The sequence below is a fragment of the Acidimicrobiales bacterium genome (genome assembly GCA_041394185.1).
GTDB lineage: Bacteria > Actinomycetota > Acidimicrobiia > Acidimicrobiales > Poriferisodalaceae > JAAETH01.
The window spans coordinates 573,408-804,093 of sequence record JAWKIQ010000001.1 but is presented as its reverse complement, the minus strand read 5'-3'; the positions used below and the strand labels follow the sequence as shown (position 1 = coordinate 804,093).

The following is a 230,686-nucleotide window of genomic DNA, read 5'->3' as shown; positions in this document are numbered from 1 at the left end:
GCCCTGACGACGCTCGGCGACATAGATCTTGTCGTCTTCGCGGGGCGCCCAGCCGCGCTCGGCCGTAACGGTCAAGACATTGCGCTCGAGGTTGATGTCGATGCTCTCGGCCGAAACACCAGGCAGGTCGAGGTGCACCCAAACATCGCCCTCGCGACGGTACGCGTCCATGGCCATCGGCGAGTTCACCTGACGGCCTCGCGCCATACGGTCGAACATGGAGTCGATGTCGCGGAATGGATCGTTCTGGAACAACATCATCGTGATGGTCTCCTTGTCATCGATTGAGTCATATAGGGACTCTGGTTAGTTGAGTCCTACACACTCACATTTTATGCACGATGACTCAGAAGACAACCCGGTCAGTCAAAAACCTTCACGATGGCCTCGTGCTCGATCTCGACGACGACCCGGTCGCCCACCGACATGACGAAATCGACCACGGCCCTTTCTCCGACCCGGCTGTCGAAGCGCTCGAAGACGGTTCCCTGGACCACCAACTGCTCACCCTCATGGGCGATCGAGCGGTGGTGAATGCGGCTGCGGGTGTGTATCCACGCACCTTCGACCACCTGGGTGTGCATGACCGTGTTGGCGATAGAGGGCCACGCAGCAGGGTGAACCACACCGTCACGGTCGTAGATGTCGAGTGGGTCGCCCAACCTCACCGCCAGATCGATCCACTCGCGATCGAGCTTCACCTCCAGAGGCTCCAGACGCTCGCCCGTGCGACGCCGCAGCGGGCCCGACGGATCGTGGGTGGCATCGGCCCACACGTCGGATGTGGCCCGAACCTGCCCGCCGACCACAGCGTCGACCCGCCAGGCGTTGCCGGCTCCGACGGGAACACAATCCAGATCGTCTCCGTCGAACACCGGCGACCGGAAGCGCACCTGTGCCCCGCCCGACGACAACCACGAACCTCCCCACCCCACCACGGGTACGTGTGCCATGTAGGCGTAGACAGACACGCCGGCGACCAGGGCGTTGGGGAACCCGGCGGCCTGGGCTCCCTCGTCGGTGTGGATGGGGTTTCGGGCGTGCTCGGGCAGGTTCACTGCCCTGAAGCTCACAGCCTCGAGACGCCCGCCAACGGTGTCTAGGTCTTCCACAATCTCACCCATCCATGGTCTATCTGGATCTCGGCTTCGTCATAACCGGACTCGCCCGGCATCAGCACCCGATACTCACCATCAGGATCGGCTATGCGGACCTTCTGAGTCGCCGGCCTCGACGCAGCAACCGACAGGGCCTCGGCTGCGGTCTCGAACCGGGCCAGGCACGACAACATCCGAACCGTCACCGGCATGATCGGCATCTGTTCTGCCCGCCACCTGGCGATGGCCTCGGCCGGCTCGATCCACGCCAAGTCGACGGTCTCGCCCTGGTCGTGGGTTGCGACCTGACCTTCCGGAGCAGCAGCCAGGAAGAATCGCGTGTCGAAGCGTCTGGGCGGTCCCACGGGCGTCGTGAACCGCGCTATCTCGTGCAGCGAAGTCAGGTCCAAGGTGACACCCTCGGCCTCCAGCGTCTCGACGAAACGGCCTGGATCGTCTGCCGCCACCGCTCGCAGGCGCTCGACGACATCGTGGGTGGTTCCGGTATCGCCCAGCAGCAGGCCGGCCTCTTCCAGTGTCTCGCGGCACGCCGCAAACCACCACGCAAGGCCGTCGGCCGGCACGTCCAGCAGCGCCGACGCCTGGGCGTCGGAAAGCCCTCGCCCGACACGGTCGCCGTGGTGGGCATCGTCAGAGTCGACCCGACCGCCCGGAAACACCCACGCCTGGGGTCCGAAGGCCAAACGCGAGCCGCGCTGCAACATCAACACCTGGAGCTTCGGGGCGTCGCGTACAACCAGCACGGTGGCCGCATCGCGTATGGGAACAGACTGCGGATCGTCGGTAGGTGCGCGCTGATAGCCGGTCGAGGTCATCAGGGCTCGACGATCACCTTGCCGACAGCGGTGCGGTCGAGCAGCGAACGAAACGCGTCGGCCGCGTGGTCCAGCGGGTAGCGCTGGGCCACATAGGGCGACAGCTTTCCTTCGGACATGAACCCCAGCAGGTCGTCGGTCATCGAGGCCGACAGTTGGGGGTCACGGGCCGACAACGCGCCCAGGAACACACCGACGATCTGACAACTCTTCAAAAGCGCCAGGTTGAGCGGTATCGATGGGATGCCGGCCGTGAACCCGATCACCAGGAATCGCCCCTCCCACGCGATGGCGCGCAGGGCCTGCTCGGCATAGTCGCCGCCGACGCAGTCGTAGACGACGTCGACGCCCTTACCGCCTGTGAGTTCCTTGGCCCGGTCCTTGAGACTCTCGCGGCTGTAGTTGATGGTGTGGTCTGCACCGCGCTCGCGGCATGTCGCAAGCTTCTCGTCGGTCGAGGCTGCAGCGATGACCGTGGCACCCATCAGCTTGCCCAGTTCGACGGCCGACAGTCCGACGTGGCCACCGGCACCTGTGACCAGCAGGGTCTCGCCTGGTTTCAGGTCGCCCCGATACTTGAGCCCGTAATAGCTGGTTCCGTAGGCGTACATGAGGCCGGTCGACTCGCCATAGCCGACCCCGTCGGGTATGGGCCGCGCCGCCCGGGCCGACACCACGACCTTTTCGGCCAGCGCTCCGACCACGCCGGTGCTTGCCACGACCCGGTCGCCGACGTTCACATCGGACACGTCGGGTCCTACCGCCGAGACGTCACCCGCCACCTCGCCACACACAACAAACGGCGGCTCGGCCTTGAACTGGTACTTGTCCTCGAGGATCAGGCAATCGGGAAACGTAACGGGCACAGCCTTGACGTCGACCAAGATCTCGCCCGGCCCGGCCTCGGGCTCGGCACGGTCCTCGATCGACAGCCCGTCGGGTGGGCCGAACTCGTTCAGGACGACTGCTTTCATCTGGGCCTCCAGGCGTGTTGTGCGGCGATGACCGGCGGGGGTTCGACAGCATCGAACGGTAACCCCGCCGACCCACAACACGAAATCCCGGCAGCCGGGCAGCGTGACACTGCCCGGCTGTCGGGAGAACCAGAGAGGGACGATTCAGGGACGTCCCGAGGTCACTGCTCGGCGATGGCGTCGAGCACGTTCATGCGCCCGGCCCGCCTGGCGGGCAGTATCGCCGCTCCCAGCCCGGCAACGGCGGCGACGACCACCAACACCACGATCTGGCCCGCAGGAATGGCCAGGATGCTGGTGTAACTGTCGGGAAGGGCGAACACCACCGCCGACCCGAACACGATGCCGACCACGACACCCAACACCGCACCGAAGGTAGCGATGACGGCCGACTCGTAGCGGATCATCCTGCGGGCCTGGCGCCTCGACATGCCAACCGCTCGCACCAGACCGATCTCCCTGGTGCGCTCGTGAACCGAAAGCGCCAGGGTGTTGGCGATGCCGATCAGGGCGATCAGCACAGCCAGGACCACGAGGGCGTTCAGCACGGACAGCACCTGATCGATCAACCCCTCGAGCCGCTCGCGGAACTCCGATGCGGTCTCCAGTTCGCCCTGGGGGAACTGGGTTTCGATGGCAGCGACTGCCGCGTCGATCGTTGCCTGGTCGATGCCATCTGCCACCGAGAAGGCGATCCACAGGTCGGCCTCGTCCACGCCAGCCTCAGCGAAGGCCGAGGTGTCGACCACGAAGTCGGCTGCCACCGCAGATGAGTCGTCGAATACGCCGGCCACATCGAGTGTGCCGGTGGAGCCCGACGAGTAGGTCACCTGGATGGAATCGCCAACGGCCAGGCCGAGTTCGTCGGCACGGTCCTGTTGCACAAGCACCGACGACACGCCGTCCGAATAGTCGCCGCTGTTCATTTCGATATCGACCAGGCCCGGAAGCTCGGCGATGTCTGCGGCCACGACATCGACCGGGTCGGGCTGTGCGGCCAGCAGCGAGTCGAGCCGGATCTGCGAGTAGCGAAAGCCGGTGGCAGAAGCGAACTCTGGAGCGGCGTCGATCTGGTCGATGACCGCATCGGGGAAACCGGCCAGGCTGGCTTGATCAGACAACAGGTAGTCGGCCTTGACCGCGTTGTCGAGCGTGTCGCGCATCTGGGCCTTGATCGACTCGCCCACCACCAGGGCCATACCCACGATGGCCAGCCCGATCATCAGGGCCGCGGCGGTGGTTGCCGTGCGAGAGGCGTTGCGGGAAGCATTGTCGACCGCCAGGCGCCCCGGAACTCCGAAGCGGCGCAGCACCGCACCCATGGCGTTGGCGACCGGACCTACCAGCGCCGGGCTGAACAGTGTCACCCCGACGACGACCGCGACCCCGCCGGCGGCCATGAGGACCAGTGTCGTTGCTGTCGAGCCGACGCCGGCGACCCCCATGGCGCCGAGCACCACACCTGTCGCGGTACCAGCCAGACCGATGCGCACCCTGCGCCGATCGCCGGCTTCGTCGGTTACGGCACCGTCGCGCAGTGCCGCCATCGCCGGAACCCTGGCCGCCTTGCGGGCCGGGGCCCACGCTGCAAGCACGGTGACTCCCACACCCACCAGCAAGCTGGCTGCGATGGTGCGTGGGGCGACGATGATCGCATAGTCGGGCAGGTCGGCTCCGACCAGGCCCATCAGGGCGGTGATGCCCGCCGCAACTGCGATTCCGCCGGGGATGCCCACCAGCGACGCCAGGACGCCCACGGTCAGCGCCTCGCCTGTGGCACTTCGCTGAACCTGCTTGGCGTCGGCGCCGACCAGCCTGAGCAGCCCGATCTCGCGGGTGCGCTGGCTGAGAACGATGGCGAAGGTGTTGTAGATGATGAACCCCGACACCAACAGCGACACGCCGGCGAACCCGAGCAAGATGTTGCGGACGATCTCTATCTGACCACCGTATTCGTCGGAGTTCTCATCGGCGATGGTCTGCTGATCCACGACCTCGAGCTCGGGCAGTGATGCACTGAGCGATGCGACCACCGACTCGACGTCTGCACCTCGGTCTACTGCCACCCCGATGCCGTCGAAGCCCGACGTGCCGAACAGCGAGTTGGCCTCGTCGAGGTTCATGCCCATCAGGACTGCACCCAGGGTCGAGTTCTCGGAACCGAACCGGGTGAGCCCGCTGAGCACCAGGTCGTGCCTGCCGGTTGCGGTGATGACCACATAGCTCTGGCCGACCTCGAAACCGTGCCTGTCGGCCGAGTCGAGATCCATGGTGAACTGCCCAGCCATCGGGGCCTGGCCCTCCACGATGGTGAACGGCGACAGTTCGTCGTTCCATCCGAAGGCCAACTGGGGCGGACCCGCTGTGGGTATCTCGTCGCCGCTGGCGGTCAGCGGACGCACCGAGTTCTCTGGTGCCGAGATGTAGCCCACGGCAGTGGCGACGCCCGCTGTGCTCTGCACGGTGGCCAGGTCGGTCTCGTCCAGTGTGGTCTGGCTGGCGAACTCATCGAGAGGGCGAACCTCGATGTCGGTCTGTTCGACTATCTCGGCGGCCAGGTCGTCGAAGCTGCCCCTGAGCCCGTCTCCGAGCACGAAGGCAGACACCACGAAGCTGACGGCCAACACCACACCGAAGGTGGTGAGAGCAAAGCGGCCCTTGTGGGCGGCGAGGTTGCGGCGAGCGAGTTTGAGCATCATCGTTTCAGGATCTTCCTGGAGGTGTTTCGGTGGTGTGGGGTTCGGGTGGGCTCAGTTGCCGAGGCGGCGCATGTGATCGATCACCGAGTCGGGATCGGGGTCGCTCAGCTGGTCGGTGATGCGACCGTCGGCCAGGAAGACCACCCTGTCCGAGTAGCTGGCAGCGACGGGATCGTGAGTGACCATCACGATGGTTTGTCCCAGCGACCGCACGGCATGTCGCATGAAGTCGAGGATTTCGCCGCCGGTTCGCGAATCGAGATTGCCCGTGGGCTCGTCGGCGAAGATCAACTCGGGCCTGCCGGCCAGTGCTCTTGCCACCGCAACCCTTTGCTGCTGACCGCCCGACAACTCGCCTGGGCGATGCTTGACCCGGTTGGCAAGCCCCACGGTGTCGATCACCTGGTCGAGCCACGCCTGATCTACATCGCGGCCGGCGAGGTCCTGGGGAAGGGTGATGTTCTCCAGCGCTGTGAGCGTCGGGACCAGATTGAAAGACTGGAACACAAATCCCAGCCGGTCGCGGCGCAAGCGGGTCAGCTCTGCCTCGGAGGCCCGGCTGACGTCGGTCGAGCCGATGTTGACCTGGCCACCGCTGAGCCGGTCCAGCCCGGCCATGCAATGCATCAGCGTCGACTTGCCCGAGCCCGAAGGGCCCATGATCGCTGTGAACTCTCCGGCGGCGAAGTCGACATCGACGGCGTCGAGTGCCACCACCCTGGTGTCGCCCGACCCGTAGACCTTGGTCGCCCCTCGGGCCGACGCGGCCACCGCAGGCCCGGCTTCGGTTGACTGTGTTGGAGCTGTTGCGAGTACCACTTGGCACCTACCGTTCGTTCGAATCTGTCGAGTCCGAACGTACGGAGATGGACCACCCAGGTCGTCAGGCCCGGTGACGATTGCGCATGGGCCTTTGGGACGATTGCGGCAGGCCGTGGGTCATCCTCGAGGATGACCCGGTTCAGTCGCCCGGCCGCACCACACCCATCTCGTAGGCGGCCACCACGGCCTGCACCCGATCGCGGACGCCCAGCTTCATCAACACCCTGCTGACATGGGTCTTCACCGTCGTCTCGCCCACGTACAGCCTCTCGGCGATCTCGCTATTGGACAGGCCTCTTGCGATGAGGACCAGCACCTCGCTCTCGCGCTCGGTGAGGCCCTCTGGCAACTCGTCGGGTCGCCTGACGGGTGCGGGCGACGAGCGGGCGAACTCTTCGATCAACCGCCTGGTTATCGACGGGCCCAGCAGGGCGTCGCCCGAAGCGACAACCCTGATGGCGCGGATGAGATCCTCGGGCGGGGTGTCCTTCAGCAGGAATCCGCTGGCACCGGCCCGCACGGCGGCGAACACATAGTCGTCCAGATCGAAGGTGGTCAGCACCAGGACCTTCGTGTCGAGCGAAGGATCATCGACTATCAGTGCGGTCGCCTCGATGCCGTCCATCACCGGCATCCGTACGTCCATCAGCACCACATCGGGCCGTTCTCGCCGGCACAGCTCAACGCCCTCGCGGCCGTCGCCGGCGTCGCCAACGACCTCGATGCCGGGCTCGGACCCCAGAATCATCGTGAACCCGGTGCGCATCAAGGCCTGGTCATCGACCACAGCCACACGCAGCCCGGTCACGCAGCACCTCCGGCCCGTGTGCTGGCGGCAGGTATCGGAAGGGTTGCGGTCACGCCGAATCCGCCACCGGGCCGCGGCCTCGCGTGAACCGATCCGCCGTACACGTCCGCACGCTCGGACATTCCCAGCAGTCCGTGCCCGGTGCCGTTCGTCGATGACGAAGCTGCGGCCCCCAGGCCGTCATCGACCACCTCTACCACCACGTTGGCGTCGCCGTAGCTGACGCTGACGCGGGCTGTGACCGGCCGCCCGGCATGGCGTATCACGTTGGTCAGTGCCTCTTGCACGATCCGAAAGCCCGTCAGCTCGAGCCCCGGAGGCAGTGGACGCTGGTTGCCCCTGATCTCGAAGCTGGCGTCGACGCCGGCGTCGCGGGCCCTGGCGATCAGCTCGTGATAGTCGTCGAAGCTGGGCTGAGGTTCCAGATCGATGCCGCGCCGCTCGTCTCGCAACAGGCCCAACATGCGGCGCATCTCGTCGACCGAATCGCGTCCGATCTTCTCTATGTTGCCAAGCGCCTCGGAGGCTGCATCGGGGTTGGTGTCCATGACCCGCCGGGCGGCGCCGGCCTGCACCACCACCGCAGACATGCCGTGGGCGATGATGTCGTGCATCTCACGGGCAATGCGGGCTCGTTCGTCCAAGGCAGCAAGCCGGGCCTTGGTGTCGAGGTCAGACTCCAGCGCGCTGGCGCGCTGTTCTAGCAACTCGATCTTTTGGCGGCGCTGGAAGGCCGCCTCGCCGATTGCGGCCGCAGTGCCCTGGAACACCACAACAGCGGGCACCGCTGCGGGCGGAAGGTCTTCGGAGGGAACTATCACGCCAACGACGGCCGTGATGCTGGCGACAGCGATGCATGTGCCCGTCACGCGCCAGACGTGTCGCCTGTCGTAGCCGCCATAGGCGGTGGCCGACAGGAAGGCCAGCCACATGGAGAAGTCGATGGTGCCCGCATAGTCGGAAACCCAGAAGACCACGGTCAAGAAGGTGCTTACCGACACCACCTCGAGTGGCCGGATACGCCGGCCCACCAGCAGCAGCGACGAAACGATCACCAGCGAATAGGCGAACACGCCGGCTTCTTGTTCGCTGCCGACCGGACCAACAGCCGCCGTCGCTCCGACTTGGCCGATCATCACAGTCAGCGCCACGAGCAGGTCTGCGTACGTTGGATGATCTCTCACCCAGTCGCTTGCGCGCTGCCAGATCGCCTCGTGCCAGATCACATCACGAGAGTATCCATCCGCCACCGTGCAGGCGTCGGTCCGAGGTGCTACCCGGGGGTCATCCTTCAGGAGGACCCGATCGTTGACCGACGCATAGTCAATTGACTAACCTCGTCCCAAAACCGCTACCACCCTTGGGGGAATCCATGGCTTATGGGGGAGATTCCGGCATCGACATGCCGCCCGTCACCGACTGGGTGAACGACTGGGATTGGCTCGACGACCAGTGGGGCCCCAACGCGATCGACATCTGGAATTCGGTGCGAGAGCAGTGCCCCGTCGCCACAACCGAACGTTATGGACGTGCGTTCATGCCCGTGACCATGGAGGGTGTGCAACAGGTCGCCCATGACACCGAACACTTCTCGTCGATCTGGGTCAACGTCGGGCGTCCCGATGCTCCCCGCTCGCCTGCTCCCCCGATCACCTCAGACCCGCCCGATCACCACGGCCATCGGCGTCTGCTGCTGCCATCGTTCAGCCCCAAGAAGATCAACCTCATGGAAGAAGAGCTGCGGTCATACTGCCGCCAGCTCATCGCAGATCTGGACGGCTCCGACACCGCTGATGCCGCAGAGCAATACAGCCAGCACATTCCCGTGCACGGCATCTGCCAGCTGACCGGCATTCCCGAAGAGGATGCCGACATGTTCCGCGACTGGATCTACCGCAACTTCCAGCTGGGCCCGCGCGACAACGCCGAGCGACTCCGCGTCACCAAGGAGATGACCGACTACATCGACGCGATCTTCCAAGATCGCCTCGAAAACCCCAGGGACGACATGTTGACGTTCGTCGCCAACGCCGAGATCGACGGCGAGCCCGTGGCCTGGGATCTGAAGCTCGGTTATGTTCGCCTGCTCATCATCGCCGGCATCGACACCACCTGGTCTGCGATCGGTTCTGGGCTGTGGCACTTCGCCCAGCACAACGACGAGGTCAAGCGCCTGGTCTCCGCCGACAACGACGACATGTTGTGGCAGTACGCAACCGAGGAAGTGCTGCGGTACTACGCCCCGGTCACCATGGCCCGCAAGGTCATCGCCGACACCGAGGTCTCGGGCTGCCCGGTTCACGCCGGCGACCAGATGTTGCTGACCTTCCCGGCCGCCAACCACGACCCGCAAGCCTTCGATCGCCCAGACGAGTTCATTCTCGATCGCGAGGTCAACAGGCACGTTGCCTTCGGGTTGGGCATCCACCGCTGTGTCGGGTCGAACCTGGCCCGCCTCGAGCTGACGGTTGCCCTGCAAGAGTGGCTGCGGGCATTCCCCGACTACAGCCTCGACACCTCACGACAGACCACCTGGGCCAACGGTCAGGTTCGCGGACCCCGCAACATCCCCGTCCTGCTCAATCGGTGACGTTCGAAACCAAGCCGACCGGCCGCCAGGCCGTAGAAGAGGCCCTCTTGGCCGCGACCATCGAGATGGTCGTGGCCAAGGGCCTCAACGTCTCGGTGCGAGAGATCGCTGCCAACGCCGGTGTGAACCACGGCCTGGTCCACACCTATTTCGGGTCGAAGCAGGGCCTGATCGACGCCGCCCTCGACCAGATCGGGCGCCGGTCTGCCAGCCAGTTGCGCTGCGACGGCTACCCCAGACCCGATCTGGCCAACCTCGACCACGGGTTGCTTGCCAAGGCCTTGGCCCGGTTCGGGCTAGACATGGGCGATAGGCCCGATCCGCTGCCCTCGCACCCGGTGTTCGTGTCCTGGAAGGCCGCCCTGGGCAGGGACAACCCGGATCTCGACGCCGAAGGGGTCGACGAGAAGGTGGCGTTGGCGGCGTCGCTGGCGCTGGGCTGGGCGATGTATCACGAGTTCGTCTGCGCCGCGCTCGACATCGACGACGTAGCCCGCAAGTCGCTCGAAGAACGGGTCTGCGACCTGGTGGCAGAGCTGGGCGGCATACCCGGCTGAGGCTTCAGCGAGGGTCGGATGCTGCCACCAGCGACAGGCCGACCCCGTCGGAGTTCACTAGCTGCATGCCATCGCCTTGCACGGTGCCCACCGCGCTGCCGCCTGCGAACACCTTCTGGAACTCCTTGACATAGTCGGAGTCGTCGGCGCACTCCTTGTCGCCGTTGTCGAAGTCGATCTCTCCGAACTGAATCTCGACGTCTCCTTCGACGGGGCCACCAGTCGACCCGTCGGCGACCTCGACCCCCGCCGTGAAGCTGCGACATCCGTCGAAACCGATCATTGTCGACTCGTCGGTGAACTCGATCCAGCCCACCTCGTCGGTGGCAAACGAGCTGGCCACGTCGGCGTCGAAGAAGCCGGTTACCTCCCACCGCGTGCCAACAACCCGCGCGTCCACCTCGGCGGTTTCACGATCGACGAAGGTGATCACGGTGTTGCCGGCCGTCATCACCAGTTGGTCGCCCGCCAGCTCCGCGAATGGCTCGTTGCCCAAGAACTCGGCCACCGATGCGTCCTGTTCGTGGCGTTCGGGGTCGCAGCCGATCTCGGTAGTGGCCATCTCCGACACCACAATGTGCCCATCGACCAGGTCGTAGCCGCCTCCCATCGAGTTGCAACCCGCGCTGGCTCCGATGGAACCGTCGCCGAAGCTGACGGCTATTCGTGTGCCCTCGACCAGCTCGACCGGCTCGCCGTCGACCACGACCGACGTCGACCAGAACTCGCGGCCGTTCAGGTCTGACGCGGCCAACCCACCGTCGTCGGTCGAGTCGCTGTCGCCGCATGCGGCCAGTGACGCCAGCACCAAGACCAACACCAACGCTCTACTAATACCGATTGGCTTCCTACCGTTTGGCTTCATACCGATTGGACGCTTTCGCAGATCCGATCGGTTCCCAGCCGAGCGTTCGCGCATCAGGTGGTTGCCGACGCGTAGTCGGCAAAGCGCTCGAGATCGTGGTTGGCGCCCGCCACTATCAACAGATCACCCCGGCCTACCACGGTGTCTGCGGTGGCGTAGGTGAACTGGCCCCCGGCGGGCTTCACGTACACCACGGTGACCTTGAACCGATCGCGGATCCTGCTGTCGCCGAGGCTCTTGTCCATGAGCTCTCGTGGGGTCGACACGGTTGCCATCGCAAAGTGTTCGTCGAACTCGAAATAGTCGATGACGTCGCCGGTCACCACATGGGCGACACGCTCGCCCATCTCTCGTTCCGGATACACGACGTGGGTGGCGCCGACTCGCTGCAGGATGCGGCCGTGCTGGGCGGTGATGGCCTTGGCCCACAGGTTCTTGACGCCCAGGTCGACCAGCGCCGCGGTTGCCAGAACGCTCGACTCGATTCCGGAGCCGATCGCCACCACGGCTGCGTCGAACTCGGAAATGCCAAGCTGCTCGAGGGTGCTGGGGTTGGTGGCATCGGCCACGCGGACGTGGGTGAGCCGGTCGGCCCACGCATCGACCAGCTCCTGGCTGTTGTCGATGCCCAGCACTTCGACACCCAGTTCGACCAGCTTCGACGCAACTGCGGTACCAAAACGGCCCAATCCGATCACGACCACCGAGTCGGCCTTGAGGCTGCCGGTGGCGGACTCGGTGAAGCGTCTGCGGGTGAAGATCTTGTCGAAGGCGTTCAATGCTGCTCCCCTCGGTTCGAAGTCGGGCTCATCCGACCAACAACTCGGCCTGGGCATGGCCGTATCGCCTGCGCTGATCTCGCAGCAACACGGCGGTGCCGAACGTGATCGGCCCTGTGCGTCCTATGAACATCAACACGATGATGACCGTGCGGCCGAGATGGTCGAGCTCGCCGGTGATACCGGTGGACACGCCGACTGTGCCGAACGCCGAAGCCGACTCGAACAGCAGGTCGGTGAGGCCGATCGACGTGTTGGTGGCCGCCAGGAAGAAGGCGGCCGTTCCGATGGTGCCCAGCGCCGCGATGACCATCGCCAGCGCCTGGCGCTGCATGGCGGTCGACACGGTGCGGTCGAACAGGGTGGTTTCGATATCGCCGCGCATCTCGGCATAGGTCGACTTGACCACCAGGGCGAACGTCGTGAGCTTGATGCCGCCGCCGGTCGAGGCGCTGCCGGCTCCGATGACCATCAGCAGGATCAACACCATCAACGAACCCGGGTGCAGGGCACCGATCGGAACCGTGTTGAACCCCGCCGTGCGTGCCGTCGCCGACTGGAAGAACGAGGCCAAGATCCGTTCGTCGGTGGCCAGCGAGCCGTATGTCGCGTCGTTGGACCACTCGAGGTACCCGATGGCGACCGCACCCCCGAACAGCAACAGCACCGAGGTGGTGAGGGTGACCTTGGTGTGCAACGACCACGAGTGCGGGTTGCGCCAACGGCGCCGGACCTCGAACACCACTGGGAACCCGAGCCCACCCAGCACGAAGCCACCGATGACCACCAGGTTCACGAACCAGTCGCCGACGTATTCCTCCATGCCGGTTGGCAGTATCGAAAAGCCCGCGTTGTTGAACGCCGACACAGAGTGGAAAACGCCCAGGTGCAACGACCGGGCGAGGCTGCGGCCCTCGACCAGGAACCGGGCCGCCAGCAAGGCCGCAATGACGGCCTCGGAGAAGAACACGAAGCGGATGATGTCGCTGAGCAGACCGCGCAGCACACCCAGGTTGGTGACGCCGATCTCGGTGCCCGCCAGCATGCCGCCTCTGAGGCCCAGCCGCTGGTTGACCACGATGCCCAGAAACCCCGCAAGGGTCATGATGCCGAGGCCGCCTATCTGGATCAGCACCAGGATGACGCCCTCGCCGAAGGTCGACCACACCGTGCCGGTGTCGACCACCACCAGGCCGGTGACGGTCACCGCGGACACCGCGGTGAACAACGAGTCCTCGAAGCCGTGACCGTCGTGGGTGACGCTGTGGCTGAATGGCATGGTCAGCAGCGCCGCACCGGCCGAGATCAGCAGCCCGAACGCGGCAACGACGAATACGCCGGGCTTGGCGACCCTCCTCGGAACCGACATCTGGCAGCAAAGCCTCCCGTTGCGCCGGCTCGAGGCGCCGGACGCCGGAATACGACAGTACAGGGCGACTATGGCAGCATCGCTCAACACAGCTGATGAGGAGCAGGAATGAAGATCGACGGCAGCGTCGGAACCGCCGACATCCGAAAGACCGCGCTGGCGGCCGCGGCGCAGGAGGCCAACGGATACGACGGTCTGTGGACCATCGAGACGTCGCACGACCCGTTCCTGCCGTTGGCCCTGGCCGCTGAGGCCACCGAGCGTGTCGAGCTGGGCACCAGCATTGCCGTGGCCTTTGCCCGCAACCCGATGCTGCTGGCCAACATCGGCTGGGATCTACAGACCCTGTCGGGTGGCCGCTTCGTGCTGGGACTGGGAAGCCAGATCAAGCCACACATCACCAAGCGATTCTCGATGCCTTGGTCGGCACCCGCGGCACGCATGCGCGAGATGGTCCTGGCGGTGCGAGCCATCTGGGACAGCTGGCTCACCGGCGACAAGCTCGACTTCCGGGGCGACTTCTACACCCACACGCTGATGACGCCCATGTTCAGCCCCAACCCCAGCGACATCGCCCAGTTCGGGCCGCCCAAGATCTTCCTGGCCGGCGTGGGGCCCCTGATGACCGAGGTTGCCGGCGAGGTGTGCGACGGCTTCCTGTGTCACGGGTTCACGACCGAGCGTTACCTGCGCGAGGTCACCATTCCGGCGCTCGAGCGCGGCCGGGCACGCGCGGGCAAGTCGATGGACGGTTTCGAGATCGTCGGGCCGTCGTTCGTGGTTTCGGGAACCAACGAAGATCAACTCGAGGCCGCCAAGTTGGGCACGCGCCAACAGATTGCCTTCTACGGCTCGACGCCCGCGTACAAGCCCGTGCTCGACATCCACGGCTGGGGCGACGTGCAGGTCGAACTGAACCGCATGTCCAAGCAGGGCCAATGGGTCGAGATGGGCGACCTGATCACCGACGAGATCCTCGAGACCTTCGCCGTTGTGGGCGAGCCAGCGGACGTGGCTCCCGAGTTGTCGAAGCGCTACGGCGACGTCATCTCACGGCTCAGCTTCTATGCACCCTACGAGAGCGACGGTGCGTGGTGGCTCGAGATCATGGACGACCTCAAGGCCGTCTGACCTCCAAGGCCAGCTCGGTGGTGGCGGCCAGGTTGTCGATGGCCTCGACCGCGTCGATGACGTCGGGGTCCAGCAGCCACTGATAGCCGATGCCCCGCAAGCCGGCGACGATGCCCACGGCGACGCCATAGGGCGACGCGTCCGCGCGAATCGACCCGTCGGCGATACCGCATTCGACGCACGAAGCTATCGATCGGCGCATCGACCGGTGCATCAGCGCGGCCTGATCGGCCAGGGTGGGGTCGCGCAGAGCCTCGTTGAGCAGACCGTAGAAGACCCTCAGCCAGCGGCCGTCCTGGCGGGCCTGTTCGGCCACACCCTTCAAGAACCCGACGATGGTCTGCAAGCCGGTGGCGCCATCAGATGCCTCGCCTATCTGGCGGCGTTCCCAAGCCCAGGAGGTCTCCTCAATCAGCGCGCCGATCAGTGCCTGCTTGGATCCGAACCTCTCGGTCACGAGGCCGCGGCTGTAGCCGGCGCGTTCGCCGACGCGAGCATGGGTCAGCGCCGCAAAGCCCTCCTCGTTGATGATGTCTGCCGCGGCGTCCAACAATGCGCGTCGCGAGCGCTCGACGCGCTCGGCCTGACGGTCGCGTCGGCTGTGCCCGCCCGGTCGTTCCGATGGCGACTGAGGCGAGGTGGTGGCCGTCACACTGCACCTGCCCGCGCTCGCACCGACGCCGAGGCCAACCGGTCGACCGTGACCTCGTGCGCGTACCGCAACGCGGCACCAGCGTCGACGCCGTTGGGGTCGACACACCACTGGTAGCCCACCCCTCGGAACATCGCCACGATCATCACCGCTTCGTTGTCGGGATCGGCGTCTGGCCTTATCGAACCGTCGGCGATGCCGGCGCGGACCAGCCCGGCGAGGTTGTGCCTGATGTAGGCGTTGGCGAGGGCGAACCTGTTCGAGAGCTCGGGATCGAGGCCGATCGACTGGTAGGTCATCTTCGCCAACACCCGCAACCGGTTGGGTTGTTCGGTACCTTGGCGCGCGATCTCGGCTAGGTAGACGTCGACCTGCTCGAGGCCGGTCTTGCCCGCCATCGCCGAGGCCATGTTGCTGGAGATCGACGACAGGATCGTGTCGAGCAGGGCGCCGAGCAGCGCTTCCTTGGACCCGAAGCGCTCGGTGACCATGCCCCGGCTGTACCCGGCCCGCTCGCCGATCCTGGCCACGGTCAGAGCCTGCAGCCCTTCCTCGTCGATGATCAGAGCGGCCGCGCCGAGAAGAGCCCTGGTCGAACGCTCGGTTCTCTCACTTTGACGACCCATCTGAGCGATAGCGGCGCTCGAACGGTTCGAGACAGCGCTACTTCAATGCTGTCGACACTCGAACAGCCCACTTCAGCGCTGCTGGGAGGTCAGGGTCGGGGCTCCCTGGGCAGGCCCAGCACGCGTTCACCCAGGATGTTGCGCATGACGTTGGAGGTGCCGCCCATGATGGTGTACCCAGGCGAATAGGCGACCGCACGCCACCTGTCGTCGCCAGCGACGCAGGCCGCCCCCAGTACGCGCGACGCAAACGCAGCAACGCGCTGCTCGTGCTCTGTGCAGAAACACTTGGTGGCCGCCGAGAAGCCCGCCGGCGCCTGTCTGAGGGCCTCTCGGTACACCAACAGGCGCCCGATGCGGTAGCCGGTCTCGATCTCGGCCACCTCCTGGCGCACCAGCGGATCGTCGAGATCGGCAACGGCCAGCGCATCCTCGAACAGGGGGCGGTTGGAGACCAGCCGGTCTATACCCCCGCGTTCGTGTTCCAGCTGGGTCATCGTCTGCTTGAACGCCGCACCCTCGACCCCGACGAGGTTCTCGATCGGCACGCGCACGTCGTCGAAGAACACTTCGCAGAAGTGGCGGTTCTGAACCATGTCGACGATGGGTCTGGCTTCGATGCCTGGCAGGTCCATGGGCACGATGAGTTCACTTATGCCCCGATGGGGTGGGCCATCGGCCGAGGTGCGACAGATCAAATAGCAATAGTCGGAGCGGGCCGCGAATGAGGTCCAGATCTTCTGCCCGTTCACCACCCACGCGTCGCCATCTCGCGTTGCCGTGGTGGTCAACGATGCGAGATCCGAGCCAGAGTTGGGCTCGCTCATACCGATGCACCACGTCTGCTCGCCGCTGAGGATTCCGGGCAGGAACTCGGCCTGCTGGTCGGGCGTGCCGTATTGGATGATCGATGGGCCCATCTGTCGGTCAGCCACCCAACTGGACGCGATCGGTGCGCCGGCCGAGATCATCTCGTCTGCCATGACGATGCGTTCGATGCTGGGCCGACCTCGGCCGCCGAACTCGGTGGGCCAGGTCATGCCGATCCAGCCCTCGTCGACCAGCACCTTCGAGAACTCTTTGGAGAAGCCATTGATCCACGAGTCGTGCGATCGCCCGAACCGCTCGACCCCTTCGGCGGCCACCTCACGGGCACGGCGTCTGAGAGCGGTCAACTCTGGGCCGAGTTCGAATTCGAGAGCCACCTCAGCCCACCGCCCCGTCGTCTAGGAGGGTGCCGATCTCGGCGCCATCGAAGCCGGCCTCTTCGAGCACCTCGCGGGTGTGCTGACCCACCGTCGGCGCCGGCCCTCGGGGCCCTACACCACCCCCGCTGGTGCGAATCGGTATGCGCACGCTGCGATAGGCGCCGCGCTCTGGGTGCTCGATCTCAGGGAACAGTCCGATGGCCTCGGCTTGGGCGTCGTTCGCGACCTCGTCCAGCGACAGCACGGGCCCCCACACGATCCGGTGCTGGTCGAAGATGGCTCCCCACGCGTCGCGCGACCTGGTTGCGAACTGTTGGTCCAGCAACGAGATGACCAACTCCATGTTGTCGAAGCGCTTCTTGATGGTGTCGAAGCGGGGGTCTTCGGCCAGGTCGTCGAGGCCCATGGCCCTGCAAAGACGACCCCAAGACTCGGGCCGTGGCTCGTTCAGCACGATCCACTTGCCGTCGCCGCACGGGAACCTGTTTGCGGTGGCTCCGATCTGCTGCGTGCGGGTGCGCCTGCGGACAGGGGCCCTGTCGACCGCGGTGACCCCGAAGTCGGTGGCCTGGGTCCACACCGCCGTTTCGTACAACGAGGTCTCGACCGCCTCGCCCGTGCCCGTCTTCTCGGCCACCCGCAGAGCCGACAAGATGGCCACCACCAACGACAGCCCGGTCGTGTAGTCGCCCTGTGCCGGGCGGGCCATCTGCACAAGGCCGTCGTCGCCCTCACGCAACATGTCGTATATCCCGGACCGTCCGAAGAACGCGGTGACGTCGTAACCGGGCCGCCACGCCTCGGGTCCGTCGGTGCCGTAACCGGTCAGGGTGGCGTGTACCAGGCGGGGGTTGACCTGGTGCAGGGCTTCTGGGGTCAGGCCGAACCGCTCCTGGCGAGGTCGCAAGAGGTTGCACATGAACACGTCCGCGTCGGCGCAAAGCCGCCTGACCACCGCCGCGCCCTCGTCGGTGTCGAGAGCCACCGAGATAGACCGCTTGCCCCGGTTGGCCACGTCGAACCCGAAGTCGTAGCCCGCGAGTTTGCCGGTGACCTTGGCCGGACGACCCATGTTGCGCATCGGGTCGCCGTTCAGCGGCTCGACCTTGACGACATCTGCGCCAAGGTCGGCCAGGATGGCCCCGGCGCTGGGCGCGGCCATCCAGCTGTCGATCTCGATCACCTTCACACCCTCGAGCGGCGACATGGGCTCTCCATCCTGACTTGTCGGACCGGCTCCATTGTCGCTGCTTGGGGCCGCGTGTGTTCAACTGAACCGATGACGTTCTTCGACGACCTGCCCCCGTTCGAGCACATCCAGGTGATGCCTGCCGACGACAACATCGTCTTGGTCACCCTGAATCGGCCCGAGCGTCTGAACGCCATGACGGCCGGTCTCATAGAGGACATGACCCAGCTGGTTCGACTGGTCGACCTCGACCGCGACCTGCGAGCGGTCATCGTCACCGGCGCCGGACGTGGGTTCTGTGCCGGCCTGGACCTTCAGGGCGACAACAGCCACCCGCCAGGCTCACAAGGCACACGGCCGACCGTCCACGGGTTCATGGTTCAAGACCACATCGCAACGCTGAACGAGGCGATTCATCGATCGCGAAAGCCCTGGATCGCGGCGGTGAACGGACCGTGCGTTGGCGGCGGCTTTGCGCTGGCACTGGCCTGCGACATCCGCTTTGCGGCGCGCTCCGCGACCTTCGGCGCCGTGTTCATCAAGATCGGCGTGTCGAACTGCGACATGGGAACCAGCTACTTCCTGCCCAGGCTGGTCGGCGCGTCTCGATCGGCAGAGCTGTTGTTGACCGGTCGCATCTTCGACAGCTCCGAGGCCGCCGATCTGGGCCTGGTGATCGACGTCGTCGACGACGGCGAGGTGGTGCAGAGGGCTGTCGCAACGGCCAGGGCGATAGCCGAGAACTCGGCGTTCGCCACGTGGATGACCAAGGAGACGATGTGGCAGACGCTCGACGCTCCGTCGCTGCGTCACGCCATCGACCTCGAGAACCGCACCCAGATCATGTGCAGCGGCACAGGCGACACCGCCGAGGCTCGCCGGGCTTTCGTCGAGAAGCGCCCGCCCCATTGGCCCGGTCTTTGAGCCGAGCCGCTAGGGCACTCGCACGACCGACGGTCAGGTCTCGACCCTCACGATGGCCCAGCCCACCAGGGCGTCTGCAGCCGAAGCATCGACGATCTCGACCGACACCGTGGCGCCCGCCGAGTCGCTGCGCACTGTGCGGCACCTGCCAACCGCTGGGCCTTCGCCCGTTTGACCCAAGAACCTGAAGTGCAGGTCGACCACACGCCCACCGCCCATGTGATGCACGGCGGCCGCGTCGGCCAGCATGGCGATGGCGCCGCCCTGCAGGGTTCCAACGCTGTTGGCCACCTTGGCGTGGCGCGACAACCCCACCGAGTCTGCGCCGTATTCGAACTGCAGCACCTGACCCAGATCTACATCGAGCAACGGGCCAGACCCGATGGGCACCGGGGCTCCGGGTGTGCCGAGTTCGCGTCCCTTGAACGGCGAGGCATCGCGCCGGATACGGGTGAACTCGAGGGTGCCGGTGGCGATCTCACGTTCGCCCTGGGCCACCTCGCACCCGATGACCAACGAGCGCTTGCCGATGCGCAGGTCCCAGGCGACGATCGAAATACGCTCGGCCGAGCCGATGTCGATGGGCGCCATCTCGTGCACCCACATGTCGGACGTGACTATCCACTCGTCGCCCAGGTGGCGCCGCGCCGCCGATGCCGAGCCGATGTCGACCATGGGCGCCAGCACGCCCAACCCGGGTGGGGTGCCGGGCACCAGCGTCAGCAGCGAAGGATCGACCCTCGATTCGGTGACCACGAAGCCGTCTTCGCGGCCATAGCTGGCCAGGCCCAGGCTGCTGAGCAAGTGGCCGGGCGGCGGATACTCGCTCAAGCCCGGTCGCGAGCCCGGTCGCGGGGCTGGAAATCGGTTGTGTAGTCGGTGTTGTCCTCGAGGATCTGGTCCTCGGGGTAGGGCACCGCGTGGTTGAGCGCCCCGTTTATGTCGTGTTCCCAGACCTCGCGCGGCAGCTCGTACAGCACCTCGACGCCGTACCCGTTGGGGTCGTTGACGTACATGCTGTGGGTCATGCCGTGGTCGAGGCGCAGGTTCATCGGCACCCCGTTCTCCTTCAAGAACTCGACCTGTTCCAGCCACGACTCGCGATCGGGGTAGGTGATGGCGATGTGGCCGATGGCCGAGGTGCCACCGAACATGCTCCACTTCTGGGTCGGCTCGGGCAGCGTCGGAACCTCTGCCAGGGCGAAGTCATGGTGATGAAGACCACCCTCGTGAACGGTTCCGTAGAACTGCATCCTGTGCTCGCTGTCGAGTGTCCCGACGTGCTCGAAACCCAGCAGGTCGCACCAGAAGTGGTGAGACTCGTCCATGTTGCGAACGTTCAGGACGAGGTGATTGATCCCCAGCGGACGAACCGGCGTTGCTCGCGGCATCGTGTCCTCCCTTGCTCCGTGCTGCTTCAGAGTAGTCTCAGCCACCATGAGCTACACCCCTCCGCGCCCCATCGAGTTGACCGACGACCTCCGCCGCAAGCTCGGCCGGGTATCGACCGCCACCATCACCAGCCAACTCCAGGGCCGAGGAATGCAGAACTGCTTCCTGTCCGGGCTCAAGCCACTGCATCCCGGCCAGCGCATCATCGGCTATGCCCACACGCTGCGTTATGTGCCGGCGCGACCCGACATTCCGTCCGTGATGGGCTTCAACGCCCAGCGGGTGGCGGTCGACTCTGTGGTGCCAGACGAGGTCTTGATCATCGAGGCCCGTAACGAGCCAGACGCCGGAACCATTGGCGACATCTTCGCGATGCGGGCCCAGAAGCTGGGTGCGGTGGCGGTGATCACCGACGGATCACTGCGCGACACCCCCGCCATCCGCGACATGAACCTGCCCGTGTACCACCAGTCGTCGCATGCATCGACTCTCGGGCGCCTGCACGTGCCGCTCGACCATCAGGTGCCTATCGCCTGCGCAGGCGTCACCGTGCTGCCCGGCGACATCATCGTGGGCGACGACGAGGGTGCCGTGGTCATTCCTCCGTCCATGGTCGAGGAGGTCGCCGACGCCTCGTGGAAGATGGAACTGCGCGAAGAGTTCGCGATCGAGAAGGTTCGCAGCGGGCTGTCGTTCGAGGGCTACTTCCCGCTGGCCAAGGAGAACTGGCCCGACTTCGAGGCGTGGCTGGCCGAGCGCGGGGAGACCTACTGACATGGCGCGCCGCTCGATCGACATCGAGGGGTTCGAGCACTCGAACCCCATTCCCGCGGCAACCCGCGTGGGCCCGCTCGTCATGTCCAGCATCACTCCCCCGTTCAACCCCGGAGGTCGGTCGGTTCCCGACACCCTCGAGGAACAGATCGACAACCTGTTCACCCACGTGGGCAAGATGCTCGAGGCCGCAGGCGCAAGCTGGGACCACATGGCCAAGATGACGTTCTACGTCACCGACCCGGTCGCCAGCCGCAACGCCCTCAACGGCCCCTGGGAACGGTTCTTCCCAGACCCTCAGTCGAGGCCGGCACGCCACAACCTGCAGGTGCCAGACACCGGCGGCAAGGTGCTGATCTCTTGCACCTTCGTCGCCTACGTGGAGGATTGAACATGACCGCGATCGAACCTGGGCTCACCAACAGCCAGACCTACACGGTCACCGACGACATGTCGCCGCCACACCTTCCGATGAAGGTGTTGTCGACCCCCGACATGATCCGCCTCATCGAGGGCACGTGCCTGTTCGGTGTGCAGCCTCACCTACCCGAGGGCCAGACCACCGTGGGTATTCACGTGTGTGTCAGCCACGCGGCTTCTGTGGCCAGCGGCGACGACATCCAGATCGACGCGGTGTTGTCCGAAGTCGATCGCAAGCGACTGGTGTTCGACGTGAAGGTCACCAGTGGCGACAAGCTCGTGTCGGAAGGCACCCACCAACGCTTCATCGTGGGCTGACCCCCACCTTCCGCCGACCCGTCCTCCCGTACGTCCGCCAAGTGTCTGTCTGCAGCGCCCCTATCGGGGCGCTGCGACAGCCCGCTTCGACCGTCGTGGCCGCCGTCGCCCGAGGTGTGCCGTCCCGGCGCCCCGATAGGGGCGCTAGGGACAGACACCTCGGAGGGGGCGCCGGTGGCACACCGGTGGAGGTCAGTACGACTTGGGCAACCCCAGGCACTGCTGGGCGACGAAGGCCAGCACCAGGTTGTTGTTGATTGGTGCCACCTGATACAGCCGCGTCTCGCGGAGCTTTCGTTCGATGTCGTACTCGACGGCGAACCCGAAGCCGCCGTGGGTGTTGACCGCGGCGTTGCCGGCCTCCCACGATGCCTCCGAGGCCAGCATCTTGGCCATGTTGGCCTCGGCTCCACACTTCTCGCCCGCGTCGAACAGGTTCGCGGCCTTCCAGCGCATCAGGTTGGCAGCCTCGAGGTGGGCGTAGGCCTTGGCCAGCGGAAACGCGACTCCCTGGTTCATGCCGATTGGGCGGCCGAACACATGGCGCTCGTTCGCGTACTGAGACGCGCGATCGAGAAAGAACCGACCGTCGCCGATGCATTCGGATGCGATCAGGATGCGCTCGGCGTTCATCCCGTCGAGGATGTGTCGAAAACCCTTGCCTTCGGTGCCGATCAAGGCATCTGCGGGTATCACCACGTCGTCGAAGAAGACCTCGGTGGTGCTGTGGTTCATCATCGTGGGAATCGGGTTGATGGTGAGCCCGGGAATCAGCTGGCCGTCGGCATCGCGCATCTCGACCAGGAACACCGACAGGCCATCGACCCGGTTCTCGACCTCTTCGGCGGGCGTGGTGCGGGCCAGCAACACCATCAGGTCCGAGTACTGCGCTCGCGAGGTCCAGATCTTCTGGCCGTTGATCCTCCACGTGTCGCCGTCGCGCACCGCCCTGGTGCGAATCGCTGTGGTCTCTGACCCAGCGGTGGGTTCGGTGACACCGAATGCCTGTAGGCGCAGTTCTCCGGCCGCGACCTTGGGCAGGTACTTGTTCTTCTGCTCGTCCGAGCCGTGACGCAAGACGGTGCCCATCACGTACATCTGGGCGTGGCACGCGCTGGGGTTGCCACCGCTGGCAGAGATCTCCTCGAGGATCACCGACGCACCCGCCAAGCTCAGCCCGCCGCCGCCGTATTGCTCGGGGATCAGCGACCCCAACCAGCCTTGACTGGCCAGCTCGGTGACGAACTCCTCGGGGTAACGATCGGGTTCGAGGCCCCGCCAGTACTCGTTGCCGTATCTGTCACACAGCCTTCGGACCTCGACCCTGATGTCTTCGAAGTCTTCCGCCGTTTGGTTCACGAGGTCTCCTTGGGTACGAATCCACCACGGTTCTGGGGCAGCTTCATGTCGAGTATGCGCGACGCGACCACCGTGCGCAGGATCTGTGCGGTGCCGCCGCCGATAGTGAACATGCGCACGTCGCGGTACATGCGCTCGAGCGGGTTGCGCCGCGAGTAGCCGGCCGCGCCGAAGGCCTGAAGGCCGTCGCTGACTATCTCCTGGGCGGCCTCGGCTGCGTAGATCTTCGCCTGGGCGGCCATGGCAGGATCGGGGAACGGGCTGTTGTCGGGCCCCCGCGATGCCGCCGCCCGGTACATCAGCGACCTCGCGGCCTCGAGCTTCACCGACATGTCGGCCAGCATCCACTGCAGCCCCTGGAACTCGGCTATCGGTCGGCCGAACTGTTCGCGCTGTTTGACGAAGTCGAGCGCCTGTTCATACGCGCCAGCTGCCAAGCCGATGGCGACGGTTCCGGCACCGACCCGCTGAGCGTTGTACGCGTTCATGAGGTCGGCGAAACCACGGCGAAAGCCCGACGGGGGCAGCAGCACCATGTCTTGGTCGACCTCCATGTCCTCGAAGATCACCTCGCGTTCTGGGATGCCGCGCAGCCCCATCGTCGGCTCGCGCAAGCCGAACGTCAGCCCGGGGGTTTCGTCGCGCACGGCGATGAAGCCACCGATTCCCAGCTCGGTGCCGTCTTCGTCGAACACTCGGGCGAAGATCAGATGCAGCTTCGAGACACCGCCGCCGGTGATCCAGTGCTTCTTGCCGTTGACGATGTACTTGTCGCCGCGCCGATCGGCCCGTGTCGTCATCTCCGAAGCCGCGCTGCCGGCTTCGGGCTCGGTTATGCAGATCGCGGGCTTGTCGCCCGCCAGGACCATGTCGGCGGCCAGCTTGCGCTGAGCGTCGGTGCCATAGGCGATGATCGCCGAGATGGCGCCCATGTTGCACTCGACCGCGATACGACCGGTGACACCGCAGACCTTGGCCATCTCCTCGATGACCAGAACAGCGTCGAGGAACGAGTGACCCGGGCCGCCCAGCTCGACAGGCACGGTCATGCCCGTGAAGCCGGCCTCTTGCAGGGCCGCGACGTTGTCCCAGGGGTATTCCTCGGTGCGATCGACCTCGGCTGCTCGCGGGGCGATCACCTGGTTCGCCAGTTGGCGGGCCCGGGCCTGCAACTCGAGTTGCCGATCGCTCAGTTGCCAGTTCATTTCAGTCTCCTGTCGCTCCGGGTGCCCAGCGTCTGGTACCCGACGCCTAGTTCGTTTGGGCCGATGCCGATCTGTGGGTCAGGTTCAGCAGGTCGCGCTGCGCGTTGCTGCCCCCGATGCGGTGCGATCGCGATTCGATGGTGGCCAGACCATTGGCTGCACCCGCAAAGTCGCCAACGCAGTAGGCCTCGATCGCGGCGACCATCGGCTTGACAACCTCGCTGAAGGTGCGACCGATCTCGTTTCGAGGTTCCGGGTGCGACTGGGCCAGGCCGTCGCGGAACCGATGTGCTCCGGGGTGATCGGAGACCCGTCCAAAAGCCAGGGCCGCGTGCAAATCGAGAAACCCGCACGTGTGTATCTCGGCGACCTCGCTCCAACGATCGGCCAAGAGCACCCAGCGTTCGCCCACATCGACCCCTGCCAGCTCGAGACGCCACAACAGCGACGACAGATCGCAAAGCCGAAAGGCGGTCGTGGCAACCGGCACCAGATCGTCGTGGATCTGCAGCGCCCGTTCGTGGTCGCCGGCCACGATGAGCCTCACGGCGAGGTGCCACCACACGTGGGTCGACAACATGTCTTGGTCGTGCCAGACGGAGTCGGCACCGTCGAGCAGAGCGAGTACCTCGGCGGTCTGGTCGCGCATCTCGTACACGTGAGCCAGACCGTGCCTGGCCCACAGGTCGCGAGGCTCGATCTGCAGTGCGAGCCGGCCGGTCGATTCGGCCTCGTCATAGTGAGCGGCCTCGCACAACGCAAACGAGTACTGGCCCAGCAACAGCCCATAGCCGGCCTGGTCGGGTTGCCACCCGTCGATCGCTGCCGTCGACGAGCGCAGCCTGCGTTCGTTGTCGCCCACATGCAGGTAGATGTCGTGTGCGTAGCGCACCGCGGCGAAGTCGTGGCTGGCGGCAGCTATCGAATCCCAAGCCTCGGCCGCGGTGGTGAACTCGCCCACAACCAGCAGCTCGGCGGCCTGCAGGTGAAGCTGCTCTCGCCGGTTGGTGGCCCGGGCGCGGGCGCGCTCCAGGGACGCCAGCAGCGACGGGGCGTCCAGGCGAGAGCCTGCAAGCACCGTGTAGACGACCTCGAACACCGAACCCATCGCAAACCCGTCGTCGGAGGCATTCGCGTCTGCCAACTCGGCGAACGGGTCGCCCTTGAACTCGCCGAACGCCTGCCAGGCCCGGTTCCACGCCGCGACGCTGGCCGATGTGCCGGCGACGGGTGAGTCGTAGAGGTCGAGTGCTTCGGTGGTCAAGAGACGGCTACCTGCAAGGACTCGACTCCGTTCACGAAGTTGCTGAGCACGAACTCTGGATCGGACAAAACCTCGACTCTCAATCGATGGTTGAGGATCTCGTCGATGAGGATTCCCAGCTCGAGGCGGGCCAGCGAAGCGCCCAGGCAGAAATGCGGGCCGCCGCCGCCAAACGCAACATTGACAGGGCGAAGGGGTCGGGAGACGTCGAAGCGCGTCGGATCGGGGAAGACGGCCTCGTCGAAGTCGGCCGCCGAATACCACATGACTACCTTGTCGCCCGCTGCGATCTGAGTGCCCGACAAGACGGTGTCGGTCATGGCCGTGCGCCTGAAGTAGAGGATCGGAGACGAGAACCTGATGACCTCCTCCACCGCTTGATCCAGCAGCGTGCGATCGGCGCCGACCTTGGCGAACTGGTCGGGGTAGCGGTGAAGGTCGACCGCGAGGTGAGCCATGGCCGAACGGGTTGTCTCGTTGCCGGCAAATATCATCAGCCGAAAGAAGTTGGCGAACTCGCTGTCGGTCAGCCGCTCGCCATCGATCTCGGCGTTGATCAACTTGGTCACCAGGTCGTCGCCCGGTTCGCGACGTCTCTGCTCGCCCAGCTCTCGGGCGTATTCGTTGATGCCATGGGCCGCCGGGCTGTTGAAGGGCAGCAGCCGCAGATCGGTTGTGTTGCCGTAGGCGCTTGGGTCGAGCGGTTCGTTGGAGGTGCCGGCGACCAGGTGATCAGACAGCTCGATCATGTAGTCGTGGTCGGCCTCGGGCACCCCCATGATGTCGCAGATCACCGACACCGGAATGGGCTTGGCGACCCGAGACACCCAGTCGCCACCGCCGTCGGCGGCGATCGAAGCGAGGCAGTCGCGCACGCGGGCCCGGATGGCATCGGCATGGTCGAGCACATGTTTGGGGTGAAGGCTGCGCTGACCAGCCTGCGCAGCCGCGTGTGCCTGGGCGGGTCCATGTCGATCATCGAAGCGCGGGCGTCGAGGGCGTCCTCGTCGATGTCGTAGATCTGGATGTGCCCCTTCGCCGACGAGTAGGTGGTGGTGTCACGAGACACCTCCACGACGTCGCTGTGGCGGGTTACCGCCCAGAAGCCGTCACCGTCTGAGAGCGGATTCCACGCCAGCCCTGGCATGGCGCGAATCTGGGCAAACACCTCGTGGGGAATCCCATGCGCGTAGAGCTCCGGATCGGCAAGGTCGACCGGGGTGAGCTGACGATCGGCTGTGGCGGTCATGGTTCAGCCGGACACAATCGAAATGGCGCCGCTGGGGCACTTGTCGACAACGACGGCCGCTCGGTCGGCGGGCAACATCGCCTCACCCTTGGTGTGGGCCAAGCCCTCGTCTTCATCGAGTTCGAAGACGTCGGGCTCGAGCAACTCGCACTGGCCGACACCGATGCATACGTCACCGTCGATGGCCACCCGGACCAACCTCGGTTGTTCGGAACCGATTTGTTCAGACACTGCTGACTCCCATCTCGACCGACAGAACCCCGTGCACGAAGTTCGAAGGTGCCCGCACGGCCGCACCTCTGGGTTCGAGCACCATCTTGCGCTTGCGCATCTCGTCTATCAGAACCCGCACCTCCATGCGGGCCAGGAACGCGCCTAGGCAGAAGTGTGGACCGCCTCCACCGAAGGCCTGGTGCGGGTTGTCGACCCTGCCCACATCGAAAGTGAACGGGTCGTCGAACACCGCGTCGTCGCGGTTGGCCGAGATGTACCACATGACCACCTTGTCGCCGGCGGCCACGGCTGTTCCGGCCAGCTCGGTGTCGACCGCGGCGGTGCGCCGCATGTGCAGCACCGGGGTGGCCCAGCGGATGACCTCCTCGGTGGCGGTGTCGATAAGTTCGGCATCGGCCAGTACGCGATGCCATTGGTCGGGATTGTCGGCGAAGGCCATCGCCCCGTGGGTGATCGCAGTGCGGGTCGTCTCGTTGCCGGCGAAGACCAGCGCGTGGAAGAAGTTGCGGAACTCGTTGTGGCTGAGGCTGTCGCCTTCGTCCTCGGCCTGCACCAGCAGGGTCACCATGTCGTCGCGCGGATTGGCCCGCCGGTCGGCACCCAACCGCTCGCCATATTCGAACAGGGCGTGGCTGGCTGGGCTCTGGAACGGCAACAACCGCAGCTCGGTGGTGTTTCCGTAAGCGTCGGCCGGCAGCGAGGGCGAATCGCTGGTTCCCTCGACCAGATAGTTGGAGATCTCGACCAGATAGTCGGCGTCTTCGACGGGCACGCCGAGGATGGTCAGGATCACCCGGATCGGCAGCGGAGCTGCGACCATGTCGACCCAGTCTCCCCCGCCTGCGGCCAGATACTCATCGAGCAGTTCGATGGTTATCCGCCTGGTGGTTTCCTCCCACGAGCGAATGGCCTTGGGGGTGAACGCCTTGCTGACCAGGCGGCGAAGCCTGGTGTGGTCGGGCGCGTCGGTGTCGAGGATCGAGCGCCGGGCCTCGAGAGCGTCTGGCTCGAGATCCCACAGATTGGTGTGTCCGATGCCCGACGAGAACACGTCGGCGCGCTTGGAGGCCTCTTTGACGTCGGCGTGCCGGGTGACGGCCCAAAAGCCCGAATCGAGGTAGGGGTGCCAGGTGAGCCCCGGTGTGGCCCGCATGGCGGCGAACTGATCGTGTGGGATACCAACGCGGTACTGGTCTGCGCTGGTGACATCGACGGCCATCATTACCCCCAATTACTTTGGGACCAAAGTAATTCGTTGACACGGGCGCTTCAAGTGGGTTCCACTCTTGTCGTGCCTCACGAGTACGACCCAGAGGCGGTGAAGGCCGCCGAGGCCGACATCCGCCAGCGACTTTCGGGCAAGCCCGTCGACATGGAGGTGCAGTACGCCATCTCCAACCTCTATCGGGCCGCCACCGTGGTGTCTCGCTCTGCCGAGCGCGAGGTGTTCCTGCCGGAGGAACTCTCGTGGAGCGCGTTCTCGGTGCTGTGGGTGCTTTGGGTGTTCGGCGAGATGGACTCGTCGCGACTGGCCGCCGAGTTGGGCATAACCCAGGGAACCGTCACCGGTGTCCGTAAAGGTCTCGAGAAGCAGGGCCTGGTGCGCTCCGGAGCCGATCCGACCGACGGACGCCGCCGGACGATCTCGCTCACCGACGCCGGGGCCGCCAAGATGGAGCGCATCTATCCCGGGTTCAACTCATTGATGTGCGACCTGCTCGGCGACCTCGAACCAGACGAGATAAACCTGCTGGCCAAGCTGCTCCACTCGGTGATCGTCAGACCGGCGAAGATGCAACCGTAGCTACCATCGTTGCCATGACCCGCAAGACCAGCCGGCCCAACGCCAGAGGCGAAGAGTCGAGGCAGCGGATTCTGGCGGCCACCTTCGAGCTGGCGAACGAGCTCGGCTATGACGGGACATCTATTTCGATGGTGTCGCAGCGCTCGGGCCTGCCTGCCAGTTCGGTGTACTGGCACTTCGAGAACAAGGACGCCCTGTTCGCCGAGGTGATCGAGTCGAGCTTCGAGCGATGGCTGGCAGGCATGCCTCGCTGGTCTGTTTCCGCGTCTGATGCCGACCTGGGCGAGGTCCTCGCCGAGCGCATGGCGGCCAACATCAGGGGTATGGCGTCGAATCCCGAATTCTGGCGGCTGGGCCTGATGCTGACGCTCGAGCACCGGGTGGTCGACACCTCGGCGCGGGGCAGGTTCTTGGCGGTGCGAGCGCGCATGCTCGAGATCCTCGAACGGTGGTGGTTGCGCCAGCTTCCCGGGGAAGCCGACCTGAGTCGAGACCTGGCGAGGTTCACGTTGGCGGCATCAGACGGGCTCTTCGTGTCGATGCAGGCCGGCGACGGCTGGGATTATGACCGGCTGGCCGAAATGCTGGCCCATGCGCTTGCGGCATGGGTCATGTCCGACCACCTCGAGCAGTCGAGCTGACGCCCGGGCTGTGATGCAGGGCCGCCCACAGCTTTTGTGGAGTGATGGGGGTCTCGAGATGCAGCACCCCTAGGTGCGACACAGCATCGATGACAGCGTTGTAGACCGCAGGGATGGCGCCGATGGTGCCCGATTCGCCGGCTCCCTTGGCGCCGAGCTCGTTGACCCATGTGGGTGTTTCCAGATGCACGAGCTGGAACGAAGGCATCTCGGCGGCAGACGGAACCAGATAGTCCATGAATCCGGCGGTCACCAGGTTGCCGTCGTCGTCGTACTGGATGGCTTCGAACAGTACCTGGGCAACACCCTGAGCGATGCCGCCATGAACCTGACCGTCGACCAGCATGGGGTTCAAGACCGTGCCGGCGTCGTCGACGGCGACGAGCTGCAGCACCTGCACGCCGCCGGTATCGCGATCGACCTCGACCACCGCCACATGGCAGCCGCTTGGGAAGGTCGGCATCTCGGCGGCGAAGTCGTGTTCCTCGATCAACGAGTCGGCCAGCGAAGCGGCAACGTCGTCCCACGACACCGAAACCGCGGGCGTTCCGACGACGTGGAACCGACCCGAATCGGTGTCTAGGGCAACATCGCCCGGCGCGGCCTCCAACAGGCTGGCCGCCTTCTCCTTGGCTGCGTCGACCAACTGCGCCGATGCCGCAGCCAGAGCCGAACCGCCCACCTGGACCGACCTCGACCCCACCGTCAGGGCGCCGCGGGGCACCAGGTCGGTGTCGCCCCGAACCACCTCGATGCGCTCGATGTCGATTCCGGTGCGGTCGGCGACGATCATTGCCCAGGTCGTGTCGTGTCCCTGCCCGAACGGCGTTGCACCGCTGCGGGCCACGACCGATCCGTCGGGGCGCAGCTCGACCGAGCCGTACTCGGACCCGGGCGCACCAGCCGTGATCTCGACGTACATGCCGATTCCGATGCCCAGCAACCGCGGGTCGGCCGACACCCGTCGCGCCGCCTGGCGCACCACCACAGCCTCATAGTCGACGGCTTCCAGCGCCAGCCGCAAGGCCTCGGGATAGTCGCCCACGTCGTAGGTCGTTCCAATGCCGGTTTGGTACGGCTCGGTGAACCTGGGAACCATGTTCTTGCGTCGTACCTCGGCAGGGTCGACGCCAATCTCGTCTGCGAAGCGGTCGATCATGCGCTCGATGGCCACGGCCGCCTCGGGGCGGCCCGCGCCGCGGTAGGCCGTGACGCTGGGCATCGAGGTGAGAACGTTGGTCGCGTTGAATCCGACGTTGCGAATCTCGTAGGTGCCCGTCAACATGCGCTGGGTCATGCCCGCGAGCACGGCGCCTATCAGCGGGTAAGCGCCGATGTCTTGCACCACATCGAGCTGGTAGGCGGTGATCAACCCGTCCCGGGTGCCACCGATGGTCGCGTACTGGATCTGGCCACGGCCCTGGGGCATCGCCTGCACGTTCTCGGTGCGCGACTCGGTCCAGGCAACCGGCCGCCCGACCTGCTTGGAGTACCAGCCCAGAACCGCTTCTTCTGGATAAGTCCGCGACTTGGCGCCGAACCCGCCGCCAACGTCGGGAACGATCACGTGAACCTGGGCAGGGTCTAGCCCGTAGATGCCCGCCAACAAGGCTTTGGTCGGGTGAGCGCCCTGACAGGCCGAATGGTGAACCAGGCGGCCGTCGTCTGTCCACGTGGCCATACCCGAGCGGGGCTCTATGGGGGCGCCGGTCAGGCGTTGGTTGACTATGCGCTCGCTGACGACCACTTCGCAGTCGGCGAAGTCGGCCTGGGTCTGAGACGACATCGTGTTGAAGACATTCGATCCGTGCTCGGGATGCAACAAGACGTCGCTGTCGATGGCGGCCTCGGGGTCGACCAGGGCGTCGAGGAAGTCGTACTCGACGAAGACCAACTCGGCGGCGTCGACCGCCTGTGCGACCGTCTCGGCTACAACGGCCACGACGGGCTCGCCAACGTGACGAACCCGGTCGACGGCCAGAAACGGCTTGACCAGAGTGTCGGGGAACATCGGAAGGGTCTTGGGCGCGTCGCCCAGCGCCGAGCGCACCTCGGCACCCGTGAACACGCCCAGCACACCGGGTGCCTTGCGCGCCTCTTCGACGTCAAGTTCGACGATGGTGCCGTGCGCGACCGTCGACCGTACGTACACGAGATGGGCGGCCCCCTCGGGCACCAGGTTGGCCACATATGTGCCGGCGCCGGTCAAGAACCTGGGGTCCTCTCGTCGGATGACGTTGTTGCCGAGGATGGAGCTCACAAACTCAAACCCTTGCCGTAGATGGAGTGTTCGGACCTACCTCAGTTGGCCGAGTCGTCGTAGACCCCGAAAGAGATCTGCCCCAGTGGACCGAAGTCGGCCAGTATCGCGTCGCCCACCGAGATGGGCACCGCCTTGATGAACGAACCCGACAGGATCGAATGGCCCGCCTCCATCGATACGCCGAACTCGTCGAGCTTGCGGGCCAGCCAAGCCACCGAATTGACCGGATTTCCCATGACCGCCGACGCCACACCCGACTGCTCGAGTTCGCCGTTGATGTAGAGCGAACCCGACACTGCACGAGGGTCGACATCGAGAAGCGAGACCGGGTTGCCACCCACCATGATGAACCCGCACGAAGCGGCATCGGAGATCGAGTCGACCACACCGGGCAGCCCGCGCTCGCCGTAGCGGCTGTCGACCACCTCGATCGCGGGCAGGATGAAATCGGTGGCCCTGATGACGTCGACCGCATTGACAGAAGGCCCGCCCAGGTCGTCTTTCAGCACGAACACCAGCTCGATCTCGACCGCGGCCCGGTTCAGGATGCTGGCCGGAACCCTGGTGCCCTCATCGAGGAACCAGTTGTCGAAGATCGTCCCGTAGTCGGGTTCGCTGGCGCCGGTGAACGACCGCATCGCCTTGGACGTGAGGCCGACCTTGTGGCCCTTTATCTGGCGTCCGGAGGCCACCTTCAGGTCGGTGACGTATTGGCCGACCGCGTAGGCGTCTTCGATGTCGGCACCCTCGTAGGCCAGGGTCAGGGGCTTGCACCAGTTGCGGGTCAGTTCGGCGTCGAAGAGGGCTTGAGCCGCCTCTCGCCGCTGTTCGTCGCTAAGGGCCATGTGAGATTCCTCGCATCGACGGGTGTGGACCGGCCAACAGTATTCCACCGCCACAATCGCCCGGGCCTATTGAGTCTGAGACCTCCGGGCGCGGTAGAACGGATGGCCGAGCGCAACAGGGGGCAACAGTGCTGACGGGACAGCAATACAAAGACTCACTGGACGACGGTCGCCACACCTATTTCGAGGGCGAACGCATTCACGACCTCGCCGGTCATCCCCTGTTGGGTCAGACCGTCGAGTTCACCGCCAAGGGTTACGACCTGCACTACGACCCGGCACCCGATGCCACCAGCCCGCTGCTGGGTGTGCCGAGGTCGGCCGACGATCTGCGTGCGCTCATTCCGATGCTGCACGAAGCCGGCATGATGGCCCACGTCACCTCGACCTCGATACAGACCCTGAAGACCGCGGCCGGTCGCATGGACGGGGTCAAACCCGACTACATCGAGCGGATGGAGGCCTACATCGACGACGCCCAGCGCCGCGATGTTCGAATCACCCAGTGCATAACCGACGCCAAGGGCAACCGCAGCCTGCCTCCGGCCAAGCAGACCGACCCCGACGCATACGTACACGTCGTCGACCGCCAGAGCGATGGCGTCATCATCCGGGGTGCAAAGCTCCACATCACCGGCGCTTCGTTCGGCCACGACCTGCTGACCATCCCCACCAAGGCGATGAAGGCCGGCGAAGAGGACTATTCGATCGGTTGCATCGTGCCGGTGAACGCACCAGGTGTGAAGATCATCAACACCACCTACGCTCCGCGCCACGAGGACGCCAGGTCTTTCCCGGTGTCGTCCAGGTACCACTACCCAGAGGGGTTCGTGATCTTCGACGACGTTTTCGTGCCCACCGAGCGTGTGTTCCTCGACGGCGAAACCGCCTACGCCGCCATCTTCGCCCACTCGCTGGGTTTGTGGGAGCGCCTCGGTGGCCTATCGGCGTTCGTCGAGGAGGCAGACCAGCTGGTCGGGTTGGCGCAGCTGGTTGCAGAGGCGAACGGCACAGCGGGCATCAGCCACATCAAGGAGAAGATCTCCGAGATGATCATCCACGCCACCCTGATCCGATCGACCCTCGAAGCAGCGATCGCAAACTGCAACATCGGCCCCGACGGTGCCGCCTTCCCCAATGAGCTCTACGTCAACGCGGGCAAGTTCCATGCGGCGGCCAACTACAACCAGATGGTTCGCCATGTCCACGACATAGCGGGCGGTGCAGTGCTCACCGCACCCGCGCCCGCCGACTTCGAGAACGAGGAAGTGGGCGAGTTGGCAGCCAAGTACATGTCGACGGGCCCAGACATCAGTGGCGAATACCGGTCGCATCTGATGCACACGATCCGCGACCTCACCGCCGACGCCTACGGCGGCTGGAAGTTCGTCACCAACATCCAGGCCGGCGGAGGCCTCTACGCCCAGCGGATAGTGACCCGCAAGCACTACGACATGGACGCCGCCAAGGCCAAGGCGCTCGCAATCGCGGGCCTGGGTGACGGGGCCGGTCACTGATGCAATACACGTCACACATAGACGAGGCCCGCCGCTGGATCGCCGACAACTGGGACCCAGAGATGCCTTTGGGCCAGTGGTGGAGGCTGCTGGCCGACTCGGGCTGGGGCTTCCCCCACTACCCCACCGAGTGGTTCGGGCGGGGCCTGTCGCCCGAGATCTCCGCCCAGGTCGAACAGGCACTGCACGAGGCCGGCGCCTATGGGCCTCCCCATGGCATAGCCACGATGATGGTCGCCCCGATGCTGCTCGAGCTGGGCACCGAAGAGCAGCGCCGGCGCTGGTTGCCGGGCATCGTCGACGGAACCGACATCTGGTGCCAGCTGTTCTCCGAGCCCGGAGCGGGCTCGGACCTGGCCGGGCTACGCACCCGTGCAGTTCGTGATGGCGATCAGTGGATCGTCAACGGCCAGAAGGTGTGGACATCGGGCGGTCACTATGCAGAGCGCGCGATTCTGGTGGCTCGCACCGACGCCGACGTGCCCAAACACCGCGGTCTCAGCTTCTTCGTCATCGAGATGGATCAGCCAGGCGTCGAGGTTCGGCCCCTGGTGCAGATGACCGGCGATGCCGAGTTCAACGAGGTGTTCCTGACCGATGCCGTGGTGCAGGCCGACAGCCTCATCGGCGAGGTTAATCACGGCTGGGGCGTCACCCTGCGGCTGCTGTCCTACGAGCGCAGCTCGCTCGACCCCGAGGCCGAATCGGGTATCCAGGGCGACCTCGACCTGACGGTGCCTGCGGGCCTTTATGCCAGCGGCCAGGTCGATGACGGAACCGGGGGCTGGATGCCCAGGGGATCGGAGGCCTGGGCCCTGCTGGTCGAGTTGATTGGCGACACCCGGCGCAACGACGATGCCGTGATCCGCCAAGAGGCCGCCCGCATCTACTCGTGGTTCCAGATTTCGCGCTACACGGCTCTGCGTTCGGCCGCCGCAGCCGCGGCGGGTCGGCTGCCCGGGCCCGAGGTATCGCTGGGCAAGCTGGCCAGCGTGCGCCTGCTGCGCGCCTGGCGCGAGCTGGCCTTGGCGGTGTTGGGGCCCGCAGGCCAGCTGGCGGGCCCCGATGCCCCGCGCGGTGGCCTGGTGACCAACATCGCGCTATCGGTTCCCGGCCTGTCGATCGCCGGTGGCACCGATGAGATTCAGAGAAACATCGTCGGCGAACGGGTTCTGGGCCTGCCTGGCGAGCCGAGGGTCGACAAGGACCTCCCGTTCAGCGACTTCGCCCGCAGCTGAAGCCGTCCCCTTTTCCGAATCTGGGGTCGGATTCGAGCCGCCGGCGACCACTATCCGACCCCAGATTCGGCGGGGCGGACGCGACACCGACAGATTGGCGAAAGCGCGTGTTAGCGGCATCTCATGTCGACGAAACACTGACGCAACATGGGTCTAGTTCGGTGTCGGCATGGAAGTCGAGACGCTGGACTGGGAGCCCGACCGCGCCGCCGAACTCCTGAGCCGCGATCAGCCGACGCTGTTCATGGTCGGTTCCGGGGTCGAGGGCCCCTTGTGCTCCAACCCACTACACGACTGGGTCAGGGAGCCCGCCGCTGACGAAGACGTCGAACTGCGCCTCCAGACGCTCGCTCAGCGGCACGCGGCCCTCAACGGAAGCGCCCTGACCATCGAGCTGGGCGACGGCACGGTGCGTGTCGGCGACAAGGTCGAGGTGCTGCCTCCGCTGGAAGCCGACCTGCTGACCGCCCTGCTGGAACGCGAGTCCAAGGTGGTGTCGCGCCAGTCGCTTATGACGGCCGTTTGGCCGGCAGGCGATGGCGACCGCAACCGCCTGGATGCCGCTATCCACCGCCTACGCCTGCGCGTCGAACCGCTGGGCATCGACATCGTCACCGTACGGCGCCGCGGCTACATGCTGCGCGCCGGGTGATGGACCGGCCACATGGAACCCCGCCAGCCGGCCTCAGATTCGCATCAGATAGGAGCCTCGTTGTGTTAACGGCCTCGGAATCGTCCGGCCACGCGACGCTCCTACGGTGCGCCGCCATACCCAGAACAACCACCGGGAGAAACCAGAAATGAGACGAACGTCGGGCATCGCCCGCAAACTGTTGGGAGCAGGATTCCTACTTGGGCTCTTGATGCTCTTGTTGGCAGAGCCTGCCTCCGCCCAAGAGGACACCGCAGCCGCCGACGCCGTCCAGGCGGTCGTCGACAACATCTGGGTGTTCATCGCCGGCATCCTCGTCTTCTTGATGCAGGCGGGTTTCGCCCTGGTCGAGGCGGGCCTCACCCGGGCCAAGAACGTCGCCAACATCATGGCGAAGAACCTCTCGGACTTCGCCATCGGCGTGGTGATGTTCTTCATCATGGGCTACGCCATCGCCTTCGGCGGCGGAAACGACTGGTTCGGAACCGACCTGTTCTTCCTCGGGTCCAGCTCGGGGCTGTTCGAGTACGGCGGCAGCGGTGTGGGCAACCTCACCATCGCCACGTTCTTCTTCTTCCAGGTCGTGTTCGCCGCTACAGCCGTGACCATCGCATCGGGTGCCATGGCCGAGCGCACCAAGTTCGGGTCGTACCTGATCTTCGGCGCCTTCATGACCGGCATCATCTACCCCGTGGTGGTCCACTGGACCTGGGGCGGTGGCCTCATCGCCGGGATGTCGATCGGTGACGCCGTCTACTCGGACTTCGCAGGCTCGACGATCGTCCACCTCACCGGCGGCATCGCAGCCCTGATGGGCGCCATCATGCTGGGCCCACGCATCGGCAAGTACACCGCAGACGGCAAGCCACGCGTTCTGCCCGGCCACTCGACGCCGTTCGTCATCGTGGGTGTGATGATCCTGGTGTTCGGCTGGTTCGGCTTCAACCCCGGATCCGAGCTGGCCGCCGACGAATACGTTGCATTCGTAGCCGTCAACACCATCCTGGCTGCCGCTGGCGGCACCATCGCCGCCGCGGGCACGATCTGGCTCAAGGCCGGCAAGCCAGACGTCGGCATGGCCGGCAACGGCACCCTGGCCGGCCTGGTCGCCATCACCGCACCGTGTGGCACGGTCGAGCCGTGGGCCGCTCTCTTGATCGGCATCATCGGCGGCGTCATCGTGGTGTTCTCGGTTCTGATCATCGAGAACATGCGCATCGACGACCCGGTCGGCGCTGTGTCGGTGCACGGTGTGGTGGGCATCTGGGGCACCCTGTCGATCGGCCTGTTCGCCAAGTACGACGACGCCTTCCTGGGCCGCGAAGACGCCGGCCTGTTCTACGGAGGCGGCCTCGATCAGCTCATCATGCAGCTGCTGATGGTGATCATCGTGGTGGCATGGGTGGCAATCACGACCGGCATCGTGTTCTACGGCCTGAAGAAGACCGTCGGTCTCAGGGTCACCGAGGAGGAAGAGATCGAAGGTCTCGACGTCCTCGAGCACGGCTCGGCCGGCTACCACGCAGACGTGCTGTAGCCACGCTGCCAAGCGCTCGCCCGGGGCAACGGGAGAAGGCGCCGGTCACGACCTCTGGGTTCGTGGCCGGCGCCTGGCGCGTTCTGCCCCGGTGTGGGCCTCACGAAACCAGGGAGTTGTCCAGCCAGGTTCGCAGTGCGGTGATCGGAACCGCGCCGACCTGTCGTGACACCTCTTTACCGCCGTCCATCAACAAGATGGTCGGAATGCTCATGGCTTCGAGGCGTTGTGCGGTGCGGCGGGCGATGTCGACGTTGACCTTGACCACGCGAATCTGCCCGGCCCGCTCTTCGGCGAGCTGCTGCAGGGCCAGGGCCACCAAACGGCACGGCCCGCACCACTCGGCCCACAGGTCGACCACCACGGGCACGGTCGACTTGGCGACCAGTTCGTCGAAGTCTGAGTCGTCAGCGTTGACCAACCACGGAAGATCGGCCTTGCAGCTGGCGCAACGCACCTTGCCTGCAGACACCACAGGCACTCGGTTCTTGGAATTGCAGTTGGGGCAACTGACTACAGGATTGGCCATGCCCGAATCGTACCAATAAGTACGGACATTTCAATCTGGCTCTAGCGGTGGGTGGCGGTGCCGTATAGCCCCCTGGCCACTATCGCCTTCATGATCTCTGGGGTTCCGTCGCCGATCTCGAGGCCGATCACGTCACGCATCCGCTGCCCGAAGGACATGTCGTTGCCGTAACCCGCCCATCCGTGCAGGCGCAGACATGCGTGGATGGCCTCGACCGACCACGCGGGTGCCATCCACTTGGCCATCGCAGCCTCGCTGGTATGTGGACGACCCATGTCGGCAAGCATGAGGGTTTGGTAGCCGACCAGCCTGGCGGCCTGGAGCTTCGAGTAGTGCTCGGCGACTTGCTGGGTGACCGCCTGACGCGACGACAGCGGCGCCCCGAACGTCTGGCGCTGCTTGGTGTACTCGACCGTTTCCTCGATGGTCTCCAGCGCCGTTCCTACGGCCGCAAGGCCGATGACCGCACGATTGAAGTCGAACGCCGTCATGGCCTGCACGAACCCAGAACCGGGTTCGCCGACCACGTGATCGTCTGGAACGAACACCCCATCGAACACCAGCGAACCCCGCGCGGTGAACTTGCCCCCGAAACCGTCGTAGACCTGGCGTGTGACGCCATCGGTGTCGAGCGGCACCCAGAACGCGGTGACGCCTCTGGGCCCGTCGCCCCCGCTTCGGGCCATCACCAAGGCCGCCGCCGCGTAGCCGGCGAAGGTGGCCGAGGCCTTCTCGCCCGAGATCAGCCATCCGCCGTCGACCTTGTCGGCACGGGTCTTTATGGCCGCGGCATCCGAGCCGGCGTCGGGCTCGGTCAGGCCCAGTGCGGGCACCACCGAGCCGTCCGCGATCTGGGGCAGCCACCTGCGCTTGACATCATCTGAGGCCGACCGGGTAAGGGCGGCGCCGACGATGGCGGGCAACTGGACCAGGTTGCTCACATTGAAATCGCCACGCGCCAGCTCCTCGGCGGCGATGCCACAAGCGACATACCCGGCGCCGGACCCGCCGTATTCCTCGGGTATCAGCAGTCCGGTGACGCCCAGAGACGCGATCTCGGCGATGAACTGCGAGTCGGGGGCCTCGTTCTCCCAGCGGGCGTACTGGGGCTTGAGCCTGCCCCTGGCAAAGGCCCGCACGGTCTCGGCGAACTGCATCTGTTCGTCATCGAAGATCATTGGTGTGGGTGTCCTATCGGTTCGATTCGAGCCCGGGGCTCGACGGATCCTACGCTCCGACCATGAGCATCTTGACGAACCTGGGATCGGTCGCATTCGTCACCGGCGGAGCCGGAGGCATAGGTGGTGCGATCTGCACCCGGCTGGCACAACTGGGACTGAAGGTCGCCGTCGCCGACCTCAGTGCATCAGCGGCCGAGGCCAAGGCGGCCGAGTTGCCAGGCGACGGGCACATGGGCATCGCCGTCGATGTCGCAGACTATGCAGCTGTCGCGGCGGCCGTGGCCCAGGTCAACGAGTCGCTGGGCGACATCGATGTGCTGGTCAACGTCGCGGGTTGGGATCGCTTCATACAGTTCATCGATACCGACCCCGACTTCTGGGACCGCATCATCGACATCAACTATCGGGGCGTACTCAACACGACCCGCCACATCGTCCCGGGCATGGTCGAACGGCGGCAGGGACGTGTGATCTCGATCGCATCCGACGCCGCCAGGGTCGGGTCGTCGCTCGAGGCGGTGTACTCGGGCGCCAAGGGCGCGGTGGTCAGCTTCTCCAAGAGTTTGGCGCGCGAGGTCGCCAAGGCTGGTGTGACCGTCAATGTCGTGTGCCCCGGGCCCACCGCCACTCCCCTGTTCGACGACCTGACAGAAGACCTCGGCAACCCCAACTTCGGCACGGCCCTGGCCAAGGCGATTCCGATGAGGCGTATGGGCGAGCCAGACGATGTGGCCCCGGCGGTGGCGTTCCTGGCGTCTGAGGAAGCCCGGTTCATAACGGGCCAGACGTTGTCGGTGAGCGGCGGCCTGACGATGTCTTGAGCATCGGCGCCAGGCAGCGCTGGCTGGGATAGTCAGGCCAGTCGCAGCAGCGCTGTGGTGGCAGCGGCAGCCAACACCACCACCACGAACGGGGCCCGCCGCCACACCTACAGGCCGGCCACCGCCATGCCCGCCAACCTGGCGTCCAACGAGAACCTGCCGGCCTGGGTCAGGGTCAGCTGAGCCACCAGGCCGCACACCACGGCAACCGGTATGAGGTCGGCGAAGGCTCGGGCGGTGGGCCTTCGGGCCAGCCACGCCCCCGCCACGAACATTCCGGCCAGGCGCTGGCCGGCCACGCCGGCTGCCAACAGCAGTGCCGCCGTCCAGGTCACTGCGTCTCCCCGGCGCTCCGGCGAGCGAACGCAACGCCGACGCCTGCACCGGCCACGCTGAGCACTATCGGAAGCCCGGCAGGCAGCGCGGCGAAAGAGCGATGGTGATGCCCGCCCCGGCCAGCCCGGCCACCATGGCGTCGCCGCGCCGCATCGCAGGGCCGATAATCGCCAGCAGCGCCGCCGGGAACACCACGTCCAGTCCGAATCTGGAGGTGTCGCCCAGGATGTTGCCCAACACGGCCCCGGTCGCGATCCCCAGGTACCAGCCGCCCACCATCGCCCCGGTGCTGCGCCAAAAGACGGTCCGTACGCCCTGAGGTGCACCCTGAACCGTGGCCATGGCGACGTTGGGATCGAAGGCGTTGAGCGCGGCCACCACCCGCTCGGGCAGCGAGGCTTCGAGCCTGGTTCCCAAGGTGGCAGCCAGCACTCCGAAGCGGGAGGCCACCAACCAACCGCTCAGCAGACCGGCCAGCGTGGCGCCGCCCGCGTCGGACACGGCGACGAAGGCCAGGATGCTGGTGGCCGAATGGACGATGACCGCCGAAGTGACCAGCAGCGGGCCTGGAACGCCGCGGTCGGCAAGGGTCACAGCGACGGTCACCCCCACGGTGAAGTAGGTGAAACCCAGGGTTGCCAGCTCGGCCCTGGGCACTCGGCTCACCGTTGGCACCGCAGTCGATTCGCTGCCACGGCCTACATGGTGAACGCGAGGTTGCGCGCCGCGGTCTCGCCCCAGCCGGCGTCGCCGTCCCACGCGATGCGCCCCTGGTCGATGGGGCCCTGCGGGTCGATGCGCCCGCATGCCAGCAAGGCGAAGGTGGTCGAGTCGGTGCGCAGAACCACGGACGGATCGTCTAGCGAGTCGACCCGGGTCGCGCGGCCGGTGACGGCCACGTGCATTGAGCGTTCGACCGGACCGGTCAGTTCGATCGATATCGACATGCCGTCGGGCAGCCCGATCTTCTTGCCGACGATGTAGCCCAACGAGCTCTCGATCTCGTCGATCGCCTGCTCGGCTGCGGGGCCCGAGTCGTGACCGGCGATACCCAGCGGCACCCGGATGTCTTGTTCGTGCACCCAGAAGTCGAACACCCGCACCGCCAGGAACCTGCCGTAGTCGCCGGGGCCCACCGGTGTCAGGGTGGGCAGGGCGAGCTGCTCGTCGCCGAGCGTGTCGACCTGGGCCCGCCGGGTGTCGATGACCTGCCGGTAGGCGGCCAGGAAGTCGTCGTCGCCTAATTCGGCGACCTGCGACATCCACTGGCCGACCTTCTCGAACGGCAGGCTCTGGGTCCATGCGCCCGGTTCGTCCTGGGCGAACATGTACTCGATACCGCCCAGGTGGGCGATGACACCCCTGACGGTCCAGTCGGGGCACAGTGATTGTGTGGACCACTGGTCGTGACCCAGCTGGCCGACGAGGCCGTCGAGCGAGGTCCAGCAGGCCTTCAGGTTCTCGATCGTCTGGTTTGGCTGATTGGTCATCGCTGCTTACTCCCATGTTGCTGTTGACGACCGGCGCGGTCGAATCCGTCTTCGGTGAAGGCGACCTCGACACCACGGTTGATGCTGACCCAGTCGCGAGCTTCGAGATAGGGCTTGAACGACTCGATGATTCGCTTCTCGTGCATCTTGGTCTTGGGCTGCTGAAGCTCGTAGAGGTCTGGGAACTCGGCCCACGCGGCAACCGTTCCACAGCCGAACGGCCGCCTCGCCCTCGGGTGGGTTTATCAGAACCGGCCCGAACAGGCAGTGGTCGCCGAAGAACAGGGTCGGCACGCCGAAACCTCCGGCGTCGACCACCCTCTGGTGCTCGGTCTTGATCTCGTCGTGGGTGGTGGGGTCAGACAGTGCCTCGTCGACGAGGGCAGGGTCCAGGCCGATCTCTTGCAGCAGATGGCGCGCCACCTCGGGCTGGTGGGGCCGCCTGCCCTCTTCGTGCAGGCTGCGGGCAGCGATCTCGTACCAGCGGTCGAGGTCGTCCATGCTGGTGCGGCGCAGCAGAGCGCCGATGCGCATGAGCGACCAGCCGTAGCTCCACTCGCGTTCCCATGGGTGCTTCTTGCCCTCCTTGAGGTTGACCTCCTCGAGGCTGAAGAAGCGCCAGTTGATCGTCAGGTCGATCTGGTCGCGGACCCGGCGGATCCATTTGGACGTCTGGTAGGCATACGGACACATGACGTCGAAGTGAAAGTCGACCGTTGACGTGTCGATCGGCTGGTTCATCTGACAGCTCCCCTTTGTCGATCCCGGCTGCCCGGGCGCATCCCGCCGCGACCACTATGGACCCTTTTGAGCCTCAGGGCCCAACGCCGCCCGACCCTGCGTAGCAGCGTCGCGCCTAGCATCGGAACCGATGCCTTCGCCGAGCCGCCACCAGGGTCGCGACCTCGACCCGATCGCCGTCACCGTGGTAGGCGGCTATCTGGGCGCGGGCAAGACGACGCTGGTCAACCACGTTCTGGTCAACGCCGACGAGACGATCGCCGTGATCGTCAACGATTTCGGCGACATCGACATCGACGCTGCGTTGATCGACCAACGCAGCGAGACCACCCTGGCCCTGGCCAACGGCTGCATCTGCTGCAGCCTGGTCGAGGGCTTCGCTGCGGCGCTCGACACGATCGATGCAGTGCGGCCCAGGCCACAGCGGCTGCTGATAGAGGCCAGCGGGGTCGCCGACCCGGCGTCGGTTGCGGCCTACGGGCATCGTCCCGGGTTCCGGCTCGAGGGGGTGCTGGTGCTGGCCGACGCCTCGAGCGTCGTCGAGAAGGCCACCGACACCTACGTGGGTGATGTGGTGCTGCACCAGCTGCGAGGGGCCGACCTGGTGGTGCTGAACAAGACCGACCTGCACCCCGAACCCGAAGCGGTCGCCGACTGGCTCCGCGAACGATGCCAGGCACCGGTTATTGCCGCTCGCGACGCCGCCGTGCCGCTCGACGTGTTGTTGGCGCCCGCGGTGGCGACACTGCACCACGAGGTAGACACAGCGCCCGCCGACCTCACCTTCCGCAGGGGGGCCATCGAGTTGGCCGAACCGATCGACCGCCAGGCCCTGCTTCAGATGCTGGCGGGGCTTGCTCCTTCGGTGGTGCGAGCCAAGGGGTTTGCCTGGGTCGCTGACGAGCCCGAGCGTGCGGTGCTGGTGCAGAGGGTGGGCAGACGCACCACACTCACGCCATGGCGACCATGGGACCAGATGGACCGGCCGCCCGCGACCCACATCGTGACCATCGAGCTGAAACCGAAGACCTGAACCCGGGTACCGTGGCGCGACACACCGGCGGCCGAGCCGGTCGACACCGAAGGGGGAAACACATGGGGGCGCTGGACGGAAGGGTGATCATCGTCACCGGAGCGGGGCGCGGCGTAGGGCGCGAGCATGCACTGCTGTTCGCCCGCGAGGGAGCCAAGGTCGTGGTCAACGATCTCGGCGGCGAGCAGGACGGCACCGGTGCCAGCGCAGGCCCCGCCGAGCAGGTCGCCGAGGAGATCCGCGCCGCCGGCGGCGAGGCGGTCGCCAACGCCGACTCGGTCGCCGACTGGGAGTCGAGCCAGCGCATCATCAACCAGGCCGTGGAGACCTTCGGAGACCTGCACGGTGTCGTCAACAACGCCGGAATCCTTCGCGACCGCATGCTCGTGAACATGACCGAGCAGGAATTCGACCTCGTCATCCAGGTGCATCTGAAGGGCACGTGGCTGATGATGCGCCACGCCGCCACCTACTGGCGCGAACGCTCGAAGGCCGGCCACCAGGTCAGCGCATCCATCGTCAACACCAGCTCGACATCTGGCCTGCACTCCAATCCGGGGCAGATCAACTACGCCGCAGCCAAATCGGGGATAGCCACCATGTCGGTGGTGGGTGCCCGCGAGCTGGCCCGATACGGCGTCAGGGTGAACGCCATCGCCCCTTCGGCCCGAACCCGCATGACCCTGGCAACGCCAGGCCTCGGAGAACGCATCGCAGAACCCACCGACGGATCGTTCGACATGTGGGACCCGGCGAACATCTCGCCCCTGGTCGGATGGCTGCTGACCGAGGGCTGCGAGGCGACCGCCCAGGTCTATTGGGTGGGCGGCAACAGAATCAAGCGGTACCTCGAGTGGCCCCCGGCAGACATCGCCACCACCGACGACATGTGGAGCATCGAGTCGGTCGGCGAGGCCACGGCGGGCTGGGAGACCCAGCACGTCGCCATGCGCTCGAAGCGGGTGGTCGAGATAGAAGAGGCCGGGTGAGCGACGCAGACGATCGCAGGAGCTGGCTGGCCGACAGGGTGCGCGCCGGCGAGCTCACCGTTGCGCCGGGTGTGTTCGACATGATCTCGGCGCGCATCGCCGACCGGTTCGGGTTCGATGCGTTGTACGCCACCGGGTACGGCATCTCGGCGTCGCATCTGGGTGTGCCCGACGCGGGCATCGCCACCTATACCGACATCGTGGCCAGGGTGGCCCGCATCTGTGCGGGTGTCGAGGCTCCGGTGATAGCCGACGCCGACACCGGCTTCGGTGGCCTGCTGAACGTGCACCACACCGTTCGGGGGTACGAAGATGCCGGCGTGGCGGCCATCCAGCTGGAAGACCAGGAGTTTCCCAAGAAGTGCGGCCATGCGGCCGGGCGCACCGTCGTGCCGGTCGGCGACATGGTGACCAAGATCGAGGTCGCCCTCGACGCCAGGCGAAACGCCGACCTGCTGATAATCGCCCGCACCGATGCACGAACCAGCCTCGGCCTCGACGAGGCCATCGCACGAGGGCGGGCCTATGCCGAGGCCGGCGCCGACGTGGTGTTCGTCGAATCGCCCGAGAACCTCGACGAGTTCCGCTCGATCTCTCGGGCCATCGACGCCCCGCTGATGGCCAACCTGGTCGAGGGTGGGTTCTCGCCCATCGTCGATCGCGAGATCCTGGCCGACCTCGGCTTTGCGATAGTGATCTCACCGGTCACAGCGCTTTTGGCTGCAGCGGCCGCGATGGAGCACGCTTACAGGCACCTGCACGAACACGGCACCAGCGCAAACCTGAACCAACCCGTGCTGCCCATATCCGACATGCACGAGCTGATGGGGTTCGGCGACGTCTGGAGTTTCGACGAAAGATGGTCACAGACATGACCCGAGAGCAACCATGACCCCAGCCCAAGACAGCGCACCAGCCCCCCTGACCGGCATCAAGGTGGTCGAGTTCGCCCAGAACATTGCAGCCCCGTTCAGTGCCCGCATCCTGGCCAGCCTGGGCGCCGATGTCGTCAAAATCGAGCCGCCCGAGGGCGACGCGATGCGCTTCATAGCCCCGTTGGGCGACCACGAGGGCAAGGCCTACGCCGTGGCGAACCCTGGCAAGCGCGCCATCGTGCTGGATCTCACTGCACCCGATAGTCGCAAGGTCATCGACGCCCCTGCTGGCGTGGGCCGACATCTGCATCGTCGGCCTGAAGCTCAACGATGTCGAACGATTCGGCCTCGATTGGGAACGCGCCCGCACCATCAACCCAGGCTTGGTGCAGCTGATCCTGACGCCGTTCGGGCCCGAGGGTCCCGACGCCGACGTTGGCGGCTACGACGTGTTGGTACAGGGTCGCAGCGGTGTGGGCTTTTCTATGAACCGCTCATCGGGCGGTGTGCCAGAGCCCACACGTCCGGCCATCAACGACACGTCCACCGGCATCATGGCGACCGTGGGGATCTTGGCAGCCCTTCGCCACCGCGACCTCACCGGCGAGGGGCAGCGCGTCGACGTCTCGTTGCTGGGAACGGCCATGGCACTGGGTACGCCGATGCTGACCAAGGTCGCAGAGCGCGACACCGCCGCTCTGGCCGAGATCGACGAGGACCTTTCGCTGCTGCGGGCTGCCGGCGCCGACTTCGACGCGCAGCGCGAGCTCTACGAACAGCGCGCGGTGCCTGCGGGTGGCGCCTTCCGGTTGTACTTCCGGCACTACCGCACCGCCGACGGTTTCGTGACGATCGGCGGCTTGAGCCCCGGGCTGATGGGCCGCTTCCACGAGATCACCGGTGTCGCCGACGCGCGAGGCGTCAGCCCCCGAAGCTCCGAGTTCGAACAGATCGTCACCGAGGCAGAAGCCATCATGGCTTCGAAAACAACTGCCGAATGGCTGGCGATCTTCCGAGCGGCCAAGTATCCGGCAGGGCCGTACAACCTGCCCCACGAGGCCCTCGAGGACCCGCAGGTTCGCGCCAACAACTACGCCGTCGACATCGAGCACCCGTCGTTCGGCACATACACGACCACCGCAAACCCGGTCAGGTTGTCTCGCTCGCCGTTGGTCGAGATGACCCCGTCACCTCGCTTGGGCGAACACACCGCCGAGGTTCTGGCCGAGCTGGGATTGGCCGACTAGCTGTCGGCTCAGTGGCCGGTCTCGGCGTGCGAGTCGTCGGCATGGACATCTGCGGGGGCATCGTCGCCATGGCCGGCGTCCGAATGGGTCTCGGTGTGACCGTCGCCGTGGTCGGCCGCTGATGCGCCGCCCTGGTTGAACCCGATCACCGATGCCACCGCGACCATGAAGACCGCTACGGCCACCCAGATGCCGGCCTTGGGGGCTTGGTTCTCGTCCTTGTTCTTGCGGATCATGGGGGATCTCCTCTGTTGTGCCGCTTGTTCCGAACACAGTTCTCGGCATCGGAGACCTTCGGCTGGAGTCATTTTCGGCGCCGATCAGCCCGATCCTTCGAAGCCGATCTGGCGCCACGCCTCGTAGACGACGATCGCCACTGCGTTTGCGAGGTTGAGACTTCGGTTGGCCGGCATCATCGGTATCCGCACCCGCCGGCGGGCGTCGAACCCGGCCAGGACATCCGCGTCGAGCCCTGTCGTCTCGTTGCCGAACACCAGAACGTCGTCGGGCCTGTACGCAATGTCGGTGTAGGTCGTGGCTCCCGAAGCGGTGAACGCCAACCACCTGCCACCAACGGCGTCGCGCACCGACGCCAGGTCGGGGTGCACCGAGACCGAGGCCAGCTCGTGATAGTCGAGCCCCGCCCTCCTGAGCCGATACGCGTCCATCGTGAACCCAAGTGGCTCGACCAGATGCAGATCGGACCCGGTGTTGGCGCACAGGCGGATGATGTTGCCGGTGTTGGGCGCTATCGAGGGCGCCACCAAGACGATGTGCACCACCTGATTATCGCCCTAATGAACCGGACCCAATGGGCCGCTAAGGGAGTAGTGAGGCGATGGGCAGCGAGAATGCCGCGAATCGGCGTTTTATTGGGCACGATCTGTCTGCTGTTGATAACTCCATTGCTGCTGGTCAACGCCAGCCGGTGGCAGACGGCAACCGATCGAGTGCGTGCTGCCGAACAGGTCGAGTCGAGTGTCGATCGCCTCGATTTGCTGCTGCGGCTGTCTCCTGCCGTCAGCATCGAACAGGTCTCGACCGCCGGCTTCATCGCAGCCGACGAGGCACTCGGACCCCTGCCTCCCGGTGTGCTGACCCTTGCGGGGCTCGACTTCGCCGCGGTCTACGACCTCAACAAGGCCGACGTCGACAGGCTGCTCGAGCAGCTCGATGGTCCGCTCGCGTCGATCGTCTCTACCCAGCTCGACGAAGCCCGCCGGCGGTTCGACTCTGACGATCTGGACGTGACCGAGGCCGCGGCCTTGTACGCGTCGATCGACAAGGACATCTCCTTTGCCATCGAGACCGAGATGCGGCGCCTGGCATCGGCGGCAGGAGCCGGGCGCGACTCTCGTGTCGTCTACGCCGCAGAGGTGGCCGAGCTGGCAGCCAAGGTTCAGCTCGTGTCGATCGAGAGCTCGATGGCTTGGGCCTATGTCGAGGCCCAGGGCATCACGACACCGTCGATCGACAGGGTTCTCGGTTTCCAGAGCACTCTGGCCGAGTACCAACTGCTGGCCACGCAGCTCGATGCGGTCCTTGTGAAGGGCACTCGGGCTGGTGATGCCTGGAGCGCTTTCAAGCACTCACCAGAGGCACACGCGCACGAGCAGAGGCTCGCCGCCACAAGCCGCGAAGTGACTCTGAACGGCGTCGCCGACGAGGGTGGTCCCGAGATCCTTTCTCTGGCTGACCTGGACATCCCCGCAGCAATCGAGACCGGTCAGCAGATCTCGAACGGTTTCGCGGCTTCCCAGCTGGTGACCGAAGCAATAGGCGGGGTGGTCGAGGCCTCGCTGGAAGACGTCGCGCTCGCCGCCGAGGTGGTCACCACCGATGCGTCGAGCCAACGTCGGGGTGCCGTGGCCTGGACCTTCAGCTCGTTGGCGCTGGTTGCGCTTGCGGTGGTGGGGCTGGTGTTTGCGGTCAGTCGCCCGCTGCGCAGGCTCGCAGACGCGGTCGAACAGATCGGGCAGGGCCGCCTCGACACCGAACTGGCCGAAGAAGGTCCGGTCGAGCTGAGGGCGGGCGCCAGGGCCCTGAACAGCGCCCTGGCCTCGCTTCGAACCGCAGAGGCCCAGGCGACCGCCCTGGCCGAGGAGCGGTTGGACGATCCGATATTGGGCCAACGGGCGCCAGGCACGCTGGGCATGTCGCTGCAAAGCGCCGTGTCGCGTCTGACAGAGTCGCTGAACGAGCGCGAGAACTTCGAACGGCGGCTGTCTCACCAGGCGCGCCACGACAGCCTCACCCGCCTGGCCAACCGCGGCGCCACTCTGGAACACCTCGAGCAGGCCATGCAGCGATCGGCCAAACACCACCGGCCGCTGGCGGTGATGTTCATCGACATCGACGACTTCAAGTCGGTGAACGACATCCATGGCCACCGCGCCGGCGACCTGATGCTCAGCACAATCGCCAGGCGCATCGTCACGGCGGTCAGAACCTCCGACCTCGCCGGTCGCCTCGGTGGTGACGAATTCGTCGCAATCGCCGAAGACGTGCCCAACGAGCAGCAGGCCCTCGAGCTCGGCCAGCGACTGCTGGACGAGATCGCCCAACCGATGACGATCGACGGCACCACCCACCACCCCAGCGTGAGCATTGGCGTCGCCCTGGCGGAGGGCCCGTTCGATCCAGACGAGGTGCTCCGCGACGCCGACCTGGCCGTGTACCGCGCCAAGGCGGAGGGCAAGCGGCGCATCGATGTGTGCGACGACCGCCTGCGCAGAGAGGTCGAAGAGCGCGCCGCGGTAGAGCACGACCTGCGCGCCGCCTTGGATGCCGATCAGCTGGTGCTGCACTTCCAGCCCACGGTCGAGGCAGAAACACGCACGATCAGAACCGTCGAGGCACTGGTTCGCTGGCAGCATCCCCAGCGCGGCCTCATCCAGCCCGTCGGCTTCGTGCCAATCGCCGAGAGAAGCGATCTGATCCTCGACCTCGACAGATGGGTGGTGCGCTCCGCAGCCCAGCAACTGGCGGCCTGGGCCGATCACCCGCTGATGGCCGACGTGTCGATTGCGGTGAACATCTCGGCGCGTCACCTGAGCCACGGTGTGCTGGCGGCCGAGGTGGCCGATGTGCTGCAAGCAACCGGGGCCCGCGCCGACCGCCTCATCGTCGAGTTGACCGAGACCGCGCTGTTCGACGACGTCACCGTTGCGGCCGCCGAGCTGCAGCTCTTGCGCGACCTGGGTGTCAGGGTGGCACTGGACGACTTCGGAACCGGCTACATGTCCGTGACACAGCTGAGGTCGCTGGGCTTCGACTCGCTGAAGATCGACCGCAGCTTCGTCGCCGAGATGTCGTCGTCGCAGAACTTCCCCCTCATCAAGCTGATGGTCGACATCGGGCACATCCTGGGCGTCGAAGTCATAGCCGAGGGCATCGAAACCGAGGGCCAGGCCGCCCTGCTGACGTCGCTGGGAAGCGACCACCTGCAGGGCTTCTATTTCGCACGCCCAACGAGCGCCGCCGAGGTCGAGGCAGCTGTGACACTCGCACACGTGTCGGACAACCTCCCGCCGTCGATTCGACCAGCGGATGAACCATCTCCTGAACCCACGGGGCGCGGCGCTACAGTCTCACGGTGACCCTCGAAGGAACAACGAAACCCTCGACGCCCGCAGATGCCTCTGCCGCAGGCGTGAGCCGGCGCGAGTTCCTGCCGATGATGTCGGCCATCATGGCCCTCACCGCACTTTCGATCGACATGGTGTTGCCGGCCTTCGACGAGATGCGCGAGACGTTCGGTCTGGAGCCCCAGTCGCCCCAGATGAGCCAGGTCGTCACGGTCTTCTTCTTCGGTCTGGCCGTCGGGCAGCTGTGGTTGGGCCCGCTGAGCGACCGTTATGGCCGCAAGCCGGTGCTGGCCGCCAGTATCTCGGTGTACGCGATCGCCGCGGTGGCGTCTGCGCTGGCTCCGTCGCTGGGGCTGATGCTGGTCGGCAGGTTCGTTTGGGCCATCGGCGCGTCCGGGTGTCGTGCGGTGGCGGTCGCAATCGTGCGCGACGTGCTGGACGGCGAGGCCATGGCCAAGGCCATGTCGGTGATCATGGCCGTCTTCATCCTGGTGCCCGTGATCGCGCCATCGGTGGGCTCCCTGGTGATCCTGGTGCTGCCCTGGCAGGCGATCTTCCTGCTGTGCGCCGGCTGGGCGATGCTGGTTTGGACGTGGACCAGCCGCCTGCCCGAAACCCTCGCCGAGCACAACAGGCGCAGCCTCCGCATGCGCTCGCTGGCCGAAGGGGCCAAGAGGGTCGCCACCACCCGGGTTACCTCGCTGTCGACCCTGGCATCGGCGTTCCTCCAGGGACTCATGGCCACCTACTTGGCGACCAGCGAGCTGATCATCGGCGACATCTTCGATCTGCGCAGCCAGTTCCCACTGATCTTCGGTGCCATCGCGTCGCTGTTCGCTGTGGGCTCGCTGGCCAACGGCTGGCTGGTCGGCAGGATGGGCCTGGCGCGCGTGGTCCGATGGGCGTCAACGCTGTCACCGGCCGTGACCCTGGTGCTGCTGGCAATTGCAGTGCGATCCGATGGCACGCCGCCCGTGTGGCTGTTCTTGCCGGTGCTGGCGCTGTCGCTGTCGGCCATGACGCTGTTGATGCCCAACCTGAACACCCTCAGCCTCATCCCGATGGGTGACATGGCCGGGTTGGCTTCGTCGCTTACCAGTTCGGTGCGTTTGGGGTTTGGCAGCATCCTGGGCACCATCGCGGCCGCACAGGTTTCCGACTCTGTCACGCCCTTCGCCGTCGCCGCTGTGCTGTTCGCCACGGCAACAGCGGTCACGTCTGTGCTGGCCGTGGCGGGCATGACCCGCCCCGACTGAACCAAGCAGCCGGCGGGGGTGCCGATATTCAGCGAGCCATCGAATAGAACTCGTCGTTGGGCCTCATCGAGCTGAGGTTGGCCAGACGGTTCGACATGGCGAAGAACGCTGTGATGGCGCCGATATCCCAGATCTCGTCGTCGGTGAAGCCCTTCTGGCGCATGTCGTCGATGTCGGCGTCGGTGATCGAACCCGCAGCCGAGCACACCAGCAGCGCGAAGTCGACGATGGCCCGCTCGCGCTCGCTGAGGTCGGCCTTGAAGGGGTTGATCGCTACCTGATCGGCGATCAGCGGGTTCTTGGCCCTGATCCGCAGAATCGCTCCGTGGGCGATCACGCAATACAGACACTCGTTCACCGCGCTGGTGGCGACAACGATCATCTCGCGCTCGGCCTTGCTGAGCCCGTCCTTTCGGTCCATCAAGGCATCGTGACCGGCAAAGAATGCGCGGAACTCGTCTGGTCGATGCGCCAGCGCCAGGAACACGTTGGGGATGAACCCCGACTTCTCCTGCACCTGTTCGATCATCTGGCGGATGTCGTCTGGCATCTCGTCGAGCGAGGGAACTTTGAAACGCGAAATGGGATGCTCGGTCATGGGACCCAAGCTAGTTCGCTAGGACACCACGGCCGGGATGGTGCTCAACGCGGTGCTTTGGGCTAGCCAGCGGACCTGCAGCGGCTCGAGATGCCTGAAGTCGTCGCCCGGAACCAGCAGATCCACCAGGCTGTCGGGGCCCGCCCACCCGGGAACCTCGACCGACACGGCGGCCTCACCGACGTTGGCCAGGCCGAAGAAGGTGCCAAACCGCGGGTGATACCGATGCCAGGCAAACACGGTGTCGTCCCCGACGTCGATGGGGTGAGACGAGGCTGCCGCGTGAAGGGCCGGACACCCTCGGCGTACGTCGACCAGGTGCCTGATGCCACTCCAGAGCCGCCCTGCGGGTGTCGCCGGGTCGCTTCGCAGTGCCGCCAGCGCGTCGTCGAAGCGGGGGCGGTGGCGCCAGCGGCTGTCGCCCGCCAGGTCGGCATCGTCCAGATAGCTGAGGTCGTCGCCCTGGCACAGCTCGTCGCCCATGTACACGATCGGTATCCCGCCGTAGCCGAAGGCGATGGCGTACAGCGCCAACATCCGGCGGATACCGAGGTCGATAGCCGCTTGGTCGCCGGCCTCTAGCCCGGCAGCTACGCCGGCCAGCGCCGCCGCCATGCCCGAGGTTCGCTCGTCGCGGGCATCGGGATTCGAGCTGAACGCAACGCCCCTGGCGAACGACCCGTCGAAATCGCCTCGGTAGAACGCGGCCAGGAAGTCTCGGTGGCCCTGACCCGTTATCTGCATGGTGCCCGCGTCGGCGTCGTCTATGGCCCAGCCGATGTCGTCGTGACACCGCACGTAGGTGAACCACGACGCTCTCTGGGGCGGATCGGGCAACCTGGACAATGCGATTCTGGCCAGTCCCGAGCTGCGGCTTGCCATCATCGACCAGCCCTGCACCATGAGCTGATTGTGATAGCCCAGCTCACATTCTCGGCGTTCGAGGTGGTGCCTTCCGAGATAGCCGACCAGGTCGTCTGGGCCCACGATGGCCTCGGCAAGCAGGATCGTCGCGGGCGCCGCAATGCCCGTCACGGCCCGAAGCGCCTGGGCGATCAGGTGAGCCTCTGGCTGGTTCTGGCACGTGGTTCCCATTCGCTTCCACGTGAAAGCGATTGCATCCAGGCGCAAGATCTCGAAGCCCAGGTTGGCGAGGTCGAAGGCGATTTCGGCCATCTCGACCATCACGTCTGGATTGGCCCAGTTGAGATCCCACTGAAACTCGCGAAACGTCGTCCACACCCAGCGCTGCATGTCTTCGACCCATGTGAAGTTGCCGGGGGCCATGGTGGGGAACACTTCGGGCAGGGTTTGCTCGAACAACACCGGGATGGTGCGGTCCTCGAAGGTCAAGAACAGGTCTCGGTGATACTGAGACCCTGCCGCGGCTTGGCGGGCCCAATCGTGATCGTCGCTGGTGTGGTTGAGGACGAAGTCGACGCACAGGCTCATCTCGCTGGCCCTCATCTCGTCGATCAACGAAACCAGTTGCGCGGCGCTGCCCAGGCGCGGGTCGGGGTTGCGATAGTCGCGCAGCGCGAACCCGCCGTCGCTCTCACCCTCGCGGGCGGTCAGCAACGACAACAGATGCACCACGTCGACGCCCAGCTCGCGCAAGTAGGGCAGCCGGTTCCTGACCCCTTCGAGGTCGCCACCGAACCGGTCGACGTAGGCCATGTAGCCCACCCTCTGGGGCTGGAGATACCAGTCGGGCGTGGTCTGGCGGCGTCGGTCCAGCGTCACCAGGGCCTGCCGTCGCCGGCGTGCGGCGTTGCGGGCTCGCTCGATCAGCGATTCGACAATCTCGTCACACCGGTCGGGGTACAAGCCGGCCACGGCAGCTTCCAGGTCGGGGCGCCACTGGGCCACCCTCGCATCCAGTTCGGCTGTGGTCAGGTTCGACCTGGTACTCAATCGTCGCTCCTCAGTGTGCCCGGCACGCCATACCCGCCGCCGCCCGGCGTCACGATCTCGAACACGTCGCCGGCGGCGACCGTGGTCTTGGCCGTGGCGCCGAACTCGGTGACGGTTCCATCGGCCGCGATCTTGCGCGTTTCACCGGTCGAGCCCGGCTGGCCGCCGGCCGCTCCGTAGGGTGCAACCCGGCGATGCCCCGACAGCACGTTGACCTCCATCGCCTCGCCGAACCGCACCCGGCGCACCGCGCCGTCGCCACCTCGGTGAACCCCGTCGCCACCCGAGCCCGTACGGACATGGAAGGTCTCGAGCATCACCGGATAGCGCCACTCGAGCACCTCTGGATCGGTCAGGCGGCTGTTGGTCATGTGGGTGTGCACGGCGCTGCAACCGTCGGCGCGGGCTGTGGCGCCCGCTCCCCCACAGATGGTCTCGTAGTACTGATGCCGCTCGTTGCCCCAGATGAAGTTGTTCATGGTGCCTTGGGCCGCGCCCATCACGCCCAACGCCCCGTACAGCGTGTCGACTATCACCTGGCTCGTCTCGACGTTGCCTGCGATGACCGCGGCCGGATACGAAGGATTGATCATCGAATCGCGCGGCAACACGACGGTTATCGGCTTCATACAGCCCGCGTTCAGAGGAATGTCGTCATCGACCAGTGTGCGAAACACGTACAGCACGGCCGCGTGTGCGATGGCCGATGGCGCATTGAAGTTGCCCGGATGTGTGGGGCTGGTTCCGGTGAAATCGACGGTCGCAGAGCGTTCGTCGGTGTCGACGGTGATGTTGACGCTGACATGGTGCCCGTCGTCCATCTCGTAGGTGAAGCTGCAGTCGCTGAGGGCTCCGATCACACGCCGTACCGACTCCTCGGCGTTGTCCTTGACGTGGCCCATGTAGGCGTGAACCACATCGAGCCCAAAGTGGGCGATGACCCGCCGCAGCTCCTCGGTGCCCTTCTCGCATGCCGCGACCTGGGCCTGGAGGTCGGCGATGTTCTGCGCCGGGTTGCGACACGGGTAAGGCCCGCCGGTCAACAGCGCATCGATCTCGTCGTACAGGAAGCGGTCCTGGTGAACCAGCAGCACGTTGTCGAGCAGCACGCCTTCTTGGTCGACCGTCGTCGAGTCGGCGGGAGAGCTGCCGGGCACGGTTCCGCCCACATCGGCGTGATGCCCCCGCGACGCAACGTAGAAGATGGGCCTGTCGCCATGCTCGGCGCCCACATCGAACACCGGCTTCACCACCGTGATGTCGGGCAGGTGGGTGCCGCCGTTGTATGGGGCGTTCATCACATAGACGTCGCCGGGCGCCATCTGTGGGTTGTTGGCGATTATCGACTTGATCGATTCGCTCATCGAACCCAGGTGAACGGGCATGTGCGGTGCGTTTGCGACGAGGTCGCCCGCCGGGTCGAACACCGCGCAACTGAAGTCGAGGCGTTCCTTGATGTTGACCGAGGCGGCCGTGTTCTCGAGCACCACCCCCATCTGCTCGGCGATGTTCATGAACAGGTTGTTGAAGATCTCGAGCTGCACGGGGTCGACCGACGTACCCAGGGCCACCCGGCTGGGCAGTGCCACCACCCGCTCTATCACCAGGTCGCCCAGATCGTTGACGGTCGCCCGCCAGCCCGGTTCGACCACGGTGGTGGCCGTCGCCTCCAGGATCACCGCGGGCCCGTCGATCTGAGCGCCCGCCACCAGCGTCGTGCGATCTACGAAGGGGGTGTCGACCGCCTGTCCGGCGAAGACGACCTGCCTGGTTTCGGGTTCGGTCCACTGTGCGGTTCCGGTCGCCGTCCGCACGTCGATCGCGCCGTGGTTGGCAACACCCTCGACGTGTATCGACTCGACCACCATCGGCTTTTCGGGGCTGACGAAACCGAACCGGGCGCGGTGCACGGTTTCGAACCCGCGGGCGATGTCATCTGACGTGCCCGCCGCCACCTGGATCGACGTGTCCGACCCGGCGTAGCGCACGGCAACGCGCCGATGCGTGGCCACAGACGAGGACGGCACTCCCTGGTCGGCGAGCGAGCGCCGGCAGGCGTCGTCGAGGGCGTCGAATCTGGCGGCCAGCCCTGCGACCGTGTGATCGTCCAGCTGCGCCTCGACGGCTTCGTCGACCACGGTTCGAACATCGGCCAGCCCAATACCCAGCGCCGACAACACGCCTGCGTGGGGGTTTATGTGAACCCTGGTGATGCCCAACTTGTCGGCGACCAGGCACGCGTGTTGGCCACCAGCGCCTCCGAAACACACCAACGTGTAGTCGGTGACGTCGTGGCCGCGTTGCACCGAGATCTTCTTGATGGCGTTGGCCATCGACTCGACCGCAATCGCCAGGAAGCCCTCGGCCACCTGTTGCGGCGTCTGCCGTGTCGAAGTGGCCGCTTCGATGCGGGCGGCGAGTTCGGCGAAGCGCTGCTCGACGATTTCTGAATCGAGTGGCTCGTCGCCGTTGGGGCCAAACACGTTTGGGAAGAACTCGGGCCTCAGTCGACCCAGCAAGACGTTGCAGTCGGTGACCGTCAGCGGGCCGCCGTTTCGGTAGGTCGCCGGGCCGGGGTCGGCCCCGGCCGAGTCGGGGCCGACGCGCATGCGAGCACCGTCGAAGTGCAGTATCGAGCCCCCGCCCGCCGCAACGGTGTGTATGTCGATCATCGGCGCACGCACCCTGACCCCCGCCACCTGGGTCTCGTAGGTGCGCTCGAGTTCGCCGCTGTAGTGCGAGACGTCGGTCGATGTGCCGCCCATGTCGAAGCCGATCAACCGGTGAAAGCCGGCTGCCTCGGCGGTTCGCACCATCCCCACCACCCCGCCTGCCGGCCCCGACAGCAGGGCGTCCTTGCCCTGGAAGCTGTGAGCGTCGGCGAGTCCGCCGTTCGACTGCATGAACATCAGCCTCGTCGGGCTGCCATCGGGGTCAGCGGTCTGTAGCTGTGCAGCGACGCGGTTCACGTATCGCCGAAGCACCGGCGAAAGGTAGGCGTCGACCACGGTGGTGTCGCCGCGCCCCACCAGCTTCATCAGTGGCGAGACTTCGTGGCTCACCGACACCTGGCCAAACCCCATGCGTCTGGCCATTGCCGCGATCTGGGCCTCGTGTGAGGTGTGTCGATAGCCGTGCATCAAGCAGATCGCCACCGAGTCGAACCCCTCGGCCCTGGCCGCGGCCAGTGCGGCCTCTACAGCCGTTTCGTCGAGTGCTCTGACCACGGCGCCGTCGGCGGCGACCCGTTCGTCCGCCTCGATCACCGCCGAATAGAGCATCTCGGGCAACACGATGTCGAGGGCGAAGATGTCGGGCCTGGCCTGATAACCGATGCGCAGCGCGTCGGCGAACCCCTTGGTGGTCACCAGTACGGTCGGTTCGCCTCGGCGCTCCAGCAGGGCGTTGGTGGCCACCGTAGTGCCCATCTTCACCCAGTCGATCTGGTCTGTGGGCAGGGGTTCGTCTGCACCCACACCCAGCAGGTCGCGGATGCCTTGTATTGCGGCATCGTCGTATCGGCGGGGGTTCTCCGACAACAGCTTGTGGGTCACCAGGGTGCCGTCGGGCCGACGTGCCACCACGTCGGTGAATGTGCCTCCCCTGTCGATCCAGAACTGCCAACCGGCCATCCCACCATCTTGGCCCACAGCAAGCGCTTCCAGCACCCAGGGCGTCGGGCGGGTCCACCGATTGTGCAAGGCTGGGCCGGATCTGGTTCGATCTTGAGCCGAATGGACGCAACCGACATGTTCAGAACCGACTCGATCCTGCCCGACCCGCCACCGGGCGCAGATCCGATACTGCACGACCGCGAGTACCGCGTGCGGGCATACCGCCTGGCCTCGGATTGCCTGCTGATACAGGGCGCCATCCGCGACCAGAAACCGCCGGGCTTGTACCTGCGCTGTGACCCCGAGCCCATGACCATCCACCACATGCAGCTGTCGCTCGAGATCGAATTCCCGACCCTGGTGATCCGCGGTGTCAACACCGAGTTCGAGACACATCCCCACGGCGACTGCCCCGGCATCACCACCCACTACGGCAACCTGATCGGGTTGTCGATAGCACGCGGGTTCACCCACAAGGTCCGAGAGCTTTTCGGTGGCCCCAGGGGCTGCACACACGTGACAGCCTTGCTGCAGGCCATGGCACCGGTCGCAATGCAGTGTTTCTGGTCGATGCGCCAAGCCGAGGCCCACATAAACGGCGACCCCGACCCCATGCTCGAGAGCCGCGACGACAACGACTCGTGGAAGCGCATCATGAACACGTGCCATGTGTGGGACGAACACGGTCCGCACGTCGCCAACAAGATCGCAGGCGAGCCCGAGCCACCACCGCTGTGGATCCAAAAGCGCGCCAAAGAACTAGGAATCATCGAGGAGATCAAGCAATGACGGCCATCAACGAAGTGACGGACCTGAGCCACGACGGCGACATCGCTGTCATCACGCTCGACTCACCCCCGGTCAACGCCCTCAGCGCCAACGTGCGCGACGGCCTGTACGACGCGTTCGAGGCCGCCATCGCCAGCGACGCCAAGTCGATCGTGCTGATCTGCGCCGGCCGCACCTTCATCGCCGGTGCCGACATCAGCGAGTTCGGCGGCAAGCGGGCCGGCAAGGAGCTGCCCGAGGTACAGCGCATGATCGAGGGCTCGCCCAAGCCGGTGGTAGCCGCCATCCACGGCACCGCCCTGGGCGGAGGTCTCGAGGTCGCACTCTGTGCCCACTACCGAATCGCCGTGCCCAGCGCCAAGTGTGGCCTGCCCGAGGTGAATCTGGGCCTGCTGCCAGGAGCCGGCGGCACCCAGCGCCTGCCGCGCATCGTCGGTGCACAAAAGGCTCTCGAGTTCATGACCCAAGGCACCCACGTGCCCGCCGCGGCATGCCTGGAGATGGGCCTGGTCGACGAGCTGGCCGCCGAGGGCCAACTGCTCGAGGATGCCAAGGCCTACGCCGCTCGTATCGTTGCCGAAGGCCGCCCGTTGGCCAGGGTTCGCGACCTCAGCGACAAGATCGACGCCGACCGTGCCAACCCAGGCCTGTTCGACGACTTCCGCAAGGCCAACGCCAAGAAGTTCCGGGGCTACATGGCTCCCGAGAACATCATCCAGTGCGTCGAGGCCGCGGTGAACCTTCCCTTCGACGAGGGTCTGAAGAAGGAACGCAGCCTGTTCACCGAGCTGGTCGAGGGCGAACAGTCGGCCGCCATGCGCTATGTCTTCTTCGCCGAACGTCAGGTGTGGAAGATCCCGGACCTTCCCAAGGACACGCCGGTGCTTCCCGTCGACAAGGTCGGCATCATCGGTGCGGGCACCATGGGTGGCGGCATCGCCATGAACTTCCTGAATGTCGGTGTTCCTGTGACCATCGTCGAGACCAGCCAGGAGGCCCTCGATCGTGGCATCGGCGTCGTGCGCTCGAACTACGAGCGCTCGGCCAAGCGAGGCCGTTTCACCGCCGAACAGGTCGAACAGCGCATGTCGATGCTGACCCCCAGCCTCGACCTCAACGATCTCGCCGACGTCGACATGGTCATCGAAGCCGTCTTCGAGAACATGGAGGTCAAGAAGGAGGTATTCGGGAAGCTCGATGGCATCTGCAAGCCCGGTGCCGTGCTGGCCACCAACACCAGCTACCTCAACATCGACCAGATCGCCTCGGCCACCACCAGGCCAGAGTCGGTCATCGGCATGCACTTCTTCTCGCCGGCCAACGTCATGGCGCTGCTCGAAGTGGTGCGCGCGGACAAGACCTCCAACGAGGTCATCAACACCGCCATGCAGACCGGTAAGCGCATCGGCAAGATCGCCGTGCTCGCCCGGGTGTGTGACGGCTTCATCGGCAACCGTATGTTGGCCCAGCGCCGCAACGAGGCCAACGCCATGCTCGACGAGGGCGCCATGCCGTGGGACATCGACAAGGCTCTGTTCGACTTCGGCTTTGCCATGGGACCGTTCCAGATGAGCGACCTGGCCGGGCTCGACATCGGCTGGACCGCCGAGACGTCCCAGCCCGATGTGCGCCTGCGCGACCGGCTGGTCGAGCTGGGGCGTCGAGGCCAAAAGACCGGCGCCGGCTACTACGACTATGACGAGAACCGGGTCGGCACGCCGTCGGACGTCGTTGCCGACGCCGTCCGCGAGTTCGCCGCCAAGAGTGGAGCAGAGCCCCGCGACTTCGGCGCCGACGAGATCGTCGAGCGCCTGGTGTTGCCGATGATCAACGAGGGAGCAAAGATCCTCGAAGAGGGCATCGCCATTCGCCCGAGCGACATCGACATCACGTGGATCAATGGCTACAACTGGCCCAAGTACCGAGGCGGCCCCATGTGGTACGCCGATCGTATGGGCATTCCACAGCTCGTAGCCCGGCTCGAGGAGCTGCAGTCGCAGTACGGCGACCGCTGGGCCCCCGCTGATCTGCTCAAGCAGATGGTGGCCGACGGCAAGACGTTCGCCGACCTGAACTGAGGGGTCTCGGCGAGTTGGCCTGGTTCTGCTAGGCCTTGCGGGCCGTCACCACAATCACGGGGCGGCCCGCCATCTGGCGTTTCTCGGCGCGTACCTCGACCAGGCCCGCATCGCTGAAGTGTTTGCCCATGGCCTCGGCGTCGACCATCGAGAATGGGTGGTGTCCCTGGCGTTCGGCCTGCTTGGCACGCTTGGCCGCATAGGGGTGGGTGGGATCGTCGAAGTCTTCGTCGGCCAGCAGCATCCGACCGCCAGGGCGCAGCACCCGTTCGATCTCTACCGCGGCTACATCGGGCGCGTTCCAGTGGTGCATGGTGTTCACGGCCCATACCGCATCGACGCTGCCGGGCGCCTGGTGCAGGGCCTCTGCAGCCCCGGCGACGACCTCGATGTGTGATCGACCCCTGCTGACCAGGCGCCGCAGCTTCAGGACTCGCCTCATGTAGTCGGTGGGTTCGACCGCAACGACATCTGCACCCGACGCGCCGCCACCACCACGCCGGCGCCCACACCCGCACCGACATCGACGACCCGTTGTCCGGCCCTGGGGGCGATGTCTGCCACCACGGCGTCGTTTAGGTCCGACCGCCACATCTTCTTGGCGTTCTTCAGGTAGCGCAGCATGGCCTTGGGGCCCTGGTCGTGATGGTTGCCGTGGCCGTGATGGTCGTGGCCGTGGCCGTGGCCGTGGTGGTGGTCTTCGTTCGTGCCCATGGGCGGAACGGTATCTCGCCAGGGACTTGTGCCCCTACACCAGACCGACCCGCCGAGAGACCATTGTCACGAGGGGTTTCGCCCACCAGGCGCACCCCTCGTCCCGCTCGAAATCGTGCGGGAACCGCGGCAGCCAAGGTGCTGCATGGCAGGAGGTATACCCGTGATGTCGGACACCAACGCCAACCCGGCGCTGTCCAACGAACAGTGGCTCGAGCGTCTGAACGCCGAGCGAGACCGGCTCACGGGGCTACGCGCGGGCGTACTCGAGGAACACGAACCCCACGACGACCGCGAGCTCGACGGAACCATCCGCACGGTCGATTCGCACCACGCCGATCGGGGCGCCGCCACCTATGAACTCGAGCTCGAGACATCGATGCTGCGCCGTTTCGACGACGACATCGCCAAGGTCGACGAGGCCATCGCGAAGCTCGCGGCCGGAACGTTCGGCACATGCGAGCGGTGCGGAAAGCAGATCAACCCCGAGCGCCTCGACTTCGATCCGGCCGCGCGCTATTGCATCACCCACCAGACCGAGATGACGGGTTGACCTGACACCAGCAGCCAACGCTTCTGTTAGGGTTGCTTAACATATGGTACGACGCCGCATGCAGACCCGGCCGGGCCGGTCGAGCCAGACCGACCCGATCATCGGATTCGACCGGTTGGATCACAGTCGCACTTGCCGCCTGTCGGCCCTGGCGGTGGGCGCCTCGGGCATCGTCGTGGCCGTCGACAGCGGCCCGACGGGCGAGGGTCGCAGGCTTCAGGAGATCGGCTTCGTACCGGGCACCCTGGTGAAGGTCGAGCGCACCGCTCCCCTCGGTGACCCGGTCGTCTTCCAGATTCGATCCACCCGGCTGGCGCTGAGGCGTCGGGCCGCCGAACTGGTCGAGGTCAGGCCCCAACAGACGCCGGTGGCTCGGTGATCCGGTCGCGCAGCGTCCCAGATCCGGCCTCGCCGACCGGCACACGGCAGATCGCCATCGTCGGCAGCCCCAACGCCGGCAAGACGAGCATCTTCAACGCCCTCACCGGTGTGCGTTCGAAGACCGCGAACTATCCGGGCGTCACGGTCAGCCGTCGCGAGGCGGTCGTCGACATCGGCGGAGCGCCGGTGTTGCTGGTCGATCTGCCTGGCACCTACGGGCTCGAACCCATCAGCCCAGACGAACGTGTAGTCTCAGACGCCCTTCATGGGCGGGTCGAGGGCGTTGAAGCCCCCGACGCGTTGGTGATGGTTGCCGACGCGACCAGCCTCGAACGGTCGCTGTTCCTGCTGGCCGAATTCCTCGAGCTCGGCAAGCCGCTGTGCCTGGTTCTGACGATGATCGACGAGGTTACGATTCGGCGCGGGGCCGTCGACGTGAACCGGCTGTCTGACGCGCTGGGCGTTCCTGTCATAGGCGTCGTCGGACATCGCGGTGTGGGGCTCAACGGTCTCACCGAGCTGCTCGCACACAGCCACGACTGGATCATGCCCATAGTCGATCCGCCGGGCACATTGGCCGGCAGGGCGGCGTGGATCGACTCGATAGTCGAGTCGGTGGTGACGCCGCTCGATCCCGACAGCCGCACGGCCCGCATCGACGCCGTTCTGCTGCACCCGATCGCGGGTCCGCTCGTGTTCGTCATGGTGATGCTGGCCTTCTTCCAGTCGATCTTCACGCTGGCGACCCCTGTTGTCGACAGGCTCGAACAGGCCCTCGGCAGCCTCGCCGAGACAACTCGAGACCTATTCGGCGGATGGTTGGGTGATCTGCTGGCAGACGGCGTCGTCGCAGGCGTAGGTGGGGTGCTGGTGTTCGTGCCCCAGATAGCGATGCTGTTCTTGATCATCGGTCTGCTCGAGCGCGTTGGCTACCTGGCCCGGGCCGCGCTGATGACCGACCGGGTGATGGGACGCTTCGGGTTGGAGGGCCGCAGCTTCGTAGCGATGTTGTCGTCGTTTGCGTGTGCCGTGCCCGGCATCATGTCGGCGCGGACCATTCCAGACGAACGTCACAGGCTGGCCACGATGATGGCCGCACCCCTGATGACCTGCTCGGCTCGGCTGCCCGTGTTCACTCTCTTGATCGCCGCGTTCGTTCCAGCGGGCCAAGCGTTCGGCCCGATCGGCCAACAAGGGCTGGCCCTGTTCGGGTTGTACGTGCTGGGCGCCGTCTCCGGTCTGGCGTATTCGGCGATTCTCAGTCGCACGATGCTCAGCGCACCCAGCGCCCCGTTCATGATGGAACTTCCCCCATACCGGCGCCCGACATTGGCGGCCGCCATGTTGCACGTGTGGGACGGAGTTTGGTCGTTCGTGCGCAAGGCCGGAACCATCATCTTGGTGACCACCATCGCCCTTTGGGTGCTGTTGTCTTTCCCCCGGTCGACACCGCCGATCGAGTTGACCGGTTCGCAGGCGGCGAGCTACGAGATGGAACACAGCATCGGCGGCCAACTCGGCAAGGCGCTCGAGCCGGTAACCGCTCCGCTGGGGTTCGAGTGGCGCACCAATGTCGCCCTCATCGGCTCGCTGGCCGCACGCGAGGTGTTCGTGTCGACCCTGGCGATAACCACGGCATCGGAGGACGAGTCGGCGCTCGCCGACCGCATCACCGAGCTGAGACGTCCCGACTCGACCCGCGTCTTCGATGGGCCCACCGTCGCCGCGCTGCTGGTGTTCTTCGTGTACGCGCTTCAGTGTCTGTCGACCGTGGCCGTACTGCGCCGCGAAACCAACTCGTGGCGTTGGCCCGCGGTGGCGATGTCGTCGATGCTCTTGTTGGCTTATGCGGGCGCTTTCGTGGCTCGCAGCGTGGTCCAGGTGGTCATGTGAGCCTCGATCTGCCCAGGAGAATGCACGCCGAGCGAACCGCCGAACCCGCGGTGATGCGGTGGGTCACCCACGAAGCGGCATTGGCGCAGAGTCCACCGGGGCGCCGGTGCGTTCCAGAGTCGGCACCGCTGCACTCGCTGGTATCGGATGGCTCGATCTCAGAGGTGGCGGTTCGCGACGACTGTGTGCTGGTTCGAAGCTCACATCCCGAGATGTGGCGCCAGATAGCGCCACGCGTGCAGGCAGCGATCTCGCTCGAGCTCGACTCGATGACCCGCGACGCGGCCCACTGGCTGCTGGAGGCACAACCCCGAACCCGACCCGACGTCGAACCGGCCACCGTCGAGCAGGTTCAGGCTGCCATCGACCGCACCTGTGGCCCCTTGATTGCGGCCCACGGGGGCACGATGACCGTGGTGGCTGTAGATGCAACATCGGTTGTGCTGCGGGCCCAGGGGGCGTGTCAGGGATGCTCGCGCTCGCACGACACGCTGATGTCGACCATCGCACCGGCCCTTCGCCGTCTGTTCCCCGACCTGGTCGATGTCCGCCTCGAACGCGCCGAGGCCGAGTTCACCGACGAACCTGTGAGCGACCCGCTGCCCGGGCGCCAGGTGAAACTGTTGCGGCGTCGCCCCCGCTCATCGGGACCCAACTGCCACTGACCGGCCTAGCCGGCCGAGGTCGCGTTGCGAAGGGCCAGACGCGCTGCGGCGAGGTCGGCCACAGCGAACCCCGCCGACTTGAACAGCGTGATCTGATCGTTGCTGGTGCGTCCGGCGTGATCGCCCCGGGCCAGAGTGGCCAGATCGGCAACGATGTCGTCGGCGCTGAACCAGCCATCGGCGATGGGCTGAGACAGATCGCCTGCCAGCGTTGCGCCCGACACGGTGTCGACGAAGACGTCTGCTCGCTCGACGGCCCGATCGTCCGATTCGCGCATCTCGTGCTGGAAGCCACCGATCAGGTCCAGATGCGCGCCAGGCGCCAGCCAGTCGCCGTTGATCAACGGCGAGGTGGCCGCGGTGACACACGAGATCAGGTCGGCCTGGGCCACCGCTTGCGAAAGATCGGTGGCCACCCGCGCGTCGAAGCCTTCAGAGGCCAGGCGTTCGGCCACGGCCGCTGCCTTGTCGGCGCTTCGGCCCCAGACCTCTATGGTCGATATCGGCAGCACGTGCGAGTGCGCCCGAGCGACGTTGGGCGCCAGGCTTCCCGTGCCCACCACCAGCAGGCGCGACGAGTCGGGCCGGGCCAGATGGCGCGACGCCAGGGCCGAGATCGCTGCGGTGCGCCGCGCGGTCAATTCGTCGCCGTCGATCGTCGCCACGTGGCGTCCGTCTCGTCCGTCGAACAACAGCACGGCCGCGTTCACCGTGGGTACGACGGTTCCGGCGTTGGATGGAAAGAACGTGACCACCTTCGTCGCGATGAGCTCGCCCGCTGTCCACGCCGGCATCAACAACAACGCCCCGGTCGATCCATCGACCATGGGCACGTCGTGTACGTGACGTTGTGGCGCGACGCTGTTGCCCGCCGCCAGCTCGGCGCCTATCGCATCGATCAGTTCGCCCCACGGCGTCGCGTCGACCACTCGCCCGGCATCAAGAAACTCCACCGCCACACCCTACGCGCCGTTGGTCAGTACGAGGTGATGGCCTTCATGTAGTTGACGCGCTCGAACGCACTGGGGTCGGGAACCGCGGCCTGGTTGACACTGCCCTTCGCCTGCTCGATCGACTGATAGTCGTGGGTGGAGAACCAATCGGTCATCTGGTCCAGCACCGTCCGCACATGACCGGGCCCGTTCTTGAGCAGCGACGAAGCCATCATCACCGCGTCGGCACCGGCCAGCACGAGCTTGGCTGCCGACAGCCCGTCGTGCACTCCCCCGGTAGCCGCCAGGTCGATGTCGATCTGGGCGCTCAGGATCGCAATCCAACGCAGAGCCAGCCGCATCGTCACCGGCTCGCTGAGCACGATGTCTGGCGTCACCACCAGCCGCTCGAGGTCGATGTCGGGCTGATAGAAGCGGTTGAACAACACCAGGGCATCGGCGCCGGCCGACTGCAGCCTTTGGGCCATGTTCGACATCGACGAGAAGAACGGAGCGATCTTGACCGCCAGGGGAATCTGCACCTCGCCCCTGACCTGCTCGACCAGGCGCAAGTAGCGATCTTCGACATCGAACGCGTTCTCGCTGGGGTCGGCAGCGACGTGATAGATGTTCAGCTCGAGCGCGTCGGCGCCCTCGTCTTGAAGCGCCAACGCATAGTGTGTCCAGCCACCCTCCGAGGTTCCGTTGAGGCTGGCGATCACCGGAATCGTCAGCTCGCGCTTGGCCTTGACCAACACGTCGAGATACTCGTCGGCACCGGTGTTGTAGCCGTCCAGAGCGGGGAAATAGCCGTCGTAGGCCTCGGGGCTGAACTCGGCACCGAAGTCGAGCTGGTTGCGAAACGCCGCTATCTCGTGTTCGACCTGCTCTTCGAACAGCGAGGGCAGCACCACGGCTGCCACGCCCGCCTCTTGCAGCGCCAACAGCGAGTCGACCGACCCCGTCAGAGGTGAGGCCGAAGCGACCAGAGGGTGGGCAAGGTCGAGGCCCATGTAGCTGGTTCTCATGTCGGTGCTCATCAGTCTTCCTCCTCGAGAATCCCGAACCTCGCCGTTCGTTCGACCTCGACCATCTGTTCGTACAGGTGCCACCGGTCGTCGATGTCGCGCTGGGCGGCACTCATCAGCTCGTCAGCCACCGCCGGATTGACCCGAGCCAACATCGAGAACCTGGCCTCGCTCTCGGCGAACCGCTTGAACGGGATCGTCGGCTTGCGACTGTCGAGGTGCAGGGCGTGATCGCCGTGTTCTTCGCGATGCGGGTCATAGCGGTACAGAGGCCAATAGCCACTGTCGGCGGCCATCTTCTGGTGAGACATCTGCTCTGTCATGTCTATGCCGTGTGCGATACACGGGCTGTAGGCAATGATGATCGACGGTCCCGGGTGGGCGGCAGCCTCGGCGAACGCCTTGACCGTCTGGGTCATGTTGGCGCCCATTGCGATGTGGGCCACGTACACGTCGCCGTAAGCCATCGCGATCATGCCAATGTCCTTCTTCGCGGTGGCCTTGCCACCTGCAGAAAACTTGGCGATGGCCCCGCGAGGTGTCGCCTTCGACGTCTGCCCGCCGGTGTTGGAGTAGACCTCGGTGTCGAGCACCAGGATGTTGACATCACGCCCCGACGCCAGCACGTGGTCGACGCCGCCGAACCCGATGTCGTAGGCCCATCCGTCGCCGCCTATCAACCACACCGATCGCGGTACCAGCTGATCGGCCGTAGCCATCAGCTCGACGGCCTTCGGGTCGTCGACACCGTCGAGCGCCATGCGCAGCTGCTCTATCAGCGAACGCTGCAGGGCGATCTCGTCTTCGGTGCGGGCCGGATTGTCGAGCAACTGCTGGGCCACAGGGCCGATCACGTCGGCCAGCTCGCCCACCAGGCGCCGAGCCGTCTCGATGTGAGAGTCGATGCCAAGGCGAATACCCAGCCCGAACTCGGCGTTGTCCTCGAACAGCGAGTTGGCCCAGGCCGGGCCACGGCCGGCGTCGTCGACCGACCACGGTGTGGTGGGCAGATTGCCGCCGTAGATCGAAGAACACCCCGTGGCGTTGGCGACCACGAGGCGGTCGCCCATCATCTGGGTCAGCAGCTTCAGGTACGGCGTCTCGCCGCAACCAGAACACGCACCTGAGAACTCGAACAGCGGTTCGGCCATCTGCGAGCCCTTGACGGTGTCGAGGCGAAGCTCGGCTCGCTTGTGCTCGGGCAGGCCGAGGAAGTAGTCGAAGAACCGGCGCTCGTCGTCGACGTGTGCGGCGATCGGCTCCATGTTGATCGCCTTGTGCTTGACGACTTCCTTGCTCTTGGCGGGGCACACGCTGACACAGACCCCACAGCCGGTGCAGTCGTCTGGGGCCACCTGGATGATCGCCCTGGTCGCCGCAGCGCTGCCGGCACCCGACCGGTCGGTCCATTCCTTCGACCGAAAGCCGCCGGGCTGATCGGCCAGATCGTCAGGAGCCACCACCTTCAGCCGGATGGCCGCGTGGGGGCACACCAACGCACACCGGGCGCAGTCGATGCAGATCTCGGGATCCCAGATAGGGATCTCCTGTGCGATGGCTCGTTTCTCCCACTTTGTGGTGCCGGTGGGGAACGTTCCGTCGACGGGTAGCGCGCTGACAGGCAACAGGTCGCCTTCGCCGGCGATCATGCGCGCCGTGACCCTCGAAACGAAGTCGGGTGCAGCGTCGGGCACCGGCGCCGGGCGACGTCTGCGCGTTGTCACCTCAGACGGCACGTCGAGCTTGACCAGCGCTGCAATGGAGTCGTCGACGGCGGCATGGTTGCGCTGCAGAATTCGCGCGCCGCGCTTGCCGTACGTCTTGCTGATGGCGTTCTTGATGGCGTCTATCGCCTGGTCGGTCGGGATCACCCCCGACAGGTGGAAGAAGCACGTCTGCAGAACCGTGTTGACGCGGTTGCCCAAACCGTTGGCTCTGGCCACGGCTCCTGCATCGACGATCCACACATCGAGCTGCTTGTCGATGATCGCCTGCTGGGCCTCGACTGGCAGCGCATTCCAGGTCTGGTCGGGTGGCAGCGCAGAGTTGATCAGCAAGGTTGCGCCCCGACCGGCGATCCCCAAGACATCGACCCGGTCGAAGGCACCGAAGTGATGAACGCCTACGAAGCCCGCCTCCGCCACCAGGTAGGCCGACTCGATCGGCTGGGGCGAGAACCTCAGGTGCGACACGGTCATCGAACCCGACTTCTTCGAGTCGTAGACGAAGTAGCCCTGGGCGTAGAGCGGTGTCAGCTCGCCGACGATCTTGACCGAGTTCTTGTTGGCGCCCACCGTGCCATCGCTGCCCAGTCCATAGAACACCGAGCGCTTCACGTGGTCGGGCTCGTGCCAACGCTCGGGCATCTCCAAGCTGAGGTCGGTCAGGTCGTCGACGATTCCCACGGTGAAGGGGCTCTTCGGCGTTTCGGCCACCATGTTGTCGAACACCCCACCAGCCATCGCCGGTGTTAACTCTTTCGACGAGAGGCCGAAGCGGCCCCCGGTGACCTTGGGAAGCGTGGCGCCAGGCCAGCGCTGCGCCAGCGCAGCCACGACATCGAGATAGAGGGGTTCGCCCGGTGCCCCTGGTTCTTTGGTGCGGTCCAGGACCGAGATCCGCTGCACCGTTGCAGGCAGTGCATCCACGAAAGCCGCGACGTCGAAGGGCCTGTAGAGGCGCACGTTCAGGACCCCGACCCTCTCACCGGCTGCTACCCGGGCGCGCACCGCCTCGTTGACGGTGCCGGCGCCAGAGCCCATCACCACGATGACGTCGGTGGCCTCGGGGTGACCGTCGTAGTCGAACAGCCGGTAGCTGCGCCCGGTCAGCTCGGCGAATCGTTTCATCTCGGCGGCCACGATCGAGGGAACGGCCTCGTGGAAGGGGTTGCAGGCCTCTCGAGCCTGGAAGAACACATCTGGGTTCTGAGCCGTGCCCCGCAACACGGGCCGATCGGGGTCGAGACCTCGCAACCGATGAGCGACGACCATCTCGTCGTCGATCATCGCCCTGACGACCGAGTCTTCGACCAGGGCGATCTTGGCAACCTCGTGGCTGGTGCGGAACCCGTCGAAGAAGTGGATGAAAGGCACCCGGGCCCGCAGCGTGGCCGCATGGGAGATCAACGCCATGTCCTGCGCTTCTTGCACCGAACCCGAAGCCAGCAGCGCCACGCCGGTCTGACGCACAGCCATCACATCACTGTGGTCGCCGAAGATGCTCAGAGCGTGAGTCGCGACGGTTCGCGCCGCAACATGGATGACCGCCGGCAACAACTCGCCCGCGATCTTGTACAGGTTGGGAATCATCAGCAGCAGGCCCTGCGACGCAGTGAACGTCGTGGTGAGGGCTCCACCCTGCAACGAGCCGTGCACCGCACCTGCGGCGCCGGCCTCGCTTTGCATCTCGACCACCTCGGGGACTGCACCCCACAGGTTCTTCTGGCCCGCTTGTGACCAGGCATCGGCGAACTCGCCCATAGGCGAAGCAGGGGTGATCGGATAAGATCGCGACCACCTCCGACACCTTGTGAGCGATTCGTGCCGCGGCCTCGTTGCCGTCGAGGGTGGCGTATACGGAACGTTTGTCGCCACCTCCCGTGGTTGCGTCATCCATCACTTGTTCCAGCTCTCTTCGATTGCGGCGTGAGCGGCGGCCAGGCGGGCGACAGGAACCCGATAGGCAGAGCAGCTCACATAGTCGAGGCCCAGCTTCTGGCACAGCCGGATCGACGCCGGGTCGCCTCCGTGCTCACCACAGATTCCGACGGTGAGGTCGGGCCTGGTGGCCCGTCCTTCCTCGATGGCCATGCCCATCAGCCGGCCGACGCCCTCGGCGTCGATCGACCGGAACGGGTTCTCGTCGATGATGTGTTCGTCGAGGTATCCCAGCAAGAAGCTGGCCTCGGCGTCGTCGCGGCTGACACCCAACGTCATCTGGGTGAGGTCGTTGGTGCCGAACGAGAAGAACTGGGCGTGCTCGGCGATCTTGCCGGCCGTCAGCGCGGCGCGGCACCTCGATCATGGTCCCGATGGGTATCTCGATGGTCTCGCCACGCTCGGCGAACACGGCCTGCATCTCGGCCTCGATCAGCTTGCGCGCCGCCGCCATCTCGTTGGCGTTGCCAACGAGCGGCACCATGATCTCGGCGTCGACCTCGAGCCCGTCTCCGGCTACGTCCAGAGCGGCCTCGGTGATGGCCCTGGCCTGCATGCGGATCAACGAGTCGATCTTGAGGCCCAGCCGAACACCGCGAAGGCCCAGCATCGGGTTCTCTTCACGCAGGTCTTCGACCCTGGCCAGCATCGCCTTGACCTCGGCCAGTTCCGAAACCAACTCGTCGACCGATTCGAGATCGGCAGCGTTCACGAGCTTGATGCGCAGATCGGCGGCTCGGGTCAACAGCTGGTCGTGGTTGGGCAGGAACTCGTGCAGTGGCGGGTCGAGCAACCGGATGATCACCGGGTGCCCCTCCATGGCCCGGAAGAGGCCGTCGAAATCGCCGCGCTGCATCGGCAGCAACGAGAACACCGCCTCTTTCTGCTCGACCGCCGTCTCGGCGGTGATCATGCGCTGCATTATCGGAAGCCGATCGGGGGCGAAGAACATGTGCTCGGTACGGCACAGTCCAATGCCGGCCGCTCCGTAGCTGCGAGCACGAGCTGCCTCGACCGGGTCGTCGGCGTTGGCGCGCACCCCCAGGGTCCGGAAGTCGTCCGCCCAATCGAGCAGGGTCGACAACCACTCGTTGTCGAGGTCGGGGTCTGACGTCTCGACCTGGCCCAGATAGACCTTGCCGGTCGTGCCGTCGACCGATATGTACTCGCCCTCGCGCACATCGATCTGCCCGATCGACATAGACCTGGCCTGCAGGTTGATGTCTATGTCGATTGCGCCGACCACCGCGGGCTTGCCGAACTGGCGAGCGACCAGCGCCGCGTGGCTGGTGCGGCCGCCGCTGGATGTCAAGATGCCCTTGGCTGCCAGCATGCCGTGCACGTCGTCTGGCTTGGTCTCGGGGCGCACCAGCACCACGGCCCTGCCCTCGCCAGCCCACCGCTCGGCCAGATCGGGGTCGAATGCGACCATGCCAACCGCAGCGCCTGGCGAAACGTTCAGGCCTGACGTCAGCTGCGTGGCCGCCTCGAGCCCATGAGGCGCGAATTGGGGATGCAGGAAGAAATCGATCTGGTCAGGGGTCACCCTGATCACCGCTTCCTCGCGGGAGATGAGGCCCTCGTTGGCCAGTTCGACGGCGATTCGGACAGCCGCCTGCGCGGTTCGCTTTCCGGCTCGTGTCTGCAGCAGCCACAGCTTGCCCGACTCGACCGTGAACTCCATGTCCTGCATGTCGCGGTAGTGGTTCTCGAGGCGCTTCGCGATGGCCGCGAACTCTGCCGCCACCTCGGGCATGTCGCCGGCCAGGTCGGCGATGTTCTTGGTGGGACGGATCCCAGCGACAACGTCCTCGCCCTGGGCGTTGATGAGGTAGTCGCCTTCCAGGTGGTCTTCGCCCGTGGTCGCGTCCCTGCTCATCGCAACGCCGGTGGCGCAGTCGTCGCCCATGTTGCCGAACACCATGGTCACCACGTTCACAGCGGTACCCAGATCGTGCGCTATGCCCGACGCGACGCGATAGTCGTGGGCGCGCCGGCTGCCCCAGCTCTCGAAAACTGCCTGAACCGCCATGCGCAGCTGGACATAGGGGTCGGTCGGGAACTCGACGTCTGAATGCAGGCCCACGACGGTCTTGAACGAGTTGATGATGGTCTTGAGGTCGTCGATGCTGAGTTCGGCGTCGCTGGCAACCCCTGCACGCGATCTCTGGGTGCGCAACACGTGCTCGAAGGCCTCGTCGGCCACGCCCAGGACGACCCCTCCGAACATCTGGATCAGCCGGCGATACGAGTCGAGCACGAAGCGTTCGTTGCCCGTAGCGGCGGCCATGCCCTGGACGACCTCGTCGTTGAGGCCGATGTCGAGAACGGTGTCCATCATGCCCGGCATCGAGAACTTGGCACCCGACCGACACGCAACCAGAAGTGGGTTGGCCGGGTCGCCGAAGTTCTTACCGGTCTGTTCTTCCAACCAGCCCATCGCCTCGAGCACCTGGTCCCAGAGCCCATCGGGAAGCTCGCCATCGGCGCCCTGGTAGGCGTTACACGCCTCGGTGGTGACGACGAAGCCTGGCGGAACGGGTATTCCCAGCCGGGTCATGTCACCGAGGTTGGCGCCCTTGCCTCCCAACAACCCCCGCACGTCTTCCCAGTCGCCCCCGACGTACTCCTGTGCTTCATCAACCTGGTCGAACCGATACAACCAACGGCGCGTAGACATGACTCTCCGATCGACGTCTCACGTTCAAGACTCGGTTACGAACGTTCCAATCGAAAGGGCCGGACGACCAGGGCACAACGACCCTCCACAGCACCGGACAAAGGCGTCATATTGGGCCCGTTGCCTACTAAGGAGAATGATTCCAATGAGGAAGAGGCTTGCCCTTCTCGGCGCCCTGATGGTGGTGATCGGGCTTGGCTTCCTGATCGGCGCAGGCGTTGCCTACAGCAAGGTCTCGGCTGGCTATGACTCGCTGAACGCTTTCAGCGACGAGCAGAACGTGACCCTGACCTACAACGAAGACGGCGATCTGATCGACCGCGGCACCACAGAAGGCGCAGACGCGATCATGTCGTTGCTGAAGGACGACTACAAGTACCCGGTGGTCGACGGCGACCTGGACCCTGACGATCCGGTCATCAACACCGCCAGCGAGTACATGTACCAGATGGCGACGATCGTCTATCACACCCTGCACGGAGAGCAGAACATCACCCTCACCGAGGACGACATCGCAGCGGCGATCGCCTCCGAGCGGCTCGGTCCCGATGGCACCTACAACGGCGTGGTCGAGGCCTATCAGGGTCAGGTCCTCGAGCCTGGCACCTACACCGTGCCCGTCGCCGAACGCTACTGGACCGAATTCAACCGTACCGACCTGCTCGACGGCCCCGCTCGTGAAGGTGCCTGGAGCGGCACGGCTCACGCCCTGGTCGCAGAGCTCAGCATCGGTGCGGTCACCGCCAACGTCTTGCAGATGGGCCTGGGCTTCGCCGCCCTGCTCGGTGGCCTCGGCCTGATCTTCGTGGCCCTCGGCGTGGTCGTCTTCTGGATCGACCGGGAACTGCCCAAGGCAGAACCCGCAGAGTCCGAGTGATCAACCGAACCTAGCTAGCAAGCAAGTGGGCCGGCCCGGTGGGGTCGGCCCACTTTCGCGTTCTGCGTCAGTCGCCCACGAGGCCCATGGCCGCATCGACGGCCAGCTCTCGGGCCCTTGCCATCGGCAGCTCGCGCACCCGCCTGAGGGCCGTGTAGGTGGCGATCGTTGCGGTGATGAAGGCCTCGGCCACTTCGGTGGACCCGGCCGATCTGCCGGGCAGTTGTTCGACCAGCGCGACGATCGGGCCTACGTCGATGCGGTCGTAGGCCGAGCGATCGAGCAACGACGCAGCCACGAAGGACCGATTTCGCTCGGCGACGTAGCACAACACCGTGGCCATGACCTTCAGGTGATCCGGTGCTGGGGCATCTTGTTGTTGTGATGCACCGACGTTCCAGTCGTCGGCAAGACGCCGGCCGAGGGCCTCGAGTATTCCGTGTACGGTCAACCCCCAACGGTGGAACGTGACGCGCGACATCTCGACCTCGCGGGCCAGCGACGACATCGACAGCCCTCCCCTGCCGTCTCGCCCGAGTATTTGGGCGGCCGCGTCCAGCAGCGCCGGTGGTATCGCTTCAGCTCGGCCTTCGGAGTTGGTCATTGGCAAGACAGTATGGGACCAAAGTCCCTAATTCGGCCAATGGGCAAGGCGCGGCTCAACAGCGGCCCCGACGGCTCCGATGGAGAGTGGAAAGTGCAAGCGCAGTGAGACGCGAGGAAAGGACGGTCCGATGACCTTCATGCCGTGGGAGGACCGCTACAAGCTCGGGGTTGGCCCGATGGACGCCCAACACAGGGGTCTGGTCGACGCGATGAACAAGGTTCACGACTCGGTGTCGGCCGGTGCCACCGGCGCGGACCTGCTCCGCATGGTCGACAGCCTGGCCGCGCTGACTCAGCGCCACTTCGCATCAGAAGAGGCATACATGCAGTCGATCCAGTTCGCAGACCTGGAACAACACCGCACCATCCACGGCTTGTTGATGCGACAGCTCACCGAACACCGCGAGCGCATCGCCAAGACCGGCAAGCCCGACCCCAAGCTCTTCAGCTTCTTGAAGCTGTGGCTTCAGTCGCACATCTGCGGCATCGACGCCAAGTACGCCAGGGCCAAGATTCCGGCCGCCAACTCTATTTGACGACCAAGATCGAGCAGGGCAACACGTCGACCAGTTCCTCGGCCGAGTTGCCCATGATCAGACGCCGGATGCCACGCCTACCGACCGACCCGGCGACCACCAACGACGCGCCGACCGACCTGGCGACCTGAGCCACGGTGGGGGCGACCCTGCCTTTGGGCACGTGCAGGTTGTGCGGATCGACGACGACCCCCTCGTCGGCCAGCCACTTCTCCGTAGCGACCAGGTGTTGTGAACGCTCGATCTCGATTCTCTGATCGAGCCTTTCGAGGTCGGTCTGGAAGAACGCCGAGTTGCGCAGGTCTTCCTCGCCCCAGTACTCCCAGGTGTGCACGAAGTCGAGGTCGCAGCCGATGTCCTCTGCCATGGTCGAGCCCCAGTCGAGCAGCTTGCGATTGAGTTCGAGGCTGCGCTTGGACGGGTTCACGGCAACCAGGACCCGGTCGGTGTGGTCGGTCTTGGGCCGCAATATCAGCAGCGGGACGGGGCACGTGCGCACCAGGCGTCTGGCCGTCTTGATGGCACCCGGCTCGTCCTCGGGGTGATGACGACCAGGTCATATGCGCCCGCCAAGGCGTACTCGTTGATGACGTCGGTTCTGTTCCCGGTCTGGACGACCACCTCGATCTGGTGGCCCACCATCGCAGGGTCTCGCCTCAGCGCGTCGAGCGACAGACGTGCCACATGAGGGTGACCTGCAGTGACCACATCGAGGATCGTTGTGCGGGCATCGTCGGCAGCCAGCGCAGCGATGCGGCGCATGGCCAACTCGTTTCCCCGCTCGCCGAACGGGCAGTACAACACGTTGTGGATCTGTGACATCGGCACCTCGCCGACGAAGAGCCTAGACCTCCAGGGGGCGACTGGGATCTGCTATCCATTCACTGAGGCTGCCGTCGTATACGGCCACGTCGGGCCGACCCAGAATCTCGGACAACACGAAGGCGTCGCTGGTGGCAGCGATGCCACCACCGCAATAGGTGATCACCCGACCCTGTGGCCCCAGGTGTGCGAACTTGGTCGCCAGCTCGTCGGCCGGCAGATAGCGGTGCGTGTCGGGGTCGACCAACGACACCGCAAACACGTTGGTTGCACCCGGGATGTGTCCAGGTCGACCATAGCTGGGGTCTGTGCCGTCGTGGTTCTGGGGCGACAGTGCGTTGACGATGCAGGTGCCGGCGTCTTCGATGGCCGCCTCGACCTCGTCAATTCCCACGAACATGCCCGGACGAGGCCTGGCTACGAAGGTGGCGCTGGGCGGTGTAGCAGCGGCACCTTCGGCCACCGCGAACCCCTCCGCCTTCCACGATGCCAAGCCCCCGTCCAGCACAGCACATTCGTCGAAACCGAACGCCTTCAGCATCCAGAACACCCGGGTGGCCCACATCGTGAAGCGGCGGTCGTACAGGACGACCCGGGTTCCCTCGCCGACCCCGACCGCCTCCATGGCTGCGGCGAAGCGCTGGGCCGAGGGCACCGTGAAGCGCAGCTCGGAGTCGGGATCGCTGAGCTCGTTGGCCAGGTCGACGTAGGCCGAATTGGGGATGTGCTCGGCATCGAACGCGGCGTGAATGGGCTCGGCCGAGAAACCTCCCGCTACCGCAACCAGATCGACGGTGCACTCCAGTATTCGCAGGTCGGGGTCGTCCAGGTGTTCGGCCAACCAGTGCACATCAACGAGCGAATCCATCCCGTCTTTCTAGCGCCCAGGCGCCAAAACCGCCGACACCCTCCAGTTCTGGGGTCACCTTCCGGATCTGGGGTCGGATTCGAACCGCCGGCGGTCGAGATTCGACCCCAGATTCCGAGGATGGGGCGGGGCGGGACGGGGCGGGGCGCGCCGCGGGCTAGGCCGTGTAGCCATCCATGCGGGCCAAGACCTGCAACATCACCTCGTCGGCGCCTCCGCCGATGCCGGTGAGCCGGTTGTCGCGCAAGAACCGAGCCGTCCAGGTCTCTTCGACATAGCCGATGCCGCCGTGGAACTGCATGCACCAGTCGGCAACCTCGCGGACCAACCGCCCGGCCTTCAGCTTGGCGACGGTGGCCTGCCTGGTGGTGTCCTGCCCGTCGTCGTACATCTCGGCGATCGAGTGGCAATAGACCCTCAGCAGGTCCAGTTCGGCGGCCAGCTCGGCCAGCTTGAACTGGATGTACTGCTTTGCCAGCAGGGGTTCGCCGAAGACCGTGCGCTCGCGCAGGTAGCCGGCGGTGCGTTCGAGGGCCCGCTCCATGGCACCCACCGCGCCATAGGCACCCCACATCCGCTCGACCACGAACTGGGCCATCTGCTGCTGAAACCCGCGACCGATCTCGCCGATGGTGTTGGCGACGGGCACACGACAGTCGTCGAAGCTCAGCAAGCCGGTGTCAGATGCGCGCATTCCGAGCTTGTCGAGCTTCTTCGAAACGCTGAACCCGGGTGCCGATGTGGGCACGATTATCTGGCTCATGCCCCGATAGCCGCCCTCGTCGGAGGTTCTGGCCAACAAGCACAGCCAGTCGGCCTGCAGCGAGTTGGTGATCCACATCTTCGAGCCGTTGATGACCCACTCGTCGCCGTCGCGAACGGCGCGTGTGCGCAGCCCGGCGACATCAGATCCGGCGTCGGGCTCGCTGACCGCGATCGACGCCACCATCTCGCCCCGCAGAGCCGGGGCCAGATATTTCTCCTTCTGGTCGTGTGTGCCGAACTTGGCCAGGCTGGGGGTGGCCATGTCGACCTGCACCCCAAGGGCCATGGGCAGCGAACCGTGGTCGCAGCGGCCGAACTCTTCGGCGAGGATCACTGTGAACATGTGGTCGGCGCCCTGGCCGCCGTATTCGGGCTCGTATTCGAGGCCCAGCATCCCCAGCTTGGCCATGTCGGCGAAGATGTCGTGCAGCGGCATCATCTCGGCCGCTTCCCAGTCTGGGATTTTGGGGTTTATCTCGCGTTCGACGTAGTCGCGGACCATCGACCGAAACGCATGGTGCTCGTCGGTGACCTTCATCGTGACGCTCCCTCGATGGCTCGCCAAACCCGTTCGGGGGTTGTCGGCATGTCGATGTGGCGGACGCCCAGGTGGGCGAGGGCGTCGATCACGGCGTTCTGAACGGCGGGCGTGGCACCCACTGTGCCCGACTCGCCGATGCCCTTGGCCCCCAAGGGGTTGATGTGGGTGGGCGTCTCCAGAACCACCCGTTCGAACAGCGGCAGCTCGGCCGCCGACACGATCGCGTAGTCGGCGAAGTTGGCGGTCAGCGGGTTGCCGTCGGCGTCGTAGCGAACCTCTTCGTACAACGCCTGGGCCACCCCCTGGGCCAGGCCACCGTGCACCTGCCCGTCTGCCAACAACGGGTTGAGGATGACGCCGGCATCGTCGCACGCGATGAGCCTGGACAGGGTCACCTCGCCGGTGTGGCGGTCTACCTCGACCACCGCCACGTGGGCGCCAAACGGGAAGGTCGGCCCTTCCGAGTCGAAGACGTCTTCGGCGTGCAAGAGGCGCGGGCCCGACGAGGTGGCCTTCTGGTGCTCGGCTATGTCGGCCCAGCCGACCGACACGGCCGGTGTGCCCACCACGTGGAAGGCACCAGAGGATGTGTTCAACTCGATGTCGTCGGTGGCCGCCTCCAGCAGCGTGGCGGCGACCTCTTTGGCCTGTTGCACGAGCTTGTCCGAGGCTTCCCACAGAGCGGCCCCTGCCAGTTGAACACTGCGCGACCCGCCCGTTACCCCTCCCCTGGGGATGATGTCGGTGTCGCCGTGCACCACCTCGATGTCGCCGTAGTCGATGCCGGTTGCGTCGCTGACCAACATGGCCCACGAGGTGTGGTGTCCCTGCCCGTAGGGGCTCGATCCGGTCTTGATAAGCGCCCGGCCGCCATCGAGGAGCTCTACAGAACCCCACTCGGCCCTGCTGGCGCCTGCGGTGCGCTCGACATAGGTGGCCAGCCCGATGCCCAACCAGGGTTCGTCTTCGGTGGCTCGGCGCCTGGCCTGTTCGGCGCGCAGCTGTGCGTACCCACTGGCCTGAAGGGCGGCGTCGAGGCTGCCCTCGTAGTCACCAGAGTCGTACGGCGAGCCGGTTGGCGTCGCCAGGGGAAGGCATCGCGGGCCAGGAAGTTCTTTCGACGCACCTCGGCTGGGTCCATACCTATCTCGGCGGCGAAGGCGTCGACGGCGCGCTCGATGGCGGCCGCGGCTTCGGGGCGACCGGCTCCGCGATAAGCGCCGACCGGCGTGGTGTTGGTGACCACCGAGGCTGCCGAGAACCCGACGCTGGCGATGTCGTAGCACCCGGTCAGCATCGCCCTGCCGTTGTTCGGCAGGCCGGCCCCGCCCGCGGGGTAAGCGCCTGCGTCTTGGAGGATGTGCAGGTGGTAGGCCTGGATGTCGCCATCGCGGCTGCCGCCGATGCGGCAGGTCTGGACCTGTCCCCTGCCGTGGCCCAGCCCGGTCATGTCGTCCGACCGATCGGGGAACCACATGATCGGGCGACCGAAACGCTTGGACAGCCAGCCGAGAAGCACCTCTTCTGGGTGGGGCCGGCCCTTGGCGCCGAAGCTGCCACCTACGTCGGCCGACACAACCCGCAGCTGATCTTGTTCCAAGCCCAGACCGGCGGCCAGGCCTGCGCGCACCGGGTGAACACCCTGGCCGGCGTTGAAGTGGTGCAGCCTGCCGTCTTCGGCCCACGTCGCCATCGCCACCCGAGGTTCCAGCGCGGCGGGTGCCAGCCGGTTGTTGATGGTGCGCACATCGACGACCACCTCGCACTGCGAGAAGTCGGCCTGCAGGTCGCCCGAATCCATTCGGATCACGACATTGCCCTCGGCCGTGTCGTCGAACAGCACAACATCACCCTCGAGCGACCGCTCGGGGTCTATCACCACCGGCAGCGGTTCGTAGTCGATGAACACCGACTCGGCGGCGTCTCTGGCGGCTTCGGGGGTCTCGGCAACTATCGCCACCACCGGCTCGCCGACGAACCTGACCCGGTCGCGTGCCAGCAGCGGGCGAACCATCGCCTGGTCGAACGCAGGGCTGGTGGCCGGATAGTCGCCCAGGTCGAGGTCGGCTGCGGTGACGACCCCGACGACGCCCTCGCATTCGGCAGCCTCGGATACGTCGATCGACACGATCCGGGCGTGAGCCATGGTCGAAACGACGTATCGAACATGGGCCATACCCGGGAGACGCCGGTTGGCGACGAACTCGCCCTGGCCCCTCAGCAGGTGTTCGTCCTCGCGCCGGACGACTGGCGTTCCCCTCAGCGGTGCTCCCATGGGGCGAGTCTGCCATCTGAGAGGTTCGGCCACGAAAGCGCTGAGCAGTGCGGGCGTCTACTTCTCGTAGTGTGCGGTGTCGACCTGGCCGCCCCGCATCTCGGCGACGGCTCGCAGCACGTCGGTGACGGCCGACTCGAGCTCGTGGGCCACCGCTTCGACGTCTGCGCCGAAGTCGAGTGATTCGATGACGTCGCCCAGTCGCTCCTTGGAACGCCAAGCCGCGAACTTGGCCCACTCGGTGTACAGAACGTTGGGGTCGTCGACCGCCAGCAGATCGACCGAGCGGCTCTGGTCCTGCAGGCGGGCGTCGAGGGCCACGTAGCCGTTGACCATGGTGGTGCGGTCGCACAGGTCGTGGATCGGCCCAGCCCGATGCACCACCATGTCGCCGTGTAGCGCTACCGCCCAACCCGCTCCGGGGAAGTGGGGGGCAACGACGCGCTCGGGCGGTGGGGTCAAGCCCTGTGCTGCCAAGATCGCGGCCTGGTCCTTGGTGCCCACGAAATACTCGAACCTGCCGCCCGCCACCTGTGACGGGTCGGTGACCATCAGTACATAGTCCAGCGGCAGCGTGTCGTGATGCCACTTGTCGATGCCGACATCGACGGCGGTGGGCGCATAGTTCAGATGGCCCAGATGCAGCGGCATCGGATGGGGCGCCACCGGGGTGCCGTAGATGGCGCTCATATGCGCACACACCTCGGGGCTGATGCACAGGTCGCGAAGCCACCTCGACCGATAGCAGCCGCCTCGCACCATCCGTTCGATGCGGTCACCGGCAGGCTTGACGAACGTCTCGAGGCGTCGGGCCGTTTCGGCCATCACGGCAACGCCTTCGTCGCTCAACAGCCGGAACGGATCCGAAGCCGCAAGCGGCGTCGCCTTGCCGTCGATCTCGTCCTCGGTGTAGCCCAGGTCGGTCAGCATCACCACACGAGCAGGCATCTCGAGCTGAAGGTGGACCTGTGGATCGAAGGGCGGTTCGTCGTCGAGCCACTCGTATCCCGGTGGTTGGGTTTGGGGGAACTGCACCGCAACGCTCATGAATCCACTATCGCAGCTCGAATATGGTCCACGCGTGTCGACCTTGTACTGGTCGAGATACGCCACGCCGAACAGGGTCGTCGATGAGAGTGAAAACCGTAAGTGCCATTGCTGCCGCCAGCCTGGTGCTGACCGCGTGCGGAGGGGGTTCGTCGTCGGACCAGACGAGTGCCACCACCGCGCCACAGACCGATCAGACGACTACGACCCCTCCGGCCACCACGCCTGAGCAAGCTGAATCTGACACGACGGCAGCGAACGGTTCGCAAGACTCGTCCACCACCACCATGGCCGAGACCACGACCACCACCGTGCCCACGCCGGTGGTGGTCTTCGAGCTGGCGACCCTGCCACAGCTCGTGGCCGACGCCGTTGCGGCAACCCAAGGTGAGGGCGACGCTCTCGAGGTCGCCGAGAGGCTGGGTGGTTTCGCCTTCGAGATCGCACCGCCGGACGGATCGGTGCTGCACGAGCTGTCGACGACGATGTTCGGAAGTGCCGACAGCGCCCGCTGGAGCTATCGGTACGGTGTCATCGCGGCCGGCGGTGTTGTCGAGGATGTCGACATCAGTCTCGACGACAACGGGCCGGGCGCTGTGGCCTTGGCCGCTTACTACGACCCCATCATGGGCGCTCTGGGGTTCGAGCGGAACGGTTCCACCGGATCCGATCCCGGCGACCCAGGCGGCCCGAACTCGCTGAACCACGTTTATGACCCGGCCGACGAGCAGCTGTTGTTGAACGGTGTCGAGGGCCGAGTGCCCAACGTCAAGATCTGGGTCGACGAGGACGTCACCGGTGGCTCCTATTCCGACGACATCGAGATCCAGGGCGGCTACTGGTTCGACTACGACTTCCAGGTGCCGCCCGGTGCTGTGGCCTCTCCCCTGCTGTCGGAGATCGCCGCGGCGGTTCCTGTACCCGTCGGGGCATTGCTGACCGACGCCCGGCTGTCCCTGCACAAGCGCTTTGAAGACTCGTTCTCGTACGACCTTGGCCCGGCCTACGTGACCATCTCACTGACATGGCAGCTGCCGGAGGGTTCGCACGACCAGGCGATGGCGTACTACGCCGACTCGGCCACCTTCGAAGGCAACAACACGTTCGTGATCGGCGAGGCCAGCTTCTTCGACGCCACCATCTACGAGCCGTCAGAGTGGGGCGAGACCTTCGACGGGCACGGGATGGACCTGATGATGCTCGAACGATACGCGGCATCGCTCGAGCTCACCGAGGACGACGACGGCACGGTCGAGCTCGAACTCGACATCGAGCTCAACCCGACCGATCAGGTACGAGCCGCCAGCGATTAGTCGCTTGTGGTCAGGCGAAACGCTTCTGCAGCCAGTCGGCCATCGCCTGGCGATGATCGACCGGTGATCGCAGCACATCGACAGCGCCGAACGACGTGTGGATCTGCCCACGGCAGCGGTTGAGTTCGACATCGACACCCGCTTGGGCCATGGCCTCGGCGTAGGCCTCGCCCTCGTCGCGCAACGGGTCGAACTGGGCGGTGAATACCGCCGCCGGTGGAAGGTCGGCCAGAGACGGACTCAGCAACGGCGACACCCGCGGGTCGCTGCGGTCGGCCTCGTCGACGTAGTGGTCGAAGAACCAGTCCATCAGAGCCCGGGTGAGCACATAACCCTCGCCGTTCTCGTCCATTGAGGGCCAGGGCCGGGACGCGTCGGTTACCGGGGTTATCAGCATCTGGCCCACCAACTCGACCTCTCGGGTGTCGCGTGCCATCTGGGCGGTGACGGCGGCGAGGTTTCCGCCGGCGCTCCAGCCCGCCACCACCAGCTTGCCCGGCACACCGCCGAGGCTTTCGAGGTTGTCGGCAACCCAACTAAGGCCCGCCCACGCGTCGTCGACGGCCGACGGGAACCGGGCCTCGGGTGCGTGGCGATAGTCGACCGACACGATGATGGCGTTCGAGCGCACACAAAGGTCGCGGCACAGCGGATCGTCGGAGATCGAAGAGCCGAGCACCCAACCGCCGCCGTGGAAGTAGCACACGACCGGGTGGGGGCCGGTGGTCGCGGGCCGATACAGCCGGTATGCGATGTCCCCTGCCGGGCCTGGAAGCGAGCCGTCGACGATCTCGCCGACCTCGGGCCCGGGGGGACGGGCTGCCGACAGGGCCAGGTTGAACTCGCGAGCCTCCACCGGCGACATCGAGTCGAGCGTGGGCAGGTTCAACTCGGCCATGGTCTGCAGCAGGGTCATGACGTCGAGTTGCAGCTGGTTGACAACCCCGTCGTTGCACGACTCGCCGCCGGCGCCCGCCATGCGAAAGCCCAGATAGCCCCGCTCGACCACCGTGTCGCAGGTTCGCCGATAGTTGCCCACTCCGCCCACATAGGGCAGGAACACGCGTGGCTTGCCCGGCACATTCGCCCCCAGGTACCACGAGTTGGCCAAGCCGTACAGGGTGATGTCGGCACAGTCGTTTACATGCTGCACCCAGCCCTCTTCGGCGGTTTGGGTCGGTTCGATGGTATCGATGCCCTCGGCGCGCATGTGCACGAGCGTGTCGGTGATCCAGTCGACATGTTGTTCGATGGACACCGCCATGTTCGACAACACCGAGGGACTTCCCGGGCCGGTGACCATGAACAGGTTGGGGAACCCCACCGTGGTGAGGCCCAGGTAGGTCAAGGGGCCGTGCTCCCACTTCTCCTTAAGGGTGATGCCGCCCTTTCCTTCGATGTCGACGGCCACCAAGGCGCCGGTCATGGCGTCGAATCCGGTGGCGTAGACGATGACGTCGAAGTCGAGCGACTCGTCACCGACCTCTATGCCGGTCTCGGTGATGCAGTCGATGGGAGTCTTGCGCAGGTTCACCAGCCTGACATTCGGACGATTGAAGGTGGCGTAGTAGCCCGAGTCGAGGCACGGCCGCTTCGAGTTGAACGGATGGTCGTACGGGCACAGCGCCTCGGCAACCTCTGGGTCGTCGACGATCGAGCGAATCTTGTTGCGGATGAACTCGCAGTAGAGCTCGTTGGCCTCGACGTTCGAGCCCAGGTCTGCGAAGTAGGCGTGGGGGCGCAGGAGCTCGCCCCTGTCCCACAGCTCCTCGAACAGCGCGTCGCGTTGGGCGGGCTCCATATCGAGGATCTTGTTCTGGGTCATCGGCATCGAGACGCCTCCGCGCGACCATCGGGCGTCTTCGCGGTAGGCCTGCCAGTCGGGGCCGATCTCGTCGACCTTCCACTGGGGAACAGGGCCGTTGTGGGCCGGGGTCGAGAAGTTGGGGGTGCGCTGGAAGACCGTGACCTGGGCAGCCTGTTCGGCGATGAGCGGGATCGACTGGATACCCGATGACCCGGTGCCGATTACGGCGACCCTTTTGCCGCTGAAGTCGACCTCTTCGTGGGGCCACTTGCCGGTCACGTAAACGTCGCCGGTGAACCGCTCGGCGCCGTCGATCTCTGGCTCCTTGGGCACCGACAGGCAGCCGGTGGCCATTACATAGTGCCGACATGTCAGCGGGCCATCGCTGGTGTTGATGGTCCATGTGCTGGCGGCATCGTCCCATCGCGCAGACTCGACGGGTGTGTTGAGCCGGATGTCGCGCTTCAGATCGAAGCGGTCAGCGACGAACTCGAGATAGCGCAATATCTCCGGCTGCGTCGCATACTTCTCGCTCCATTCCCATTCGTCCTGGAGCGCTGGATCGAAGCTGTACTGATAGTCCAGGCTCTGCACATCGCAGCGCGCGCCCGGGTAGCGGTTCCAATACCAGGTTCCGCCGACCCCGCCGGCCTTGTCGACAACGATGGTCTTGAAGCCCTCCTGACGCAGCCGGTGCAGCAGGTACAGCCCTGCCATACCCGCGCCCACGACGACGACGTCAGCATCCAACTGTTCGTTCACACTTCCCCCATGCTGTCTCGATCCCTATCCGCGATTCCGCGGTCGATCACCGCCGGCTGAGTCTCCAGCTGTGGGCCGAGTAGGCCCACGGGGCCTACTCCGCCCGGGCCTTCATTGCGTTCGGGCCACGCAGGCCCGGCCTGGTCCTAGCTCGCTCGCAGAGCTCACTCGGCCCAGGCCTTGATCTTCTCGATCACCTTCAGTGCGTCTTCTGGGCCGTCGGCGACGTCGATGTTCAAGTAGGTCACGCCGACCTCCTTGTAGACCTCGATGCGATCGCGCACCCTGCCCTCGTCGCCGGTGAGGCTGGCCTTGTCGATGTAGTCCTCGGGCACCGCCGCCATGGCCTCGGCCTTGTTGCCACCGAGGAAGTTGTCCTGGATCGCGATGGCCTCGTCGACATATCCGTAGCGCTTGAACAAGTCGTTGTAGAAGTTCTTGTCGCGCGCTCCCATGCCGCCCACGTAGAAGCCGATGTGGTTGCGGACAGCATTGCGGGCTGCGTCGACATGGGGGCCTTCGCCCAGCGCGACCGTGCCACCGGCGATGATCTCGAGCTCGCCCAGCTCGGGGTCGCGCTTGGCGCGACCTGCTTCGAGCGAGTCGCCCCAGACGTCGTTGAACTTGTCAGGCACGAAATGGATGGGCTGCCACACGTTGGCGATCTGGGCGGCCATCTCGACGTTCTTGGGCCCGATTGCGGCGATGGCGATCGGTATGTCACTGCGAAGCGGCTTGCACATGAGGCGCAGCGGCTTGGCAAGGCCGGTGCCTTGGCCCTCGGGCAGCGGCAGGCTGAACGCCCGACCTTCGTGGGTGACCTTGTCGCCAGACCACACCTTGCGGCAGATCTCGATGACGTCGCGGGTCATACCCAGCGGCTTGTTGAAAGGCACGCCGTGCCAGCCCTCGATGACCTGCGGGCCAGACGATCCCAGGCCCAGGATGAAACGGCCTCCGGACAGGGCATCGATGGTCATCGCGGTTTGGGCGATGAGGGCCGGGGTGCGGCTGTAGATGGGCAAGATGCCCGTCATCAGCTTCATGCGCTCGGTCTTGCCGGCCAGGTAGGCCAGGGTCGACACCAGGTCGAACCCATAGATCTCGCCGCCCCACACCAGGTCGACGCCGGCGCTCTCGAGGTCTTGGGCTCGGCGGGCGAGGGCCTCGGGGTCGAGGTTGGTTCCGGCGCCGAGCGCCATGGCGATCTTCATGTGGGTCTCCAGATCCGGTGAACACACCGATCGTAGAACGCCCGGCTGCGCGAACGCGAAGCCGTCTGGCAGGATCGGGCGATGAACTCGTCTACCCCGGCACTGTCGGTCTACGTCGGCGACATCACCGCACTGGACGTCGACGCCATAGTGAACGCGGCCAACTCTTCGCTGTTGGGCGGCGGTGGCGTCGACGGCGCCATACATCGGGCTGCAGGGCCCGAGCTGTTGGCCCATTGCCGAACGCTGGGCGGTTGCCCTACAGGCGAGGCCAAGATCACACCGGGCTTCGCCCTGCCCGCCAGGTGGGTCATCCACACCGTCGGGCCGGTCTGGGCGGGCGGGTTTGCGGGCGAACCGGATCTGTTGGCATCGTGCTATCGCAACTCGCTGGCGTGCGCCGACCAGGTCGGTGCGGTGTCGGTGGCGTTTCCGGCCATCTCGACGGGTGTCTACGGCTATCCCAAAGAGGCCGCGGCCGCGATCGCCGTCGACACGGTCAGAGCCACCCCGACCTCGGTGGGCCGGGTCGTATTCGTCGCGTTCGATGCCGTCGCCGGCCAGATCTACGAGCGGTTGTTGGGCAGCTGACCGCCGTCACATACGAACCCGCTGGCTGCGCGGGTCATAGAAGCTGCGGATCGAAGGTGTTGCGTCCACCCGCGCTCCGGCCACCTCTATCTGCCAGGTACCGGAGTCGAGCCAGCCCTGGTCGATCGCCTCCGGGGAGTTCGCATACCCCATACCCAGGCAGCGATCTTCCGTGTAGCTCCACATGGCCGAGGTCAGGCGTCCCACCATCACGCCATCGCGAAACACCGGCTCGTCGTGACAGGCCATGACGCCTGGGTCTTCGATGCGGAACTGCAAGAGGCGCTTGGATCGCAGTTCATGGCGCTGCTGCTCCAGCGCTTCTCGGCCGACGAAGTCGAGCGGCTTGTCCCAGGCGACGGCAAATCCCAGGCCGGCTTCCAGCGGGGTGTCCTCGTCTGCGATGTCGTGTCCCCAGTGGCGGTAGCCGGCCTCGAGCCTCAGCGAGTTGAGGGCGTGAAAGCCGCAATGGCGCAGGCCGAGGTCTCGGCCGGCCGACACGATTGCGTCGTAGACGGCCAACGCATGGGCGGTGGGGATGTACAACTCCCAGCCCAGTTCGCCCACATAGGTCATACGCATGGCCAGAACCTCGATGCCGGCCAGGTCGATGTGGCGCGCCGTTCCGAACGCGAACTGGTCGTTGCTCATCTCGTCTGCCCCCAGCGACTGCAGCAGCGCCCGCGACGACGGCCCCATGACGCCAAGCGCCGAGATGTCGTTGGTGACGTCGGTGATGGCGACGGCTCGCCCCTTGCACGCACGGCGCAGCCACGCCATGTCGCGAGTGGCCGACGCCGGTGCTGTGACGACCAGGAATCGTTGCTGGCCCAGCCGGGTGACCGTCAGGTCGGCCTCGATGCCGCCGCGGCGATTGCACCACTGGGTGTACACCGCCTTGCCGATGGCGACGTCGATGAGGTTTGCCGACATCGTGTCGAGAACCTCGAGGGCGTCGGGCCCCTCGACTATCCAGCGGGCGTAGCTGGTCAGATCGAACAGGCCCACGGCGGTGCGAACCGCCATACATTCCTCTCCGCACAGCTCGTGCCAGTTCTGTTTGCCGAAGCTGTAGCGGTAGACCCGCTCGGTGTCGCCGGTGGCAAACCAGTTGGGCCGCTCCCATCCCGCCAGCTCGCCCCACACCGCTCGGGCCTGGTCGAGCCGCTCGTGGAACGGGCTGAACCTGATGCCTCGTGCGCTCTCGTATTGCCGGTGCGGCCAGTGCATCGCATAGAGCAAGCCGAGCGATTCGGGAATGCGTTCGGCCAGGTAGGTGTCGTCGCTTTGGAACGCGAACGCGCGGCGTATGTCGACGCTGCAGAGGTCCATCGGTGGCAGCCGGTCTGCGATCCAGTCGGCCAGCACCCAACCGGCCCCGCCGGCCGACTGGATTCCGACCGAGTTGAACCCCGCGGCCACGAACACACCATCCACCTCAGGGGCCTCGCCGAGGTAATAGACACCGTCGGGGGTGAAGGCCTCTGGCCCATTGAAGAACAGTTGCAGGCCGCACTCGGCCAGCACCGGCATGCGGCGTGCCGCTCTTTCGAACACGGGTCCGACGTGTTCCCAGTCCTCTGGAAGGGTTCCGAACGAGAAGTCCCTGGGCACACCTTCCAGAGACCACACCTTGCCTCGCGGTTCGAAGAACCCGGCCATGATCTTGCCGGTCTCCTCCTTGAAATAGGTGAAGCCACCCGGGTCGCGCAAGGTCGGCATACCGGGGTACACACCCTCGAGCGGCTCTGTCACCACATAGAAGTGCTCGCAGGCCTGCAGCGGCACGTTGACGCCGATCTTGGCTGCGAGGTGCCTGGTCCACATGCCGGTGGCCAACACGACGGTCTCGGCCTCAACCTCGCCCCGCTCGGTGACGACGCCCGTGGCCCGGCCGTCGACCACCTTCACGTCGGTCACAGCGACGCCCTCGACCATCCGCACCCCACCGGCCTTGGCGCCCTTGGCCAGTGCCATGGTCGTGTCGACCGGCGAGGTGACGCCGTCGCCGGGAATCCACAGCGCTCCCACCAGTTCGTCGACGTCGGCCAGCGGGACCTTCTCCGAAACCTCGTCGAGGCTCATCTCGTGAACCTCGACGCCAGCGCAGGCCGCCATACCCTTGGCCCTCAGCAGCTCCTGCCACCGGTCCTCTGTGTCGGCGACGGTGATGGCGCCCGGGCGACGGAACCCGGTCGCCTGTCCCGTCTCGGCCTCGAGCGTTTCGTACAACTCGGCCGAATAGCGGGCCAACCGGGTCAGGTTGAAGCTCGACCGCAGCTGGGCCACCAGGCCGGCCGCGTGCCAGGTGGTGCCCGACGTCAGCGTTCCCTGTTCGATCAACACCACGTCGGTGATGCCTCGTTTGGCCAGGTGATAGGCCACCGAACACCCGACGATGCCGCCACCGACGATCACGACCTGGGCCCGCTCGGGCAGCTCTGCCATGGCGGCGAACTATACGCAGTAAGTGCTGTCGGGTTCTTTCGAAGATTTGCTCGGTTCAGAGTTGTTGATCGAACATATGTTCGCTACAGTATCTGCATGACCCGAGAGGTGCGGTTGGCCACGGCCGCCGAAGACGAACTGATGGGCCTCGATGTCGACGCTGTCGAGCGGCGCCTTTCGTCGTGCCGCAGGGCCAAGGCCCGGCTGGGCGGCTATGAGGCCACGCTCGTTCGCGTTCTGGGTCTCTTGCGAGAACAAGCGCGGGCCGGCCGGTCAGACGACGTCGAGCCCGAACCTGGTCCTGTCCCCGCCGACGGCTGCGGTGAAGAACCGGATGAGCCAGATCAGCCGGCCCCCGAACCTTCCCGACGCGAGCAATTCGCGCAGCAGGAGCGGGCGAAGCGTCTGGCCCAATACCCGATGGTGGCCGAGGCTCTCGATGCGGGCCTCATCAACATCGAGCAGGCCGATCTTCTCACGCGGGCCGATCTTCCTGCCGAGGCCTTAGCCGAACTACTCGCGCAAGCGATCGATGCCGGGTCTACCGACGCCACCCGCGAACTGGTTAGGGCTGCACAGCGCGAACACGACAGGTTGTCACCCGAGGCCCGGCTGGCGCGTCAACGCAGCCTGCGTCTGGCCAGCTGGGGCATTGACGATGAAGGTTGCTACTGGTTCCACCTCAAGACCGACCCCATCACCGGCTCACAGATCGCTGAACGCCTCCAACGAGAGGAGCGCGGCGAGTGGCAACGTGGCGACAAGACCGCCAAGCGCAGACGCGCGAGGGGGCGCACCGCCGGGCGCATTTCCCCAGATCTGCGGTCGGCCTCGCAGCGCCGGGCAGACGCTTTGACCCATCTGCTGCTCGACCCTCGGCCGGGCAAGTCCGGGGGCGCCCACCTGATACTCGACGCCAGCGGTCCGAGCGGCTCGGTATCGGCACGAACCCTCGCCGGCGACCCGGTTTCAATCGTCGAATGGTTCGAGCACTTCGATCGGGGGGCCGAGCTCTACCTATGGCTGCTCGATACCGATCACCGCAGCCTCGATCTCGGGCGGACATCGCGTCATGCCGACCAATACCAACGCATGGCCATGGCGTTGCGCGATGGCGGCTGCGTCTGGAAGCACTGCGATCGTGCCGCTGCCGCTTGCGACGCCCATCACCTCGTCGAGTGGGAAGCCATGGGCACCACCGACCTGGCTTCCATGGCCCTGCTGTGCCCGCACCACCATCATCGATTGCACGACATGCGATGCCGCCTCAAGCCAGGTACGTCACCGGGCGAATGGAATCTGGTCCAGACCAGCACCCGGCAAACCATCGACACCTGGACCAACCGCAAGGCGCTGGCGGCACGGCCCGACGCCGCAGCCCGGCTTCGACAATCGACAGAAACCTCGCAAGGGCTACGGTTGCTGGCGTGACCACCTCGTTCGACTCCACCGCCCACGAAGCAGCCAACCCCAAGGATGCAACCAGCTACACGCGCGACCACAACGCGTCGGTAGCCGCCTCACTGGCGTTTCGCTCAGACGATCACGAGCTCGCCACTCGCGGGCTCATAGCCACACACCCCACAGGGGTGATCGACGGCCCGTTCGGCCCTGCGTGGGACTGTGGCGCCTACGACTTCATCAGGCAGCGCCCCGATGCACCCGACACCGTAAACCCAAGCCTTTGGCGTCAGGCCCGGCTCAACTCCGAGCATGGCTTGTTCGAGGTCGACGAGGGCCTTTGGCAGGTACGTGGTTACGACCTGTCTGTCATCTCGTTCATCGCCGGCGACACCGGCTGGCTGATCATCGATCCACTCACCAGCGCCGAGACGGCGGCCGCAGCTCTCGCCATGGCGAACGAGCATCTGGGCCCGCGGCCGGTCAAGGCCATCATCTACACCCACAGCCATGTCGACCACTACGGGGGTGTGCTCGGCGTGACAACACGCGAGGCCGTTGCCGCTGGCGAGGTCGAGGTAATCGCCCCAGAGGGGTTCCTGCACGAGGTCGTCTCCGAGAACCTCATCGGTGGCACGGCGATGATGCGTCGTGGGCACTACCAGTTCGGTCCGTTCCTGACCCCGGGCGAAAAAGGGCATGTCGATGCGGGCCTGGGTCAGGCCGTGCCCAAGGGCACCATCGGGCTGATCGCTCCCACCATCGACATCAGCCACACCGGCCAGGAGCTAGTCGTCGACGGCATCCGCATCGTGTTCCAGAGCACGCCCGATGCCGAAGCCCCGGCCGAGATGAACTTCTACTTCCCCGACCATCGGTGGCTGTGCACGGCCGAGAACTGCACCCACACCATGCACAACCTCATCCCATTCCGCGGAGCCCAGGCCCGCAACTCGCTTGCCTGGGCCAAGTACGTCCAAGAGGCGATCGACATGTGGGGTGCCGAGGCCAAGCTGGTGTTCGCATCACATCACTGGCCTCGCTGGGGCAACGACGAGGTGGTCGAGTTCTTGACCCGTCAGCGCGACATGTACCGGTGGGTCCACGACCAGACCATGCGTTATGCGGCCAAGGGCTATGTGGCCAACGAGATCGCCGAAGAGCTCGAGATGCCCGACGAGTTCATGGACGAGGGCCATACGCGGGGCTACTACGGCTCGCTCGTGCACAACGTCAAGGCCGTCTACCAGTTCTATCTGAGCTGGTACGACGCAAACCCCGCTCACCTCTGGCCACACCCACCGGTCGAGGCCGGCAAGCGCTACGTCGAGTGCATGGGCGGTGCGCAGCGGGTGCTCGAAATGGCTCGCACCTATTTTGATCAGGGCGACTATCGCTGGGTGGCCGAGATGGTCAATCACCTGGTCTTCGCCGACCCCGACAATGCCGAGGCCAGGTCGCTTCAGGCCGACACCCTCGAACAGTTGGGCTATCAGGCCGAGTCGTCGACGTGGCGAAACGCATATCTCACCGGCGCCATGGAGTTGCGGCAAGGGCCCCCTCCGAGCCGGGTGGCCCACCGACCCCACCTGGTGCAGGCGATCACCCTCGCCCAACTGGTCGACACCATGGCCATCAGACTCCAGTCAGAGAACGTGGGTGGGGTGTCAGTGGCGGTGCGGGTCGAACTCACCGACTCGGGCGAGTCAGGCACCATTCTCATCTCTCGGCGGTCCATGCACTTCCGCCCCGGTGCCAGCGAGCAAGCCGACGCCACGATCCGAACCGACAAGCTGACGTTTGCGATGTTGGGCACCATGGCCCAGACCTTTGACCAGGCCGTGGCGGCTGGCAGCGTCCAGGTCGACGATGCCGAGGCCGCGGCTGTCGTGTTCGCCCACCTCGATACCAACACCACCGGGTTCCCGATCGTCACGCCATGAACCGGTCGCGGGCGCTGATCCTGGGAGGTGTGTCGTGGAACACCATCGTCCATCTCGATCAGCTGCCGCAGCCGGGCGACCCCACGGTGTTCGCCAGGTCCAGCTACGAGGCCCTGGGTGGTACCGGCGCGGGCAAGGCGCTGAACCTGGCTCGGCTGGGCTGGGCTTGCGAGCTGTGGGCCGGGCTGGGCGATGACCGTGCCGCGATCCTGGCTGTTGACGAGCTCCGCGCCACAGGCGGATCAGGGGTCGAGTCGGGCGAGATCACAGTCAGGCGACTGAGCGACCCAGGCGGCACCGAGAAGCACCTCAACCTGATGGTCGGCGGGCAGCGCACATCGATCTACCTGAACGCGTCTTCGGCTCGCCTCGATTTCGATCGAGACGAGCTGGCGCGCAGCGTGCACGGGGCCGATCTGGTCGTGCTGAACATCCTGGCCCACTGTGCCGACTTCATCCCGGTGATCTCGGAGGTAGCCGATGCGCGCGGCAACAGCTTCGAGACCTGGGTCGACCTGCACGTCTGGGACGGCCGAGCCGATCACCATCGCCCGTTCCTCGCGGCCGCGTCGAGCGTCCAGCTCTCCAGCGATCGCCTGGCCCGGTGGCGAGACCTGGGCCGTTCTCTCGTCGAATCGGGCAAACGAACGGTCATCGTCACCCACGCAGACGCGGGCGCGTCTGCGATCGATTCGCGGGGTGTGTGGGTCGATGTCGATGCCGTTGCCGCAACGGTGATCGACACCAACGGTGCGGGCGATGCGTTCTTCAGTGGTTTCGTCGAGGCCGCCCGGCGCGGAGCCGATCTCGACCAGGCGCTCCAAAGCGCCGCTGCCATCGCGGCACAGGCTGTCGGTTCTAGGCACCTGGCTCCAGACCCTCATCCGCCTGCGGACCCGCACATCCGCGACGATGGCCACGGGTAGCTTGGCGCCATGAGCGGGACCGACATTCCAGTGCGACACCAGTCGATCAACACCGCGGGCTTCTCCGACTCCGAACTGCTCGACCTGTACGACGAGCTCGTGCTGCCGCGCGCCATCGAGAACCGCATGCTCACGCTGTTGAGGCAGGGCAAGCAGTCGAAGTGGGTCTCGGGGATCGGTCAAGAGGCGGTGTCTGTGGGTGTGGTCCACGCCCTGCGCGAAGACGACTGGGTATTGCCCATGCATCGCAACCTCGGTGTGTGGACCACCCGCGATGTCGACCTCGACCGATTGCTGTTGCAGCTGCTGGGCAAGGCGGGGGGCTTCACCAACGGCCGCGACCGCACCTTCCACTTCGGCACCCTCGACGACCACATCGTGGGCATGATCAGCCACCTGGGCGCAACGATGCCCGTTGCCGATGGGCTGGCGCTTGCAGCCCAGCTCGACGGCACGGGTCAGATCGCAGTTTCGTTCGCCGGCGATGGTGGCACCAGCGAGGGCGACTTCCACGAGGCTTTGAACCTGGCGGCGGTCTGGAAGCTGCCGGTGGTGTTTGCCATCGAGAACAACGGGTACGGCCTGTCGACCCCCACCGACCAGCAGTACGCGTGTGAGCACTTGGTGCACAGGGCGGTTGGGTACGGCATGGCCGGCGAGCTGGTCGACGGAAACGACGTGTGCGCTGTGGTCGAAGCCACCCGTCGCGCCGCCCGCCGAGCCCGCAGCGGCGAAGGTCCCACCCTCATCGAGTTCGTGACCTTCCGCATGAGGGGTCACGAGGAGGCATCGGGCACCGGGTATGTGCCGGCCGAGCTGTTCGAGACATGGTCCAGACTCGACCCGATCGACAGGCTGCACCGAGCCATCATCGATCGAGGTGCCGCCGATGACGACCAGCTCCAGCAGCGCAGCAAAGCCATCAGCGCGGCCCTCGAACCCCGCTTCGACGTTGCGCTGGCGGCTCCCGAGCCGTCGTCGACCGCCGAGCGGGAGCTAGCCGACGTTCATCCGCCGACATCAACCAGGGTCGAGGAGCAGACAAACGCCCGCATCGTCGATATGCGTTACCTCGATGCCATCACCGATGCGCTCGACGCGGCCATGGAGGCCGATCCTCGGGTGCTGCTGATGGGTCAAGACATCGCCCAATACGGCGGAGCGTTCAAGGCGACCGAAGGCCTCTTCGACCGCTATGGCGCCGATCGGGTGCGAAACACACCCATCATCGAGTCTGGGGCCATCGGGGCCGGCATGGGCCTGGCCCTGGCCGGGTGGCGGCCGGTGGTCGAGATGCAGTTCGGCGATTTCATCTCGGTGGGGTTCAACCAGATCGTCAACAACCTGGCGACCACCTACTACAGGTGGGGCGCAAGGGTGCCAATGGTCATTAGGGCCCCCATCGGGGGCGGCATCGGCGCCGGGCCGTTCCATTCGCAGAACATCGAGGGCTGGTTCACTCACGTGGCCGGTCTCAAGGTCGTGGCTCCGGCCACACCTGCTGATGCACGCGACCTGTTGTTGGCAGCCATCGCCGACGACGGGCCGGTGCTGTTCCTCGAACACAAACGCCTCTACAGATCACAAACCGGCCCTGTCGACGTCGCCTCGACCGGCACCGATCTGGGGCGGGCCCGAGTGGCTCGGCCCGGGCAAGACGTCACGGTGGTGACCTACGGCGGCATGGTCGGCCAATGCCTGGACACCGCCGATGCGCTTGCCGCCGAGGGTGTCGAGGTGGAGGTGATCGACCTTCGAAGCCTGGTGCCCTGGGACCAGGACACTGTGCTCGGATCAGTGCGGCGCACCGGCCGTTGCCTGGTGGTGCACGAGGCCCCCACCACCGGAGGATTCGGTGGTGAGGTCGCCGCCGTCGTGGCCGACCGGGCGTTCTACGACCTCGACGCTCCGGTGCGCCGACTGGGGGCGCTCGACACGCCTATCCCGTTCGCCAAGGCGCTCGAGCAGGTCCACTCCCCCGCAACCCGGGTCAGGCAGGCGTTGATCGAATTGGTGCAGGCGTGACCGACCCTTCGACACAGCGCGCAAGCTGTTAACGCATCGTTTACGCGAGGCCCGGACAATGCCCCCGACCAAGGGTCGCGTGGGCGGGGCAAACGGTGGAGCCCCGCCCGTGTCTCGTCAACTGGCCGTGAACCTCGGCGCTCGGCGGTCGGCCATGGCTGCGACGCCTTCCTTCCAGTCGTTCGTGCCACGCAGGCGATCTTGTTCGGCCTTCTCGCGGTCGGTCGCCGACCGTATTGCCTGGGCCAAATCGCCTCGCATGGTTTCGCGGATGCTCTCGACGGCGAGCGGTGCCGAGCCGGCGATCTCCGCGGCCAACTCGTGTGCCGCGCTGCGCACCATCTCCAGCGGCACCAGCCGGTCGAGCAGGCCAATCTGCAGAGCCTCGTCGCCCTTCAGACGACGCCCGGTGTACAGCATCTCGAGCGCTCTTTGCTGACCCACCAGCCGCGGAAGTGTGACGGTGAGGCCAAAGCCGTGATGAAAACCCAGGCGGGCGAAGTTGGCCGCAAACCGTGCCTCGGGCGCTCCGACGCGGAAATCGGGCATCAAGGCCAAGCCCAGCCCACCGCCGATGGCGGCACCCTGAACGGCCGCAACAACCGGCGTGCGGGTCGAGAACAACCGCACCGCCTCGTCGTAAAGGTGCCTGCCGTCGCTGCTGTTCTCGCTGCGGCGCTCACCGTCGGAGCCGAAGTTGGCACCGGCGCAGAAGTGCTTGCCCTCCGAGCACAAGACGATGGCCCTACACGCCACATCGGCATCCAGATCCTCGAACGCCGCGGACAGCGAATCGATCAGCGCGATGTCGAAGAAGTTGTTGGGCGCCCGCCTGATCTCGGCGGTAGCGACGAAGTCGTCACCCACGGTGACGTGCAGGTCGCCGTATTGCTTGGTGCTGATCGAACCTGATGAATCTGCCTCTGCCATGCGGCCCCCTGACGGTCGGATCTGGCCGACTCTAGTGGCGCAGTTCGTTGCGGCCCGCGGCCGGCGCCGACCTAGGGTGTGGCAATGATCGATCTGGAGCGCCAAGGCGACGTCTACGTACTGACCATGACGGCGGGCGAGAACCGCTGGAACACCACCTTCGCCCGGGCCATCGATGCTGCCCTGGACGAGATCGAGGCCAGCAGCGGGCCAGCAGCTCTGGTGACCTGCTCGGCCGATCCGAAGTTCTTCTCCAACGGCCTCGACCTGGCTTGGGTGCAGGACCCAGATGCCCACCCCGAGGGCGGCGACCGTGCGGTGTTCGGCGTCGAGTTCATGGCCTTGATGGGCCGCCTGATAACCCTGCCCGTGCCCACGGTCGCAGCGGTCAACGGTCACGGTTTCGGGGCCGGGTTCATGCTGGCGCTGACCCACGATGTCAGGCTCATGCGCTCGGACCGCGGTTATCTGTGCGCCAACGAGCTGGCGATCGGCCTGACCGTCCCCGAACCCGAGGTTGCGCTGTTTCGGCACAAGATGTCGGCCTCGGCGTTCAACAAGACCGTGCTGTTGGCGCACCGCTGGGGCGCGGCCGAGGCGGTCGATGCCGGCATTGTCGAGGCCGCCGTGGGTGTCGACGACCTGCTGGGGGCCGCCATCGAGCGTGCCGCAGGCTTGGCCGGACTGGCCACCGACCGTCAGCGCTACGGATGGCAAAAAGAGGTCGTCTACGGCCAGAACTCGGTGCTGAACGCACCCCACGGTGCCGCCCACATCCTGAAGAACTCCAGAGAGTTCATCGGCGGCGCTTGAGACCAAGCACCCGTCGCCGACGTTTTGGCCATATGGGTTTCACCGGACCATCCAACGACGCGGCCGCCCCGGGCTTCGATCTGTGCCTTGCCGACGACGGCATCCGGGATGCCTACGACCGCGCCGTCGAGGGCCGGTGGCAACATCTCGACGAGTTCTTCGCCTCTCGCTCCGACGCATGGTTGGTGCAACAGGTGTTGGCCGACGAGGCTTCGCAGATCCAGGTGACCACGTTCGCCGACTGGGCCGAGGCGGCCCCGTCGACACTTTCGGTGACCATGATGGGGTTGCTGCAGGTCAGGGATGCCTGGAAGGTCCGTGGTGATGTGGATGACGCCAACATCGACCCGGCGGTTCAAGAGCAGTTCGTGACCCGCCTCGAGCTGGCCGAGTCGTCGTTGATGGTGGCAACCAACTTCGACCGATCCTCGCCGGTGGCGTGGGCGGCGCGTGTCATCACCGCCCGTGACCTGGGGATGGGCCTGAAGGAACTGCACACGCGTTTCGACAAGGCTCACGCTCTGGATCCCTTCCGCCCCGACGCGTGCTCGGACATGCTTCAGGCGCTGACAGCCAAGTGGGGCGGCAACCACGAGCTGATGTTCGACTTCGCCCGCTGGATCGAACGCGACGCTCCTGCGGACTCGCCGGCACGGGCGGCCCTTCCGATGGCCCACCTGGAGCGTGCCATCGCGCCCAGTTCGGGCGTCGGAAGCCCCGACGACGATGTGCGCCCTTCGACCTACTTCAGCCGGCCCGAGGTCAACGCCGAGGTCGCAACCGCTGCCAGCTCGTTTCTGGATGCGGTGGGCGGGTCGGTCGAGCCCAGGCATCTGTTCGCGCTGAACGCCTATTTGGTTGCCCTGTTCCCGCTGGCTCCTGCGACGACCGAGCTGGTCGAACGACTCATCGGCGCCATCGCCGATCGGCCCACTCCCCTGCCGTGGCGCTACTACCGCAACGACGTGGTGTCGGGGTACCAGACGGTGTGCGCAGAGCGCCGCGAGATAGCCAGCAGGTTCGGTCAGGGGACCTGACCCCGACCAGCACCGTCAGGTGACCTGACCCCGACCAGCACCGTCAGGGGACCTGACCCCGACCAGCACCGTCAGGGGACCTGACCCAGACGCTCGCTGAGGTGGCGCACCACCAGTTCGTAGGCATCGTGGGTTGGCGATCGGTGTTGGGTGTATTCCTCGGTGAGCACCGAGTGGGCCTTGGCCGAGAAGCCATCGGGGTTGCCCTTGGAGCTGTCGATTTCGACGCCGATGAAGGCCTCCCCCAGCAGTTCGCGCAGGGCTTCGAAGCGCTCGGGCCGCACCATCGGGTCTTGTGTGAACCGCAGGCCGATTGCACAGAGCTGCCCGGCATCGGCCCGGGCTGCCACGGCCTGGCGATCGGCAGTGTTCAGGCCCAGGTCGGCGCGGCGTTTGGCGCCCAGGGGCAGGGGAAGCGAGGGCTGGCTCAGCACCGCCACGTCGACGATGGGCTCTACGGCGACGGCCAGGGCGAACCCTCCGGTGAAGCACATGCCGACCACGCCCACGCCGGTCCCACCACAGCGCCGATGGGCCTCGACCGCCAGTTGCCTGACCCACCGCACCACGGGCGAGGTCTTCTGGGTGGCAAATGCGACGAACTCCTTGGAGACACACCCCTTGATCACCGAGCCTGCGATGTAGCCGCCTGACGGTTCGCGCCCGGCCTCGCCGAACAGGTCCGGCAGCGCAACGGAGAATCCTCTGTGGACCAGGCGCCGGGCAAAGTCGGCAACGGAGGGCGTGATGCCGGGCATCTCGGTCATGACCACCACCGCTGGTCCGTCACCGGCCCAGAACACCCGCTTGGCCGAGCCGTCGAAGGTCATCTCCTCGGCTGAGAAGTCGGTGAGGGGATCCATCGGCCTCAGTAACTCCCTTCGGTGAACTCGACGACTGCCGCGACCTTGGGCATTCGAACCGTCAGAGCCGACGTTGTCACCTCGTAATACAGGCCTTGAGGACCCGTGACATCCCACATCCGGGGCTCGACCCCCACTATGCGAAAGAAGAACTTGCGTTGAGGGTCGGGGTCGTCGACATCGAATTGCAGCCTGAACCCGCCTGGCCCTGCGACCAGGCTGGTGAGGCGCACACCCGGCTCGTCGAGGTCGGCCACGCCCACCCTGGCGTCACCTGCAGGGCTGGTTCCATAGGCCGTCATGTCGCCCGACGATACTCTCGATGCAATGACGAACATGCTTGAAGGTCTGCGCATCGTCGAAGGTTCGGCTTTCGTCGCCGCGCCGTTGGGGGGCATGACGTTGGCCCAGTTGGGGGCCGATGTCATCAGATTCGACGCCATCGGCGGCGGTCTCGACTATCAGCGCTGGCCGGTCACAGACGAAGGGGTCAGCCTGTTCTGGGCCGGTCTCAACAAGGGAAAACGTTCCATACAGGTCGACCTGCGCACGGCGCAGGGCCGCGAGCTGGTGGTCGAGCTGATCACCGCCCCGGGCGACGAGGCCGGCATCTTCTTGTCGAACTTCCCCGAGAGCGGATGGTTGTCTTATGACGCCCTGCGATCGCACCGCGACGACCTCATCTACATGAACATCATCGGCAACCCCGATGAGTCGACGGCGGTCGACTACACCGTGAACCCGTCGTCTGGGTTCGCCATGGCCACCGGCCCCTCTGGCACCACGATGCCGACCAACCATGTGCTCCCGGCGAGGGACGTTCCCACCGGCTTCACCGCCGCGCTGGGTTTGCTGGCGGCCGAGCGCTACCGGCAACGCACCGGTCAGGGTCAGCTGGCCAAGATCTCGCTGACCGACGTGGCGTTCGCGATGGTCGCAAACCTGGGTTATATGGCCCAGGCCCAACTGACCAAACGCGACCGGGTGCCGGTTGGCAACGACCTGTACGGCGCGTTCGGGCGAGATTTCGCCACTGCCGATGGCCGCCGGGTGATGGTGGTGGCCATCAGCGGGCGCCAGTGGCGCAGCCTGGCCGAGGCCACCGAGATCGTCGACCACCTGCCGGTAATCGAACAGGCCCTGGGCGTCGACCTCAGCAAGGAGGGCGACCGCTGGGACGCCCGCGACGCCATCTCGGCGTTCATCGCCCCGTTCATCTCGCGGCACACGCTCGACGAGCTTCGCGACATCTTCGACTCGAAGGGTGTTTGCTGGGGCCCGTACCAGACCTTCGTGCAGTTGGTAAACGAAGATCCGCGCTGCAGCATCGAAAACCCGATGTTCTCCAAGATCGACCAGCCCGGCGTGGGGCGCATCCTGGCACCGGGCACACCGCTGTCGTTCTCGGGTGTCGAACGCACCAAGCCCGCGCCCGCGCCCAGGTTGGGCGAACACACAGACGAGATACTGCACGACATCCTCGGACTGTCCGGAGCCGAGGTCGGCAAGCTCCACGACACGGGTGTGGTTGCCGGGCCGGCCGACTAGCACCACAATCGTGGTCATGAGCGTGAAGGTGAACGGCATCCACCACCTGGCGATTTGCACCAGCGACATCAAGGCCCAGATCGAGTACTTCAGCGATGTGCTGGGTGCCGAGCTGGTCGCGTTGTACTGGATGCACGGGGTCGACGGGGCGTGGCACGGCTTCATGAAGCTCAACGATCATTCGTATGTGGCGTTCGTTCAGACCGCAGAGATCGGCGAAATCGAACCCCAACCGGGGGTCAGCCACGCCGGTTGGGCCGGTGGCCCATCGGCGGGCGGGACCATGCAGCACGTGGCCTTCAACGTCGACACCGACGACGACCTGTTGACGCTTCGCGATCGCGTCCGGTCGAGTGGTATCAACATCTACGGACCGATCGACCACGGCATGTGCAAGTCGATGTACTTCGCCGGTCTCGAGGGACTGGTCCTCGAGATAGCGACATCCAGTGAAGCCATCGACCACAGAGCCTGGATCGACCCCGAGGTTGTCGAACTCGCCGGCATCTCGCCCGCCGAGCTGGATCGCTTCGTGAATCCGGCGGCCTTCGAGGGCCAAGGCGGGTCGGTCGCCCAGCCCCAGTACGACCCAGACAAACCGCACCCGACAGGTATGCCCCTCGAGCGCTACCTGCGAACCCTGGCCGTTCCAGACGACGTCATATCGGCCCCCACCGAGTATTCGAAGCCGCCCGTGGCGGTCAGTGCTTCTGACGGCTGAGCCTGAGGATCTTCAGGTTCAACACCACGAACCGCCACGCCTGCACGACCAGGTTCCGCCGACGGTCGAACTCGCGATCTGTTGGCAGCGCCGTCGCCTCGATCGAAGCGTTGTATTCGTCGGTTGCACGATCCATCGACTCACTCCGGGATCAGCCACCAGCCCGGACGGGCCTTGGCCTTGTAGATGAACATGGTGTGAAGCAGCCGCTTGAGCCAGTGGCCGGCCAGCCCCACTTCGCCGAATGTCGATTTGGCGTCTCGACCTGTGGCTCCGAAGCGTTCGGTGTCGGGGACGATGGGGGTCATCGTGATGGTTGCCGCGGCTCCGTGCCTCAACCCGGCGCCGATGGAGGCGATACACGCCGCGCCCATCTTGGCCATCGACGCGGTGTGGGCGGCGGCCGACGGGTCGGATTTGTGGATGCGATCGGCGATGGTCTTGGCGACCGTGTGACCCTGCACACCCGAGGGCATGCCAGTGCGAGGTGGCGCAGGCGCCACCGGCGCGCCGCTTGGTGTGGTGTATGGCCTGGATATGGCGTGGGGAGGAGCGAAGGCGATGCCTACCCCGAACACATTCGGGAAGCCCGGGCTTTCGTAGGTGTTCGGCCAATCGCGTGCCGACCATTGTTCGTAGGGTTTGTTCGAATAGTCGGCATCGACGCGCACGAAGCCATTGGGCGCAAACATCTCCGCGGTGATGTCGGAGCCGTCGCGACCGAAGGCGCTCATGGTGACCCCTCGAAATGGCGGCAGCAGCATCGCGAAGTCGAATGGCTGCGAGTCGACGGTGCCGTCGATCTGCTCATAGTTGACGACGCCGGGTTCGACCGAGGTGACATGTGCCTGGTGAATCACCCTGATTCCGCGCTCGTGGAACAGGCTCTTCATCCAATCCTCGCTGGTCAGCGTCTGGCCTTGCTTCTCGAACACCATCCCGCCCACCCCAAAGTCGCCGAGTTCGTGCTCGTTGGTCAGATAGACAACGTCGGCCAACTCGCGCACCCCGTTCTCGCGCAGCACGTGGTCGACGTTGAAGACGTACTCGAACGCGGCTCCCTCACAGGTGCACGCACCGTGGCCCATGCCGACCACCAGCGTCTGCGGCTGACCCTGCTTCATCCGCTTGATCGTCGCCGACAGCTTCGTTGCGGCCTGGGTTGCGTGGTCTGCGCTGCACACCGACACCGAGTTGTGGTCGGGGCCCAGACCCGGAGTCAGGTCGAAGCGCAACTGCGGGCCGGTGGCAATGACGAGAAAGTCGTAGGCCACCTGGGCGCTCTGCCCGCGGTGATCACTTGCGGTGTAGGCGATGTCGACGTGTGGTGCAGCGATGCGTTCCGAGCCTGCTGGCCAGACCGCCACCGCTTTGGCCTGATGGAACTCGATTCCTTTGCGCCGATAGACCGGCTCGAGTGCGAACACCACGTCCTTGGCCTTCATCTTGTCGACGCCGACCCAGATGTTCGAGGGAATCCAGTTCCATCGGCTGTTGGGCGAAACCACGATCACGTCGTGTTGTGACCCCAGCATCCGCTTCAGATGCAATGCTGCGGTGTGCCCGGCGACTCCGGCCCCTAGTACGACGACCCTGGCCATGTGCACCTCCACACGGCAGGCGCCTCGACCCTTAAGGCACCTAGCCGGTCAGTGCGAGCATCGCAGCTCGGGCTGGCCGGTGTCAGGGCCGAAGGTCAGCTTTGGTCGAGTCGAGGCCGTTCAGCAGCATCTGTTCTGCCACCTCGACCTGCACCGGCTGGCTGAACAGGAAACCCTGGCCCAGGTCGACGCCAAACCCCATCAGGGCCTCCAGTTGCGTCGAGGTCTCGACGCCTTCGGCCACGACATAGAGGCCCAACTCGTGACCCAGCTTGGTCACCGATGACACGATCGTCGGATCGGTCAGCTCGTCGCCTCCGCCCGAGCTGACAAACGCCCGGTCGATCTTCAACACGTCGACCGGCAGATGCCTCAGGTATCGCAGCGACGAGTACCCGGTACCGAAGTCGTCGATGGCGATCTTGACGCCGAAGCGTTGCAGGGCCTGCAGTTGGTCCGACACAACGCTGGCATCCTCGATCAGAACGCCTTCGGTGACCTCCAGCGTCAGGCCCGAAGCCACAGCACCCGCATTGTCGATGGCGGCGCGGACCCGATCGGCAAAGCCCGGTTCGACCAGTTCGCGGCCCGAAACGTTGACGCTGACCCGCACCCGCTCGTCGAGTTTCTGCCAATGCGCAAGGCGCCTCGCGCCCTCGGCGATGACCCAGTCGCCGAGCTCGAACACCAGGTCGGATTCCTCGGCCACGCTGACGAAGTCAGACGGTGGCACCAGGCCCACGCCAGGCCTGCGCCAGCGAAGCAGAGCCTCGAAGCTCTTTGGGGCTGTGGGGTCGCCCAGCGAAACGACCGGTTGGAACCACAGCTCGAGCTCGCCCCGGCCTGCCGCGCCCTGCAAGGCCACCTCGGTGTCGTGGCGCTGCTCGGCCCAGCTGCGGAGCTTCTCGTCGAACATGACCCATCGGCCGCCGCCGGCCCTCTTGGCCCGATACATCGCGATGTCGGCCCACTTCAGCAGGTCCTCGAACGTCGAGCCTGGCTGCGGCACGGCCATACCGACGCTGGCAGATACGCGGGCGGTGGCGACGCCCAGTTGAATCGGGTGGCCCAGCGCCTCCAGAATCCGGTCGGCGACCAGTTCTGCACGCTCGATATCTGTGTCTTCGAGCAAGATGACGAACTCATCGCCGCCGAGGCGAGCGATCATGTCGCTGGCCCGCAGGCGCGCAGCGAGACGCCTCGCTACCGCGCAGATCAGACGGTCGCCGGCCGAGTGGCCCAGGCTCTCGTTGACCACCTTGAACCTGTCGAGGTCGACCACGAGCACCGCAGCGGGCTCGGCCGTCTGGGTTGCACGGCTCAGGGCCGCTTCCAGGCGGTCGATGAAGGCCACACGGTTCGGCAGGCCCGTCAGCTCGTCGTGGGTGGCGTCGTGGTACAGCTTCACCGCGTTCGCATGACGCTCGACGGCCATCACCGCCAGCCTTCCGGCCATCTCGGTGAGCGAGTCGAGGTCGGCGACCGGCGCTGCATGGTCTGCGAACCGCCACTCCAAAGCCAAGAAAAGGTCGTCTTGCAGCTCCGGGGACAGATCGACTGAACCGTCTGCCAGATCGGACAGGTCTCGTCTCGACCTGACGAACCGGAACTGGGTGTCCTTTGCGAAGTTGGCGATGCTGAACTCGAGATGCCCCAATACCTGATCGACAGGGATGCCCCTGACGATCATCGCCAACGCCTCGTTCTGGATCTTGTTGATGGCCTCGGCCCTGACCCGATCGGACACGTCGCTGATGGTTCCGGCCACGTAGCTTCGGCCGTTCTCGTCTTCGCTGCCCCTGGCACTCACCACCACGGTCAGCTCGCCACCGTCGACGCGCAACAGACGGGCTCGCTCGACGACCTGGTTCGACGAGGTCGCCATCGCTGTCATCATGGCTTGTTCGATGCGGTCGTGATCGTCGGGGTGGAACGAAGCCAGCACCGAACGGCCGAGCGCATGGCGGTGAACGTCGCCTGTCAGGTGAACCCAGGCCTGGTTCAACAACGAGAAGCGTCCCCTGCCGTCGCAACGCCACACGACCTCGCCCACGTCGTCGACGACCTCGCGGTATCGGCTCTCGAGCCTCAGCGAGGCCTCCCTCATCTGCTCGTATCGATGGTTCTGATCGTCGAGGCTGGCCTTGGCCGAGCGATAGTTGGCAACCAGCATTCGCCTGACCGAGATGATCAGCATCACGACCAGGAGGCTCATCACCACAGACGAGAACCACTGGACCTGGCGCCACATATCCATGGTGTTCTCGAGCTGGTGAACTAGAACGAAGTTCTCGCTCTCGGTCAGGTCGAAGAGGCGCATCACGTTGCCGACCGTTTGGTCGATCTGGTCGTTGACCCGTTCTTGGTGCTCGGACCGCTCGGGAGATGGGGCCTCGGCGACCAGCACGTCGAGGGCGGCGATGCTGTCGACCACTGCCACGAACCTCAACTGGAACAGCTCGTCGTCGATCGCCTCGCTCTCGATCACCCTCAGCTGACGCTCTACCAGGGCCCTGCTGAGCTCGACCTCTTCGATGTCGGCCTCGGAATCGACGAACTCGTGGACCTTTATCGCGTGGTTCAGGACCTCTCGCTGCAACGATGCAACGTTGCCGCTGACCAACTGGAGCTGACGGTTGAGAGCTGCGGTGTGAGTCTCGACCTCCTGGCCAGTCCTCAGGTTGACGAGGGCCAGCGTGATGATAAGGCCCAGCAGCATCAAGATGAGAGCGATCTGGGGTCGGGTCGGGCGCAGGTGGTAATCGAAAGTCGACCGACCGCCCTCGCTGCGCGCGTCAGTGGTGATGTGCTGGCTCACCTGCTGTTCACCTCGATCCGGTCGAGGCTCCAGATCCACTGATTGGTGTCGCGTCCCAGCGGACCGTCCAGGTTGGTGAACACCACCCGCACAGGCCCGCCGTCGGCGATATCGATCAGGTCGTTGTCTTGGCGGATCGCCAGCCAGGCGCGGTCGTCGAGCAACTCGGCACCGGTGAAGTAGACCTCATAGTTGTCCAGCGCTCGCCAGGTGAGGGCATCGTCAGGTCCTATTCCGGCGGCGGCCAACACCACCACCAAGGGCACAGCATCGAGCGAGAGCGAACGGTTCACGAACGGGTCGTCGACCACGATGGACTGGGCGCCCAGAGCTTCCAGCGCTTGCACGTCGAACTCGGTCAAGACCCCGTCGTCGGCCACGGTCAACACGACGTCGCCGCTGGGGACGGCCACCGGTTGTGCGTGTGGCCAAGTGGCGCCATCGTCGCTGCCGCTGGCGACGGAGGTACAGCCCGCCATGAAGAGCGCGCAGACGAACGCCAAGCTCGACGCCACGCGCCGCATCGTCTCGTCACGCTTGTTTCGTGCCGCACCTGCCACAGTTATCCGATCGGCAGCCGGCCGGCGGATTGTGAGCCAACTGGCTAAGTGTCCTTGCGTTCGATTTCGCCGGACAGAGCGTCGATTTCGGCACCGACCAGAACAGACAACGCGGACAGGTACAGCCACACGAGCAGAGCAGCCACAGCACCCAGGCTGGTGAAGGTCGAGTCCATGCGGTCGATGTTGTCGTAGGCCAGGGTCAGCCCATAGGTGCTGAGCACCCACATCACGGTGCCGGCCATGGCCCCGTGACTGATGACGAGAACCCCATCCAGCGAACCCACCACCGAGCGATACAGCAGAGCGATGGCCAGGCACGAGATGACCACGGCGACAGGCCAGCGCATCACCGACAAGGCGGTGTGGAGGGTTTCGCCCGCCGACGATGCCTCCAACACCGGCGGCAGCACGACCACGAGCCAGATGAGCGCTGCGGTGGCCAGCACCGACAGCGCGCTGAGTCGCAGCGCGAACAGGCGCCCCATGAGCCAGTTGTGTGGGCTGTCCATGTCGTGGGCCACCCGTATGGCGATGACGATCGAGTTGACGACGCTCGACACGGCATAGGCAGCTCCCAGCAGGCCCAAGGCCAGACCGATCGAGATCTTGGCACTGCCGATAGCCGTGACACTCTGCAGTTCGCTGACGATCAGGGCGCGCGCGTTGACGGGCAAAGCGCCGGCCAGCTGCGATACGTGGGCCTCTACATCGCTGGGCTCGGCGACCAGGCCATAGACGGCGACGACCACCACCATCGTCGGCACCAACCCGAGGGCGCTGGTGAAGGCAACACCCGACGCCAGCAGCATCGTGTGATGGCGCGACATCCGGTTGAACATCGCGACTGTGAACCGCCATGGGTTGGGGAACCGTCGCACTGGATTCGATTGTGCCATTTGTGGCACCCGATGATGTTGTGCCATCCCCGTCGGGTGCAACCGCTCGGACCAGCCGATTCGGCGGCCAACCGCGCCATCGGGTGGAATGGCCGGGTGGACAGCACGATCGACCAAGACCGGCATCGGATCACCAGGTTCATAGACCTTCCAGAGAACGACCTGACGGTCAAACCCCACCTGGACGCCATCGAACAGCAGACGCAGGATGCCGATCGCACCCGAGTGCTCGATGCCCGGGTGATAGCAGACATCCGTGACGGCGAGTTCCTGAAGATGCCGGCCAGCCGCGAGATAGGCGGCACCGAACAGTCGATCGTGCGCATAGGCAGGGAGCTGGGCGCCGTTGCCTATCGATGCCCGAGCCTGGCCTGGGTTCTGTGGAACCATCAGGCCGTATTCCACTTGTTTGCCGGGGCTCTGGGCCCCGAACGAGCCGACCTATTGACCCATCTGGTGGCCACCAAGTCGTGGGTCTCGTTTCCCGCCGGAGCCGGATCTGGCGTCCACGGCCGGCTGGCGGGCGATTCGGTGGTGTTGAACGGGCAAGGCACCTTCAGTCACCGGCGCCCGCTACGGCGACTATTGCGGCGTCGTGTTCGCCGTGGAGGGCCCTGACGGAACTCCAAGACGACCCCTGGATCTGAGATTCAGCCTGGTTGCCAACGACCGCGAGGGCGTCACCATCGATCACAGCTGGGACGGTGCCGGACTGCGAGCCTCGGCCACCGACACGATCCACTATCGCGATGTCGAGATCGACGTGGCCAACTGTGTCAGCTGGTTCGGGGCCAACCGCGCCGAGAGCCTGCGCACCATCGACGTGGTCAATCATCGCTACCGCGAAGACTGGGTGGGCATCTCGGATCTGTGGCTTGGTTGGATGGCGCTGAACGTGGTGGCCCGCGCCGCCGCCGATGTCACCGCCGAGGCCACCACCCGAAAGGCCATCATGGGTGCCCGAATGATCGATCGACCCACCGTGCAGATCAACATCGGCAAGGCCTTGGCGCTGACCGCTGCGGCTCACGCCACCATCAAAGCCGCGTGCACCGAGGTCGACGACCGCATCGCCGGCCGGGTGGTGCCAGACACCGCCGACTACCTGCGCCAACAAGCGACGGTTTCGATGGCGGTCGACCAGCTGAGCCAAGCCATCGACCTCCTGGTCAAGGTGAAGGGGGCCAACGGCATGCGCGAAGGCGACCCGTTCGAGCGCAGGGTCCGCGATTTTCGCGCCATGCCTCTGCACATCAACGTCCACGCAGACCGCATCACCCACCAGCTCGGCCGCTATGGGCTCGGTATCGAGCTGGATGCGTTCTGACGCGTATCCTCGCCACATGGACATCTACGAAGCGCTGTACACGACCCGTGCCATGCGAAGGGTCAAGCCCGACCCCATTCCCATGGACGTCCAGGCGAAGATCCTCGACGCAGCCATCCGGGCCCCATCGGGCGGCAACACCCAGGGGTGGCGCTTCATGTTGGTGGACGATCGTGCGATCCTGTCGCAGCTGGGTCCGATTTACCGAGAGTGCATCGACACGCTGTGGGAGACGATCTACAAGGATCGCCGCGAGGCGGCCCGAGCCAACCCGGACGACCCCGAGAGCAAGGCCACCAACGCCATGGTGTCCTCGGTCGAGCATGCCGCCGACAACTTCGGCGACTATCCGCTGATGCTGTTCGCGTTCAACCGCGGCGACCGCAGCGGCGGATCGATCTTCCCATCGATCTGGAGTGCAATGCTGGCAGCCAGGGCCGAGGGCGTCGGCTCGTCTCTGACCACCGTTCTGGCCTTCAAGGGCGACGTCGTGCCCAACCTTCTGGGTGTGCCCGAGGGCGAGGGTTGGAACATGGCCGCCTGTGTACCGATGGGTTACCCAACCGGCCGTTGGGGTGTGGCCAAGCGCAACCCGGTCCACGAGGTCGCCTACCGCAATGCGTGGGGTAACCCTGTCGGTTTCGAGGTCGACGAGCCGCTCTGGAAGCCATGATGGCCACATTGCTCGAGGTCTTCGCCGACATCACGTGCCCCTTCACCCACGTCGGTCTGAAGAAGGTGGTCGCCGAGGTGAACACACTCGCCAAACCGGTCGACGTCGTCGTGCGAGCCTGGCCACTCGAGTGGGTCAACGGCGAGGTGTTCGCTGCCGACGTCATGCGTGCGAAGGTCGACGCCATCGGCAACCACCTGGGCCACCAACACTTCAGCGGCTTCGACGAAGACACTTGGCCAGCCACCACCATCGCGGCCCTGAACCTCGCGGCGGCGGCTTATGCGGTGTCCAACCAGGCAGGTCTAGACGTCAGCTTGAGGTTGAGATCGGCATTGTTCGAGGATGGTCTCGACATCGCCGACCCCTCGGTGCTGGCCGATATCGCCCAGGCCACCGGCGTGCCCGCTCCCCCGGCCGAACCCACCCCCGCGGTCGAGGCCGACTTCGAGGAGGGCAAACGCCGCGGCGTACGCGGGTCGCCCGAGTTCTGGGTCGACGGCCAGGCGTTCTTTTGCCCTTCACTTCAGATCGGGCACGACGACCAGGGCCTGCTGACCGCCCAGTTCGACCCCAGAGGGCTGGACGATCTGTTGAGCGCGCTGCGTTAGGCCGGTCAAGCCCTGACTATGTAGGGCAGCAGCCTTTCGTACAGTGGCTGCGCCTGCTCGAGAACCGGCACCAGCGAGTCGACCAGCTCGGCCTGCTTGGGCGAGTATGGCTGCCAGCCGGTCGACCGGTGAACGCCTTCATACCAGTGGGGGGCCCACACGCCGTCTTCTGGTTTGGGGCCCGCGGGCCACGACAGCATCGCCGGGTCGAAGTCGAGCCCCACCCGCTGGCACACCTGGGCCAGCACCGACCGGGGGTTGGCCAGCAGCTCCTTGGTCTCGATGACCACCGGCTCCTCACCCGAGGCCAGCAACGAGTCGAGGATCTCGTTGAGTTCGACATATCCGGTCTCGCCCAGATCGGCGTCGGGCACGTTCACCTGGAACGAGGTGAGCATCTCGAAGGGATCGCGGGTCAACAAGATGTTCCGGAACTGCGACAGGAACGAGCGGTCGAGGCCCTGTAAGTGTTTGGCCATTTGCTTGAACACCACAACAGGCGTGTCGTAGTCGGCCAGCAGAACGTCGCTGATGACCCTCTGCGCGTCGTCGCTCTGGGCAGCCAGCACATCGTCGCGGCCCGGGTGATCTATACCGGTGCTGCGCAGGTAATGCGCATACAGGGGCTCGTCGACGACGGTGGTGTCGGTGCGCTGCCGCCACGAATACATGAGGGCCGTCGACAGGTTGCGCGGCCCCGACCAGACGTTGATGCGCAGGGTCAAGACCGGGCCTCCTGCTCGGCGATGTCGGCCTCGACGGCGTCGTGATACAAGCCCAGCAGCCTGCGTGTCACCGGCCCCATGCCGGCCCCGTCGCCGATGGTTCGGCCATCGACCATCTTCACCGGAGTGAGAGCGCCGAAGGTGCCGGTAACAAAGACCTCGTCGGCGTCGTAGACGTCGGTCAAAGAGAAGTCTTTCTCCAAGGCCACCATGCCCGCCTGCCTGGCGACCTCTAGCACCAGGGCCCGGGTGATTCCGCCCAGGTTGTAGAAACCGGTCGACGTCCAGACCTCACCATTGCGCACGATGAAGAAGTTGGTGGCGTTGCAGGTCGCAACTGCGCCGTTGGGGTCGAGCATCAGTGCCTCGTCGGCACCGGCCCCGACCGCCTGGATGAGGGCGATTACCTCGTGCAGCTTCGAGTGACAGTTGAGCTTCTGGTCCAGGGTGTCTGGCGGCGGGCGCCTGACCGTGGCGGTGAACAAGCTGATGCCCTCGTTGGCCACATTGGGATCGGCACGCTTGTGCTCGGCGATGATCACCATGTTGGGTCCGCCGACCACGTTTGACGGGTGCTGCGAGGGCGTCTTCTTGTTGCCCCGGGTGATCATCAGGCGCACGTGGACGTCGTCGTACATCTCGTTGCGGTCGATCGTGGCCCTCAGGGCGGCCTCGATGTCTGCCCGTGAGCCGATGTCGAGGTGCACGGCCTTGGCGGCCATGAAGAGCCTGTCGAGGTGGCGATCCAGGAAGGCGAATTGGCCCTTGTGCAGCCTGATCCCCTCCCAGATGCCGTCGCCCACCAAGAACGCGCTGTCGAACACCGAGATCTTGGCCTCGTCGCGGTGGAAGAACTCGCCGTTGATGTAGATCTGAACGTCGGCGTTTCGCTCGTCGGCGACCGCCGAATGGGTGCTCCTGGTCATCTGGACAACGCTAGGCGCTGGACGACATGCACGATCGCGCCAATGTGTAACCCGCCCGCGTCTGCTGCGTCTCGGTCTTGTGACTGTGGGCCACCAATCCGACGCTGCCGACAGCCTGGAACGTCATCTGGTCGGTTTCTACGAAACCCTCGAACCCCACGAACGCCTCGAGCTGAAGTCGCGTATGTGGGCCCGCCTCGATGCCTTGACACGGTTCCGGTTGTCGACAGACGACACCATCTTGTCGGCACAACAGTGGGACCTGGTGGAACAGCTGCGCCACAGCCTGGCGGTTTCCAGGTCGACGCAGCCGACTACTGACAGCACGCCACCGCAGGCCAGGTCGATCACGCTGATCACCAAGGCAACCCGCCTGTGCAACCTGCGGTGTACCTACTGCAACGACTGGGCCGTCGGCCCGGGCCAGTCGATGTCGTTCGAGACCATGGCACGGGTGACCGCCGCCGCGCTCGGCGACCCGGAACACGCCAGCGTCACCTTCCTGTGGCACGGCGGCGAACCAACCCTGTTGGGGCAACAGTGGTTCGAGCGAGCACTGTTCGTGCAGGCGCTGCTGCGACAACCTGGCCAGACGATTCGCAACGAGTTGCAGACCAATGCCACGCGGGTCACCGACGACTTCGCCGCCTTCGCGGCACGGTGCGACATCACCCTGGGCGCCAGCATCGACGGCCCGCCCGACGTTCACAATCGCACCCGGTTATACGCAGACGGCCGCCCGTCCTGGGCCGACGTCAGGCAGGGCTTGCGCGTACTCGAACGCCACGGACACTCGACAAGCGTTCTGATGGTCGTCGATACCGAGATTCTCGAGTTGGGTGCCCAGGCGGTGTTCGACGCGCTGGTGGCCGAGGGGATCACCGGTGTTGGCCTGCTGGCAGCAAAGCCGACGAACCAACCGGGCGCGGCGCCCGGCACACCCACCGATCACTACGTGCCGCCCGCAAGGGCGGCGCAGTTCATCATCGACCTCGACGCTTGCCGAACCGCGGCGGGCATCGACTTCTCGATCCGCGAAGCTGACGACACCTTGCTGCGCATAGGCGGCGCGGACGTTGTCGACTGCACCCTCGGCAGCGACTGTGTTGGCCAGTTCTACATCGTCGAACCCAACGGCGACATCGCCCACTGCGACAACTTCCTGGGCGACCCCGACTATCAGTTCGGCAACATCACAACCCAGACGTTTGCCGAGGTACGCAGCGATCCGCGCATGCAGCGACTGGTCGAACAGAACAAAGCCGAACTCGAGGCGATGTCTTCTTGCCCCGGCTTCGACGTGTGCCAGGGCTGGTGCCCGCACGAGCGCTACACCTCACGCCACCACAACCCGGACCACGACCCCGCGTGTTGTGGGCGGCTTCCCCTTATCGATCACTTCCGCCACGACCGCCGCGCGAAAGCGCCAACCGGTGTGGCGGTTTCGTTGTCGGCACCTCGCCGGTCCGGACCACAGGAGGCCCGAGATGAATCAAGACCCACCCGATGACCAACAAGAGGTCACCGAGGCCGAAGTGGACGCGTTTGCCGCCAAGCTGAACGCCTTCGCCGGCAGCCTCGACCCCCGCGAGCGCGCCATGCTGGACCAGTTGCTGGCCCCACAAGGTGCAGACGCCGACGAGGACGATGTCGCAGGCTTCGCCTTCCACGAGGGCCTGACGCTGGGCCTCGACTTCTTGCGCGGAGGCAAGATCAGCGGCGTCGAGGGCGCAACGGCCTATAACCGATGGAACCGGACCACCAACCCCGACCCGCCACCATGGCGTCGGTGGAACCGCACCGGTTGACCTCGAGGGTGCTTACGACCCGTCGGCCTCGCCCAGGTAGCTCTTGCGCAGGTCTGGGTTGGCCATGAGGGCCTCGGCCGTGTCGTCCAACACCACCCGGCCCGTCTGCAGAACCCAGCCACGGTCGGCGATCGACAGGGCCATGTTGGCGTTCTGCTCGACCATGAAGATAGCTATGCCGGCTTCATGGATCTGCTGGATCAGCTCGAAGTTGGTGCGCACCAGTGCCGGCGCCAGGCCCATGGATGGTTCGTCCATCAGCAGCACCCTGGGGCTGGCCATCAGAGCCCGGCCCATGGCAACCATCTGCTGCTCGCCGCCCGACAGGGTGCCGGCCTTTTGTGCAAGGCGCTCCTTGACCCTGGGGAACATCTCATAGATGCGCTCGAGGTCGCGCTCGATGCCGTCCTTGTCGTTGCGCAGATAGGCACCCAGCTGCAGGTTCTCGAGGACGCTCAGACGCTTGAACAACCGTCGGTTCTCGGGAACCATCGTGACGCCCCGCTCGACGCGGTACGACGTCGGCTTGTCGTTGACCACTTCGCCGTCGAGTACGACTTCGCCAGACGATGGATTGACCATGCCGAGCAAGGTCTTGAGGGTGGTCGACTTGCCGCTGGCGTTGCCGCCCAGCAAGCAAACGAGCTCGCCGGGGTAGATCGCCAGATTGACGTCTTTCAGGATGTGCACCGCGCCGTAGTGGGTGTTGATACCCCGGAACTCGAGAATCGGCTGCCTGGGGTTGCCGCCACCGTCGGGTACAGCGTTGGGAATGGTGTCGCTCATGGAGATCAGGCCCCCTTCTCGATCGGTCGGCCCAGGTAAGCCTCGATGACCTCGGGATTGTTGGAGACCTCCTCGAAGGAGCCCTCGGCCAAGGTCTCGCCGTGGTCGAGACAAACCACGCGGTCCGACACGTCGCGCACCACGTTCATGTCGTGTTCGATCATCACGATGGTGAAGCCCCACTCGCTGCGAAGCCGCGAGATCAGCCCGGTGAGCTCGGCCGACTCCTTGGGGTTCATGCCCGCCACCGGCTCGTCAAGCAGGATGAGCTTGGGGCGCGTCGCCATGGCCCGTGCGATTTCTAGGCGTCGACGGTTGGCGTAGCTCAACACCGACGCCGGCTGTTCGAGCCGGTAGCCGACCAGCCTGGTGCCAAAGAAGCTCAGGACCTCTTCGGCGCGGCGGCGGATCTCGGCCTCTTCTTCACGAAAGCCCTTGGTGTTGAACAGGGCGCCGATGACGTTTTGATGGGTGCGACAGTGCTGGCTGACCATGACGTTCTCGAGGATCGTCATGTTGGCGAACAGCCTGACGTTCTGGAACGTCCGGGCGATGCCGCGCTGGGTGACCTGGTTGGGGTCGAGGCCCACCAGCGAGCGGCCCTCGAACAAGATGTCGCCAGCAGTGGGATGCACCATGCCCGAGATCATGTTGAAGAACGTCGTCTTGCCGGCTCCGTTGGGGCCGATGACGCCCACGATCTCGCCTTCGTCGACGTGGAAGTCGAGATCTCTCAAGGCGTGCAGACCGCCAAACGACACGCTCAGCTTGTTGATCTCGAGGAGTCGGTTGCCGCTCATCGGTCGACCTCCTCGGCGGGGCCGGTCTCGTCGTCGGTGTCGACCTGGCCCTTCAGCCAGGCGTCTTGGAGGAATTCGTCCTGGTGAAGTTCGCGCGTGCGTCTGACGTTGGGCACCAGGCCCTCGGGCCGCTGCAGCATCATCCACACCAGCAGGGCGCCATAGATCAGCAGCTTGTATTCGCTGAACTCCTGGAGCAAGCCGGGCTGTTTGGGACCGCCCAACACACCGACCAGCACGACCGAGCCGGCGATCACGCCGACGATCGAGCCCATGCCACCAACGATGACGATCACCAGGATGATGATCGACACCAAGATCAGGAAAGACGACGGGAAGATCGAGCCGACCTTTGCGGCAAAGATCGCCCCGGAGAACGAGGCCAGGATGGCACCTACCACGAAGGCCATCAGCTTGACGTTGACCGTGTTGATGCCCATGGCTTCAGCGACGCTCTCGTCTTCGCGAACCGCCATCCATGCGCGGCCCATTCGAGAGTGCTCGAGGCGCCACGACACATAGATCGAGATCGCGGCGAATACCAACACCAGGTAGAACACCGACCGAGGGTCGGTGCCCTTGACCTCGTAGAAGCCGAAGTCGGCCGACGGGATGTTGGTGATGCCCTGGGCGCCGTTGAAGTAGCCGCCCAGCCAGTCGGACAAGAACAACAGGCGGATGATCTCGCCGAAGCCCAAGGTGACGATGGCCAGGTAGTCACCTCGCATGCGGATGACCGGTGCGCCGATGAACAGGCCGACCACGCCCGCCATGACGATGGTGACCAACAGTGCACCCCACCAGGGCATGGTTGGGAACCAACTGGGCCAGTCTGGGCCCCGGTTGGGCGATGTCAACACCGCGGTGGTGTATCCGCCCACTGCGAAGAAGGCGACGTAGCCCAGGTCGAGGATGCCGGCGAGACCGACGACGATGTTGAGGCCCAGCGCCAACAGCAAGAAGATGCCGATGTTGGCCATGAGTTCCTGGGTGATATTGCCGGTCACCATCGGGATGATGATGAGCAGTATTCCCGAGACACCGATCAGGGCCGTGGTCTGGCGAGCCTTGGCCGGCCCGGTGGTCTCCTGGTAGGTGCGACGCACGTCGCCGAGCTTGCGCCCGCCTCCCAGATAGCTCGCTGCGGCGGCGATGACGGCCAAGCCCACGGCCGTGGGCCACTTGAGTCCACGCTCGGGCTCGTACAGCACGTCGAGGGCGTCGATGACATCGACGATGAAGCTCTCGAACACGGCCACCAGCACGGTGGTGACCACGGCGGCGATGAACGCCTTGCGCACCTTGGTGGGAACGACGTGCATGGCACCACCGAGCGCGCCCAGCGCTGCACCGATGACGATCCAGACGAACAGGGTGCCCGACCCACCGCCGAACGCCAGCAGGTCGAACAGTTGGGGCGACCAGTTGACCAGCGGGTCGCGCAGGTTGAAGTTGTTGACCAACAGGCCCAGAAGGGTCAGGCCGGCACCGCCGATGGCACCCACACCGGCACCCGCGACGATGTCGCGAGCACCCTTGGACGAGGCCGCCATGCCTTCGAGCACCACCTCGCGAGCCACCAGCCACCCCATGATGACCGGTACCCACAGCAGCGACAGGTAACCCAGCGACAGCACGGGATCGACCAGAAGCCGAGAATCGAGGCCTACGGGCATTCCGGCCAGCGCGATGAAGACCAGCCCCAGAGCGGTGATGGCGCCCAGGCGGACGATCTCGGCCCAGTCGACGTCGAAGGCGCCCCGGTCGAGTGCGACAGCGTGGTTGTTGGGTTGGATGGAGGTCATGCCCGGTCCTCCGATGAAAGCCGCTCGCCGAACAGGCCGGTGGGTTTGATCAGCAGAACCAGGATCAACAGGGTGAAGGCCACCGCGTCACGCAACTGCGACGGGCCAGTGACACCCAACGGGTCCAGGATCATCAGCGGGGCGAGAGCCTCGGCACCGCCCAACGAGACGCCGCCGGCCATGGCACCACCGAGGTTGCCGATGCCACCGACGACGGCTGCGGTGAAGGCCTTGATGCCGGGCAGGAAGCCGGTCAAGGCGGTGACCGAACGGAACAGCAGGCCCCAGAGGATTCCGGCGATTCCGGCCATCGCGCCACCGACCGCGAACGTGGTGACGATGGTGCGGTTGACGTTGATGCCCATCAGGGCAGCGATCTCTTTGTCTTCGGCAACGGCGCGCATCGCCTTGCCGGTCTTGGTGCGCTCGACGAAGTACCAGAGGCCGGCCATCGAGATGGCGGCCACGACGATGACGAGAACCTTGACACCCTCGATGTTCAAGAAGGTGTAGCGGTCGTCGAGCCAGTCGGGGTTGGACGGATAACCCTTGGCTCCGGGTCCGAACAACAGGTTGATGGCGTTCTGAAGGAAGAACGACACGCCGATGGAGGTGATCAGCGGGATCAGCCGTGGAGAGCCACGCAGCGGTCTGTAGGCGACCCGCTCCATGACCACGGCCGTCAGCATCGACACCAGGGTGCAGACCAGGATGGTGAACAGCACCGCGGGGATGAACGCCCCGCCTTCCCAGTAGCCGGCCTCGTCGAGCTTGTTGGCCATGATGAAGCCGGTGAAGGCGCCCACCATGAAGACCTCGCCGTGGGCGAAGTTGATGAAACCCAGCACGCCGTAGACCATGGAATAGCCCAGGGCGATCAGCCCGTACATGGCTCCCTGGCTGATACCCGTGACGACGAGGCCCTTGTACTGGTCCCAGGTGAGACTGCGGGCACCCTCGTCGCCGTGTCGCCATTCGGCGAACGCGTTGTTGGGGTCTATCTGTTGGGCGATGAATGCGATCAGGCCCACTGCGATGAGGGTCAGCAAACCAGCCCTCATGAACAGCAAGAACCAGTCCACCCTGGTGCGGCCGGCGCCTCTGGCGCGAACGGCAGCCGTCATGGGCCGCCCTCCCTGTACGAATCGTGTGTGTTGGGGTTTACAGAGCCCGCATGAGCGAAAGCGGCCCCGCCCTCGCCGGGGCGGGGCCGCTTTGCCATGCGGGTTTGGTATTGGACGATCAGGCTGAGCTCATCGCCCGGTCAGCGACCTGGGATCAGGGCGCGTACTCGAACACGACGTTGTTCTTCGATGCCTCGAGATCGGTGTGATCGAGGTGCTCGATGATCGTGATCTTCTGCGAACCGCAGTCGCCGAAGTCGTCGCAGTTGATGGTGCCGATGACACCGCTGTAGCCCGAGATGCCGTCGAGGTAGTCGCGAACGCCCTGACGGTCGATGACCAGCGTGTCGCCGTCCATGGTGGAGGCGGCATCGATGGCGTCGAGCAGCATGGCGGTGGCGTCGTAGCTGTGACCCCAGAACGGAGCCGACGGAGCCTCGCCGTAAGCGGCGTCGTAGGCCGAGAGGATGTCCTCAGCGGTCTTGCCGGTGCTCTCGTTGACGTTGGTTCCGAAGCGGGTGTCGGGGCCCGAGAAGTACATACCCTCGGACTGCTCGAGTGCCAGGAAACCATCGACCAACAGGCCGTCGGCGGCCAGCAGCACGGTGTCCTCGAGGCCCGAAACGCCAGGAGCCTGATCGGCGACGAAGTCACCGGCGGGCTGGAAGATCGGGAAGAACAGTGCCTGGGGGCCACCGGCAGCGATCTCGGTCAGAGCCGGGACCATGTCGGTGTCTTCCTTGGCGACGCCGGTGAAGCCGACCATCTCGCCGCCGAGTTCCTCGAAGGCGTTGCTGAAGGCGGTGGCGAGACCCTGGGTGTAGGGGTCGCCGTCGTGGATGGCCGCAGCCGTGGTGAGGCCGAGGTCTTCGTACACGAACTTGGCCATTGCAGCGCCCTGGAACAGGTCGTTGTGAGCGGTGCGGTAGTAGCCGACGTTGTAGTTCTCGCCTGCGTTGCCCTGCTGGTCAGAGGTCAGAGCCGGCGAGGTGTTCGAACCCGAGATCATCACCATGCCGGCCTCGCCGATGAGCGGGGCCGCAGCGGTGGCTGCACCCGAGCACGAGGTGCCGATGACACCGATGACCTGCTCGTCGGCCACGATGGTCTGGGCCGCAGCCTGGCCACCGTCTGCCGAGCAGAGGTCGTCGAGCCCGGTGCCCATGCTGACGTCGAAGCCCTTGACCTGGCCATAGTCGGCGATGGCGAGTTCGACGGCGCGCTGGTTGGGCACGCCGAGGAAGGCCACGTCACCGGTGATGGCATTCAGCGAACGAATCTGGATCGACTCGCCAGCTGCGACGCGGACCTCGCCGAGAGCGCCTGCAGAATCGCCGCCGCCGGCGTCGCCGGCTGCTTCGGTGGTGTCCGACGAGTCGTCGGAGTCAGAGTCGCCACAAGCGGCTGCAACCATGCTGAGCGACAGCAGCAGCGCAAGAAGCGTGAATAGTTTCTTCAATGGATCCCTCCAATTAACGGATAGCCGGGCACGCGGTGCCCGCCTCAACCGGGGAACACTAGCAGCGAACCGATCGCCGCGGTCGATACCTGGGCATTCACCGTTCAGAGCAGGTCGGTGCGCTCGGCCCGATACTGCCCTGGGGTGAGGCCCGTGTAGCGGGCGAACTGGCGGGTCAGGTGGGCCTGATCGGTGAACCCACAGCGGGCCGCGACGTCGCTTATCGCCAGCTTCGACTCGGCCAGGAGCGCGGCAGCAGCGCCGACGCGAACACGAGCGACGTACTGGGCGGGGGTCAAACCGAACACCTGCCTGAAGCGCCCGGTCAACTGGCCAGTCGAGCATCCGGCCACCTCGGCGAGGTCGGCCACCCGCAACGCAAGCGTGAGGTTGTCGGTGACGTGGTCGATGACCCGCGTCAGCGAGTTGACGGCGATGTCGTCGGCGCTGGGCGTCTCGAGGTCTGAGCTCATGGACACGATTCCGACCACCGAGCCGTCGCGGCGCACCGGCAGCTTGGTGGTGACATACCAGCCCGCGTCGCCGTTGGGCCTGCGGATCAGCTCGAGCAGGTCGTGCATCGATGCGCCGGTTGTCAGCACGTGGGCGTCTTGGGCCTCGTATTGCTGGGCCCTGGACGGCACGAAGATGTCGGACGCACGCCGGCCGATGACGTCTCGCTTGGATGTCTTGCCCGAACGGTTCAGGAAGCCGTCGTTCACGTAGACGTAGCGGCCATCGGCGTCCTTGATGCAGAACAGGACCCCGTTCAGATGCTCGAACAGCTCGAGGAGTTGGTCCTGGCAATCGAAGAGCACGTGTTTCACGGGTTCGCCCCAGCTCGGCCCGCTACGGCGACCGTGTTTTGTCGAATCCGACGGCGGGTAGGGCACGGATCGTACAAGACAATCCTTGTGACCCCAGTCACGATGGAGGTGATGATCCCGGTGCCAGAGACCGCACACGCCACCACCCCCGACGACCTGGTCGACCCGTCCGTCGAGCTGGTCTCCCGCTGGTTGGCCCAGGCCACCGCCGAGGAGAACCGGGCCGACCGCGCCGCCGCAGGCAAGCTGCGCTCGATCCTGGCCGATCCCGATGGCATTGCGTTCACGCTCGAGTTCGTCGATCGCGTGGCGCGCCCCGACAGCGACACCGTTGGCGCAGAGCAGCTCGCCGACCTGGTCGCCCGCCACGGCACGCCGGCCTTCGCCGGGCGCGTCGATGGGGCGCTGCTGCGGGCCGGTACCACGCTGGCACCCCGGGTTCCCCGACTTGTGATGCCCCTGGTTCGCCGCCGGCTGCGCCAGATGGTCGGCCATCTTCTGGTCGACGCACGGCACCGGCGGCTCGCAGACCACATCGACAAACGCCAGGCCGAGGGATATCGCCTGAACGTGAACCTGCTGGGCGAGGCCGTGCTGGGTAACGCCGAGGCCGACCGACGGCTGGCCATGACCATGGACCTGATCGAGAACTCGTCGGTCGACTATGTGTCGGTGAAGGTGTCATCGGTTGCGGCCCAACTCCACCCCTGGGCCTTCGAGCACAACGTCGAGCGGTTGACGAGTCGCCTGACCCCCATGTTCCAGGCCGCGGCCGCCAACCACACCTTCGTGAACCTAGACATGGAGGAATACCGCGACCTGGCGTTGACCATCGAGGTGTTCGAACGCATGCTCGACAGGCCCGAGTTCCTGAACCTCGAAGCCGGCATCGTGCTGCAGGCATACCTGCCCGATGCCATGGGTGCCCTCGAACGGCTGGTGTCGTGGGCGGGGCAACGCAGGGATCGGGGTGGCGCCGACATCAAGATCAGGCTGGTCAAGGGTGCCAACCTGGCGATGGAACGGGTGGATGCCGCAATGCACGGCTGGAAGCTGGCCACCTATTCGACCAAGGCGGACACCGACGCCAACTACAAGCGCTGCCTCGACTGGCTGATGCAGCCTCACCGCATGCGAGCAGTGCGCCTCGGGTTGGCCAGCCACAACCTCTTCGACGTTGCATTCGCCCGACTGTTGAGCGTCGAACGCGGTGTCGAGTCGAGGGTCGAGTTCGAGATGCTGCAGGGCATGGCACCAGCGCAGGCGCGCACGGTCAAGTCCGAAGCCGGTGCGATGCTGCTGTACACGCCTGCTGTCGCCCCGGCCGATTTCGACGCGGCCATCAGCTATCTGGTGAGGCGGCTCGAGGAGAACGCCTCACCCGAGAACTTCCTTCACAGCCTCGTCGACCTCGCCCCCGCCAGCCAATCGTTTCGTACCGAGGCCGCACGATTCCGCGAGGCGGTGGCCAGACGAAACCAGGTAGTCGCGGCTGCGATGCGCGACCAGAACCGGCACGCCGGTGTCGACTTCAGCGGCCCGCGGACGTCTTCGAGAATGCCCCCGACACCGACCCGACGCTTCAGGCCAACCGCCAATGGCTGGCCGCTGCTCTGGAGTCGGGCAGCGGGGTTCGCACCCCCGACCAGATCAGCACCACCGACGAGGTCGACAGGGTCGTGGCCCGCCTGGCTGCGTCGCCATGGCTGCGCTCTGGTCGACGCGAGCGTGCGTCGGTTCTGGACAGGCTTGGCGACACCATCGAACGGCGCCGAGGCGAGTTCGTGGCAGTCATGGTCGACGAAGCCAACAAGACGGTTGCCGAAGCCGACAAGGAGGTCTCCGAGGCCGTCGACTTCGCACACTACTACGCGCGATGTATAGACGATCTCGAGTGGAACCCGACCCTCGAATCCGAACCCCTCGGGGTGGTAGCTGTGGTGCCACCGTGGAACTTCCCGGTCGCCATACCTGTGGGTGGCGTGCGTCGTCGTTGGCGGCCGGCAACCCCGTGGTGCTGAAGCCGGCTCCCGAGGTTCCCCGCTGCAGCGCCTTGATCGTGGACGCTTGCCGCCAGGCCGGGCTCGACGAGTCCACGGTCGCGTATCTCCGATGCCCCGACAACGAGGTGGGCGCCACCTGATAACCCATCCGCAGGTCGGCGCTGTCATCCTGACCGGTTCGATCGAGACCGCGGACCTGTTCCGATCGTGGAAGCCAGACCTGCGCCTGTTTGCCGAGACCAGCGGCAAGAACGCCTGATCATCACCCCGAGCGCCGATCTCGACCTGGCCGTCGCCGACCTGGTGACGTCGGCCTTCGGGCACAGCGGCCAGAAGTGTTCGGCTGCGTCGCTGGCCATTTGTGTGGGCGACGTGTACGAGTCACCGCGGTTTCGCCAGAAGCTGACCGACGCCGTGACCAGCCTGGCGGTTGGCTCACAACACGATCTGTCCACCACGATGGGTCCGCTGATCGGACCACCCCCGGACAAGCTGATGCGAGCGTTGACCCAGCTCGATGACGGCGAGGAGTGGCTGGTGAAGCCAACTCGCCTCGACGACGGATTGTGGACGCCCGGCGTTCGCATCGGCGTCGAACCCAACTCGTGGTTCCATCTCACCGAGTGTTTCGGTCCTGTTCTGGGCGTCATGCGCGCCGACGACCTCGACCACGCCATCGCATTGCAGAACAGCACCGACTATGGGCTGACCGGCGGCATTCACACCCTCGAAGACGACGACGTCGAGCGGTGGCTCGAAGGGGTCGAGGTCGGCAACGCATACGTCAATCGCACCATCACGGGTGCGATCGTTCAGCGCCAGCCATTCGGCGGTTGGAAACACTCGGCGATCGGGCCGGGCGCCAAAGCCGGAGGGCCGAACTATGTGCGCAGCCTCCGCCGGTGGATCGATACCGCGCCCCGCGACGAGGCCTGGCTCGACCTCGCTCGCGGGTCTGACGAAAGATGGTGGCTGGATCACTACAGCATCCAGCACGACCCGTCGGCGCTTTACTGCGAGTCGAACATCTTGCGGTATCGGCCTCTCCCCCGGGCTGTCATCTGGGTCGCGTCCGACGCCGACCCGATCGAGGTCCAGCGCTGCACGCTGGCGGCGCAGCGCTGTTGCGAACAGGTGCTGGTGTTGAGCGAGGACGAGTTCGTCGCCAACCAAGTCGGGCCCTACGACAGGGTTCGTGTTGTGGGCTCTGCGTCCGGGTTGGTCATCAGCGCGGCTCTGGCCGCCGGCGCCCAGCTGATAGACACCCCGGTGACCGGCGACGGGCGAATCGAACTGGGCTACTACCTACGCGAACAGGCGGTCTCGAGAACCCTTCACAGGTTTGGCAACGTGGCCTGATCAGACCGCACCGCGAGTGCTGGCCCGCTCCATCCGCGACACGAGCACGTTCGACTCGACCGCGTTGGCCGGCCGCCCGAACAGGTAACCCTGAACACAATCGGGGCCGAATGGACGGATGCGCTCGAGCGTCGCCCTGTCGGCAACACCTTCGGCCACGGTGCTGACACCCAGCGCCCTGGCCATCTGCACGAGCGTTCTCATGATCTGGCCTCCTTTTCGGTGTCGCTCGCAGTGACCAGCGATCGGTCGAGTTTCAACACGTCGAAGGGGATGGCTGCCACCTGGGCAAACGACGAGTGCCCGGTGCCGAAATCGTCGATGGCGATCCGTGCGCCCAGGCGGCGGATCGCAGGCACCACACGGTCGGCCTCCTTCACCCCCACGAAGTGCTGCTCGGTCATCTCCACCGTCAACTGCCCACGCGCCAAACCATTGCTTGCGATGGCCTCCTCGACCTCGACCAGGTAGGCGTCGTCGGCGATCGTCGGTGCGCTGGCGTTCACGGCCACACCGATGGGGCGCCCTACTGCCCTCGACCACTGGGCGGCCTGTGATGCGCCGGCCCTCAGTACGAACCTGTCGATGCGGGGCATCAGACCCAGCCGCTCGGCCAGGCCCAGGAACTCGTCGGGGGCGACGGTTCCGTATTCGGGATGGTTCCAGCGGATCAGAGCCTCGAAGCCGACAATCCCCAGGGGCCTCAGCGAGACGATCGGCTGGTAGTACAGCTCGAATTGGTCCAGCTCCAGGGCCACCTTGAGGTGTCGTTCCTTCTCGAGCCTCGTGACCAGCTCCTCGCGCATCCGCTGCTCGAACGGCACCACCTGGCCACGGCCTGCGCCCTTGGCCTGGTACATCGCTATGTCGGCATCGCGCAGAACGGCCTCGGCGTCGTCGCCGGGTTCGGCGATCGCCAGGCCGATAGAAGCCGAGACGTTCAGTTCCTTGTCGTCGAACGGAATCGGCACCGCCACCACACGCCTCACGCGCTCGGCGATCTCAGACGCCATCTCGCGACTCGACACGTCTTCGCACAGAACCACGAACTCGTCGCCTCCGAAGCGGGTGATGGTGTCGTTGGCCCTCAGCACACTGGCCATCCGGTCGGCCAGCTCGACCAGCACCAGGTCGCCCGCAGCGTGGCCCAGGGTGTCGTTGATCTCCTTGAACAGGTCGACGTCTATGAACATCAGCGCCGTCATCGATCGGGTTCGAGCACTGCGCACCAATGCGCGCTCGAGGCGGTCGGTCATCAGCGTTCGATTCGGCAGCTGGGTCAACTCGTCGTGCAGTGCCATATGGGTCAACTCGGTGCGCGCTGCCCGCTGCTCGGTGACATCGACCAACTGAACGAGGATGCCCACAACGCCATCCCCGCCCGTTATCGAACTCGAGGTCAGCTGCACCCAGCGCTCAGAGCCATCTGCTGTGGCAACCCTCAGATCTGGTGCTGTCACGTCGTCGGTTCTGGGGCTGGACAGCAGCGCCTCGGCGTCGTTGGCAGACTCACCGGTGAAGCGGTCGAGGATGCTGTTGCCCACCACCTGGTGCTCGTCCATTCCGCCGAACAGTCCCAGGGCGGCCGCGTTGGCCGCGGTGACGACGAAGTCTGGGTCTACCTCCAGAACACCTATCGGCGACCCCTCGAACCCGATCGCAAAGCGGGCCGTCTGTGTCAGTGCCTCTCGCCTCGCCACCTCGCGCCCGAGGATGATTCGCCTGGTGAAGACGAACAGGCCCAGGCTCAGCACCGCGCCGAGCACGGCAACCGAAACAGCTTCGCGGCTATTCGGGATTCGGAAGAAGCCCTCGCCCGACGTGACGGCGAGGCGCCACGACCGGCCGAACAGGCTCAGATGGCGCGTCGCGGCAAACCGGGCCTGCTCTGCGCTGCCCAGCAACAGGCTCGCCTGCGACCGAAGGTCGGCGGGCGCGTCGTCTGCGCCACCGAACACGCGCGTCACGTCAGGATTGATCGCCGACAGCGACAGGCTGGCGACGATCGGATCGCCCGCTTGTGACGCTCCGATCATGAACTGGTCGGGGTCGAACACAAACGCCAACCCGTGGCGCTCGTCTGTCATCATCGCTATCGCCAGATAGGTGTTGCCGTCGGCGTCGAAGACCGAATAGGCGCTCGCCTGATCGACCGTTGGCCCGTCGTCGCCCTCTGGCACCACCGCTGCGACCACATCGGCCAGGCCCGGATCGATCGACCCGGAATACGATGTTGCAGCACCGTCCACCATCGCGACCGCACCCGTGAACCCCTGGAAGTCCTCGGCCCCGAAGCGGCGCGTCGCCTGGTCGAGAGCTTCGCTGTCGCCCGGATCGGGGGCTGCAACCTCGACGGCACGCATGACAAACACCACCCGGTCGCCGGTGTCTCTGACCTCTTGTTCGAGGCCGTCCACCACGCCCAAGAAGTACTGCTCGGCCGAGGCGATCGAAGCGTCTCGCTCGGCTGCGACCGCATCTGCTCGCCACAAAACGACAAGCGCCGAGGCCAGCAATGGCGCGCACAAGACGGCGAGCGCGGTCAGCGTTCCACCGTGACGGCGCAATCGGGACATGGGTTCCGATCGGAACGAGCGGACCCAGATGTGAGGAGAGGTAACGAAAACGACTGGCGAATCAGTGGGTGTTGAGGCCCTGACCTTCGAGGAAGCCGCGCATGTGCGGGCGGCTCTCCTTACCCAGCAGAGCCGACATGTCGGCACTCCACACCCGGTCGAGCTTGCCGCCTGTGCGCTCGAGGTAATAGGCCCGCATCTGCTCGTCGTAGGCCTCGATTCCCTCCCTGTCGGCCGATTCGTCGTAGCGCTCTTCCTTCAGCGTCACCGACAGAGGCAGCCTGGGCTTGAGGGCAGGATCCTGGTCTGGCCAGCCGATGCAGAGCCCGAACAGTGGATACACCTGCTGGGGCAGCTCGAGCAGTTCGGTGACCTTTGCCGGGTCGTTGCGGATGCCGCCGATGTAGCAGATGCCCAGCCCCAAGGACTCGGCGGCGACGACGGCATTCTGGGCGGCAAGGGCGCAGTCGACGGTTGCGATGATGAAATGCTCGGTGACGCCGGGATGAAAGTCGCCGCCCGCCATCTCGCACGCCACCGCCGACCGGTGCAGATCAGCGCACCACACGAAGAACGCACCGGCCGTCTCGACATAGGCCTGCCCGCCGGCGACTTCGGCGATGGCAGCGCGGGTTTGTGGATCGCGCACCCTGATCACCGTGGTGCCCTGCAGGTTCGAGGACGTGGCAGCAGAGAGCCCGGCAGAGATGATGTCTGCCACCATCTCGTCGGAGACGGGCTCGTCCGTGAACTTGCGAATCGACCTGTGCGACTTCAGCAGTGAGATGACATCCATCTCACGACACTAGTTGTGGTGTGGCACTGTTCTGCTATGACCAAGGCCTATTGGATAAGTGCGTACCACGAAGTACACGACCCGCAGAAGCTCGCCGAGTATGCCAAGCTCGCCGGTCCGGCGATCGCCAAGGCCGGCGGCCGGTTCCTGGCCCGGTCCGAGGCCGTGCGGGCCTACGAAGCCGGGCTGATGCAGCGCACCGTTCTTATCGAGTTCGACTCGGTCGAAGCCGCCGAAGCCTGCCACGACAGCCCCGGCTACCAGGCCGCTCTGCAGGCCCTGGGCGACGGGGTCACCAGAGACCTGCGCATCGTGCCCGGCGTCGACTAGCCAGTCAGCGCTGCGCCGCTCGGGCGCCTAACGCATGATGAACGGGTTCGCGACCGACGAATCCTGCGCGATCCAGACCGACTTGGTCTGCAGGTACTCCTTGATTCCCTCGATGCCGCTCTCGCGGCCCAGGCCACTGCGCTTGTATCCGCCGAACGGCGAGTTGAACGACACCGCTCTGTAGGTGTTCACCCACACGGTGCCTGCCTTCACCGCGTCGGCGACGCGCACGGCCCTACCGATGTTCTGGGTCCACACGCCTGCTGCGAGTCCGAAGTTGACGTCGTTTGCTATCTCGATGGCCTCTTCTTCGGTGTCGAAGCCGATGATCGACAACACGGGCCCGAACACCTCTTCCTGGGCTATGCGCATGTCGTTGGAGACGTTGGTGAATATGGTCGGCTGGACGAAGCGGGTGCCAGACGAGCCTGGCCCGGTATAGCGGTCGCCGCCGAGCACACACGTGGCGCCGCCCTCCTGGGCGATGCGGATGTAGTCGAGGACCTTCTGAAACTGCGGTTCGGTGGTGACGGGGCCCACGTGGGTGTCGTACGACATTGGGTCGCCGATGACCGCCGACGATGCCACCTCGACCAGGCGCTCGACGAAGGCGTCGTGCACAGAGCGCTGCACCAGGGCCCGCGAACCGGCGATGCAGGTCTGGCCGGTGGCGGCGAAGATCCCGGAAATGACCCCCATCACGGCCGCTTCCAGTTCGGCATCGTCGAACACGATGTTGGGCGACTTGCCGCCCAGCTCGAGCGTCACCTTCTTCAGGTGCTTGGCCGCCGACTCATATATCCGCTGCCCGGTGCCGTCCGATCCCGTGAAGGCGATCTTGACGATGTCGGGATGATCGATCATGGCCTGGCCGGCCTCGTGCCCGAAGCCGGTGACCACGTTCACGACGCCCGGCGGGAACCCGGCCTCTTCGAACAGCTTCACGAACTCGAGCGTCGAGGCCGAAGTGAACTCAGACGGCTTGATGACGGCGGTGTTGCCCGCCGCCAAAGCTGCCGGAAGCTTCCACGACAGCAACAACAACGGCGAGTTCCATGCGGTTATCAGGCCCACGACACCCAGCGGCTCGTGTTTGGTGTAGTTCAGGACCCCGGGGCGGTCCAGAGGGATCACCGAGCCCTCGACCTTGTCCGCCAGTCCCGCGTAATAGCGATACCAGCCCGCCGTGGCCATGGTCTGGCCGGCCATCTCTGCGATCAGCTTGCCGTTGTCGCGCACCTCGACCTCGCCCAGGCGCTGGGCGTCGCGTTCGATCAGGTCGGCGAGCTTGTACAGCAGGCGTCCGCGCTGGGTAGGAGTTGTGGCCGCCCACCCGACTGAAGCCGCCTTGGCTGCAGCTGCGGCGGCATCGACATCGGCGGCGGTTCCCCTGGCCACCCGGGCCCAGATCTCGCCCGTGTATGGATTGTCCGAGTCGATGTATTCGCCCGAAGCGGGCGCCACGAACTGCCCGTCGATGAAGAGGTCGTATGTCTGCACCCCGCCAAAAGTACCCGGGGCCCACCGAGGCATCGAACGCCGCAGGCGGGTTGCTCAAGCTCCGACCCCGGTGCGCGCCGACGATGCGGCGTCGATCAGGGGGGCGATCTCTCTATCGTCGAGTCCGACGATCTGCAGCGCGATCGCCAGTTGCTCCTGGCGAGGCTGCGAGGGGTCGCCGGCCAGTGCGCTGCGAATCCACTGCACCACCGCGCCGAGAAGCGCGTCGGCGGTAACCGACGCAGAGCGCTGACGAAACCGGCCGCTGTCGATGCCGTCGGTGACGGCCTGGATGACGATGCCCCGTACCCTCGAACGAAGCCCGGGTACCGACGCGAGCAGATTCACGAACGCGTTCGCCGCAATCGGGTCGACAACTGCGAGATCCAGGAGCTGCTCGGTGCCGATCACCACCCGCGCGGCCGGGTCGTTCTCTACGGCTGCAAGGGTGTCGCGCCCGATCTCGACCCCTACTGCCAGCTCGGCGACAACGGACTCGACGAGCTCGTTCAACGACGAGAAGTGGTTGTAGAACGTGGCCGGCGTGACGCCGGCCGCGGCGGCAATGGCTCCGACCGTGGCTCCGTCGGGGCCTCGTTCGGCCAACACAGACGAGCCGGCTTCGAGCAGCTGACGGCGGGTGCGCGCCCGTTTGCGGGGATAACCAGTCGTTGTCGAAGAGGTTCCACTCATCTGCTCAAGCCTTCACCACGAACCATCGCTATTGAAGATGACACAAGTCACCGATCTCTAGGTTGACGATGGTCTCTAATTTTATAGACTCATCTCCAGATTTGCTACGCCCGGAGACCCACATGACTGTCAAGACCGACGCTGCCACATCGGCGACTGCCACAACCGACCCGATTCAGGAAGACCTGGCCATCGTCGAGGCCACTGTCGAAGCCCTCACCTCGTCTATCCCAGCCGCCCTGTCACCAAAGCAGGCAGCTGCAGCCGTCGGCCGGTTCGCGAGTTCGTTGATAACCCAGCCACAGGTGCTGACACGGCACTTCGTAGACACCGCGGTCGAGGGCGCAAAGATCGTCGCCGGGACGTCCGAGATCGCAGCCGGCGCCAAGGACCGTCGCTTCGCTCACGAAGCCTTCACCACCAACCCCGTATACAAGCGGCTCGCTCAGGCTCAGACCCTGGCCGAACGCAAGACTGGCGAACTCATCGACGGTCTCGATCTCGATCCCAAGAGCCAGATTCGATCGAGGTACCTGGCAGACCTGATGCTGTCGGCGTCTGCTCCGACCAACCAGCTTCTCGGCAACCCGGCTGCCTTGGAAGAGGCCCGCCGAACCAAAGGACGCAGCCTCGTCGACGGGGCGCGCCACGCCCTACACGACGTCCTGCACAACGGTGCGATGCCCTCGATGGTCGACACCCGACCGTTCACGCCGGGCGACACCGTGGCTTGCACGCCAGGTGCCGTCGTCTATTCGAATGCGGTACTCGAGCTGATCCAGTACACGCCCACCACCGAAACGGTCTTCGAACGGCCCGTGTTCGTGATGCCGCCGCAGATCAACAAGTACTACATCCTCGACCTCGCCCCCGGCCGGAGCCTGGTCGAGCACCTGGTATCGAACGGGCACCAGGTGCTGATGGTGAGCTGGCGCAATGTCGGCCCCGAACATCGCGACTGGAACCTCGACACCTATGTGGCAGCAACACTCGAGGCGATGGACGCGGCTCTCGAGGTCACCGGCGCCGACGACCTGAACCTGCTCGGCGTCTGCGCCGGCGGCATCACCGCCTCGGCCCTGCTCGGCCACCTGGCCGCCGTAGGCGACAAGCGAGTGAACTCGGTCAGCTATCTGGTGACGATCCTCGACTGGGAAGAGCCCTCGATGATCGGTTCGATGATCTCGGGCCCGGTGCTGGGCGCGGCCAGGCGTCGAAGCCAGCGCAAGGGCGTGCTGGACGGTGGTGACCTCGGCCGAGTGTTCGCATGGCTGCGCCCGAATGACCTGGTCTGGAACTACTGGGTCAACAACTACCTCACCGGCAAGAACCCACCTGCGTTCGACGTGCTCAGCTGGAACGTCGACGCCACGAACCTTCCCGCCGGATTGCACTCTGACTTCCTGCAGATCGCGGGCACGAACGGCTTGCTGAAGGCCGGTCACATCACCGTGCTCGACACCCCTGTAGACCTGTCGAGCATCCAATGCGATTCGTTCGTCGTGGGTGCGGTCACCGACCACATCACACCGTGGACGGGGTGTTTCGCAACCGTCAACGCACTGGGGGGCACCTCGGAGTTCGTACTGAGCTCGCAGGGTCACATCCAGGCGCTGGTCAACCCGTCGGGCAACCCGAAGGGCAGCTTCCGCACCGGCGATGCAATCGTCGGCGCGGGCGGTGGACAAACCGCTCAGGACTGGCTCGATCAGTCGACCGAGCACTCGGGCAGCTGGTGGGACCATTGGACCCAATGGCTTTCGAGCCGCTCTGGTGAACACAAGGCATCCCCGACCGAGCTCGGCAGCCAGACTCATCCCGCGGGTATCGCTGCGCCTGGGTCGTACGTACACGGATGAGAGTTGCCACCGGGCGCAACTACGCACCAACCTTGCACTCATGAGCGACCTGAGCCTCCGTTCGTCGGCCGTCACGGTCGGCGGTCAGCGAATACGGGTGATGGTCGAGAACCGCGGTGCCGGACGACCACTGCTGCTCATCAACGGCATCGGGGCCACCGGCGAACTCTTCGAGCCGTTGAGACGGCACCTGACCGACCGCGAGACCATCGCCTTCGATGCCCCCGGCGTGGGCGACAGCCCCACACCGCTGTACCCCAGATCGATGAGGGGGCTCGCCGACCTCGTTGCGGGGCTGATCGTAGAACTCGGCCACGAGCGGGTCGACGTGCTGGGGCTGTCGTGGGGCGGTGCCCTGGCCCAGGAACTGACGCGTAGGCATCCCCGCAGGGTCAACCGCCTGATCCTGGCGGCAACGATGATGGGCTGGACCTCTGTGCCCGGCCGTCCTGCGGCCATATCGATACTGATGTCGCCGGTCAGGTACTACTCGCCCGACTATCTGCGCCGTGTGGCTCCCACCCTTTACGGCGGTGCCATCAAGGATCATCCCGACCTGCTCGACGAGCACGCCAGGTTGCGCGAATCGAAGCCGCCCACCCAGCTGGGCTACCTGTACCAACTCGCAGCCCTGCGGCGCTGGAGCAGCCTGCCGTGGCTCCACCGAATCAAGCACCGGACCCTGGTGCTGGCCGGCGACGACGATCCGATCATTCCGCTCTTCAACGCCGAGGTCATGGCCAGGCAGATTCCAGACGGCCGCCTGCACCGGGTCGAAGGCGGTGGCCACCTGTTCCTTTTCACCAGGGCCGAAGAAATGGCCGGGGTAATTCGCCGATTCCTGGCGACCGGCTCCGAACAGGCTCGCCTGCACCTGTCTGCCTGAGCCGCGCGAGTGGCCCCCGGGCCGTCGTGGTTCTGGTCAGGATCCCTGCTGCGCGCGACGGGCCGCTATCTCGGCCAGGTCGTCATAGGTCAGCTCACCGCGGAACAGCGAGATGAGCGCCCGCCCCAACGGCCGGCGAGGCCAGCGGTCGTCGTCGATCAGGTGCAGGTCGCTGGTGACCGACCCGTCCGCACCGAACTCGTAGGTCCTATAGCCGGGCGGCAACCAGGTCTGGGCGTCGAGATCGAAACAGTGCTTCAGCGACGGGGCTACGAACACCGGTACGTCGTGGAAGTCGTACACGTCGGGGACGTGTGTGTGCCCTCCCCCGATGCCACGCAGCTTGGGCAGGCCGGCCATCGTGGCCGCCCACTCGGCCGCATAATCGGCGTCGAAGCTCAGCTGAAGCCGCGGTGCGGGCGGATGGTGCACCCACACGAACACGTGCTGGGCCGCGGTTCTGGCGCACACATCTCGGATCCACGCCGCTTCGCGCATGCCCAAGGTCCCGTTTCGGTGCAGCCGCGATCCGTCTGAGGGGTCGATTGTGCGGCCGGTTTCGTCGACGATCATGCCGCCCGCGTTCGAGTCGACGAACACGAACGCCCACGGGCCGGCCTCGACCACCCGTGACGTGCTGACGCCCGGCCTGGCCACCCCCACGGTGAATGGGGCGTCGAAGTCGTGGTTGCCCGGGCACACGTTCACCGGCACCTCGAACCGGGCGAAGGCGCTGGCGGCCAGGCGGTATTCGTCTGGCTCGCCGTGATCGGCGATATCACCGGTGACCACCACCATGTCGGCCCCGCCGGCGTTGGCACCGCAGTGCTCGAACACTGCGTCGAACGCCTCGGACGTGTCGTAGGCGAAACCCCCCTCGGCCTCTGCGCCCTCGGCGAGGAAGTGGGTATCGGACAACTGCAGGACACGAATCGGTTCGGTCATCGTTGTGCTTTCCGTTGGGTCAGGCCGCGGCCGCGGCGAGGGTGTCTCCACCGACGGGCAGCACCGAGGTGTCTATCCCGTACAGCTCTGCGATGTTGTCGCACAACATGCCCCTGACCTGCTCGCTCGACAGATGTGCGGTCTGCTCGGCCAGCATCTCCTGGCTCCACGGCCACGTGCTGTCCGAGTGCGGGAAGTCGTTGGCCCAGCACAACCGCCGCCAGTTCATCTGGTCGGCGTTGCGGAATGCGACGAAGTCGTCCTGGAACGTCAGGTAGATGTGCTCGTCGAAGTACTCCGACGGCATCCGCTGGATCGGGGCTGTCAGCCAGGCGCGGTGGCGCTTGAAAGCGTGGTCCATCCGGTACGTGTAGTGGGGCACCCACCCGGCGTCGGCTTCGACGCACACGACCTTCAACGCCGGAACTCGCTCGAACACCCCGCCCAGCACCAGCATGCCCATGACGTCCTGAACGCCGCGGATGATCGACAGGAACGAGTTCATCTTGGGCCCGCGAGGCTTGGACGAAAGGTTGTCGGACCGGCCGGTCAGGATGTGGAAGCTTGGCACCAGACCCAGGTCGACGCACGCCTGCCAGAACTCGTCGTAGATGGGCGAGTCGTAGTCTTCGACCTTGGGCTCGCCAGGCATCATCACGCCGCGCATGCCCATCGCCTTCATCTCTTCGAGGTCGGCGATGCCCTGCTCGGGCGAGCTCATCGAGGTCTGCCCCAATGCCAGAAGCCGGTTGGTGTCTATAGCGCAGTACTGGGCGATCCACCGGTTGTACGCGGCCATAGCCGCGGTCTTGTACTCGAAGTCTGGGTGGTTGCACAGGATCATTCCCACCGACGGGTAGATGATCTCGGCAGACACGCCGTCGCGGTTCTGGTCGGCGATGCGGGCCGACGAGTCGTAACCGCTGCGGTGCAGATCGGCGTACTTGGCCTTGGTGTTCAGCTGATCCCAGGGCAGGCCGGCAGCGGCGACAAGACCCATGGGAACCGTGCTCTTCATCCCGTCGATGACATAGACATCGCCGCGGTCTTCGGTCTCGACGACCCTGGGCGCAACATCACGGAACTTCGGATCGATGTAGGCGCTGTAGGTGTCGGGCGCTTCGGTGATGTGAGAGTCGGCCGAGATGATCGGATGATCGACGTGCATGTCATGCCCCCTGGTTTCCCCTGGCCACGACAGTAGCGATCAACTGCGGTCGACTACCACCTCGCCACCCTTCAGCACGTGGCTGAACGCGCTGGCCGGGTCGGCGAAGGCGACGATGTCCTCGAGCGGATCGACCCTGGAGATCACCAGATCACCGAACGCGCCCTCTGCGACCACCCCGATACGGCCCTGCATGTGACACAGCGCCGGGGTGTTGACCCACATCGCCTCCAAGATCTCGGCCGTCGACAGCACCTCCGAGCGGATGGTCAGTTCGCGGTTCTGCATCCACTGCGACTCGCCGATGAGGTCGGTGCCGTACGCCATCGTGACCCCGGCGTTCTTGGCGATCTCGAGCGAGCGCAGGCCGGCCTCCAGCACGCGGGCGTTCTTGTCCTGGTTGGTCTTGGGAAAACCCAGCTTCTCGCCGAGTTCGGCCATGCCGTGATACGCCACCAGGGTCGGCACCAGCACAGAGCCCGCGTCGGCGATGGCCATGGCGGCCGCCTCGTCGATCATGTTCCCGTGTTCGATGCTGTGCACGCCCGACTCGACGGCCATCAGGATCGACTCGGGAATGTAGGCGTGGGCGGCGACATAGGTGCGACGGTGAGCGGCCTCGACGACGGCGGCGCTGATCTCTTCGTGGGTGTATTGCACGCTGTCGAGGGGGTCCATGGGTGTGGCAACGCCGCCCGATACGTGGATCTTGAGGAAGTCGCTGCCGTCGCGCAGGTTGTGGCGGGCCGCCTTGCGAACGGCCTCGGCACCATCGGCGACCACGCTGAAGTTGTTCGACCGGAGGCTGCAACCGCACGAGGCCATCTCCAAATGGCCTCCCTCGGTGTCGCCGTGGCCGCCCGTCTGGCTGATCATGCGCCCGGCGGTGACGATGCGCGGACCCAGAGCCTCTCGTGACCGTATGGCACGGATCAGCCCGAAGAGGTCGCCACCCAGGTCGCGAACCGTTGTGAAACCTCGCTCGACCGTCTGGCGGGCCAGCCGTGCCATGACGATGCCGAACTCGACCTCACTCATCACCGACAACCGCTGGAAGTTCAGCGTGGCGAGCCTGAAGTGCACGTGACCGTCGATCAGACCCGGTACGACGTAGGCCCCGGCGGCATCGAGCTCGACGTCGGCGCCGGTGGCTGCGGACGAGTCGACCTGCACGATGATGCCGTCATCGATGACAACCGTCTGGTCGGGCCTGTAGCTCATGGACGTGGTGTCCAAGACAGTTGCGTTGTTGACGATTGTGCGCATGGGGCATCACATTACGCACGCGTCGCCGCGGCCTACGATTCAGCGATGCCCACGATCACACTCGACAGCTATTTCCAGGGTCCGACGGGTTCGGGGCAGGGGGGATGGACCTCTGCCCTGCTGGCCCGAGAGTGCGAAGGGTCCGCGACCATTGCGATCAGGGCACCGATACCGCTCGAGACCGAGATGTGGACCGAGCACAAGCACGGCAAGGTCGACCTGGTCTATGCATCCGGCGACACCCCGGTGGTGGTCCTGGAAGCCGAGCCATGGGAACCACACTTTCCCGACACCGCGCCGGTATCGATCGACGAAGCCGGCGAGGCCAGGAGCCGGTTCCCGTTCGGGCCAGACGACCACCCTGTCCCCTACTGCTTCTCGTGTGGCCTGCAGCACGATTCGATGTGTGTGCACGCGTGGAGCATCGCCGACGGCCGCTATGCCACCGACTGGACTCCGCCCGCACGTTTCGACATCGGAGACGGAACGGTCGACCATGCCGCGGTGTGGGCTGCTGTCGACTGCACCGCGGCCTGGTATGCCTGCACCGCAGGCGGCACCCGCGTCGCGTTCACCGTCCAGTTGGCAGTGGAGGTGCTCGAGCCGATCAGGATCGGCGAGACCTATGCCCTCGTTGGATGGGAGGGCGATGGGGTGGCCGAATGGGACGGCCGCAAGCGCACAGCCGCATCGGCCGCTTTCGACCGAAACGGCAACTGCGTGGCCCGCTCTCGCTCGTTGTGGGTGTCGGTCAACTAACGCGCCAATGCGCAGGCGCTATCGGCTCTGTCGGGGCGCAACAAAAGCGACGCCCTCCAGCAGCAGCGCCTTCCAGAGGTCAGGGTCGATTTCTGGTACTGCAACCCACTCCCGGAACACCTTTTTTGCCGGTGCGAATGGGCGTCCGATGCCCTGCGCTATCAACTCGTCTACGCGTTCTCGTGGCAACTTCACCACCAGGCCCGACCCTTTGTAGTCGCACAGTCCGAGGAACTCGCCAGACACCCGGGCGCACCTGCCGCCCATGATGGTGCCCTCCTCGACCCTGGGATCCTCGAACCTCAGCTCGTCTATGAGGTCCCAGAACGTGTCGTTGGCTTCGCCTTCGGCTTCTCTCATTCGGCACCTCCGCACAGGTTGGCGTGCAGCCAGTCGTGAACGGGCTGCAGGTCTTCGAAACGTTCGACGCACCACCGGGCGAACTCGGCATCACCGACCGAGGTCGGCAGGGGTTCGATGAACCTCACCTGGAACCCCTTGAGTCGAAGGAGGTCGCCGCGCGGGTGATCGGCCGGATAGGGCTTGGGCACGTTGGCCAGGGTGTCGCCTGCGATCTCTGCGCCACGTTCGTCGATCAGTCGACGCAGGTGTTCGTCCAGTTGTTGCCCGGCGTTGGATGCGATGGCGTGCCGCCAGAGATCGCGAACGGCGGGCGTAAAGGCGATGCCGCTGGCAAAGCCGGCCCGCTTGGCGTCGATGCGCAGCCACAGGATGGGCGCCTGTCTCTTGTCCGCGCCGTGCCAGCAGGTCAGCAGCAGGTGGTCCTTGTATTTGGGCGCACCCGGCTTGGCAAACCGCAGGTCGGTGTGCAGTGGCGACACCGAGCCGCGCGCCGTGACCGTCAGCTCGGGGTCGAGGCTCTGCGCGATGGTCGAGATCAGAGCCAGGCCCGGCGCGGTCACGCCCTGGGCCAACAGTGGTCTGTGCTGTTGGTATTGGTCCTTGTCCCAGGCGGGCATCTGCGCCAGCAGCGCCAGCGCTCGAGGGTCGAAGCCCTCGAACTCATCTGTCGGTTGTGTCATGGGCGGGCCCCTTTCGATCTGGCGGCGCGGTCCAGTTCGCCGACGAAGTGGCTCCACCCGCCCGTGTGGGTGGCGGCCAACTCGTCGGAGTCGAATCCGTCGTGGACCACCGTCACCAACGTCGAGTCTCCGCGGGCCTCCAGCTCGAGCCTCACCGTCGTGGAGCCGGGTTCGATCGGGAAGCCGCCCTTGGCCCACCCGTAGGTGAACACCAGCCTGCGCATCGGCACGACCTCGACTATCTCGCCGGCGACGACCGCCCCGTTTTGGTGGGTCCAGGTGATGACACCACCGGGCCGCAGATCGACTTGTGCCTCCACCGACATCCAGTCGTTTAGACCGTCGGCGCTGCTGACCAGGCTCCACACGACGTCGACAGGGGCGTCGATGATGCGATCACAGGTTGCGATGTTCACGAGGCCGTCCTTCTGCGCGCAGCGGCCGACTGGGCGGCCTCGGCCAGGCGGTCGAGAGCGGAAGACCAGTAGTCGTCGAAGAACCGGCGAGCCGCTTCGAGCTGAACGTGGTCGGCCCGATACAGGCGGCTTCGTCCGTGCGAGCGCACCGAGACCAACCCGGCATCGCGCAGAACCGCCAGGTGCTGGCTGGTGGCCGGCTGGCTCGCACCCAACGACTGGGCCAGCTGGTTGACCGAACGTTCCTCGTCGCGCACCAGACGAAGCAGCCGCCGACGCACCGGGCTGGCCAGCGCCTTGAACTGGTCGTCGAGATGGTGAGGCGAACCTTCCATGGCGATATATAAGCAGTTACGCATGTATCTGTCCAGACTTCGGCGTTCTGCAATGCTTGGGCCATGAACGGGGCACCCATCAACACCGCATTCCTCGAGGCTCGCGACTTCCTCCTCGCCAACCGCACCGACTACGAGGCCGCGGTAGCAGGGTTCAGCTGGCCCGATGTCGGGCCCGGCTTCAACTGGGCCGACGACTACTTCGACCCGATGGCGGCGGGCAACGACAGCCGCGCCCTGCACCTGGTGGAAGAGGACGGCACCGAGGCGATCTTGACCTACGACCAGTTGGCGGCTCGAAGCCGTCAGGTCGCCAACATGCTGGTCGCCAACGGCCTCAAGCGCGGCGACCGCGTGCTGGTGATGCTGGGCAACGAGACAGCCCTATGGGAGACGATGCTGGCCGCCATCCGCATAGGCGCGGTCGTGATTCCTGCCACAACCCTGCTGGCGGGCCCAGACCTCGCCGACAGGTTCGAGCGCGGCGGAGCCTCGATGGTGGTCACCAACCAGAGCGCCAGAGGCGCGGTCGACGACTTGGACGATGCGCTCACGGGCGGGGTGGTACGCATTGCGGTCGGTGGCGGCGAAGGCTGGGTCGACTACGCCGACTCGGCGGGCTTCGACACCCAGTTCACAAAGGCCGAGGCCACCCAAGCCAGCGACCCGTTGCTCGAGTACTTCACATCGGGCACCACCTCCAAGCCCAAGCTGGTGCGCCACACCCAGGTGAGCTATCCGGTTGGTCACCTGACGACGATGTACTGGCTGGGCTTGCAACCCGGCGACGTGCATTGGACCATCAGCTCACCGGGTTGGGCCAAGCACGCCTGGAGTTGCTTCTTTGCTCCGTTCAACGCTCAGGCGTGTGTGTTCATCTACAACTACACGCGCTTCGATGCACCGACCGTGTTGGGCGTCCTGATCGACAAGGGTGTCAACACGTTGTGTGCGCCGCCCACGGTGTGGCGGTTCTTGATCCAGGCCGACCTGGCCTCGTACACGACCTCGCTGCGCGAGCTCATCTCGGCGGGCGAGCCCCTGAACCCTGAGGTCATCGCCCAGGTCCAGGCGGCGTGGGGCATACAGATCCGCGACGGTTATGGGCAGACCGAAACCACCGCCCAGATCGGCAACACCCCGGGCTCCAAGGTCGTGCCCGGATCGATGGGGCGGCCCCTGCCCGGCTACTCGATAGCCCTACTGGATCTCGACGGCGACCACACCGACGAGGGCGAGATCTGCATCGTGTTGGCCGACGGACCCGTCGGCTTGATGGAGGCCTACGCCGACGACCCCGACAAGACAGCCGAGGTCATGTACGACGGCCACTATCACACCGGCGACGTCGCCAGCCGCGACGAAAGCGGCTACGTCACCTACGTGGGCCGTGCCGACGACGTGTTCAAGGCTTCTGGCTATCGCATCTCACCATTCGAGCTCGAAAGCGTGTTGATCGAACACCCCGCAGTTGCCGAAGCCGCCGTCGTACCGTCGCCCGACGAGCTGCGGGGTTTCGTCCCGAAGGCGTACGTGATCTTGGTCGAGGGTGCCGCTGCCGATGCCGACACGGCCGCCTCGATCTTCTCGTTCATGCGAGAGCGAGTATCGGGCTACAAGCTCGTTCGTCGGCTCGAGTTCGCAGACCTTCCCAAGACGATCTCGGGCAAGATCAGACGCGTCGAGTTGCGAGGTCAAGAGAATCAGCGCCAGGGCCAGGGGCCCAGAAACCCCATGGAGTTCATCGAGGCCGACCTGAAGGGCTGAAGCGAAATGCAGTCCTGGCGGTGGGTGATGCTGGGCGTCGCGGTGCTGGCCGTAGCCGCGTGCAGCAACGATCCGCGCTTCGTCGAAACCGAAGCGTCATCGTCGACTTCGACTTCAGCACCACATGCCCAGCCGCCGCCGACATCGACCGCCCTCGAGCCTGCGGGAATCCTGGTTTGGTCGCGGGTGCCCTACGAACCCGACGAGCTCCGGGAATCGATGCTGGCATTGTTCCAGGGCCCGGTCACGTTCGAAGAACCTGCATGCCTGGTGATGCGTCTTGTCGACGGAACCCGAGCCGCCCTGTTCATGCCACCAGGAACCACCTACCACGACGGCGTAGCCACTATTGGGGGCATCGATCGCCCGCTCGGCTTTTGGGAGGTCGGCGGCGGTCTCGTCGGGGTCAGCCATACTCGAGATGTCGCCGTTGCCGACCGGGATGAGATGTGCCCCGTCGACGGCCAGGTGATCATCGTCGGGACTTCGCCTGGCCCACTACCCGGCAGCGGCTGATTGGTGGGTCTTCGCGTCCGGCTCTTAGCGACAACTGGGGTTTCTGTTCTGTTGTCTGGTTGATGCTGGGTCGGGTGTCCCACCCCCTGTTTAGGGTTTGTGGCGTGACAGAGGTGCGGGTGGTGCTGAGCGGCGCCGACGAACTAGAGGTGATGGATGTGGCCGGGCTCGAGGCCGAGCTTGGTGGTGTTCGTCGTGTGCGTGCCCGATTGGATGGTCACGAGGCTCGTTTGCTGCACGCTCTGACCAAGGCCCGGCAGAGGGCCGCGAACCGCAAAGGCAAAGAACCTGACGCTGAAGCTGACTCGGAGTCCGAGTCCCAGGGTGCACCCGATCCTGGGCCTCCTGCTCCGTCGCGTAAGGCCCAACGCGAAGCAGAGGCCAGGTCACAGCGACTGTCCACCAATCCTGATGTTGCCGAGGCGTTGGAAGCCGGAGACATCAACTCCGAACAGGCCGACTACCTGACCAACACCGACCTACCCGACGAAATCAAAGCCCGCCTGCTCGCAGAAGCCATTACCCAGTCGGCGGATGAGACCAGGGCGGCGGTTCGCGAGGCCGAACGCGAACAAACCCGCGAAAACCCCGAAGAGCGCCTGGCCCGTCAACGCAGGCGCAGGCGAGGGTCGTGTGGCATCGACAACGAAGACATGATCTGGTTCACCGCCACCCTCGACCCAGTCACTGGCGCGGCGTTGAAAGCCGAATACGACCGACGCGAGCGTGCTGCCTTTCATCACGACATGCGAACCATCACAGACCCCAGTAAGCGTCGCAGCCACCAGCAGCGTGGTGCAGACGTGATCGCAAGCATGCTCACAGACGGCCTCCTACCAGCAGCCGACCAAGCCGACCCGACCGAGGGCGTTAGGCAGAAGGCTGCGGGTTGTGTGAACCTGATCGTCGACATCGACCAACTCGAAAGGCCCGACGGGCTGGCCTACACGATCGACGGCGCCCAGGTGCCGGGATCGATCGCTCGTGGGATGTTGTGCCGGGCCCAGATCAACGCCTGGTACCAACAAGCCGACAGGCGCCTTTTGGATCTGGCCTACGACGTCGAATACGCCACACCGACACAGAAGCTGGCCCTAGCCGTCCGAGATGGGACATGCCGCTGGCGGCACTGCAACACCGAAGCCCAACGCTGCGAGGCCCATCATCTGCATCATCGCGAACACGGCGGATCGACCGACCTCGACAACCTGGCGCTGTTGTGCCCGCACCACCACGACCGGCTCCACCAAAACGGCAACCGCCTGGTCATGGGAGACACGCCAGACCACTGGCAACTCCAAGACGCCCACGGCACCGTCGTCAGCAAATGGACCAAACCACCACCACGAAGACGAAAGCCGGCCGACAAATCGCCAAACCAAACCGCACGAGTTGGCTAGCGGCCGAACCGGCGGCAAGAACCGGCCCGGGAACGCACGATCGTCAAGTCGCGCCACCACGAACGAGCCGACCGGGACGCTCGCCGGTGTCTCGATCGTCGGCCCGTGTCCGGGTTCCAGCGACAAGCGTGGCCAGGTACCCCTCCACCGGTTGCAGCAGACGAACCGAACCATCCGGAAGGTCGGCGTGGGCTCGGGGTCGCCGCACGGTCAGGCGGTCCAGGTCGATCACATTGATGTCGGCCCTCAAACCGGGCATCAACCTGCCGCGGTCGGCGAACCCATAGAGGTCTGCGTTGCGGCCGGTCTGCTTGTGAACCAGCGCCTCGATGGCAATCCGCTGGCCCCGGCTGCGATCACGCCCCCAATGGGTCAGCTGGGTCGACGGTGACGAGCCGTCGCAGATGATCTTCACGTGTGCGCCGGCATCGGCCAGACCCACGACGGTAGTGGGGTCGGTCAGCATCGTTCGCACTGCGTCGAGATTGCCGTCGACATAACCGGCACCCAACAGGGCGACCACATTCGACCCATCGCCCTGGGCCAGGTGGTCGTACATGGCCTCATCGGGGGTCACCCCTCTGCTGGCCGCTATCGACCCGATCATCTTGTCGGGACCAGGCTCGTAGTCGACGACATCGTCCACCACATACATGATCGGAACCGCCGCGGCCAGGTCCAACGCCAGCGCCTCCATCGAGCCGGGCAGCTCGGGAGGCACAATGTCAGAAGCCAGCACTCGCTGGCGCATCCCCTCACCCCGCATCGCCGCCGCCCTCTCGGGCACCGGCAGATGGGCCAGCTCTTCGAGATAGACCCGGTGCCGCATGAACGGGTGGTACCCGGCCAACATCGACAACAGCCCCACAGGCCTAGAAGCGACCTGGGGAAACATCTGCGCGCCGGCAGCATTGGCCTGCGCGCAATACGACAAGGCTTCGCGCCAGGCCTCGGGGAAGTCCCTGCTCTGAACGGTCGTGAACGTCACCTTCTGCCCGGTCGCCACCGACAGACGCCGAAGCAGGTCGAGCTCGTGGTCCTGGGTGAAACGGTCACCACCAAACCGCTCCATCAGGCCGATCGACTGCGAGGTGATGGCCTCGAACACACCTCCCCCGCCCGCAGCCATGCCCTGAGCCAAGGCCATCAGCTCGACATCGGCAGCAAAGGTGCCAGGCACCGGAGTTCCGTCGATGCTGCGGTGGAACACCGTGCGCGACGTCGAACATCCGACAGCTCCGGCACGGACCGCCTGTTCCACCAGCGTCCGCATGGCTTGGAGGTCCTCGGCGGTGGCGTCCTCGTCACGAATGCCGCGCTCGCCCATCACGTTGAAGCGCACCGCGCCGTGCGCGATCTGCGCCGCGACGTCGAGGGCATACTCACGTCCACCCAGGAAGTCGAGGTACTGCCCGAAGGTCTCCCACTCACCCCACGGAACGCCCACCGAAAGGGCCGAACCCGGGATGTCCTCGACCCCCTCCATCAGCTCGATGAGGGTCTGCTCCTCGCCCGGGCGGCACGGAGCAAAGCCGACCCCACAGTTGCCCATGACCAGTGTTGTGACACCGTTCGAGAACGACGGATCCATCTGGTCGTCCCAGGTGACCTGCCCGTCGAAGTGGGTGTGCACATCTACCCATCCCGGAGTCACGATGGCTCCATCGGCGTCGATCTCGCTGCGGCCCGTCAACTTGCCACCGACGGCAGTGATGTGCGTGCCGTCGATGCCGACGTCGCCCACGAACGCATCGGCACCAGTGCCGTCGACGATGGTTCCACCCTTGATCACGATGTCGTGTTGTGCCATCGCACGAGCGTTCCACAGTGCCGCAGGGTGGGCAACAACACCCGCTGGCGATCAGCCCGACAGCCACCCTGGCGGCGTAGATGGTGCTCTACCCTCGACCGCTGCCGCGACGCACTGTGCGAGGCTGCCGAAGCGAACCTGGCGGCCCGACAGCCCGGGTGCATAGTGGGCGTACTTGCCAGAGTTGGTCATCAGCACCCTCGCAGAGGGCGGAAAGACGGGCTCGGAGATCGAGCACCAGCACAGGTCGCTGACGATACGCACACCGCAGCCGGTGAGGCGAGCATGAGTACCCGAACCGGCGATGGCCTCGAGGGTGGCCCGGCCCAGCGTCACCACCGTGTCGACCACCACCTGCCGCCCGTTCAACAACACGGCAAGCATGTCGCATTCGCTCTGCGACATGTGCGGGCTGCCAAGAGCCACCAGGTCGACCTCGGACGAGCCGCTGTTGAAGCGCCGCCACAGGTCCTCGAAGTCGTCGGCGGTCGCCTCAACCCTGTCGGCATCGGAGACCGGTTCCAGGTCGGCTTCGGGGGTCACCCCGGCGATGTGAAGCATCGGCGCCGCCGATGTCGTACCGAACGCTGCACACATCGCCTTGAGGTCGTCAGCCGACGGAGCCGAACGTTCGAGCCCCACCACCAGCGGAATACGGTCTGGGGCCGCCTGACCCACCAGCCAGCCCAGCATCGGCCAGAACGAGTCGTCGGCGCCCTCGGGCTGGGCCACCTCGACGATGCGCCGCGGGGCGCGGTTGGCGTCGATGTACACGCCCGACTGCGGAGCCCGACCGGTGATCGCAATGCACAGATCGAGAAAGTCTGGATGCTTGACGGTGCGCGCACCCAGCACAGAGTTGGCGTAAACAACAGCGTTCGACTCGGCCCAGGCAATCTCCTCGCCCAAGCCTGGATCGTCGCCGAGCAGATAGGGGGCGCAGGTGAAGCTGGGCTTAGCCCCCATCTCGACATACGCGTCGGCCAGACCCGCGGCCGCAACCCCGAACTCCTCGGCCACACCCTGGGCCCGCCAGTTGGCGTGGTCGACGGAGATCGCGTTCATCGTGGTGGGCACACTGACCCGTCCGCCCAGGTCGGCCATCTTGCGGGCGAAGGTCAGAAACGATGGGCTGGCATAGATGCACCCGTCGATGTGAACCCGGGTGATGTCGATCAGCCTGGCGGCCTTCTGCGAAGCCGCCATGGCACACACGGTTTGCATCGCGACCTTGACGGCCTCGCCACGATCGCCTGCCAACATCGCCTGGTCGGCTTCGCTCAGCTCGATGTCGTCGGTCGACACTACGGTCAGGTCGACGCCTACCCCGTCGGCCTCGAGCCTGGTTCCGCTCAGACGGGCGGTCGATGCCTGCGCCAAGCGGTGATACTCGCCCGCCGTCAGCCGAACGACGGGAATCGACAACCCAAACAGATTCGATGCCACGACCGAGCCGAGGGTGACGACGTCTTCGGCTTCACGAAACACCAGCATCGCCGGGGCGACGTTCCTGAACGCCAGCTCGAGCAACACGCCGCTGCCGGTACAAGACCCGCGGGTGGTTGGCATCATCAGAACCCGACCGGCGACCACCTGACCGCGCTGCGGATGATGCGCGTCGACGATTTCGCCGGTCGCCGGATCGACGCCACCCCAGAAGCTGAGGCCCTCGTCACACACCAATACGTTGCCGGCGACCTCACCCGCCACAACCAGTTCGCCCATCGAATCAGCGCAGCGCCCGCGCGATGCGGTTCAGGTAGGCGTGTTGATCGGCCATGTCGAACATGGGCAACAGGAACTCCTCGATGTCGTGTGCCGCCAGGACGCCCGCCAGTTCGGCTCGGATCTGTTGCACCTTGCCGCGGAAGATGAACGGCTCGACCCATTCGTCGCGGACGTGTTGGGCAGCAGCCTCGAGACCGCCGGACATCGCAGCCCGGATGCGGTCGGCATCGGCGTCGGTGAGACCGATCGCATCCTTGACCGGCTGGGGTGCATCGACGAGGCGGTAGGTCATGTGGGGCCTGACGAACTCGAGGTCGTCCTCGTCGGTCACGACCGCCGTCGAATAGCAGATGCGCGCCCCGGGGTTGGCGGCCCGGATTCGTTCGACGTACTCGCCGATGCTGGGCCGATGGATGAAGTCGAGCATGACGCCATCGGCGAGCTCACCGCCAAGCGCCAACATCTTGGGACCTCGACCGGCGAGCCAGATCTCGATGTCGGGCCGGCCATATGCCATCGCCGCCGACCTCAGCTGCGCGAACGAACCCTCATGATCGACCCTCTGGCCTGAGAACAGCGAACGAGCGATCTCGATGGTTTCGCGTACCGCTGTCAGCGGACGAGACCTGGCCACACCGATGGGGTCGAGCGTCAACGAGCCGCCTGCGCCAATTCCCAGAAAGGCCCGTCCCCCCGACATCTCGTCGAGACTGGCCACCGCCGAAGCGGTCTGGGCCGGGTGGCGGGTATAGGGGTTGGTGATACCCGGGCCCACCTGCAGTCGCGAAGTGGCAGCCGCGATCGCCGCCATGGAGACGTAGACGTCGCGGGTCACCAGCCCCTCGTCGTACACCCAACACCGGTCGAAGCCGACCTCCTCTGCATGCACGGCCAAGGCGACGATCTCGTCCAGTGGGCATTCGGGAATGACGTTCAGCGACAGCTTCACGCGCCCGAGAGTAGCTTTTGGCGCATGCGCAGTCGGTGGTGTGTTCCAGCGGTCGTGGTGTTGGCCGTGGGCGCTCTGGTCGGCGCCTGTTCAGAAAACGTACGTCAGCCCGCCGCGGACGCGGACAGCACGCCCGGCAACGACCGCGCAGACATATCAGCCGCCCTCCCCGACGGGACCCAGATCGGAACCGAGGAAACAGCCGGATGTCCTGACCAGCCCTCGTACGATCGGGTCTTCTCCCTGGTACGCAATGCGTCGGGTGTCTCGGCCGATGGCGATCGTCTGATCGTCCAGTCTGGCGACACCAGGCTGGTATTCCTGGCCCGGTCGCTGGTGCCGATGACCGGCACCGAACTGGTCCGGTCGATGCTTCCCCAGGCATCGACATTCGAGATCGACCCCCAGGGGCCGTCGCCGACGTCCGGTCTCGCGGTGCCCGACGCCTCCTGCCCCGACCTGTGGGACACCGGATGGCCAGGTCCAGCTGCCGCTGAAGCCTTCGACCGGTTCGGGCCCTTGGTCGCGCCATCGATGATGATCGCGGTGCACATCGCACTCTTCGACGATGCCGAACAGGCCGGTGAGCGTGCTGCGGAGGCCACATCGATCCTTGAGCGCTGCCGGCGAGAACGGCCAGACGATGTCTGGAGTCCGCTTGTCCTAGAGCCTCTGCCGACGGGTCGGCTGCTCGCTGCAGAGCGTGCCAGCCGCACCCACATGTACGACCCCTACGGCCGTCCGTCCGATCTGCCACAGCACAGAACGACCAACTTCGCCGTCGTCGTCAGCGGCAACGTGGTGGCCAGCATCATCGGCGTCCAGGCCGGCGTCGACCCGCTCGACGACCAATTCGTGCAGCAGGTCCACTCGACCGCCGAACGCATCGCCGAGGCCCTGGCGCAGCAGCAACGCGCCGTCGAATATCAGGCCGGTGGCTAGCGATTCGCGTTGCCCCGCTCGTCGCCGATGACCTGAGCCAATATCGACACGGCGATCTCGGCTGGTGTCTCGGCTGCAATCTCTACGCCGATGGGCGAAACCACACGGTCGAGCTGGTCTGCGCTGAGCCCCGCAGCTTCGAGCTTGCCGCGGGTGTTGGCCCAACGCCTCCGCGAGCCCATGAGGCCTATGTACGGTGCCGGCGAGGCGAGCAACACCGGCAGCAGGTCGACATCGATGCCGGTGTGCCTGGTGACCATGACCACCCGCGTCTGTTCGTCGATCGGGAAGCGGGCGACTGCGTCGGCGAGGTCGCCAGACACGATGTCTACGCCGTCGGCCGAGTCGTCAATACCGTCTGCGATCTCGGCGCGGTCGTCCCAGCCGACCACTCGATGACCAAGCCACGACGCCAGCTCGATGACCGCCTTGCCGACGTGACCGAGGCCGATGACGTACACCGTGCTCTGAGGCATGTGGGGCTCCAAATACAGCTCTACTTCGCCCCCGCACACGCCGGGATCACCGGCCGAGGGGTCGATCAGACCATACGAGATCCGGCGCGGGCGACCCTCGGCCAGCGCATCGGCTGCCTCGGCCCTGACCCTGGCCTCCATCTCTCCCCCGCCGATGGTGCCCGAGGTGGTTCCGTCGGAGTACACCAGCATCTTCGACCCGGGCCGGCGGGGCACCGACCTTCGCGAATCGGTGACGGTCGCCAGCACGACCGGGCGACGCGCCTGCATCGCGGCCAGCAGTTCGGCATAGATCTCGCGGCTCATGTGGTTCCCCACAGGCGTTTGGCTTGCTCGTGGGTGCGCGCCCGCATGGCGTCGAGGTCGGCACCCAGTACCTCACCGTTTCGCACCCGCCACCGGCCCGCGACCATGACATCGCGGACGTGTGTGTGGTTGCGCCACAGGACCAACTGGTCGTGCAGGTTGTGGGCAGTAATGGGCGTCGGCAGTGCCGCGTCGACCAACTGCAGGTCGGCCGACCAGCCCACATCGAGGCGCCCGACCCTGTCGAGGCCAAGCGCGCGTGCCCCGCCCTCGGTGGCCAGGCCCAACACCGTCGATGCCGGCATGGTGCCCGGATCGAGGAGGCGCGCCTTGTGTATCAGGAACGCACCGCGCATCACCTCGAAGAAGTCGTTGACATAGCCGTCGCTGCCCAGGCCCAGCGGCACACCAGCCGCGACCATCTCGGGCACCGGCGCAATGCCGCCGCCGACCTCGCAGTTGGCGAGGGGCATGTGGCTGACGCGCATTCCAGACCCGGCGATGATGTCGCGCTCAGGCTCTGAGAGCTGCACGCACTGGCTGGCCAGAAACCCCGGACCGGCAACGCCGATCTGTTCGTAGAACTCGAGGGTGCGCATACCCAGGTGTTCTTCGCACCACAGACCCTCGTGTACACCCTCGTTGCAATGGGCGTGGGTCAGAACCCCGAGGTCTGCCGCCAGCCCGAACGCTTGCTCGATGTAGTCGCGCGAACACGTGAACGTGGTGTGGAAACACATGAGGCCCGACACCAGCTGCGAGCTGCGCGACGCCTCGATCAGCCCGACGTTCTCGGCGAGCCCCAGCCGCGCTACCTCGGCGCCTGCCCGCTCGGTGGCCTCGAAGCTGAGCAGCCCGCGGATGCCGCGCTGTTCGACGATCTCCATCTCGGCCAGCAACGCTCCGGGCAGCGCGTTGGGAGCTTCGAGGATGTCGTAGAACGTGGTGGTGCCCGACCGCAACATCTCGGCACACACCCAGTCGGTGGCGGCCGCGATCATGTCGTGGTCGAGAGCATCCTCGACCTTGGGCCACCAGTAGTCGTCGAGAAAGCTCCAGAACCCATCGGGCGCCTCGTCGACCGGTATGCCGTGCGCCAACACCCCGTACATGTGCACGTGAGCGTTGACGAACCCGGGCATCAACACACAACCCGAACCATCGACCACGTCGTCTTGGGGATGGGCCGCACGCAGGTCGGCATGGGAACCGACCGCGTCGACCACGCCGTCGAGCACCCGGACACCCCATCCGCGCCGGGGCTCGACGTCGGCCGATGTGACCAGCCAGTCGGCGAGAACCAGAGTCATCGCCTACCCCTGCAGAGCCTTCCAGACCCGCTCGGGGGTGAACGGAAGGTTGTCTATGCGTGCGCCTGTGGCGTTCAAGATTGCGTTGCGGATGGCCGGAGCCACGCCGTCCTTGGGGATCTCGGCTACGGCCTTGGCTCCGAAGGGCCCCGAGTCTTCCATGGTCTGCACCAGGAACACCTCGATGTCGGGCATCTCGTCTGCACGGTAGATCTTGTAGGGACCCAGGTCGGAGTTCAGCATGCGGCCGTTCTCGTCGAAGGCGTACTCCTCGCAATGGGCATAACCCAACGCCTGGATGATGCCGCCCTCGACCTGGCCAGACGCCGTCACCGGGTTGATCGCCACGCCACAGTCGACAGCCATCACCAGCTTGGTGACCGTGACCTGGCCGGTGTCGGTGTCGACCTCGATCTCGGCGAACTGGGCGCCGAACGGGGGCGGACACTCGGGCGATACGTAAGACGCCGTTCCCATGATCTGCTCGTGGTCTTCCATGTGCAGCGAGTCGAGGGCGATGTCTTCGAGCGACACCGAAGACCCGTCGGGCGCCCAGGCACGCTTGTCGCGCAACTCGATGGTGCACGGATGCTCGACACCCAACATCTTGGCCGCCCGCTCCTTGATGCGCTCGCGCACCTTCTCGGCGGCCAGCTTGGCAGCGGTGCCCGAGATGTAGGTGGTGGACGACGCATAGGCGCCGGTGTCGAACGGGGTCATGTCGGTGTCGGAGGAATAGACCTTGATGTCGTCGAGCGGAACGCCCAACACCTCGGCTGCGATCTGGCCGATGACCGTGTCGGCCCCGGTGCCCAGGTCGGTGGCGCCGATGAGCATGTTGAACGAGCCGTCGTCGTTGATCTTGATGCTGCAGCCACCCATGTCGAGGAACGGGATGGCAGTGCCGTGCATGCAGAAGGCGAACCCGAGACCCCGACGGATGTTGGGGCGATCGGCGGGCGCTATCCAATCGGGGTCGTTTCGGCGATCCCAGCCGATGGCGCGCATGCCCTGGGCAACACACTCTTCGGTGCCGCAGCTCATCACCCGCGGGTACTCGTCGAGGTCGCCCTCGGCGACGGCCCTCTCGCCCAGGTGTGGTGCGATGTTCAGTTCGCTGCCAACGGTCACCCAGTTCTGGCGCTTGAACTCGATGGGGTCCAAGCCCAGCTCGTGGGCGATGTCTTCCATGTGTGCTTCTAGAGCGAACTCGGCCTGTGGGGCGCCATAGCCGCGATATGCGCCGGGCACCGGGATATTGGTGTAGGCGACCTCGCAGTCGAAGCGCTTGTTCGGGCAGTTGTACTGGGTGAGGCCACGCAGGCCAGACACCGTCTGCACCGTGTAGGCGTGGGTTCCGTAGGGCCCGGTGTTGCCGATGATCTTCAGATCCTGCGCCACCAGGGTGCCGTCGTTGCTGACACCCGTGCGATAGACCAGAGTTTGAGGGTGCCTGGTGCGCGCCGCTATGAATTCTTCCTCGCGGTTGAGTTCGAGCTTGACCGGTCGGCGCGTCGCTTGGGCCAGGTGGGCGACGATGTCTTCGATCAGCATCTCCTGCTTGGCGCCGAAGCCGCCACCGATGCGGGGCTTGATGACCCGCACGTCCTTGATTTCGCGACCGATCAGCGGCGCCAGCATGCGACGGGCGTGGAACGGCACCTGGGTGGCAGTGCGCACCACCATCCGCTCGTCGGAGTCGAGCCAGGCCACGGCGATGTGGTTCTCGATCGGAACCTGCTGCACCTGATGCACCCGGAACGTCTGCTCGAACACGTGGTCGGCGGTGGCCAGGGCGGCTTCGACATCGCCGCGCTCGGCCTTGATGTGATGCACGACGTTGCGTTCGCGGTCGTGGATGTCGGTGGTGTCTTCTTCGTCGTGAATCACCGGAGCGCCGGGCTTGATGGCCTCCAGCTCGTCGAACACGGCCGGCAGCACCTCATAGGTGACGTCGATCAGGCGCAGCGCTTCGTCGGCGATCTCGAGGGTGTCGGCGGCAACGGCTGCGACCCGGTCGCCGACGTGGCGGACCTTGTTGTCGAAGCTGACCTGGTCGTGGGGGTGGGGGTTGGGCCAGCTCTGGCCACCCGACGCGTACTTGATCCGCGGTGTGTTCTTGTAGTGCAACACCGCATGCACACCGGGCAGGGCCCTGGCCTTGGAGTCGTCTATGTCGAGGATGCGGGCGTGGGCGTGAGGGCTGCGCAGCACCCGGGCAACCAGCTGACCGCGCTCTTCGAAGTCGTCGGTGAAGGCGGGGTTGCCCTTCACCAGCTTCAGGGCATCGACCTTTACTTCAGGTTTACCCACCACCGCCATCTCTGGCACGTCGCGTGACGGGATCACCTTGGGAAGCGCCGGCGATACATCGGGAAGGGCGTCGACCGCCGACATGTCGGCAGGGTTCTTGCCATCGGTGAGGGGCGGCAACAGCACTGTTCCGAAGGGTTCGGTGGTCTCGCCACGCATCAGCGCGGCCGCCCGCTTGATGGCCTCGACGGGCTTCACATAGCCGGTCTCGCGGTCCAAGATGCCGCTGAGCATGTCGCGGATGTCGGCCTCGGACGGGTTGGGGTTGGCCTGCAACATCGCCCACGTCCCCAGGATCATCGCCGGGGTCGAGTAGCCAGACTGCATGGCGCCCGTGGCGGCAAAGGCGGCCTGGATCGGGGTCAGTTCGGGTTCGTTGAAGTGCTCGACGGTGATTATTTCGTGGCCGTCGGCCTGGGCGGCGAGCATGCAGTCGGTGTTGACGAGCCTGCCGTCGATCAAGACCGCCGATGCGCCCGTCTCGCCCGTGTCGGAGCCATAGCGAACGCTGACGAGGCCCTGGCCGCGGAGTACCCGCAACAGGGTGTCGTGGGGCTGACACTCGATCGAGGTCGCCTTGCCGTTGAGGTTCAGTTCGATCTGCATGGGTCTACCTCTGAGCTGCCGCGATTGCGCGAGTTGTGAGGGTCTTGGCGAGGTGGAGCCTGTATTGGGCGCTTCCCCGGAAGTCGGCCTGTGGTTCGAGCCCCTGGGCCGGGTCGGACGGGTCGACCAGCACCGGACAGGAGGCGACGCCGGTGAGCGCAACAGTGGTGTTGCCGTCTGCCACCCGGGCAACCGCTGCGACGATCGGTACGTCGGCGGGCGTGCGACCGGTACCTTCGACGGCTGCGGCTCCGGCGGTGGCAACGCTGACGGCGGTGACGATGCCGGCAGGCGCCTGCGCCAAGTAGTCGGCCAACGACACAGTTCCGGCGCCGTGCACATCGACGGTTGCGTCGAATGCCAGCAGGCCGGCCAGCAGAACCGATTCGCCGTCGCGCTGGGCAACCGTGCCCCCGACGGTGGCCTGGTTGCGAAGAGCCGATGGGAGCTCACGCCTGGCCAGGTCGCGCAGCACGCTCGGAACAGACGCGTCGTTCATCAGATCACCGAGGCGCACCATCGCTCCGAGGCTCACGCGATCGCCGTCGGTGCGAACCTCATCGAGCCCCAGAGCCTGCAGATCGACTATCTCGACACCCTCGTCGGAGGGCTTGCGCGCTGCGGGTACGGCAACCGTTCCGCCGCCGATGATCTTGGCATTTGGCCCGCTGGCCAGCCCCGCCGCCTCGTCGAGGCTCGCGGGCCGGTGGTAAGCCAACACGTTTGGCACCGCCAAACTCCTTTCGGTAGCACCTTACGCCCCGACTGTAGCTCGACTTGGTTCGCCCGTGGCCGTGTCGGCTCGGTGACGAGAAGGCTCGCCGGGTTGAAGACGAGGTGAATGTATGGCGACCTGACTGGGCAACCGCCTTGCCACACCGTACCTTCGCACCATGAAGGTCGCGCTCATCGTTCTGGACGCCTTTTCGAGCCGCACCGTGGGGCCAGATACCACACCGATGTTGTGGTCTTTGGCCCACGAGGGGGGCTGGAATCCAGAGGGCGGCATCGGCGAGTTGACGGGTGCGACCTACCCCAACCACGCGACCTTCGTCACCGGCCTTTCGACGATCGAGCACGGCGTAATCACCAACCGGGTTCGAGTCGACGGCCGCTGGGTCAGCTCAGCTGTGACTGGCCCGGTTGGCGTTGATGACACGCAACCGGTCAGCACACTGTTCGACGCCTGCCACGCGGCTGGCCTGCGGTCGGTCGCTGCGGTGGGAGATCACAACCTGATAGGCGTTTGTGCGGCTCAGCGTTCCGACGCTTGCTGGCCGCCGACACCATCGATCCCTGTGGGCACCAGACGCAACATCGGGGGCTACATCGCCGATGACGAGGTGGTCGGCGCCGCGTCGCGCCTCGACGTCGCATCGGCAGATTTCGTCTTCGTCCAGCTCGACTCGGTCGATGGTGCCAGGCACCATTTCGGTGCCGACAGCGCCGAAGCGTTGGCCCAGGCCAGGCTTACAGACGCCTCGCTGGCCAGCCTCCTCGAGCTGCTGCGCCCCTGCTGGGACGACTCGGTTGTGATGGTCGTCAGCGACCACGACCAGGAAGACATCGGCCCCAACGCTCCGATCGACCTGACCGCCCACCTGCACGACCTGACCGAAGACGGCCAAGAGGTCGAGGTCGAGAACCAGGGAACGGCCGCGCTGGTGGTTGGCGAGGTCAGACAGTCTCGGCTGCTGGCCATACCGGGAATAGAGGGAGTGCGGTCGCTCGATCGTCGGCACCACGTCGTGTGGGGCCAGCCCGGCCAGTCGTTCGGGGCCGAAGCCAGCAAGCTGGCTGCCGACCACGGCAGCCCGCGCACCACCGGGCAACTCGCGCTCGTGGCAGGCGGACACCCCGCGGTGCGGCCGCTGTCGAACCTGGTGTGCTCGGCGCGCCCTGCGGCCACTGCGTGGGCCCGCTGGGTGGCCGAGCTGCTTGGGGTCGACCTGCCGGCGCCGACGCTGACACCGGCCTAGCCCCCACCCCTGGCCGGCTAGATGCCGGCTACCTCGACCATCGCTGCGACCATCTGGGGCCACAGCGGCTCGGGCAGGTCGTGGCCCATCTGGTCGAGCACCAGCAATGTTGCGCCCGGTATGGCGGCCGCTGTGGCCTCGCCACCCGATGGCGTGATCAAGCGGTCGGCGGCTCCGTGGATCACCAGAGCGGGCACGTCGAGCTGGTTGAGCTCTTCGGTGCGATCGCCGTCGGACAAGATGGCGGCCATCTGGAACGGGGCCCCTTGGGGGTAGAACGATCGCTCGTAGGTCTCGATGGCGCGGCGGCGGGCCTTCTGTTCGTCGAAGAGCGGACCCGAGATGACCTTTGTGAGCTTCACGCCGTGCTCGATTATGGCATCGCGCTCGGCTGGCGGAGGCGCTATCAGGGCCGCCATCGCCTCGGGGTCGGCCTGGCCGACCGAGCGATCACCCGTGGTCGACATGATCGACGTCATCGACAAGACGCGATCGGCGTGGTTGATGGCGACTCGCTGGGTGATCATCCCGCCCATTGAGGCCCCGGCCACGTGGGCCTGTTCGATGTCGAGGGCATCCAGGACGGACATGGCGTCGGCTGCCATGTCGGCCAGGGTGTAGGGCACATCGCCGATCGCTTGGCCCATGAGGGCCGCCCCCATCAGCGTCATGAGATCTGGTGGATCACCCGCGGTCTTCGAGCTGAGTCCGCAGTCTCTGTTGTCGAATCGCACCACGAACAAGCCCGCGTCGGCGAGCATCCGGCAAAAGCGCTCGTCCCACGCCGTCATCTGGGCACCAAAGCCCATGATCAGCAACAGAGCGGGGTTGGAGCGATCGCCGAAGTGGTCGAATTCCAGGGTTATCGAGTCGTTCTGGGCCTGAGGCATGGGTCGGAATCTAGCCGCAGCACGCACTGACGCAGTGTTGTGAAATCGCCGTCACGCGAATGTCGCTGAAATCGTCACCCTCGCGAGCCGATCAGATACTCAGGTGTGTGAGCCCGAAGGGAGCGGTGAGCGCAGATGGTCGACCGAACGAGAACCAGGCCCCAGCCGTCGTTCGCGTCTGGCACGGGGCATTTCAGAGAGCTTCCCAGCCTGCCGTCGGTGATCGCGAGGCTGGTCGAGCTGGACCGAGCCTCGAAGGGCTACTCCGACGAGGTCGAGGAACTGGTGGCGTCTGACCCGAGCTTTGCCATTCACATAGTGTCCGCCGCGAACTCCGCAGCCAGCTCGCCTGCATCGCCTATATGCACGATCGGATCGGCGCTGGCCAGGGTAGGCAGTTCGGCAGCCGTCGAGATGCTGATCTCGACCGGCATCACCAGGGTGTTCGTGCCCCGAGACGAATGGGAACGCAGCCTGTGGCGCCACTCGATTCAGGTCGCCATCGCCGCCCGCGAGATCACCATCAGGGCCGGCGACACGGGCCTGGACGCCAACGAGGCCTACCTGGGCGGGCTGCTGCACGACGTCGGCCGCCTCGTGATGTTCCAAGAATCGTCCGATCTCTTGCACGAGGTCGACGACGCGCCGTGGGACAGCCCTGAGGGTCTGCTCGCGACCGAGGAATCGGTGTACGGCATCGACCACGCTGCACTGGGCGCCGTTGCTGCCAAGGGGTGGGGCCTTCCGGGCCGCCTGGTCGGGGTCATAGAACACCACCACGACCCGAGCGCTCTGCTGCCCGGCACGGTCTCACGGCTGGCCGAGGTGGTGCGCCTGGCCGATGCTGCGATGTTCCCCTCGGCCATGGCGGACCACATCGGCTACGCGGGCGCAGCGATAGACACCGTCGAGGACAACCTGATGCCCTTGGTCAGCGGTTGGATGCGCCTGGACGCAGTAGAACTGCACGACCTGATCACCGAAACGACCCTGCGGGCCGACTCGATCGGGTCGCGGCTGGGGGTCTGAGCACGCCGCGACAGTCGGCGACTCGTGCGGGCACGCGGCGCTCCCCTACCATTCGCCGTCGATGACAGCCGAACCCATCGACTACCACGAGGCGTGCGCGCGAGTCTGTGCGCCAGGCACCAACTTCGAGATGACCCCCGCAACCGTCAGGGGCATCGACATGTTGGTGTTCAAGAACGCTCCACGGAACCTGGCCGAGATGTTCTCGGTCGCGGCCGACCGCGACACAGAACTGATCGTTTACGAAGACGAGCGCTGGACCAGCGCCCAGATGATGGCTCTGGCGGGCCGCATCGCCAACACCCTGGTCGACCGTTTCGGTGTGGGCAAGGGCGACCGGGTTGCGATCATCTGCCGCAACTACCCCGAATGGGCCGCAGTACACGTGGCCACGGTTTCGATCGGGGCCATCATCGTGCCGATGAACGCCTGGTGGCAGCCAGACGAGATCGACTACGCATTGGGCGACTGCGCACCCACCGTCGTGTTCGCCGATGCCGAGCGCATCTCGCGCATCGACGCCATCGAGTCGCCCAACCGGCCGGCCAACCTGGTCGGCCTGCGCTGCGACCAGCAGCAGTTGGCCGCGGGCGCGGTACGCCTGGAAGACATCCTCGATGAGCGAACCGACTTCCCAGCCGTCGACGTCGACCCCGACGACGACGCATCGATTCTGTACACCTCGGGCACCACAGGGCACCCGAAGGGTGCGGTCAGCACGCATCGCGCCGTTATCCACGCGCTCATGGCCTATACCGCCCGGGCGGTGGTCAATACCCTGACCGACCCGGTCGACGCTCCCACCGACGATCCCCCTCCTCAGCCGACCTCGCTGCTGGCCGTGCCGTTGTTCCATGTCACGGGTTTGGTTCCGGTGATGCTGATGGCCATCCGCATCGGCACCCGCATCGTCATGATGCACAAGTGGGAGCCTGGCCGTGCCCTCGAGCTGATCGAACGCGAGCGGGTCAACAGCCTCGTCGGGGTACCGACCATGAGTTGGGACCTCCTCGAACACCCAGACTTCGCCAGCCGCGACACCTCGTCGCTGGTGTCGGTGGGTGGTGGCGGCGCCCCGATGCCGCCCGAACTGGTCAAGCGGATCGACCGCAGTTTCGCCAAGGGCGGCCCCCGGCTGGGATACGGGATGACCGAGACCAACGCCTACGGCCCGGGCAACTCGGGCCGCGCGTACCTCGAACACCCCACCTCGACCGGACGGATCATGCCGATCGTCGACATGATCATCACCGACGACGACGGCAACGAACTGCCCACCGGCGAGACCGGCGAGATCCGCTTCAAGGGGCCCAACCTGATTCGTGGCTATTGGAACCGGCCCGAGGCCACCGCCGAGACCATCGTCGACGGTTGGCTCCGCACCGGCGACATAGGCCGCATCGACGCCGACGGCTTCCTGTACATCTCCGACCGGGCCAAGGACATGATCCTGCGCGGCGGCGAGAACGTCTATTGCGCAGAGGTCGAGTCGGCGATCTACACCCATCCATCGGTGTACGAGGCGGCCGTGTACGGATTGCCGCATCCCCGGTTGGGCGAGGAAGTGGCCGCCCATGTCATGGTCAAGCCCGACAAGACGCTGGAGGCAGAAGAACTGCAGGCCTACCTGCGCGAACACATCGCCGGGTTCAAGGTGCCGACGGTTGTCACCATCGTCACCGAATCGCTGCCTCGAAACGCCTCGGGCAAGATGCTCAAGCGGGCCCTCAGAGACCAGCTGGTCAAAGAGCGCGAGGCCCGATGACCTCGACCATGCGCTTCGCAGACCAGGTCGTGGTGATAACCGGGTCGGCCACAGGCATCGGGCGCGCCACCGCGGTGCGCTTCGCATCCGAAGGAGCCCAGGTGGTCGGCCTCGACATCGACACCGACGAGGCCGCCGAAACCGCCAAGCAGGCCGACCAAGCCGGCGGCCATCAGCGGCCGATGTTGGTGATCGAGACCGACGTGCGCTCTCGCGAGCAGCAAGCTGCGGCCTTTACCCAAATCGGCGAGCGTTTCGGCCGGGCCGACGTGCTGGTCGCAAATGCCGGCATCTACGTCGGCGGACCGCTCACCGAGGTTCCGCTCGAGCGGTGGCACAACATCGTCGATGTCAACCTCACCGGTGTGCTGCTGTCGAACCAACTGGTCGCTCCGATGATGATCGACCAGGGGCGGGGCGCCATCGTCAACGTTTCGTCCATGGCGGGCAAGACCAGTTGGCCCAACTCTGCGGAGTACTCGGCGACGAAGAGCGGTGTCATCGGCATAACCCGTTCGGTGGCCATGGAACTGGGGCCACACAACATCACCGCCAACGCTTTGTGCCCCGGCAACACTCTCACCGACATGGTGCGCAAGGTTGCGGTCGAAATCGGCGCAACCCTGGGGATGACGGGTCCGGAGTGGCTCGACATGAGGGCTGACGACACGGCACTGAAGCGCCTGGCCCGCCCCAAGGAGATGGCCGGCGTCATCACGTTCCTGGCCAGCGACGACGCTCGGTACATAACCGGTCAGGCCATCGAAGCCGACGGCGGGCTGATCCTCAGCTAGCCCGGCCGACCAAGGAACGCCAGAAAGGCGGCCTCGGGTGAAGCCCCGGCCCTCTCCCAGGTGAACGCTCCGCACGTAAGCAAGCAGGTTGGGCCGGTGTGTTGGCAATGACTCGAATGGATTCGGCAGAACTCAAAGCCGGCCGCCGCACCGGTCACTAGTCTCCGCCCATGGGGATGGGGGCGGTGCTGCGCCGCTGGCGGGCCGACGGTGCCACCGCGGCTGCTGTGGCGGCGACTGTGGTCACCGCCATGGTGATGCTGGCCGCCGGGCCCATCTTCGCCGACGCGGTGTCGGTGGCCTCGCTGCGTCAGGCGGTTGTGGCCGGGTCGGCGGCCGAGGTGACCGTCGAAGTCGCAATCGCCGGAACCGAACGGCCCGGGGTCGACTACGACGACCAGATACGTCGCCAACTCGGCGCCGCGCTGGCACCGCTGGAGGCGCAGATCAGCCGCCATGTGCAGGCGGGCGGCTCGTTCTCGCCATCGACGGCCGCACCAGACGAGCTCACAGTTGTTGCCGAGCTGTCTTCGTTGGAAGGGCTCGAGGCTCATGCCGGCCTGGTCGAAGGCTCGTGGCCCACCCATGACGCGTCGACCGTCCAGGTGGTTGCCGCGACCGACGTAGCTGCGCAGATGGATCTCGACGTCGGCGATGGTCTCGAGCTGCAAGCCCGGGTCGGAAACTCGGCAACACTCAGCGCCCGGCTGGTCGGGATCTTCGAGATCGAGGATCGCAACGACCCGTTCTGGGTTGGACGAGACCGAGTGGCCACTGGAGTTCTCGAGAGCACCCAGTTTCGGACTCTGCAGCTGGTGACGTCGGAGGAATCGTTGCTGCGGGCCTCGACGACCTGGGCGTCGTCTTGGCTGGCGCTGCCTGACCTGTCGAAGCTCGAACCTGGCGACGCGCTGCGCGTCGCCGGGCGGGTCTCGGCCCTGGGGACCTCGCTGACCAGGAGCCTGCAGCCCACCGACCTGGTGAGGAACGAGTCGTGGAGCATCGGGGTGTCGAGCGAGCTACCCGCCAACCTCACAGGCAATACCGACGCTCTGACCGTCACCCGCTCGACCGTGGGTGCTGCAATCGCAGGCGTCGCGGTCGTGGCCGGCTCGGCCCTGGTGTTGATGGCGGCGCTGACGTTCGACTCGCGGCGCTCGGACGCAGCCTGGTGGACGGCGCGCGGTGCCAGCCCGGGCCAGCTGCTGCAAACCGTTGTGGCCGAGGCCACGTTGGTGGTGGTTCCCAGCGTTGTCATGGCTCCGGTTGTGGCCGTCGCGATTCTCGGCCGATTCGATGGCGTTTTCGCGTCGGGAATCGACGTGTTCGAGCCCAGGCTCGTCGCCTCCAGCTACTTGGTCGTCGCCTTAGCCGGGGTGGGAGCGGTAGCGCTGCTGGCCTGGCCCACCTGGCGGGCAAACAGGCCGACGGGTACCGGACGCGGCGACCGCCGGCTGCAGCTGCCCGGCGGTGTCCAGCGCGCCGGAGCCGATCTGGCCTTGGTGTGTCTGGCAGGTGTGGCCTATTGGCAGCTTCGAGCCACCGAGGCCGCAACATCGAGCTCTGGAAGGCTGGGTGTCAGCCCGCTGGTGGCGGCTGCTCCGACGTTGGGATTGCTGGCCGCCAGCATCATCGCCATCAGGGCAGTGCCTCTGCTCGCCGGCCTGGCCGAGCGGCTGCTGCCCCGTTCGAAGGGCGCTGTTGGCTCGTTGGCGGCGTGGCAGTTGGCCAGACGACAGGGCCGCTACCGCCACTCGGCACTGCTGCTCTTGGTGGCCACCGCGTTTGGTGTGTACGCCCTGACGTTCTCGTCGACGTGGGACCGCTCCCAACGAGACCGCGCCGATCATCTGGTGGGCGCAGACATCCGCGCCCAGGTGCTCGGCGGTGGAGGTTCGGTCGCCGAGCCGTATCTGGCGGTGGCGCTGGAGGCGATACCTGGTGTCGACAGTGCCACGGCGGCGGCGTTGGGCAACGTGGACGTCCAGGGAGCCGACAGAGCCAGGTTGCTTGCGATCGACACCACAAACGCGCCCTCGATCTCCGATCGATTCGATGGCTCATCGAGCTTCGAAGCCGCCCTCGAAGCTCTGGCAGCCCGCAGGCCGCAGCTGCCCGCTTGGTCGCTGCCCGATGGGATCACGCGACTCGACATTGGCTACGAGGTCGCTGTGGTGCAGCCGCCGACCGGCGACACCGCTTCAATGGCCGCTTCGGCGGGGGTGTGGGTGAGCGACGGGAGGGGGCTGCTGCATCACTTCGACCTCGGGCCGCTCGACACGTCGGGCGACCCTGGCAGCGTGGCGTTGAACGTCGTCGGGCCCGACGGGTCGGCGATCGTGGGACCCATTGCCATAGTCGAGTTCGAACTCATTGCGGTGGGCCAGCGCGGTGTCGACACCGGTGCGCAGGTGAGGCTGGGGCCCTTTGACGCGACGCTCACCGACACCGGCCGCACGCAGCTCGACGCCGGGTCCGTGGCATGGCAGGCAAGTATCGACGTGCTGTCGGGCTTCAACCGGGGTCCGGCCCTGGCCGTGGATCGATCGGGTGAGGTGCTTCGGATCGACCTGCGGACGGGCACGTCGTTCAACCAGGTTCCGGTAAAGGTGCGACTTCGCCCGCCCGGGCCAGAGCCGGCGGCAACGGTAGGCATCGTGGCCACCGACAGCTGGCTCGACGACCGGTCGGTGGCCGTGGGCGACGTGGTTCAAGCATCGTTCACCGGCATCGACCCCGCTCGTGCCGAAGTCGTGGCCGCGGTCGGGCTGATCCCGGTTCTCGATCCGAGCCCGGATGGGGTGTTCCTGGTCGACCTGCCGACGCTTCAGGTGCACCAGTACTCGCTCGGTGCCACTGTCACCGGATCGCACGAGTACTGGCTGCAACTCGATGCGGGCAGCCAAGTCACCGACGAGGATCTGATGGGCGAGGGCGATCTGATCGGGTCGGCGACCTCGCTGTCGGCGGTGCGAAGCCAGCTCCTGAACAACCCGCAGGCCCTGGCCGCAATCGGTGGCCTCATGATCGGATTCGTGGCTGCGGGCGCCATGGCGGTCATAGGTCTGATCGCGGTGGTGGTCATGTCCATCCGGTCGCGCCGCCGCGAGTTTGCGCTGCTGGGATCGCTCGGTATGACGATGGCACAAACCCGTCGATCGCTCCTCCTGGAACAGATGGTTCTGGTGGTTTCCAGCGTCGCCTTGGGCTCGATCTGTGGTTGGGCCCTGGCCTCGAACTACCTACCCCGGGTGATCCTCAGCGACAGTGGGGGCGCGGTTACGCCGGGTATCGAGATGACGGTGCCGTTCGGCCGAATCGCCTCGATACAGCTGGCGATAGTGGCGGGTCTGGCAATCGGCCTGTTGTGGGCGCTCAGAGACGTGGTGCGAATCGACCGGGCTGCGAGCCTGCGCGAAGGCGACGGACGATGAGGGTTGGATTGACCCGAGGCATCGGCTGGGTTCATTGGGCTCGCCAGGTAGCCGCCGAGCGATGGCTGTTGTTGACGCTGGCGGCAGCCACGGTCTTGGCCGGCTCGCTGGTGGCCTTGGTGCCGAGAGCGATCGAGGCCGCGTCGGTCGACGATCTGAACCAGGCGCTGGAGCAGGCTGCCCCGGTACAGAGGAACCTGGTTTTCGAGCAGGAGACCAGGCTGGGCGCCGGGCCCGAAGGCAATCGCTTCGAGTTGGTCGAGCGGCGACTCGACATCCTCATCGAGGAACGGGTGCCCGGCGACGTCGCCGAGTTGATCGAACAGGCGACCTTCGTCTACGAATCACCGCGCCTGACGGTGTCGTACCTGCCAGAGCTCGAGGCCGGACCATTCCCGACGACGTTCAACTTCCGCTCGTACCAGGGCATTGCCGACCACGTGACGCTGGTGCGAGGCCGCGAACCCGCGGCAGCTGAGCCGCTGCCTCTGGCGTTCGGCGACTGTCCCGCAAACATCGACCTGACGCTGCGCCCCGACGAGCTTCCCGACGGTTGCGCGATTGCGTCGGTACCCGTGTTCGAGGTGTTGTTGAGCGAGCAGACCGCCACCGACATGCGCGTCGAGGTCGGCAGCGAGCTGTTGTTGTTGCCCGACGTCATCGGCGACCGCGCCTGGCGTACGGCCGAACGCGGCATCGGCGACGTTCGGCTGGTGGCCCGCGTCGTCGGCATCGTCGCGCTCAGCGACCAGCAAGAGCCGTTCTGGTTCGGCGATAGCTCGCTGCACCGGCCGCGCATCACCGAGAACGCGGACTATCGGCTGGTCTATGGCGCAGGCCTGTTCAGCGACGACCAGTATCTGCCGCTGTTGCGGGCGTTCTCGGGAGTCGACGCGGACTACGAGTTCCGGTACCTCCTCGACCGCGACAGGGTCGCGTCCAGCAACCCGGCCGATCTGATCGCTTCGATCGAACGGATCGATCGGGTCGACCTGACGTTGGTCACCGATCTGCCGGCGATTCTCGCGACACACCTCGAGCAGCGAAACCTTGCGCTGCGGCTCGTGTCGCTGGTGCTGGTGGGCGTCGCCTGTTCGGCCATGGCCGCAGCCGCGATGCTGGCGCGTGTAAGCGCCCGACGACGACGTCCGGCGCTGTTGTTGATCGAACGGCGGGGGGCCTCGCGAACACAGCTGATGGTTCCAGCCGCAGGGTCGGCCTTGGTCGCTTCGCTCCCCGCAGCCGGCGCAGCGTTGGCCGCCTCCAAGGTGCTGGTGCCCGACGCCTCCTGGGCGGTGTCTGTTCGTCTCACCGCGCTACTGGTGCTGGGGACCGTTGTGGCGGTGGCCGCCATCGGCTCGCGGCCGCCCCGCTCGGCCCGCTCGGCCGCAAGCGACATGCGCAGGGTCACCGCCGAGATCACGGTCTTGGTATTGGCCGCGGCCAGCCTCGCTCTGGTCAGGCGCCGCACCACTGCCACTTCGGTCGAGGCGGGTATCGACTGGTTGCTGGCTGCGGTGCCGGTTCTGGTGCTGGTTGCAGCAACCCTGGTCGCCCGGCGCGTGATCACGCCTGTGGCCTCGGCGCTAGCGGCGGTCGCGGCCCGCGCAACCGGGCTCACCTGGCCTGTCGGGTTGCAAAGGCTCCACCGCAACCTGGGGCGCTCGGCCAGCGTATTTGCAGCCTGCGTTCTGTCGATTGGCATCGCGTCGATGGCGTTGGTCGAGATGGCCGGCCTCGACGACCGCGCACAAGCGGCGGCCTGGTCGACCGTGGGCGGCGACTTCCGCATCGAGTCGCTGCATCCCGACATCGGCCTGCCATCCGAGTTGGCACCGCTGCTCGACGGTGCACCGCTGGTGGCTTTGGGCAGAACCCTTCCCACTGTGCGGTTCTCGGGTGCGGGCGCCACCGCTGTGGCCCAGCTGGTGGCCGTCGACACAGCGAACTATTCGGCCCTGTTGTCCGCCAGCGGCGGTTTTGCAGCAGCGACCGCCGCACTGAACCGCGTGGCGGCGGCCGATGCCCAGGCCGAGCCGTCGGGGCCGATACCTGCGATCGCCGTGGGGTTCGGGTCCCAGCGACTGCTGACGGGCGATGTCGTCAACGTTTCGGGTGTGGGAACCGGGGTCGAGTTCGAAGTGGTTGGCTCGGTCGCGTCGATGCCGGGAGTAGCCACCCGTTCGGGGGCACTGGTCGTCGACCTCGGCCACTTCGCGTCGGTGGCCAACGACCGTTTCGCCGACCCCACCTGGGCCGTTCTGTCGGGCGACAGGGCCGCCGAGGCTGCCGCCGTCGAGCTCGTCACCGATCTGGACGGGGTCGCCATGACGTCGCGTTATGCGGTGTTGGACCAGCTAGTAGCCGACCCGCTGACATCGTGGACACGCCGCGGACTGTTGGCAGCCGGGGCCATATCTCTCAGCTTCGCCATAGTGGCCGTTGCAGCCTCGGTGGTGGTCGCCCAAGCTGCCAGTCGCCACGACTTCGCGATGCTCGCCATCCTCGGAACTTCAAAGACCCAAAGGCGCCGCGTGGCCATGCTCGAGCACGTTCCGGCGGTGGCGGTGTCGGCCGTCGTGGGGGTTGTTGTGGCCGTGTCGACGACCAGGCTCCTCGAGGCATCGCTGGGCCTCGACGCGTTCTCCGGTGATGTCGCCGACGTAGCGCTGAACGTTGGATGGACGAACCTGACCATCGCCGCAGGGCTGATGGTCTTGGCCGCATTTGCAGCGGCCCGAGTCGTAGTAGTTGTCAGGGACGGAGCGCTTCCAGAGGTGCTCAGAAGGGGAGCCGAGCGAGATGAGCAATGAGCCGGCCGGCGACGATCCGGCCATCGTGTGCGACAACCTGGTGAAGATCTACAAGACCGGCACCCTCGAAGCCATCGCGCTGCAGGGTCTCGACCTGGTGGTCGAGCGCGGCGAGTTCGTTGCCATCGTGGGCACGTCGGGCAGCGGCAAATCGACACTGCTCAGCATTCTGGGAGGCCTGGTGACGGCCTCGGCCGGATCGGCCCGAGTCGCCGGCAGCGACCTGCTGAAGATGAGCCGCAGGCAACGTATCGCCTACAGACGTCACAAGATCGGCTTCGTATGGCAGCAGGCGGGCCACAACCTGTTGCCGTACCTGACCGCAAGCGAGAACGTCCAGGCTCCGATGGCATTGGCGGGCGTGTCCAGGTCCAGGCGACGGGAGCGGTCGTTTGCACTGCTCGACAGCGTCGGGGTCGCCGATCGCGCCGACCACCGGCCAGACCACCTGTCGGGAGGCGAGCAACAGCGGGTCGCAATTGCAGTGGCGCTGGCCAATCGACCTCAGGTGATCTTCGCCGACGAACCCACGGGCGAACTCGACGCCAAGTCGGCTGACGACATCGTTTCGGTGCTGAGAACCGTGAACGAGCAGCACGAGGTGACAGTGGTCGTCGTCACCCACGACATGCGCCTGGCCGCAGGGGTCAACAGAACGGTGGCGCTGCGAGACGGCCGCACCAGCGGCGAGGTGCTGCGCCGCGCCGGCCTCGACGCCGACGGCGCCGCAACCACCGTTGCCGAGGAGTTCGCTGTGCTGGATCGTGTCGGGCGCCTCCAGCTGCCCAGTGAGTACGTCGACGCCCTCGCTCTTCAGGACCGGGTCAGGCTGACCCTTGCCGAGGACCGAATAAACGTCTGGCCCGACCGGCCAGGTTCAGGCACGCCGTTCGCCGATCCGAACGCCCCGACCGAAAGCCCCTCGCATGAGTGACCTGGCCGTGCTCGAAGCACGAAACCTCAACAAGACACACGGATCAGGCCCGCGAGCGGTTCACGCCGTGGTCGATGTGAGCCTGGAGGTGACGGGCGGGTCGCTCCTGGCCATCACGGGCAGGTCGGGCAGTGGCAAGACAACACTGTTGAACCTGCTTGGCGGGCTGGAGACGCCGACCTCTGGCAGCGTGCTCCTCGACGGCCTCGACCTCACAGAGCTGAGCGAGGCCCAGAGAACCGAACGCCGACGAACCGACTTCGGCTTCATCTTCCAAGGGTTCGGGCTGCTTCCGATGTTGACGGCGGCCGAGAACGTCGAGGTGCCGCTGCGGCTGGTCCGCACCGACCCACATGCCCGCAGAGAGCGGGCGATGGCGCTGCTGGAGATGGTGGGCGTCGGGCACAGGGCCAGCCACCGGCCCGACGAACTGTCGGGCGGCGAGCAGCAGCGAGTCGCGATCGCCAGAGCGCTGGCCAACCGGCCGCGCGTGCTGCTGGCCGATGAACCGACTGGTCAGCTCGACTCGCGAACCGGCGAGGAGATCGTGAAGGTCATCGCCGAGGTCGTGCGCTCCGAACAGGTTGCGGCCGTGGTGGTCACCCACGACGTCACGCCGCTGGCCCACGCCAACCAGGTAGTGGAACTGGCCGACGGCCGGATCTGAAGAGGGCCGCCTTCCCACTGGCCCCGGCCCTGCCGGTCAGGCGATGCGATCGAACATGTCAGGCGTGATCTCGTACACCGCCGGTTCGCCCGCGAAATGGCGCCGCAATTCCTCGACCGCCAGCTCGCCCATCCGGTTGCAGTTCTCGATGCACCCCGCGATGTGAGGCGTCAGCACCACGTTGGGCAGCGAGCGAAGCGGGCTGTCGGCGGCAGGCGGCTCGGGGTCGGTGACATCGAGGAACGCAAACATCCGGCCTTTGCGAAGCTCGGCCACCAGGGCTTCCTCGTCGACGAGCTCTCCCCTGGCCGTGTTGATCAGCGTGACCCCGTCTTTCATGCGGCCCAAGACGTCGGCGTCGATCATCCGGTAGGTGGCGTCGTTGGCCGGGGCGTGCAAAGACACCACATCGGCGCGCTCGGCCAGCTCGTGCAGGGTCACCACCTCGACCCCCAGCACTTCGGCATCCGACGTCGACAGGAACGGATCGGCCACCAGGATGTCGACCTCGAAGGCCCCCAGCAGCTCGATGACGTGACGACCGACATTGCTGGCACCGACGATCCCCACCGTCGAGCGACCCAGCTCCCTGGCATCCCAGTCGTCCCAAACCGGGCTGTCGCGCCAACCGCCCTGCGACACGTGAACGCCCAGTGGCCAGACTCGCTTGCGGCCGACGATCATCAGGCCCAGCGTGGTCTCGGCAACGTCTCGGGCCAAGGTGATGCCTGCGCTGGTGACCTTGACACCGGCGTCGAACACGGCCGGCGACACGAAGCGCTTGACGCTGCTGCCCATGTGAGCCATCGCACCCAGCGATGGGGCCGCGGCCATCACGTCGGCATCGAGCTGGGCGACTCCCCAGCTGGTTATGCAGCCATTGGCGTCGCTCAGCAGCTCGAGCAGTGCGTCTTTGTCGGCGGGGTCGTCCGATTCGTGGTGGACAACCGAGGCGAACTCGTCCAGCCGGCTCCACGCCTCGTCACTGAACATGCGGCCATAGTTCGAGCGGCCGATCGTCACGGCAACCACAGGTTTGTTCATTCTCGGTCTCCGGGGTCAGTTCGAAGTGTCTGTCATTTCGAGGTATCTGTCAGTTCGAGGTATCGCTCGTATCGGTGGCTGTTGTCGAGCTGGTGGCGCGGCTGCATTCGATAGCCGCCATCGGCGGTTTCGATCTCGATCGATCCCCATCCCAGGGCGTCCGCCGCCAGCACGGCCGCCCCGAGCGCGGGCCATGGCCGGTCTGGCCTGACCACCACCGTTCGGTTGGTGGCGTCGGCAATGGCCTGCACCAGTTCGCGGTTGCGGGTGCCTCCCCCAACCATCACCAGCTCGCTCGATAGGTGTTGCCCACCCGCCGATTCGATCGCTCGGCGTACTTCGAACGCGCAGGTCTCGAAGACACAACCCAACACGGCACGCCCAGCGCCCACGAATCGGCCCCACTGGGTGCGATCAGACTCGAGAAGCGACGGCACGAACAAGGGCGAGTATTCCCCCACCGGGCCGTCGTCGAGCGCGTCGAGCGCCCACGCGACAACCGCACCGAGGCCGCCGATGTTCGTCGATGTCGTCCAACGACCGTCCACGACGTGGGGGCTGAGGTTGAACGACGGCTGCAACCCCTGCAACGAACCGTCGGCGACCACGTTGGTCAGAACCCACGCAGTGCCTGCCGACAAGAATGCCTGCCCGGTGTCGCGCACGCCCAGAGCAAGCGCCGAGCACGTCTGGTCGTGCCCGCCGGCTACCAGACGCACGCTCGGACCAAATCCGAATTCGTCGGAGATCACCCCGATGTCGTCTCCACTGGCCACCAGGTCGGGCAACCGGTCGGCTGTGGTGCCGGCCAACGCACACAACTCGGTGCTCCACACCCGGCGACCTGCGTCCATCAGCTGAACACCCGCCGCGTTCGACGGGTTGGTGGCGAATCGACCGGTCATCAGGGCGGCCAGATACGCGTCGACCGGACCGAAGCGGGCGTCAGAGCCGAGGCCTTCGTTGCGGAGCCACGCGATCGACGACAGTCCGAGACCCGCCGATGCCGACCAGCCCGAGATGGTTCTCACCTTTTGTATGGTCGGATAACCCCAACCCTCGACCACAGGCTTAGACCTGGCGTCCATCCAGGTCAGCAAACGGCTCAACGGAGCCATTCTGTCATCGACGGCTAGGACCGAACCGCTCTGTGCTCCCATCGCCAGAGCGGCTGCGGCCACTCCCCCACCTGCGGAATCGAGAGCACCCAGGCAGGCATCTCGCAAGGCGTCGGCGACGTCCTCGGGCCGCTGCTCGGCGGCTCCGGGCGATTCTGCGATGGTCTCGATCGGGGCCGATGTGCCCTCGCCCACCACACGGCCGGCGCGATTCACCGCTGCGGCCTTGACCGAAGTCGTGCCGACGTCGACACCGATGACGACCGCGGACGGTGTCATGAATTGAGTATCGCCAGCGCCTGTTCGACCGACGCGTCCTCGTGGACGACGGCCACGATCGCCGCCGTCATCGCCGTCGGGTTGTCGCACTGGAACACATTGCGACCGATCGCCACTCCCCTGGCACCGGCATCGATCGCCGAGCGAATGTTCTGCAGCATCAGCGTCTCGTCGCCCTTGGCGCCGCCCAGTATCACCACCGGAGCGAACGTCTTCGACGTCACCTGGTCGTAGTCGTCGCAATAGGGCGCCTTGATGAAGTCGGCGCCCAGCTCTGCGCCCAGACGCGCCGCCAATGCGATTGCGTCTGTGCCCCGTGATTCGGGGCCGCTGTTGAACCCTCCGGGAACCATCTCACCCAGCACGGGCAAACCCCACTCGTGGGCCTCTGCGACGGTTCTGGCCAGGTTCTCGAGGGTGTCTTCCTCCTTGTCCGAGCCGGGCATCGCTGTGACCACCAGGGCATCGGCGCCGAGCCGAACCGCGTCGACCGGCCCGAAGAACTGCGACAACGAACCCGTGCTGGGGGTGCCCAGGTTGGTCGCGGCTCCGTCCGACCTGACGATCAGCCCGACCCTGCTGAGCGGTTTGGCAAACGCTCTGGCAATGCCATACGAGGTCAAGATCGCGTCGGCGCCTCCGGCTACGACGGCTTCGATCGTGTCGCCGGGGCTCTCGAACCCTTCGCACGGCCCGTCGATCAGACCGTGATCGAGGGCGACGATCACCGCCCGACCGTCCTCGGCGAAGATGCGGTTGAGCCTGCGGGTGGTCATTTGGGTGTTCCTTTGATGATTGGAAGCGAGTTCTCGATGATCGAGAGGTTCTCGTCGAGGTCGGCCGACAGTGCGTCTATGTGTATTGCATGTAGGTCGTGTTGTGCCGCCATCGCCGCCACCTCGGCCGCGCACTGGGCCGGCGTACCAGCCACCTGATAGCGGTGCAGCAGATCGTCGGTGACCAGCGGATCGACCGCGGCCGCATTGCCGGTCTGGGCCGCCTCGACGATCACCGCCACCTGGTCGGCGTCGAAGCCCAGTGCGTCCAAGGCACGTTCGGGCGAGTCCATCAACACATATGACAGCGTCAGTTTCTGGGCTTCCAGCATGGCGGGCGTGTAGCAGATGCGGCCCAGATACATCCGTTTGGGATGCGGTCTGCCCGCGGGTACTGCTCGCTCTACCTCGGCGATGGCGCCGGCCAGATCGGGTTTGACGGTGAAGATCACCCCGTCGGCTTCACGGCCGGCGAGACCCAGCACCAGCGGCCCCCGACCGGCGATCCAGAGTTCGACATCGGCCGCGCCCGACCCGAGCCTGGCATCGACGACCGAAGCCGTCTGGCCATCGACCGATGCCAGCTGACCCGTCCAAAGGGTGCGGGCGATCTGAACTGCGTCGGTCATGCGCCGGAACGGTCTGATCCGGTCGATGCCCATAGGGGCCAACACCATCGAACCGCCCGCAAGCAAGGTGCCCACCACCCGGCCGGGGGCCAGGGCGTCGACAGTGGCCAGGGCGTTGGCCGTGGCTGCCGGATGCCGGGTGTATGGGTTGGTCATCACCCCCAACTTGATGTGGCTGGTCTCGCGGGCGATAGCCCCCAGGCTCACGTACACATCGGGATGAAAGCCCTCGTCGGCGATCAAGCAGTAGTCGTATCCCAGGCGCTCGGCCTCGATGGCGATCGCTATCACGTCGGCTGCAGGCATCAGCGGCACGATGTGGACGCCAGCGGCGAGTCCGGTCTCAGCCATGTGCGTGTTTGCGGTGGCCAAAGCGTTGGCCACCGTCGACGATGATCGTCTCGCCGGTGATGTAGTCGGCCTCGATCAGGAACCTCACCGCGTGGGCCATCTCGGCCGGAGTACCCCAGCGGCCAAGCAACGTGTCGTCGGCCACCCTTTGATATGTGGCGTCGTCGTAGTTGTGCGGGCGCAGCGCCGGGCCGGGGATCACCGCATTGGCCCTGATCTTCGGGGCCAGTTCCAGCGCCAGTTGCCGGGTCAGCGACAAGATTGCACCCTTGCCCACCGCGTGCCCCGCGAACGCCGGCCATGGCTCGTAGGCCGTCAGGTCGCCGATTCCGATGATGACACCGCCGTCGCCGCCGAGCATCACCGGGGCCACACGGTTTGCGCAATAGAACGGGCCGTGCACCAGGGTGTCGATCGACTTGTGCCACGTCGACAGGTCGTCGGTTGGCAGAGGGTCGGGAAGGAAGGTCGAGGCGTTGTTGACCAACACGTCGATGCGCCCGAAGCGTTCCGCCACGGCGTCGACCATGGCCGTGACCTGCTCGTAGTCGCTGACGCTGGCCTGCACTGCCATCGCCTGCACACCGAGGGCTTCGGCCTCGGCGACGGTCTGGTTGGCAGCGTCGGCCGACGAGTTGTAGTTCACGACAACGTTGGCGCCCGCTCTGGCCAGCTCGAGGGTTATGCCCTTGCCGACCCTGATCGCTCCGCCCGTGACTATCGCCGTCTTTCCAGCCAACTCCATGGCGCGCCACCCTAGTCCCGCCATTGTTTGGTGCCTGGCACCAGACGGGTCAGCCGTGGGCGTGTTTGCGGTGCCCGAAGCGCTGGCCGCCATCGACCACGATGGTCTCGCCGGTTATGTAGTCGGCCTCGATCAAGAACCTCACCGCGTGGGCCATCTCGGCGGGGGTACCCCAGCGTTCCAGCAGCGTCGTCATGGCCGCGGCCCGGTTGGCCTCGGGTGTGTCGCCATCGACCGGCAGCGCCAGGCCGGGTATCACGGCGTTGGCCCTGATGGTGGGTGCCAGCTCAAGCGCCAGCTGACGCGTCAACGACAGCACGGCGCCCTTGCCGACGGCATGGCCCGTATAACCGGCCCACGCTTCCTCACCGCTGAGATCGCCGATGCCGATGATCACACCGCCACCGCGCTCGAGCATCACCGGGGCCACCAGATTGGCGCAATAGAACGGTCCGTGCACCATGGTGTTGATCGACTCGTGCCATGCCGACAGGTCGTCGGTCGGCACTGTGTGGGTCAGGAAGGGGGCAGCGTTGTTCACCAGGATGTCAATGCCTCCGAAACGCTCGACGGCGGCCTCGACCATGCCCTGCACCTGCCGATAGTCGCCCACGTCTGCCTGCACAGCCAGGGCGCCAACCCCCAGGGCCGAAAGCTCGGCGACGGTCTGGGCGGCAGCGCCGGCCGAACGCCGATAGTTGATGACGACGTTGACGCCGCAACCGGCCAGATCGAGAGCGATTTCCCTGCCCAGGCGCCTGGCGCCACCGGTGACTATCGCTGTCCTACCCGCCAGATCCATGAGCATCCCTTGCCGTCGTGCGCTTGAGCCCCAACGCCGCGGCAAGGCATCCCATTCCCAAAACGGCCGAAGTCACCAGAACCCCCACCAAACCGTCGGCGACAGCCGCGGCGGTGGCATCGGCCACCTCGACGGCATCGGACCCGTCGCTCTCGAGAACGCTGCGCACCACCTCGACATCGCCCACCTGAGCATCGACGATGCCCAGCAGCACGGCGCCCCCCAGGGCAACGCCGATGCTGATCGCCAGCACGCGCAGGAACTGGTGCGCGGCATTGACCCGGCCGAGTTCTTCGACGTCGGCCGAGCGCTGAATCATGGTGAGCGCAGCCGTGGACGCCAGCCCTATGCCGATACCCATACCGAACATCGAACAGAACACCAGCCCCAGGGGCGCGTCGACCCACACCAGGGTCGCCGTCAGACCGATAGCCGGCACCAGCCAGGCAGCGCCGAACACAACCACCGAGGGCTCAGACCAGTTGCGCATCAGCCGGGCATATATGAACGAACCGCCCGTCCAGCCGACGGCGATGAACAGCACCGAGAACGCGGCAAATCCGGCCGACCGACCCCGGCTGACCTGCAGGTACAACGGCACGTAGTTGTCGACCGCCACACCCGCGGCCAAGACCAGACCCGCTGCGAGGTGGATCCACCGCAACGGCATTCTGGTCAGGTGACGGCGTTCGAGGACCGGCGAATCGTGGCGCCCGGCGTGCAGCCAGTAGACGACGAAGGCGGCCACAGCACCCAACAGAGCCGGCACGGCCAGAGCCCAGTCGATGCCAACCTGGCCCAGCCCGAACAACAAGAAGAACACCATGGCCGCCATCAGTGCGACGCCGAGATAGTCGATGCGCATCCGGCCGGCATCCGGGCGCTTGTCGGGCAGCGCATTCCAGCCGGCGAGCAGAGCCAGCGCGGTCAGGGGCACCTTGATCCAGAAGATCAGCCGCCAACTGGAGAACTCGAGCAGGATCGCCGCTATCGCCGGGCTGCCCACACCCATCGCAGCGAAGACGGCCTCGTTGGCGGCAAACGCCGAAGGACGAAGGTCGTGAGGAAAGGCGATGCCGACCGCGGCGATGGCCACCGCGAACATCAGACCGCCACCGAGGCCTTGGGCCAAACGCGCCACCAGCACCCAGCCGAGCGTCGGGGCCAAGGCCACAGCAACGCTGGTCAACAAGAACCACGTACCCATCACCTGGAAGGTGCGCCTGACCCCGATGGCATCGATGATCGGGCCGGCGACGATGACCGCCACGGCGCTCGACCCGAGGTACGACGTGACCACCCACGGCAACAGGGCGACATCGCCGAGGTCTTCAGCAATCGAGGGCAGGGCTGCGATGACGGCCAGCGCGTCGAACGCCGCAAGGGCGATGACGGCCAGGTTCGCGAGGGTGACCGGGGCGTAAGGAGCCGAGAATATGCCCGATCGCGCCCGGCTCACCTGCGGTTCAACCGGCTGGGAACGCCTGCTTTGGCGAAGACGCGCCTGGCGGCTTCGGTGGCCTCGGCTATGACGGCTTCCTCGTCGACGGTGGTCACGACGCCGTCATCGACCACCACCCGACCGTCGACCAGGACATGGGTGACGTTGGCGGGCGTCGCACAAAACACCAGGGCACTGGGCACCCGGTGCACCGGGGCCGTGAACACGGTTTCGAGGTCGACGACCACGACGTCTGCCTTGGTGCCCGGTTCGAGCCGGCCGGCATCGGGGTTGGATGCCGCCACCGCACCACCACGGCAGGCCATGTCGATAGCGTCCTCGGGCTGAAGGGCCATGGCATCGAGGTGGTGAACCTTCTGAAGCAGCACCGTCGATTTCATGACCTCGAACATGTCCTGGCGGTTGTTGCTGCCGGGGCCATCCGACGCCAGGGCGATCGTGATTCCTCTGGATCTCATGTCGAGGATTCGAGGCACCCCCGAGGCCAGATACATGTTGCTGACCGGGCAGTGCACCACCACGGCATTACGCCGGGCGATCAGGTCGAGTTCGTCGTCGTCGAGCCACACGCTGTGTGCCAGCTGCACGTCGGGCCCCAACACACCCAGCTGTTCGAGCCAGTGGACGTGGCGCACTCCGCGCTCTTCGAGGCTCATCTCGACCTCGACCGCGGTCTCGGCGCAGTGGATGTGGGTTCCCGCGCCCCACGACCTGGCGTCGGCGGTGGTGACCTTCATGGCCTCGTCACTGCATCCCCACGGGATCAGGGGCGCCTGCTCGATGCGGATACGGCCGTTGTCGTGGCCATGCCATCGCTGGCGCAGCCTGGCGGTTCGCTCGAGCACGGTTTCGGCCGACTCGGTGAGGTTCGGTTCGTAGTTGCGATCGGCCCAGCCCCTGGCCAGCAGGTACCTGACACCCAGCTCGTCGGCCGCCGAACAGATGCCATCGTCGATCTGCTCGTCGATGTGGATGTACTGGTGGTCCAGTATCGAGGTGGCGCCGGTACGGAGGTTCTCGATCATCCCGACCAGTGCCGCCAGCCGGGCCGACTCGCGGTCGAGATGAACCGCGCCGGGCCAGATGCAGTCGCGCAGCCAATCCAGCAGGGGCTTGTCGTCGGCAAGGCCCCGGAAGAACGTCTGGAACAGATGGGTGTGCGCATTGGTCATGCCGGGCATCACCGCGGCCCCCGACGCGTCGATTACCCGACCAGCGCGAAGGCGCACTTCAGAAGGCGGCTCGCCCGGCCCGAGGCCCGCAATGCGGTCACCCTCGATCTCGACCCAGCCCGGATCGTGGATGGTGCGCTGGTCGTCGACGGTGACCACAGCACCGTTCTCGATCAGGATCGTCACAGCTCTAGCTCTTCTCTCGAGAACGCGGCGCCCGTCAGGCCGGTCACGCCGACGTTGGAGTCCAGTCGGCGAATGCGTCGACAACCGGCTTGATGTCTGGCATCAGCGGGTAGAGGATCGGGCAGGTGACGCCCGCGTCGATGTATTCGGCCACCTTGGCCTGGCATTGCTCGGTGGTGCCCACGGCCATCAACTTGCGAGCCAGGTCGTCGGGTATCAGGTGGGCGGCTTTTCGGTAGTCATCCTCGGTGGCGGGCCAGCCCACGACCTCTTGCACCCGCGCAACCAGCTCGGGGTCGGCCCCCGACGCCTCCATGATGTGGGGCTCTGTGCCCAGGTAGTAGGCGACCAAAGACTTGCCGGTGAGCATCGCCTCTTCGGGGTCGTCGTCTGACAACGAGCAGGCCAGCAGCTCGGGGCGGTCGATTTCTTCGATGGTCTTGCCGGCCCTGGCGGCCCCGGCCGCCACCTTGTCGACGGCGTCTCGGATGTACTCGGTGGACACGACATAGTTCAGCACGGCACCGTCGCAGATCTCGCCGGTGAGCTCGAGCATCTTGGGTCCGGTGGCGCCGATGTACAGCGGAATGTTGCGTGGGCTGGTGTCGCCGTAGGCCACATCCAGCCGAACGCGGTCGAGCTTCACGAACTCGCCCTCGTAGCTGACCTCTTCCATGGTGAACAGTTCGCGGATGGCCTCGATGTTCTCGCGCATGGCCTTCAGCGGCTTGCGCCTGTCGGTGCCCGTGCGGCTGGCGATTGGTTCCCACCAGGCGCCCAGCCCCAACATCACGCGGCTTTCACCCTCGGGTGTCAGGCCGGCGAGTTCCCACATGGTGCTCCACGAGGCAGCTATCACGGCCGGGTTCCGGGTGTAGATGGGCAGCACGCCGCTGCCCACCCGCAAACGCGAGGTGTTGGCCAGGATCGCCGACATCATCACCACACAATCGCGAGCCAGGCGGGTGTCGGCCTGCCATATCTCTGAGAAACCACGCTCCTCGGCGTACTTGGCGATCTCGATCTCGTAGGCGATCGGGTGCTTGTCTTGCAGATAGAGAGCCATCCTCTGAGCCATGGGTCGCATCCTAGGTCCACTCGTCGCCGTGGTCGGCGAACGATCGTCGGGTACACGCATTGCGCTGGCCCAGTACAGCGGTTGTTTAGCTGCGACAACAAATGTTTGTCCGTGGCGAACCCGCGTACTACGTTCGTGACGTACATTTGTGCTGCCGAACACCGCACCGGGGGTTACCGAATGGACCGAACCCAACTCCTCGATCTGTACAGCGACATGTGGCTGATCAGAGCTTTCGAGCAGGGCCTCGAGCGCGAGTTCCAGCAGGGCAACGTTCCCGGGATGTTGCACACCGGGCTGGGCCAAGAAGCCGTGCAGGCAGCGCTGGCCGCCAACCTCCGTTCGACCGACGCCTTCTTCCCCGACCACCGCTGTCACGGGATAAACGCCTTGGCCCAGGAGCGCCACAAGGGCGAGGGCGAGCGCATCATGGCCGAGCTGTTCGGTCGGGCCACCGGTGTGTGCAGCGGCAAGGGCGGCAGCCTCCACTCGGCCGACCCCGAGGTCGGCAACTTCGGCGACAACGCCGTCGAGGGCTCGTACATGGCAACCGTGTTGGGGGTGGCGTTCGCTGCCAAGATGCGTGGCCGTGACGACGTCGCCTGCGCCATCATCGGCGACGGCACCGCCGGCCGGGGCGAGTTCCACGAGAGCCTCAACATGGCGGCCATCTGGGACCTTCCGGTGCTGTACGCCATGGTCAACAACGGTTATGCCATCTCCAACCCGGTGGCCAGCGCCCACGCCACCCCCGACATGATCGACAGGGCCAAGGGCTATCGCATCGAGTGCGCGCAGGTCGACGGCAACGACATCGAGGCCGCCCACGAGGCGGTGCGGGTGGCCATCGAGCACATTCGCTCGGGCAAGGGTCCTTACTTTCTCGAGTTCAAGACGTGGCGGTGGCAGGGAATCTTCTCGGGCGATCTTCGACCGGCCGAAGAGATCCGTTACTGGCGCGAAGACCACGACCCGATCCTGATGGCCGCCGAGCGGTTGGCCGAGCTGGGCGTCACCACCGAAGAACTCGAAAAGGTCGAGACCCGCCGTCGCGAAGAGATCGACGGCTGGATCGCCTTCTCGAAGGAGAGCCCCACCCCAGACCTGGCCAAGGCCACCGCCGATGTGTATGCCTCACCGGTCATGCCACGGCCTGGCGCGGCAGACACCTCACCCGGGGCACCAGCCGGCGACAGCCCGGCCGAAGATCAGGCCAAGACCCGCAAGTTCACGTTCGTCAAGGCCCTCAACTCGGCCCTCGACATCGCGATGGAACGCCACCCCGAGATGTTCTTGATCGGCGAGGACATCGGCGTCATGGGCGGCGACTTTGGTGTCACCCGCAAGCTGTACGACAAGTACGGCGCTGATCGGGTCAGGGACACTCCCCTGTCCGAGGCCGCCATCATCGGCACCTGCGTGGGTTCAGCGATGATGGGCATGCGCCCCGTGGCCGAGATCATGTTCGCCGACTTCCTGGGCGAGTGCTACGACCAGATCGTCAACAACGCCGCCAAAGTGCACTACATGTTCGACGGCCAGTTCTCGGCGCCGCTGGTGATCCGCACCGCGTGCGGCGGCGGATTCGGCGGCGGGCCGCACCACTCGCAGATGGTCGAGGGGTGGTTCCTGAACGTGCCCGGCATCGTGATTGTGGCGCCGTCCAATCCCGCAGACGCCAAGGGCCTGTTGCTGGCGGCCATCGAGTCGAACGACCCGGTGTTGTTCCTCGAACACAAGGCGCTGTACCGAGCCCGCGGTGAGGTGCCAGACGGCTACTACACCGTTCCGATCGGAAAGGCCGCCGTCGCACGCCAGGGTTCGGACATAACCGTGGTGGCCTCCATGCGTATGGTGCCGATGGCCCTGACCGCCGCCGAGCGGCTGGCCGCGGAGGGGGTGTCGGTCGAGGTGGTCGACCTGCGAACCATCAAGCCCTACGACGCCGAAACCATCGTGGCGTCGGTGGCAAAGACAGGCCGGGCGGTGGTGGCCAGCGAAGCCCCCCGCACCGGCGGGCTCGGCGCCGAACTCAGCGCCATGATCCACGAGAGCTGCTTCTCAGATCTGCAGGCCCCCGTGGGCCGCGTCGATGGGCTCGACACCCCGATTCCGTTCTCGGTTCCGCTCGAGCACGAAATCCTCCCCGACGACAACGACATCGAAGCGCAGATCCGCAAGACACTAGGCATGAGCCCAGTACCTGTTGGTGCGGGCTCGTCACGGCCAGAAGGCGAGAACTAGACATGGCCCGTCAAGAAGTCATATTGCCCAAGTGGGGCCTCACCATGGAGGACGGATCGGTCGTCGCCTGGCACGTCTCTGTGGGCGACGAGGTCACCGAAGGCCAGGTGATCGCCGATGTCGAGACCGAGAAGGTCGAGAACGAGCTGGTCTCCCCGTGCGACGGCACCGTCGTCGAACTGGTCGCCGAGGAGGAAGAGATCGTCGACGTCGGCGGCGTGTTGGCCATCATCGAGACCCGGGACTGATCGCAGTGGCCGAGGTCTCGCACAAGCTCACACGGCTGCAGCGGACCATGGTCAAGACCATGTCGAGTGCGGTTCACACCGCGGCGCTGAGCCAGGTGACGCGCGACATCGACATGTCCGCCGTGCTGGCCGACCGCGCCAGTGCTCAACCCAAGCCGTCGATCAACACCTACGTGTTGGCCGCCGTCGCCTCGTGCCTCGGCCGCCACCCGATGCTCAACGGGCGGCTCGAGGATCGGGCCGTTGTGGTGAACGACCGGGTGAACCTGGGTATGGCGGTGTCGGTGGAAGACGGTCTGGTGGTGCCGGTCGTCCACGGAGCCGACCAGCTCGAATTTGAACAGCTCGATGCGGCCGCGGCTGCCGCTGCCCACAAGGCGCGCAGCGGTTCGCTCACCTTCGAAGACATCGAAGGTGGCACTTTCACCGTCTCGAACCTGGGCATGTTCGGCGTCGACGGCGGATTCGCCATTCCCCCACCACCTCAGGGAGCGATCTTGCTGGTGGGACGCATTGTCGATCGTTTCGTGCCAGACGACGACGCGAAGCCCGTAGTCAAGCCATTCTGTTGGTTCGGGCTCACGTTCGACCACAGGTTCATAGATGGCGCCACGGCCGCCCGATTGTTGGCCGACCTCGATGCGACGCTCGCTCGGGCTTCAGAGCTGCGACAACCAGTGCCACAGGGGGATTCATGACAGCCAACAGATTCGTCGACCAGACGGTCGTGGTGACCGGAGCCTCACGAGGAATCGGCGCGGCTTGCGCCGAGGCGTTTGCGGCCGAGGGCGCTCGCGTGGCGGTCAACTATCGAGCCGATCTCGCCGGTGCGCGGGTCGTGAAGGCCCAGATCGACAACGCCGGTGGAGTCGCCGAGATCTTCCAGGCCGACATGGGCGACTCGGCCGATGTCGACCGGTTGGTCGACGAGGTCACCGAGCGGCTCGGACCCATATCGGTGCTGGTCAACAACGCCGCGATGATGGAACGAACCTCGTTCCTGGACGTTTCGCTCGACGACTTCGAAGCGGTCTGGCGGGCCAACGTCAGAGGGCCTTATCAGCTGAGCCAGAGGGTCGCGGCGGCAATGGTCGAACGCGGCGAGGGCGGAGCGATCGTTCTGGTCAGCTCGATCCTGGCCAGGCTGGCGGTTCCGAGCCGCACCGCGTACATATCTTCCAAGGGGGCCATCGAGGGACTCACGCGGGCCATGGCCGTCGACCTCGCCCCGCACGGCATACGCGTCAACGCGGTGGCACCGGGTCTGATCGCCACCGAGGCATTGCTGGCCGGCATGCCAGACACGAACCTGCAGGCCGAGATCCAGCGATACATACCCGGCGGTCGCTTCGGCCGTCCAGACGAGCTGGCGGCGGCGATCGTGTTCGCTGCGTCACCCGAGGCGAGCTACATGAATGGCTCGGTGATGGCCGTCGACGCCGGGCTGGGAGGTCGCGAGGCCGGACCGGCCTAGCACTCGATCAGCCCAGCTCGTGAAGCCGGAATCCAGAAACCGAAAGGCACATCGTTGATCAGCATCAACCGCGAGGCGATGAAGGTCGTCCGACAGATTCTCGACGACGCCGACTCGCTCGGCGTGCTCGTCGAAGCGTTGCCCAACGGGGCCACGGTCGTCGACATGGGGCTCAACGCCAAGGCCGGCTGGCGCGCCGCCAGCCTCTACACCCTGGTGACACTGGGCGGTCTCGGCGAGGTGTCGTACGAACCATTCGAGGTCGACGGGCGCATGCTGACCGCGGTCAGGGTGATGATCGATCACCCCATCGAGGCGTGCGTGGCCTCCCAGATCGCCGGCTGGCGGCTCGAAGAGCCGGGCAAGGAACACGCCGCCATCCTGGCCGGGCCCGGACGGGCCCTCAACAAGGATTCGCTCGACCACTATTTCGAGTGGACCGACTATCGCGACGACCACCACGAGGCGGTGGTTGCCATCCAGACCTCCGAGCCGATCGGCACCGACATGGCAGATCTGATCGCCAGCTCGTGCCGAGTCGACCCCAGCGACCTGTACATCCTGTTCGCCCCCAACCGCAGCCTGGTCTGCGCCGTACAGGTGGCTGCCCGCATCGTCGAGCAGACGCTGCACCGCCTGGCCGAGGAGGGAATGGACCTGCGCTGCCTCAGGTATGCGTACGGCTTCGGCGTGGTGCCGCCACTGATCGACGACGACCTGATCTCGATGGGGCGCATCAACGACAGCCTCCTGTACGGCGGCATCGCCAACATCGCTGTCGACACCACCGACGAGCTGTGCGCCGAACTCGCCCCTCGGGTGATCTCGTCTGCCTGCGAGGCCTACGGTCGGCCGTTCATCGACATATACGAAGACGCCGGCCGCGACTTCTACGAGATACCGATCGAGTTGCACTCGCCGGCCGAGGTGCACCTCAACAACCTGGTGTCCGGCAACACGTTCAGTGCCGGATCTATCAACCACGACGTCCTGCGGGCGTCGTTCTTCTAGGCTCGGCAGGATCGGGCCGAACGGGGATGGGCCAGCCGATGTCGGGGCGCAGGCACAGTCGAACCATCGTCGGCATGCAGATAGTCCCGACGATGCCCGTCGACGAGTTGATCGACACCATCGTGGTGGCCGAGTCGCTTGGATACGGGTATGCGATGGTGGCCGACGAGGGCCTGATGCACGACGTGTATGCCACGTTGGGGGCCGCGGCCAAGGCCACCAGCACCATTCGCCTCGGCGCGGTCACCAATCCGTACACCCGCCACCCGGCCGCAACCGCAGCGGCGATTGCCACCATCGATCAGCTGAGCGGGGGCCGAGCGTTCCTGACCCTCGTGGCCGGCGGCACCATGGTGTTGCACCCGATGGGAATCGACCGCAAGTCTCCGCTGGGAGCCGTCGACGACACCATCGAGATCTGCCGTCGACTGTGGACCGGGCACGAGGTGACGTGGCAGGGCCATGTCCACCACCTCCAAGGGGCGAGCCTCGGCACCGGCCCCCACGACATACCGATCTGGGTCGCGGCCAGGGGCGAGCGTCTGCTCGAGTTGGCCGGGGCCAAGGCCGACGGTGTTGTGCTGATGGCCAAGTCAGACCTGGGCCCGGCCACAGAGCTGGTCTGGGCTGCCGGCCGCGACCGTGAGGTCGCTGCCATCTACCTCGACCGGCTGGCGTTCACACCGGAGATGATCGAGGAGGCCAAGGGGCTGTATGCGTACGCCATCCTCGACAGCCCACCCCGGATGCTGGCAAACCTGGGCATCGACGGGCCTACCATCGAGGCGATGCGGGCAGCGTTCCAGTCTGGAGGTCCGGCCGGGGTTGCACCCTTGGTGACCGACGAGATGGTGTCGGCATATCAGATCGCCGGCGACCCCCAGTCGTGCCGTGCCCAGCTCGGTCGACTGATCGACACCCACCGGCTCGACGGGTTCATGCTGAACATCATCTCGCCAGGCATCGAGTCGAACACCGCCCTGCTCTCCGAGGTCATGAGCATCGTCAGGGGCGCCACCGATGAGTGAACCGAACCGATCACCCTTCGCCGGCCAGGTCGTTTTGGTGACGGGTGGCAGCTCGGGCATAGGCGCAGCCACCGCCATGGCCTTGGCCGCACGCGGTGCCCGGGTGGTGGTGGCCGGGCGAAGCCTCGAACGCCTCGAAGCGGTCGCTGCGCAGGCCGGGCCGCTTACAACCGCCGTGGCGTGCGACCTCGCGCGATGGGACGCACCGGGCGAACTCATCGCCGAGGTCGTCGACCGCTTCGACCGGCTCGACGTGGTGGTCAACGCCGCCGGTGTGTTCGAGAAGCGTTCCATCGCCGACACCGACCCAGACTTCTGGCGTTCGGTCGTCGAGGTGAACCTCAAGGCGACCGTGCAGTTGACCCGAGCCGCCTGGCCGCACCTCCAGGCCAGCGCGGGCCAGGTGGTGTTGATCAGCAGCATCGCTGCGGTCCGCGGGTTTCCCGAGAACGCGGCCTACGCAGCGTCCAAGGGTGGCCTCAACGCGTTCGGCGAGGTGTTGCGTGTCGAGGGCAGGCCCAGCGGCATACGGGTGTTGACGATCTGCCCGGCCCAAACCGACACCGAGATCTGGGAGGGCAAGGCGCCCGATGCGGTCAGGGCCGCCATGATGAGAGCGCCTGGGGTTGGCGAGTTGATCGCCGATCTGGTCGGAACCGACCGCTCCATCGACTTCGCCCCGTTGTTCATAGAACCTCCGGTCGACCCTTGGTCTGCCTCGTGACCGACCTCGAATAGGATCGACGTTCGTGCAGGTAGGACGAGAGGTCAGGCTCAGGCGTAACGAGCTGCAGATGAGCCTTCGCGAGGTCGCCGAGCTCACCGAGTTGAGCACTGGGTTCTTGTCTCAGGTCGAGAACGATCAGGTGTCGCCGTCGCTGGCCTCGCTTGGGCGCATCGCCGAGGCTGCGGATACCGCTGTACGAGCTGCTCAGTTCCGACGATCGCAACCCGGTGGTGCGTTCCGACGATCGCCCCAAGGCGACATTGGGCGCTGATGGCCCCAAGGTCGAGCTGCTGACGAACTTTGCGAACTGGCAGATGATGCCGTTCCATCGGCGGCTCGAGGTTGGCGAGCACTACGAAGCCGTACGCATCGAGCGCGCCCGCGAAGAGTGGATTCACGTGCTGGCCGGCGTCGCTCGGGTTCATCTGCGCAACCACGAGCCGTACGTGTTGCGTTCGGGCGACTCGATTCACTTCGCAAGCAACCGCCTCGACGCCGTCGACTCGATAGGCGAAGAAGCCCTGGAGATCATCTGCATGATGACTCCCCCGGCATGAGCACTCCCCCTGAGATGAGGACGCTGCGGTGAAAGTCCTGGTACTCGACGCCTTCGACCCCGAGTCGCCCCAAGCGATACTGGCCGACGCAGCCGTCGAGGCGCTGCAATCGCAAGGTCATCAGGTGACGCGGCGGGTGCTGGTTGGTGGGCCCTTCGAGGTGTTCATGTCGGCCGACGAGCGCCGCGAATACCACGGCGATCAGCCGCTGATGTCGCCCGAGACCGTCGAGGACGCGGCTGCGCTGAAGGCCGCCGACGGGCTGCTGTTTTGTTATCCGACGACCATGCACACCATCCCGGCAGTGCTGAAGAGCTGGCTCGAGCGGGTTCTGGTGCCCGGGGTCGCGTTCGTGTTCGACGAACGAGAACGCGTCCGGCCCGGCATGACCAACATCAGGCGTCTCGGAGCGGTCACGGCCACCAACCACGGCAGGCTGGCATCGCTGAAGGCTCGCAACTCGGGCAAGCGCACCCTGCTGTGGAACATCCGGCTCAGCTGCCATCGCCTGGCCAGGCGAACCTGGGTGGCGGTGCCTGCAGATGCCCCCGACCCAGAAGCTGTCAGGAAGGCGCTGTCGCGCTGGTGACACCGGCCTCGCTGTGAGGTGTGGCAAACCGAGCTTCGACCTCTTCGAGGAACTCGCGCCTCTGGCTCTCGGTGGTGCGGTCGATCTTGTACAACGACAGCCACTCGAACTGTGCGCCCGGGGCGCACAGGGGCAGAACCACCCGCTTCAAGGTCTGCAACCCAGGTTCGCCCTGGGCCAGGTTCATGAGCTTGGACGACCCGTGGGTTGTGACGACAGCGAGGTGCCGCACCCCCGACAGCGGCGACGCCTTGCCCACCTTGGGGCCGTCGACGTAGGGCCCCAGCGTCTGCTGCAGCCAAGCGAGCAGGCGCGCCGGCTGCCCGCCCCACCATGTGGGATACACGACGATCAGTTCGCTGACACCCGACAGCGAGGGCTGCGGGTCGTCGTACAGGCGTACAACCCGGTGCTGAACTCGGGCCCGGTGCAAACCCCTGATCACGGCATCCAGAACCGCTGCGTTGAAGCTGTCTTCGAGCGGGTGTACCTGCACGACCAGTGTGTCCACGGCCCTCGACGCTAGCCCAGCCCCGCTCACCCTGCCGACGACACCACGAAGGCTCCGGCCAGCACCAATGTCAGTGCGGCCAGCACCCTGGGGGTTCGTTCCTGTGCGCCGAACACCACAGCGCCCATCGCCACCACCGAGATGTTCTGCGAAGCCAGCGAAAGAGGCGCCACGATTCCCACCTGGCCCCTGTCGAGAGCGATCAGCAACACCGGCAGCGCCATGCCGATCAGCAGTCCCGAGGCCAAGAATTCGGGCGTGGCGGCCTTGAAGGCCCTGGCGGTTCCGCCTCGCTGCGTGGCAACCGCCATGGTCACCAGAACCAAGCCCGCGGCGCCCAGAACCACTGCGCCGGCCCACCACGACGACACGTCGCTGTCGCTGTTGAAGTGGCGGGCGACAACGTCGCGCACACCGAAGCTGAAGGCGGTCAAAAGCGCCAGGGCCACGCCCACACGCCTGACCCCCGAGGTCGGTTCCCAGCTGATCAGAGCGCTGCCAACCACCGTCAAGGCGGTGCCCACGATGATGGCCAGGCGCCAGTCTTCGTCCAGGAAGGCCATGGCCAGCAGCACCGAGAAGACCGGTGACGTACCCACCAGAACCGACGTGCGCGACGGGCCTATCGAACCGATCGAGGCGACGAACAGTCCCTGCGAGCTGCCGGGGGCGATGGCGCCGACCAACGCGAAGCGCCACACGTCGTCGGCGCTCGGCAGGGCCTGAGCCGAGGCCAGCGCCACCGCTGTGGCGACCAGCGAGGCGACCGAAACCCCCACCGCCGCGCCCACCAGGGCCGGAGCACCCGTGCGAGGCAGAGCCCACCGCACCACGATGATGTTGGCAGCCCAGAAGAACCCGGCCGCTATGGCCGCCGCTATGGCCGAGTCCACGAGATCGTCGCCGCTTGTTTCAGTTGGTCGGGGGCCGGCTCACAGCTGGGGCATGACGTTCTCGGCGAACCGGTGAAGCTGCTCTTCGACCTTGCTGTAGGCGTCGCCCGGCATGGCCGGGAAGATCATCAGGTTCTCCAACCCCAGCTGTTCGTCGTACCACTTGATCTGTTCTGCGACCTCGTCTGCGGTGCCCACGATGCAGGTCTTTTGTTCCATCGATTCCTCGAGGCTGGGGATCAGGCCTGGTGCGGCCGGCCGGCCATCGGCACCCATGTAGCCCTTGCTCCAGCCGTAGGGCCCCAGGAACTTCCAGAACTCGTCGTGCCCGGCGCGCATGCCCTCGATCGCCTGCTCGTGGGTGTCGCCGATGTGGATGCTGAGGGTCAGCATGCGCTTCTCACCACGGCCGAGCGCCTGGTTGTGGTGCTGCGAATAGATCTCGGCGAATCGCTCCCAGCGTTGCTTGACGAACGAGTGATGGTTGTTCCAGAACACCCCGCCCCATCCCCACTTCGGAACCTGTTCGAGGGTGGGAGGTGAGGTGATGGCCTGCCACGTCTCGTATGGGTACAGCGGGCGTGGCACCAGGGTCAGGGTCTCGACGAAGCCGCCGCGGTCTGGGATGCCCGGCGCCGGGAAGTGATAGACGTCGCCATGGAATTTGAAGGTCTCGTTCTGAAGCGCCAGCTGGATGACCTCCATGGCCTCCTCGAACTGCTTGCGGTTGACCTCGTCGGCGGCGGCCATGTCGGGGTTGTCGAAGCTGCCGATCTTGGTGCCCAGGTTCTCGGCCTCGCGCGGCACGGTGCCGCGCCCCACGCCCAGGATCGCCCGACCGCCCGAGATGTTGTGCAGCGTTGCGAAGTCCTCGGCCAGCTTCAGCGGGTGCCACTGGGGCACGATGTTGAACGCCATGCCGATGCGGATGTTGTCGGTGCGTTCGGCCATGATCGCCCCGAGCAGGATGCCGTTGGGCACGATCTCGTAGCCCTCGTATTGGAAGTGGTGCTCGGTCAACCAGTACGAGTCGTAGCCGAGCCTGTCGCTCAACACCGCCATGTCGACGATCTGCTCGGTCCCCCGCCAGATCTGTTCGTTGGTGAACCGGCGAGACATCGGGTCGGGCGGGCCCGCGCCCACCTCGTCCATCTCGACGCCGCCGAACAAGAAGACTCCTACGCGCATGGCCCAACTGTAGGCTCACCAGCTCATGGCCGAATCACCCGCCACGACATCGGTTCGCAAGGGGGTCTGGCTGTTCCCGTCGGCTCCGGCAATGCGCATGGTCGAGGCCGTCATCGCGGCCGAGCAGTGCGGGCTCGACGAGATCTGGCTGGCCGACGAGGGGGTCAGCCGCGAGCCCATGGCCATATTGGCGGCCGCAGCTGCCGAGACGTCGTCCATCACGCTGGCCACCGGAATCACCTCGCCCCTGCTGCGCCACCCGGGGGCGTTGGCGTCGACCGCCATGACCATCGACGAACTCAGCGGCGGACGCTTTCGCCTGGGAATCGGCCTGGGCGGCGGGCTTTCGCTGGATCCCTTCGGCATAGAGGTGCAGCGCCCGGTCGGTGTGATCAAGGACGCCCTGTTGACGGCCCGATCGGTGTTCGACGGGCAGGCCACCCAGCACTACGGCCCGCCGCCGCACGCGGCACCGCCGCGCCGCGTAGGCCTGTGGGTCGGAGGACGGGGGCCCCAGATAGTGCGCACTGCCGCCCGCCACGGCGACGGCGTGTTCGTCAGCGGGTGCAGCCCCCAGCAACACGACTCGATCGCCAAGAACGCACGCTCGGTCAACCCCGACGTCGGGCTGGCGTTATACCAGAGCGCGGCCGACGTCGAGCTGGATCACTGCTCGACATGGGATCAGGTCGGCCCCGTGCTGGAGGCCGAGGCATCTCGCATCAGGCCCAGCTCGGTTGGCATAAACCTCGTCGACCTCAACGCCGGCGACCACGACCCGGTCGAGCTGGTGCGCCGCGCCGCCCAGGTTCTGGCCCAGATCAGCAGTCCCTGATCACCTGGTACACGGTCTCGTGGGGCACCTTCTCGTATGCACCCATATTGCGGACCACCTCGTCCAGCGCCGCCTGAGGAATGGCCTTCCACTGCTCCATCGTCTCCCACCAGATGACGGCGTGCACCCGGAAGGGATCTGCCTCGTCAACCCACATCTGCTTGCGGACGAAGCCGTCCTGCTGCTCGAGGAACCGGCTCCAGTTGGACTCCTCCGCCGTCAGCCACTGGGCCCGCTCGGCGGGGTCCACCACGAATGTCAGAAACTCGACGACCATTTGCGCCAAAATAGCCTCCGCGGGCGACCCAGACGTCAGATTGGCATCAGAGAGCGTTAAGTAAGACGAAAATGTTTTCGCGATGGCATTCGTACTAAGGTGTGGCTCGCCTGCCCGAACGGCTTCCCACAACCGTCTCACGATTGGTACTAGCAACCCATGTCGAGCCCGGCACTGTCATTCCACAACATCGGGATGGTCTTTCCCGACGGCACCGAAGCTCTCAAAGACGTCAGCTTCTCCGTCGACAGGGGCGAGTTCGTCACCGTCGTGGGCCCGTCGGGTTGCGGCAAGTCGACCCTGCTGAAGATCGCTTCGGGTCTGCTCAAGCAGACTTCTGGCGATGTCAGCGTCGACCGCGCCCGCATCGGTTATGTGTTCCAGGATGCAACCCTGCTGCAGTGGCGCACTGTCAAGCGCAACGTCGAACTGTTCGGCGAACTGCACGACATCCCCAAGGCCGAGCGGTCAAAGCTGGCCCAAGACGCCATCGACCTGGTCGGTCTCAGCGGTTTCGAGAACCACTACCCCAAGTCGCTGTCTGGTGGCATGAAGATGCGTGCTTCGTTGGCCCGCACCCTCACGCTCAAACCCCCAGTGTTCTTGTTCGACGAGCCTTTCGGCGCGGTCGACGAGATCACCCGCGAGAAGCTCAACGACGAGACCCAGCAGCTGTTCCAGCGCGAGGGGTTCGCAGGCCTGTTCATCACCCACTCCATCGCCGAGGCGGTGTTCATGTCGACCAAGGTGCTGGTCATGTCCGCCAGGCCCGGCCGCCTCATCGCCGAGTACGACATCCCCTTCGAATACCCACGGTCACCAGAAGTCAGATTCGATCCCGAGTTCGCCAAGCTCAGCGGCGAGATCTCCCACGCACTGCGAGGAGGACACTCATGACAGCCATCGACGAAGAATCCGCCGAGATTCTCACCGAGGTCAGCGAGGCTCACATGGGCCTTCACGACGCTCCTCCGCCCCAGGCCTACCGGGTCAAGTCTCGCCAGCGCGAGCTCGCCGAAACCGTCCTGCCTCCGCTGGTGGTCGGCGCCGCAGCGCTGGGCTTTTGGTATTTCGTCTCCTACGTCATGCTCGACGAGAGCAGGCGCTTCCTCCTCAAGCCGCCCCACAAGGTCATTGCGGTGGGCTTCCTCGAGTGGGACAACTTCTCTGAGATCCTCCAAGCCCTTTGGTCCAGCACCAAGGTCGCTCTCATCGGGCTGGTCATCTCGATCGTTCTCGGCATGCTGCTGGCCACCATCATGAGCCAGGCCAAGATCATCGAGCGGGGTTTGTTCCCGTTCATGGTGACCCTACAGGCCATTCCGATCCTGGCCATCGTGCCCCTCATCTCGTTCTGGTGGGGCACGGGCACCACATCGCGAATCGTCGTGTGTGTGATCATCTCGCTGTTCCCGATCATCGTGAACACGCTGTTCGGTCTGCACAGCCCCGAAAAAGGTGTCCACGACCTGTTCACGTTGCACGGCGCCAACCGCGCCACCCGTCTTCGCAAGCTGATGTTCCCGTCGGCCATGCCCGCCATCTTCGCTGGCCTGCGAATCTCGGCGGGCCTGTCGGTCATTGGCGCAATCGTCGGTGACTTCTTCTTTGGCCGAGGCGAGGTAGGCATCGGGCAGCGCCTCAAGCAGTACGCCAGCCAGCTCGACGGAGAGATGCTCCTGGCCGCCGTCATCATGTCGTCGGCGCTGGGCGTCACCGTGTTCCTGGTGTTCGGGTGGATCCAGAACGCGGCCATCGGCAAGTGGCACGAATCGAGCGGCGCGCGGGCCTGAACCCCAGGCCCGGGCCGTAACAAAGATGTCGGTTCGCCCCAGCGGCGGGCCGCTACAACCCAGGGAGGGACATTGAGAAAGAAAGCCTGGCTGAGAATCCTGGCCTTGCTAGCGATCTTCGGCATGCTCGCTGCAGCATGCGGAGATTCCGACGATTCCGACTCCGCCGACGGCGGAGGCACCACCGAGACCACCGCCGAAGGCGGCTCCTCGGATAACACGGCACCGGCCACCGACATCGCAACCGATTTGTCTGGTGTATGTCCGTCGCCTTTGGTGATTCAGACCGACTGGCATCCTGAGGCTGAGCATGGTGCTTTGTACGAGATGATCGGTGATGGCTATGAGCTCGACACCGAGAATCTGATCGTTCGTGGCCCTGGCCAGCTGGGTGGTCAGCCGTTGGGCATCGACATCGAGGTGCGTGCTGGTGGCCCGGCCATCGGTTTCAACCCGCCACGGGTGAACATGTACACCGATGACTCGATCCACATCGGCTACGCCAACATCGAGTCGTCCACGACGGCCTTCGACGACACCCCGCTGATCGCGGTCGCTTCTCCGCTGGAGAAGAACCCGCAGATGGTCATGTGGGACCCACAGACCTACCCGGATGTGCAGACCCTCGAGGACGTGGGCGAGGCCGGCATGGCCATCAACCTGTTCGGTCTCGACGGCTTCCCCGAGTACTTCGTCGCCGCAGGCATCTGGAGCCAGGACCAGCTCGATCCGTCCTATGACGGCACACCAGCCCGGTTCATCGCCGAAGGCGACATCGCCCAGCAGGGCTTCGCCTCGGCCGAACCATGGTCGTACCTGAACAACTTCGAACAGTTCGGCCGTGACGTCGCCTTCCAGCTCCTGCACGACGCAGGCTGGACCGGCTACTCACAGACCCTGTCGGTCAAGCCAGACGACCTCGAAGAACTCAGGCCCTGCCTCGAGCTGTTCATCCCCGTCGTCCAGCAGTCGGTGATCAACTTCGCCACCGATCCCGCCCGAGCCAACGCGATCATCGTCGACGCCGTGGCCAGCAACGACGCCGGCTGGGTCTACCCCGCCGAACTCGCCGAGTGGTCCGTCGGACAGCAGATCGCCCTCGGCCTGGTCGGCAACGGCCCCGACGGCATCGTCGCCAACATGGACGAAGCCCGCATCCAAGAGACCATCGACGCCCAAGCACTCGCCGGCGTCGACCTCCCAGAAGGCCTCACCGCCGCCGACCTGTTCACCAACGAATTCATCGACCCCAACATCGGCTTCCCCGCCGGCTTCGGTGGTGGCGATGATGCAGCCGCCGGAGGCGACTCCGACGACATGGCCATGGACTACGACCTTTCTGGTGTGTGTCCGTCGCCTTTGGTGATTCAGACCGACTGGCATCCTGAGGCTGAGCATGGTGCTTTGTACGAGATGATCGGTGATGGCTATGAGCTCGACACCGAGAATCTGATCGTTCGTGGCCCTGGCCAGCTGGGTGGTCAGCCGTTGGGCATCGACATCGAGGTGCGTGCTGGTGGCCCGGCCATCGGTTTCAACCCGCCACGGGTGAACATGTACACCGATGACTCGATCCACATCGGCTACGCCAACATCGAGTCGTCCACGACGGCCTTCGACGACACCCCGCTGATCGCGGTTGCTGCTCCGCTGGAGAAGAACCCGCAGATGGTCATGTGGGATCCGCAGACCTACCCGGATGTGCAGACCCTCGAGGACGTGGGCGAGGCCGGCATGGCCATCAACCTGTTCGGTCTCGACGGCTTCCCCGAGTACTTCGTCGCCGCAGGCATCTGGAGCCAGGACCAGCTCGATCCGTCCTATGACGGCACACCAGCCCGGTTCATCGCCGAAGGCGACATCGCCCAGCAGGGCTTCGCCTCGGCCGAACCATGGTCGTACCTGAACAACTTCGAACAGTTCGGCCGTGACGTCGCCTTCCAGCTCCTGCACGACGCAGGCTGGACCGGCTACTCACAGACCCTGTCGGTCAAGCCAGACGACCTCGAAGAACTCAGGCCCTGCCTCGAGCTGTTCATCCCCGTCGTCCAGCAGTCGGTGATCAACTTCGCCACCGATCCCGCCCGAGCCAACGCGATCATCGTCGACGCCGTGGCCAGCAACGACGCCGGCTGGGTCTACCCCGCCGAACTCGCCGAGTGGTCCGTCGGACAGCAGATCGCCCTCGGCCTGGTCGGCAACGGCCCCGACGGCATCGTCGCCAACATGGACGAAGCCCGCATCCAAGAGACCATCGACGCCCAAGCACTCGCCGGCGTCGACCTCCCAGAAGGCCTCACCGCCGCCGACCTGTTCACCAACGAATTCATCGACCCCAACATCGGCTTCCCCGCCGATTTCGGTGGCTGATCCGTTCGTTGAACTGAACGCCTGAAAGATGGGGCCGGCGCTTCGGCGCCGGCCCCATCCTGGTTTTCTCCCGAACCCTCTGCTGTACTGCGATGCGCGATTACGGACTTGCCGGCCCCGAAACCAAGCGGGCCGAACAAATGGGCCTGGCCGACGCCGAATGGTTCAGACCCGAAATAGACGACGACACGCTGCGACAACTCGCCGTGCGTACCAACCTTCGCGGGTCACTCGACCAGGCGCTGTGGCTGGGCCTGCTGGTGATGTTCGCATGGCTCATATGGATCTCTTGGTGGTCGTGGTGGACGATCCCAGCGTTCCTTGCCTACAGCGCGCTCTATGGCGGCGCCGCCGATTCTCGCTGGCACGAGTGCAGTCACGGCACCGCGTTCCGAACACGCTCGGCCAACGACGCCGTGTACTACGTGGCTTCGTTCATGCTGCTCCGCGGACCAACGGTTTGGCGATGGTCGCACTATCGCCACCACAACGACACCATCATCGTGGGCCGCGATGCCGAGATCGCGTTCAAGCGTCCGCCCAACCCGTGGTTCACCCTGGTTGGGTTGTCTGGGCACTGGGTGATCCCCGAGATGGGTGGGCGCCTGCTGCGCCACGCCAGAGGCCAGCTGGACGATGCCGTGCTGGCCACCGTGCCGGCCCACCTACACAAGCGGGTGGTGTGGGAGTCGCGGGTGTTCGTTGCCATTCTGGCCGCGGCGGTTGTCGCATCGGTGGTTTTGTGGACGCCGCTGCCCGTGCTGTACGTGGGTGTTCCCTCGGCCACAGGGGCGTGGCTGATGTCGTTCTTCGGCCTCACCCAGCACGCCGGAATGCGCGAGGACGTCCTCGACCACCGGCTCAATAGCCGCACGGTCTACATGAACCCGGTGTTCAGGTTCCTGTACCTGAACATGAACTATCACGTCGAGCACCACATCTTCCCGGCTGTGCCATACCGCAACCTGCCTGCGTTGCACCGCGAGATCGCAGACCAGCTGGCCCCTCCCAAGACCAGCACCATCGCGGCCTACCGCGAGATCTTCCGGGCGATGAAGCACCAGCGCATCGATCCGAGCTGGGAACTCGACATCGAGCTGCCACCGGCCAGACGCGCCTCGGCCCGCATCGACTCGACGATCTGGACACCGACCAAAGCCGAAGACGGCTGGTACGACATCGGGCCGGTCGACGAGCTGGTGCCGGGCCGCCTGAGCGGTGTGGTGTTGGACGAGCGCAAGGTCATGCTCTACCGGCTCGACGACGGCTCGGGTGTGCCAGAGGTTTGTGCCGCCGACGCCACGTGTACCCATGGCAGGGTCGACCTTTGCACAGGTCTGCTCATCGACGGCCAGATCGAATGCCCCAAACACAACGGCCGCTTCGACGCCCGCACCGGCGAGCCCGTGTCGCGACCCGTGACCAAGCCCATCGCCGTGCACGATGTCCAGATCCGCCGAGACCGCATCCGCGTGCGCCCCACCGGCTGACCAGAGGGTGATCAGCGGTGGACGGTGGAGGTCTGAAGCGATTCGGCCACCAGGCGCCCGGCCTTGAACACCTTGCGAGACATCGGTGCATCGGCGATGGCGCCACGAATCGAAGGAGCATCGATGGCAACCAGATCGGCGGGTGATCCGGGGGCTATCGAAACCGGCGCCAGGCCGATGGCCCTGCGCACGTTGTTCGACACCATGTCGTAGGCGTCGTCGGGAAGCTGATGGCCCGCCATGACCATCAGCGCCGCTGTCTCCAGCGGATCGGAACGGCCGACCAGGTTGAACGGATCCTGGACGTTGTCGGCACCTGCGCCAACCAGTGCCCCGGCTTCGCGCAGCGCTCTGACTGCGGTGAGGCCCCGTGGTGTGGCGGTCGGATGGTCTCGCCCCTGCAGGAACAGGTTGGTTTGTGGCAGCGGGAACACAGCGATGTTGGCCTCGGCAACCAGCCTGGACACCTCGGCCTGCACGGCGGGGGGCTGCATGCCCAGGGTGACGCAGTGGCTGGCTGCGACCAGACCGTCGAAGCCGGTGTCGATCACCTGCTGTGCATAATCACGCAAGAACAACACGCTGGGGTCGAGCATCTCGTCGGTGTGCAGATCGATGCCGATGCCGGCTTCGGTGGCGGCCTCGATCACCATGGCGATCAACCCGGTTCCGTTGGGGTCCAGATGCGGGCAACCGCCGACGAAGTCGACGCCCTCTTCGATGGCCATCGCCAACGCCTTGCGCACCTCGGCGCCCTCGGGGCCGGTGGCCGGTGTGTCGATTAGCGCCACCGTCTGAACATCGAGCAGCCCGTCGAAGCGGGCCGCTGCTTCCTGAACCGCCCGAAGGGCCGCGGTCTTGTTCGAGCTCAAGACGTTGACGTGCGTGCGAACGGCCGTGACGCCATGTACCAGCAGCAACTCCATGGCCGCTGCGGCGCGCTCGACGATGTTCTCGTGGCCGAACAGCCCCTTGGCTGCAGCCTCCTTCCAGGCGCCGATTGCGCCCATCAGATCGCCCTTGGGGTTGGGCACCTCCTCGGCGGTCAGGGCCTTGTCGAGGTGGGCGTGAGGCTCGGCCATTGCCGGCAACACCAGCCAGCCACCTACGTCCACAGTTGCACCACCGGTCGACGAACCAGCGTCGGCGACACTGGTGATGGTGCCGTTGGCGGTCGTGATGTCGACCAGGCGACCGTCCGACAGCCTTGCGTTGGTGATGGTCAGATCGCGAGCCGGGGTCATCAGGGATTCTCCGAGGGGGTTGTTAGTGGGTGGATCATTGATCGACAGGATGTGCGCGCCACCTCGCGGCCCTGTCGGTAGACGATGCGATTCATAGGCGCATCGGCGATGGCAGCCCTGACCGACGCGGCGTCGACCACCATCAGGTCGGCCGGGTCGCCCGGGCGGAACTCGACGCGGTCTAGGCCCAGCGCCTGGCGCACATCGTTGGACACCATGTCGTAGGCGATGTCGGGCAACACATGGCCGGCCATCACCATCAAGGCGGCGGTCTCGAGCGGGTCGGAACGGCCAACCAGGTTGTAGGGGTCTTGAACGTTGTCGGCACCGGCGGCTACCAGGCACCCGGCGCGGCGCAGAGCGGCGACGGCTGTCAACCCCCGGGGCGTGGCAGTGGGCTGGTCGCGACCCTGCAGATACAGGTTGGTCTGAGGCAATGCGATCACGGCGATGCCCGAGCGGGCCACCACTTGGGCCACCTCGGCCTGGCGAGCAGCGTCCAGCATGGCCAGGCTGACGCAGTGGCTCGCTGCTACCCGTCCGGCGAAGCCCGTCTCGATGACGCGGCTGGCCACGTCCAGAACGGTCAGCACACTGGGATTCAGGGTCTCATCGGTGTGCAGGTCGATGTCGAGCCCGGCCTCGGCTGCCATGTCGAACGCATAGCGCACGTGCGCGGCCGCATCATCGTTCAGGTGTGGGCAGCCTCCCACCACATCGACGCCCAGTTCGATGGCGCGTTCGAGCGCCGCGCGGGCGCCTGCTCCCTCCGGCCCGACCATGGGCCCACCTGTCAGGGCAACGATTTGCAGATCGATGACCCCCTCGAAGCGTCTCTTGACCTCGAGCATCGCCTCGACGTTGACCGCGCCCACCTCCGGTGTCACGTTGATGTGCGTGCGCACTGCCGTGGTGCCGCGGGCGACCAGACGATCGAGCGCATCGGTTGCCCGCTCGACACAGTTCTCGGGGGTGAACATGCCGGTGGCCGCGGCGTCGGCCCACGCCCTGACCGCTCCTGGCAGATCGCCGGTGGGGTTTGGCACCCGCTCGGCGGTCAGCGCCTTGTCGAGATGGGCGTGAGGCTCGCCCATGGCGGGCAACACCAACCAGCTGCCCAGATCGTCACCGGGGCGCACAGCTGCAGGGTCGTGATCGACGACCTGGGCCATCGCCCCGTCCACCACCTCGATGTCGAGCAGGCGCCCGTCGGAGGTCCGACAGTTCGTCAGCCAGCTCACCGCTGAACCAGCCACTTGTCGACCAGGTTCTTCGACATGGTGCTCATCGATTCCTCGAAACGTTCGGCGTCTGCCAGTTGCCGCTCGAGGTCGTGAGCGTGCGGCCGCCCGTCCAGGTGGCGGTTGTCGGACCACCAGCGTGCGATGTCGCGGCCCCTGGCATCTGGGTGGAACTGAACCCCCAGGGCCGTGCTGCCGATCGAGAACGCCTGGGCCTCGAACAGTTCGGTGCGTGCCAGCAGCACGGCATCTGCGGGCAGGAGGTCGATGCCCTCCGAGTGGGCCTGGTAGACGGCCTCTACGCCGTCGAACAGCTCGGCCCCGGCCGGGGCAACATCGAGCGGGTAGTAGCCGAACTCACAAGCCCCATCTGGCCGCTCGCGTCGACGAACCGAAGGCAGCGGCCAGTATCTGGGCCCCAGGCACACACCAGGTATGGCACGTGGCGCTCGACGCACCGCCTTGCCAGCGCTATCTCGTCGGCCATCCACGGATGCTCGGGGGCCCGCCAGATGCTGACGTCGCCCCCACCGACCATCACTGCGGCGAATGCGTCGGGATCGGGCAGCTCGTCTCCTTCGCGAGCACACACGAATTCGACCTCGAACCCGGCCGCTTCGATGTGGTCTAGCAGGCGCGAATCTGACCATTCTCGCCGGTGGATCACCGACAACACCCGAGTCACCGCTTGACGACCTGCCGCTTCGGGCCCTCGGTGGGGTCGACGTAGGGTTCGGCCGAGCTGTCGATGCGCTGGGCCAAGAACTCGGTGGCCGTGACGGGCTCATAGTGGCAAGGGTTGTCGGCGGTGACGCAGGTAGCGATGCAGTCGACGATGGTGTCGCGGTTGGGGTTGACGAAGAACGGGATCGAGATGCGATCGCCTTCGGCCGGCCCGACGACTCGGTGCGGTGTCGACTTGTAGATGTCGTTTGTCCAGCGAGCCAGCATGTCGCCGAGGTTTATCACCAGGCTTCCGGCAGGCGCCTCGACAGGTGTCCATTCGCCACCCAGCGGCTTGACCTCGAGCCCGGGCACACCATCTGTGGCCAGCATGGTGATGAGGCCATAGTCGGTGTGCGCGCCGGTGGGCACCGGCAGGTCGCCGTGTTCGTCGGCCTCGACAGGCGGATAGTGCAGGAACCGAAGACGGCACTGGGGGTCGCTCATCCGCTGCGCGAAGAAGTCGAGCTCGATCTCGAGCGATGCGGCCAGCGCCCTCAGCAACACGGCCCCGGCCTTCAGCGCCGACTGCTGATAGTTGCGCACCGCAGTCTCGAGGCCGTCGAGCGCGGGCAGGGCGACCTCGCCGGCAAGGCCCATGTCCAGATACTCGGTGTTGTCGCTCTTGCGGCTGGTGTCGATGGCCGTCGACGAGTGCGGAACGAACCCGTATCGCTCGACCCGGGGTGTGCTCTCCTTGAACTCCTGCGGCTGGTCGAAGAACCGTCTGGCCATCGTGAACAGCTCGGCCATCTCGGTGTCGAGGCGATGCCCCACAACCACGAAGAATCCGGTGTGGGTGCAGGCGTCTCGGATCCGACCTATCAGGTCGCCGGCCGCCTGGCTGTCGAAGTCGTCCAGCAGGGGGCCGATGTCGAGGATCGGTGGGGAAATTGGTGCGCTCATGGCTCCTCCGTTACAAGGTTGTGTACGCGCCTTCGTTGGGAACGACGCGAGCTCGTTGTGGAGGCGGGCGATGCCGGTTTCTGCGACCTTGTCCGCCGAGGCGGATGTGGGGTCGATGGTCACCGCAGGGCCACTCACCGTGCCATGCCGTTGATGCTAACACCCGCGTGACGGGCCATCATGGGGCCATGACCGTCGTCAACGATCTCAGGACCTACATAGCAGCGCTCGAAGAGGCCGGGCAGCTGGCCCGTGTACGCCAGCAGGTCTCGCTCGAGCACGAGCTGGCCGACGTCGCTGCCACGCTGGCGCGCTCAGATGCCGGCGCCGGCCTGTTCGAGAACGTCGGCGGCAGCTCGTGGCCGATCTTCTGTGGCGGTGTCTCGTCCAACCGGCGCGCCGCTCTGGCACTCGGGTGTCAACCGAGCGAGGTCATCGATGTCATGGAGCGTGTGCTCGAGCCCGAGAACGGTATAGCTCCCGTCGAGGTCGAGACCGCAGGCTGGCACGACAACTTCGTCACCGGCGACGAGCTCGACAGCGCCATATTGCCGATACCAGTGCACAGCCGGGGCGACGGTGGAGCGTTCATCACCGGGGCGGTGACCGTCGCCAAGGACCCCATTTCGGGACGCGGCAACCTGGGCTACAACCGGATGCTGCGGCTGGCGCCCAAGAGGTTCGGATTCAACGTCAACGAATGGCGCGACGTCGGCACATTCTGGAAGTCGCGCGAAGACCCCGACGCTGCGTTTCCAATCGCGTTGGCCATCGGGCTCGACCCGGCGGTGATGATCGCCGCGGGTGTCAAGACCCCGGTCGACGAGCTGTTCATCGCCGGCGCCATCCGCGGAAAGGGCATCGAGGTCTGCCGCGGCCGAACAGTAGACGTCATGATCCCCGCCCACGCCGAGATCGTCGTCGAGGGTCTGCTGCACCCGGCCCAGCGCGAACCCGAAGGGCCGCTGGCCGAGTTCCACGGCTACCACGGCGAGCCTTGGAACAGCCCCACGTTCGAGATCACGGCCATCTCGTGGCGTGACAACCCGATCTATCAGACCATCATCCCCGGCTGGTACGAGCACATCTACATCGGCAACGTGTTGCCCCGCGAGCCGTTGCTGCGCCGCTTCGTTCGCCACCTCGATCGCACCGCCGACGTACACATACCGCCCTACGGCAACGGGTTCCTGGCGCTGATCCAGATCGACCGCGACAACCCGGGCACGCCGAAGAACCTGGCCATGGCCGCCATGGCTGCCCACATCAACATCCGCAACGTCGTGGTCGTCGATCGTGACGTCGACATGTACGAACCGTCCGAGATCCAGTGGGCCATCACCAACCGGGTGCATTGGCGCGACGATGTCTTCGAGGTTCCCTTCGCCCAAGGGCACGAGATGGACCCGGTTGCCGATCAACGAGGCGTGGCCACAAAGGTGGGCATAGACGCGACATACAAGCGCGAGCGCCGCGAGTACGGCACCAGGGTTCACTACCCCCCGGTCGACCTGTCGAAGTACCTCTGATTCACACCGGGCGCCGGGTTACGCGCCTAGGGTCTTGACCGTTCTGCGCACCTTGGTGATGGCTGCGCCGATGCGGCCGTTCAGGTCGTGGATCACCATGTGCGCTGCGTTACGGCCCGGTGCGCCGAACACGCCGGCGCCGGGGAAAGTGCCTGCGCCCGAGAGATACAGGCCCGCGATCGGCGACCGGTAGCGGGTCTGGTCTCGCTGAAGGCCCAGCAGCGACTTCAGCGGTGGCGCCGAGAAAGACGGCGTGTGCCCCTTGTGCATCGAGAAGTCGGCGTCGTAGCGCTCGGGTGTCATGACGCGATAGTCGACGAGGTTGTCCAGCATGCCCGGCTGAACGTTGCGCGACCACAGGTCCAGCCAGCGCTTTGGTTCGACGTCGCGGTCCCACGGCTCGTCGCCGCCGTATGGCGTGAACAACACCTCGAGGCTCAACACATGATCTCCAGATGCGGTGCGCATGGCGTCGTCGAGCACGGATGGAACGTTCGTCAGCATCGTCGGCTGGTCGACCACACGGCCCGATTTGCGCAACGCGTGCGACACGGCCAGCTTCTCGGGGCTTGGGTTGATCCACAGGGTCGGTTCGAGAAGATCGACGCCCGGAACCCTGCCCGCCAGCTGGTCGAACGCCTCATAGCGAGGAACCTGGCGAATGATGGCGTCGAGCTTCGACTGATACCCGGGCTGCTCTGGGGCGTCGGCCCAACGAGCGACGGCCTTTCGCGCCGCGGGCGGCACCTCGTCGACCCAGTCGACATACACCCTCTGGGGGTCACAGGCGGCCACCACCGTGTTGGCCGACAGCACCGTCCCGTCTTCCAGGACAACACCCTCGACACCGTCTGAGCCCACCAACAGCCGCTCGACCCGGGCCGATGTCTGGACCCGCCCACCGGCAGCTTCGAACCGAGACCTGATCGAGTCGGTCAGCCCGCCAGAGCCCCCTACCGGTCGGCCGCTCTTGACCAGGTGGCGGGTTGCATAAAGCCCGGCCGCCGATCCGGTGCCCGGTGCATCGGGCGATGCTCCCCACATCGTCGGGCCGCTGCTGATGGCCGGCATAACCAGGTGCCAGTCGTCGAAGTAGTCGCCCAGCACATCGGTGAGGCTCCGACGCGACCACTTGAGCAGGGTCGCTGCGCCCGCCGCTTTGCGACGCAACGCGGTCGCCACCATCGCCGGCGTGCTGGGGATGGTGCGGGCGATCTCGAGCGACAGTTCGATCACCGGCGTGGCATCGGCCAGATAGCGGCGATAGCCCTCGACCTGACGCGGGTGCACGGCTGCCAACTCGTCGAGTTGCCGTTCGACCTCGTGGAAGAACATGAAGGGTTCGGAACCGTCGTGGAACAGCTGGATCGAGCTCACGTCCGACTCGAGGTAGCGCAGCCCGTGAGATTCCAGGTCGAGCTCGTCGATGATGGGCATCGCGCGGATCATCGTGTGGTCGCAGTTGCAGATGTTGAACCGTGCGCCCAGATCGGCCTCGGTCGAGGCGAGGCCCCCCACCGTCGAGCGGGCGTCGAGCAATAGCGTGTCTATGCCGGCTTTGGCCAGGTACGCGGCGCAGATGAGCCCGTTGTGCCCGGCTCCTACGACGATCACATCAGCGTCGGCCACGGTGTTCCTCTCTCGCCACGTGTCTCGGCAGAAGCCGCCTAGCGTAACCTCGGTTCGGTGCAACGAATCGTGGTCGCCATAACCGGAGCCAGCGGATCGGTATATGGCGTCCGCGCTCTGCAGATGCTGCGCAGTGCCGGCTACGAAACCCATCTCGTCATCTCGGCGGCTGCCAAGACCACCATCGGTGTCGAGACCCAGATGAGTGTCTCACAGGTCGAGGAGCTCGCCGATCATGTCCACGGTTCGCGCGACATTTCGGCGCCCATCAGCAGCGGATCGTTTCGCACCGCCGGGATGATCGTTGCTCCGTGCTCGATCAAGACGCTGTCGGCCGTGGCCTCGTCGTATTCGGCCGACCTTGTCAGCCGGGCCGCCGATGTCACGCTGAAGGAGGGCCGCCGCCTGGTGCTGATGGTGCGCGAGACACCGTTCCACCGAGGGCATCTTCGGCTCATGGACCAAGCCGCCCAGGCTGGCGCGGTCATCTTCCCGCCGGTTCCGGCGTTCTACAACGAGCCCCGAACCATCGACGACCTGGTCAGTCACAGCGTCGGTCGTGCGCTCGAGCACCTGGGTGTCGACGTACCCGATTTGCAGCGCTGGCACGGGGGCTGAGCCGGCACCACCGACGGCGCAGACGGGATCTGGGACTGTGGAAGGCGAGCTAGCCTGCGGCCATGGCAGGATTCCTCGATGATCTGACAGGCCCCGAAGCCGAGCGAGTTCTCGCTGGTGCAACCGTTCTGGTGCCTGTTGGTGCGGTCGAGCAGCACGGCCCGCACCTGCCACTGTCGGTCGACTATGTCATTGCCGATGCCGCCGCCAAGGCCGTCGTTGCCCGTCTGGGCGACGATCTCGACGTATGGGCGCTACCGACCCTGCCCTACTCGAAGTCGAACGAGCACGCCTGGTCCAAGGGCACCATCTGGCTTTCGGAGTCGACGATGGACGCCATGTTGGGAGACATCGCCGCGTGCGTGGCCAAGGCAGGTGCCAAACGCCTGGTGTTCTTGAACGGGCACGGGGGCAACACCACCCAGCTCAACGTGGTGTTGCGCGAAGCCCGACTGAACCACGGCCTGCTGACGTTCCTGCTGCATCCGTTCGTTCCGCCCGCCTACTCGGCTCCAGATCCGAACGCGGCAGAGTCGACCGAGCTCGGCATGGGAATCCATGGTGGCCAGGACGAGACATCGGTGATGATGCACCTGCGGCCCGACCTGGTCGACATGAGCAAGGCCGTTCGCAACGTGCCCGAGTGGTTGGCCGCCAACGACCACGTCAAGTTCGGTGGCTCGGTGCAGTTCGGCTGGCTGTCGAACGACTTCGGCGACGTAGGCCATATCGGCGACCCGACCGGAGCGTCGGCCGAACTGGGTGCGCGCCTGTTCGACGAGGCCGTCGGTTTCCTGTGCGATCAGCTCCGCGAGATCGTCACCTTCGACTTCAGTCGCTGACGCCCCATGCACCCACGTAGCGAGTGGGCTTCACCCTGACGAGCAGTTCATCGGGGTCGGCGTTGCGTTCCCCGAACTGTTCGGCACGCTCGTCGCCGACGAAGCGGCGGCAAGTCTCGGTGGCCCAGTACTTCATGGCCGCCGGATCGTCGGCATAGGTCGCAGTCGAGGCCACCCCGTCTATGCGAGCGAAGTGGAACGGGAACTCCATCTCGTCGACACAGATCGACACCCTCGGGTCTCTGGCGATGCACCTGGCTTTCAGGCTGCCACTGCCCATCACGAACACCAGGTCGCCGGTGGCCGGGTCGACATCGAACCAGATCGGCACCACGTGTGGGCTGCCGTCCTTGCGCACCACTGCGAGCTTGCCCGTGCGCGATCCGGTGGTCATGAACTCGACCACCTCTTCGTCGGTCATCGGCTTCATCGTTCCCCACTTCTTCGCCTTGCCGCCCGACCCTACCCTCGCCGGTTCTGCCGAAGCGCGCCAGGCGCCCGAGGGTCAGGGGGCGATGGGGCCGTAGAAGGGTGTCTCGCCCTTGACGGCGGCCCAGCGGCGGGTGCCGTACTCGAAGTGCCACCACTCGCCCGGATAGATGACAAACCCCTGGGCCTCCATCGCCCAGAACAGGGCTCGGCGGATGTGGCGATCGGGGCCGGCCTGGTCTTCCAGAGCAGCGGCGAATGCGAGTGAAGTCGTGTCGTCGAACCCGGTGCCGGGGGCCAGCGGAACACCGTCCCACGTCAGGGTCAGGTCTACCGCTCCCCCGGTCAGGTGAGGTGGCGGTGTCTCTGGGTCTAGCGATGGGTCGGCGAGAAAGCCAGGTTCGACATCGGGCATCGCCAGGCTGGCGGTGTACATCTCCTGCTGCAGTTCGAGGGGCCTCCAACCATCGAACACTGCGAGCCCCCAGCCCGGTGGGAGCGAGTCGGCCACCGAGTACAGGCGCTGGCACACCTCCAGCCGAAGGAAAGTGTCGGTGACGGCGTGCGCCCACCCCGCGTGCCAGTAGTTGGACAGCAGCCGGATTCGACGATGTCGCACCAGCACCAGCTCGTCCCCGATCCGCGCCGATACCGGCTGGGGTTCAGGGTCGACCAAGGCGGGGAGGGGGTGGTCGGCGATGAGGGGCTCGGCACCACCGAACGCCTCGACCGCGGGCACCGTGAATGTCGGCTCATCGAAACGGGGACTCACGTCAACGGACGGTAGTACGGTCCCGAATCGATGCACCACCACCAGATCTTCCCCGACGACATAGCTGCTCCGGCCGCCAACTATGCCCACGCCCGTCTGACGGTCGAAGCCACCCGCTGGCTGCACACCTCGGGTGTGGTGCCGATCGCTCCCGACGGCACCGTCCCTCGCGACATCGCCTCGCAGGCCGAAGTGATCTGGACCAACATCGCCGCCATGCTGCGCGACGCCCACATGGGGCCCGCCGATGTGGTCTCGGTGACCACCTACGCCGTTCCCGGCCAAGACCTGGGCGAGGTGATGGCGATCCGCGACCGGTTCCTCGAAGGGCACAAGGCGGCGTCGACGCTGGTCGTCGTCGCCGAACTGGCCAGACCCGAATGGCTGATGGAGATAGCGGTCGTCGCCGCCAACTAGAGCCGCCCGGTCTCGTAGGCCCACATGGCGATCTCGACCCGGTTCCGGGCATCGAGCTTGGTCATCAGGCTGGCCAGGTGCGACTTGACCGTGTTGAGGCTGATGTGCAGCTCGTCTGCAATCTCGGAGTTGGTGCGACCCCGGGCAACCGTCAGCAGCACCTGCTCCTCTCGATCGGTGAGGGGTGCGATCGGTTGGGCCGGGGTGCCGTTGCGCACCGGAGAAGCGAACGCTTCGAGCAGGCGGGCCGTGACGCTGGGTGCAATCAGTGCGTCGCCGCGCGCCGCGGCCGTGACCGCCTGAACCAGCAGGTCGGGCCCGGCGTCCTTCAGCAAGAAGCCCTTGGCGCCCGCCTTCAGTGCGCCGTGAACGTATTCGTCCAGATCGAAAGTCGTGATGACCACGACTGCCATGGGGTCTGCCACGTCGGGTCCGGCCAGGATCCTCGTCGCTTCGATGCCGTCGAGTTCGGGCATGCGTATGTCGAACAGGCACACGTCGGGCCGCAGCTTTCTGGCCAACTCGACGGCCTGACGACCGTTGGCGGCCTCACCCACCACCTCGATGTCGGGCTGCTCGTCGAGGATGGCCCTGAAGGCAACCCTCAGAAGGTCCTGGTCGTCGGCGATCAATACACGGATGGTCATCGGGCTGCGCCTTCCCGGATGGGAAACGAGGCCCTGACCTGCCAGCCCCGTTCAGGCGCAGGGCCAGCCGCGAACTCGCCGTGCAACAGCTTCACTCGCTCTGACATGCCGGCCAGCCCGTAGCCCGCAGTCGAGGTTTGGCGTGGCGGCTCTCCGTCATCGACGACGGAAACGGTGAGGGTGCCGGCATGCGCCTCGACCTCGACCATCACCGTGCTGGCATTGCGGGCGTGGCGGATGCTGTTGGTTATGGCCTCCTGAGCGATCCGGTACACCGCGCGGTCCAGGGCGGGCGGCAGGTCAGCGACATCAGGATCGATCACCACACGAACGTCGAGCGATCCGTTTGCCGAGGCAAGCCGCGCTAGGTCGGCCACCCCCTGCTGCGGGGCCAGGTCGGCCGCCCGACCGTCTCGCAGCACCCCGACCATGGCCCTCATCTGCTCGAGGGCGCGAGATGCCTCCTCCTCGATGACGTCGAGCGCCTCCAGGGCCGCCTCCGGCCGGCGGCGGGCAAGGGTTCGGCCGGCCTGGGCCTGAACGGCGATGACCGACACGTGATGGGCCACGGTGTCGTGAAGCTCGCGGGCCAACTGCTCGCGCTCTTTCGACCGAGACGACTCGATCGCCTGGTGGTTGGAGATGGTCCGGTAGCGGATCAACACCCCCAGTTCGACGGCGACTGCGGCCACCACGGCGCCGCCGATGACATCGCTCCACGGGTCGCCGCCGACGGCGGCCAACACTATTGGCACTGCCATCGCCGGTGCGCCCAACAGCACCTGGCGGTTTGTGCCCCACCGACCCAGAGCGTAGGGAACCAGCAGCATGAACGCCGCCGTGTAGAACCCCTCCCAGTCGACGTCGGCGACTATTGCGGCCAGGTCGATCACCGCCGCTGCGCCGAACGCAGCCAGCGCGACCGTCAGTGGTCGTACCCGCCGCCACGGCAGCAGCAGGCCAACGGCCACGCACAACAACACCGACGCTGCCGGCCACGGTGTCGAGCGAACGGCGACCTCGACAGCGCTGCCGATCACTATTGCGGCCACAACGACCCAATCGCGGCCGATCGGTCCGGGAGCACCCAGAGGTTCTGTAGCTGGCCGTCGTGTCGGCGCTGCACGGGTCACATCCAGAGCGTACGGGCGCCGGTGGGTGCGGGTAATCACCCGAAAGGACCATCTGCTGGTCACCCGCGGTCACTAGGCCCAAACGCCCGATGTCGTGATGCGCTGTGCGGCCAAAACGGCGGACGATGCGACGATGACTTCGACTACCGCACCAGCCAGACCCGATCACACACCGCCGGCACATGTCGCCCAACAGGCACCGCCGGGCGGGGTGTTGGCCGCCATCGCGGGCTGGTGTTTCGACCACCGCCGAGCCACGCTGGCCCTCTGGGCCACCACCCTGGTGGGGCTGATGGCCGTGGCCGCAGCGATGGGCCCGGCCTTCAGTGCCGGTTCGTCGGTTCCCGGGTCTGACAGCGAACGCGGCATGCAGTTGTTGGCCCGTCATTTTCCGTCGCTTGGCACCGGCGGACAGTCCGGCACCGTGGTGTTCGTCGCCGACCAGGGGGTGGAAGATCCCCGGGTGAGGGCGGCGATGACCTCCCTCTTCGATCTCATCGACGCCGGGTTCCCCGACGACGGCGGTGCACAGCGTGGCCCGGGAGCGACGGTCGTGTCTCCCTACGGCGAGGCCGGCGCCGGCCAGATCTCGCAACGTGGCGAGCTGGCGGGCCGTCTGGCGTTCGCCCAGGTCAACCTGGCGGCCGACATCGACGACACCGAATCGGGGCAGATCGGCGAGCTGATAGCCGAGCACGCCCCTCAGCTCGACGGACTGGACGTGTACGTGGGGGGTCAATACCTGGCGGCGATCGAACCGCCCCAGACCGAGCTGATCGGCGTGGCGTTCGCGGTTGTGGTTCTGATCGTGGCCTTCGGGTCGGTGCTGGCCATGGGCTTACCGATAGCGGTCGCCTTCGCCGGTGTGGGCGTTGGCATGGCCTCGATCGTCATCGCCAGCAACCTCGTGCCGATTCCCGACACCACGACGATGCTCGGGATGATGATCGGCCTGGGGGTCGGCATCGACTACGCATTGTTCATCGTTTCGCGACACCGCGAGGCTCTGGACGCAGGTGCCGATCCGCTGCGTGCGGCCCGAACCGCCATCGGCACGGCCGGCCGTTCCGTGGTGTTCGCGGCCACGACAGTGATCATCTCGATGGCTGGGCTGGTGGTAGTCGGCCTGGGTTGGTTGAGCGGCATGGGCCTGGGCGCCTCGGCGACCGTTCTGGCGACGATGCTGGCCTCGCTCACCCTGCTGCCCGCGCTGTTGGGCTTTGCTGGGTACAGGGTCGAGGTGACCCGCAGGCGCGGCCTGGCTGCCGCGGCGTTCGCTGCCGTCGCACTGCTGGGGTTGGGCCTGGGTGTCGGGGCCGTCGCCGCCGTGGCCGGCGTCGGCGGAATCGTGGTGCTGGTCGCCGGCCGTTTCGTTCCGGCTCTGAAGCGTGTCGTGCCCAGGCGCAGGCAGCCGCGGCTGCAAGACACGTGGTCGTACCGCTGGAGCCGCACCATTCAGAACCACCCGCTGGGGTCGATGATCGCTGCTGTGGCCGTGTTGGGCGCGCTGGCCGCACCGGTTCTGAGCATCGATCTCGGCTGGGCCGACGAGGGCAATTTCCCTGCCGACACCGACACTCGCCGGGCCTACGACCTGTTGGCCGAGGGTTTCGGGCCAGGGTTCAACGGTCCGTTTGCTGTTGTCGTCGAGCTAGGCGAACAGTCCACCGCTGCCGACGTCGCCACGCTTCGCAGCGCTCTGGTTGCCTCCGATGGTGTTGCGGCCGTAAGCGAAGCCATCGCAGCCGACACCGGCGCCGACGATGCCTACTTGATGAACCTAGTACCCGAAGCGGCGCCCCAGGACGCTGCCACAACCGACTTGGTGCGTCGGCTGCGCGACCAGGTCGTGCCAAACGCTGTTTCCCAAACCGGCCTCGATGTAGCCATCACCGGCACGGCGGCGGCCGCCATCGACGTCACCGACTTTCTCGGCTCGAAGATGTTCGCCTTCTTCGCCGCTGTGTTGTCGGTGTCGTTCGTGGTGCTGATGCTGGTGTTTCGCTCGATCGTGGTGCCGTTGAAGGCCGTGGTGATGAACCTGTTGTCGATCACGGCCGCGTACGGGGTTGTGGTCGCTGTGTTCCAGTGGGGTTGGGGCGGTTCGCTGCTGGGCATCGAGGGCGGGCCCATCAACCCGTACATCCCGCTGATGCTGTTCGCCATCGTGTTCGGCCTGTCGATGGACTACGAGGTGTTCATCCTGTCGCGCATCCGTGAGGAGTACGAACGCACGGGTGATGCCCACACCTCCGTGGCAGACGGACTGGCATCGACGGCAAAGGTCATCTCCGCTGCCGCGGCGATCGTGGTGGTGGTGTTCGGGTCGTTCATGTTCGAGGAACTACGCGAGATCAAGCTGTTCGGCCTGGGTTTGGCGCTCGCTGTGCTGCTCGACGCCACCCTCGTGCGAATGCTGCTCGTTCCGGCGACCATGGAACTGCTCGGCAGCCGCAACTGGTGGCTCCCCCGCTGGCTCGACCGTCTGCTGCCCGAGGTCGGCGTGCACTAGCTAGCTGACGTTGCATCTAGAGCCCCTGGGCTGGGCGCAGTGCAGCTGCGGGTGAGAGTGAACGATCGGTGGCCCAACCCCTACCTTGGCCTCGTGGTCGGCCCTGCTCGGATCTTCAGCAATGGGGGCCTGCTCATGTTGTTCGTCACGGGGGGTTCCCTCGATGCCTACGCCGTTCAGCGCACCGGGGGCACCGAACACCTCCTGCTCGCCGGCCCACTCACTGCCCATGGGTGCCCACCTAGCCTCACCTGTGGGAAGTGATGGTTGTTCGACTGCTGACTGACCACTCCGTGTCAACCCGATGCGCTCGGAACCGTGACCTAAAGTGACGAAACGCGCCCGCGGGCGCGACTGGTAGACCCAAAGTGATCAGGCACCCACTCAAGGTCACCAGGCCCCTAAGCCCGAGGGCCACGACACTGGCGCCCGGCGCCGCAACAACGCTGATCGCTCATGCCATACCAACCAAGACGACCTTCACGTTTCGATGCCAGGCGTGCGAACCCGCCTGGCAATCGCCGGCAGTGGCCACATTGGCTCGACCAAGTTAGACCATGGATCTCGACTCAGCCCTGCTCGACTAATTTGGTTTGAAGTAGGTGGTTAAATGCGTCGATCTCAGCTTGATCTGGCCTCAATGAATACCACTGCAATGTACGAGTTCCACGGCCCTCGATTTGCAGCATCAATCGGCCAACATCATCCAGCCTCAGGCTGATTTGTTCCGGAGATGCCTCCGCCGCCATAGCAACAAGCTGGCCCGGTCTTGAGTACAGCTCTGTGATGTAGACGCCCCGACCCTCAACAGACACAACTCCGTATCTAACGAGTCGGGCCCAATACCAGAGCAGTACAGGCGTGAGCGGAAGAGCAATGCCGAGGGTGAACAAGCCGCGCATTCTGGAATAGTCGTCGAGCATGAATAGGAGTCCCAACGAAATGGGCCCAACCGCAGCCCCCGCATAAGTTGCCACCGTGCCAGGTCTGGCCTTGACGATCCGTGTCGGTTTCACTGATCCCATGGTGAACTAGGTCTGGCAGCCCTTGCTCGCGAGTAACCCTCGCAGGCTAGGGGTCCGGCGCATACGCGCAAGGTACCCGACCCCCGAAAGCGTCGGCATCGAACCTGTCAGAGGTGGCAGGCCTCCAACGGGTTGGGTGCTCGAGGGCTCGCAGACGTAACCTCCCACGGTGCCGGATTCGAAGATCGACCCTCGCGCCTGGCAGGCGCTGGCAGTGGTCACTTTGGGCACGGTCTTCATCGGGTTCAGCGCGACGGCGACCAATATCGCCATCAACGACATCGAGGCGGGCCTTGGCGCCACCAGCACCCAGGTGGGTTGGGGCATAGCCGGCTATTTCATCGGAACGGCGGCCCTGTTGCCGCTGGGCGGGCGGCTCGCTGACCGTCTCGGGCGTCGCCGAGTGTTCCTGGCCGGTGTGCTCGTGTTCGGATTGTCGTCGTTGATCGCCGGCTTGGCGCCCAACGTCTGGATCCTCGACCTGGCCCGCGTCGCCCAGGCTGCCGGAGGCGCCGCTCTGCTGCCCGCATCGCTGTCGCTGGTTCTGCCCATGTTCCCCGCCGACCGTCGCTCTGGGGTGGTCGGCCTGTGGGCCTCGGCGGGCCCGATCTCTGCGGGTATCGCCCCCTCGGCGGCCGCCGCCCTCATCGCCGCACTCGAATGGCGATCGATCTACTGGATCATCGCTCCGGTAGCTGCGTTGATGTGGCTGGTCGGCCGTTCGACGTTGGTCGAGGTCGAGGTTGCGGCTCCGACGAACCGGCTCGACGTTGTCGGCGCCGCAACCGGCACCATCGCCGTGGCCGGCGTCGTGGCGGCCATCATGCAAGGCCGGGTCTGGGGCTACACGGCGCCTGCCACGCTGGCGGTGCTGGCGGCCGCGATCGTCTCCGGGCTGGTGTTCGCTCGCTCGACGCTGCGACACCCAGAGCCGTTGTTGAACCTGCACCTGCTGACCAGCCGCGGCGTGTGGGTCACCAACATCGGCAACTTCGCCGTATCGATCGCCTCTATGTCTTCGTGGCTGGTGTGGCCAACGTTTCTCAGCGGTGTCTACGGATACAGCACACTCGGTGTGGGCCTGGGCATCACGATCGCGCCCATCTGCGCAAGCACATCGACCATCGTGTTCAGCCGCCTCAGCGACCGGTTCGGACAGATCCCCTTCATCCGGTTGGGCACGTTCCTTCAGATCATCGCTATGACGTGGCAGTTCACCAAGCTCGGCACCGAGGTCGACTACTGGTCCGACTTCGCCCCTGGATTGCTGTTGTACGGCACCGGATGGGGCATGTCGTCGCCTCTACAGAACAGCCTGGCCTTGGCTTCGATCGACGAGCGCTACTTCGGTGAGCTCAACGGCATCTTCAACACGGTGCGCTACACGGCGGGCGCCATCGGCACCGCGGTCGTGTTCGCCCTGCTGACGGTCGACACGGGCCCGGAGTCGCTGTCGCACTACGACGCGACCCTGATGTTCTTCGCCATCTCGGCAGCGGTGGCCTTCGTGGTCTCGTGGGTGCCGCTGAACGACCGCAGCGCGGGCTGACCGCTCACATCAGTCGTCGTCTTCGTCGTCCTCGTGGTCTTGGTCGTCTTCGTGATCTTCGTGATCATCGTGGTCCTCGTGCTCGCCCAGGCCAGGGGTGGCGCGCAGACCGGCAATCAGTTCCTCGATCTCGGCATCGGTCAGATCGGCCTCGGGGTGCAGGCCGAACCTGGTGTAGTACGCGGGCGGCATCTCGCCCTCGAGGATCACCTCGATGGTTTCGTCCCAGTGGCCGCGTGAGGTGCCGAACTCGCTGTAGTTGACCGCCCCGCGGCCCTCCTCGACGTGGTGCTGCACACCCCACGAGATGGGGGCGATGTTGGCGTACCACGGATACTCGACCTCGTTGCTGTGGCATCCGTAGCACGCGTTGACCATCAGTTCGCGTGTGCGTGCGTTGGCCCACTGGGGCTCGCCGGTGGTTTCGGGGTTGGCGTGAGCCCGGCCATAGGGCACCAGTTGGATCAGCAACATCACCACCACGAACGCAGCGGCATAGGCCCCGACCGCGGCGCCCACTCCGGAAGATGAAGCCGGGGACCGGCGCCGCCGGAGCCGGTCGACGGCGATGGCCACCAGCCAGACCAACAATGCGACAGCAACGATGGGAACGAACCCCATAAGGAGGCCGAAGACCAGCCCGAACACCAGCCCGAGCGCGCCCAGGGCGAGAAGGAAGCGGTTCATGATGCGAACGATACGCCAGCCGTCGGCCGCTGTCGGCAATCGGCTTTTGACCTGAGCACTCCGGTGTGGCGACGATGGAGCACCCGCGAACACGCCAGCGAATCGAGCCCCAATGAAGATGAACGTCAAGCCGATCCCGACGGTGTCGGATCGCATCAACGAGATCCGCACCCTGACGGCCAAGATCGTCAACGACGAGATCCTGCCCAACGAGAACATGTTGTGGGGCGAGCGTCGCGGCATGAGCTTCACAGACTCAGACCGCCAGCAGGCTCGCGAACTGCGCGAGTCGATCAAGGAAAAGGTGCGCCAGGCGGGTCTGTGGGCGCCCCACCTTCCAACCGAGTACGGCGGTGCGGGCCTCAACTTCCTGGAACACGCCTACATGAACGAGGTGCTGGCATATGCCGTTGGCGCGGCGTCGCTGTTCGGTGTGGTAGCCCCCAACTCGGGCAACCAGAAGATCCTGGTCAAGTACGGCACCGAAGACCAGATTCAGAAGTGGCTGATGCCGCTGATCGCGGGCGACATGGAGTCGGGCTTTTCGATGACCGAACCCGACAACGCCGGCTCAGACCCGCGGTCGATCAAGACTACGGCCAGGCGCGACGGCGACGACTGGGTGATCAACGGCCACAAGTGGTTCACCTCCAATGGCAAGCGGGCCGACTTCTTCATCGTCATGTGCCGCACCGAGGATCCGGGTGGCCCCAGTGGAGCCAACGGCAAGATGACCCAGATCATCGTTCCGGCCGACGCACCGGGCGTCAACATCGTCAGGGGCATCAACGTCTGGGGTCGCGACAGCGACCACTGCGAGATCATCTACGACAACGTCAGGGTGCCGGTCGAGAACCAGTTGGGCGCAACCGGCAGCGGGCACAGGGCAGCCCAGGACCGCCTTGGCGCGGGCCGCGTGTACCACTGCATGAACTCGATCGGTCAGATGTGGCGGGCGTTCGACCTGATGGTCGAGAGGGCCATGAGCCGCGAGGTTCACGGCGGCCTGCTCGAGACCAAGCAGTTCGTGCAGGGCATGATCGCCGACAGCTACATGGACATCCAGGCCGCGCGCCTGATGACCCTCAACTGCGCCGAGAAGATGGAGAACGACATCGACGCCCGCACCGACATCTCGGCGATCAAGGTGTTCGTGCCCGCCGCCTACGAGCGGGTGGTCGACCGGGCCATCCAGGTGTGGGGCGGCGCGGGTGTGTCGGGTGACCTGCCGCTGGCAGGCATGTACCAGGGCGCTCGTACCCTGCGCTTGGCCGACGGACCCGACGAGGTGCACAAGATCCTCATCGCGAAGAACGTGCTGGGCCGCTACCACAGGGGCGAGAGCTGGGATTTCGGCAACTAGCCCCGATGACGCACATCCTGTACGCAGACCGACCATTCCCGGACGAGTACCTGGACCTGGTCGACGGCCGAGCCGAGGTGGTGGGGCCAGACGACGGCTTCGACACCGCCGTGGGCGTGATCGCCGGCATGTTCCCATGGACGGGCGAGGCGATGGATCGATTCGCGTCACTGAAGGTCATATCGCGCGCCGGCATCGGCTACGACACCGTTGACGTCGTAGCCGCAGCACAGCGGGGCATCGTGGTCTGCAACGCACCCGAGTCGCCCACCGTGTCCACCGCCGAGCACACCATCGCCCTGATGTTGGCGGTGGCGCGCGAGTTGCCCAGGCAGACCGCACGCGCAGGCCACGGTCTGGCGGGGCCTGTCGTGCCTGTCGAGACCCTCGAGTTGGCCGGGTCGACACTGGGGCTGGTCGGCTTGGGTCGCATCGCGTGCCGTGTGGCCCGCACTGCGTTGGCGCTGGAGATGCGGGTTATCGCCCACGATCCGTTCCTGGATGTGTGCCCTGTGCCGGGTGTCGAGCTGGTGCCATTGGCACAGGTGTGGGCGAGCTCGGACATCGTCTCGCTGCACGCCCCGGCCACAGCCGACACCTACCGCATGGTCGACGCCGGCTCGCTAGAGGTGATGAAGCCAGGCGTTCGGTTGATCAACTGCGCCCGTGGCGCGCTGATGGACCACGACGCCCTTTTGAAGGCGCTCGAGTCGGGTCACGTCGCCGGTGTTGGCCTGGACGTCACCGACCCAGAGCCTCTGCCCGAAGGGCACCCGTTGCTGTTGCACGAGCGCGCCATCGTGACGCCCCATATTGCGTCTTCGACCAGGGCAGGCAGGCGACGGCTGTTCGAACACGCGATAGACAACGCCATCGCTGTGCTGGAAGGTCGCCCTGCGACCATCGTCACCTCGTTGTGAGAACCCGAACCTCTGTGCTTCAGGCCGACGGGGACGACACCACGATCACGGGCGGGTCTGACAGACCCAGTTGTTCTGCGCACGCGGAGCGGTAGGTCTCCAGCACCGAGAACGCATCGGTGACATCGACGACGTTGTCGTCATCGTCGAGGTTGAGGTTTGCGCCCCAGATCACGAACGACACCAACGTGTCGCCCGCGTCGTCTGGGACGTGCAACGTGTGGGTCGAACCCGCCGGCTCGAACAGGTACGAACCGGTGCGATTGACCGCTTCGGGCGACTCGAGGTAGTACCAGCAGCCCGACTCGGTGAACGCGTACACCTGGCCCGTGTGACGATGCCTGGGCAAGGTGGTACCCGGGGCGAACCTGGTGCGCACCACCCACACTCCCTGTGCCAAGTCGACCTGGCACACCTGAACCTGCACCCCATCGCGGCGCCCGACGAACGGCAGGTCGTCTGCACCCCGGTGAACGGTGGGTTGGTCGAATGCGGTCATCGCTGCTGCCATGTGTGTTCCCCCTGGAGTCGGCTGGGTCAACCCATCATGACCCAATGCGGGTGCCGGGCCGAAAGCGAACCGGCAGGCTGGTGGGCCCGAACACGAAGTTCGATCCCATCCAGGTGGGGTCACCCGCAGGCTCGAGGTCATCCATACGACCCAAGACCTCACTCATCAAGGCGGCAATCTCGACCCTGGCGAGGTTGGCCCCCAGGCAATAGTGAGGCCCTCCCCCGCCGAAGGCGATGTGTGGGTTGTTGGTGCGGCCGAGGTCCAGGCGGTCGGCGCGGTCGAACACCGCAGGGTCGCGGTTGGCCGAGCCGTAGAAGATGACGACCTTGTCGCCCGCGGCTATCGCTTGGCCGGCGAGCTCGGTATCGCATGTGGCCGTTCGGCGCATGTGAACGACAGGGCTCACCCAGCGCAGCAGCTCCTCGATTGCAGCCGGCAGCCGCCCCTCTGGATCGGCCCGCAGCCAGTCGAACTGATCGGGGTGCCCGAAGAGAGCATCGAACCCGGCACCGATCAGGTTGCGGGTGGTGTCGCCGCCCGCGTCGACCAGCAGCATGAACCACAAGGCGAAATCGATCTCGTCGATGGGCTTGCCATCGACCTCGGCCGAAGCCAGGAACGAGGCCAGGTCTTGCGATGGGTTGGCTCGCTTGCGGTGATAGGTCTTGCCGGCGTAGGCGAACATCTGCAGCAGGGCTTCGGCCCGTTCTTCTCGGGTGCGAACCTCGTCGCTGGCATGAAGGGCTTCGGTCAGGTGATAGAGCTCGCGGCCGTCGTCCAGGGGTATTCCGAGGATGTCGGCGATGACGAAGCTGGGCATCTCGCCGGCCACGTCGGTGACCAGGTCACACTCGCCCCGCTCGATCACCGCGTCGACGATGCGTGTGGCCAGTTCTGCGACCCGGCCCTGCAGCGCCGAGGCCGCCTTGGGGGTGAAGTCGCGAGCTACCAGTCGCCTCATGCGGGTGTGCAGCGGCGGATCGGCCATCAGCATCATCACGTGTTCGTCACCCAGCGCCGACGCGTCGGACGGATCGGCGATCATCACGGTGGGTCGCGACGAGAAGCGCTCGTGGTCTCGGCCGACCTCCTTCACGTCGTGATAGCGGGTAACGGCCCAGAAACCTGGCCCATCCGGCTCGGGGTGGCGGAACACGGGAGCGTTGTCGCGCAGCCACGCGAACTGGTCGTGCGGCTGGCTTCCGGCGAAGTTCGACACCGACAGCAGATCGATTTGGGGCACTCCCGGACAGTATCTTCGGGCAATGGCCGACACGGAATCGACCCAAGCTCGCTTCGATGGCTACGACGTCGACGAGGGCGACCCCAAGCGGTACTCGTTCGACACATCCACTGTGCGGCACCGAGAACCCACCCACCCGGTGCGGGAGGGAATCGAGGTGCTCAGCCTGGCCTTCAACGCCGACCCCTTCGATCACTTCGCATGGATGCATCAGAACGCCCCGGTCTACTGGGACGACACCGAGGGCATCTGGGCGGTGGTGGGCCACGCCGACATCAGCCGGATAGAGGTCGATTGGCAGACCTTCTGCAGCGCCAAGGGGTCCAGGCCCAACAGCTCTGTTCCGTCGATGATCAACATGGACCCGCCGGAGCACACCGAGAGGCGCAGGCTGCTGAGCGCCGGTTTCACCCCCAGGGCCGTGCGTGTGCACGAAGACTTCCTGAGGGCCACGGTGACCGAGTTGATAGACGCTGTGGTGGACGACGGCGGGTGCGATTTCGTGGTCGACATCGCCAGGCCGATACCGCTTCGAATGATCGCCAGGTTGATGGACCTTCCCCTCGCAGACGAGGAGAAGCTGCTGCACTGGTCTGACCTGTTCGCCATCGGTGGCGAGGAATACCGCGACGAGGTCACCCAGGCGGTGCGGGAATGGGCCCTGTACATCGTCGACCAGATGAAGACCCGCACAGACCCAGAGGCCGACGACCTGATCAGCCTGTTGATGCACCACGATGGCCAGCCACTGACACCCGATGATCTGGTGTTCGAGACGATGTTGACGCTGGTGGGTGGAGACGAAACCACCCGCCACGTGATGGCCGGAGGGCTCGAGGCGCTTCTACACCACCCCGACCAGATGGAGATGCTGCGAAACGACCGCTCGCTGCTGCCGCGCGCAATCGACGAGATGTTGCGATGGGTCACGCCGGTTCGCAACATGAACCGCACCGCCACCGTCGACGTCGAGTTGGGCGGCCAACAGATCCTGGCCGGCGATCGGGTTCTGTTGCTGTACCAGGCCGCCAACCGCGACCCCTCGGTCTTCGACGATCCGTATCGCTTCGACATCACCCGGGATGCCAGCCGCCACGTCGCATTCGGTGGTCACGGTCGTCACTACTGCATGGGTGCCCAGTTGGCGAAGCTCGAGCTGCGCGTCCTGTTCGAGGAGGTCCTCGACCGGCTTCCCGCCATCGCTTTGGCACAGCCAGACGTGTGGCAGCCAGAGCGGGCGGGCAACTTCGTTCTGGGCATCGATCACCTGCCCGTCGTGTGGTGATCGAACTGCTGCCGCTGGCGGCTTCGGATTCGATCAGGCACCGCGCGCAGCGGTCGCCGCTGAACACTGTGCTGGTCGACACACCTCCTCGCATCGAGGACGACGTGACCCTGGCCGACCAGATGATCGCATCGGCGCGTGGGGCCGGGCTGGACGAACCCACCGATCTGGGCGACTGGGCCATCGATGCCCTGGACGCCGAGGCCCTGTTGGACCGCGTGCCGCGTCCGATGAGCCGAGGAGAGCGCCAGACCTGCGCCCTGTTGATCGCATTGGCTCGCCCTTTCGAGGTGTTGTGCCTGATCGACCCGACCGCAGGCCTCGACCCGCGGCGGCGCAGGGTGGTGGCCCAGCTGCTGACCGATCTGGCTCATGACCACACAGTTGTGTGCGCGTCGGACGATCCGGCCCTGCAGCTCTGAGCTATGTACGGACAAATGGCTGCTTTCATCGCTGCATGGTCATATAGTTTCAGACCATGCCCGAGGGCTTCCCTGTAGAACTTCTCGAACACGTCGCCGATCGCTTCCGCGTACTCGGCGACGCGACCCGACTGTCGATCATCCGCGTACTCATCGATGAGGGCGAGATGAACGTCAGCGAGCTCGTCGAGAGGCTCGACAGCAGCCAGGCGAACATCTCGAAACACCTGCGGATCTTGGCATCGGCAGGCATCGTGAGTCGCCGCCCCGAAGGCACAGCGGCGTTCTATTCGATTTGTGACCCGAGCCTGGTGCCGCTGTGCTCGATCGTCTGCGACCGCTTGCGGGCACAGGTCGCCGACAACGCCCGAACCTTCGCCTCATAGGCGACCGACCCTCCCGCCACACGGCACCCAGAACACGAGAACGGCCGCGTCGCCGCTTCATCGCTACATCGTTGAGGAGTAATAGTCCATGATCGATGAACCCATCGACCACACACCCCTGGCCAGACTCGGCCGCTGGGCTCACGCCAACCGCAAGCTCGTCATCGCCGTCTGGGCGGTGGTGGCGGTCGGTCTGGGCGTGTTCGCCCCCAGCCTGCCCGGCGCACTCTCGGGCGCCATGTGGGAGGTCAAGGGCAGCGACTCGTTGGCCGCCCGCGAGGTGATCGACCAGCAGTTCGGTGGGCTGTCGTCTCAGTCGGCGGCCGTGGTGATTCACAGCGACTCGTTGAACTATCAAACGCCAGAGTTCCAGGCCAAGATCGACGAAGCCGTCGAGGTACTGAACGCAGAGGCCGCCTTCGGCCAGCCGATGCCCGCCCAGCCAGGCATGGATGGCCAGACCGTGATGATCCAGGCTGGGGCATTGGTCGATCCGACCGAGGCCGTACGCGCCGCCGAGCGCATCAGCCACGACATCGGCGCCCTGTCGACAACGGACGAAGGCGGCGACTTCACCGTCGCCCTCACCGGCTCGCCGGCCTTCTGGCACGACTTCAACGCCGTGAACGAAGAGGGTATGAAGAAGGCCGAGGTTCTCACCTGGCCCGTCACCGCCGTGATTCTGGTCATTGCGTTCGGCACCCTTGCGGCCGCAGGCCTACCCTTGCTGTTGACCGCTGCGGGCCTGCTGGCGTCGATGGGTGTGCTGTACGGAATCACGCAGGTCACCGACCTGTCGGTCTGGACGCTCAACTTCGCCATGATGTTCGCTCTGGCTCTGGGCATCGACTATGCCCTGTTCATCGTCACCCGCTATCGCGCTGCATTGCACGCATTCCCCGACGACCCTCAGCACGCAACGGGCATCACCATGGACACCGCGGGCAAGGCCGTGCTGTTCTCGGGCATCACCGTGCTGATATCGATCTCGGCGGTGCTGTTGGTGCCGATTCCCGCGTTCCAGTCGATGGCTGCCGGGATGATGCTGGCCGTGAGCTTCGTGCTGTTGGCCGCCTTGACCCTGCTGCCCGCTCTGTTGGGCCCCGGCATCGACAAGGGTGCGCTGCCCTGGCACTCGGTGGGTGATCACCGCAGCCCCAGGTTCGCCGCCTTCGCAGAGCGCATCCGCCGCCACAAGGTTCCCGTGGCCGCTGGCGCCGTTGTGGTGCTGCTGGCGCTGGCATTCCCTGTGCTGAACCTCGAAACAGGCATGCCGAGCATCTCGATGCTGCCCAAGGACGAGCAGGCCCGACAGGGCTACGACTACCTGGCCCAGTCGTTCGGACCGGGCGGCCCTGGCCCCATCCAGGTGATCGTCCCCGCCGGCAGCGACCCCGAGACGGTCGCCGCAACCGTCGGCGCCACCGAGGGAATCGCCATGGCGTTTCCTCCTCAGCCCGGTATGGAAGGCGCCTCGATGATTCAGGCGGTGGGCATGTACGACCCATCGTCTGCCGAAGCCATCGCCACCATCGGTCGTCTCCGCGACAACCTGCCGTCCAACGTGCTGGTGGGTGGTCCGGTGGCCGAGAACCACGACCTCGACCACACGCTGCGCTCGAAGGCTCCGCTCGTCATGGGCGTGGTGCTGGTGCTGGGCTTCGCCCTGTTGCTGCTGGCCCTTCAGGCGGTGGTCGTCGCCTTCGTAGGCGTGATCTTCAACCTGTTGTCGGTAGGAGCGGCCTTTGGTGTGGGCGCTCTGGCGTTCCAACGCGGCTGGGCGGCCGACCTGATGGGATTCGAGAGTCAGGGCTACCTGACTTCGTGGGCGCCCCTGTTCTTCTTCGCCCTCGTGTTCGCGATCTCGATGGACTACACGGTGTTCTTGTTGGCATCGACCCGAGAACACTACGAGCGCTCGAACGACCCCGATGAGGCCGTTCAGGGCTCGATCGCCCACACAGGCCGACCCATCATCGCCGCGGCGGGAATCATGGTCGCGGTGTTCTTCACCTTCGCCATCGCCGGCACCCTTCCGATGAAGGAGATGGGCCTGATCCTCGGCACGGCGGTGCTGCTCGATGCGCTGCTGATTCGAATGGTTCTGGTGCCCGCAACGCTCTACATCATCGGCGACCGGGCCTGGTGGCTGCCCAAGGCTGTCGACCGCGTGCTTCCGGACATCAAGTTCGCCCACTGATCGGGGCCACCCCCGACCGCAGTCGTTCGACCTGCCCCGGCGCCCTTGCGGGTGCCGGGGCAGCGCCGTTTTTGGGCACCCTCAGACGAGCTCGGCCTCGTCGTAGGCGAGCAACGGGACAAAGCCGATCGCCTCATAGACAGAGCGGGCGACCTTGTTGTCGGCGGCGACGTTCAGACCGATCAGGTCGACCCGTCCGGCCAACCGATGCACAACTCCGGCCGTCACGGCCCGTCCCAGACCCATGCCGCGCCAATAAGGCGACACATAGACGGCTCCGATCGCGGCGATTCGCTTCGACTCCGACACCACATGGGTGCCCGCCGCGGCGACCAACCGGTCGCCGTCGAACACCCCGACGAACGTCGAGTCGTCGACCATGTGGGGCAACAGGAAGGCCGAGTCGGGCTCGGCGTACAGGTTCTGGAGGTGGGTCAGATCGGAGCGGTCGAGCGGCTGCACCCGCGGATCGGGCCCGGGCACAGCTGTGGGGTCGGCCAACCTGTAACGCATGTGCGGGCGGCACCAGCGCACCTCACGCCGCCCCGCCAGCGCAGACTGAAGCCCGGCCGAAGCGGTGACGAACTGGCCGGGCGGGAAGCGGTCGACCAGATCGGCCACCAACGACAGCGAAGCTTGCGGCGCCCGGGTAGAGACCGCGTAAACGGCCTGCCAGTCGTCGCCGGGCATCTCGACGATTCCGACCGCTGCGCCGTCGCGTATGTACCACGTGCCACCAGACCAGAAGGGTTCCTCGAGATCGACAAGGGCATAGATGTGGGCCGCCTTGATGTCGCCGAAGTGGACCTCGAGTTCGTGCGGGTCGGTCACCAACCTCGCGCCGTCGGGAACGCTCACAAACGCCCGGCCTCGCTGACACGGGCCAAGAACTGCTTGGTGCGCTCGAACTTGGGGTCGCAGAACAGCTCGGCAGGCGGGGCCGACTCGAGGACGCGACCCTCGTGCAGGAAACTCACCGAGGTGGCCACGTCACGGGCGAACCCCATCTCGTGGGTGGCCAGGATCATGGTGAGGCCGCGCTGGGCCAGATCTCGGATGACCGACAGCACCTCGCCGACCAGCTCAGGATCTAGCGCCGATGTGATCTCGTCGAGCAACAGAACGTCTGGGTCACCCATCAGCGCCCTGACCACCGCGGCTCTTTGGTTCTGGCCACCCGAGATGCGGTTGGGGTACTCGCCGGCCTTGTCGGCCAGGCCGAAACGGCCGAGCAGCTCCATGGCCTTGGCCTCGGCGTCGGCCTTCTTCATACCCAGGGCCCGGCGAGGGCCCAGGGTGACGTTGTCGAGCACCGTCATGTGCGGGAACAGGTTGTACGACTGAAACACGATGCCGATCGAGCGCCGAACCTGGTTGGCGTCGACCCCCTTGCGGGTTATGTCGACGCCGTCGAGGTGAATCGATCCGGCGTCGATGGGGTCGAGCAGATCCACACAGCGCAGCAGCGTCGACTTGCCGCAGCCACTGGGCCCTATCAGGCAGACGACCTCGTGGTCATCGACCACCAGATCTATCCCGTTCAGCACCGCCTTGTCGCCGAAGGCCTTGTGAACGCCGCGCAGTTCGAGCTTTGGAGGGTTCTGGTTCATGGCATCACCTCAGACCTGCGACTGCGAGCGCATGGCTCGGTCGCGGGCCGTGTACCAGTCGACGAAGCGGGTCAACGGGATGCTGATGGCCAAGAACAGCAGCGTCGCCACCACATAGGACGTGTAGTTGAACGTGCGCGACTTGTAGATCTCGGCTTCGCGTACCGCGTCACGGATTCCCAGGACCGAAATCAGCGCCACGTCTTTTTGCAGGCTCACGACGGTGTTCATCAAGGCCGGGACGACGTTGCGGATGGCCTGGGGCAAGATCGCGAATCGCAGCGCCTGCCACTGGGTGAGGCCCAGCGCTCTAGCCGAAGAGCGTTGGCTCTCGGGCACGGCGTCGATGCCAGACCGATAGATCTCTGCCGTGTAGGCCGAATAGCTGAGCGAAAGCGCGGCCAACCCCCAGAACTTGACCCCGTTGGGCAACCCGCTGAGGCTGAGCGCCGGCAACCCGAAACCCAGCAACACGATCAGCAGGTAAAGGGGTATGCCGCGGAACAGGTCGGTGTAGATGACCGCCAGCATCCTGATCGGAAAGAAGGCGGGGCCCCGCAGGCTGCGCATGACCGCCACCACCAACGACAGCACCGGTATCACCAACATCGACCAGAAGAACAACTCGATGTTGAGCCAGAACCCCCTGACGACGTCGGGAGCGCTGGCGCTGAAATCGCTGGCGTTGAAGAACTGGTCTCTGAGCTTGGGCCAGTTCGGGCTGTTGAGGACGAGCACGGTGGCGACGCCGAAGAACACGATGGTCGAGACCATCGCGATGATCACCCCGCGAGCACCCTCCTCGTCGAGGAAGGACGGCTTGGTGAGCAGCCGGCGCCTGGCCGGCCGCTCACCCTCCGAACCACTCAGTTGGTGAGGCTGGGAACCGACCCGCCCTGGTTCAGCCACTCGTCCTCCAGAGCGTCGATGGTGCCGTTCGACCTCAGGGTGGCCAACGCCTCGTTCACGCAGGCGACCAGCGGGCTGCCCTCTTCGAACAGCATGCCGAGCTCTTCGGGGTTGTCGCCCACCTTGGGAAGCACGCCGATGATCGAAGCATCGGTGATCTCGACTGCCGTGATGAAGTAGGCGGTGGGCAGGTCGAACACGATGCCGTCGACCTGGCCGGCGTCGAAGGCCGACTTGGCGGCCGCGTTGTCGTCGTAGACCTGGGCCGGGCTGTCGGGCTCGATCACGTTGTCGATGTAGTCGAGGCTGGTCGTGCCGATGGCAGCACCCAGACGCAGGCCCTTGAGGTCGGCGATGCTGGTTGCCGACGCCGCGGGGCTGTCGGCAGCACCGATGATGGCCTGCTCGACCTGGTAATAGCCGTCGCTGAAGTCGACGACCTCGTCACGCTCTGCGGTGATCGAGTACTGCTGGATGTTGAAGTCGTAGGCCTTCTCTCCAGGCGCCACGGCCTCGTCGAAGCCGGTACGAACCCACTCGACGGTGTCGATACCCAGCTCGTCGGCCAGGGCGTAGACAAGGGCGCTCTCGTAACCTGTGCCCGACTCGGGAACGTCGAAGTTGTCGTCGCCGACGCCCATCCAGGGCGGGAACACCGGCTCGCCGGTGGCGACCGTCAAGACTCCGGCAGTCTTGGTCGGCGGCTCTGCGCAAGCATCGGCTGCGTCGCCCGAGTCGACGGCGGTGGTTTCGGTGCTCGAATCGCCCGAATCGCTGGACGAGTCGTCGCCGTCGCTGCCGCATGCGGCGAGCAACATCGTCATCGCCAGCAGGAGCGCCAATAGGTATCTGGGGGTGAGGTGCTTGAGCTTCATTCTGTTTCCCTCCTGGAATCAGCTGCCCGGGGAACGTAACAGAGCCCTGGGACGGCGCCGGTGATGTTACCGGGCGCCGCGACGCTCAGAAGCTCGGTTTCGACACGTGGGGTGTCAGCTGCAACTCGTGGGTCCACACCGACCGGTCCTGGGTGTGCAGGTACCAATAGGCGTCGGCTATGGCCGCCGGGCTGATGACCAACGCCGGGTTCTTCTGCGCCATCGGCAACGTGCGGGTGCCAGGCGAGTCGATCAGGCCGTCGACGATCACGTTGGCGACATGGACACCGAACTCGCTGTATTCCTCGGTGAGCACCTGAGCGAGGGTGCGCATCATCACCCTGGGGTAGTACAGCGACTGGCCCGTATGGCGCTTACGTCCGCGCAACGACGACGAGTTGTTGGTGATGAAGAACGAACCGCGCCCGGCCTCGCGCATCGCGGGCAGCACCTGCTTGGCCACCATGAACGGTCCGCGGCAGGCGACCGCCATCGCCGTGTCGAAGACCTCGTTTGGCATGTTCTCGAGCAGCTCCATCTCGGACGGCAGATCGCGGCCGTCGATGTAGCCGGCGTTGTAGACCAGCACCTCGGGATCACCGAACTGTGAACGCACCAGGGCGAAGGCCTCTGCGATCGAGTCGTCTTGGGACAGGTCGAGCTGCACGATGTCGCACAAACCACCCCGGTCGACGATCGCCTGGCGCAATCCGTGGGCGTTCGGGGCCGAGCGGGTGGTCACGACCACCCGGTAGCCCTCGGCTGCGAACCTCAGCGCGATTGCACCACCCACGCCCCAGCGAACCTCGGGTTCGAAGCCCGAGTCATCGACATCGCCGCCGTGCACCAGGTGGGTGTTGCGCCCGTCGGACTGCCACTTGGAGGTGGCGCCTATGACCATCGCTACAGGTGCTTCGGCCATTCTCATCAGACCTCTCCGACCCAGACTTCTCTGGGTCCACGGAACTCGAAACCATGAAGCTCGACTGGATGTTCAGGGTCCAATTCGAGCTGCGGGAAGCGACCCATCAGTCGCTCGACCCCGACGCGGACTTCTTGGCGCCCCAACCACTCCCCCAGGCACCGATGGGCGCCCAGCGCAAACGCAGCATGGGCGCCCTCGCGCCGGTCGAGGTCGATCTCGGTGGGGTTCTTCCAGTGAGACTCGTCGAGGTTCACCGAGCGAAGTACACCAGACACCAGGTTGCCTCGCTCGATTTGTACACCTGCCAGTTGGGTATCGGCCGTCGCCTGCCTGGTGACGGTGCCGACCGGGCTGTACACGCGAAATACCTCTTCGACGAGCCGTCGCATCAGCCCGGGCTGCTCGTCCACCCGCCGCCGCAGATCGGGGCGGCTAAGCAGAACCCAGACCACCAGACCTATGCCATCGCGCGGTTCGTTGATGCCACCCGAGATCATCAGCCGCACGTTGTTGACGATCTCAGCGGGGGTTGCACCGTTCGAGACAAACGACGCGATCGCCGACCGATCCTGAGGGTCGGCGGAGGCGGCAGCGATGCGGTGCGCGATGGCTTCACCCAGCTCGGCCTTGGTGGCCGCGCCCAGGCGTTCGAGCTCGGGGTCGTTCTCGAAGTTGGCGATGTCGGCGCACAGGCCTTCGCACCACCTCCACATGCGGTCGAAGCCGTGAGCGTCCAAGCCCAGAACGGTGGCCAGCGACCCAGCCGACAGCGGTTGGGCGTAGCGAGCCATCAGGTCGAAGCCCTCGGTCGGGTCGACCGAGTCGAGCAGTCGATCGGCGATGTCGGTCAACTCGTCCGAGACGAAGGCACCGCTGCGACCGCCGGCCTGAAACGGGGGCTTCATGATCGCCTGAAGCCGCGTGTGTTCGGGCGGGTCGCAAGTCAACATGTTCTGCCCCAGGGCGCGGGCCAAGAACGACGGTTCGGTCGCTGCGCTGAACAGGTCGGGCCGCGACTCGACGAAGGCGACATCGTCCCAGCGGGTCACGAGCCACATGTCCAGCGCCGGCACCCAACACACCGGTTCTTCGGCGCGCATACGCGCCAGGATGGGATCTGGGTCGGCGTCGAGATCGGCCAGGGTGACCGAGTCGCCGAGCCCCACGTCAGTGACCGCGCCCGTGGCTGACCGCCACCGACCCGAGGCCCTCGACGGTGGCCACCGCCGTTGAACCGACCGGCAACTTCGAAACCTGTGTGGCGGTGCCGGTCGTGACGATCTGGCCCGCGCTGAGCCCAATTCCCCGGCCGCTCAGGTGGTCGACCAGCCAAACCAGGGCGGTCAGCGGGTGGCCCAACACGTCGGCGCCACGACCCTGGCCCGTGATCTCGCCGTCGACCTCCATGCGAGCTTGGGCCGCATCGAGCCCGTCGATGCAGGCGGGGTCGCTGCGGTCGCCGACCACCAGCAGGCTGTTGGATCCGGCGTCGGCGATCACGTGCAGCAACGGAGCCCCGATGAAGGTGGTGAAGCGGCCGCCCACGAACTCGATCGCCGGCATCACCGCGCTGACAGCGTCCGAAACCACCGACCGCTCACAGGCACCATCGAAGGGACCCAGGTCGTGGCCGATCTCGAACGCGATCTCACCCTCGAGTTTGGGTTCGACCATCAGCTCGTCGTCTGCCAGCACCACCCCCGACTGGTGTATCGAATAGATCCGGCCGGCGAATGGTCCGTCGGCCCCCAGCAGCTTCTGGGCGTGCTCTGAGGTGCACCCGATCTTCCAGCCAAGCACCGGCCAGCCCGACAGCTCGGCCACACGGTCGTCGACCAGCTGGGCCTCGACCACATCGGCGGGAGCGAACGCCGGCGGCAGCGAGTCGATCGATTCGCCCGCCGTGCGGGCATCGATCAACAGCCTGGCCAATGAGTCGATCCGTGAAGCGCTGGTTGCCACGCCGCCAACGATAGCCACACCGGGTACCCGGCACCGAGAAGCGGCTACTGTGCACCAGACCGCGACCACCTCGGACAGGGGAACAACGATGGCATTGGCTCCGATACCGCTCATCCGCACGCCCGAAGACATCAGCGATGCATGGCTCACCAAGGTGTTTCGCGCCAGCGGCGACCTCGACGACACCCAGTCGGTGATCTTCAGTGAGAAGGTCAGCCTGGGCGATGCCGCTGGCCTGCTGGGTGTTTTGTACCGAGTTCACCCCCAGTACAGCGACGGCGCAGAGGGGCCGACCTCTGTGGTCATCAAGTTCCCTACCCCCGACCCCACCCAGCGCGCCACGGCTGACGTGCTGGGCTTCTACAAGCGCGAGGTCACGTTCTACAACGAGCACGCCCACGACCTGCCCTTCGGCGTGCCTCACTGCTATGGCGCGGTGCAAGACACCGAGTCGACAGACTTCGTCCTGGTGATGGAAGACGTCGCCTACCTAGACCAGATCGACCAGGTGGCGGGCGCAACCCTCGATCAGGCGCGCACGGCTGTGGCGCAGATCGCCGCGTTTCACGCCAAGTGGTGGGAATCGCAGACCTTGGATGCCATGGGCGAGATCTATCTGCCGCTGCTGAACCCGGTCTATCTGGTCGCCCTGCCCCAGATCTTCGAGGGCGGATGGGGCCCCGCCGTCGAGCACGAGGGTCACAACATCACGCCAGAGGTCAAGGCCTTCGGCGACGCTTGGGGCAGCCACGTCGAGTTCATGTTGTCGGCCCTGTCGACGCCCAGAACCATCGCCCACGGCGACTTCCGAGGCGACAACCTGCTGTTCGACGAAGACAACAACCTGACGATCCTGGACTTCCAGATCATGGGTGTGGGCAACGGCCTGTTCGACGTTGCCTACTTCATGTGCCAGACGGTCGACACCGACGTCAGGCACGGCCACGACGACGAGTTGATCCAGCTCTACGTCGACACTTTGGCGGCGAACGGGGTCGAGTACTCCTTCGACGACGCCAAGACGGCCTACCGCATCGCCGCAGCGTTTTGTCTGATCTACGCGGTGACGTCGTTCGCGGCCTACGACGCGTTCGAGGTTCGCCAGCACCAGCTGATGTCGAAGATGTTGAGCCGGTCGGTTCGCACGATCGTCGACAACGACGCCCTTGCTCTGATCCCCTGAGGGGGATCGGATTCACATGCCCGTGAAGTCGGGCTCGCGTCGGTCGCGGAACGCAGCGAGCGCTTCGCGGTTTGCCGGCGCGCCGGTCATCTGGTCGAGATAGCGATTCTCGATCAGTGCAGCGTCGGACATCGCCTGACGGTGGGGTCCGACGATCAGCTCCTTGGCTGCAACCAGCGAAGCCAGCGGCTTGGACGCAAGGGTGTGTGCGTGCCCAAGGGCGACGGCCATCAGCTCTTCGTCGGGATGGCTCGACATCGCCAGCCCCATCTCGACGCATTGATCCGCGTCGAACCACTCCGACGACATCAACAACCACGAGGCCCGCTGGCGGCCCATCAACCTGGGAAACGTGTACGAGCTGGCCATCTCGGGAACCAGGCCCAACGCCGTGAAAGGGCACCGAACGCGCGCCGTTTGTGCCATGAAGACAAGGTCGGCCAGGCCGGCGACGGTGACTCCGTAACCGGCTGCCACACCGTTGATGGCCGTGATCAGGGGCTTCGGAAAGCCGATCATGGCTTCGAGCATCGCCGGGAAGCCGTGCCGTTGGACCCGAGGCGGCTCGCCGGCGGCACGGCCACCCATCTGCTTCAGGTCGGCACCGGCCGAGAACGCCTTTCCGGCACCGGTCAGCACGACGACCTTTACCTCGTCGTCGGCTGCCGTTCGCAAGAACACCTCGGCCAGATCGTCGATCATGACCGCGTCGATGGCATTCATCGCCTTGGGCCTGTTGTGTTCGATGATGCGCACCGCCCCGTCGTCGGTTATGCGCAGCGTGTCAAAGGGCCCAATCTCCATAGCCCGAGAGCCTCGCATATCGTTGACCCGTCGACTAGCAGGGGGACAACCATGACCGACAATTCGATGTCCGGCGAAGCAACCGAGCTGAAGGGCACGACCGACTCGCGTTTCCAGCCGCTGGTCGACCTTCTGTCGCGCCAGCTCGAGACCGGATACGACGTCGGCGCCTCGCTGGCCGTGGCGGTGGATGGCGAGATCGTCACCGACGTGTGGGGAGGCTGGGCCGACCCCGAACGGACCCAGCCGTGGCAGGCCGACACCATCACCAACGTGTGGTCCACCACCAAGACGATGACCGCGCTGAGCGCCCTGCGGTTGATGGAGATGGGTGGGCTCGACCCGCACGAGAAGGTTTCGACCTACTGGCCAGAGTTCGCGCAGAACGGCAAGGAGTCGATCGAGGTCAGGCACCTGCTGGGCCATACGTCTGGAGTGTCCGGATGGGAGCGACCGGTCGAAGCCGCCGACATCATGGACGACGACGAGGCCGTCAGGCGTCTCGAGGTCCAGGCGCCGTGGTGGGTGCCTGGCACGGCGTCGGGCTATCACGCCCTCAACCAGGGCCACTTGGTGGGTGAGGTAATCAGGCGCGTCGACGGCCGCGGCCTCAAGCAGTTCTTCGCCGAGGAGATCGCAGGTCCCCTCGGCGCCGACTTCACCATCGGCTCGCCACCCGAGAACCACGATCGCATCGCGCCGGTGATCCCGCCACCGGCGCCCACGCCCCAGGAAGTGCCCCACGAGGTCGCGGTCAAGACATTCACCGGCCCCATGGTCGACGCCCGCCATTCCTGGAAGCCCGAGTGGCGCGCGGCCACGATCGGCGCCGCCAACGGACACGGCAACGCACGCTCGGTTGCGGCCGTGCAGTCGGTGGTTTCGAACGGTGGCACCGCCCGCGGCGTCGAGCTGCTGTCGGCCGACACCATCGACCAGCTGTTCGAGGTGCAGGCCGAGGGCACCGATCTGGCTCTGGCGATGCCCGTCAGGTTCGGCCTCGGTTACGCTGGCATACGAGAACGACCCCCTGGGAATCACCTCGGGTCGGGTCTGCTGGTGGTGCGGCTGGGGCGGGTCTGTTGTGGTCAACGACCTCGACAACCGGGTGACCTTGGCCTACGTGATGAACCGGATGCAGGGAATGGTCGGCAACGAAACCAGCGCCGGCCTGGTGGCCGAACTGCGCCGCATCACCGGCTGAACCCGTTACCCCGCAACCGTTGCGGGGTAACGCACGGGTCAGGCCTGCAGGGCTGTGCGGGCGAAGTCGGCCACCTGCGACACGGCACTGGCGCCCGCGGCGACGATGGGTCCCAGCTGGAAGAACACGTGAACCTGGCCCTCGTAGTTGGTGTGGGTCACGGATACGCCGGCCGCCTCGAGCTGGCGGGCATAGGCCGCGCCCTGGTCGCGGAGCGGGTCGAACTCGGCTGTGATGATCAGCGCGGGTGCAACCCCCTCGTGCGACGTTGCCCGTGCGGGCGAGGCCCGCCAATCTGCCGGATCGGCCTGATACTGGGCCCCGAACCAGTCCATGGTCTCGGCGGTGAGGACATAACCCGCGCCGTTCTCGGTCATGCTGGGCGACCGATCGTCCTGGTCGACAGCCGGATAGACCAGCAGCTGAGCGGCCAGGTCGACCCCCGCGTCGCGAGCCATCAGGGCCATCACCGCCGAGAAGTTGCCGCCAGCCGAGTCGCCGCCGACCACTATTCGCGTGTCGTCGCCGCCGAACTGCGACCGGTTCTGGTCGAGCCACTGAAGAACCGCCCACGAGTCTTCGATGCCTGCAGGGAAAGGGTGTTCGGGCGCCAGCCGGTAGTGAACCGCCACCACCGTGGCCCCCGACTCGAGCGCGATCTGACGGCACGGCTGATCGTGACTGTCGAGATCACCGATGACGTAGCCACCGCCGTGGATGAACATGAACACACCCTGCGCACCGTCGTTGGCATATATGCGCACCGGCACCCCTGCGATGGTGGTGTCCTCGACGCGGTCCAGGTCGGGGCCAGGACCGGGCAGCGACGACAGCGCCAGATAGGCCTCGCGGCGCTGTTCGACGGTTTGTTCCCAGATGGGTGGAGCCTC

Annotated in this window: 214 protein-coding genes and 2 pseudogenes (2 of these 216 only partly in view); 93 read left to right on the top strand and 123 right to left on the bottom strand. The window is 65.7% G+C overall.

Annotation, left to right across the window (positions count from 1 at the left end; translation table 11 throughout):
- The 8 genes from R2770_03860 to R2770_03825 form a co-directional block, all read right to left on the bottom strand.
- On the bottom strand, window positions 1-261 hold the 5' portion of the coding sequence (locus tag R2770_03860) for an Hsp20/alpha crystallin family protein (protein MEZ5279585.1). The gene continues 171 nt to the left of window position 1, outside the view; the window shows 261 of its 432 coding nt (coding positions 1-261); the start codon lies at window positions 259-261; the stop codon falls past the left edge of the window.
- Window positions 262-362: 101 nt separating this feature from the next.
- Window positions 363-1,124, bottom strand: coding sequence for a MaoC/PaaZ C-terminal domain-containing protein (locus tag R2770_03855; GenBank protein MEZ5279584.1), 762 nt, complete (start codon window positions 1,122-1,124; stop codon window positions 363-365).
- Entirely contained in the window at window positions 1,100-1,933 is an 834-nt protein-coding gene (locus tag R2770_03850; GenBank protein ID MEZ5279583.1) for an NUDIX hydrolase, read from the bottom strand. Before R2770_03850 ends, R2770_03855 begins: the two co-directional genes overlap by 25 nt.
- Window positions 1,933-2,907 carry an NADPH:quinone oxidoreductase family protein gene (locus R2770_03845; protein MEZ5279582.1) on the bottom strand — a complete coding sequence of 325 codons (975 nt, stop codon included), beginning with the start codon at window positions 2,905-2,907 and terminating at the stop codon, window positions 1,933-1,935. The genes R2770_03850 and R2770_03845 overlap by 1 nt, the downstream gene beginning before the upstream one ends.
- 161 nt (window positions 2,908-3,068) lie before the next feature.
- Window positions 3,069-5,606 (bottom strand): FtsX-like permease family protein, encoded by a 2,538-nt coding sequence (locus R2770_03840; protein MEZ5279581.1) that lies wholly within the window; start codon window positions 5,604-5,606, stop codon window positions 3,069-3,071.
- Between the two features lie 51 nt (window positions 5,607-5,657).
- Window positions 5,658-6,425 (bottom strand): ABC transporter ATP-binding protein, encoded by a 768-nt coding sequence (locus R2770_03835; protein ID MEZ5279580.1) that lies wholly within the window; start codon window positions 6,423-6,425, stop codon window positions 5,658-5,660.
- Window positions 6,426-6,567: 142 nt separating this feature from the next.
- Window positions 6,568-7,236, bottom strand: a complete 669-nt coding sequence (locus R2770_03830) for a response regulator transcription factor (GenBank protein MEZ5279579.1) — start codon at window positions 7,234-7,236, stop codon at window positions 6,568-6,570.
- On the bottom strand, window positions 7,233-8,462 hold the full coding sequence (locus tag R2770_03825; protein MEZ5279578.1) for a sensor histidine kinase: 1,230 nt from the start codon (window positions 8,460-8,462) through the stop codon (window positions 7,233-7,235). The genes R2770_03830 and R2770_03825 overlap by 4 nt, the downstream gene beginning before the upstream one ends.
- Before the next feature lie 146 nt (window positions 8,463-8,608).
- Between R2770_03825 and R2770_03820 the strand changes: the two genes are divergently transcribed.
- Both R2770_03820 and R2770_03815 read left to right on the top strand, forming a co-directional pair.
- On the top strand, window positions 8,609-9,826 hold the full coding sequence (locus R2770_03820; GenBank protein ID MEZ5279577.1) for a cytochrome P450: 1,218 nt from the start codon (window positions 8,609-8,611) through the stop codon (window positions 9,824-9,826).
- Window positions 9,823-10,383 carry a TetR/AcrR family transcriptional regulator gene (locus R2770_03815; protein ID MEZ5279576.1) on the top strand — a complete coding sequence of 187 codons (561 nt, stop codon included), beginning with the start codon at window positions 9,823-9,825 and terminating at the stop codon, window positions 10,381-10,383. The genes R2770_03820 and R2770_03815 overlap by 4 nt, the downstream gene beginning before the upstream one ends.
- 4 nt (window positions 10,384-10,387) lie before the next feature.
- On the opposite strand, the gene R2770_03810 is transcribed toward R2770_03815, so the two are convergent.
- The 3 genes from R2770_03810 to R2770_03800 all read right to left on the bottom strand — a co-directional run bounded on the left by R2770_03810 (window position 10,388) and on the right by R2770_03800 (window position 13,396).
- Window positions 10,388-11,203: an META domain-containing protein gene (locus R2770_03810; GenBank protein MEZ5279575.1), complete on the bottom strand. Its 816-nt coding sequence runs from the start codon at window positions 11,201-11,203 to the stop codon at window positions 10,388-10,390.
- A gap of 98 nt (window positions 11,204-11,301) precedes the next feature.
- Window positions 11,302-12,027, bottom strand: a complete 726-nt coding sequence (locus tag R2770_03805; protein MEZ5279574.1) for a TrkA family potassium uptake protein — start codon at window positions 12,025-12,027, stop codon at window positions 11,302-11,304.
- A gap of 28 nt (window positions 12,028-12,055) precedes the next feature.
- The gene (locus tag R2770_03800; protein MEZ5279573.1) at window positions 12,056-13,396 is read right to left on the bottom strand and encodes a potassium transporter TrkG; all 1,341 of its coding nucleotides are present in this window, start codon (window positions 13,394-13,396) and stop codon (window positions 12,056-12,058) included.
- A 108-nt stretch (window positions 13,397-13,504) separates the two neighbouring features.
- Between R2770_03800 and R2770_03795 the strand changes: the two genes are divergently transcribed.
- Window positions 13,505-14,527 (top strand): LLM class F420-dependent oxidoreductase, encoded by a 1,023-nt coding sequence (locus R2770_03795; GenBank protein ID MEZ5279572.1) that lies wholly within the window; start codon window positions 13,505-13,507, stop codon window positions 14,525-14,527.
- On the opposite strand, the gene R2770_03790 is transcribed toward R2770_03795, so the two are convergent.
- The 4 genes from R2770_03790 to R2770_03775 all read right to left on the bottom strand — a co-directional run bounded on the left by R2770_03790 (window position 14,514) and on the right by R2770_03775 (window position 18,220).
- A complete protein-coding gene (locus R2770_03790) occupies window positions 14,514-15,179 on the bottom strand; it encodes a TetR/AcrR family transcriptional regulator (protein ID MEZ5279571.1) in 666 nt (221 codons plus the stop codon). The two genes, R2770_03795 and R2770_03790, sit on opposite strands and share 14 nt — an antisense overlap.
- A complete protein-coding gene (locus R2770_03785; protein MEZ5279570.1) occupies window positions 15,176-15,805 on the bottom strand; it encodes a TetR/AcrR family transcriptional regulator in 630 nt (209 codons plus the stop codon). The genes R2770_03790 and R2770_03785 overlap by 4 nt, the downstream gene beginning before the upstream one ends.
- Before the next feature lie 89 nt (window positions 15,806-15,894).
- The gene (locus tag R2770_03780; GenBank protein MEZ5279569.1) at window positions 15,895-17,010 is read right to left on the bottom strand and encodes an acyl-CoA dehydrogenase family protein; all 1,116 of its coding nucleotides are present in this window, start codon (window positions 17,008-17,010) and stop codon (window positions 15,895-15,897) included.
- A gap of 1 nt (window position 17,011) precedes the next feature.
- Entirely contained in the window at window positions 17,012-18,220 is a 1,209-nt protein-coding gene (locus R2770_03775; GenBank protein MEZ5279568.1) for a CoA transferase, read from the bottom strand.
- 72 nt (window positions 18,221-18,292) lie between these two features.
- Between R2770_03775 and R2770_03770 the strand changes: the two genes are divergently transcribed.
- A complete protein-coding gene (locus tag R2770_03770) occupies window positions 18,293-19,126 on the top strand; it encodes an enoyl-CoA hydratase/isomerase family protein (protein ID MEZ5279567.1) in 834 nt (277 codons plus the stop codon).
- A gap of 33 nt (window positions 19,127-19,159) precedes the next feature.
- On the opposite strand, the gene R2770_03765 is transcribed toward R2770_03770, so the two are convergent.
- Both R2770_03765 and R2770_03760 read right to left on the bottom strand, forming a co-directional pair.
- A complete protein-coding gene (locus tag R2770_03765) occupies window positions 19,160-19,957 on the bottom strand; it encodes a hypothetical protein (GenBank protein ID MEZ5279566.1) in 798 nt (265 codons plus the stop codon).
- A complete protein-coding gene (locus tag R2770_03760) occupies window positions 19,954-20,517 on the bottom strand; it encodes a VOC family protein (GenBank protein MEZ5279565.1) in 564 nt (187 codons plus the stop codon). Before R2770_03760 ends, R2770_03765 begins: the two co-directional genes overlap by 4 nt.
- A gap of 46 nt (window positions 20,518-20,563) precedes the next feature.
- Between R2770_03760 and R2770_03755 the strand changes: the two genes are divergently transcribed.
- The 3 genes from R2770_03755 to R2770_03745 are packed head-to-tail and all read left to right on the top strand — an operon-like array spanning window position 20,564 to window position 22,030.
- A complete protein-coding gene (locus R2770_03755) occupies window positions 20,564-21,292 on the top strand; it encodes a hypothetical protein (GenBank protein ID MEZ5279564.1) in 729 nt (242 codons plus the stop codon).
- A 1-nt stretch (window position 21,293) separates the two neighbouring features.
- Window positions 21,294-21,683, top strand: a complete 390-nt coding sequence (locus tag R2770_03750; protein MEZ5279563.1) for a RidA family protein — start codon at window positions 21,294-21,296, stop codon at window positions 21,681-21,683.
- A 2-nt stretch (window positions 21,684-21,685) separates the two neighbouring features.
- On the top strand, window positions 21,686-22,030 hold the full coding sequence (locus R2770_03745; GenBank protein MEZ5279562.1) for a thioesterase family protein: 345 nt from the start codon (window positions 21,686-21,688) through the stop codon (window positions 22,028-22,030).
- Window positions 22,031-22,222: 192 nt separating this feature from the next.
- Here the strand turns inward: R2770_03745 and R2770_03740 are convergent, their stop codons facing one another.
- The 7 genes from R2770_03740 to R2770_03710 are packed head-to-tail and all read right to left on the bottom strand — an operon-like array spanning window position 22,223 to window position 28,560.
- Complete coding sequence (locus R2770_03740) at window positions 22,223-23,389, bottom strand: acyl-CoA dehydrogenase family protein (GenBank protein ID MEZ5279561.1); 1,167 nt, start codon at window positions 23,387-23,389, stop codon at window positions 22,223-22,225.
- Window positions 23,386-24,594, bottom strand: coding sequence for a 3-sulfinopropanoyl-CoA desulfinase (gene acdA, locus R2770_03735; GenBank protein MEZ5279560.1), 1,209 nt, complete (start codon window positions 24,592-24,594; stop codon window positions 23,386-23,388). Before acdA ends, R2770_03740 begins: the two co-directional genes overlap by 4 nt.
- A 46-nt stretch (window positions 24,595-24,640) precedes the next feature.
- Window positions 24,641-25,858 carry a hypothetical protein gene (locus tag R2770_03730; GenBank protein ID MEZ5279559.1) on the bottom strand — a complete coding sequence of 406 codons (1,218 nt, stop codon included), beginning with the start codon at window positions 25,856-25,858 and terminating at the stop codon, window positions 24,641-24,643.
- The gene (locus tag R2770_03725) at window positions 25,855-26,733 is read right to left on the bottom strand and encodes a cytochrome P450 (protein ID MEZ5279558.1); all 879 of its coding nucleotides are present in this window, start codon (window positions 26,731-26,733) and stop codon (window positions 25,855-25,857) included. The genes R2770_03730 and R2770_03725 overlap by 4 nt, the downstream gene beginning before the upstream one ends.
- Window positions 26,649-27,107, bottom strand: coding sequence for a hypothetical protein (locus tag R2770_03720; GenBank protein ID MEZ5279557.1), 459 nt, complete (start codon window positions 27,105-27,107; stop codon window positions 26,649-26,651). The genes R2770_03725 and R2770_03720 overlap by 85 nt, the downstream gene beginning before the upstream one ends.
- 3 nt (window positions 27,108-27,110) lie before the next feature.
- Window positions 27,111-27,296, bottom strand: a complete 186-nt coding sequence (locus tag R2770_03715; protein MEZ5279556.1) for a (4Fe-4S)-binding protein — start codon at window positions 27,294-27,296, stop codon at window positions 27,111-27,113.
- Window positions 27,297-27,330: 34 nt separating this feature from the next.
- The gene (locus tag R2770_03710; protein ID MEZ5279555.1) at window positions 27,331-28,560 is read right to left on the bottom strand and encodes a cytochrome P450; all 1,230 of its coding nucleotides are present in this window, start codon (window positions 28,558-28,560) and stop codon (window positions 27,331-27,333) included.
- Between the two features lie 54 nt (window positions 28,561-28,614).
- On the opposite strand from R2770_03710, the gene R2770_03705 reads away from it, so the two are divergent.
- Together R2770_03705 and R2770_03700 are read left to right on the top strand one after the other, a co-directional pair.
- Window positions 28,615-29,145: a MarR family transcriptional regulator gene (locus R2770_03705; protein ID MEZ5279554.1), complete on the top strand. Its 531-nt coding sequence runs from the start codon at window positions 28,615-28,617 to the stop codon at window positions 29,143-29,145.
- A gap of 14 nt (window positions 29,146-29,159) precedes the next feature.
- Window positions 29,160-29,786: a TetR/AcrR family transcriptional regulator gene (locus R2770_03700; GenBank protein ID MEZ5279553.1), complete on the top strand. Its 627-nt coding sequence runs from the start codon at window positions 29,160-29,162 to the stop codon at window positions 29,784-29,786.
- Here the strand turns inward: R2770_03700 and R2770_03695 are convergent.
- Together R2770_03695 and R2770_03690 are read right to left on the bottom strand one after the other, a co-directional pair.
- Window positions 29,755-32,046 (bottom strand): xanthine dehydrogenase family protein molybdopterin-binding subunit, encoded by a 2,292-nt coding sequence (locus R2770_03695; protein MEZ5279552.1) that lies wholly within the window; start codon window positions 32,044-32,046, stop codon window positions 29,755-29,757. The genes R2770_03700 and R2770_03695 overlap by 32 nt on opposite strands.
- Before the next feature lie 41 nt (window positions 32,047-32,087).
- Window positions 32,088-32,894, bottom strand: coding sequence for a hypothetical protein (locus R2770_03690; GenBank protein ID MEZ5279551.1), 807 nt, complete (start codon window positions 32,892-32,894; stop codon window positions 32,088-32,090).
- 128 nt (window positions 32,895-33,022) lie between these two features.
- Between R2770_03690 and R2770_03685 the strand changes: the two genes are divergently transcribed.
- The 4 genes from R2770_03685 (at window position 33,023) to R2770_03670 (ending at window position 37,838) form a co-directional block, all read left to right on the top strand.
- The gene (locus R2770_03685) at window positions 33,023-34,411 is read left to right on the top strand and encodes a 4-hydroxyphenylacetate 3-hydroxylase N-terminal domain-containing protein (GenBank protein ID MEZ5279550.1); all 1,389 of its coding nucleotides are present in this window, start codon (window positions 33,023-33,025) and stop codon (window positions 34,409-34,411) included.
- Window positions 34,411-35,649 carry an acyl-CoA dehydrogenase family protein gene (locus R2770_03680; protein MEZ5279549.1) on the top strand — a complete coding sequence of 413 codons (1,239 nt, stop codon included), beginning with the start codon at window positions 34,411-34,413 and terminating at the stop codon, window positions 35,647-35,649. Before R2770_03685 ends, R2770_03680 begins: the two co-directional genes overlap by 1 nt.
- Window positions 35,650-35,818: 169 nt before the next feature.
- Window positions 35,819-36,301 carry a winged helix-turn-helix domain-containing protein gene (locus R2770_03675; protein MEZ5279548.1) on the top strand — a complete coding sequence of 161 codons (483 nt, stop codon included), beginning with the start codon at window positions 35,819-35,821 and terminating at the stop codon, window positions 36,299-36,301.
- Window positions 36,302-36,449: 148 nt separating this feature from the next.
- Complete coding sequence (locus tag R2770_03670; GenBank protein ID MEZ5279547.1) at window positions 36,450-37,838, top strand: ammonium transporter; 1,389 nt, start codon at window positions 36,450-36,452, stop codon at window positions 37,836-37,838.
- A gap of 100 nt (window positions 37,839-37,938) precedes the next feature.
- Here the strand turns inward: R2770_03670 and trxA are convergent, their stop codons facing one another.
- On the bottom strand, window positions 37,939-38,367 hold the full coding sequence (gene trxA, locus R2770_03665) for a thioredoxin (GenBank protein MEZ5279546.1): 429 nt from the start codon (window positions 38,365-38,367) through the stop codon (window positions 37,939-37,941).
- 41 nt (window positions 38,368-38,408) lie between these two features.
- Window positions 38,409-39,545 (bottom strand): acyl-CoA dehydrogenase family protein, encoded by a 1,137-nt coding sequence (locus R2770_03660; protein ID MEZ5279545.1) that lies wholly within the window; start codon window positions 39,543-39,545, stop codon window positions 38,409-38,411.
- A 62-nt stretch (window positions 39,546-39,607) separates the two neighbouring features.
- Between R2770_03660 and R2770_03655 the strand changes: the two genes are divergently transcribed.
- A complete protein-coding gene (locus R2770_03655) occupies window positions 39,608-40,369 on the top strand; it encodes a glucose 1-dehydrogenase (GenBank protein ID MEZ5279544.1) in 762 nt (253 codons plus the stop codon).
- Window positions 40,370-40,476: 107 nt separating this feature from the next.
- Here R2770_03655 and R2770_03650 read toward each other — a convergent pair whose 3' ends face one another.
- The 4 genes from R2770_03650 to R2770_03635 form a co-directional block, all read right to left on the bottom strand.
- Entirely contained in the window at window positions 40,477-40,704 is a 228-nt protein-coding gene (locus R2770_03650; GenBank protein ID MEZ5279543.1) for a hypothetical protein, read from the bottom strand.
- A gap of 64 nt (window positions 40,705-40,768) precedes the next feature.
- Window positions 40,769-41,371 (bottom strand): AzlC family ABC transporter permease, encoded by a 603-nt coding sequence (locus R2770_03645; protein ID MEZ5279542.1) that lies wholly within the window; start codon window positions 41,369-41,371, stop codon window positions 40,769-40,771.
- Window positions 41,372-41,403: 32 nt separating this feature from the next.
- Window positions 41,404-42,195, bottom strand: a complete 792-nt coding sequence (locus R2770_03640; GenBank protein ID MEZ5279541.1) for a maleylpyruvate isomerase family mycothiol-dependent enzyme — start codon at window positions 42,193-42,195, stop codon at window positions 41,404-41,406.
- A gap of 6 nt (window positions 42,196-42,201) precedes the next feature.
- Window positions 42,202-42,936, bottom strand: coding sequence for a DsbA family protein (locus R2770_03635; GenBank protein MEZ5279540.1), 735 nt, complete (start codon window positions 42,934-42,936; stop codon window positions 42,202-42,204).
- A 130-nt stretch (window positions 42,937-43,066) separates the two neighbouring features.
- Here R2770_03635 and R2770_03630 point away from each other — a divergent pair, with 130 nt between their 5' ends.
- From R2770_03630 to R2770_03615, 4 genes are all read left to right on the top strand, one after another.
- Entirely contained in the window at window positions 43,067-43,969 is a 903-nt protein-coding gene (locus R2770_03630; protein ID MEZ5279539.1) for a GTP-binding protein, read from the top strand.
- Between the two features lie 62 nt (window positions 43,970-44,031).
- A complete protein-coding gene (locus R2770_03625; protein MEZ5279538.1) occupies window positions 44,032-44,958 on the top strand; it encodes an SDR family oxidoreductase in 927 nt (308 codons plus the stop codon).
- Window positions 44,955-45,833: an isocitrate lyase/PEP mutase family protein gene (locus tag R2770_03620; GenBank protein ID MEZ5279537.1), complete on the top strand. Its 879-nt coding sequence runs from the start codon at window positions 44,955-44,957 to the stop codon at window positions 45,831-45,833. Before R2770_03625 ends, R2770_03620 begins: the two co-directional genes overlap by 4 nt.
- A gap of 221 nt (window positions 45,834-46,054) precedes the next feature.
- Window positions 46,055-47,080, top strand: a complete 1,026-nt coding sequence (locus R2770_03615) for a CoA transferase (GenBank protein MEZ5279536.1) — start codon at window positions 46,055-46,057, stop codon at window positions 47,078-47,080.
- An 8-nt stretch (window positions 47,081-47,088) separates the two neighbouring features.
- Here the strand turns inward: R2770_03615 and R2770_03610 are convergent, their stop codons facing one another.
- Window positions 47,089-47,316 (bottom strand): hypothetical protein, encoded by a 228-nt coding sequence (locus R2770_03610; protein ID MEZ5279535.1) that lies wholly within the window; start codon window positions 47,314-47,316, stop codon window positions 47,089-47,091.
- Between the two features lie 84 nt (window positions 47,317-47,400).
- Entirely contained in the window at window positions 47,401-47,859 is a 459-nt protein-coding gene (locus tag R2770_03605; GenBank protein MEZ5279534.1) for a tRNA (cytidine(34)-2'-O)-methyltransferase, read from the bottom strand.
- 72 nt (window positions 47,860-47,931) lie between these two features.
- On the opposite strand from R2770_03605, the gene R2770_03600 reads away from it, so the two are divergent.
- Complete coding sequence (locus R2770_03600; protein ID MEZ5279533.1) at window positions 47,932-50,679, top strand: EAL domain-containing protein; 2,748 nt, start codon at window positions 47,932-47,934, stop codon at window positions 50,677-50,679.
- Entirely contained in the window at window positions 50,676-51,923 is a 1,248-nt protein-coding gene (locus R2770_03595; protein MEZ5279532.1) for a multidrug effflux MFS transporter, read from the top strand. The genes R2770_03600 and R2770_03595 overlap by 4 nt, the downstream gene beginning before the upstream one ends.
- 28 nt (window positions 51,924-51,951) lie before the next feature.
- On the opposite strand, the gene R2770_03590 is transcribed toward R2770_03595, so the two are convergent.
- From R2770_03590 to R2770_03580, 3 genes are read right to left on the bottom strand one after another with little or no spacing between them, the layout of a single operon-like run.
- Complete coding sequence (locus tag R2770_03590; protein MEZ5279531.1) at window positions 51,952-52,521, bottom strand: peroxidase-related enzyme; 570 nt, start codon at window positions 52,519-52,521, stop codon at window positions 51,952-51,954.
- An 18-nt stretch (window positions 52,522-52,539) separates the two neighbouring features.
- Window positions 52,540-54,435, bottom strand: a complete 1,896-nt coding sequence (locus tag R2770_03585; GenBank protein MEZ5279530.1) for an alpha-amylase family glycosyl hydrolase — start codon at window positions 54,433-54,435, stop codon at window positions 52,540-52,542.
- Window positions 54,432-58,067, bottom strand: a complete 3,636-nt coding sequence (locus R2770_03580) for a hydantoinase B/oxoprolinase family protein (GenBank protein ID MEZ5279529.1) — start codon at window positions 58,065-58,067, stop codon at window positions 54,432-54,434. The genes R2770_03585 and R2770_03580 overlap by 4 nt, the downstream gene beginning before the upstream one ends.
- 102 nt (window positions 58,068-58,169) lie before the next feature.
- Here R2770_03580 and R2770_03575 point away from each other — a divergent pair, with 102 nt between their 5' ends.
- The gene (locus R2770_03575) at window positions 58,170-58,838 is read left to right on the top strand and encodes a DUF2889 domain-containing protein (protein ID MEZ5279528.1); all 669 of its coding nucleotides are present in this window, start codon (window positions 58,170-58,172) and stop codon (window positions 58,836-58,838) included.
- Window positions 58,835-60,916 carry a 3-hydroxyacyl-CoA dehydrogenase NAD-binding domain-containing protein gene (locus R2770_03570; GenBank protein MEZ5279527.1) on the top strand — a complete coding sequence of 694 codons (2,082 nt, stop codon included), beginning with the start codon at window positions 58,835-58,837 and terminating at the stop codon, window positions 60,914-60,916. The genes R2770_03575 and R2770_03570 overlap by 4 nt, the downstream gene beginning before the upstream one ends.
- Window positions 60,917-60,944: 28 nt before the next feature.
- On the opposite strand, the gene R2770_03565 is transcribed toward R2770_03570, so the two are convergent.
- Complete coding sequence (locus R2770_03565) at window positions 60,945-61,508, bottom strand: class I SAM-dependent methyltransferase (protein MEZ5279526.1); 564 nt, start codon at window positions 61,506-61,508, stop codon at window positions 60,945-60,947.
- Between the two features lie 288 nt (window positions 61,509-61,796).
- Here R2770_03565 and R2770_03560 point away from each other — a divergent pair, with 288 nt between their 5' ends.
- Genes R2770_03560 through R2770_03545 form a run of 4 tightly spaced genes read left to right on the top strand, consistent with a single transcriptional unit; the run spans window position 61,797 to window position 65,122 of the window.
- Window positions 61,797-62,183 (top strand): TraR/DksA C4-type zinc finger protein, encoded by a 387-nt coding sequence (locus tag R2770_03560; GenBank protein MEZ5279525.1) that lies wholly within the window; start codon window positions 61,797-61,799, stop codon window positions 62,181-62,183.
- A gap of 58 nt (window positions 62,184-62,241) precedes the next feature.
- Window positions 62,242-62,562, top strand: a complete 321-nt coding sequence (locus R2770_03555; GenBank protein MEZ5279524.1) for a FeoA family protein — start codon at window positions 62,242-62,244, stop codon at window positions 62,560-62,562.
- Window positions 62,559-64,457: a ferrous iron transporter B gene (locus tag R2770_03550; protein ID MEZ5279523.1), complete on the top strand. Its 1,899-nt coding sequence runs from the start codon at window positions 62,559-62,561 to the stop codon at window positions 64,455-64,457. The genes R2770_03555 and R2770_03550 overlap by 4 nt, the downstream gene beginning before the upstream one ends.
- The gene (locus R2770_03545) at window positions 64,454-65,122 is read left to right on the top strand and encodes a NifU family protein (protein ID MEZ5279522.1); all 669 of its coding nucleotides are present in this window, start codon (window positions 64,454-64,456) and stop codon (window positions 65,120-65,122) included. The genes R2770_03550 and R2770_03545 overlap by 4 nt, the downstream gene beginning before the upstream one ends.
- A gap of 5 nt (window positions 65,123-65,127) precedes the next feature.
- Here the strand turns inward: R2770_03545 and R2770_03540 are convergent, their stop codons facing one another.
- The 4 genes and pseudogenes from R2770_03540 to ppdK form a co-directional block, all read right to left on the bottom strand.
- Window positions 65,128-66,075 carry an ornithine cyclodeaminase family protein gene (locus tag R2770_03540; protein MEZ5279521.1) on the bottom strand — a complete coding sequence of 316 codons (948 nt, stop codon included), beginning with the start codon at window positions 66,073-66,075 and terminating at the stop codon, window positions 65,128-65,130.
- Between the two features lie 23 nt (window positions 66,076-66,098).
- Window positions 66,099-67,094 (bottom strand): dihydroorotate dehydrogenase-like protein, encoded by a 996-nt coding sequence (locus R2770_03535; protein MEZ5279520.1) that lies wholly within the window; start codon window positions 67,092-67,094, stop codon window positions 66,099-66,101.
- Window positions 67,094-70,696, bottom strand: coding sequence for a pyruvate:ferredoxin (flavodoxin) oxidoreductase (gene nifJ, locus R2770_03530; protein MEZ5279519.1), 3,603 nt, complete (start codon window positions 70,694-70,696; stop codon window positions 67,094-67,096). Before nifJ ends, R2770_03535 begins: the two co-directional genes overlap by 1 nt.
- 3 nt (window positions 70,697-70,699) lie before the next feature.
- Window positions 70,700-73,421 (bottom strand): annotated as a pseudogene (ppdK, locus tag R2770_03525) (pyruvate, phosphate dikinase).
- Window positions 73,422-73,566: 145 nt separating this feature from the next.
- Here ppdK and R2770_03520 point away from each other — a divergent pair.
- Complete coding sequence (locus R2770_03520; protein ID MEZ5279518.1) at window positions 73,567-74,298, top strand: hypothetical protein; 732 nt, start codon at window positions 73,567-73,569, stop codon at window positions 74,296-74,298.
- A 67-nt stretch (window positions 74,299-74,365) separates the two neighbouring features.
- Here the strand turns inward: R2770_03520 and R2770_03515 are convergent, their stop codons facing one another.
- On the bottom strand, window positions 74,366-74,902 hold the full coding sequence (locus R2770_03515) for a hypothetical protein (protein MEZ5279517.1): 537 nt from the start codon (window positions 74,900-74,902) through the stop codon (window positions 74,366-74,368).
- Window positions 74,903-75,032: 130 nt separating this feature from the next.
- On the opposite strand from R2770_03515, the gene R2770_03510 reads away from it, so the two are divergent.
- On the top strand, window positions 75,033-75,440 hold the full coding sequence (locus R2770_03510) for a hemerythrin family protein (GenBank protein ID MEZ5279516.1): 408 nt from the start codon (window positions 75,033-75,035) through the stop codon (window positions 75,438-75,440).
- Here R2770_03510 and R2770_03505 read toward each other — a convergent pair.
- From R2770_03505 to R2770_03475, 7 genes are all read right to left on the bottom strand, one after another.
- Window positions 75,433-75,939 carry a universal stress protein gene (locus R2770_03505; GenBank protein ID MEZ5279515.1) on the bottom strand — a complete coding sequence of 169 codons (507 nt, stop codon included), beginning with the start codon at window positions 75,937-75,939 and terminating at the stop codon, window positions 75,433-75,435. The two genes, R2770_03510 and R2770_03505, sit on opposite strands and share 8 nt — an antisense overlap.
- On the bottom strand, window positions 75,912-76,262 hold the full coding sequence (locus R2770_03500) for a hypothetical protein (protein MEZ5279514.1): 351 nt from the start codon (window positions 76,260-76,262) through the stop codon (window positions 75,912-75,914). The genes R2770_03505 and R2770_03500 overlap by 28 nt, the downstream gene beginning before the upstream one ends.
- Window positions 76,263-76,284: 22 nt before the next feature.
- Window positions 76,285-77,130, bottom strand: coding sequence for a sulfurtransferase (locus tag R2770_03495; protein MEZ5279513.1), 846 nt, complete (start codon window positions 77,128-77,130; stop codon window positions 76,285-76,287).
- A 157-nt stretch (window positions 77,131-77,287) separates the two neighbouring features.
- A complete protein-coding gene (locus R2770_03490; protein MEZ5279512.1) occupies window positions 77,288-78,433 on the bottom strand; it encodes an acyl-CoA dehydrogenase family protein in 1,146 nt (381 codons plus the stop codon).
- A complete protein-coding gene (locus R2770_03485; protein ID MEZ5279511.1) occupies window positions 78,430-79,437 on the bottom strand; it encodes a molybdopterin cofactor-binding domain-containing protein in 1,008 nt (335 codons plus the stop codon). Before R2770_03485 ends, R2770_03490 begins: the two co-directional genes overlap by 4 nt.
- Complete coding sequence (locus R2770_03480; GenBank protein MEZ5279510.1) at window positions 79,320-80,711, bottom strand: molybdopterin cofactor-binding domain-containing protein; 1,392 nt, start codon at window positions 80,709-80,711, stop codon at window positions 79,320-79,322. The genes R2770_03485 and R2770_03480 overlap by 118 nt, the downstream gene beginning before the upstream one ends.
- Window positions 80,712-80,768: 57 nt before the next feature.
- Window positions 80,769-81,758 carry a hypothetical protein gene (locus tag R2770_03475; GenBank protein MEZ5279509.1) on the bottom strand — a complete coding sequence of 330 codons (990 nt, stop codon included), beginning with the start codon at window positions 81,756-81,758 and terminating at the stop codon, window positions 80,769-80,771.
- 83 nt (window positions 81,759-81,841) lie between these two features.
- On the opposite strand from R2770_03475, the gene R2770_03470 reads away from it, so the two are divergent.
- Complete coding sequence (locus R2770_03470) at window positions 81,842-83,071, top strand: hypothetical protein (protein MEZ5279508.1); 1,230 nt, start codon at window positions 81,842-81,844, stop codon at window positions 83,069-83,071.
- A gap of 10 nt (window positions 83,072-83,081) precedes the next feature.
- Here the strand turns inward: R2770_03470 and R2770_03465 are convergent, their stop codons facing one another.
- Both R2770_03465 and R2770_03460 read right to left on the bottom strand, forming a co-directional pair.
- Window positions 83,082-85,640 carry an alpha/beta hydrolase fold domain-containing protein gene (locus R2770_03465; protein MEZ5279507.1) on the bottom strand — a complete coding sequence of 853 codons (2,559 nt, stop codon included), beginning with the start codon at window positions 85,638-85,640 and terminating at the stop codon, window positions 83,082-83,084.
- 164 nt (window positions 85,641-85,804) lie between these two features.
- A complete protein-coding gene (locus tag R2770_03460; protein MEZ5279506.1) occupies window positions 85,805-86,854 on the bottom strand; it encodes an LLM class F420-dependent oxidoreductase in 1,050 nt (349 codons plus the stop codon).
- An 81-nt stretch (window positions 86,855-86,935) separates the two neighbouring features.
- Here R2770_03460 and R2770_03455 point away from each other — a divergent pair, with 81 nt between their 5' ends.
- The gene (locus R2770_03455; GenBank protein ID MEZ5279505.1) at window positions 86,936-87,445 is read left to right on the top strand and encodes an O-acetyl-ADP-ribose deacetylase; all 510 of its coding nucleotides are present in this window, start codon (window positions 86,936-86,938) and stop codon (window positions 87,443-87,445) included.
- Window positions 87,446-87,451: 6 nt separating this feature from the next.
- On the opposite strand, the gene R2770_03450 is transcribed toward R2770_03455, so the two are convergent.
- Window positions 87,452-89,893 carry an FAD-dependent oxidoreductase gene (locus tag R2770_03450; protein ID MEZ5279504.1) on the bottom strand — a complete coding sequence of 814 codons (2,442 nt, stop codon included), beginning with the start codon at window positions 89,891-89,893 and terminating at the stop codon, window positions 87,452-87,454.
- 96 nt (window positions 89,894-89,989) lie between these two features.
- On the opposite strand from R2770_03450, the gene R2770_03445 reads away from it, so the two are divergent.
- From R2770_03445 to R2770_03430, 4 genes are read left to right on the top strand one after another with little or no spacing between them, the layout of a single operon-like run.
- Window positions 89,990-91,324, top strand: coding sequence for a hypothetical protein (locus R2770_03445; GenBank protein ID MEZ5279503.1), 1,335 nt, complete (start codon window positions 89,990-89,992; stop codon window positions 91,322-91,324).
- Window positions 91,321-93,237 (top strand): alkyl sulfatase dimerization domain-containing protein, encoded by a 1,917-nt coding sequence (locus R2770_03440; GenBank protein MEZ5279502.1) that lies wholly within the window; start codon window positions 91,321-91,323, stop codon window positions 93,235-93,237. The genes R2770_03445 and R2770_03440 overlap by 4 nt, the downstream gene beginning before the upstream one ends.
- Complete coding sequence (locus R2770_03435) at window positions 93,234-94,163, top strand: carbohydrate kinase family protein (protein MEZ5279501.1); 930 nt, start codon at window positions 93,234-93,236, stop codon at window positions 94,161-94,163. The genes R2770_03440 and R2770_03435 overlap by 4 nt, the downstream gene beginning before the upstream one ends.
- Before the next feature lie 9 nt (window positions 94,164-94,172).
- Window positions 94,173-96,188: a dehydrogenase E1 component subunit alpha/beta gene (locus tag R2770_03430; GenBank protein ID MEZ5279500.1), complete on the top strand. Its 2,016-nt coding sequence runs from the start codon at window positions 94,173-94,175 to the stop codon at window positions 96,186-96,188.
- Window positions 96,189-96,305: 117 nt separating this feature from the next.
- Here the strand turns inward: R2770_03430 and R2770_03425 are convergent, their stop codons facing one another.
- Window positions 96,306-97,118 (bottom strand): enoyl-CoA hydratase/isomerase family protein, encoded by an 813-nt coding sequence (locus R2770_03425; protein MEZ5279499.1) that lies wholly within the window; start codon window positions 97,116-97,118, stop codon window positions 96,306-96,308.
- Window positions 97,119-97,202: 84 nt separating this feature from the next.
- Here R2770_03425 and R2770_03420 point away from each other — a divergent pair, with 84 nt between their 5' ends.
- Window positions 97,203-97,931: an enoyl-CoA hydratase-related protein gene (locus R2770_03420; protein ID MEZ5279498.1), complete on the top strand. Its 729-nt coding sequence runs from the start codon at window positions 97,203-97,205 to the stop codon at window positions 97,929-97,931.
- A 32-nt stretch (window positions 97,932-97,963) separates the two neighbouring features.
- Complete coding sequence (locus tag R2770_03415; GenBank protein MEZ5279497.1) at window positions 97,964-98,968, top strand: hypothetical protein; 1,005 nt, start codon at window positions 97,964-97,966, stop codon at window positions 98,966-98,968.
- Between the two features lie 71 nt (window positions 98,969-99,039).
- Here the strand turns inward: R2770_03415 and R2770_03410 are convergent, their stop codons facing one another.
- Window positions 99,040-99,831 carry a dienelactone hydrolase family protein gene (locus R2770_03410; GenBank protein MEZ5279496.1) on the bottom strand — a complete coding sequence of 264 codons (792 nt, stop codon included), beginning with the start codon at window positions 99,829-99,831 and terminating at the stop codon, window positions 99,040-99,042.
- Between the two features lie 5 nt (window positions 99,832-99,836).
- Entirely contained in the window at window positions 99,837-100,133 is a 297-nt protein-coding gene (locus tag R2770_03405; protein MEZ5279495.1) for a hypothetical protein, read from the bottom strand.
- 25 nt (window positions 100,134-100,158) lie between these two features.
- Here R2770_03405 and R2770_03400 point away from each other — a divergent pair, with 25 nt between their 5' ends.
- Together R2770_03400 and R2770_03395 are read left to right on the top strand one after the other, a co-directional pair.
- Window positions 100,159-101,379, top strand: coding sequence for a CoA transferase (locus R2770_03400; protein ID MEZ5279494.1), 1,221 nt, complete (start codon window positions 100,159-100,161; stop codon window positions 101,377-101,379).
- Between the two features lie 16 nt (window positions 101,380-101,395).
- Entirely contained in the window at window positions 101,396-102,100 is a 705-nt protein-coding gene (locus R2770_03395) for a VOC family protein (protein MEZ5279493.1), read from the top strand.
- Here the strand turns inward: R2770_03395 and R2770_03390 are convergent.
- The 5 genes from R2770_03390 to R2770_03370 form a co-directional block, all read right to left on the bottom strand.
- Window positions 102,081-102,236, bottom strand: a complete 156-nt coding sequence (locus tag R2770_03390; GenBank protein MEZ5279492.1) for a hypothetical protein — start codon at window positions 102,234-102,236, stop codon at window positions 102,081-102,083. The genes R2770_03395 and R2770_03390 overlap by 20 nt on opposite strands.
- A 4-nt stretch (window positions 102,237-102,240) precedes the next feature.
- Window positions 102,241-103,701 (bottom strand): FAD-dependent oxidoreductase, encoded by a 1,461-nt coding sequence (locus R2770_03385; protein ID MEZ5279491.1) that lies wholly within the window; start codon window positions 103,699-103,701, stop codon window positions 102,241-102,243.
- An 82-nt stretch (window positions 103,702-103,783) separates the two neighbouring features.
- Entirely contained in the window at window positions 103,784-106,519 is a 2,736-nt protein-coding gene (locus R2770_03380) for an EAL domain-containing protein (protein ID MEZ5279490.1), read from the bottom strand.
- Entirely contained in the window at window positions 106,516-107,034 is a 519-nt protein-coding gene (locus R2770_03375; protein MEZ5279489.1) for a hypothetical protein, read from the bottom strand. The genes R2770_03380 and R2770_03375 overlap by 4 nt, the downstream gene beginning before the upstream one ends.
- An 89-nt stretch (window positions 107,035-107,123) precedes the next feature.
- Entirely contained in the window at window positions 107,124-107,909 is a 786-nt protein-coding gene (locus R2770_03370) for a YihY/virulence factor BrkB family protein (protein ID MEZ5279488.1), read from the bottom strand.
- 165 nt (window positions 107,910-108,074) lie between these two features.
- On the opposite strand from R2770_03370, the gene R2770_03365 reads away from it, so the two are divergent.
- Genes R2770_03365 through R2770_03350 form a run of 4 tightly spaced genes read left to right on the top strand, consistent with a single transcriptional unit; the run spans window position 108,075 to window position 110,589 of the window.
- Window positions 108,075-108,596, top strand: a complete 522-nt coding sequence (locus tag R2770_03365) for a hypothetical protein (protein ID MEZ5279487.1) — start codon at window positions 108,075-108,077, stop codon at window positions 108,594-108,596.
- Window positions 108,574-109,305 (top strand): acyl-CoA dehydrogenase family protein, encoded by a 732-nt coding sequence (locus R2770_03360; protein ID MEZ5279486.1) that lies wholly within the window; start codon window positions 108,574-108,576, stop codon window positions 109,303-109,305. Before R2770_03365 ends, R2770_03360 begins: the two co-directional genes overlap by 23 nt.
- A 16-nt stretch (window positions 109,306-109,321) precedes the next feature.
- On the top strand, window positions 109,322-109,978 hold the full coding sequence (locus R2770_03355) for a nitroreductase family protein (GenBank protein ID MEZ5279485.1): 657 nt from the start codon (window positions 109,322-109,324) through the stop codon (window positions 109,976-109,978).
- Entirely contained in the window at window positions 109,978-110,589 is a 612-nt protein-coding gene (locus R2770_03350; GenBank protein ID MEZ5279484.1) for a DsbA family protein, read from the top strand. The genes R2770_03355 and R2770_03350 overlap by 1 nt, the downstream gene beginning before the upstream one ends.
- A 5-nt stretch (window positions 110,590-110,594) precedes the next feature.
- On the opposite strand, the gene R2770_03345 is transcribed toward R2770_03350, so the two are convergent.
- Window positions 110,595-111,314: a hypothetical protein gene (locus R2770_03345; GenBank protein MEZ5279483.1), complete on the bottom strand. Its 720-nt coding sequence runs from the start codon at window positions 111,312-111,314 to the stop codon at window positions 110,595-110,597.
- Window positions 111,311-112,240, bottom strand: a complete 930-nt coding sequence (locus R2770_03340; protein ID MEZ5279482.1) for an aminotransferase class IV — start codon at window positions 112,238-112,240, stop codon at window positions 111,311-111,313. The genes R2770_03345 and R2770_03340 overlap by 4 nt, the downstream gene beginning before the upstream one ends.
- Before the next feature lie 85 nt (window positions 112,241-112,325).
- Between R2770_03340 and R2770_03335 the strand changes: the two genes are divergently transcribed.
- Both R2770_03335 and R2770_03330 read left to right on the top strand, forming a co-directional pair.
- On the top strand, window positions 112,326-113,750 hold the full coding sequence (locus tag R2770_03335) for an SPASM domain-containing protein (GenBank protein MEZ5279481.1): 1,425 nt from the start codon (window positions 112,326-112,328) through the stop codon (window positions 113,748-113,750).
- On the top strand, window positions 113,728-114,048 hold the full coding sequence (locus R2770_03330) for a hypothetical protein (protein ID MEZ5279480.1): 321 nt from the start codon (window positions 113,728-113,730) through the stop codon (window positions 114,046-114,048). The genes R2770_03335 and R2770_03330 overlap by 23 nt, the downstream gene beginning before the upstream one ends.
- 12 nt (window positions 114,049-114,060) lie before the next feature.
- Here the strand turns inward: R2770_03330 and R2770_03325 are convergent, their stop codons facing one another.
- From R2770_03325 to R2770_03300, 6 genes are all read right to left on the bottom strand, one after another.
- Window positions 114,061-114,834 (bottom strand): ABC transporter ATP-binding protein, encoded by a 774-nt coding sequence (locus R2770_03325; protein ID MEZ5279479.1) that lies wholly within the window; start codon window positions 114,832-114,834, stop codon window positions 114,061-114,063.
- 5 nt (window positions 114,835-114,839) lie between these two features.
- Window positions 114,840-115,634: an ABC transporter ATP-binding protein gene (locus R2770_03320; protein MEZ5279478.1), complete on the bottom strand. Its 795-nt coding sequence runs from the start codon at window positions 115,632-115,634 to the stop codon at window positions 114,840-114,842.
- Complete coding sequence (locus tag R2770_03315) at window positions 115,631-117,439, bottom strand: branched-chain amino acid ABC transporter permease (protein ID MEZ5279477.1); 1,809 nt, start codon at window positions 117,437-117,439, stop codon at window positions 115,631-115,633. Before R2770_03315 ends, R2770_03320 begins: the two co-directional genes overlap by 4 nt.
- A complete protein-coding gene (locus R2770_03310; GenBank protein MEZ5279476.1) occupies window positions 117,436-118,563 on the bottom strand; it encodes a branched-chain amino acid ABC transporter permease in 1,128 nt (375 codons plus the stop codon). The genes R2770_03315 and R2770_03310 overlap by 4 nt, the downstream gene beginning before the upstream one ends.
- A gap of 154 nt (window positions 118,564-118,717) precedes the next feature.
- Window positions 118,718-120,022, bottom strand: a complete 1,305-nt coding sequence (locus R2770_03305; protein MEZ5279475.1) for a branched-chain amino acid ABC transporter substrate-binding protein — start codon at window positions 120,020-120,022, stop codon at window positions 118,718-118,720.
- A gap of 104 nt (window positions 120,023-120,126) precedes the next feature.
- Window positions 120,127-120,849 carry an AraC family transcriptional regulator gene (locus tag R2770_03300; protein MEZ5279474.1) on the bottom strand — a complete coding sequence of 241 codons (723 nt, stop codon included), beginning with the start codon at window positions 120,847-120,849 and terminating at the stop codon, window positions 120,127-120,129.
- 87 nt (window positions 120,850-120,936) lie between these two features.
- On the opposite strand from R2770_03300, the gene R2770_03295 reads away from it, so the two are divergent.
- The 3 genes from R2770_03295 to R2770_03285 all read left to right on the top strand — a co-directional run bounded on the left by R2770_03295 (window position 120,937) and on the right by R2770_03285 (window position 124,211).
- A complete protein-coding gene (locus R2770_03295) occupies window positions 120,937-122,733 on the top strand; it encodes a proline dehydrogenase family protein (GenBank protein ID MEZ5279473.1) in 1,797 nt (598 codons plus the stop codon).
- Window positions 122,734-122,797: 64 nt separating this feature from the next.
- Window positions 122,798-122,992: an aldehyde dehydrogenase family protein gene (locus R2770_03290; protein MEZ5279472.1), complete on the top strand. Its 195-nt coding sequence runs from the start codon at window positions 122,798-122,800 to the stop codon at window positions 122,990-122,992.
- Between the two features lie 67 nt (window positions 122,993-123,059).
- Window positions 123,060-124,211, top strand: a complete 1,152-nt coding sequence (locus R2770_03285) for an aldehyde dehydrogenase family protein (GenBank protein ID MEZ5279471.1) — start codon at window positions 123,060-123,062, stop codon at window positions 124,209-124,211.
- On the opposite strand, the pseudogene R2770_03280 reads toward R2770_03285, so the two are convergent.
- Window positions 124,212-126,247: pseudogene (locus R2770_03280) on the bottom strand (EAL domain-containing protein).
- Window positions 126,248-126,848: 601 nt separating this feature from the next.
- Window positions 126,849-127,583 (bottom strand): oxygen-insensitive NADPH nitroreductase, encoded by a 735-nt coding sequence (gene nfsA / locus R2770_03275; GenBank protein MEZ5279470.1) that lies wholly within the window; start codon window positions 127,581-127,583, stop codon window positions 126,849-126,851.
- A gap of 36 nt (window positions 127,584-127,619) precedes the next feature.
- Between nfsA and R2770_03270 the strand changes: the two genes are divergently transcribed.
- Complete coding sequence (locus R2770_03270) at window positions 127,620-127,913, top strand: DUF1330 domain-containing protein (protein ID MEZ5279469.1); 294 nt, start codon at window positions 127,620-127,622, stop codon at window positions 127,911-127,913.
- Window positions 127,914-127,940: 27 nt separating this feature from the next.
- On the opposite strand, the gene R2770_03265 is transcribed toward R2770_03270, so the two are convergent.
- Both R2770_03265 and R2770_03260 read right to left on the bottom strand, forming a co-directional pair.
- Window positions 127,941-129,413, bottom strand: coding sequence for an aldehyde dehydrogenase (locus R2770_03265; GenBank protein ID MEZ5279468.1), 1,473 nt, complete (start codon window positions 129,411-129,413; stop codon window positions 127,941-127,943).
- A gap of 54 nt (window positions 129,414-129,467) precedes the next feature.
- Complete coding sequence (locus tag R2770_03260) at window positions 129,468-130,106, bottom strand: TetR/AcrR family transcriptional regulator (protein ID MEZ5279467.1); 639 nt, start codon at window positions 130,104-130,106, stop codon at window positions 129,468-129,470.
- 122 nt (window positions 130,107-130,228) lie between these two features.
- Here R2770_03260 and R2770_03255 point away from each other — a divergent pair, with 122 nt between their 5' ends.
- Both R2770_03255 and R2770_03250 read left to right on the top strand, forming a co-directional pair.
- Window positions 130,229-131,965: an alpha/beta fold hydrolase gene (locus tag R2770_03255; GenBank protein MEZ5279466.1), complete on the top strand. Its 1,737-nt coding sequence runs from the start codon at window positions 130,229-130,231 to the stop codon at window positions 131,963-131,965.
- 40 nt (window positions 131,966-132,005) lie between these two features.
- Window positions 132,006-132,851 carry an alpha/beta fold hydrolase gene (locus R2770_03250; protein ID MEZ5279465.1) on the top strand — a complete coding sequence of 282 codons (846 nt, stop codon included), beginning with the start codon at window positions 132,006-132,008 and terminating at the stop codon, window positions 132,849-132,851.
- A 36-nt stretch (window positions 132,852-132,887) separates the two neighbouring features.
- Here R2770_03250 and R2770_03245 read toward each other — a convergent pair whose 3' ends face one another.
- Genes R2770_03245 through R2770_03235 form a run of 3 tightly spaced genes read right to left on the bottom strand, consistent with a single transcriptional unit; the run spans window position 132,888 to window position 136,230 of the window.
- Window positions 132,888-133,796, bottom strand: coding sequence for a metallophosphoesterase (locus R2770_03245; protein MEZ5279464.1), 909 nt, complete (start codon window positions 133,794-133,796; stop codon window positions 132,888-132,890).
- Window positions 133,797-133,815: 19 nt separating this feature from the next.
- Window positions 133,816-134,964: an amidohydrolase family protein gene (locus tag R2770_03240; protein MEZ5279463.1), complete on the bottom strand. Its 1,149-nt coding sequence runs from the start codon at window positions 134,962-134,964 to the stop codon at window positions 133,816-133,818.
- A 39-nt stretch (window positions 134,965-135,003) separates the two neighbouring features.
- Window positions 135,004-136,230 carry an amidohydrolase family protein gene (locus R2770_03235; protein ID MEZ5279462.1) on the bottom strand — a complete coding sequence of 409 codons (1,227 nt, stop codon included), beginning with the start codon at window positions 136,228-136,230 and terminating at the stop codon, window positions 135,004-135,006.
- Window positions 136,231-136,275: 45 nt separating this feature from the next.
- Between R2770_03235 and R2770_03230 the strand changes: the two genes are divergently transcribed.
- Entirely contained in the window at window positions 136,276-136,989 is a 714-nt protein-coding gene (locus tag R2770_03230) for a hypothetical protein (GenBank protein ID MEZ5279461.1), read from the top strand.
- A gap of 18 nt (window positions 136,990-137,007) precedes the next feature.
- Here the strand turns inward: R2770_03230 and R2770_03225 are convergent, their stop codons facing one another.
- From R2770_03225 to R2770_03210, 4 genes are read right to left on the bottom strand one after another with little or no spacing between them, the layout of a single operon-like run.
- Entirely contained in the window at window positions 137,008-137,349 is a 342-nt protein-coding gene (locus tag R2770_03225) for a hypothetical protein (GenBank protein ID MEZ5279460.1), read from the bottom strand.
- Entirely contained in the window at window positions 137,346-138,032 is a 687-nt protein-coding gene (locus tag R2770_03220; protein MEZ5279459.1) for a DUF2461 family protein, read from the bottom strand. Before R2770_03220 ends, R2770_03225 begins: the two co-directional genes overlap by 4 nt.
- Window positions 138,029-138,448: an SRPBCC domain-containing protein gene (locus R2770_03215; protein ID MEZ5279458.1), complete on the bottom strand. Its 420-nt coding sequence runs from the start codon at window positions 138,446-138,448 to the stop codon at window positions 138,029-138,031. Before R2770_03215 ends, R2770_03220 begins: the two co-directional genes overlap by 4 nt.
- Window positions 138,445-138,783 (bottom strand): metalloregulator ArsR/SmtB family transcription factor, encoded by a 339-nt coding sequence (locus R2770_03210; GenBank protein ID MEZ5279457.1) that lies wholly within the window; start codon window positions 138,781-138,783, stop codon window positions 138,445-138,447. The genes R2770_03215 and R2770_03210 overlap by 4 nt, the downstream gene beginning before the upstream one ends.
- Before the next feature lie 63 nt (window positions 138,784-138,846).
- Here R2770_03210 and R2770_03205 point away from each other — a divergent pair, with 63 nt between their 5' ends.
- The 3 genes from R2770_03205 (at window position 138,847) to R2770_03195 (ending at window position 142,466) form a co-directional block, all read left to right on the top strand.
- Complete coding sequence (locus R2770_03205; GenBank protein MEZ5279456.1) at window positions 138,847-140,550, top strand: AMP-binding protein; 1,704 nt, start codon at window positions 138,847-138,849, stop codon at window positions 140,548-140,550.
- Window positions 140,551-140,556: 6 nt separating this feature from the next.
- Window positions 140,557-141,066, top strand: a complete 510-nt coding sequence (locus tag R2770_03200) for a hypothetical protein (GenBank protein MEZ5279455.1) — start codon at window positions 140,557-140,559, stop codon at window positions 141,064-141,066.
- 104 nt (window positions 141,067-141,170) lie between these two features.
- Window positions 141,171-142,466 carry an HNH endonuclease signature motif containing protein gene (locus R2770_03195; GenBank protein MEZ5279454.1) on the top strand — a complete coding sequence of 432 codons (1,296 nt, stop codon included), beginning with the start codon at window positions 141,171-141,173 and terminating at the stop codon, window positions 142,464-142,466.
- Window positions 142,467-142,509: 43 nt separating this feature from the next.
- Here the strand turns inward: R2770_03195 and R2770_03190 are convergent, their stop codons facing one another.
- The 3 genes from R2770_03190 to R2770_03180 are packed head-to-tail and all read right to left on the bottom strand — an operon-like array spanning window position 142,510 to window position 146,953.
- Window positions 142,510-144,276 carry an amidohydrolase family protein gene (locus R2770_03190; protein MEZ5279453.1) on the bottom strand — a complete coding sequence of 589 codons (1,767 nt, stop codon included), beginning with the start codon at window positions 144,274-144,276 and terminating at the stop codon, window positions 142,510-142,512.
- 51 nt (window positions 144,277-144,327) lie between these two features.
- Window positions 144,328-146,001, bottom strand: a complete 1,674-nt coding sequence (locus R2770_03185) for an aconitase family protein (GenBank protein MEZ5279452.1) — start codon at window positions 145,999-146,001, stop codon at window positions 144,328-144,330.
- A gap of 4 nt (window positions 146,002-146,005) precedes the next feature.
- The gene (locus R2770_03180; GenBank protein ID MEZ5279451.1) at window positions 146,006-146,953 is read right to left on the bottom strand and encodes an LLM class flavin-dependent oxidoreductase; all 948 of its coding nucleotides are present in this window, start codon (window positions 146,951-146,953) and stop codon (window positions 146,006-146,008) included.
- Between the two features lie 24 nt (window positions 146,954-146,977).
- On the opposite strand from R2770_03180, the gene R2770_03175 reads away from it, so the two are divergent.
- Window positions 146,978-147,895, top strand: coding sequence for a hypothetical protein (locus R2770_03175; protein ID MEZ5279450.1), 918 nt, complete (start codon window positions 146,978-146,980; stop codon window positions 147,893-147,895).
- Here R2770_03175 and R2770_03170 read toward each other — a convergent pair.
- From R2770_03170 to R2770_03155, 4 genes are read right to left on the bottom strand one after another with little or no spacing between them, the layout of a single operon-like run.
- The gene (locus tag R2770_03170) at window positions 147,892-148,677 is read right to left on the bottom strand and encodes an XdhC family protein (GenBank protein ID MEZ5279449.1); all 786 of its coding nucleotides are present in this window, start codon (window positions 148,675-148,677) and stop codon (window positions 147,892-147,894) included. The two genes, R2770_03175 and R2770_03170, sit on opposite strands and share 4 nt — an antisense overlap.
- Window positions 148,674-149,987, bottom strand: a complete 1,314-nt coding sequence (locus tag R2770_03165; GenBank protein ID MEZ5279448.1) for an amidohydrolase family protein — start codon at window positions 149,985-149,987, stop codon at window positions 148,674-148,676. The genes R2770_03170 and R2770_03165 overlap by 4 nt, the downstream gene beginning before the upstream one ends.
- A gap of 3 nt (window positions 149,988-149,990) precedes the next feature.
- On the bottom strand, window positions 149,991-152,906 hold the full coding sequence (locus tag R2770_03160; GenBank protein ID MEZ5279447.1) for a molybdopterin cofactor-binding domain-containing protein: 2,916 nt from the start codon (window positions 152,904-152,906) through the stop codon (window positions 149,991-149,993).
- Between the two features lie 4 nt (window positions 152,907-152,910).
- Window positions 152,911-153,636, bottom strand: a complete 726-nt coding sequence (locus R2770_03155) for an FAD binding domain-containing protein (GenBank protein ID MEZ5279446.1) — start codon at window positions 153,634-153,636, stop codon at window positions 152,911-152,913.
- A 163-nt stretch (window positions 153,637-153,799) separates the two neighbouring features.
- On the opposite strand from R2770_03155, the gene R2770_03150 reads away from it, so the two are divergent.
- Window positions 153,800-154,885 carry an alkaline phosphatase family protein gene (locus R2770_03150; GenBank protein ID MEZ5279445.1) on the top strand — a complete coding sequence of 362 codons (1,086 nt, stop codon included), beginning with the start codon at window positions 153,800-153,802 and terminating at the stop codon, window positions 154,883-154,885.
- Window positions 154,886-154,902: 17 nt separating this feature from the next.
- Here R2770_03150 and R2770_03145 read toward each other — a convergent pair whose 3' ends face one another.
- On the bottom strand, window positions 154,903-155,775 hold the full coding sequence (locus R2770_03145; GenBank protein ID MEZ5279444.1) for an alpha/beta hydrolase: 873 nt from the start codon (window positions 155,773-155,775) through the stop codon (window positions 154,903-154,905).
- A 135-nt stretch (window positions 155,776-155,910) separates the two neighbouring features.
- On the opposite strand from R2770_03145, the gene R2770_03140 reads away from it, so the two are divergent.
- The 7 genes from R2770_03140 (at window position 155,911) to R2770_03110 (ending at window position 167,211) form a co-directional block, all read left to right on the top strand.
- Window positions 155,911-156,804, top strand: a complete 894-nt coding sequence (locus R2770_03140) for an HDOD domain-containing protein (GenBank protein ID MEZ5279443.1) — start codon at window positions 155,911-155,913, stop codon at window positions 156,802-156,804.
- Window positions 156,805-156,865: 61 nt separating this feature from the next.
- A complete protein-coding gene (locus R2770_03135) occupies window positions 156,866-158,569 on the top strand; it encodes an AMP-binding protein (GenBank protein MEZ5279442.1) in 1,704 nt (567 codons plus the stop codon).
- The gene (locus R2770_03130; GenBank protein ID MEZ5279441.1) at window positions 158,566-159,363 is read left to right on the top strand and encodes an SDR family NAD(P)-dependent oxidoreductase; all 798 of its coding nucleotides are present in this window, start codon (window positions 158,566-158,568) and stop codon (window positions 159,361-159,363) included. Before R2770_03135 ends, R2770_03130 begins: the two co-directional genes overlap by 4 nt.
- A 170-nt stretch (window positions 159,364-159,533) precedes the next feature.
- Window positions 159,534-162,797, top strand: a complete 3,264-nt coding sequence (locus R2770_03125; GenBank protein ID MEZ5279440.1) for an ABC transporter permease — start codon at window positions 159,534-159,536, stop codon at window positions 162,795-162,797.
- Window positions 162,794-165,610, top strand: coding sequence for a hypothetical protein (locus R2770_03120; GenBank protein MEZ5279439.1), 2,817 nt, complete (start codon window positions 162,794-162,796; stop codon window positions 165,608-165,610). The genes R2770_03125 and R2770_03120 overlap by 4 nt, the downstream gene beginning before the upstream one ends.
- The gene (locus tag R2770_03115; GenBank protein MEZ5279438.1) at window positions 165,600-166,544 is read left to right on the top strand and encodes an ABC transporter ATP-binding protein; all 945 of its coding nucleotides are present in this window, start codon (window positions 165,600-165,602) and stop codon (window positions 166,542-166,544) included. The genes R2770_03120 and R2770_03115 overlap by 11 nt, the downstream gene beginning before the upstream one ends.
- Window positions 166,537-167,211 (top strand): ABC transporter ATP-binding protein, encoded by a 675-nt coding sequence (locus R2770_03110; protein MEZ5279437.1) that lies wholly within the window; start codon window positions 166,537-166,539, stop codon window positions 167,209-167,211. Before R2770_03115 ends, R2770_03110 begins: the two co-directional genes overlap by 8 nt.
- 36 nt (window positions 167,212-167,247) lie before the next feature.
- Here the strand turns inward: R2770_03110 and R2770_03105 are convergent, their stop codons facing one another.
- From R2770_03105 to R2770_03065, 9 genes are read right to left on the bottom strand one after another with little or no spacing between them, the layout of a single operon-like run.
- Window positions 167,248-168,255 carry a hydroxyacid dehydrogenase gene (locus tag R2770_03105; protein MEZ5279436.1) on the bottom strand — a complete coding sequence of 336 codons (1,008 nt, stop codon included), beginning with the start codon at window positions 168,253-168,255 and terminating at the stop codon, window positions 167,248-167,250.
- Between the two features lie 32 nt (window positions 168,256-168,287).
- Window positions 168,288-169,652 (bottom strand): FGGY-family carbohydrate kinase, encoded by a 1,365-nt coding sequence (locus tag R2770_03100; protein MEZ5279435.1) that lies wholly within the window; start codon window positions 169,650-169,652, stop codon window positions 168,288-168,290.
- A complete protein-coding gene (locus R2770_03095) occupies window positions 169,649-170,428 on the bottom strand; it encodes a hypothetical protein (protein ID MEZ5279434.1) in 780 nt (259 codons plus the stop codon). Before R2770_03095 ends, R2770_03100 begins: the two co-directional genes overlap by 4 nt.
- Window positions 170,425-171,441, bottom strand: a complete 1,017-nt coding sequence (locus R2770_03090) for an LLM class flavin-dependent oxidoreductase (protein ID MEZ5279433.1) — start codon at window positions 171,439-171,441, stop codon at window positions 170,425-170,427. The genes R2770_03095 and R2770_03090 overlap by 4 nt, the downstream gene beginning before the upstream one ends.
- Window positions 171,401-172,153 (bottom strand): SDR family oxidoreductase, encoded by a 753-nt coding sequence (locus R2770_03085; GenBank protein MEZ5279432.1) that lies wholly within the window; start codon window positions 172,151-172,153, stop codon window positions 171,401-171,403. Before R2770_03085 ends, R2770_03090 begins: the two co-directional genes overlap by 41 nt.
- A 49-nt stretch (window positions 172,154-172,202) precedes the next feature.
- Window positions 172,203-172,955: an SDR family oxidoreductase gene (locus R2770_03080; protein ID MEZ5279431.1), complete on the bottom strand. Its 753-nt coding sequence runs from the start codon at window positions 172,953-172,955 to the stop codon at window positions 172,203-172,205.
- Window positions 172,939-174,414: an MFS transporter gene (locus R2770_03075; protein ID MEZ5279430.1), complete on the bottom strand. Its 1,476-nt coding sequence runs from the start codon at window positions 174,412-174,414 to the stop codon at window positions 172,939-172,941. Before R2770_03075 ends, R2770_03080 begins: the two co-directional genes overlap by 17 nt.
- Window positions 174,411-175,775, bottom strand: a complete 1,365-nt coding sequence (locus R2770_03070) for an amidohydrolase (GenBank protein MEZ5279429.1) — start codon at window positions 175,773-175,775, stop codon at window positions 174,411-174,413. Before R2770_03070 ends, R2770_03075 begins: the two co-directional genes overlap by 4 nt.
- Window positions 175,776-175,818: 43 nt before the next feature.
- Window positions 175,819-176,853, bottom strand: coding sequence for an LLM class flavin-dependent oxidoreductase (locus tag R2770_03065; GenBank protein ID MEZ5279428.1), 1,035 nt, complete (start codon window positions 176,851-176,853; stop codon window positions 175,819-175,821).
- 180 nt (window positions 176,854-177,033) lie between these two features.
- Between R2770_03065 and R2770_03060 the strand changes: the two genes are divergently transcribed.
- From R2770_03060 to R2770_03015, 10 genes are all read left to right on the top strand, one after another.
- Complete coding sequence (locus R2770_03060) at window positions 177,034-179,097, top strand: dehydrogenase E1 component subunit alpha/beta (protein ID MEZ5279427.1); 2,064 nt, start codon at window positions 177,034-177,036, stop codon at window positions 179,095-179,097.
- A gap of 2 nt (window positions 179,098-179,099) precedes the next feature.
- The gene (locus tag R2770_03055) at window positions 179,100-179,345 is read left to right on the top strand and encodes a DUF2118 domain-containing protein (protein ID MEZ5279426.1); all 246 of its coding nucleotides are present in this window, start codon (window positions 179,100-179,102) and stop codon (window positions 179,343-179,345) included.
- Between the two features lie 5 nt (window positions 179,346-179,350).
- Complete coding sequence (locus tag R2770_03050) at window positions 179,351-180,043, top strand: 2-oxo acid dehydrogenase subunit E2 (protein MEZ5279425.1); 693 nt, start codon at window positions 179,351-179,353, stop codon at window positions 180,041-180,043.
- The gene (locus R2770_03045) at window positions 180,040-180,819 is read left to right on the top strand and encodes an SDR family oxidoreductase (protein ID MEZ5279424.1); all 780 of its coding nucleotides are present in this window, start codon (window positions 180,040-180,042) and stop codon (window positions 180,817-180,819) included. The genes R2770_03050 and R2770_03045 overlap by 4 nt, the downstream gene beginning before the upstream one ends.
- A gap of 54 nt (window positions 180,820-180,873) precedes the next feature.
- Complete coding sequence (gene mch, locus R2770_03040; GenBank protein ID MEZ5279423.1) at window positions 180,874-181,830, top strand: methenyltetrahydromethanopterin cyclohydrolase; 957 nt, start codon at window positions 180,874-180,876, stop codon at window positions 181,828-181,830.
- 74 nt (window positions 181,831-181,904) lie between these two features.
- Complete coding sequence (locus tag R2770_03035; protein ID MEZ5279422.1) at window positions 181,905-182,858, top strand: LLM class flavin-dependent oxidoreductase; 954 nt, start codon at window positions 181,905-181,907, stop codon at window positions 182,856-182,858.
- Complete coding sequence (locus R2770_03030; GenBank protein ID MEZ5279421.1) at window positions 182,851-183,582, top strand: SDR family oxidoreductase; 732 nt, start codon at window positions 182,851-182,853, stop codon at window positions 183,580-183,582. The genes R2770_03035 and R2770_03030 overlap by 8 nt, the downstream gene beginning before the upstream one ends.
- Before the next feature lie 25 nt (window positions 183,583-183,607).
- A complete protein-coding gene (locus R2770_03025) occupies window positions 183,608-183,856 on the top strand; it encodes a helix-turn-helix transcriptional regulator (GenBank protein MEZ5279420.1) in 249 nt (82 codons plus the stop codon).
- Window positions 183,816-184,142: a cupin domain-containing protein gene (locus R2770_03020; GenBank protein ID MEZ5279419.1), complete on the top strand. Its 327-nt coding sequence runs from the start codon at window positions 183,816-183,818 to the stop codon at window positions 184,140-184,142. The genes R2770_03025 and R2770_03020 overlap by 41 nt, the downstream gene beginning before the upstream one ends.
- A 28-nt stretch (window positions 184,143-184,170) precedes the next feature.
- Window positions 184,171-184,731, top strand: coding sequence for an NAD(P)H-dependent oxidoreductase (locus R2770_03015; GenBank protein ID MEZ5279418.1), 561 nt, complete (start codon window positions 184,171-184,173; stop codon window positions 184,729-184,731).
- On the opposite strand, the gene R2770_03010 is transcribed toward R2770_03015, so the two are convergent.
- The 3 genes from R2770_03010 to R2770_03000 are packed head-to-tail and all read right to left on the bottom strand — an operon-like array spanning window position 184,706 to window position 187,323.
- On the bottom strand, window positions 184,706-185,242 hold the full coding sequence (locus tag R2770_03010) for an NAD(P)H-dependent oxidoreductase (GenBank protein MEZ5279417.1): 537 nt from the start codon (window positions 185,240-185,242) through the stop codon (window positions 184,706-184,708). The genes R2770_03015 and R2770_03010 overlap by 26 nt on opposite strands.
- Before the next feature lie 26 nt (window positions 185,243-185,268).
- A complete protein-coding gene (locus tag R2770_03005; protein ID MEZ5279416.1) occupies window positions 185,269-186,135 on the bottom strand; it encodes a DMT family transporter in 867 nt (288 codons plus the stop codon).
- A gap of 39 nt (window positions 186,136-186,174) precedes the next feature.
- On the bottom strand, window positions 186,175-187,323 hold the full coding sequence (locus R2770_03000) for an LLM class flavin-dependent oxidoreductase (protein MEZ5279415.1): 1,149 nt from the start codon (window positions 187,321-187,323) through the stop codon (window positions 186,175-186,177).
- A 25-nt stretch (window positions 187,324-187,348) separates the two neighbouring features.
- Between R2770_03000 and R2770_02995 the strand changes: the two genes are divergently transcribed.
- Window positions 187,349-188,158 (top strand): LLM class flavin-dependent oxidoreductase, encoded by an 810-nt coding sequence (locus tag R2770_02995; protein ID MEZ5279414.1) that lies wholly within the window; start codon window positions 187,349-187,351, stop codon window positions 188,156-188,158.
- On the opposite strand, the gene R2770_02990 is transcribed toward R2770_02995, so the two are convergent.
- Window positions 188,145-188,435 (bottom strand): TIGR03792 family protein, encoded by a 291-nt coding sequence (locus tag R2770_02990; GenBank protein MEZ5279413.1) that lies wholly within the window; start codon window positions 188,433-188,435, stop codon window positions 188,145-188,147. The genes R2770_02995 and R2770_02990 overlap by 14 nt on opposite strands.
- 159 nt (window positions 188,436-188,594) lie before the next feature.
- On the opposite strand from R2770_02990, the gene R2770_02985 reads away from it, so the two are divergent.
- From R2770_02985 to R2770_02970, 4 genes are all read left to right on the top strand, one after another.
- Window positions 188,595-189,332 (top strand): ABC transporter ATP-binding protein, encoded by a 738-nt coding sequence (locus R2770_02985; protein ID MEZ5279412.1) that lies wholly within the window; start codon window positions 188,595-188,597, stop codon window positions 189,330-189,332.
- Entirely contained in the window at window positions 189,329-190,228 is a 900-nt protein-coding gene (locus tag R2770_02980) for an ABC transporter permease (GenBank protein MEZ5279411.1), read from the top strand. The genes R2770_02985 and R2770_02980 overlap by 4 nt, the downstream gene beginning before the upstream one ends.
- A 72-nt stretch (window positions 190,229-190,300) precedes the next feature.
- The gene (locus R2770_02975; GenBank protein ID MEZ5279410.1) at window positions 190,301-192,598 is read left to right on the top strand and encodes a hypothetical protein; all 2,298 of its coding nucleotides are present in this window, start codon (window positions 190,301-190,303) and stop codon (window positions 192,596-192,598) included.
- Window positions 192,599-192,690: 92 nt separating this feature from the next.
- The gene (locus R2770_02970) at window positions 192,691-194,088 is read left to right on the top strand and encodes a fatty acid desaturase (protein MEZ5279409.1); all 1,398 of its coding nucleotides are present in this window, start codon (window positions 192,691-192,693) and stop codon (window positions 194,086-194,088) included.
- Window positions 194,089-194,099: 11 nt separating this feature from the next.
- On the opposite strand, the gene R2770_02965 is transcribed toward R2770_02970, so the two are convergent.
- The 3 genes from R2770_02965 to R2770_02955 are packed head-to-tail and all read right to left on the bottom strand — an operon-like array spanning window position 194,100 to window position 197,001.
- Window positions 194,100-195,332, bottom strand: coding sequence for an amidohydrolase family protein (locus R2770_02965; GenBank protein MEZ5279408.1), 1,233 nt, complete (start codon window positions 195,330-195,332; stop codon window positions 194,100-194,102).
- Window positions 195,332-196,573 carry an amidohydrolase family protein gene (locus tag R2770_02960; protein MEZ5279407.1) on the bottom strand — a complete coding sequence of 414 codons (1,242 nt, stop codon included), beginning with the start codon at window positions 196,571-196,573 and terminating at the stop codon, window positions 195,332-195,334. The genes R2770_02965 and R2770_02960 overlap by 1 nt, the downstream gene beginning before the upstream one ends.
- The gene (locus R2770_02955; GenBank protein ID MEZ5279406.1) at window positions 196,570-197,001 is read right to left on the bottom strand and encodes a hypothetical protein; all 432 of its coding nucleotides are present in this window, start codon (window positions 196,999-197,001) and stop codon (window positions 196,570-196,572) included. The genes R2770_02960 and R2770_02955 overlap by 4 nt, the downstream gene beginning before the upstream one ends.
- A gap of 14 nt (window positions 197,002-197,015) precedes the next feature.
- On the opposite strand from R2770_02955, the gene R2770_02950 reads away from it, so the two are divergent.
- Entirely contained in the window at window positions 197,016-197,204 is a 189-nt protein-coding gene (locus tag R2770_02950; GenBank protein MEZ5279405.1) for a hypothetical protein, read from the top strand.
- Between the two features lie 50 nt (window positions 197,205-197,254).
- Here R2770_02950 and R2770_02945 read toward each other — a convergent pair whose 3' ends face one another.
- Window positions 197,255-198,202 carry a 2OG-Fe(II) oxygenase family protein gene (locus R2770_02945; protein MEZ5279404.1) on the bottom strand — a complete coding sequence of 316 codons (948 nt, stop codon included), beginning with the start codon at window positions 198,200-198,202 and terminating at the stop codon, window positions 197,255-197,257.
- Between the two features lie 188 nt (window positions 198,203-198,390).
- On the opposite strand from R2770_02945, the gene R2770_02940 reads away from it, so the two are divergent.
- Window positions 198,391-199,731 carry a UbiD family decarboxylase gene (locus tag R2770_02940; GenBank protein ID MEZ5279403.1) on the top strand — a complete coding sequence of 447 codons (1,341 nt, stop codon included), beginning with the start codon at window positions 198,391-198,393 and terminating at the stop codon, window positions 199,729-199,731.
- 18 nt (window positions 199,732-199,749) lie between these two features.
- Here R2770_02940 and R2770_02935 read toward each other — a convergent pair whose 3' ends face one another.
- On the bottom strand, window positions 199,750-201,360 hold the full coding sequence (locus R2770_02935; protein MEZ5279402.1) for an NAD(P)/FAD-dependent oxidoreductase: 1,611 nt from the start codon (window positions 201,358-201,360) through the stop codon (window positions 199,750-199,752).
- Window positions 201,361-201,417: 57 nt separating this feature from the next.
- Between R2770_02935 and R2770_02930 the strand changes: the two genes are divergently transcribed.
- Complete coding sequence (locus tag R2770_02930; GenBank protein ID MEZ5279401.1) at window positions 201,418-201,978, top strand: UbiX family flavin prenyltransferase; 561 nt, start codon at window positions 201,418-201,420, stop codon at window positions 201,976-201,978.
- Window positions 201,979-202,040: 62 nt separating this feature from the next.
- Window positions 202,041-202,820 (top strand): creatininase family protein, encoded by a 780-nt coding sequence (locus R2770_02925; protein MEZ5279400.1) that lies wholly within the window; start codon window positions 202,041-202,043, stop codon window positions 202,818-202,820.
- Here R2770_02925 and R2770_02920 read toward each other — a convergent pair.
- Both R2770_02920 and R2770_02915 read right to left on the bottom strand, forming a co-directional pair.
- Entirely contained in the window at window positions 202,810-203,241 is a 432-nt protein-coding gene (locus R2770_02920) for a PPOX class F420-dependent oxidoreductase (GenBank protein MEZ5279399.1), read from the bottom strand. The two genes, R2770_02925 and R2770_02920, sit on opposite strands and share 11 nt — an antisense overlap.
- 84 nt (window positions 203,242-203,325) lie before the next feature.
- Window positions 203,326-204,021, bottom strand: a complete 696-nt coding sequence (locus R2770_02915; GenBank protein ID MEZ5279398.1) for a M15 family metallopeptidase — start codon at window positions 204,019-204,021, stop codon at window positions 203,326-203,328.
- A 30-nt stretch (window positions 204,022-204,051) separates the two neighbouring features.
- Between R2770_02915 and R2770_02910 the strand changes: the two genes are divergently transcribed.
- Complete coding sequence (locus R2770_02910) at window positions 204,052-204,438, top strand: RidA family protein (protein MEZ5279397.1); 387 nt, start codon at window positions 204,052-204,054, stop codon at window positions 204,436-204,438.
- Here the strand turns inward: R2770_02910 and R2770_02905 are convergent.
- Together R2770_02905 and R2770_02900 are read right to left on the bottom strand one after the other, a co-directional pair.
- Window positions 204,435-205,085 carry a response regulator transcription factor gene (locus R2770_02905; GenBank protein ID MEZ5279396.1) on the bottom strand — a complete coding sequence of 217 codons (651 nt, stop codon included), beginning with the start codon at window positions 205,083-205,085 and terminating at the stop codon, window positions 204,435-204,437. The genes R2770_02910 and R2770_02905 overlap by 4 nt on opposite strands.
- Complete coding sequence (locus R2770_02900; GenBank protein ID MEZ5279395.1) at window positions 205,082-206,137, bottom strand: sensor histidine kinase; 1,056 nt, start codon at window positions 206,135-206,137, stop codon at window positions 205,082-205,084. The genes R2770_02905 and R2770_02900 overlap by 4 nt, the downstream gene beginning before the upstream one ends.
- Window positions 206,138-206,351: 214 nt before the next feature.
- Here R2770_02900 and R2770_02895 point away from each other — a divergent pair, with 214 nt between their 5' ends.
- On the top strand, window positions 206,352-208,730 hold the full coding sequence (locus R2770_02895; GenBank protein MEZ5279394.1) for an MMPL family transporter: 2,379 nt from the start codon (window positions 206,352-206,354) through the stop codon (window positions 208,728-208,730).
- On the opposite strand, the gene R2770_02890 is transcribed toward R2770_02895, so the two are convergent.
- Window positions 208,731-208,961, bottom strand: coding sequence for a hypothetical protein (locus R2770_02890; GenBank protein MEZ5279393.1), 231 nt, complete (start codon window positions 208,959-208,961; stop codon window positions 208,731-208,733).
- A gap of 338 nt (window positions 208,962-209,299) precedes the next feature.
- A complete protein-coding gene (locus R2770_02885) occupies window positions 209,300-209,653 on the bottom strand; it encodes a hypothetical protein (GenBank protein MEZ5279392.1) in 354 nt (117 codons plus the stop codon).
- Between the two features lie 271 nt (window positions 209,654-209,924).
- Between R2770_02885 and R2770_02880 the strand changes: the two genes are divergently transcribed.
- On the top strand, window positions 209,925-211,304 hold the full coding sequence (locus R2770_02880; protein MEZ5279391.1) for an MFS transporter: 1,380 nt from the start codon (window positions 209,925-209,927) through the stop codon (window positions 211,302-211,304).
- A gap of 9 nt (window positions 211,305-211,313) precedes the next feature.
- On the opposite strand, the gene R2770_02875 is transcribed toward R2770_02880, so the two are convergent.
- Window positions 211,314-211,991, bottom strand: a complete 678-nt coding sequence (locus R2770_02875; protein ID MEZ5279390.1) for a heme-binding domain-containing protein — start codon at window positions 211,989-211,991, stop codon at window positions 211,314-211,316.
- A 112-nt stretch (window positions 211,992-212,103) separates the two neighbouring features.
- On the opposite strand from R2770_02875, the gene R2770_02870 reads away from it, so the two are divergent.
- Together R2770_02870 and R2770_02865 are read left to right on the top strand one after the other, a co-directional pair.
- A complete protein-coding gene (locus R2770_02870; GenBank protein MEZ5279389.1) occupies window positions 212,104-213,354 on the top strand; it encodes an acyl-CoA dehydrogenase family protein in 1,251 nt (416 codons plus the stop codon).
- A gap of 5 nt (window positions 213,355-213,359) precedes the next feature.
- The gene (locus tag R2770_02865; protein ID MEZ5279388.1) at window positions 213,360-214,274 is read left to right on the top strand and encodes an NAD(P)-dependent oxidoreductase; all 915 of its coding nucleotides are present in this window, start codon (window positions 213,360-213,362) and stop codon (window positions 214,272-214,274) included.
- Window positions 214,275-214,293: 19 nt separating this feature from the next.
- Here R2770_02865 and R2770_02860 read toward each other — a convergent pair whose 3' ends face one another.
- The gene (locus R2770_02860) at window positions 214,294-214,785 is read right to left on the bottom strand and encodes a 2,4'-dihydroxyacetophenone dioxygenase family protein (protein MEZ5279387.1); all 492 of its coding nucleotides are present in this window, start codon (window positions 214,783-214,785) and stop codon (window positions 214,294-214,296) included.
- A gap of 34 nt (window positions 214,786-214,819) precedes the next feature.
- A complete protein-coding gene (locus R2770_02855; protein MEZ5279386.1) occupies window positions 214,820-216,031 on the bottom strand; it encodes a cytochrome P450 in 1,212 nt (403 codons plus the stop codon).
- Window positions 216,032-216,053: 22 nt separating this feature from the next.
- On the opposite strand from R2770_02855, the gene R2770_02850 reads away from it, so the two are divergent.
- From R2770_02850 to R2770_02835, 4 genes are all read left to right on the top strand, one after another.
- A complete protein-coding gene (locus tag R2770_02850) occupies window positions 216,054-217,316 on the top strand; it encodes a cytochrome P450 (protein MEZ5279385.1) in 1,263 nt (420 codons plus the stop codon).
- Window positions 217,313-217,738 carry a hypothetical protein gene (locus R2770_02845; GenBank protein MEZ5279384.1) on the top strand — a complete coding sequence of 142 codons (426 nt, stop codon included), beginning with the start codon at window positions 217,313-217,315 and terminating at the stop codon, window positions 217,736-217,738. Before R2770_02850 ends, R2770_02845 begins: the two co-directional genes overlap by 4 nt.
- A gap of 56 nt (window positions 217,739-217,794) precedes the next feature.
- The gene (locus tag R2770_02840; protein ID MEZ5279383.1) at window positions 217,795-218,124 is read left to right on the top strand and encodes a metalloregulator ArsR/SmtB family transcription factor; all 330 of its coding nucleotides are present in this window, start codon (window positions 217,795-217,797) and stop codon (window positions 218,122-218,124) included.
- 88 nt (window positions 218,125-218,212) lie between these two features.
- Window positions 218,213-220,324: an MMPL family transporter gene (locus tag R2770_02835; GenBank protein ID MEZ5279382.1), complete on the top strand. Its 2,112-nt coding sequence runs from the start codon at window positions 218,213-218,215 to the stop codon at window positions 220,322-220,324.
- Between the two features lie 81 nt (window positions 220,325-220,405).
- On the opposite strand, the gene R2770_02830 is transcribed toward R2770_02835, so the two are convergent.
- The 7 genes from R2770_02830 to R2770_02800 all read right to left on the bottom strand — a co-directional run bounded on the left by R2770_02830 (window position 220,406) and on the right by R2770_02800 (window position 226,605).
- On the bottom strand, window positions 220,406-221,182 hold the full coding sequence (locus R2770_02830; GenBank protein ID MEZ5279381.1) for a GNAT family N-acetyltransferase: 777 nt from the start codon (window positions 221,180-221,182) through the stop codon (window positions 220,406-220,408).
- On the bottom strand, window positions 221,179-221,934 hold the full coding sequence (locus R2770_02825) for an amino acid ABC transporter ATP-binding protein (GenBank protein MEZ5279380.1): 756 nt from the start codon (window positions 221,932-221,934) through the stop codon (window positions 221,179-221,181). The genes R2770_02830 and R2770_02825 overlap by 4 nt, the downstream gene beginning before the upstream one ends.
- 9 nt (window positions 221,935-221,943) lie before the next feature.
- A complete protein-coding gene (locus tag R2770_02820; GenBank protein MEZ5279379.1) occupies window positions 221,944-222,843 on the bottom strand; it encodes an amino acid ABC transporter permease in 900 nt (299 codons plus the stop codon).
- Window positions 222,801-223,718 carry a transporter substrate-binding domain-containing protein gene (locus R2770_02815; protein MEZ5279378.1) on the bottom strand — a complete coding sequence of 306 codons (918 nt, stop codon included), beginning with the start codon at window positions 223,716-223,718 and terminating at the stop codon, window positions 222,801-222,803. The genes R2770_02820 and R2770_02815 overlap by 43 nt, the downstream gene beginning before the upstream one ends.
- A gap of 85 nt (window positions 223,719-223,803) precedes the next feature.
- Window positions 223,804-224,646, bottom strand: coding sequence for an SDR family oxidoreductase (locus tag R2770_02810; GenBank protein ID MEZ5279377.1), 843 nt, complete (start codon window positions 224,644-224,646; stop codon window positions 223,804-223,806).
- Window positions 224,646-225,809: a cytochrome P450 gene (locus R2770_02805; protein MEZ5279376.1), complete on the bottom strand. Its 1,164-nt coding sequence runs from the start codon at window positions 225,807-225,809 to the stop codon at window positions 224,646-224,648. The genes R2770_02810 and R2770_02805 overlap by 1 nt, the downstream gene beginning before the upstream one ends.
- Before the next feature lies 1 nt (window position 225,810).
- Window positions 225,811-226,605 (bottom strand): fumarylacetoacetate hydrolase family protein, encoded by a 795-nt coding sequence (locus R2770_02800; GenBank protein MEZ5279375.1) that lies wholly within the window; start codon window positions 226,603-226,605, stop codon window positions 225,811-225,813.
- 88 nt (window positions 226,606-226,693) lie between these two features.
- Here R2770_02800 and R2770_02795 point away from each other — a divergent pair, with 88 nt between their 5' ends.
- Window positions 226,694-227,788, top strand: coding sequence for a phosphotransferase (locus tag R2770_02795; GenBank protein ID MEZ5279374.1), 1,095 nt, complete (start codon window positions 226,694-226,696; stop codon window positions 227,786-227,788).
- 12 nt (window positions 227,789-227,800) lie between these two features.
- On the opposite strand, the gene R2770_02790 is transcribed toward R2770_02795, so the two are convergent.
- Window positions 227,801-228,592: an enoyl-CoA hydratase-related protein gene (locus R2770_02790; protein MEZ5279373.1), complete on the bottom strand. Its 792-nt coding sequence runs from the start codon at window positions 228,590-228,592 to the stop codon at window positions 227,801-227,803.
- 51 nt (window positions 228,593-228,643) lie between these two features.
- Here R2770_02790 and R2770_02785 point away from each other — a divergent pair, with 51 nt between their 5' ends.
- Window positions 228,644-230,686, top strand: the 5' portion of a protein-coding gene (locus R2770_02785; GenBank protein MEZ5279372.1) for a serine hydrolase domain-containing protein. Its footprint extends 51 nt past the window's final position; the window shows 2,043 of its 2,094 coding nt (coding positions 1-2,043); its start codon is at window positions 228,644-228,646; its stop codon lies beyond the right edge, outside the window.

What these genes read in the sequence shown, in the direction of transcription:
- R2770_03855 (MEZ5279584.1), bottom strand. Translation starts at nt 1,124, where the DNA reads ATGGGTGAGATTGTGGAAGACCTAGACACCGTTGGCGGGCGTCTCGAG.
- R2770_03850 (MEZ5279583.1), bottom strand. Translation starts at nt 1,933, where the DNA reads ATGACCTCGACCGGCTATCAGCGCGCACCTACCGACGATCCGCAGTCT.
- R2770_03845 (MEZ5279582.1), bottom strand. Translation starts at nt 2,907, where the DNA reads ATGAAAGCAGTCGTCCTGAACGAGTTCGGCCCACCCGACGGGCTGTCG.
- R2770_03840 (MEZ5279581.1), bottom strand. Translation starts at nt 5,606, where the DNA reads ATGATGCTCAAACTCGCTCGCCGCAACCTCGCCGCCCACAAGGGCCGC.
- R2770_03820 (MEZ5279577.1), top strand. Translation starts at nt 8,609, where the DNA reads ATGGCTTATGGGGGAGATTCCGGCATCGACATGCCGCCCGTCACCGAC.
- R2770_03800 (MEZ5279573.1), bottom strand. Translation starts at nt 13,396, where the DNA reads ATGTCGGTTCCGAGGAGGGTCGCCAAGCCCGGCGTATTCGTCGTTGCC.
- R2770_03795 (MEZ5279572.1), top strand. Translation starts at nt 13,505, where the DNA reads ATGAAGATCGACGGCAGCGTCGGAACCGCCGACATCCGAAAGACCGCG.
- R2770_03785 (MEZ5279570.1), bottom strand. Translation starts at nt 15,805, where the DNA reads ATGGGTCGTCAAAGTGAGAGAACCGAGCGTTCGACCAGGGCTCTTCTC.
- R2770_03775 (MEZ5279568.1), bottom strand. Translation starts at nt 18,220, where the DNA reads ATGTCGCCGCTCGAGGGTGTGAAGGTGATCGAGATCGACAGCTGGATG.
- R2770_03770 (MEZ5279567.1), top strand. Translation starts at nt 18,293, where the DNA reads ATGACGTTCTTCGACGACCTGCCCCCGTTCGAGCACATCCAGGTGATG.
- R2770_03760 (MEZ5279565.1), bottom strand. Translation starts at nt 20,517, where the DNA reads ATGCCGCGAGCAACGCCGGTTCGTCCGCTGGGGATCAATCACCTCGTC.
- R2770_03755 (MEZ5279564.1), top strand. Translation starts at nt 20,564, where the DNA reads ATGAGCTACACCCCTCCGCGCCCCATCGAGTTGACCGACGACCTCCGC.
- R2770_03750 (MEZ5279563.1), top strand. Translation starts at nt 21,294, where the DNA reads ATGGCGCGCCGCTCGATCGACATCGAGGGGTTCGAGCACTCGAACCCC.
- R2770_03745 (MEZ5279562.1), top strand. Translation starts at nt 21,686, where the DNA reads ATGACCGCGATCGAACCTGGGCTCACCAACAGCCAGACCTACACGGTC.
- acdA (MEZ5279560.1), bottom strand. Translation starts at nt 24,594, where the DNA reads ATGAACTGGCAACTGAGCGATCGGCAACTCGAGTTGCAGGCCCGGGCC.
- R2770_03720 (MEZ5279557.1), bottom strand. Translation starts at nt 27,107, where the DNA reads ATGACCGCCACAGCCGATCGTCAGCTCACCCCGGTCGACCTTGCCGAT.
- R2770_03710 (MEZ5279555.1), bottom strand. Translation starts at nt 28,560, where the DNA reads ATGGCCGTCGATGTCACCAGCGCAGACCAGTACCGCGTTGGTATCCCA.
- R2770_03700 (MEZ5279553.1), top strand. Translation starts at nt 29,160, where the DNA reads ATGACCCGCAAGACCAGCCGGCCCAACGCCAGAGGCGAAGAGTCGAGG.
- R2770_03690 (MEZ5279551.1), bottom strand. Translation starts at nt 32,894, where the DNA reads ATGGCCCTTAGCGACGAACAGCGGCGAGAGGCGGCTCAAGCCCTCTTC.
- R2770_03680 (MEZ5279549.1), top strand. Translation starts at nt 34,411, where the DNA reads ATGCAATACACGTCACACATAGACGAGGCCCGCCGCTGGATCGCCGAC.
- R2770_03675 (MEZ5279548.1), top strand. Translation starts at nt 35,819, where the DNA reads ATGGAAGTCGAGACGCTGGACTGGGAGCCCGACCGCGCCGCCGAACTC.
- R2770_03670 (MEZ5279547.1), top strand. Translation starts at nt 36,450, where the DNA reads ATGAGACGAACGTCGGGCATCGCCCGCAAACTGTTGGGAGCAGGATTC.
- trxA (MEZ5279546.1), bottom strand. Translation starts at nt 38,367, where the DNA reads ATGGCCAATCCTGTAGTCAGTTGCCCCAACTGCAATTCCAAGAACCGA.
- R2770_03660 (MEZ5279545.1), bottom strand. Translation starts at nt 39,545, where the DNA reads ATGATCTTCGATGACGAACAGATGCAGTTCGCCGAGACCGTGCGGGCC.
- R2770_03655 (MEZ5279544.1), top strand. Translation starts at nt 39,608, where the DNA reads ATGAGCATCTTGACGAACCTGGGATCGGTCGCATTCGTCACCGGCGGA.
- R2770_03640 (MEZ5279541.1), bottom strand. Translation starts at nt 42,195, where the DNA reads ATGACCAATCAGCCAAACCAGACGATCGAGAACCTGAAGGCCTGCTGG.
- R2770_03635 (MEZ5279540.1), bottom strand. Translation starts at nt 42,936, where the DNA reads ATGAACCAGCCGATCGACACGTCAACGGTCGACTTTCACTTCGACGTC.
- R2770_03630 (MEZ5279539.1), top strand. Translation starts at nt 43,067, where the DNA reads ATGCCTTCGCCGAGCCGCCACCAGGGTCGCGACCTCGACCCGATCGCC.
- R2770_03625 (MEZ5279538.1), top strand. Translation starts at nt 44,032, where the DNA reads ATGGGGGCGCTGGACGGAAGGGTGATCATCGTCACCGGAGCGGGGCGC.
- R2770_03610 (MEZ5279535.1), bottom strand. Translation starts at nt 47,316, where the DNA reads ATGATCCGCAAGAACAAGGACGAGAACCAAGCCCCCAAGGCCGGCATC.
- R2770_03600 (MEZ5279533.1), top strand. Translation starts at nt 47,932, where the DNA reads ATGCCGCGAATCGGCGTTTTATTGGGCACGATCTGTCTGCTGTTGATA.
- R2770_03590 (MEZ5279531.1), bottom strand. Translation starts at nt 52,521, where the DNA reads ATGACCGAGCATCCCATTTCGCGTTTCAAAGTTCCCTCGCTCGACGAG.
- R2770_03580 (MEZ5279529.1), bottom strand. Translation starts at nt 58,067, where the DNA reads ATGGCCGGTTGGCAGTTCTGGATCGACAGGGGAGGCACATTCACCGAC.
- R2770_03575 (MEZ5279528.1), top strand. Translation starts at nt 58,170, where the DNA reads ATGGACGCAACCGACATGTTCAGAACCGACTCGATCCTGCCCGACCCG.
- R2770_03570 (MEZ5279527.1), top strand. Translation starts at nt 58,835, where the DNA reads ATGACGGCCATCAACGAAGTGACGGACCTGAGCCACGACGGCGACATC.
- R2770_03560 (MEZ5279525.1), top strand. Translation starts at nt 61,797, where the DNA reads ATGTCGGACACCAACGCCAACCCGGCGCTGTCCAACGAACAGTGGCTC.
- R2770_03555 (MEZ5279524.1), top strand. Translation starts at nt 62,242, where the DNA reads ATGCAGACCCGGCCGGGCCGGTCGAGCCAGACCGACCCGATCATCGGA.
- R2770_03535 (MEZ5279520.1), bottom strand. Translation starts at nt 67,094, where the DNA reads ATGAGCACCGACATGAGAACCAGCTACATGGGCCTCGACCTTGCCCAC.
- nifJ (MEZ5279519.1), bottom strand. Translation starts at nt 70,696, where the DNA reads ATGACGCAACCACGGGAGGTGGCGACAAACGTTCCGTATACGCCACCC.
- R2770_03520 (MEZ5279518.1), top strand. Translation starts at nt 73,567, where the DNA reads ATGAGGAAGAGGCTTGCCCTTCTCGGCGCCCTGATGGTGGTGATCGGG.
- R2770_03515 (MEZ5279517.1), bottom strand. Translation starts at nt 74,902, where the DNA reads ATGACCAACTCCGAAGGCCGAGCTGAAGCGATACCACCGGCGCTGCTG.
- R2770_03510 (MEZ5279516.1), top strand. Translation starts at nt 75,033, where the DNA reads ATGACCTTCATGCCGTGGGAGGACCGCTACAAGCTCGGGGTTGGCCCG.
- R2770_03500 (MEZ5279514.1), bottom strand. Translation starts at nt 76,262, where the DNA reads ATGTCACAGATCCACAACGTGTTGTACTGCCCGTTCGGCGAGCGGGGA.
- R2770_03495 (MEZ5279513.1), bottom strand. Translation starts at nt 77,130, where the DNA reads ATGGATTCGCTCGTTGATGTGCACTGGTTGGCCGAACACCTGGACGAC.
- R2770_03490 (MEZ5279512.1), bottom strand. Translation starts at nt 78,433, where the DNA reads ATGAAGGTCACCGACGAGCACCATGCGTTTCGGTCGATGGTCCGCGAC.
- R2770_03480 (MEZ5279510.1), bottom strand. Translation starts at nt 80,711, where the DNA reads ATGGGAGCACCGCTGAGGGGAACGCCAGTCGTCCGGCGCGAGGACGAA.
- R2770_03475 (MEZ5279509.1), bottom strand. Translation starts at nt 81,758, where the DNA reads ATGAGCGTTGCGGTGCAGTTCCCCCAAACCCAACCACCGGGATACGAG.
- R2770_03470 (MEZ5279508.1), top strand. Translation starts at nt 81,842, where the DNA reads ATGAGAGTGAAAACCGTAAGTGCCATTGCTGCCGCCAGCCTGGTGCTG.
- R2770_03460 (MEZ5279506.1), bottom strand. Translation starts at nt 86,854, where the DNA reads ATGAAGATCGCCATGGCGCTCGGCGCCGGAACCAACCTCGACCCCGAG.
- R2770_03455 (MEZ5279505.1), top strand. Translation starts at nt 86,936, where the DNA reads ATGAACTCGTCTACCCCGGCACTGTCGGTCTACGTCGGCGACATCACC.
- R2770_03450 (MEZ5279504.1), bottom strand. Translation starts at nt 89,893, where the DNA reads ATGGCAGAGCTGCCCGAGCGGGCCCAGGTCGTGATCGTCGGTGGCGGC.
- R2770_03445 (MEZ5279503.1), top strand. Translation starts at nt 89,990, where the DNA reads ATGACCCGAGAGGTGCGGTTGGCCACGGCCGCCGAAGACGAACTGATG.
- R2770_03435 (MEZ5279501.1), top strand. Translation starts at nt 93,234, where the DNA reads ATGAACCGGTCGCGGGCGCTGATCCTGGGAGGTGTGTCGTGGAACACC.
- R2770_03430 (MEZ5279500.1), top strand. Translation starts at nt 94,173, where the DNA reads ATGAGCGGGACCGACATTCCAGTGCGACACCAGTCGATCAACACCGCG.
- R2770_03425 (MEZ5279499.1), bottom strand. Translation starts at nt 97,118, where the DNA reads ATGGCAGAGGCAGATTCATCAGGTTCGATCAGCACCAAGCAATACGGC.
- R2770_03420 (MEZ5279498.1), top strand. Translation starts at nt 97,203, where the DNA reads ATGATCGATCTGGAGCGCCAAGGCGACGTCTACGTACTGACCATGACG.
- R2770_03415 (MEZ5279497.1), top strand. Translation starts at nt 97,964, where the DNA reads ATGGGTTTCACCGGACCATCCAACGACGCGGCCGCCCCGGGCTTCGAT.
- R2770_03410 (MEZ5279496.1), bottom strand. Translation starts at nt 99,831, where the DNA reads ATGGATCCCCTCACCGACTTCTCAGCCGAGGAGATGACCTTCGACGGC.
- R2770_03405 (MEZ5279495.1), bottom strand. Translation starts at nt 100,133, where the DNA reads ATGACGGCCTATGGAACCAGCCCTGCAGGTGACGCCAGGGTGGGCGTG.
- R2770_03400 (MEZ5279494.1), top strand. Translation starts at nt 100,159, where the DNA reads ATGACGAACATGCTTGAAGGTCTGCGCATCGTCGAAGGTTCGGCTTTC.
- R2770_03395 (MEZ5279493.1), top strand. Translation starts at nt 101,396, where the DNA reads ATGAGCGTGAAGGTGAACGGCATCCACCACCTGGCGATTTGCACCAGC.
- R2770_03390 (MEZ5279492.1), bottom strand. Translation starts at nt 102,236, where the DNA reads ATGGATCGTGCAACCGACGAATACAACGCTTCGATCGAGGCGACGGCG.
- R2770_03385 (MEZ5279491.1), bottom strand. Translation starts at nt 103,701, where the DNA reads ATGGCCAGGGTCGTCGTACTAGGGGCCGGAGTCGCCGGGCACACCGCA.
- R2770_03370 (MEZ5279488.1), bottom strand. Translation starts at nt 107,909, where the DNA reads ATGTCGCGCCATCACACGATGCTGCTGGCGTCGGGTGTTGCCTTCACC.
- R2770_03355 (MEZ5279485.1), top strand. Translation starts at nt 109,322, where the DNA reads ATGGACATCTACGAAGCGCTGTACACGACCCGTGCCATGCGAAGGGTC.
- R2770_03350 (MEZ5279484.1), top strand. Translation starts at nt 109,978, where the DNA reads ATGGCCACATTGCTCGAGGTCTTCGCCGACATCACGTGCCCCTTCACC.
- R2770_03340 (MEZ5279482.1), bottom strand. Translation starts at nt 112,240, where the DNA reads ATGACCAGGAGCACCCATTCGGCGGTCGCCGACGAGCGAAACGCCGAC.
- R2770_03330 (MEZ5279480.1), top strand. Translation starts at nt 113,728, where the DNA reads ATGAATCAAGACCCACCCGATGACCAACAAGAGGTCACCGAGGCCGAA.
- R2770_03325 (MEZ5279479.1), bottom strand. Translation starts at nt 114,834, where the DNA reads ATGAGCGACACCATTCCCAACGCTGTACCCGACGGTGGCGGCAACCCC.
- R2770_03320 (MEZ5279478.1), bottom strand. Translation starts at nt 115,634, where the DNA reads ATGAGCGGCAACCGACTCCTCGAGATCAACAAGCTGAGCGTGTCGTTT.
- R2770_03315 (MEZ5279477.1), bottom strand. Translation starts at nt 117,439, where the DNA reads ATGACCTCCATCCAACCCAACAACCACGCTGTCGCACTCGACCGGGGC.
- R2770_03310 (MEZ5279476.1), bottom strand. Translation starts at nt 118,563, where the DNA reads ATGACGGCTGCCGTTCGCGCCAGAGGCGCCGGCCGCACCAGGGTGGAC.
- nfsA (MEZ5279470.1), bottom strand. Translation starts at nt 127,583, where the DNA reads ATGGATGTCATCTCACTGCTGAAGTCGCACAGGTCGATTCGCAAGTTC.
- R2770_03270 (MEZ5279469.1), top strand. Translation starts at nt 127,620, where the DNA reads ATGACCAAGGCCTATTGGATAAGTGCGTACCACGAAGTACACGACCCG.
- R2770_03260 (MEZ5279467.1), bottom strand. Translation starts at nt 130,106, where the DNA reads ATGAGTGGAACCTCTTCGACAACGACTGGTTATCCCCGCAAACGGGCG.
- R2770_03255 (MEZ5279466.1), top strand. Translation starts at nt 130,229, where the DNA reads ATGACTGTCAAGACCGACGCTGCCACATCGGCGACTGCCACAACCGAC.
- R2770_03250 (MEZ5279465.1), top strand. Translation starts at nt 132,006, where the DNA reads ATGAGCGACCTGAGCCTCCGTTCGTCGGCCGTCACGGTCGGCGGTCAG.
- R2770_03245 (MEZ5279464.1), bottom strand. Translation starts at nt 133,796, where the DNA reads ATGACCGAACCGATTCGTGTCCTGCAGTTGTCCGATACCCACTTCCTC.
- R2770_03240 (MEZ5279463.1), bottom strand. Translation starts at nt 134,964, where the DNA reads ATGCACGTCGATCATCCGATCATCTCGGCCGACTCTCACATCACCGAA.
- R2770_03235 (MEZ5279462.1), bottom strand. Translation starts at nt 136,230, where the DNA reads ATGCGCACAATCGTCAACAACGCAACTGTCTTGGACACCACGTCCATG.
- R2770_03230 (MEZ5279461.1), top strand. Translation starts at nt 136,276, where the DNA reads ATGCCCACGATCACACTCGACAGCTATTTCCAGGGTCCGACGGGTTCG.
- R2770_03225 (MEZ5279460.1), bottom strand. Translation starts at nt 137,349, where the DNA reads ATGAGAGAAGCCGAAGGCGAAGCCAACGACACGTTCTGGGACCTCATA.
- R2770_03220 (MEZ5279459.1), bottom strand. Translation starts at nt 138,032, where the DNA reads ATGACACAACCGACAGATGAGTTCGAGGGCTTCGACCCTCGAGCGCTG.
- R2770_03210 (MEZ5279457.1), bottom strand. Translation starts at nt 138,783, where the DNA reads ATGGAAGGTTCGCCTCACCATCTCGACGACCAGTTCAAGGCGCTGGCC.
- R2770_03205 (MEZ5279456.1), top strand. Translation starts at nt 138,847, where the DNA reads ATGAACGGGGCACCCATCAACACCGCATTCCTCGAGGCTCGCGACTTC.
- R2770_03200 (MEZ5279455.1), top strand. Translation starts at nt 140,557, where the DNA reads ATGCAGTCCTGGCGGTGGGTGATGCTGGGCGTCGCGGTGCTGGCCGTA.
- R2770_03190 (MEZ5279453.1), bottom strand. Translation starts at nt 144,276, where the DNA reads ATGGCACAACACGACATCGTGATCAAGGGTGGAACCATCGTCGACGGC.
- R2770_03185 (MEZ5279452.1), bottom strand. Translation starts at nt 146,001, where the DNA reads ATGGGCGAACTGGTTGTGGCGGGTGAGGTCGCCGGCAACGTATTGGTG.
- R2770_03175 (MEZ5279450.1), top strand. Translation starts at nt 146,978, where the DNA reads ATGCGCAGTCGGTGGTGTGTTCCAGCGGTCGTGGTGTTGGCCGTGGGC.
- R2770_03170 (MEZ5279449.1), bottom strand. Translation starts at nt 148,677, where the DNA reads ATGAGCCGCGAGATCTATGCCGAACTGCTGGCCGCGATGCAGGCGCGT.
- R2770_03165 (MEZ5279448.1), bottom strand. Translation starts at nt 149,987, where the DNA reads ATGACTCTGGTTCTCGCCGACTGGCTGGTCACATCGGCCGACGTCGAG.
- R2770_03160 (MEZ5279447.1), bottom strand. Translation starts at nt 152,906, where the DNA reads ATGCAGATCGAACTGAACCTCAACGGCAAGGCGACCTCGATCGAGTGT.
- R2770_03150 (MEZ5279445.1), top strand. Translation starts at nt 153,800, where the DNA reads ATGAAGGTCGCGCTCATCGTTCTGGACGCCTTTTCGAGCCGCACCGTG.
- R2770_03145 (MEZ5279444.1), bottom strand. Translation starts at nt 155,775, where the DNA reads ATGCCTCAGGCCCAGAACGACTCGATAACCCTGGAATTCGACCACTTC.
- R2770_03140 (MEZ5279443.1), top strand. Translation starts at nt 155,911, where the DNA reads ATGGTCGACCGAACGAGAACCAGGCCCCAGCCGTCGTTCGCGTCTGGC.
- R2770_03135 (MEZ5279442.1), top strand. Translation starts at nt 156,866, where the DNA reads ATGACAGCCGAACCCATCGACTACCACGAGGCGTGCGCGCGAGTCTGT.
- R2770_03130 (MEZ5279441.1), top strand. Translation starts at nt 158,566, where the DNA reads ATGACCTCGACCATGCGCTTCGCAGACCAGGTCGTGGTGATAACCGGG.
- R2770_03125 (MEZ5279440.1), top strand. Translation starts at nt 159,534, where the DNA reads ATGGGGATGGGGGCGGTGCTGCGCCGCTGGCGGGCCGACGGTGCCACC.
- R2770_03120 (MEZ5279439.1), top strand. Translation starts at nt 162,794, where the DNA reads ATGAGGGTTGGATTGACCCGAGGCATCGGCTGGGTTCATTGGGCTCGC.
- R2770_03115 (MEZ5279438.1), top strand. Translation starts at nt 165,600, where the DNA reads ATGAGCAATGAGCCGGCCGGCGACGATCCGGCCATCGTGTGCGACAAC.
- R2770_03110 (MEZ5279437.1), top strand. Translation starts at nt 166,537, where the DNA reads ATGAGTGACCTGGCCGTGCTCGAAGCACGAAACCTCAACAAGACACAC.
- R2770_03105 (MEZ5279436.1), bottom strand. Translation starts at nt 168,255, where the DNA reads ATGAACAAACCTGTGGTTGCCGTGACGATCGGCCGCTCGAACTATGGC.
- R2770_03100 (MEZ5279435.1), bottom strand. Translation starts at nt 169,652, where the DNA reads ATGACACCGTCCGCGGTCGTCATCGGTGTCGACGTCGGCACGACTTCG.
- R2770_03095 (MEZ5279434.1), bottom strand. Translation starts at nt 170,428, where the DNA reads ATGACCACCCGCAGGCTCAACCGCATCTTCGCCGAGGACGGTCGGGCG.
- R2770_03085 (MEZ5279432.1), bottom strand. Translation starts at nt 172,153, where the DNA reads ATGGAGTTGGCTGGAAAGACGGCGATAGTCACGGGCGGAGCGATCAGG.
- R2770_03080 (MEZ5279431.1), bottom strand. Translation starts at nt 172,955, where the DNA reads ATGGATCTGGCGGGTAGGACAGCGATAGTCACCGGTGGCGCCAGGCGC.
- R2770_03065 (MEZ5279428.1), bottom strand. Translation starts at nt 176,853, where the DNA reads ATGGCTCAGAGGATGGCTCTCTATCTGCAAGACAAGCACCCGATCGCC.
- R2770_03060 (MEZ5279427.1), top strand. Translation starts at nt 177,034, where the DNA reads ATGGACCGAACCCAACTCCTCGATCTGTACAGCGACATGTGGCTGATC.
- R2770_03055 (MEZ5279426.1), top strand. Translation starts at nt 179,100, where the DNA reads ATGGCCCGTCAAGAAGTCATATTGCCCAAGTGGGGCCTCACCATGGAG.
- R2770_03045 (MEZ5279424.1), top strand. Translation starts at nt 180,040, where the DNA reads ATGACAGCCAACAGATTCGTCGACCAGACGGTCGTGGTGACCGGAGCC.
- R2770_03035 (MEZ5279422.1), top strand. Translation starts at nt 181,905, where the DNA reads ATGCAGATAGTCCCGACGATGCCCGTCGACGAGTTGATCGACACCATC.
- R2770_03030 (MEZ5279421.1), top strand. Translation starts at nt 182,851, where the DNA reads ATGAGTGAACCGAACCGATCACCCTTCGCCGGCCAGGTCGTTTTGGTG.
- R2770_03000 (MEZ5279415.1), bottom strand. Translation starts at nt 187,323, where the DNA reads ATGCGCGTAGGAGTCTTCTTGTTCGGCGGCGTCGAGATGGACGAGGTG.
- R2770_02995 (MEZ5279414.1), top strand. Translation starts at nt 187,349, where the DNA reads ATGGCCGAATCACCCGCCACGACATCGGTTCGCAAGGGGGTCTGGCTG.
- R2770_02990 (MEZ5279413.1), bottom strand. Translation starts at nt 188,435, where the DNA reads ATGGTCGTCGAGTTTCTGACATTCGTGGTGGACCCCGCCGAGCGGGCC.
- R2770_02985 (MEZ5279412.1), top strand. Translation starts at nt 188,595, where the DNA reads ATGTCGAGCCCGGCACTGTCATTCCACAACATCGGGATGGTCTTTCCC.
- R2770_02980 (MEZ5279411.1), top strand. Translation starts at nt 189,329, where the DNA reads ATGACAGCCATCGACGAAGAATCCGCCGAGATTCTCACCGAGGTCAGC.
- R2770_02970 (MEZ5279409.1), top strand. Translation starts at nt 192,691, where the DNA reads ATGCGCGATTACGGACTTGCCGGCCCCGAAACCAAGCGGGCCGAACAA.
- R2770_02965 (MEZ5279408.1), bottom strand. Translation starts at nt 195,332, where the DNA reads ATGACCCCGGCTCGCGATCTGACCATCACCAACGCAAGGCTGTCGGAC.
- R2770_02945 (MEZ5279404.1), bottom strand. Translation starts at nt 198,202, where the DNA reads ATGAGCGCACCAATTTCCCCACCGATCCTCGACATCGGCCCCCTGCTG.
- R2770_02940 (MEZ5279403.1), top strand. Translation starts at nt 198,391, where the DNA reads ATGACCGTCGTCAACGATCTCAGGACCTACATAGCAGCGCTCGAAGAG.
- R2770_02925 (MEZ5279400.1), top strand. Translation starts at nt 202,041, where the DNA reads ATGGCAGGATTCCTCGATGATCTGACAGGCCCCGAAGCCGAGCGAGTT.
- R2770_02920 (MEZ5279399.1), bottom strand. Translation starts at nt 203,241, where the DNA reads ATGACCGACGAAGAGGTGGTCGAGTTCATGACCACCGGATCGCGCACG.
- R2770_02910 (MEZ5279397.1), top strand. Translation starts at nt 204,052, where the DNA reads ATGCACCACCACCAGATCTTCCCCGACGACATAGCTGCTCCGGCCGCC.
- R2770_02905 (MEZ5279396.1), bottom strand. Translation starts at nt 205,085, where the DNA reads ATGACCATCCGTGTATTGATCGCCGACGACCAGGACCTTCTGAGGGTT.
- R2770_02895 (MEZ5279394.1), top strand. Translation starts at nt 206,352, where the DNA reads ATGACTTCGACTACCGCACCAGCCAGACCCGATCACACACCGCCGGCA.
- R2770_02890 (MEZ5279393.1), bottom strand. Translation starts at nt 208,961, where the DNA reads ATGGGCAGTGAGTGGGCCGGCGAGCAGGAGGTGTTCGGTGCCCCCGGT.
- R2770_02885 (MEZ5279392.1), bottom strand. Translation starts at nt 209,653, where the DNA reads ATGCTCGACGACTATTCCAGAATGCGCGGCTTGTTCACCCTCGGCATT.
- R2770_02875 (MEZ5279390.1), bottom strand. Translation starts at nt 211,991, where the DNA reads ATGAACCGCTTCCTTCTCGCCCTGGGCGCGCTCGGGCTGGTGTTCGGG.
- R2770_02870 (MEZ5279389.1), top strand. Translation starts at nt 212,104, where the DNA reads ATGAAGATGAACGTCAAGCCGATCCCGACGGTGTCGGATCGCATCAAC.
- R2770_02865 (MEZ5279388.1), top strand. Translation starts at nt 213,360, where the DNA reads ATGACGCACATCCTGTACGCAGACCGACCATTCCCGGACGAGTACCTG.
- R2770_02860 (MEZ5279387.1), bottom strand. Translation starts at nt 214,785, where the DNA reads ATGGCAGCAGCGATGACCGCATTCGACCAACCCACCGTTCACCGGGGT.
- R2770_02850 (MEZ5279385.1), top strand. Translation starts at nt 216,054, where the DNA reads ATGGCCGACACGGAATCGACCCAAGCTCGCTTCGATGGCTACGACGTC.
- R2770_02840 (MEZ5279383.1), top strand. Translation starts at nt 217,795, where the DNA reads ATGCCCGAGGGCTTCCCTGTAGAACTTCTCGAACACGTCGCCGATCGC.
- R2770_02835 (MEZ5279382.1), top strand. Translation starts at nt 218,213, where the DNA reads ATGATCGATGAACCCATCGACCACACACCCCTGGCCAGACTCGGCCGC.
- R2770_02825 (MEZ5279380.1), bottom strand. Translation starts at nt 221,934, where the DNA reads ATGAACCAGAACCCTCCAAAGCTCGAACTGCGCGGCGTTCACAAGGCC.
- R2770_02815 (MEZ5279378.1), bottom strand. Translation starts at nt 223,718, where the DNA reads ATGAAGCTCAAGCACCTCACCCCCAGATACCTATTGGCGCTCCTGCTG.
- R2770_02810 (MEZ5279377.1), bottom strand. Translation starts at nt 224,646, where the DNA reads ATGAGAATGGCCGAAGCACCTGTAGCGATGGTCATAGGCGCCACCTCC.
- R2770_02795 (MEZ5279374.1), top strand. Translation starts at nt 226,694, where the DNA reads ATGGCATTGGCTCCGATACCGCTCATCCGCACGCCCGAAGACATCAGC.
- R2770_02790 (MEZ5279373.1), bottom strand. Translation starts at nt 228,592, where the DNA reads ATGGAGATTGGGCCCTTTGACACGCTGCGCATAACCGACGACGGGGCG.